We start from the raw sequence: 228,742 nt of genomic DNA, 5'->3' as shown, positions 1-228,742 counted from the left end.
TAGGATGTGCACAGGCCGGGGCTGCCGCCCCGCCGTTATCGGAAGGGCGCGTCATCGGGCGCGCCGTGGCGTGGATATGAATACCCGTTTTGTCGAAGCATTCCTGTGGTCCGCCCGGCTGGGCAGTTTTCGCGCGGCCAGCGACCGCCTGCACATCACGCAGGCCGCGGTGGCCAACCGCATCGCCTCGCTCGAGGAGGACATCGGCGCGCGCCTGTTCGAGCGCGACGCCAAGGAGCTGCGGCTGACGGCGGTGGGCACGCGCCTGCTGGACTATGGCGAGCGGCTGATGCAGTTGCGTCAGCAGATCCTGTCGCTGGGCCGCACCGGCGACGAGGTGTTCGGCCTGGTGCGCATCGGCGCCATCGAGACCGTGGTGCACACCTGGCTGATCGGCTTTTTGACCAACCTGCGTTCCACCTATCCGGGCATCGAGGTGCAGTTGACCTCGGAGACCACCCGCGCGCTGCACCGCGGCCTGCGCGAAGGCACGCTGGACATCGCCTTCCAGACCGACCTGCTGACCGATACCGGCGTCATCAGCACGCCGTGCCTGCCGATGGAGATGGGCTGGGTCGGGCCGGCCGGCGACGAGGAATCGCTGTCCGTGCAGCAGTTGCTGAGCGAGCCGGTGCTGACCATGAGTCCCGGCTCGCAGCCGCACGAGGCCCTGAAAGGGCTGTTCCGCGAAGCCGGCCTGCCCTTGGGCAAGGTGCATTGCGTCAGCTCGATCTCGGCGCTGGCGCGGCTGGTGCGCAGCGGCTTTGGCCGCGCCCTGGTGCCGCTGCCGCCGATCTACGAATACGTGGCGCGCGGCGAGGTGCAGATGATCCGCTGCGACGTGCCGGTGCCGCCGCAACTGCTGGTGGTGAGCTACCTGGAGGGCGCCGGTTCGGATGCGATCCGGCTGGTGGCCGAGCTGGCCTGCCGCGCCTCGGATCAGTACACCGCGTCGGTCACGCCGCCAACATTCGGGTCCGCGCAATAGCGTTATCCCTAGGTCGGCTTTCAGTAATTCTGTTGCCGGCGCGAAAAATTACTCGTTTGTCGGAGTTGGCCCCGCCGGCCGAAGATGAATCCCTTCCGTTATCGAAGGGATTTTTCTTTCCATGAGCCAAGCCTCCACTCCGTCCACGCCCCACGGCATGCTGTTCGTCGCCTGCGACGTCGATCCCGCCTTCGAAACCGATTTCAACCGCTGGTACGACCGCGAGCACGTCGAAGAGCGCGTGCGCATCCCCGGCTTCCTGTCGGGCGCACGCTATTTCTCGCGGTCCGGCGGCCGCAAGTACCTGGGGCTGTACCGCACGGCATCGCTGGGCGCGTTCACCACCGCCGATTACCGCGCCGCCTTCGAGCGCCAGACGCCGTGGTCGGTGGCCAACCTGGACCGCATGCGCGACCCGATGCGACGCGTCTGCGCGGTGCAGGCCGTGACCGGGTTCGGCAGCGGCAGCCACATTGCCGTGCTGCCGCTGGTGTTCGGCGGCGATGCCGGGGCGCTGGCGGCGCGGGCCGCTGACACCGGCGCGGCGCTGGCGCAGGTCGATGGTTTCGTTCAGTCCTATTTGTTGGCACCGGATGCGGCCTTGAGCGGTCCCTTGCCGCGAGAATCCACCGAGAACCGCCGCCTGGATCCGCTGTTCGTGGTCGAGGCCAGCTCGGCCGGCGCCGCGCAGGCCCTGGCCGAACAGGCCGCCGGCGCCTTCGGCATCCGCGCCAGCGATGCCTGGCAACTCGAACTGGGCTGGAAGCTGGCGGCCGCCGACCTGCGCTGACACGGCGCCGCCGTCCACACACATCACGAACATGGGGAAACACAATGGCTGAAAACACCTTGCGCGCTCCGGCGGCCGCCCACGGCGGCGCGGCGCCGGACAAGATGAAGAAACTGGCGATGGCCAGCTCGGTCGGCACCACGCTGGAGTGGTACGACTTCACGATCTACAACCTGATGGCGGCGCTGGTATTCAACGCCATCTTCTTCCCGTCGTTCGACCCGCTGACGGGCACCATCCTGGCGTTCTCGACCTATGCCGTGGGCTACGTCTCGCGGCCGCTGGGCGGCTTCGTCTTTGGCCACCTGGGCGACCGCCTGGGGCGCAAGTTCGTGCTGGTCGCCACGCTGGTGATCATGGGCGTGTCGACGGGCCTGATGGGCATGCTGCCCACCTATGCCAGTTGGGGCGTGTGGGCGCCGGTGGCATTGGTGGCGCTGCGCTTCATCCAGGGCGTGGCGCTGGGCGGCGAGTGGGCCGGCGCGGTGCTGCTGTCGATGGAGCATGGCAAGCCCGACCAGCGCGGCCGCAATGCGTCCTTCACGCAGGTCGGGCCGTCGTGCGGCACGCTGATCGGCACCGGCTTCATCGCGCTGATCTCGCTCTGGCTCACGCCCGAGGAATTCCAGGCCTGGGGCTGGCGCGTGCCGTTCATGTCGAGCGTGGCGCTGGTGCTATTCGGCCTGTGGCTGCGCCGCGGCGTCGAGGAAACGCCGGTGTTCCTGGAAATGGAACAGAAGCGCGAAACCGCCAGCACCCCGATCAAGGAAGTGCTGGTGCAACACTGGCGCCAGTTGCTGGTGGCCGGCGGCTCGCGCATCGGTTCGGACGTGCTGTACGCGCTGGTGGTGGTGTTCACGCTGACCTACGTGACCACCGTGCTGCACCTGTCGCGGCCGCTGGCGCTGGGCGCCACCATGCTGGGCGCGGCGCTCAATGCCATCGCCGTGCCGCTGTGCGGGCATCTGTCGGACAAGATCGGGCGCCGTCCGGTGTACGTGGCCGGCGCGGTGCTGGGCATGATCTGGGCATTCGTGTTCTTCACGCTGATGGACACCGCGCATCCCATCGCGATCTGCGCCGCCGTGGTGGTCGGCCTGCTGATCCACGCGATGATGTACGGCCCGCAGGCGGCCTTCATCACCGAGCAGTTCCCGGGCCGGGTGCGCTACGCCGGGTCGTCGCTGGCCTACACGCTGGCCGGCATCGTCGGCGGGGGCTTCGCGCCGCTGATCATCGCCAGCCTGTTCAAGTCGTGGAGTTCGACCGTGGCGGTGTCGCTGTACGTGGCCGCCGCGCTGGTCGTGACCGCCATCTCGGTGCTGGCCGCCAGGGAGACCGCCAAGGCGCCGCTGCAACGCTGAGCGCGGGGCCGGTCTGGCCGGCTTCTCCTGCCTGCGCCCGGGCTTGCCCGGGCTTTTTTGCGTCCATTCCGCGCGCGGCTGTCTGACGGCCGTTGCGGCCGCGAGGCCGGAAAACGACGGGAAGGGGCGCGTTTTCATGCATTTTCGTTCGGAGAAATGTCAGCTATCTGACTTTGCGCTGAATAACAAACGAAAATTGTTTACACTCGCATCCACAAAATTCAAGTGTGGACCGGGTCGCCGCGGGGCGAATCCGGTCCGAGTTACGGGAGAAAGTGATGCGCAAGTTGTTGTTGGGGGCGGCGCTGGCCGTCGCGGCATTCGGGGGGGCGGCGCACGCCGCCACGCAGCCCAAGGCCGTGGTGACGAATTACTCGGACCTGGCGCTGGCCGGCTATGAAGACGCGCTCACTTCCGCCAAGGCGCTGCGCGAGGCCGTCAACACGCTGGTCGCCAAGCCCAGCGCGGACACGCTCAAGGCCGCCCGCCAGGCCTGGCTGGACGCGCGCGTGCCGTACCAGCAGACCGAGGCCTTCCGCTTCGGCAACCCGATCGTCGACGACTGGGAAGGGCGTGTGAACGCCTGGCCGCTGGATGAAGGCCTGATCGACTACGTCGACGCCTCCTACGGCACCGAGAACGACGAGAACGCCTATTACGCGGTCAACGTCATCGCCAATTCCAAGATCTCGGTGGGCGGCAAGACCGTCGATGTCAGCGAGATCACGCCCAAGCTGCTGTCCGAGGTGCTGCACGAGGCCGACGGCAACGAGGCCAACGTGGCCACCGGCTACCACGCCATCGAATTCCTGCTGTGGGGCCAGGACCTGAACGGCACCGGCCCGGCGCCGGCCGACCGCAAGGGCACGCCGCAGGAACGCCACGCGGGCAACCGTCCGCACACAGACTACGACGTCAAGCAGTGCACCGGCGGCAACTGCGAACGCCGCATCGCCTACCTGAAGGCCGTGACCGACCTGCTGGTGACCGATCTGGAAGAGATGGTCGGCAACTGGAAGAAGGACGGCGCCGCGCGCAAGGCCGTCGAAGCAGATCCCAAGGCCGGCCTGGTGGCGATGCTGACCGGCGTGGGCAGCCTGTCGTACGGCGAACTGGCCGGCGAGCGCATGAAGCTCGGCCTGATGCTGCACGATCCCGAGGAAGAGCATGACTGCTTCTCGGACAACACCCACAACTCGCACTTCTACAACCAGATCGGCATCCGCAACGTCTACCTGGGCGCGTACACCCGCGTCGATGGCAAGCAGGTGTCGGGCGCCAGCCTGTCGGAACTGGTCAAGGCGCGCGATCCCAAGCTGGACGCCGAAGTGCGCGCCAAGCTGGACGCCACCGTGGCCGCCATGCAGGCCATGAAGACCCGCGCCGAGACGGTCGAGACCTATGACCAGATGATCGCGGACGGCAACAAGGAAGGCAACGCAGTGGTGCAGGCCGCCATCGACCGCCTGGTCGACCAGACCCGCAGCCTGGAGCGCGTGATCGCGCTGCTGGACCTGGGCAAGGTCGCCATCGAAGGTTCCGACAGCCTGGACAAACCCGACGCCGTATTCAAGTGAAGCTCGTATTCGCCGCCGTACTGGCGGCGTCGGCCCATGCCGGCGCCGCCGCCGCTCCGACCGCGCCCGCCGGGCGCGACGACCTGAGCGCCGAGGACCTCAAGCGGGTCCTCGCCATCACCGCGCCGACCCGCGATTTCTCCAAGGCCGAGACCTTCGAGACCATGCAGGCGGGCGCCACCACCACCAACAAGCTCATCAACGCCGACATTTTTTCGCAGCCGTCGGCCAACATGAGCTTCGAGCGGCGCCAGGAATTCCAGGTCGGCAACGGCCTGTTCCGCAAGGACTGGGTCTCCGCGCCGGCCTCCACGCAGGCCTCCGACGGCCTCGGCCCGCTGTTCAACGCGCGGTCCTGCCAGGCCTGTCATACCAAGGACGGGCGCGGCTCGGTGCCGGGCTTCGATCCGCTGGAGCGTCCCGACGCCGTGGCATTGCTGTTGCGCCTGGCGGTGCCCGAAGGCCCGGACCGCGGCCATCCGCGCCTGGCGCCGGGCGAGATCGCGCTGCTGCCCGAGCCCGTCTATGGCGTGCAGTTGCAGAACTTCGCGGTGGCCGGCCTGCCGGCCGAAGGCCGCATGGAAATCGAATACACCCCGGTCACCGTCAAGCTCAATGGCGGCGAGACCGCCACGCTGATGAAGCCGGCCTACCGCATCGACAACCTGGGCTACGGCCCGATGCGCAAGGACACGCAGATCTCGCCGCGGCTGGCGCCGCCGATGATCGGCCTGGGCCTGCTGGAATCGATCCACGAGGCCGACATCCTGGCCAACATCGGCGCCGACAAGCGCGACGGCATCGTCGGCAAGGCCAATTGGGTCACCGACGCGCGCACCGGCCAGCGCGCGCTGGGCCGCTTCAACCTGAAGGCCGGCCAGCCCACGGTGGAGCAGCAGAGCGCCGCCGCGTTCTCCAACGACATGGGGCTGTCGACGCCGCTGTTCCCCAACCACTACGGCGACTGTACGCCGGCGCAGCCCCAGTGCCTGAAGATGCCGCACGGCGCGCAGCCGCGTTTCGGTCCCGAGGAAGTGCCAGCCAAGCTGATGGACTTCGTCACCACCTATTCCACCAACCTGGCGGTGCCGCAGCGGCGCGACGCCGACGACGCCCGCGTGCTGGCCGGCAAGAAACTGTTCTACGAGGCCAACTGCGTGGCCTGCCACGTGCCCAAGTATGTCACCAGCCGCAACGCGAAACAGGCCGAGCATCGCTTCCAACTGATCTGGCCGTACACCGACATGCTGGTGCACGACATGGGCGATGACCTGGCCGACGGCGTGTCCGATGGTTCCGCCAACGGGCGCGAATGGCGCACCCCGCCGCTGTGGGGCATCGGCCTGACCAGGACCGTCAATCCCTCCGCCACCTGGCTGCACGACGGCCGCGCCCGCACGCTGCTGGAGGCGGTGCTGTGGCACGGCGGCGCGGGCCAGCCCGCGCGCGACCGCGTGGTGGCGATGACGCCCGAAGAACGCGCCGACCTGATCCGTTTCCTGGAGTCGCTGTGATGGCTATCCTTGTTGCACGCTGGCGCGCGCCGGCCCTGGCCGCCGCGCTGGCGCTGGCCTGGCCGTTGGCCGCCGGCGCCGAATTGCCCGCCGACCTGGGCGAGCGCCTGGCGCACGGCTATGCGCGGCCGGCCGCCGCCGGCATGGTCGCCGCCGCGACCGATCTGGACGGCGCGCTGGGCCAGTGGTGCGGCAAGCCGGATGCGGCCGGCGCCAAGCGGGTCGAAGCGGCTTTTGCCGACCTGGCCCTGGCGTGGGCGCGCCTCGAGCCGCTGCGCTTCGGGCCGTTGGTTCAGGCCAACCGCTACGAGCGCTTGGCGTTCTGGCCCGACACGCGCGGCGTGATGCCGCGCCAGGTGCAGGCCGTGATCGCCGCGCAGGATGCCGACCTGCTCAAGCCGGGCGCGCTGGCCGGCCGCAGCGTCGCGGTGCAGGGGCTGCCGGCATTGGAATTCGTGCTGTATGGAGAGCCGGCGCTGCTGGCGCAGCAAGGCGCGCTCACGTTTGCCTACGCTTGCGGCTACGCCCGGGCCGTGTCGGCCAACGTCGCCGCGATCTCGCGCGACGTGGCGCAGGCCTGGGATGCCAAGGCCGACTTCGGCCGCCAGTTCGCGCAGCCGCGGGCGGGCAATGATCTCTACCGTGATCCGCAGGAAGTGGCGGCCGAAGCCATGAAGGCGCTGTCCACCGGCCTGCAGTTCGCGCGCGACGTGAAGCTGCTGCCGGTGCTGGGCGATTCGGCCGACGGCGCCCGGCCCCGGCGCGCCGCGTTCTGGCGCAGCGGGCTGTCGACGCGCACGCTGGTCGCCGGCCTGGAAGGCCTGGCGGCGTTCTATCAGGCGGGCGGCTATGCCTTGCCCAAGGGCGAGGACTGGATGGCGGGCGCGGTGCTGGCCGAAGTGGGCAACGCGGCGCGCGCGCTGCGCGAGGTGCCGGCGCCGCTGGAGCGGGCGCTGGGCGATGCCGAAGGGCGCCGCCTGCTGGGCCTGGCGGCGTTGACCCTGAAGAACGCCAAGGCCATCGTCGACCAGGACCTGGCGCCGGCGCTGGGCGTGACCATCGGCTTCAATGCGCTCGATGGCGACTGAGCGCGACCGCATGCTGACCGGCATTGCGCGCGATGTGCGGGCCGGCAACGCGCCGGCGCGCCCCGCGCGGCGCGATTTCCTGGCCTGGGGCGCGGGCGGCGTGCTGGGCGCGGCTCTTGGCTGGCCGCGGCAAGCGCCGGCCGCCCCCGGCGACGAGTCGCAGGCGCGCTATCTGGCGGCGCGGCAGCGCGGCGGCCGCGACGAGACGGTGGTGCTCGATGGCGCCGGGCAGGACCGGCACGTGGTGCCGATGCCCGCGCGCGGCCACAGTTTCGCGATCGACGCGCCCGCCGAACGCGCCGTGGTGTTCGGCCGCCAGCCGGGCTTCTTCGCGCTGGCGTTCGACCTGCGCGGCGCCCGCCCGCCGCTCGAACTGCCCTTGCCGGAAGACCGCCATTTCTTCGGCCACGGCGCCTATTTCGACGGCGGCCGGCTGTTGGCCGCGACCGAGAACGATTTCGACGGCGGCCGTGGCGTGCTCGGCATCTACGATGCCACGCCGGGCGGCGGCTACCGCCGCATCGGCGAATACGACAGCGGTGGCATCGGGCCGCACGAGGTGCTGTTGATGCCCGACGGCAAGACGCTGTGCGTGGCCAACGGCGGCATCCTGACCCATCCGGACTACGGCAAGCTCGAACTGAACCTGGACACCATGCGGCCGTCGCTGGCTTACCTGGACGCGGCCAGCGGCGCGCTGCTGGAGCGGGTCGAACTGGCGCCTGACCTGCATCGTCTGTCGATTCGCCATCTCGCGCTGGCGGGCGATGGCAGCGTCTGGTTCGGCTGCCAATACATGGGACCGGCCGGCGACCGTCCGGCGCTGGTGGGGCGCCACCGGCGCGGCGCGCAGCCGGTGCTGTTCAGCGGGCCGGCGGATACGTTGCGCGAGATGCGCAACTACATCGGCTCGGTGGCGGCGGACGCGGCCGGCGCGGTGATCGCCACGTCCAGCCCGGTGGGCGGGCGGGTGCTGTACTGGGATGCGGCCAGCGGCCGCTGCCTGGGCGAGACCCGCCTGGCCGATGGCTGCGGCGTGGCGCCGGCGACGGACGCGGGCTTTCTGGTCAGCAGCGGCCTGGGCGCCATGGTGCGCACCGACGCGGCGGGCGGCGAGCGGCCGGTGCTGGCGCCGTCGCGCGAACGCTCCTGGGACAACCATTTCCGCAAGGTCGCGGCCGCTTGAGGCGGCCCGCGCCGCGCCCCCCGGGGCGATGCGGCGCATGCGATGGCCTGCCACGGCGCGCAGGATGCCTTACAAAGCTTGACATACCGGCCCCCCGTCGCGGCCCTTTCCGCAAGGCGCATCTGATAAAGTTTTCGGCTGTCTTTTTTTGCAAGAAGGAGCGACAACGATGGAAGACGCGTTGAAGGAATTCAATGCCTGGGCCCCCAGGCTGGTGGACCTGGGCATCAATCTGCTCGTGGCCTTGCTGATCCTGGTCATCGGCTGGTGGGTCTCGGCCTTGCTGGGCCGCTGGGTGCGGCGCATCGCCACGCGTTCGAGCAAGATCGATCCGACCATCGTGCCGATGTTCTACAGCACCGTGGTCTGGACGGTGCGCATCTTCACGTTGATCGCGGTGCTGGCGCGTTTCGGGGTGCAGACTGCCAGCCTGATCGCGGTGCTGGGCGCCGCCGGCCTGGCCGTGGGCCTGGCGCTGCAGGGCACGCTGCAGAACATCGCGGCCGGCATCATGCTGCTGATCCTGCGGCCGGTGCGCGCCGGCGAATACGTCGGCCTGAGCACGGGCGCGGAAGGCACGGTCGAAGAGGTCGGCCTGTTCCTGACGCGGCTGGTCCAGGTCGACGGCATCCACCTGACGCTGCCCAACAGCACGGTGTGGAACGCCACCATCACCAACTACAGCCGCAACAAGACGCGCCGCCTCGATATCCCGGTGCCGGTGCGCTATGGCGATGACCTGAACGCGGTGCTGGCCAAGCTGCAGGACATCGTCGCGTCCAATCCCAACGCGCTGAAGGATCCGCAGCCGCTGGTGAAGGTGGTGGACTACAAGGAAAGCGGCGTGGTGGTGAACGTGCGCGTGTGGGCCGAGGCGGCCAAGTACTGGGACCTGCGCTGGGGCCTGTACCAGGACATCCGCCTGTCGCTGGAGGCCGCGGGCTTCCAGGCGCCGATCCCGCTGCGCGAGATCCAGAACCCCAAGGCCAGCGAGCCCAAGGCAGGCGCCGCTGTCTGAGCGTATGGCCGCCAATGAAAAGGGCGTCCCGGCCGATGGCGGGACGCCCTTTTTCATGGCGCGGCGCGGGCCGCGTGCCGGGCTCAGGCCTGGACCGCGAGGCGCGCCAGTTCGGCCTTGATCCAGCCGGCGATCTCGCGCTGGCGCTGGGCCGGCATGCGGTCGATGATGGCCGTCACGCTGACCGCAAGCAGCGGCGCGCCATGGTTGTCGAGCAGGGCGCAGCCCACGCCCAGCGCGCCGCGCACGGCGTGGTTGCCCACCACCGAATAGCCGCGCGCGCGGGTGTTCTCGATCAGTCGGAACATTTCCTGCGGCGTCATGCCGCCGTATTCGTCGAGCCGGCTGGAGTTGCGCTCGACGATGCCGCGGGCGACGTCGTCGGACAGCGCCGCCAGCAGCGCCATGCCGCCCGAGCCCACGCCCAGCGGCTGGCGCTTGCCGGCGTAGGTCGCGAGGATCTGCACCGGGTAACTGCCGATCTCGCGATGCAGGCTGATGGAATCGTCCTCGTCGCGCACCACCAGGAACACCGCGTCGCCGGTGCGGTCGGCCAGGCGCCGCAGCACCGGCAGCAACTGGCGCACGCGCGGATCGCGCGAACGGGTGTCGGGGTCCACCGCCAACTGGGCGCGGTATTTCTTGGTGCCCGTCACCGGCAGCACCAGGCCCGCGTCGAGCAGGGCGGCCAGCAGCCGGTAGATGGTGGGGCGCTGAATGCCCGTCAGGCGGGCAATATCGGTCACGCTGAGGCCATCAGGCCCCTGGTCCCGCAGGGCGGCCAGAACGGCCAGCCCGCGCCGCAATGTGCGTGGGCCTGCGGCCGCGGCATCGCTGTCTTGCATGCAACTCTCTGAAAACTTGGGGGTTATTGCGTCTTGGTCAAGGGAAAACCATAGTCCGTACCGTGGACTCTACCTTGATGCTCCGCTCGTGTATAGATCAGAATGCAGCATCCAATAATTCAAATCGTCCATTTAATGGACAGTATCAGCACGGAGACTATATGATGACCGGTCAAAAGCCTGGACTGCGGCGTCTTGCCGCCACGCTACTGGCTACCGCCGCAAGCGCTTTCGCCATGGGTTCCGCCCAGGCCGCCTATCCCGATAAACCTGTCCGCATCGTGGTCGGCTTCTCCGCCGGCGGCACCACCGATGTGATCGCCCGCATCATGGCCAAGGAACTCACCGAGAGCCTGGGCCAGTCGTTCGTGGTCGAGAACAAGCCGGGCGCCGGCAGCAACATCGCCACCGACCAGGTGCAACGCGCCGCGCCTGACGGCTACACGCTGCTGTTCGTGGCCGTCACCAGCGCCATCAACCAGACGCTGTACAAGAACGTCACGTTCGACCTGACGAAGGACTTCACTCCCGTGGCGCTGGGCGCCAAGGTGCCGAACATCCTGGTGGTCAACCCGCAGGTGCCGGTCAAGACGGTGCAGGAACTGGTCGATTACGCCAAGAAGAACCCGGGCAAGCTGGCGTTCGCCTCGTCGGGCAGCGGCACCTCGATCCACATGGCAGGCGAGCTGTTCAAGATGCAGGCCGGCATCGACGTGCTGCACGTGCCCTACAAGGGCAGCGCGCCGGCCATCACCGACCTGATCGGCGGCCAGGTGCAGTTCATGTTCGACAACATGCCGTCGGCCTGGCCGCACGCCCAGTCGGGCAAGCTGCGCGCCCTGGCGGTGACCACCGCCGAGCGTTCCAAGAGCGCGCCGGACCTGCCCACCATGAAGGAAGCGGGCTTCGCCAACTTCGACGTGTCGTCGTGGTTCGGCCTGATCGCGCCGGCCGGCACGCCGCCCGAGGTGGTCAACAAGCTCAACGCCGCCATGGTCAAGGCGCTGGACAAGCCCGACGTGCAACTGGCTTTCGAAAAGCTGGGCGCCGTGGGCGTCAAGACCACGCCGGCCGAATTCGGCCAGTTCATCAAGTCGGAAGTGGAAGGCTGGGCGCCGGTGGTCAAGGCGTCGGGCGCCAAGGTCGACTGATCGCGCGCTTCGTGCCGCGGCGGGTCAACCGCCGGCGGCCGATGACAGGGGACGGGCCGATGCCCGTCCCTATTTTTTTGCGTCGCCGTCGCGGCGGGCCGTGGCCAGCATGGCGGTGCAGACCCCGCGCATCATGTCCACCTCGTCGCGGGTCAGGGCGACGCGAGAAAAAAGGTGCCGCATGCGCGGCAGCAGCTTCTTGGGATGGGCCGGGTCCAGGAATCGCACGCCCACCAGCGCCTCTTCCCAGTGCGCCAGGAAGGCCTGCACCGCCTCGCCCGAGGCCGGCTCGGCGCCGCGCGAGGGCGCCTGCGCGGTCGAGGCCGGCAGCAACGGGGCGCCCTGGTCCACCAGCAGCGCGTAGCGCAGCTCCCAGGCCGCCAGTTGCAGCGCCTGGGCGACGTTCAGCGAGCTGTACTCGGGGTTGGCCGGAATGTGGCAGATGCGGTGGCACAGTCCGATCTGGTCATTGGTGAGACCGGCGCGCTCGGTGCCCAGCACGACGGCGGTGCAGCCCTCGGCGGTTTCGGCCAGGTGGGCGCAGGCCAGGTCGGCGGCCTGGCGGATGTCGCAGGGCGGGGGGCCGAGGTCACGCACCCGGGCGGTCAGGGCGAACGCCAGCGTCACGGGCGCCAGCGCCTCTTCCAGGGTATCGTAGATGCGCGCGTTTTCCAGCACGTCCAGGGCGCCGCTGGCCAGGGCCACGGCCTCCGGCTGGCTGGTGACATCGGCGAATTTGGGGCCCACCAGCACCAGTTCGGAGAAGCCCATGGTCTTGATCGCGCGGGCCGCCGAACCGACGTTTCCGGGGTGGCTGGGGTTCACCATGATGAAGCGAACGCGTGAAAATGCTTGAGTCATTTAAAATGGCACGTTTGGCTTAGTGCCTTCCTGGTTTTTTGAGCCGGTTTCCCCTGTCGGGGGCGGCGGATCCGGGGGGGTGGCTAGCGGCCTACCCACCGCATACGTACGGAATTTTATGCACCCGATGCTCAACATCGCCATCAAGGCGGCCCGGCGTGCCGGCACCATCATCAACCGTGCCAGCATGGATTTGGAACGACTCAGCGTGGCTCGCAAGGGGCCGCGCGATTATGTCACGGAAGTCGATCGCGCCGCCGAGGAGTCCATCGTCGAGACGCTGCGCGCCGCCTATCCGGACCATGCCGTCCTGGGCGAGGAATTCGGCTTGCAGGGCCCCGACCAGGCCGAATTCCAGTGGATCATCGATCCGCTGGACGGCACCACCAACTTCATCCACGGCCTGCCCAATTACGCCGTGTCGATCGCGCTGACCCAGCGCGGCCAGGTCACGCAGGCGGTCATCTATGATCCCTCGCGCAACGAACTGTTCACCGCCAGCCGTGGCAGCGGCACCTTCCTGAACGACCGCCGCGTGCGCGTCTCGGGCCGCACCCGCTACCACGAGGCCCTGCTGGGCGCGCACTGGCCCAACTTGGGCGACCTGGAACAAGGCTCGCAGCGTTTCCGCGCCATGGCCGAAGGCAGCACCGGCGTGCGCCGCCTGGGCGCCACCGTGCTGGACCTGGCCTATGTCGCCTGCGGCCGCCTGGACGGCTTCTGCGGCGTGGGCCTGAAGCCCTGGGACCTGGCGGCCGGCAGCCTGATGGTGCTGGAAGCCGGCGGCCTGGTCGCCGATTTCGACGGCGAGCAGGGCTGGATGGATTCCGGCAACGTGCTGGCCGCCAGCCCGAAGATCTTCACGCAGATGCTGTCGGCGCTGAACCCGACGCCGGCGGCCTGACGCCGCGGGCGCGTCCCGACGCATTCCCGAAGCCGGCCCATGTGGCCGGCTTTTTTGTCGCGCGCGCCGTTGCGCATCCCAGCGCGGCGCACGCCTCGGCACAGTTCCGTAAGCCATCCGCGCGACCCCTGTCACCGGCGTGTCACGCGTTTTCCGGGTACGATTACCGGTCGTGTAACTTCTGGAGCTCCTGATGGAGTGGCTGCTGGACCCCGCTGCGTGGGTCGGCTTGCTTACCCTGGTCGTCCTTGAGATCGTCCTGGGAATCGATAACCTGATTTTCATCGCCATCCTGGCGGACAAGCTGCCGCCGTCGCAACGCGACCGCGCGCGCATCCTTGGCCTGAGCCTGGCGCTCGTCATGCGGCTTGGCCTGCTGTCGGTCATGTCGTGGCTGGTCACCCTGACCACCCCCCTGTTTTCGGTCGGACCGCTGTCGCCCTCGGGGCGCGACCTGATCCTCATGGCCGGCGGCTTCTTCCTGCTGTTCAAGGGCACCATGGAGCTGCACGAGCGGCTCGAAGGCGGGCAGCATGGCGGCTCCTCGGGGCCGCGCGTGTACGCCAGCTTCTGGGTCATCGTGACGCAGATCGTGGTGCTGGACGCGGTGTTCTCGCTGGACTCGGTCATCACCGCGGTCGGCATGGTGGACCACCTGGCCATCATGATGATCGCCGTGGTCATCGCCATCGGCATCATGCTGCTGGCCTCCAAGCCGCTGACGCGCTTCGTCAACGCGCATCCGACGGTGGTGGTGCTGTGCCTGGGCTTCCTGCTCATGATCGGCTTCTCGCTGCTGGCCGAGGCCTTCGGCTTCAAGGTGCCCAAGGGCTACCTGTACGCCGCCATCGGCTTCTCGGTGGCGATCGAGGCCCTGAACCAGGTGGCGCGCCGCAACCTGCTCAAGCTGGACGCGCGCCGGCCCATGCGCGAACGCACCGCCTCGGCGGTGCTGCGCATGCTGGGCAAGCGCCCGCCGGCCGACGAGCCCGACCTGCCCAGCGCCGACGGTCCCGCCATCCCGGCCTTCGGCGTCGAGGAGCGCAACATGGTCAGCGGCGTGCTGACGCTGGCCGAGCGCTCGATCCGCTCGATCATGACGCCGCGCACCGACGTGTCGTGGATCAACATCGACGACGACCCCGACACCATCCGCCGCCAGATCACCGAGGCGCCGCACAGTTTCTTCCCGGTCTGCCGCGGTTCGCTCGACGAGGTGCTGGGCATCGCCCGCGCCAAGGACCTGGTGGCCGACCTGATCACCGAGGGCCGGGTGCGCCGCAACCGCCTGCGCGACCCGATCATCGTGCACGAGGCCATCGGCATCCTGCGCCTGATGGACACCCTCAAGCGCTCGCGCGGCCAACTGGTGCTGGTGGCCGACGAGTTCGGCGCCATCGAGGGCCTGGTGACGCCGATCGACGTGTTCGAGGCGATCGCCGGCGAATTCCCCGACGAGGACGAACTGCCCGACATCGTCGCCGACGGCCCCAACACCTGGAAGATCGACGGCGCGGCCGACCTGCACCACGTCGAGCAGGTGCTGGAAACCGAAGGCCTGGTCGACGAGGCGCAGGACTTCTCGACCCTGGCGGGCTACCTGCTGTCGCGCTTTGGCCACCTGCCCAAGCCGGGCGACGTCTGCGAATACGAATTCCACCACGACCATTTCCGCTTCGAGGTGCTGGAAATGGACGGCCGCCGCATTGCCCTGGTGCGCGTCGAGAAACGCTCCCCCGAGCCGCTGGACGAAGACGCCGCGCTGACCAACGACTAGATGCCTTCAAGGAACCCTTGCCATCGTGACTGATACCACGCTCTATCTCATCAAGGCCTTCATCCTCGGCATCGTCGAGGGGCTGACCGAGTTCATCCCGGTGTCCAGCACCGGCCACCTGATCCTGATCGGCGACTGGCTCAACTTCGAATCCAGCCAGGGCAAGGTGTTCGAGGTGGTGATCCAACTGGGCTCGATCCTGGCGGTGATGTGGATTTTCCGCGCGCGGCTGCTGCGGTTGATCCGCGGCACCCTCACCGGCGTGGCGAGCGAGGTGGCGTTCACCCGCAACCTGCTGATCGCCTTCCTGCCGGCGGCGGTCATCGGCGCCATCTTCATCAAGTCCATCAAGCAGGTGTTCTACCACCCCGGCGTGGTGGTGGTGACGCTGGTGCTGGGCGGCCTGATCATGCTGTACGTGGAACGCCGCACCCGCCACACCCCCGGCGACGCGCCGGGCGCGGCCGACGATACCGCCTCGGATGAGCGCGCCACCGCCCATACCCTGGAACAGATCACCTGGAAGCAGGCGCTGGGCGTGGGCGTGGCGCAATGCCTGGCCATGATTCCCGGCACCTCGCGTTCCGGCGCCACCATCATCGGCGGCATGATCGCCGGCATCCAGCGCAAGACGGCCACCGAGTTCTCGTTCTTCCTGGCCATGCCGACCATGCTGGGCGCGGCCGTGTACGACATGTACAAGAACATGGACCTGCTGACGCAGCACGACCTGTCCGGCATCGCCGTGGGCTTCGTGGCGGCCTTCCTGAGCGCCATCGTGGTGGTGCGGGCGGTGCTGCGCTTCGTGGCCAACCACACCTATCGCGTGTTCGCCTGGTACCGGATCGTGTTCGGCGCCATCGTGGCGGCCTGGATCTTCACCCGCTGAGATCCGCGCCGCGCCAACGCGACGGGCAAAAAGAAAGGGCCGCGCATGACGCGGCCCTTTGCTTTCGGACGGACAGGACGGGCACGCCGCCTATTCGGCCGTTTCCAGGTCGTAGAACTGCAGGCCGTCGCGGTCGATGACCAACCAGCCGCCGCGCGGCGGCGAGACGTGGTCGCAGTCCCAGTCCGGCAGCACCCAGCGCTCGCGCTTGACGCCGTCGACCTCCAGCACGTGGCGGGCGGGGCGGTGCGTGTGGCCGTGCACCATCAGCTTGACGCCATGGTCGCGGAAGGCCTGCGCCACGGCCCCGGCGTTGACGTCCATGATCTCCATGGACTTGCCCTGGTTGGCCATCTGGCTTTCGCCACGCGCCTGCTGCGCCATCGCCAGGCGCTCGGGGATGGTCTTGGCCAGGAATTCAGCCTGCCACCGCGGGTTGCGCACCATCTGGCGGAACTGCTGGTAGGCCGCGTCGTCGGTACAGAACTCGTCGCCGTGGGTCAGCAGGATGTCGCCGTAGTCGGTCTGCAGCAGCGCCGGCTCGGGCAGCAGCTTGGCGCCCACCGCGGCGGCCAGTTCCTCGCCGATCAGGAAGTCGCGGTTGCCGCGGCCGAGCCACACCGGAATCCGGCCGGCCGTGGCGCGCAGCGCCGTCAGCGCCGTGGCGAGCCACGGCGGCGCGGCGCGGATCACGTCGTCGCCGATCCAGGCGTCGAAGATGTCGCCCGGCAGCAGCAGGGCGGCGGCTTCTTCCTCGGCCGCCTGCAGGAAGGCCAGGAAGGCCTCCGCCGTGGCCGGCGTGGCCGGCCCCAGGTGCAGGTCGGAGGCCAGCCAGACCGGGCCGGACAGGGCGATCTTATTCAAGAACTTCGGCCTTCTCGATGATCACGTCTTCGTTCGGCACGTTCTGGTGGAAGCCCTTGTTGCCGGTCTTCACGCCCTTGATCTTGTCGACCACGTCGGTGCCTTCGGTGACGCTGCCGAACACGGCGTAGCCCCAACCGTTGGGCGTGGGCGCGGTGAAGTTCAGGAAGTCGTTGTTCGAGACGTTGATGAAGAACTGCGCGGTGGCCGAGTGCGGGTCGCTGGTGCGGGCCATCGCCAGGGTGTACTTGTCGTTCTTCAGGCCGTTGTTGGCCTCGTTCTCGATCGGGGCGTGGGTCTGCTTCTGCTTCATGCCGGGCTCGAAGCCGCCGCCCTGGATCATGAAGCCATCGATCACGCGATGGAACACCGTGCCGTTGTAAAAGCCTTCCTTGACGTAGGTCAGGAAGTTCTCGACGGTCTTGGGCGCCTTGGCGGCGTCCAGGGTGATGACCATGTCGCCTTGGTTGGTGTGAAGCTTGACGCGGGGATTGGTGCTCATGGCTTTTGTGCCTTCAGAGGTGGAGTTGGAGGGGGCGGCCGCGGGCGCGGCGCTGACGAGCGCCGGGGCAAATGCCAGCGCGAACGAGCACGCCGTCAGGCGCAGCAGGTGAAGAGGGGAGTAACGGGACGTCATTTGCGTTGCTTATCCTTCAGCATGGTTTCGACTTCGCGGGCCTTGTCCTGCATGCCGGGCACGCCTTCCTTGGCGGCCTGCTTGTAGGTGCGCAGGGCCTGCAGCAGTTGCAGGTCGCCCAGGTTGGCGCGCGCGGCGGCGTAGCCCGGGTCGGCGCGCAGGGCCATTTGCAGGGCGTCCTGCGCTTTTTCAAGTTCGCCCCGGCTGGCATATAGAGCCGCCAGGTTGTTCCAGGGTTCCGGCAGCTCGGGAAAGCGGGTCGTCATCTCGGTGTAGATGTCGATGGCCTCGGCCTTGCGGTCGAGCGCGGCCAGGGCGCGCGCATGCTGGAACATCAGTTGCACGTCGGTGCCGCGCTGGTCCTTGATCTCGGCTTCGCGCTTTTCGATCATCGCCAGCGCTTCGGCGTTGTCGCCGCGGTTCAGCAGGCGTTCGATGTGGGTGGTGATCTGCGAGGCGGACGGCTGCAGCCGGGTGTCCACGCTGGGCTGCATCGACTTGAGCACGTTCGACAGGCCGTCCCAGCCGCCCTCGGGCGGAATCGGGTCCAGGGTGGTGCGATTGGCATTCGGGTTCTCGCCCGATCCGCCGGCCATGGATTGGGCATGGGCGCCGGCCAGCGGCGAGCCTGCCAGGGCCAGGGCGAGCAGGGTGACGCAAAAACGCGGCTTGATAGTCACGTGGGCATCCGTTAAAAGTCGTGGCCGGCCGGCGCTGACGCGCGCGGCCGGGCCGCTTGCTATACTTGACGACCGCCATTTTAGCCTCGGTTGGGTTTTTGGCTCGACAATGGGTGAATTCGGTGGGTAAGGCCGGTAGGTGAAGCCGGTGGGCACGCAGACTGGATGACGCGAACCCGGGCATCGCCCGAACCACCCGGCCGGACGGCAAGCCTCGAAGGTATCGTCCTTCGGGCGCAACGATTTCCGCGGCCGCCACGGAAAGAACAGGACCATCACAAGCGCCATGCTGCAAATCTACAACACGTTATCGCGTACCAAAGAACCGTTCAAACCGGCCCAGGCCGGCCAGGTGCGCATGTACGTGTGTGGCATGACCGTGTACGACTTCTGCCACCTGGGCCACGCCCGCATGCTGGTGTCCTTCGACGTGGTGCAGCGCTGGCTGCGCGCCAGCGGCCTGGCGGTCGACTACGTGCGCAACATCACCGACATCGACGACAAGATCATCCGCCGCGCGGTCGAGACCGGCCGCCGCATCGGCGAGGTCACCGAGTTCTACATCGACGCCATGCACGCCGACGAGCGCGCGCTGGGCGTGGCTTCGCCCGACCGCGAGCCGCGCGCCACCGAGTACGTGGGCGAGATGCTGGACATCATCGGCAAGCTCGAGCAGAAGGGCCTGGCCTACCAGGCCGATGACGGCGACGTGAACTACGCCGTGCGCGGTTTCGAGGGCTACGGCAAGCTGTCGGGCAAGACCCTGGACGACCTGCGCGCCGGCGAGCGCGTGGCGGTGGGCTCGGCCAAGCGCGACCCGCTCGACTTCGTGCTGTGGAAGTCCGCCAAGGAAGAAGAACCGGCCGACACCAAGTGGGAATCGCCCTATGGCCTGGGCCGGCCTGGCTGGCACATCGAGTGCTCGGCCATGAGCAAGTCGCTGCTCGGCCTGCCGCTGGACATCCATGGCGGCGGCCCCGACCTGAAATTCCCGCACCACGAGAACGAGATCGCCCAGACCGAGGGCGCCTTTGGCGGCACGCTGGCCAACATCTGGATGCACTGCGGCCCGCTGATGGTCGATTCGGACAAGATGTCCAAGTCGCTCGGCAACTTCCGCACCATCCGCCAGACCATCGCCCAGGGCGAGCCGGCCGCCGACACGGCCGACTACCGCGTCAACCCGCGTGAAGCGGAAATGGTGCGCTTCTTCATCGTGCGCAACCACTACCGCAGTCCGCAGAACTACACGCCGGACAACCTGGTCGACGCCCAGAACGCGCTCGACCGCTTGTACCAGGCGCTGCAGAACGTGCCGGCGGACGACCAGGGCATCGACTGGAACGAGCCGCAGGCGCAGGCCTTCAAGGCCGCCATGGACGACGATTTCAACAGTTCGGGCGCGGTCGCGGCCCTGTTCGAGCTGGCCTCCGAGGCCAACCGCGGCAAGAGCGCGCGCAGCGCCGGCCAGCTCAAGGCCCTGGGCGGCCTGCTGGGCCTGCTGCAACAGGACCCGGCGACGTATTTCCAGTCGTCCACCCGCTATTCGGCCGCCGGCATGGAGCAGGGCGCGCGCGCCGAACTCGACGCCGCCGCCATCCAGGCCCTGATCGACGCCCGCGCCGCCGCCAAGGCCGCGCGCGACTTCGCCCAGGCCGACCGCATCCGCGCCGAGTTGCGCGAAGCCGGCATCGAGCTCGATGACAAGCCGGGCGGCCTGACGCAGTGGCGTCGGGCGTGAACCCCCTGGATACGCCCGCCATGTCCATCGCAGATACCGAGATTCCCAAGCCGGATTATTGGGAAGCCGCCGTCGCCCACCTGATGCGGCGCGACCGCATCCTGAAAAAGATCATTCCCCAGCACCCCGAGGTCTGGCTGACGTCGCGCGGCACGCCGTTCGTGACGCTGGCCCGCGCCATCATCGGGCAGCAGGTCTCTGCCAAGGCGGCCGACGCCGTCTGGGACAAGTTCCTGGAAGCCGCCGGCAAGCGTCCCACGCCGGTGGCGGTGTTGCGCGTGGGCCTGGAAGGCCTGCGCGCGGCCGGCCTGTCGCAGCGCAAGGCCGAGTACGTGCTGGATCTGGCGGTGCATTTCGGCGAACGCCGGGTGCACCCCGAGAAATGGGCGGCCATGGACGACGAGGCCGTCATTTCGGAATTGACCGCCATCCGCGGCATCGGACGCTGGACGGCGGAGATGTTTTTGATTTTCAATCTGCAGCGGCCCGATGTCCTGCCGCTGGATGATCCTGGGTTGCTCAAGGCAATCTCGCTACACTATTTCAGCGGCGAGCCTGTCTCGCGCTTCGAGGCTCGTGAAGTCTCGCTGGCGTGGCAACCCTGGCGTACCGTGGCAACCTGGTATCTGTGGCGCAGTCTGGAACCGACGCCGGTCCAATACTGACGCAATCCAGGTCGCCCATCTACGGAACCACACTACATGCGCAATACATTTCTGGAATTTGAACAGCCGCTCGCCGAGCTTGAGAACAAGATCGAGCAGCTGCGCTATGTGCAGGCCGATTCGGCGGTGGACATCTCCGACGAGATCGGACGTCTGCAGCAGAAGAGCCAGTCGCTGGCCAAGGAGATCTACGCCAAGCTCACGCCTTGGCAGACGGCGCTGGTCGCCCGCCACCCCCAGCGTCCCTACACGCTGGACTACGTGCGCGAGATCTTCACCGACTTCCACGAACTGCACGGCGACCGCATGTACGCCGACGACCAGTCCATCGTGGGCGGCCTGGCGCGCTTCAACGGCACGCCCTGCATGGTGATCGGCCACCAGAAGGGCCGCGACACCAAGGAACGCGCCGCGCGCAACTTCGGCATGCCGCGTCCGGAAGGCTACCGCAAGGCCCTGCGCCTGATGCGCCTGGCCGAGAAGTTCGGCATTCCCGTGTTCACCTTCGTCGACACCCCGGGCGCCTATCCCGGCATCGGCGCCGAGGAACGCGGCCAGTCCGAAGCCATCGGCCACAACCTGTACGCCATGGCCGAACTGAAGGTGCCCGTGATCGTCACCATCATCGGCGAAGGCGGCTCGGGCGGCGCGCTGGCGATCGCCGTGGGCAACGCCGTGCTGATGCTGCAGTACGCGACCTACGCGGTGATCTCGCCCGAAGGCTGCGCCTCGATCCTGTGGCGCAGCGCCGACAAGGCGCCCGAGGCCGCCGAGGCGCTCGCCATCATCGCCCCGCGCCTGAAGGACCTGGGCCTGGTCGACCGCGTCATCAATGAACCCGTGGGCGGCGCGCACCGCGACCCGCGCGTCATGGCGCGCCTGCTGCGCCGCGCGCTCGGCGACGCCCTGCGCCAGTTGCAGGGCATGACGCCCGAGCAACTGGTGGAACAGCGGGTGCAACGCCTGCTGTCCTACGGCGCCTTCCAGGAAGTGCGCGCCTGAGCGAAGCGCGCGCGCCGGCCTTGGCCGGCGCCGCGGCCGCTTCCGGCCCGCGCCCGCCGCCATGACTTCCCGCCCCGCGTCCGACTCGACTGCCGCGGGGACCCCTTTCCCCCATCCCGTCTCGCCCGACCTGATCGCGGCCCTGCGCCGCGCCCTGCAAGCCCTGCCGCGGCCGCCAGGGCGGTTCGCCGTGGCTGTCAGCGGCGGCGCCGACTCGGCCATGCTGGCGGTCCATGCCGCCGCTGTGGCGCGGGAACTGGGCGCCGGCGTGGCTCTGCTGCACGTGCATCACGGCCTGCAAGCCGCCGCCGATGGCTGGCGCGATCAGGTCGAGGCGCTGGCCCGGCTGCTGGAACTGCCGCTGCGGCAGGCCCGCGTCGAGGTCGACGCGGCCGGCGGCAAGGGCATCGAGGCCGCCGCGCGCGACGCCCGCTATGCCGCGCTGGCGCGGCTGGCGGACGAGGAGGGCATCGGCCTGGTCCTGCTGGCGCACCACCGCAACGACCAGGCCGAGACCGTGCTGCTGCGCCTGCTGCGCGGCACCGGGCTGGCCGGCATGGCGGCCATGGCGCCGCTCACATCGCGTGACGGCCTGACCTATCTGCGGCCGTGGCTGGAGCAGGACCGGACGACGATCCTGCAGGCCGCGCGGCAGTTTGCCGACGCCACCGGCTGGCACGCGGTGCAGGACCCGACCAACGCCGATCCGCGCTACACCCGCGCCGCGCTGCGCGAATTGCTGGCGCCGGTGCTGGATGCGCGCTGGCCCGGCTGGCGCGCCATCGTCGCGCGCCACGCCCGGCACATGGCCGAGGCGGGCGAGATCCTGGACGAGGTGGCGCGCGAGGATTTCGCCGCGCTGGAGCCGGGCGCGGACGGCGCCAGCTTCTCGCTGGCGGCCTGGCGGCGGCTGTCGCCGGCGCGCCAGGCGCACGTGCTGCGCCACTGGATGGCGCAACAGGGCGCCCGCATGCCGACCGAGGCGCGCCTGAACGACCTGCTGCGCCAACTGCGCGGCGTGCACAGCCTGGGGCACGACCGCCAGTTGCGGGTCGAACAGGCCGGCCACGTGGTGCGCTGCCATCGCGGGCGGGTGTGGATCGAGCCGCAGCCGGATCCGCAGACGCCGGCGTCACGCTAGCGCAAAAGGGGGGCGCCCGGTACCCGGAGGCGCCGCGCGCAGGGAAATCCGCGGCTGGCGCCGTCTAATTCTGGCCAGAACGACAGTTTTCCGGAAAAAACGACCGTTCCCTGGAAAGAAAATTCCATGGCGTGCGCAAATTTTTACCGTCGGGATAGAATATGAGGTTTTGCCCGCCCCCACTCTTGCGGCGGGTCCCCAGCCAGAGTACGAGATGTCCCTGATCGTTCATAAATATGGCGGTACTTCGATGGGCTCGGTCGAGCGCATCAGGAACGTGGCGCGACGCGTCGCGAAGTGGCACGCTGCCGGCCACCAGGTTGTCGTGGTGCCGTCGGCCATGGCAGGCGAAACCAATCGCCTGCTGGGCCTGGCGCGCGAGATTACGCCCCAGCCCGACGCGCGCGAGCTTGACATGATCGCCGCCACCGGCGAGCAGGCCAGCAGCGGCCTGTTGGCCATCGCACTGCAGGCCGAAGGCGTCGCCGCCCGCAGCTACGCGGGCTGGCAGGTGCCGGTGCGCACCGATTCGTCGTTCACCAAGGCCCGCATCACCTCGATCGACGACGCCCGCATCCGCGGCGACCTCGACGCCGGCCGCGTGGTCATCGTCACCGGCTTCCAGGGCGTGGACCCTGACGGCCACATCACCACCCTGGGCCGCGGCGGCTCCGACACCTCGGCCGTGGCCGTGGCGGCGGCGCTCAAGGCCGATGAATGCCTGATCTACACCGATGTGGATGGCGTCTACACGACCGATCCGCGGGTGGTGCCCGAAGCGCGCCGCATGGCCGTCGTTTCCTTCGAGGAAATGCTGGAAATGGCCTCGCTGGGCTCCAAGGTCCTGCAGATCCGCTCGGTCGAATTCGCCGGCAAATACCGTGTGCCGACGCGGGTGCTGTCCTCGCTGACCGACCCGCTCATCCCGCTCGACGAAGAAATGCGTTCGGGCACGCTGATTACTTTTGAGGAAGACGAAAAAATGGAAGCCGCCGTTGTCTCCGGCATCGCCTTCAGCCGCGACGAAGCCAAAATCACCCTGTTGGGCGTGCCCGACAAGCCCGGCATCGCCTTCTCGATCCTGGGCCCTGTCGCCGCCGCCAACATCGACGTCGACATGATCGTGCAGAACCAGTCCGTGGCTGGCACGACCGATTTCTCGTTCACCGTGAACCGCAACGAGTTCGCGCGCGCCGTCGACCTGCTCAAGCGCGAAGTCATCCCCGCCGTGGGCGCGCGTGAACTGTCGACCGATGAAAAGGTCGCCAAGGTCTCGATCGTCGGCATCGGCATGCGCTCGCACGTTGGCGTGGCCAGCCTGATGTTCCAGACGCTTTCGCAGGAAAGCATCAACATCCAGATGATCAGCACCAGCGAGATCAAGACCTCGGTCATCATCGACGACAAGTACATGGAACTGGGCGTGCGCGCGCTGCACAAGGCCTTCGGCCTGGACCAGGCGCCCGCCGCCAAGGCCTGAGCGACGCGGGTCCGGCACGGTTTTTTTCACGCCCGCGGCATTGCGCGGGCAACAGTGTAAAAAGTCGTGCTAGAATCTCGTTCTCTTCGGAGATGTGCCCGAGAGGCTGAAGGGGCTCCCCTGCTAAGGGAGTATGTGGCTAAAAACTGCATCGTGGGTTCGAATCCCACCATCTCCGCCAGATTTCCAGCCTGGCATGCCAGGCTGGCAAGAAACCCGCAGAACGCAAGTTCTGCGGGTTTTTTCTTTGCGCGCGCGTCGTCGCGCGGCGGGCCGGCGCCACGTCGGCTTTAAGAAAATTCTTGGTTTGGGCGGTAGGACGGAATTCTATGATCGGCGGCATGATCGTAGCCCCCCGCACCCGGGAAGCCCCGACCGCGGCGGCGCCGGGGCTGTCCATGCTTTTACTGCACCTGTTCGCCGTCGCGCTCGCGGCCTGCTTCCTGGTGGGGACCGCGCTGTACGCCTACGGGGCGTTCACCGCCGAGGTCTCGAAGTACCGCCGCCGCATGAACGCCGGCGCCTACAACGCCCAGTTGTATTTCGACCAGCGCGAGGCGCTGCTGCGTTCCGTCGCGGCTTCAACTGTGCGCAACAGCCGCCGCCTGCCGCTGTCGCAGATGCCGCAGACGCTCGGTCCCTCCGGCCAGGTCACGGTGGCGCCGCTGGCCGATGCCGGCGGCGCCTTTGACTGGGCGTTGATCCTCACGCCGCGCGATCGCGTCAACGTGGCGCAACTGCGCGCCCACATCGTCTACGTCTCGCCGTCCGGCGGCGCGGCCGCCCGCCTGGCGATGCCGGCAGATGGCGGCGTCACGCCGATGTCCGGCGACACCGCCCGCTGGCTGGCGCAGGCGCTGCGGCTGCGCAGCGCGCGGCCGGGGCCGGACGGCCGCACGCCGATCGTCTGGCTGCGGCCGCCGATGGATCCGGCCAATCGCCTGTTCCTCTACACGCCGGCCGATGTCGCGGGCGAGGACCGCACCTGGATCGGGCTCGAGGTGGGCGGCCTGGGGGCGGTGCTCGACCCGGTGGAGTGCGCCAGCGGAGGGGCCAGCTACGCGCTGTATGACGGCGACGGCGCCATGGCCCTGCATGGCGGCAAGCTGCCGCCTCGGGTCGAGGAGACGCCGGCCTACCTGTCGCGCGATTCGTTCCGCCTGCGCGGGGCGAGCTGGTGGCCGCAGACGCTGGTGCTGGTCAAATCGGTGGGCGAGGCGGGTTGGCGGCTGGCCTATTACGTGCCGATCAGCGACCTGATCGAGGATGGCGCGCCGGCGTTCGAGGCGGCCGCCGGCGTGGCGCTGGCGCTGCTGGCGGCGGTGCTGCTGGCGGTACGCCATCTGCGCCTTCGGCTGGTGCGGCCGGCGCAGCGGCAATACGCGGCGCTGCTGGACAGCGTGGCGCTCAACCGCAAGATCGTCGAGGTGGCGCCGGTCGGCCTGTGCCTGCTGCGGCGCGCCGATGGCGCGGTGCTGCTGTCGAACGCCGCGGCCCGTCAATGGCTGGGCGAGCGAGACCACTGGCGCGAGACGCTGCTGCGGGCGGGCGCCGAGACCGGCGGCGAGGAATGCACGCTGGAGAACGGCCGCAGCGCCTACGTGGCGTTCGCCGCCACCACCTATCAATCCGAAGACGTCGTGCTGTGCGGCATCAGCGACATCACGGCGCAGAAGAAGGTCGAGCACGCGCTGCGCCAGGCCAAGCTGGCCACCGACCAGGCCAGCGCCTCGAAGGCGATGTTCTTTGCCGCCATCAGCCACGAAATCCGCACGCCCCTCTACGGCATTCTCGGCACGCTCGAGCTGCTGGCCATGAGCGGCCTGAGCGCGCCTCAGCGACAGTACCTGGACACGATCCAGCAGTCGTCGTCGACGCTGCTGCGCACCGTCAACGGCACGCTGGACCTGTCGCGCATCGAGGCCGGCCGCGAGGAGCTGGAGATCGGCGCGTTCTCGCCGGCCGAGCTGGTGGAACAGGTGGTGGCCAATTACGCGGCGCGGGCCGCCGCCAAGGGGTTGACCCTGTATGGCCTGAGCGAGGTCGGCATGCCGATGACGGTGCGCGGCGACGCGGTGCGCATCCAGCAGATCCTCAACAATCTGGTCAGCAACGCGGTCAAGTTCACCGAGGCGGGCCGCGTGGTGCTGCGCGCCTGCGCCGCCGTCGCCCGCGAGCCGGGGCAGGTCCGGCTGCGGTTTCAGGTGGCGGACACCGGCCCGGGTATCCGCGAGGACCACCGCGCGCGGCTGTTCGAGCCGTACTTCCGGATCCCCGCGGGGCAGGGGGGCGACAGCGGCGGCACCGGCCTGGGGCTGACGATCTGCCGGCGCCTGTCGGATCTGATGGGCGGCGCGCTGTCGGTGGTCAGCGAGGAAGGGCTGGGCACCAGCATTGCGTTCTGCCTGACGCTGGCGGCGGACGAGCCGGTCGGCGCCGCGCCGGTCGCGCTGGCGCCGCGGCCGGTGTATGTCGATGGCGCGGTGCCCGAAGTGGTCGACAACGTACGCGGCTGGCTGAGCGCGTGCGGCGCGGCCGCGCTGCCGTACCGCCAGGCGGGCGACGCGGCCGGGTCGGCGGATGCGGTGCTGGTGCGGACCTGGCCGCCGTCCGCGCCGGCGCCGCAGTGGCGGCAACGGCAGGTCACGGTGTGGGCGCCCGGGGCGAGCCAGGACGCCTTCATGGCCGACGCGGCCGAAGGCGTGGCGAGCGCGTCCGACCCCGCCAGCATCTGCCGCGCCGTGCGCATGGCGCAGGACGGAGTCGAGCCCGGCGCGTCCGGCGTGGCGGGGGCTGCGTCGCGGTCGCTGGACCTGCGGGTGCTGCTGGTCGAGGACAACGCGATCAATCAGCGGGTGCTGCGCGAGCAGCTCGAATACCTGGGCTGCGTGGTGACGCTGGCCAGCCAGGGCGACGAAGCCTTGCGGCAATGGCGCGCGCAGCCGTTCGACCTGGTGCTGACCGACCTGAACATGCCCGTGTCCGACGGCTACCAATTGGCGCGGGCGCTGCGCGACGCGGGCCACGCCGGACCGATCATCGGTCTGACGTCGGGCTCGAGCGCCGAGATCGTGCAGCGCGGCCTGGCCGCGGGCATGGATCAGGTGCTGGGCAAGCCATTGCCCTTCCTGGTGCTGGCGCAGACCCTGCACGGGATCGCGAAGGATCCGACATGACTTCGCCGGCCGCCTGCCGGGCGCTGGTCCTGGACGATCATCCGCTGCAGTGCCTGTCGCTGCGCGACCTGCTGCGACAGGCCGGCGTCGGTCTCGTCGATACCGCCGAGAACGCCGCCGCCGCGCTCGAATGCCTGCGCGTCGCGCGCTACGATCTGGTGCTGACCGACATCCGCATGCCCGGCATGGACGGCGCGCAGTTCATCCGCGAGCTGGCCGGGCTGGCGCGGCCGCCGATGCTGGCGGTCGTCACGGGGTGCGGGCGCGCGCTGGCCAACAGCATCGGGTTGATGGCCAGCGAAATCGGGCTGCCGCTGCTTGGCGTCTTCGTCAAACCCGTCACGGCCGAACAGGTCCGCGGCCTGGTGGCGCAGTGGCGCGCCCGCGTCTCGGCGCGGGCGGCGGGGCGGCCCGCTGGCGCGGGCTACGCGCCGTCGCGCGGCGACGTGATGGCGGCCTTGCGCGCGGGCGACATACAAGCCTGGTTCCAGCCCAAGCAGTCGCTGGCGTCCGGCGCCATCGCGGGGGCCGAGGCGCTGGCGCGCTGGCGCCATCGCGACCAGGGCCTGCTGCTGCCTGGCGCGTTCCTGCCGACGGTGCGCCGCCACGGCCTGGAGCACGAACTGCTGATCCGCATGCTCGACGACAGCCTCGCGGCCATCAGCGCCTGGCGCCGCGCCGGCTTCCGCATCCCGGTCTCGGTCAACCTGCCGGTGCGCCTGCTGGACCGGCCGCGGCTGCCCGAGGAATTGTGCGCGCGGGTCGCGCGCCGGGGCCTGGCGGCCGAGGACATCACCTTCGAACTGCTGGAAGACGACATGACGGTGGCGCCGGGCAATTATCATATGGGGGCCAGCCGGCTGCGGCTGCAGGGCTTCGGCTTGGCCCAGGACGACTTCGGCAAGGGCTACAGCTCGCTCTACAGCCTGATCTCGACGCCTTTCACCGAATTGAAGATCGATCGCGCCTTCGTCCACGGCGCCCCCGAAGACGAGTCCCGCGCGGCCGCATTGCTGTCCGCGGCGCAGCTTGGACGGCGATTGGGGCTGCGGGTCACCGCCGAGGGCGTCGAGACCGAGGCAGCGCGGCAATTCCTGCGGCGCATCGGCTGCGATTATGCGCAGGGCTTCCTGATCTCGCCCGCGGTGGACCCGGCGGCGTTCCAGGCGCTGCTGGGCGCGCCGCCCTTTTCCAATCACCCGATTCCACCCGTGAATCCCCGCGACCCGCGTGAGCCGGTCGGCGCCGCGCGCATGGCGCGGCGCCGACCTGGCGCGCGCGGGCAATGACGCATCCATGAAACTGGACACACCGTTGATAAGAGTCATACGCGCATCGCGCCGATTGAATATCGTCCTGTTCGCCATCCTGACGCTGCTGCTGGTGCTGGGCGGCGTGCTCTATTGGGGCGGACAGCGCATCCTGCAGCAGGAGGAGGAAAAGCTGCGCACCGACTTCACCGTGCTGGTGGGCTATATCCACGCCCACGAGAGCGTGCTGCAGGGCCTGTATGCACAGGGCCTGAACCCCGACGGACGGCGGCTGGTGGCGCCGACGCGGGTCAGCGAGACCGCCGGGTTCGAGCGCGGGTCGTGGGCCTTCTACGACGGCCAGCACGCGATCGCGGCGATGCCGTTTTCGCTGCTGTGCCAGAGTCCGGACGCGTGCCCGGTGGCCGGCGGCGTGTTCACCGGCATCGGCGATTACCTGTCGGATTTCTACGCCACGCGCTGGGCCGCGTCGGTGTATCCGGCCGCGCCGCTGTTCGTCATGTCTCCGAGCCAGCAGCTCAGCATGAGCGTGCCGGCGATCGCCACCATGTCGGGCTACGAGCCGCTGACCCGGCAGACCTTCCTGGCGGTGGTGGATGCGGTGCAGCGGGCGGGCGGCGCCACCGATCCCGAGGATCGCTCGGGCAGCGAGGGGCCGAGCGTCCTGTGGGTGCGCGACCCGCATCTGCCGGACGCGATAGTCGGCATGCTGCCGGTGATGCTGCCGCTGAACGGGCGCGGCGCCGAGCCCGCCACGCGGCGCAATGTCTACGCGGTCTCGCTGCTGAGCCGCGGCCGTGTCAGCATTTCCGAGCGTATCCGGCAGGTGCCGCTGTTCGACCGCTTCTGGCTGGTGCGCCAGGGCGGCGAGGTGCTGCTGGGCGAGGGCGCTCCGCCGGTGATGGCGCCGGGCTTTCGTTTCGCCCGCGACGGCCTGCTGCTGCGCATCGCCGACAAGAGCGGTCAGTGGAACGGCTATTACCAACTGGCCTACAGCGGCTTCTTTCGCGCCAACATGTGGTTGCCGGCCGCGGTGCTGCTGATGCTCGGCCTGGGGCTGGCGGCCGGCTGCGGCTACCTGTTCTGGTACAACCGGCGTGTCATCCATCCCGCCGAGATCGCCCATCTCGACATGGTCGAGAGCGAGGAGTTCAACCGCACCGTGCTCGACACGGCGCCGGTGGCGCTGTGCGTGCTGTCGCGGCTGGAGGGCCGCATCGTGTTCGGCAATGCGCTGGCGGCGCAGTGGCTGGGCATCGGCGTGGGCGAGCAGTTGCGCGATTCGGCCGAGACCAACAAGCTGCTGCGCCAGGTGCTGGGCGCGTCCGGCCCCGGCACCCTCGAGACCTTCCGCACCCATGACGGGCGCACGCTGTTCGTTGCGTTCGCGCCGACCCGCTACAAGAAGCAGGATGTGGTGCTGTGCGCCTTCGCCGATATCAGCGCGCGCGCCGAGATGGAGCACACACTTGCGCAGGCCAAGCAACAGGCCGATCGCGCCAACGAGGCCAAATCGACCTTCCTGGCCACCATGAGCCATGAAATCCGCACGCCCCTGTACGGCGTGCTGGGCACGCTGGAGGTGTTGTCGCTGACGCCGCTGAACGAGGCGCAACGCCGCCACGTCGACCGCATCCAGGATTCCTCCGTGATCCTGCAGCAGCTCATCAGCGACATCCTCGACATCACCAAGATCGAATCGGGCCAGTTGGCGCTGCAGCGCGAGGGTTTCGATCCGCGCGAGCTGGTCGAAAACTGCATCGCCTCGTATGCCGGCGTGGCCGAGCGCAAGGGGCTGGTAATCTACAGCGGCATCGACACCGCGACGCCGGCCTGGGTGATGGGCGACGGCGGCCGGATCCGGCAGATCCTCAACAACCTGGTCAACAACGCCATCAAGTTCACGGACTCCGGCCACGTGGTGGCGCGGCTGCGGGCCGAGGCGCTGGAGGGCGGGCGCGCGCGCCTGCATTTCCAGGTGGTCGACAGCGGCGTCGGCATCCGCGAGGAGGATCAGGCGTTCTTGTTCGAGCCCTTCTACCAGATCGACGGCGGTTCGCACCTGGTGCGCGGCGCCGGCATCGGCCTGTCGATCTGCGCGCGGCTGGCGGCCTTGATGGGAACCGCCATCCAGGTGACCAGCGAGCCGGGGCTGGGCAGCAGTTTCTCCATCGCCATCGACCTGGACCTGGCCGAGGCGCCGCCGGGACCGTCGCCGCGGTTGCACGGGCTGCGGGTCTACGTGCGCAGCGCGCGCCGGGCGCTGAGCGCGAACCTGTGCGAATGGCTGGAGCATTGGGGGGCGCAGGCGAGCGTGGCGCCGGCCGTCCTGCCGTCGGACGAGTCAGGCGAGCGCGTGCTGCTCGACGTGCAGATCGGCGGCGAGGCGGCCGCGCCCATCGAGTGGGACGGGCCGGTGGTGCTGGCGGGCGGCCAGGACGACGCCGGCGCCACACTGCACCGCGCCGACCGGCACTACCTGAACAGCATCGGCTTCGCGCTGGAACGCTGGGCCAGCGGCGACGCCGCCGTCGCCACCAGGCAGGCCGCCGCGCCGCACTACGCGCCGCTGAACCTGCGGATCCTGGTGGCCGAGGACAACCCGATCAACCAGGTGACGATGCGCGACCAGTTGCAGCAACTGGGGTGCGAGGTGACGCTCGCGCCGGACGGAGCCGAGGCGCTGGCGCAATGGAACATCGGGCCGTTCGATGCCGTGCTGACCGACGTCAACATGCCGCGCATGAACGGCTACGAGCTGGCCAGCGCCTTGCGGGCCCAGGGCGTGGCCGTGCCGATCATCGGGGTGACGGCCAACGCGTTGAAGGACGAGGAAGCCCGCTGCAGGGCCGCGGGCATGAGCAGTTGGCTGGTCAAGCCGCTCAAGCTGAGCCTGTTGTGGAGCGAGCTGCGCGCGCAACGCGGTGGGGCCGCCGAACCGGGGCAGCCGCCCAGCGCATCGGAAGCCGCGGCCGCCGCCGCCGCCGCGTCCATCGCCGCCGCCTGCGCCGCGGGGGCGCCGCCGCTCGTGGGCAAGTATCGCGAGGTCTTCGTGCAGACCATGAGCGAGGACCTGGCGCGGCTGGAGCGGGCGCTGGCCGCCGCCGACGTGCGCGACCTGAAGGCGGTGCTGCACCGGATGCGGGGCGGGTTCGGCGCGGTCCAGGCGATGGCGCTGTACCAGCAGGCCGAGGCGGCCGAAGCGCGGCTGCGCGCCGGGAAACCGCTGAGCGATCCCGCGCGCGCGCAGGTGACGGCGCTGGCCGATGCGTTGCGCGCGATGCTGGCGGCGTTGTGAGCGCGCGGGTTCAGTCCAGCGCGTCCAGCAGCGCCCGCGCCTGCGCCACGACATCGTCGTCGTTGGGGCGGAACACCAGCGGCAGCGCCTGCGCCAGGCGCGTGAAGTGCGCCTGGCTGCTGCGCGCGTAGGCCGGGTCGTAGTGGCGGTCGATGAGTTCGCGCGCCAGCTCGGTGCGACGGCCTTCGTCGATCAGGCGCAGCCAGCCGCCGACGGTGTCGCGGCTGTGCAGTCCGACCAGGCGCTGCAACTGCGACTTGAAGCCGGCGGGATCGTCGAACAGTTGCGCGTAGTCCTGCTGCAAGAACTGCGCGCGGTCTTCGCGGCTGGCGGTGACGGCGACGCAGGCGCCCCGGTGCAGCGCGGCCAGCAGCGAGTCCGGCAGCGCCACGGCGCCGATCTTGCGGCTTTCGGCCTCGACGAACACGGGCCGGTCCGCGTTCAGCGCGCGCAGCCGCGCCGCCAACCGCGTGTCGAAGCCCTTTTGCGTCGGTTGCGGCACCCCCGCAAGGGCGCCCAGCAGCGAGCCGCGATGCGCCGCCAGCGCTTCCAGGTCCAGCGTCTGCGCGCCGGCCTGCGCCAGCGCGTGCAGCAGCCGCGTCTTGCCGCTGCCGGTGGGGCCGGTCAGCACCACGAAGCGCAGCCCGGCGGGCAGGGCGTCCAGGGCCTCGAGGGTGGCGCGGCGGTAGGTCTTGTAGCCGCCATCGAGCTGGCGCGCGCGCCAGCCGATCATGTTGAACATCACCGTCATGGAACCCGAGCGCTTGCCGCCGCGCCAGCAATACACCAGGGGACGCCAGCTTTGCGGGCGATCGGCGAAGGTGGTGTCCAGGTGGTTGGCGATGTTGCGCGCGGCCAGGGCGGCGCCCAGCCGCGTGGCCTCGAAGGGCGATTGGCGGTACAGCGTGCCGACCCGGGCCCGCTCTTCATTGCTGAACACCGGCGCGTTCAGGGCGCCGGGGATGTGGTCATCGGCATACTCGAGCGGCGTGCGCACGTCGATGATGTCGTCGAAGTCATCGAGCCGGTCCAAACCGGCCAGCAGGTGTTTCAAGGCGGGGCCATCCAGGAGGGAATGGCGAATTTTCGCACGGCGCCGGGCCGGACCCGTGCCGGGCGCGCGACGGGGAGCACTTGCGGGACCATGGGAAGGGCGGAGGGCCGGCCGGGCATGTGCGCCCGGCCGGCCCTCGCGGAACACGGCCGCCGCCGGCGGCGATCAGGCGCCGAAGGTCAGCGCGTTGGTCAGGTCGCCCATCGGCTTCTGGCCGCGCGCGGTCATGGCGTCGTCGCGCGCCTTCAGGCCCTCGAGCGTCGGCAGGTCGAACAGGCGGGTGGCCAGGCGCAGGATCGAGCCGGTGTCGTAGATGGTGTGGTCGACGGTGCCCTTCTTGGCGAACGGCGAGACCACCAGCGCGGGAATGCGCGTGCCGGGGCCCCAGCGGTCGCCCTTGGGCGGCGCCACGTGGTCCCACCAGCCGCCGTTCTCGTCAACGGTGATGACCACCACCATGTTGGCCCACTGCGAGCTCTTGCGCAGGCTGTCGACGATGTGGGCGATGTGGCGGTCGCCCGAATCGACGTCGGCGTAGCCCGCGTGCATGTTCAGGTTGCCTTGCGGCTTGTAGAACGTGAGCGGGGGCAGCTTGCCGGCTTCGGCATCGGCCAGGAACTTGTTGGTCGACGACAGATCGCCGAGGCCGCCGTCGCGCAAGTGCGCGGTGCGCGCGGCGGTGCCGGGGCCGGTGCTCTGGAAGTAGTTGAAGGGCTGGTGGTGCGCCTGGAAGTTGGGCGAGGAGGGGAAGCCGGTGTTGGCGGTGGAGTCGATCGCCGCCTGCCAGCCGCCCGCGTACCAGGCCCAGTCCAGGCCCTTGGCGGTCATCAGGTCGCCGATGTTGTCGTGCGTCTGCGGCACCATGAACACCGAGGTCGGATCGGCCTGGGTCGGGTTGGCGGCATCGCGGGAAAAGGCGGGCCAGTAGGGCGGGCCCATGGTGTTCACGCCGTAGCCATCCGGCGTCAGGGCGCTGGCGCCGAACTGCGGCGCGCCGGTGAGGGCGCTGGCCGGCGAGGTCGGCTTGGGTTGCAGGTTGGGATCGGTCGGATCGGCGCTCTGCAACTGGGCGATCTGGCCGCGCACGTTGATCGAGGCGTTCGCCAGGTCCGGATAGAACGGCGGACGGGCGGCGGCGAGGTATTGATGGTTCAGGAACGAACCGCCGAACGCGCCCTGGAAAAAGTTGTCGCACAGCACGAATTCCTGGGCCAGTTTCCACAGGCGCAGGTTGTAGGCGGAGTCGCTGTAGCGGCCCATGACCAGCGCGCCGGAGTCGGCCCAGGCCACGAAGCGGTCGTTCTTGCCGCCGTTGATCTGCATCTGATTCTGGTAGAACACGTGCCACAGGTCGCGCGTGACCACGCCTTGCGGCAGCGGCTCGCCTTGCGGGCCGCGCAGGTCGAAGGGCGCGTTGGGCAGGTTGTTCATGTAGGGCGCGTTCTCGGCGACCTGGTAGGTGACGTGGTTGGCCTGTTGCGAGGTCGGCACCATGCCGCCCCACACCGGCGGCAGCACCGATAGCGTCGTGCCGTCGCGGTCCTTCTGCGTGTAGTCGGCGGCGGTCAACGCCGACAACGGCTTTTCGACGCCGGGGAAGTTGGAGAACAGGTTGTTGAAGCTGCGGTTTTCCGCGAAGATCACCACCAGCGTCTTGACGTTCTTGCGCAGTTGCGTCGTCAGGTCGGGGGCGGGAGCGGGGGTGTTGTCGTCATCGTCGCTGTCGCCGCTGGAACAGCCGGCCAGCGCGCCCATGGCGGCGGCGCTGGCGCCGAGCGCGGCGATACCGGTCAGGAAGCCCCGGCGGGTGGCGCGGACGGGAGTGTCGGCGTCAGCGTGATCGGCGGCCGTCGACGTCGCGGCAACCTGCGCGTTCGCGCTCTTTTCTTTTTCAGACATGGTTGTAGACCTTGCGGAGAGGGTGGCGCCCTGTCATGGCGACACGAGGGTTGCCGGATGACAGCCGGCATTCACGGCGGCTAGCCTAGGTTTGCGACGTTGTATCAATGTGACCATCGGCTGTCGGCAAGCTGTACGCCAGGGAGACTCCCGCCAAATTCCCTTAGACTGGCGCCATGGCTGACATCCGAGTGAAAGCAATGACCGACCATTCCGCAGGCGGATCCGCGCGCCAGGCGTCGCCTCGCACCAAGCCGCCGGAGGTGCGGCTGGACGAGTTGATGGGCGCCGCGCAGGCGCTGTTCCTGGAAAAAGGGGTCGACGCCACCACCATCAGCGAGATCACGGAAGCGGCGGGCGTGGCCAAGGGCACGTTCTATGTCTACTTCCCGTCCAAGCACGAGATGCTGCATGCGCTTGCCGAGCGCTACGTGCGCGAATTCGTCGCGCAACTGGCCAGCGCGATCGACGCCTGCGACGCGCACGACTGGGTCGGGAAGCTGCGCGCATGGGTGCATGCCAACGTCGCGACCTATCTGCGCACTTACCGCGTGCACGACATCGTTTTCACGCATCAGCATCACCATGCGCGCGAAGGGCATACCGGCAACGATGTGGTCAGGCAACTGCAAGGCATCCTGCAGGCCGGGACCGAGGCGGGCGCATGGCGGGTGGACAATCCGCGCATGATGTCGCTGCTGATCTACGCCGGGGTGCACTGCGCCACGGACGACGCGATCCTGTCGAAGCTGTCGGATCCCACCGACTTCGCGCGCGGCATCGCCGACGCCTATCTGCGCATGCTCGGCGCGGCCGTGTAGCGCCGCGACGATTCAGGACGGCAGCCGTGGCCGGCCGTGTTTTGGGTAGGCACGGCGCCCGACTTGCGCGGTCTGCGAAACAACGCTATGATTCAAGGCTTGCTTTTTAACGCGCCCGTAGCTCAGCTGGATAGAGTACCTGGCTACGAACCAGGGGGTCGTAGGTTCGAATCCTGCCGGGCGCGCCATTGAATGTTTGCTGTATGGTTGGCTAGAGTTTGATTTAAAAGTCAGCTTGAAAAAAGTCAGCTTGAAAGTCGCCTTATAGGCTAAAACCCGGCTAAAACCCGGCTAAAACGCGATGGACCGCCCAAGTCGAGCGCTTGGGTAAAAATGAAGAGCAAATGCAGTGCGGTGGTGAAATTATTCTGATATAATTTTGCCTCTTTACCGGAGCGCCCGTAGCTCAGCTGGATAGAGTACCTGGCTACGAACCAGGGGGTCGTAGGTTCGAATCCTGCCGGGCGCGCCACTCACTTGGATGCATATTCAAGGTGAGTACGGAAAAGGGAAAGAAACGCAAAAAAGCCGCGCCGCCACATGAGAATGTGGCAATGAAAAATGTGGCCATGCATGGCGTGGCAATGCATGTGGCAAGGTGGCGCAGTCATATGCGCCGCGACAATGAGAAGGCCTTTGATCTCGGATCGAAGGCCTTTTTGTTTGTATGCAGCATGTTTGTGTGCAGCATGTTTGTCTGCGGCATGGTTGTGCACTGCATGCTTGCCGGCCGTTCTTGCCGAATGTTCCTGCTCGGCGCCTTTGCCGGCCATTGCCATGGTCGGGCATCTTGGGGGCATGCCGTGGAACGTCGCGGGCACGGGCGCATGCCGGCACGGTTTCCGACGGGATCAGGGCGCGGCAATGGCGCCCGTCGCGGCAGGGGCCGGCGTGGCGGCGGCGACGTCGTCATCCTCCAGCCCCCAATTGCCCACGGTGTACCAGTCGTCGCCCAACAGTTCGGCCGGGTGCATGGTGCGATCCGAGCCGTTGCCACAGGCCAGTTCGTTGGTGGAACAGTAGCGGTCGCAGCCCCAGCAGACGCGCTCGGGGTGTTTGGGGTGCAGGGGAAATTTCTTGGCCATGCCGGTGTGTCTCCATGCTCGCTGGATCCAGCGTAACGCCGTGGGCGACCGCGGCGATTGATCTGGCGCAATCCGGGTGGGAGGCAGCCGGCGCCCCTCCGATTTGCGGACCGTCGCGAATCCATGTTATAAACACGCCTCTTTAGCGCGCCCGTAGCTCAGCTGGATAGAGTACCTGGCTACGAACCAGGGGGTCGTAGGTTCGAATCCTGCCGGGCGCGCCATCGCATTACGTGTCGATGAAATAGGCGCTGATAGGCGCCGAGTCGTCGGCGCGAAGCTAAAAAAAAGCCTGGCCTTGCGCCGGGCTTTTTCGTTTTTGCGCGCGGGACACGCGGTCCGCGGTGATGCGCGCCTGGGGGGCGGCTTACCGGCTTAGTGGCTTAGTGGCTTACTGGCTTACCGGCTTACCGGCTTTCTGGCTCACTTCTGGATGTCCTGCCGCTGGCGCTGATAGCTGTCGTACGACGTGGACGCCGCGCCCATGCAGCGCTGGCGCTCCTGCATGTCGGTGATCCTGCCGCATTCATTGCGTTGCCAGGCCTGGCCGGTGTCGTAGGCCTGCCGCGACGAGCAGGCGGTGCCGAGCGTGGCGGCCGCCACGCACGCGAGCAACAGGGTGTAGCGCATGCGGTTCTCCGAGAATGCGCTGAGTGTACATTCGCTGATCTGCGCAGACACCATGAGCCGCCGCGAGATCAGACTCGCCTGCGCCGACGCCGCCGCGCGCCTTACCAGACGCGGTACACGCGGCCAGTCTGCACGCCCTCGACGCTGCGGCTGTAGGCCAGCGCCACGCGTTGGGCGGACGCGGCTTCGAAGCCCAGGAAGTAGGGGCCGTAGCCGTCCCACGATTCCTGCAGCACGGTCGGGCTGACCGAGTTGATGCGCGCGCCTTGCAGTTCCACCGCCGCGCCGCGCACGAAGCCATCGATCGCCGAGTTGACGGCCGACGCGTTGGCGCCGAAGCGGATCGGCTCGTCGCTGACGATGCCGCTGGTCAGCGTGATCGAGCCGCCCTGGTTCAGGTAGTGCTGGCCGATCAGCGCCAGATCGACCTGACCCAGCAGCTTGTCATGCAGGCCGATCTTGAATTGTTCGGCGGTCATTTCGGCCAGCGGGCCGAAGTGCAGCGCGCCGGCGGTGGAGACGATGGCGTCGACCTTGCCGATGCGGTCGAACAGGCCGCGGATGCTGTCGCTGCGGGTGATGTCGACCTGGTATTGGCCCTGGGTCTTGCCGATGGCGATGACCTCGTGGCGCTGGCCCAGTTCGTGGGCGACGGCGCGGCCGATGGTGCCGCTGGCGCCGATAAGTGCGATTTTCATGGAAACTCCCGAGTTTGATGTGGGGCGCACGGCATGGACGCCAGCGCATGAAGGCATTCTGCGATGTCCATTCCTGTGGAAAAATCCGGGAATGGTTGGAACACTTCATACCCAGGGTGCGTAATTCATGGATCGTCTGCTCAGCATGGAAGTCTTCGTGGCGGTGGTCGAGCTGGGCAGCCTGACGGCGGCGGCCGCGCGCCATGAGATGTCCGCCGCCATGGCGGCCAAGCACATCAAGGGCCTGGAGGCGCGGCTGGGACTGCGGCTGATGAACCGGACCACGCGGCGCCAGAGCCTGACCGAGGCGGGCCAGGCGTACTACGCGCGCTGCAAGGAGATCCTGGCCGACATCCGCGACGCGGAGCAGGGCGCCGAGGCGTTGCGGGTGGCGCCGCGGGGCAACCTGCGCATCACGTCGACGGTTTCGTTCGGTTCGTTCGCGCTGGCGCCGGTGATCGCCGATTACCTGGATCGTTATCCGGACGTCAGCGTCGAACTGGCCCTGAGCGACGCGGTCGAGGACCTGGTGGCGTCACGCTACGACCTCGCGGTGCGCATCGGCGAGCCGCGCGATTCCAGCCTGGTGGCGCGCCCCATCGGCCGCTACCAGATGATCATCTGCGCCGCGCCGGCCTACCTGGCGCGCCATGGCACGCCCCATACGCCCGCCGACCTGACCCGGCACCAGTGTCTGGACTTCTCGTACTGGAGCCGCCGCACGGGCTGGCGGCTGGCCGATGGCGACGGCGCGCAGGCCGACTATCCGCCGACCAGCCGCTTCGTCTCGAATAACGGCCAGGCGCTCAGGCAGGCGGCGCTGGCCGGCTTCGGCATCGTGCTGCAGCCCGAGCTGTTGCTGGCCGAGGACGTGCGCGCGGGCAAGCTGATGCCGATCCTGCAACCGTACTGGCCGGCCGCGCGGCCGGTCACGCTGCTGTATCCGAAGGACAGGCAGGCGTTGCCCAAGCTCACGACGTTCGTGGAGTTCGTCGTGGCGCGGTTCACGGAGAAGGGCGGGCGGCGCTGAGCGGCTTCAGCCGCGTCGTCGGTCCACCGCCGTCAGGCACAGGCCGGTCTTGAGGAGCTGGTAGACCTAGCCGCCGAGCCACGTGACTTTCTCGCCCGAACTGGTGCGACAGACGCAATGCGCCTTGGGATCGAAGCGGGAAGTGCCGAGCGCGGAGTAGGCGTCGGGGTCCGACACGAAGCGTTCGATGCGATACAACGTGCCGTCGGGGGCCGTGGCCAGTACGTCAGTCAAGCGTCTTGCGGTTCCGAGCATTTCAGGTACCTCCCCATGCGCGGTCATTCTTACGCGGCGCCAAAGTTGCTCGAACAATTCCATTGGTCAGGCGAATGCGGCCTGCATCAGTGGAAATGTCCTCCTAACGATGAATCATCGAGCTGGTCGGGCGTGACACCCAGCGCGGCCGAGATGCGGTCCAGAATGATCTGGCGCGGTCGCGGACGCGGCCTTTCCAAGTCGATGTAGATGGAGTGATCCACTCCGAGGCGGGCAGCCATGTCAGCGGTGCTGATGTTCAGGTGCTCGCGCCAGGCGCGTATCAGGCTCCAATCGTTGCCGGTTTTTAGTCTAGCTACAGCGGATGGTACGACGTTTTTTTGCGCCGCGTGTGATTCTTGCGCGACAGCGGGACGGCAGGCGTCGCGCACGGTGTTGCGCGCCTTGGCGTTCTTGCGTGCCTCGGCCAGGGGGGGCGCGGCGCCGGGTTCGGCGGTGAAGATGATCCCACCATTGACCTGACGGTACAGATTACCGCCGATCCAGGCCAGGGCTTCGCCATTGTCGAGCATGCATTCGCAATCCAGGTGGTGGTTGCTGGGAATGCTCTCGAGTTTGGCAATGGTTTCCGTGGTCGTGGCATGTCTCACCACGCGGTGGAGGACACCGTCGGGCGAGCGCACGAACACGTCGGGAAGTCTCCAGGAAAACGGAATGATGATCTCCATGGCTGCAATGGTTCGCTACCACTGTATCCCTCTGCGCGCGCGATGGAATTTGGGGTTTCCCCTGCATCGCGGACGTTTGTCCATGGTAGTCCTGATTCGCTCAAAACATCTTCACAAATCTTCACCCGGGAGCCGGCTGTGCAGCGCCGGCGAGCCCGCAAAATAACGGATTGGACGCCAGGATTGCCGTGATGTTTTCTGTTGGAGCGGGCGCCTTGCGGACCGCGCCGGCCGCGCCGCGCGGCCGCGCGCTGGCAGGGTGGGCCGCGGGCCTTTCGTGCGCCTTTCATGTGCTGGTGGCCGGCCTGTTGTGGCGGGCCGCCAGCGAGCGCGAGACGCCGCCGGCGCCGGCGGCGATCCGCCAGAACGATTTCTACGTGACGCTGTTGCCGCCGCGGGCCGGGCCGCAGCCCTCCGCGTCATCGGCGACGTTCACCGTGGCGCCATCGGTCGCGCCGTCTTCGCCCCTATCCTCCGAGGCCGTCGAGCCGTCTTCGTCCGCATTGCCGCGGTCGTCCACGCCGTCCTCTTCCAGGCTGGCGAAGCCATCCGCGTCGCGTCAGGCCACGCCCGCCAGGACGCCTACGGCCAATACACCACGCGACTTTCGCTGGCGCGGTGAGGACGCCGCGGCGCAAGGCCTGCCGCGCGCGCGTGGCGAGGCGAGGGTGGACCTGGCGCCCAGGACGCGCGCCGAACCCTCGGCGCTGGCCAAGGGTATCGCGCAAAGCGTGCGGCCGCCTTGCCGCGACGCGCATGCGGGTCTTGGATTGCTGGCATTGCCGTTCCTGCTGGCCGACACGGTGCGTGACGGCGGCTGCAAGTGGTGACGCGGCGGCAGCGCATAGCGGTGTTGCCGGCCGGGTTCAGAAGCCGGCCGCGGCCAGCAATCGCGGCATGACGTCGGCGGCCGCGCCGCGCAGGTTGAAGTCGGCGTGCGCGTCGAGCGGCGTGGGCGCCGGGTTGACCTGCACCACGGTCGCGCCGGCCCGCGCGGCGCGCAACGGCAGCTCCGCCGCCGGATACACCAGCGCCGATGTGCCGATGCTGAAGAACAGGTCGCAATCGTCGCACGCCTGCTGCGCCGCGCGCCAGGCGCCGGCCGGCAGGCTTTCGCCGAACCAGACCACGCCCGGCCGTATCGGCGCGCCGCATTCGACGCAGGCGGGCGGCGTGATCGCGCGCTCTTCGGCGGACGTGTCGAGGCCGTCGTCCAGGGCGCGCGGGGCGATGCGGGCGGCGTGTCCGCACGCGCTGCAGCGCGGCGCGTGCAGGCTGCCGTGCAGATGGATCACGGCGTCGCTGCCGGCGCGCTCATGCAGGTTGTCGACGTTCTGGGTGACCAGGGTCAGCGCGGGGATGCGTCGCGCCAGCGCCGCGATGGCGCGGTGCGCCGCGTTCGGCTCGGCGCGCGCGACCTGCGCGCGGCGCCATTCATACCAGCCCCAGACCAGGTCCGGCTGGGCCGCGAAGGCCTCCGGCGTGGCCAGGGCGCGGGCGTCGAAGCGCGCCCACAAGCCGGTGAGCGGGTCGCGGAAGGTGGCGATGCCGCTTTCGGCGGACACGCCGGCGCCGGTGAAGACGGTCACGCGCCGGGCGCGCGCCAGCCGGTCGGCGAGCGCGGGCGCAATGGTGGGAATCTCGGTTGCCATGCGGGGAATGCGGTGAAGGGGCGGGTTCGATACGCTGCACGCGTGGCCCCCGGGCTGTCAAGCGCGGGATGGCGCGCGGGCGGGGCATTGCGGCGCGCGTCCCAGATGATGGATACTGGATAGTCAAATTGGGATGTTCAATGGCATGGCCCGAGCGGGCCGCGCCCGATCCGGAGAGATGCTATGCCCGAAGCCACCGCCGGCCTGGACCGGCTGCGCCATTTCATTGCCACCGCGACCCGCCTGGCCACGCCCGACGGACTGGCGCAGTCGTCCGAACTGCAGGCCGCGTTCGCCGCGCTGATTGCGCATGACGACTGGCTGCCCGAGGCCTGTACCGCGCCGCATCCCCAGTACTACCAGCAGTACCTGCTGCACTGCGATCCGCTCGAACGCTTCTCGATCGTCAGCTTCGTGTGGGGGCCGGGCCAGCAGACGCCGGTGCACGATCATGAGGTCTGGGGCTACGTCGGCATGCTGCGCGGCGCGGAGGTGAACCAGCGCTATACGCGCGGCGCCGACGGCCGGCTGGCGCCGCGTGGCGCGCCGGAGACCCTGCATCCGGGCGACGTCGAACGCCTGTCGCCACAGGAGGGCGACATCCACCGCGTTTCGAACGCCTTCGATGACAAGGTCTCGATCAGCGTGCACCTGTACGGCGGCAATATCGGCGCGGTGTCGCGCCATGTCTACGACCCGGCCACGGGCCAGGCCAAGCCGTTCGTGTCGGGCTATTCGGCGCCCAGCGTGCCCAATCTGTGGGACCGTTCGGCGGCGGTGCGCGCGGCCTTGCCCGCCGCGGGCCGCTGAGGCCTGTTCGCCGGGCATGGCCCGTGCTATGGTCGCGTCCTAAATATTGGGAAAACCAAAAAAATGGACAAGACACTGCTCAAGGGGTTGATGGTGCTGGAGGCGGTCACGGACGTGGATAATCCGCCCCGCACCATCGATGCGCTGGCCGCCCGGGTCGGGCTGACGCGCAGCAATACCCACCGTACCCTGCAAACATTGATCCACGCCGGCTACGTCGTGCGCGACGAGGACGGCGGCGGCTATCGCGGCGCGGTGCGCCTGTTCGAGCTGGCGGCGCGCCAGCTCGGGCAGCTCGACCTGCGTCGGCTGGCCGCGCCGTTCATGCGCACGCTGGCCGACCAGACCGGCGAGACCGTGCACCTGTCGGTGCTGGACGGCTTCGACGTGGTCTACGTCGACAAGATCGACAGCCCGCAACCGATCCGCGCCTATTCCATGGTGGGCGGCCGCGCGCCGGCCTACGCGGTGGCCACCGGCAAGGCGCTGCTGGCCTATCAGGCCGAAGGCTACGTCGAGCGCTACGCCGACCGGCTGGCGCGCCATACGCCGGCCACGCTGGTTTCGATGCCGTTGCTCAAGGAAGAACTGCGCAAGGTGGCGCGCACCGGTTATGCGGTCAATCGCGGCGAATGGCGCGAGGGCGTGGGCGGCCTGGCCGTGGCGCTGTTCAACAGCCTGGACCAGCCGGTGGCGGCGATCGGCATCTCCGGTCCCCTCGACCGCCTGAGCGCGGCCCGCATGAAGCAGTTGGCCCCGGACGTGGCGGCGTGCGCCCAGGCGCTGTCCCAGGGCATGGGGTATCGGCGCGGGTTTCTTGGGCAATGACGGGGGCCTCCCGCGCATGCCGTGCGTCCTCATGAATCCTAAATAGTAGGATTCAATTTTCAATTAATGGTTTACCGCGGATTCTTCGCGGTGCTATGCTGGCCCGCGGCCTGGCGCCGCGTTTTCGCATCCGGAAAGAACGCAGGCAGGCGACACGATGCCACGGTATCGCGCGCGGCCTTGGATTCTTTTCTTCATTCCAAATACTGAATTGGCATAACGAGAGGTCGACCATGACATCCGGTTCGGCATTGGCCGGCATCACCGTGCTCGAGATCTGCAACGTCGCCGCGGGGCCGTTCTGCGGCATGCTGCTGGCGGACATGGGCGCGGACGTGATCAAGCTGGAAAATCCGGAGGGCGGCGATACGCTGCGCAGTTGGCCGCCGCTGAGCCAGGGCTACAGCGAGAACTTCGCCTCGCTCAATCGCAACAAGCGCTCGGTCACGCTGAACCTGAAGGATCCGGCAGACCTGGCCCTGGCGCGCGAACTGGCTGCCAGCGTCGACGTGCTGATCGAGAACAATCGGCCCGGCGTGATGGACCGGCTGGGCCTGGGCTACGCGGCGTTGCGCGAGGTCAATCCGCGCCTGGTGTACTGCTCGATCTCGGCCTATGGCCAAACCGGCCCGCGCGCCCAGGAAGGCGGCTTCGATCTCACCATCCAGGCCATGAGCGGCCTGATGAGCGTCACCGGCGAGGCCGGCGGCGGGCCGGTCAAGTGCGGCGTGCCGGTGGCGGATTTCTCTGCCGGTCTCTACGGCGCCTTCGCCATCGCCTCGGCGCTGCGCGCCGCCCAGGCCAGCGGCCAGGGCACGCATATCGACGTGCCGATGCTCGGCGCCACGCTTGGCATCGCGGCGCTGCAGACTTCGGAGTTCTTCGGCAGCGGGCGCGATCCGGTCAAGCTGGGCTCGGCCCACCCGCGCAACGCGCCGTATCAGGCGTTTCGCTGCAAGGGCGGCTATTTCGGCATGGCGGCCGGCAACAACGCGCTGTGGAAGGGCGTGTGCGTGACGGTGGGCCGCGAGGACCTGCTGGCCGATCCGCGCTTTACCGACACCAGCGCGCGTGCCCGCAACCAGGACGCGCTGCGCGAGATCCTGGAAGCGATCTTCGCGGCCGACGACGCGCCCACCTGGCTGGCGCGGTTCCGCGCGGCCGGCGTGCCGTGCGCGCCCATCAACACCTATTCCGAAGTGCTGGCGGACCCGCAGGTCGAGCACATGGGCTGGGTGCAGGCCCTTGAACTGCCGAATGGCGTGGCGACGCGAACCTTTGGCCTGCCGGTGCGCTTCGACGGCCAGACCACCGCGCTGCGGCGCCCGCCGCCCGCGCTGGGCCAGCACAACGACGAGGTGCTGGGACCGCTGCGCGACAAGGGGCGGCGCGCATGAGCGCGGCGCTGCAGGTCGAGCGGCGCGGCGCCGCGCAGGTGCTGACGCTGGCGCGCCCGGACAAGATGAACGCGCTGTCGGCCGAGCTGGTCGAGGCGCTGATCGCGGCGGTGGACGCGGCGCCGGCGCAGGGCGCACAGGTCATCGTGCTGCGGGGCGCGGGCCGCAACTTCAGCGCCGGCTTCGATTTCGGCGAGCTGGAGGCGCAGAGCGAGGGCGACCTGCTGCTGCGCTTCGTGCGCATCGAGACCCTGCTGCAACGCGTGGCGGCCTCGCCCTGCCTGACGGTGGGGCTGGCGCATGGCCGCAACTTCGGCGCCGGCGTCGATCTGTTCGGCGCCTGCAAGTGGCGCGTCAGCGCGCCGGACGCGAGCTTTCGCATGCCTGGCCTGAAGTTCGGGCTGGTGCTGGGCACGCGCCGCTTCGCCGCGCTGGTCGGCGCCGAGCGCGCCCGCGCCATCCTGGAACAGGCCAGCACGTTCGGCGCGGCCGAGGCCTACCGCGACGGCTTCGTCAGCCACGTGACGGCGCAGGAATCGTGGCCCGAGATCGAGCGCCAGGCCGGAGAGGCCGCCGGCGCATTGACCGGCGCGGCCCGGGCGCAGTTGTATGCGGCCCTGTCCGCGGAGCAGCCCGATACCGACCTGGCGCGGCTGGTGCGCTCGGCCGCCGAGCCGGGCCTGAAGGCGCGGGTGGCGGCGTACCTGCAGGCGCGCTGACGCCGCCGGCCCGGCCGGCGCGACGATAAGAAAGCGAAGGAGGCAGCATGGGTTCGGGATTCAATCAAACGCACAAGCAGTGTTCGCTGGCCGAGCTGGCGGCGCTGGTGCCGGACGGCGCGTCGATCGCGCTGGGAGGCAGCTTTCTGCACCGGGGGCCGTTCGCCTTCGTGCGCGAACTGATCCGCCAGGGGCGGCGCGATCTGGAGCTGGTCAAGCAGTCGCCGGGCTACGACGTGGACATTCTGTGCCGCGCGGGCGCGCTGCGGCGCGTGCGCGCCGGCATCGTGGCGATGGAAGGCAATTTCGGCCTGGCGCCGTGGTATCGCAAGGCCATCGAGCGCGGCGAGGTCGAGCTGGAGGAACATGCCTGCAACAGCCTGACGGCGGGCCTGCGAGCCGCCGCCTACGGCGTGCCGTTCCAGCCCTGCGGCGGCCTGCACGGCAGCGCCCTGCCGACCCTGAACGGCTGGAAGTGCCTGGAGGATCCCTACGGCAGCGGCGAGCGCACCTGGGTGATCCCGGCGGTGCGGCCCGACTTCGCGGTGATCCAGGCCTCGGAAGTGGACGCGCGCGGCAATGTGCGGGTGCATGGCACGGCGCACTGGGACCGCATCATGTCGCGCGCCGCCGGCAGCGTGCTGGTGGTGGCCGAGAAACGGGTGGACAGCGCCGTGTTCGAGGCGCAGCCCGAGGCCACGCTGGTGCCGTATTTCATGGTGCAGGCCTATACGGTGCTGCCACGCTCGGCCTGGCCGGGTTCGTGCTGGCCGGACTATGCCATCGACTATCCGGCGGTCGAGGCCTATATGGACAGGAACGGCGACCTGGCGGCCCACCTGGCCGCCGCGCCGGAAGCGGGAGCGGCGAATGGCTGAGCAATGGTCGGGGTTCTCGTACATCGTCACCAATCTGGCGCGCTTCATCCGGCCCGACGAGATCACCTTCAGCGGCGTCAATTCGACCCCGCCCATGCTGGCCTGCCTGCTGGCCAAGCGCGCCTACGACTGGGACTACGTCTATATCAACGTGGCGGGCGGGGTCGATCCGCGTCCGTCGCACATCCCGCTGTCCAGCTCCGATCCGGTGCTGGCCGAGCACAGCGCCTCGATCTTCGCCAACGAGGACTTCTACGACCTGTGCACGCGCGGCCGCATGGACCTGGCGTTCCTGGGCGCGGCGCAGATCGACGGCGCCGGCCGCGCCAACAATTCCTGCATCGGTGACTGGCATGCGCCCAAGGTGCGGCTGCCGGGCGGCGGCGGCGGGGCGGTGATGATGCCCACGGCGCGGCGCACCTGCACCTGGCGCACCGAGCATTCGCGCCGGGTGTTCGTGCGGGAGCTGGATTTCGTGACAGCGGGCGGCGGCTTTGCCGGCGTGGCGACGCCGATCGCCGTGTTCGTCAAGCGCGACGGCCGGCTGGCGCTGCAATCCTGGCATCCCGAGTCCAGCCTGGCGGAAGTGCGCGAGCGCACCGGTTTCGATTTCGATGCCGAGGGCGCCGGGCCGACGCCGCCGCCGACCGAGGCCGAGCGGCGCGCCTTGCGCGAGCTGGATCCCGATGGGGAGTTCGAGCGTGACGCGGCGGTGACGCTGCGCTAGGGCCCGTGCGGCTCCCGCCCGTGGGAAAGGGCGTTCAGGGCCGGCGCCGGCCGGATGCTCGCCGCGTGGGCTCAGTCGTGGTTGCCGGCGCGCAGGCGCGCCAGTTCGGCGGAAAGTTCGGCCACCAGCGCCTGGGCGCGCGCCAAAGGATCGTGGCCGGCGACAGCCGGTTCGACGGCGGCCGCGGCGGTGCCCGACGCGCCGCGCAGGCGCGGCTGCACGCTTTCGTGGCCGACGCTGACGTCGACGTCGAACACCAGTTGTTCGGCGCGATGCCAGGTGCTGAACCACTCCAGCGGCCGGCCGTGCTGGTCCATGCCCTGGCCTTCCAGCATCAGCAGCGGCGTGCCCGCCGGCACTTGCAGCAGGCCGGCCAGGGCGGCATCCGCCGCCACCGCGCGGATCTGGTTGCGTCCCGCGCCGGGATGCAGGCCGAAGCGCCGCGTCAGCACGCCGTGCAGCGAAGCGTCGGTGAGTTCCTCGGCGCGCAGCCCGGGCACGGCGGCGGCGGGCAGCCAGGTGCGCACGTAGGCCAGCGGCGCGTCGGCGACGTGGCGCAGCCGCTCCAGCAACAGCAGGTCCTGGGTGCCGAAGAACTCGGCCACGGCCTTGGGCGGCTCGCTGGGCGCGAGATCGAGCACGCGGGTCTTGAGCGTCACGCCGGATTGCGCGAATTGCTCGTACAGGCCGGTGGAGCGTTGCACCAGGCGGCGGTGTTCGCGCGGCGCGGCCACCACCGCCGGGCGTCCGGCCTCGCGCTGGATCAGGCCTTCGGCGGCCAGGGCCGAGAGGGCCTGCCGCACCACGCTGCGGGCCACGCCGAAGTGCTCGCACAGCGCCGCCTCGCTGGGCAGCAGGGCGCCGGCGCCGAGCTTGCGGGTGCGGATGTAGCCGCGTAGCAATGCCGCCACCTGGGCGTGCAGCGGCACGTCGCCGGAACGGTCCAGCGCGGGCAAGTCTTCAGCGTTGGCGGGCGCCATGGAATCAACCTCCTGTTTGAGCCCGCGCAGTTTCCCATACATGCGTCCAGCCCGGGGCCAGATGCGCGGCGCGCTCGGCGGCCAGGATCAGACTGTCTTCGCGGGCGATGCCCTGGCCCGCGATGTCGAACGCGGTGCCGTGATCGACCGACACGCGCACCACCGGCAGGCCGACGGTGATGTTAACGCCGTCATCGCCATAGACGGCCTTGAAGGGGGCGTGGCCCTGGTCGTGGTAACAGGCGATCACGAACTGCCACTTGCCGCGCACGGCTTGCGGGAACAGCGCGTCGGCCGGGATCGGGCCGGCCGCCAGGATGCCGGCGGCGTTGGCCTCGGCCACGGCGGGCGCCAGGATGTCGGCGTCTTCGGTGCCGAAGATGCCGTTCTCGCCGGCGTGCGGGTTCAGGCCCGACACCGCCACCGGACGGTCGCCGCGGCCCAGGGCCTTGGCGAACGAGCCGGCCAGGCGCAGCACCGCGCGCATGCGCGCCGGCGTCAGGTCCTCGATGGCCTGGCGCAGCGACACGTGGGTGGTGGCGTGGAAGATGTAGAGATCGCCGGCGGACAGCACCAGCGAGAAGGTCTTGACGCCGAATTCGTGCGCCAGCAGTTCGGTGTGGCCGGGCCACTTGTGGCCGGCGGCGTGCATGGCGGCCTTGTTCAACGGCGCGGTGACGATGCCGTCGACCTCGCCGGCGCGCGCCAGGGCGCAGGCGGTGGTGACGAAGCGCACCGAGCCGTCGCCGGCGTCGGCGCTGATCTCGCCCAGCTTGACGTGGCCCAGCGAGGGGCCGGCCTGCAACACTTCGATGATGCCGGGGGCGTTGGTGGCGTCGGCCGGACGCTCGACGCGGCGCACGATGGCGGGATCGCCGCCCAGGCCGCGCACGGCGTTGGCCATCACGTCGACGTCGCCAACCACGACCAGGCGCGCCTTCTGGCGCAGTTCGTCATGGCCCATCAGCATCTTGGCCGTGATTTCCGGCCCGATGCCGGCCACGTCGCCGAGGGTGACGGCCAAGAGCGGCAGCTTGGGGGCGGGGGTTTGTGTCATCGCTTGAATCTCCTGTCGCGGATCGCGCGCACGGCGCGAACCAGTACGTCTTCGGCGCCAAAGCCGCCGGCCTTGGTCACCACGGGCAGGCCGTCGGCCGTGCCGCCGGTCAGCGTGCCCAGGGGCACGCCGCCGATCACTTCATCCACCAGGGCGATGCCGCCGGCGCCCAGCGCCAGCAGCACCTGGCGCGCGCCGTCGCCGCCGGTGGCGACCACGCCGGCGGCGCGCGAGGCGCCGATGGCCTGCGCGGCCAGCGCGCCCAGGCGCTGCGCCACGGTGTCGGAATCGAGTCCTTCGCGCTGGCCGGCCGGGGCCAGCAACAGCAGCGTGCCGGCGGCGTCGGCGCCGGCCTGCGCGTGGGCGCGCAGCAGCGGCTCGCACCACTTGCGCCAGGCCGCGTCATCGGCCAGGTCCGCCAGCGAAGGCGCCCAGGTGCGCGCGCCGGCGGCTTGCAGCGCGGCGGCCTGCGCGCGGGCGGCGCTGTGTTGCGAGGTCACCACCACGACCACCGGGGCGGTCTGGTCGGCGCCGGCCCAGACGCGGGCCAGCGGCACCGCCAGGCCGCCGGCGCCCACCGGCAGGGCGCGCGGCCCCAGGATGCCGATGGCGCGGGCCAGCCGTTCCAGGTCGGCGTCGTCGCGGGCATCCACCACCACGGTGGCGCCGGCCTGCGCGATGCGCGCGGCCAGCGATTCGGGCGATTCACCCGCCTTGGCCGCGACGTGGGCGCAGCCCAGCAGGGTCGGGATATGGCTTTCGGTCACGGGCGTGACCGGATCGGTGGCGGCCGAGGTGGCGGTGACGGGCTGGCCGTTCACCATGAGCATGCCGTCTTCCACGGTGCGGCCGGTGGCCGGGAAGGCCGGGCACACCACCGCGATGGCATCCGCGCCCCAGGCCTCGCGCGCCGCGTCGATCTCGGCCTTGAAGGCGCCGCGCAGCGTCGAGTCCACTTTCTTGTACAGGCGCGCGACGCCGGCGGCGCGCAGCCGCTCGACGTTGCGCCGGATCACCGCGCCCGCCTGCGCGGCGGGCAGGGCGCGGCTGTGGGTGGTGACCGCCAGCACGTCGACGTCGTCGGCGGCCGGCGCGGCCAGCGCCTCGTGCGCGCCGTCGATCGACAGGCGGGTGGTCCAGCCGGCCCGAACGAACTGCACGGCGGTGTCGCCGGAGCCGGTCAGGTCGTCGGCGACGATGGCGATGGCGGGGTTCAAAGGGCCTCCCCGCGCGCCTCGCGGTAGCCGCCCGCCGCCGCGTCGTCGGCGGCGTCCTCGGACTTGAGTTCACCGGCGCGCTTGAGGAAGTACGAAGCCAGCACCGGGGCCAGGATCGAACTGATCAACACACACGCGGCGACCTGCGCGGTGGCGGTCGAGACGTACTGCTGGAAGTTGGGATCGGCGGCCGCGACCACGGCGGGCGTGGCGATGGCGTTGCCGGCGGTGGTACCCGCCGCGAAGCCCAGGCCGCTCTTGCCGCCGCGGCGCAGGATCAGGCGATAGCCCAGGTAGACCAGGCCGCCGGTGATCGGGCTGATGATCAGGCCCAGGATCAGGCCGCTGACGCCGCCGCTGACGACCGCGCCCAGGTTGATGCCGGTGCCCAGCGCAAAGGCGAAGAAGGGGATGACGATGTTGGGCACGGGCTTGAGCACGTCGCGCCACTTGGGATCGAGGTTGCCGACCACCACGCCCAGCAGGAACGGCACCAGCGCCGCCACCAGGGCGATCATGGGGATGTCGGCCAGGCCCGAGGCGCCCAGGAACAGCAGGCTGAAGAAGGGGCCGTCGTTGACCGCGCTGGCGACGTAGGCGCCGCGGTCGCGGGCGTCGCCGTACTGGCCGGTGTAGGCCAGCCAGAGGCCGCCGTTGCTGTTGTCGAAGGCGGCCAGCATGGCCAGGATCGACACGCCCAGCACGCCGTCCAGGCCGACGTAGCTGCCCAGGATGATGATGAGGGTGGCGGGGACCAGCGTCTTCATCAGCAGGATGGTGCCGGCGGTGGCCAGGATCGGGCCGCCGGTGCGGGTGTTGACCTGGGTGCCGGTGGCGAAGATCAGCAGCGCGATCAGCGGCAGCGCGCTGTTCTTGAACAGGGCGGTGGTGAAGCCGCCGATGGCCAGCGCGTCGGGCGCGAAGGTGCCAATCAGCGACCCCAGGATCAGCGGGATCAGCATCAGGCCGCCGGGGATTTTCTGCATCGTGCCAAAGAAGGGCGAACGGGGGGTTACGGTCGTCACAATCGGAGTCTCCAGGGGGATTTTCTCGTGGCGCAGACGTTCATGCGTGCGTCTGTCAGGGGGTTGAAAGCCGCCAGTGTACACCTGTACGTACAGTATGTACGTACAGGCTCTTCCCGTGTGGCGCGAGCGCGACGACTGCGGACCCGCTCAATCCAGCCCGACAAAGCCGCCCGTCTGGTGGCTCCAGAGCCGGGCGTACAGCCCGCCCTGGGCGATCAGGCTGGCGTGGGTGCCGGATTCGACGATGCGGCCGCCGTCCAGCACCACCAGCCGGTCCATGCGGGCGATGGTGGACAGGCGGTGCGCGATGGCGATGACGGTCTTGCCCCGCATCAGCGCCTCCAGGCTTTCCTGGATCGCGGCCTCGACCTCGGAATCGAGCGCCGAGGTGGCTTCGTCCAGGATCAGGATGGGCGCGTCCTTGAGCAGCACGCGGGCGATGGCGATGCGCTGGCGCTGGCCGCCCGACAGCTTGACGCCGCGCTCGCCGACGTGGGCGTCCAGGCCGCGGCGGCCGTCGCCGTCGACCAGGGCATCGATGAATTCGGCGGCGCGGGCGCGGTCGATGGCGTCGCGCAGTTGCGCCTCGCTGGCGTCGGGCCGGCCGTACAGCAGGTTGTCGCGGATCGAGCGGTGCAGCAGCGAGGTGTCCTGGGTGACCACGCCGATCTGCGAGCGCAGGCTTTCCTGGGTGACGCCGGCGATGTCCTGGCCGTCGATCAGGATGCGGCCGCCTTCCACGTCATACAGCCGCAGCAGCACGTTGACCAGGGTCGACTTGCCGGCGCCCGACGGGCCGATCAGGCCGATCTTTTCGCCCGCATGCACGGTCAGGTCCAGGTGCGGGACGATCTGGCGGCCGCTGCCGTAGTGGAACGACATGTCCTCGAAGCGCACCTCGCCTTGCGTGATGCGCAAGGGCACCGCGTCGGGGCGATCCACGACCTGGCGCGGTTGCGAGATCGTGGCCAGGCCGTCCTGCACGATGCCGACGTTTTCCGAGATGCCGTTCACTTCCCACATGATCCAGGCGGACATGTTGTTGATGCGGATCACCAGCCCCAGCGCCAGCGTGATCGCGCCCAGGCTGATGCTGCCGATGCTCCACAGCCACAGCGCCAGGCCGGCGGTGCTGGCGATCAGGATGCCGTTGAGCGTGTTGATGGACACGTCCATGGCGGTGATGACGCGGGTCGACAGGCGCTGCTTTTCCGTCTGCTCGGTCATGGCCTGGCGCGCGTAGTCTTCCTCGCGGCGGGCGTGGGCGAACAGCTTGAGCGTGGAGATGTTGGTGTAGCCGTCGACGATGCGGCCCATCAGCCGGGAGCGCGCCTCCGAGGCGATGACGGCGCGCGACTGCATGCGCGGCACGAAGTACGCCAGCATGCCGCAATAGATGGCGATCCACAGCACCAGGGGAATCACCAGGCGCCAGTCGGCCTCGGCGAACAGGTACAGCGCGCTGGCCGCGTACAGGATGACGTGCCACAGCGCATCCACCGACTGCACCGCCGAATCGCGCAGCGAATTGCCGGTCTGCAGCACGCGGTTGGCGACGCGGCCGGCGAAGTCGTTGTGGAAGAACGCCAGCCCCTGGTTCAGCACGTAGCGGTGGTTCTGCCAGCGCACCAGCGTGGTCAGGCTGGGCGAGATGGTCTGGTGCGACAGCAGGTCGTGCAGCGCGATCGACAGCGGCCGCAGCACCATCACCACGAACGCCATCCACACCAGCGTGTAGGCGTGCTCGCGGAAGAAGTCCGCCGGCGGGGTGTGCTGCGCCATGTCGACCAGGTCGGCCAGGAAACTGAACAGCGCCACCTCCACCAACGCGCCGCCCAGGCCGACCAGCAGCAGGATGGCGAAGATCGGCCAGACCTGCCACAGGTAATAGGCGTAGAAGCGCAGCACGCGTCCCGGCGGGGTGATGTCGGGGGCGTCGCGGAACGGGTCGATCAGGTTTTCGAAGTAGCGGAAGACGGGATTCGATTTTGCGCCGGGCATGGCAGGTCCGTAGAAGGAGGCCGCCCAAGCGTATCAGGGTAACCCCTTAAAAATAAAGGGGCTGCGCGCCGTCATCCGTATTGCGCGCGCCGCGTTCCGCCCTCGCGCCGGCTGGCCTTGTCGGTGATGAGGTTGTCCTGCGCCATGCGCTGGCCGCGCCCGGCGATGCGGGTCAGCAGGTCGCGCAGCAGGGCGACCTCGGCGGCATCCAGGTCCTGCACCAGCAGGTCGTTCAGGCGCACGACCTCCGGCAGCAGGGCGCGGTAGCGGTCCAGGCCTTCGGCGGTGGCCTCGACGCGCACCACGCGCCGGTCGGCGCTGTCGGGCAGGCGCCGCAGCCAGCCTTTCTCGCACAGGGAACCAAGGGTGCGCGAGGTGCGCGCCAGGTCGAGCCTGGCGGCCGCGGCCAGTTCGGCCGAGGTCATGATGCCGCCCTCGACCGCGCAGGCCAGCAGGCGCCATTCGCGCCGGGTGATGCCGAAGCGGCCTTCGCACAGCCGCACGAAGACGGGGTTGGACTGCGCCCAGGCCTGGTATAGCTGGTACATCAGCATTCCGGCCAGGGGGTGTTCGACGGGATCTTGCGGGGGCATTGTCGTCTCCTGCCAACGGCGCGCCGCGTCCATGGCGTGGCGCATATCGTTATGGCGAGTATTGGCAGTTCATATCGTTATGACAAGTACTGGATTAGATCAAGCAATCTTCACGGCGCTACAGTCGTCTCGCCTATCCAGGCCCAGGCCCGGCATGCGCAAACATAACCGACAGCGGGCCGTTGTCACCAGGGAGACTACCGTGCGTAATTGGATATCCTGCGCCGCGTTCGCGGCGCTCGCGGCGGCTTCGGCCGCGCCCGCCTGTGCCCAGCAGGCGCCGCTGGACGGCGCCCTGACCATCGTGGTGGGCTATCCGCCGGGCGGCAGTTCCGACCGCATCGCGCGGCTGGTGGCCGACCGCCTGAAGGACCGGCTGGGCGTGACCGTGGTGGTCGAAAATAAGACCGGCGCAGGCGGCCGCATCGCGGCCCAGGGCCTGCATGCGCTGGCCGCGCGGCAGAACGTGCTGATGCTGGCCAATCCCGCCGTCATGGTGGTGGCGCCGCTGGTCTACGCCGAACCCGGCTACGACGCCCGCCGCGATTTCCAGCCGGTGTCGCTGGTCAGCCGCTACAAGTTCGCCTTGGCGGTGGCGGCCAATTCGCCCATCCGCGACGTGGCGGGGCTGCGCCGATGGCTGCGCGACAACCCGCGCCAGTTCTCCGTGGGCGTGCCGGCCACCGGCAGCCTGCCGCACTTCTTCGCGCTGATGCTGGGCCGCCAGATCGGCCAGGAACCCGAGGTGGTGGGGTATCGCGGCTCGGCGCCGCTGATCTCCGAACTGATCGGCGGCGTGCTGCCGCAGGCGGTCGATACGCTGGACACGCTGCTGCCGCAGCACCGCGCCGGCAAGATCCGCATCCTGGCGACCTCGGGCGAGACGCGCGACCCGCTGCTGGCGGACGTGCCGACCTTCCGCGAGGCCGGCGTGGACCTGGCGGCCGACGGCTGGAACGCGTTCTTCGCCTCGTCGGCGATGGCGCCGGCCAAGGCCGCCCGGCTGGGCGAGGACATCGCCGCGGTGATGCGCGAGCCGGCCATGCAGCAGGCGGTGCGCGAGTCGTATCTGGAGCCGGTGACGGCGGATGCCGCCGCCACCGGGCGCGAGCTGGACGCCTACCGGGCCCAATGGGAACCGGCGGTGAAGGCTTCCGGCTTCACGGCCACGCAATAGGGCGGGCGACGATGAGCACGGTGCAGAATGTGTTGTTCATCATGGCCGACCAGTTGCGGGCGGATCACCTGAGCTGCTATGGCCATCCCTATTTGCAGACGCCCAGCCTGGACGCGCTGGCCGCGCGCGGCGCGCGCTTCGAGCGGGCTTTCGTCAATTCCGGCGTGTGCGGCCCGTCGCGCATGAGCTATTACACGGGGCGCTATCCGTCGCGCCACGGCGCCACCTGGAACCGGGTGCCGCTGTCGGTCAACGAGATCACGCTGGGCGAATACCTGGCGGGACAGGGGCGCGACCTGGCGCTGGCGGGCAAGACCCACGTCATTCCCGACCGCGCCGGCATGGAGCGCCTGTCGATCGACGGCGGCTCCGAGCTGGGCGCGCTGCTGTCGCGCGGCGGCTTCATCGAGGTCGATCGCTACGACGGCCACCACGAACCGGGCAAGGAAAGCGGCTACCCCGCGTTCCTGCGCAGCCAGGGCTACGACAGCGCCGACCCCTGGACCGACTACGTCATTGCCGGCGTCGACGCCCACGGCCAGGTGGTCAGCGGCTGGAACATGCGCAACGTGCACCTGCCGTCGCGGGTGGCCGAGCCGCATTCCGAGACCGCCTACATGACCGACCAGGCGCTGCGTTTCATGCAGCAGCGCGGCAGCCAGCCCTGGGTGCTGCACCTGAGCTACGTCAAGCCGCACTGGCCTTATATGGCGCCGGCGCCCTACCATCAGCGCTACACGGCCGACCAGTGCCTGCCGGTGCGGCGCAGCCGCGAGGAGCTGGCCGGCGCGCATCCGGTGGTGGCGGCCTACCGCCAGCATGAGGAAAGCGTCAGCTTCTCGACCGATGAATGCGTGCGCGTGGTGCGTCCGGCCTACCAGGGCCTGATCCGCCAGCTCGACGACCACCTGGGGCGGCTGTTCGACTACATGGAAGGCGCGGGCCTGATGCGCAACACGCTGATCGTGTTCACGGCGGATCACGGCGACTTCCTGGGCGACCACTGGTTGGGCGAGAAGGAACTGTTCTACGACACCGTGCAGCGCGTGCCGTTCATCGTGATGGACCCGTCGGCTGAGGCCGATGCGACGCGCGGCCAGGCGCTGGCGGACATGGTGGAAAGCGTGGATCTGGTGCCGACGGTGCTGCGCGCGCTGCAGGCGCCGCGCCCGTGGCACCGGCTCGAAGGGCGCGAATTGCAGACCGTGCTGCACGGCCGTGGCGCCGAGGATCCCTGGCGCGACTGCGTGTTCTCGGAACTGGACTACAGCTTCCGCCAGGCGCGCCTGCTGCGTGGCAAGACGCCGCAGAACGCGCGCGCCTGGTCGGTCCGCACCGACCGCTGGCGCTACGTGTACTGGCTGGACGAACCCGAGCAACTGTACGACCTGCAGGCCGATCCCGACGAGTTCCAGGACCTGGGCGCCAGCGCCGCGCACGCCGTGGTGCGGGCGCAACTGCGAGAGCGCCTGCTTGACTGGATGCTGCGCGGCAAGCGCCGCACCACCCTGAGCGATGCGGCGGTGGAGCAGGGCACCAACGCGCACAAGCGCGCCGGGGTGTTCTTCGGGCAGTGGTGAGCGCCCGGCGCGCGGCGCCAGACGGCGGCGCGCGGGCTGCCGTCCGCGGCCGCGCCCAGGTTTGCGTCAGGCGCCCGCGGTGTCCTTCTGCGGCGCCGCGGCGGCCGGCTTGAGTTCGCGCCGCAGGATCTTGCCGACGTTGGTGCGCGGCAGGTCATCGCGGAACTCGATGTAGCGCGGGACCTTGTAGCCGGTGAGCTGGGTGCGGCAGTGCGCGATCAGCGTCTCGGCGTCCAGGTTGGGGTCCTTGCGGATCACGTACAGCTTGACTGCTTCGCCGGAGCGTTCGTCGGGCACGCCGATGGCGGCCACTTCGCGCACGCCGGGATGCAGCGCGGCGGCGTCCTCGACCTCGTTCGGATAGACGTTGAAGCCGGACACCAGGATCATGTCCTTCTTGCGGTCCACCAGGAAGACATAGCCGGTGTCGTCGACGTAGCCGACGTCGCCGGTGCGCAGATAGCCGTCGGGCGTCATCACCAGCGCGGTCTCGTCGGGCCGGTTCCAGTAGCCGCGCGTCACCTGCGGGCCGCGCACGCAGATCTCGCCGCGTTCGCCCACGCCCAGCTCGCGTCCGTCGTCGTCGCGGATCGACAGGTCGGTGGACGGCACGGGCAGGCCGATCGAGCCGGTGAAGACCTTCACGTCGAGCGGATTGATGGTCACGGCGGGCGAGGTCTCGGTCAGGCCATAGGCCTGCGCCAGCGCCCGGCCGGTGACGGCCAGCCAGCGCTCGGCCACGGCGCGCTGCACCGCCATGCCGCCGCCCATCGTCAGGCGCAGGCGCGAAAAATCCAGCCTGGCGAAATCGGGATGGTTGAGCAGGGCGTTGAATAGCGTGTTGACGCCGGTGAAGGCGCTGAACGGCACCTTGCCCATCTCCTTGATCAACCCGGGGATGTCGCGCGGGTTGATGATGAGCAGGTTGCTGGCGCCGATCTTCATGAAGGCCAGGCAGTTCGCCGTGAGCGCGAAGATATGGTAGAGCGGCAGGGCGGTGACGATGCATTCCTCGCCGTCCTTGACCAGCGGCTTGATCCAGGCGTGGGCCTGGGTGACGTTGGCGGCCAGGTTGCCGTGCGTCAACATGGCGCCCTTGGCCACGCCGGTGGTGCCGCCGGTGTATTGCAGGCAGGCCAGGTCGTCCTGCGTCAGGGCGACTTCGTCGAACGGCGCGTCGCGCCCGGCGCGCAGGGCGTCGCGCAGCCGTATCGCGCCGGGGATGGACCAGGCCGGCACCATGCGCTTGACGCGCTTGACCACGAAATCGACCAGCCGGCCCTTGAGCGGGCTGAGCAGTTCGCCGATGGAGGTCACCAGCACCCGCTCGATGGCCGTGGCCGGCAGGGCCTTCTGCACGGTGGCGGCGAAATTGTCGGCCACCACGATGGCGCGCGCGCCGGAATCGATCAACTGGTGCTCGAGTTCGTGGGCGGTGTAGAGCGGATTGCAGTTGACGACGACGCAGCCGGCGCGCAGCACGCCGAACAGGCACACCGGATACTGCAGCAGATTGGGCATCATCAGCGCCACGCGGTCGCCCTTGCGCAGGCCGTTGGCGCGCAGCCAGGCGGCGAAGTCGCGCGTCAGGGCGTCGAGCTCGCCGTAGGTCAGCGTCTTGCCCATGCTGATGTACGCGGCCTTGTCCGCGAAGCGCCGGCAACTGTCGCGCGCGATCGAGGCCAGCGTGGTGGCCTCGTCCAGCTCGATCTCCGCGGGCACGCCCGGGGGGTAGCTCTTTTGCCAGATTCGTTCCATCTTCACGGGGTTCCGAGTAGGGCTTTTTTCAGGGAGGACTGCGCCGGGTTGTCGCCCAGCCACACCCGCAGCAGGGCGCGGGCGAAGGCGGGATCGTCGATTCTGCCGCGCTGTTTGCCGTTATCGGTGATGGTGACGCCGCGGGCGTCGAAGTCCAGGTCGATCACATCGCCTTCGCGCGCCGAGCCGATCTCGGCCATCAGCGACGACAGGCGCGCGGCGGACGGTTGCAGCGCGGCGAGTTCCTGTTTGGGCGTATTGTCGCGCAATCCTTCCTGCAGCGCCGCGTCCAGGCTCTTGCTATCGACATCCCGCAAGAGTTGCAGCCGCATGCGGCGCGGTTCGTTGCTGTCGATCAAGGCCTTGGCGTCCTGGCTCCTGGCGCTGGCATACAGCGCCGCCACGTACACCTTGACCACGAACTTGGTGCGCAGGCCGGCGCCGTTCAGCACCAGCGCGCGGCCGCCTTCGGACAACTGCGCGGGGAGGCGCACGCCGGCCACGTCCATGTCGGCGGCCAGCGCGGGGGCGGCCGTCAGGCAGGCGGCCAGGACCAGGCTCAGGGCGGCGGTGCGCCCTCCGGGGATGGTGTCACGCATGGGTCTCCTCCAGTCGTTTTCTGCTTGTAGTACTTCTTGTCGGCGATGTAGATCGTGCGTTCCACGACGGCATAGACGACGCCGTCCTTGTCCTTCAATTCCACGGTGTAGGTCCGGGTGGTCTCGTGGTCACGCGCAAGAATCCTGCGTATGTCCGCGATTTCTCCCGGCGGCAGCCGGAAGTCCACATACAGCGTGGTATAGGCGGGCTTGCGGTAGCGGATGGAAGCCGCCTTGTCCCACACGATGTGGTCCGCGCCCAGCGCCGCCATCAGCATGGTGGGATGGGCGCCGTCGGTCACCGCGAACAGCGAGCCGCCATACATGGATCCGACGATGTTGCGCGTGCGCCGCAGCAGGGGCAGCTTGATGCGGATGTGCTGGAAATCGTGCGACACGTGCAACACCCGGCCGCCGGTGGCGCGGAACGCCGGATGCAGGTTGAATCCCACCCGCATCAGGCGCGCGCGCCAGGCCGGCGACAGGCGTTTGAACCAATAGGGCTTCACGGCTTTTCCATCCGGCTTGCGTCACATGGCCTCGAACAGGCCCGCCGCGCCCATGCCGGTGCCGATGCACATCGTCACCAGACCGTACTTGCCGCCGGTGCGGCGTAGCCCGTGCATCAGTGTGGCGGTGCGGATCGCGCCGGTCGCGCCCAGCGGGTGGCCCAGCGCGATGGCGCCGCCCAGCGGGTTGACCTTGGCCGGGTCGAGCTGGAGCTCGCGCATCACCGCCAGCGATTGCGCGGCGAAGGCTTCGTTCAGTTCGATCCAGTCCAGGTCGTCCTGGGCGATGCCGGCGCGCGCCAGCACCTTGGGAATGGCGGCCATGGGGCCGATGCCCATGATCTCGGGCGGCACGCCGGCCACGGCGAAGCTGACGAAGCGCGCCAGCGGGCTGAGGTTGAATTCGCGCAGCACCCGCTCGGACACCAGCACCACCGCGGCTGCGCCGTCGGACATCTGCGAGCTGTTGCCGGCGGTGACGCTGCCGCGGGCGGCGAACACGGGCTTGAGCCGCGCCAGTCCCTCGGCGCTGCTGTCGGGGCGCGGGCCTTCATCGACTTCGACCAGGCGGCGGCTCTCGCGCACGTCGCCCTTGGACCCGCCGGGCAGCCGCGTCACCACCTCGAACGGCGTGGTCTCGGCGCGGAAATGGCCGGCCGCGATGGCGGCGTTGGCCTTCTGCTGCGAGGCCAGCGCGAACGCGTCCTGGTCTTCGCGCGACACCTTCCATTGCTCGGCGACCTTTTCGCCCGTCAGGCCCATGCCGAAGGCCATGCCGATGTTCTCGGGGTGCGAGAAGATGGCCGGGTTGAGCGACACCTTGTTGCCCATGATCTGCGGCATGGCGCTCATGGATTCGGTGCCCGAGCCGATCATGATGTCGGCTTCCCCGGTGCGGATGCGGGCGGCGGCGTCGGCCACCGCCTGCAGCCCGGAGGCGCAGAAGCGATTGACGGTGACGCCGGCCACGCTTTGCGGCAGGCCGGCCAGCAACAGGCCGATGCGCGCCACGTTCATGCCCTGCTCGGCTTCCGGCATGGCGCAGCCGGTGATGACATCGTCGATGCGCGCCGGATCCAGCCACGGCGTCTGCTTCAGCACGCCCCGCAGCGCCGCCGCCAGCATGTCGTCGGGCCGCGTGGTGGCATACACCCCATTGCGCTTGCCCACCGGCAACCGCGTCGCCGCAACGATGTAAGCCTCTTGAATCTGCTTGCTCATATCATTTCCTCGTATCCATAACAGTCACCCTACGTCCATCACGGTTTCTCACTAGCGGGGCCGCGCGGATCCGGCTTCGCCGGTCCGCCGCCGGCGCCCCTGGGGGTAGCGCCGCAGGCGCTTCGGGGGGACCGATGCTCGGCTCCGCCGGTCCGCCTGCGGCGCCCCTGGGGGAGGCGCCGCAGGCGCTAGGGGGGGCTTAATTCCGCAATGGCTTGCCCGTGTCCAGGGTGTGGCGGATGCGGGCCAGGGTCTCGGGCGTGCGCAGCAGCGCCACGAACTCCTTGCGCTCGACCGCCAGCAGCCATTCCTCGTCGACCTTGGCACCCGTCTCGACTTCGCCGCCGCACAGCGCCACGGCGGCGCTGCGGGCCACGCGGTAGTCGTGGGCGCTGATCATGCCGCCTTCGCGCATGTTGACCAGCACCATCTCGAAGTTGGCGATGCCGTTGCGGCCGGCCACGGGCACGTCCTGCAGCCGCGGGGGCGGCGTGTAGCCGGCGGTGGCGGCGGCGCGCGCCTGGCCGATGGCCACGAACAGCAGCTCGCCGGGATGGAACAGCACGATGTCCTGCTCGCGCGCAAAGCCCAGGTCCACCGCCTCGATGGCGCTCTTGGCGACCCGCGCCATGGCGATGGTCTGGAACACCGGCTGCAGGAACGGGAACACCTCGCCGGGCGTGGCCGTCTTTGCCGCCAGCGCCGCGGCGCGGCCGGCGAATTCCTTGCTGCCGCCGCCGGCCGGGATCAGGCCGACGCCCGCCTCGACCAGGCCGATGTAGCTTTCCAGCGCCAGCACGCGGTGCGAGGCGTGCATCAGGAATTCGCAGCCGCCGCCCAGCGCCATGCCCTGCACGGCCGCCACGGTGGGGATCTGCGCGTATTTGAAGGCCTGCGAAGTGCGTTGGAACTTCTCGACGGTGGCTTCCAGCATGTTCCACTGGCCGGCGGCGCAGGCTTCGGACACCTGTTGCAGGTTGGCGCCCACCGCGAATGGCGCGTCATGCCAGATCACCAGGCCGTCGAACTCGCGCTCGGCGCGGGCCACGGCCTGCAGGATGCCTTCGAGCACCTCGGCGCCCAGCGTGTGGTTCTTGGACGTGACCGACAGGATGGCGATGCCGGCGTCGACCTCGGGCAGGTTCCACAGGCGCACGCCTTCGTTTTCCCAGACCGTGGTGCCGCGGTCGTCGGGGCCTTCGCCGAACACGCGCTCGGGGAACAACTGGCGCCGGTAGACCGGCAGCGCCGAGCGCGGATGCAGCTTGCCGCTGCGCGCGGAATACGAGCCGGCCGGCGTGTGCACGCCCTGGCGCTCGGGCTCCAGGGCCCAGGCCGGCAGCGGCGCGTCGCTCATGGCGCGGCCGGCGGCGATGTCTTCGGCGACGGCGCGGGCGATGGCCTGCCAGCCGGCGGCCTGCCAGGTCTCGAACGGGCCCTGGGCCCAGCCGAAGCCCCAGCGCATGGCCAGGTCCAGGTCGCGGGCGTTGTCGGCCACCTGGCCGAGCTGCACCGCGCTGTAGTGGAAGATGTCGCGGAACAGGCTCCACAGGAACTGGGCCTGCGGATGCTCGCTGGCGCGCAGCGCGGCGAAGCGCCTGGCCGGATCGCGTTCTTTCAGCAGCGCGGCGACCTCGTCGGCGAGCTTGCCGGCGCTGGGGCGGTAGTCCTGCGCCTGCAGGTCCAGCACCTGGATCTCGCGGCCGGCCTTGCGGTAGACGCCGGCGCCGCTTTTCTGGCCCAGCGCGCCCTTGGCGATCAGGGCCGACAGCCAGGCGGGCAGCGTGAAATAGCGGTGCCAGGGATCGTCCGGCAGGTTCTTGTCCATGGTGCCGACCACGTGGGCCAGCGTGTCCAGGCCGACCACGTCGGCCGTGCGGTAGGTGGCGCTCTTGGGACGGCCGATCTTGGGGCCGGTGAGGGCGTCGACCTCGTCGAAGCCCAGGCCCAGGCGCTGAGTGTGGTGCATGGCGGCCAGGATCGAGAACACGCCGATGCGGTTGGCCACGAAGTTGGGCGTGTCGAGCGCGCGGATCACGCCCTTGCCCAGGGCGGAGGTCAGCCAGGTCTCGAGCTGGTCCAGCACCGGCGCCTGGGTGTGCGCGGTGGCGATGATTTCCACCAGGCGCATGTAGCGCGGCGGATTGAAGAAATGGATGCCGCAGAAGCGGTCGCGCAGCGCGGCCGGCAGGGCGTTGGCCAGCGCGTCGATCGACAGGCCGGAGGTATTGGAGGCGATGATGGCGCCGGGCGCGACGTGCGGCGCGATGCGCTCGTACAGCGCGGTCTTCCAGTCCATGCGCTCGGCGATCGCTTCGATGATCAGGTCACAGCCGCGCAGTTGTTCGATATGGTCGTCGTAGTTGGCCGGGGTGATCAGGGCCAGGCGCGCGGGGCTGGCCAGCGGCGCGGGCTCCAGCTTCTTCAGGCCGGCCAGGGCTTTCTTGACGATGCCGTTGCGGTCGCCTTCGGGCGCGGCGAGGTCGAACAGCGTGACGGGCACGCCGGCGTTGGCCAGGTGGGCGGCGATCTGCGCGCCCATGACGCCGGCACCCAGCACGGCGACGTGTTTGACGACGAACTTGCTCAAGGAAGTCTCCTGAAAAGGCGGGCGGAAGACGGGGCCGGCCCGTCATCCGCCCCGGCGGGGCTAGAAGCGGGACGACAGTTGCAGGCCGAAGATGTGGCCGCTGCTGTCATAGGTGCCCGCGACGCGGCCCTTCGTCAATGCGTTGCCGGACGTGGTGTCGATATCCGTCTTGCGCAGGTACAGATAGGTATAGCCCAGATCCAGCGTGGTGCTCTTGGTGGCCTGCCACTGCACGCCCGTCGAGAACCAGTAGCGGTCGTTGTCGGGCAGCGAGGTGGGCCGGTCCTCGGCCTTGTGGACCGGCGACTGGTCGTAGGCCAGGCCAAACTTCCACTTCCAGTCCGGCGCGAACTTGTAGGTCGTGCCCACGGCGATGCGCCAGGTGTCGCGGAAGTTCAGCGGCAGGTCGTCATCGCGCGCGCCGGCGCCGGAGTTGCGGATCTTCAGGTCGGGGATGCTGCTCCAACCGGTCCACGAGATGTCGCCCAGCAGTTCCCACTTCTCGTTGAGCTGATGGGTGGCGCTCAGGATCAGGGTGTCGGGCAGGTCGACCGAGGCCTTGGCGTCGAACGAGACCGACTGGCGGGTCGGGCCGATGTTGTCGATGTCGGTGTCGCCCTTGGCCGTGTGCTTGATCTTGGAGCGGTACGACAGGCCGATGCGGGTGTCTTCGGTAGGTTGCAGCATGAAGCCCACGTTCCAGCCCCAGGCGTCGCCCTTCAGGTTGAGGTCGGCGTCGCCGTTGGTGATGAACGTGCCGCCGCCTGGCAGGGCCACGGGCACCACGGTCTTCTTCTTGTAGTTGGCGTCGATGTGCTGCCAGTTCACGCCGAAGCCCATCGAGAACTTGTCATTGACCTTGTAGGCGATCGACGGGTTGATGTTGATCGTCTTGATCTCGAATTTGTTCGAGTGGTATTGGCCTTCCCAGCCCTTGTCGTATTCGGTCATCAGGCCGAACGGCGCGCCGATGCCCAGGCCGATGAACCACTGGTCGCTCAATTGCCACGAGCCGTACAGGTTGGGCACGACGCCCAGGTTGCCGGCGTCGCCGCCGTCACCGCCGGTGGGGCGAGTGCCGCCCAGCGCCGTCGGATTGCGGGTGTTGCCGTTGTCCGAGAACTTGAACGAGGGTTTGATCAGGTTGACGCCGCCCGAGACATTGATGCCCGGCAGGTAGGTCATGCCCGCCGGGTTGTAGTAGATGATGCTGGCGTTTTCCGGATTTGCCGCCGAGCCCGCGTAAGCGTTGCCCAGGCCGCTGGCGTTCTGCTCCAGGAGCTGAAAGCCGGCGCCGTGGGCGGCGCTGGTGGCGCCCAGGCCGACCACAATGGCCGACAGGGTGCTCAGGGACAATGAACGTCTGCTCATGGTACTGCCTCCTCATGTTGGATAGGTATGTCTCTATGGCACTGCCGGTCTCGTCGTCCCGGTCTATCCGGCTCAAGGGGGTCCAGGCCGGTTTGGTTTGTTGACGCGTTGCTGCGTTAGGCACTGCGACTGCTCTGGTAATGCAGGGGGCCGCCCGTGAACGGCGCGAAGCCGGTTCCGAAGATCACGCCGGCGTCGGCCAGGTCGGCGTCGGCCACCACGCCGGCCTCGACCCGCTCGCGGGTGGCATCGATCAAAGGCTGGATCAGGCGCTCTGCCAGGCCGGCCGGCGCCTGTGCGCCGCCGTGGCCGTCCTTGACCGGCTTGCCGTCGCGCCAGGTGTAGAAGCCGCGCCCGCTTTTCTTGCCCAGGTCGCCGCGCGCCAGCTTCTCGGCCAGGCAGCGCGGCGGCTCGGCGCCGCCAGCCAGCTCCTGCCCGGCCGCGCGCGCGATGTCCAGGCCGACCGTGTCCGCCAGTTCGAGCGGGCCCATCGGCATGCCGAACGCCACCATGGCCGCGTCCACGGCGGCTGGCGATAGACCTTCATCGATATTTCGCATGGCCTGAAGCATATACGGTGCCAGCACCGCATTGACCAGGAAACCGGGGGCACTACGCACCGGTAAGGCCAATTTTCCGATCTGTCCTACAAAGGCGTTGGCGCGCGCCAGCGTTTGCGCGGCAGTGCCGTCCGCGTGCACGACTTCCACCAGCGGCATCTTGGCCACGGGGTTGAAGAAGTGGATGCCGATCAGCCGTTCGGGGCGGGCCAGCCCGGCGCTCAGCGATTCCAGCGACAGGCTGGAGGTGTTGGTGGCCAGCAGCGCGTCGGCCTTCATGCGCGGCTCCAGCGATTGGTACAGCCCGCGCTTGGCCTCGGGGTTCTCGCTGATGGCCTCGATCACCACGTCGGCCAGCGGCACGCCGCCGCCGGCGGGGTCGGGCATCAGCCGGTCGAAGGCGGCGCGGGCCGCGCGCCGGTCCTTCAGGCGGCGCGAGAACAGCGTCGCGGCGCGCTTGAGGGCGGGCGCGATGCGGGCCATGTCCTGGTCCTGCAGCGTCACGGTCAGGCCCTTGAGCGCGCACCAGGCGGCGATGTCGCCGCCCATCACACCCGCGCCGACCACGTGCACGTGGCGCACCGGCGCGATGCCGGGCTGGCGGCCGTTGGCCTTCAGGCGCTCCTGCAGCCGGAACACGCGCAGCAGGTTGCGGGCGGTATCCGAGGCGATGATGGTGTCGATCAGCGCCGGCGCCTGCAAGGCGTTGCCGCCGTGCTTTTCCCAGAGTTCGATGATGGCGGGCGCGGCCGGGTAGTGGCCCAGCGGATCCTTGGCGGCGACCTGTTTGCGGGCGCGCTTGGCGGCGACTGCCTTGAGCGGCCAGCGGTTGAGCCAGGCGCCCAGGCCGTGCGCGCGGCGCGGCGGCTTGCCCGACAGCACCATGCCGCGCGCCGCCGCCTGCAGCAGGCGGGTCGGCACGCGCGCGTCCACCAGGCCCAGCGCGGCCGCGCGGCGCGCGTCGGCGCCGCGGCCGGTCAGCATCATGTCGAGCGCGGCCGGTGCGCCGACCACGGCCGGCAGGCGCAGCATGCCGCCCCAGCCGGGAAAGATGCCCAGCATCACTTCCGGCAGCGCCAGCGAGGCGCCGGGCGCGTCCTCCACCAGCCGGTAGCGGCAGGCCAGCGCCAGTTCCAGGCCGCCGCCCAGGCAGTGGCCCTGGATCAGCGCCAGCGTCGGATAGCGCACCGCCGCCAGGCGGTTGAACAGGTTCCAGCCGCGCGCCACCAGGGCGCGGCCCTGTTCCGGCGTGTTCAGTTCGGCGAATTCGTTGACGTCGGCGCCGACGATGAAGCCGGTCGGCTTGCCCGAGCGGATCACCAGGCCCTTGGGCGGCTGCGCGTCGAGCGCGTCCAGCACCGTCGCCAGTTCCGCCATGGTGTCGGCGGACAGCGCGTTGACGGCGCTGCCGGCGCGGTCGAACGTCAGCCACGCCAGGCCGTCGGCGTCGCGCTCCAGGCGCCAGTGCGAGAGCGTCTCCAGCGTGTTCATGGGCGGTCCTCCAGGGTTTCGACCAGCATGGCGCCACCCAGGCCGCCGCCGATGCAGATGGCGGCCATGCCGCGGCGCGCGCCGCGACGCTTGAGCGCCTCCAGCAGGTGCAGCACGATGCGGGCGCCCGATGCGCCCACCGGATGGCCGATGGCGATGGCGCCGCCGTCCACGTTCAGGCGCGCCGGATCGAGCTCGCCCCACGCGGGCGTGCCGAAGTGTTCCTGGCAATAGGCCTCGTCCCGCCAGGCCGCCAGGCAGCCTAGCACCTGCGCGGCGAAGGCCTCGTTGATCTCCCACAAGTCCAGGTCATTGAGGCCCAGTCCGTGGCGTTGCAGGATCGGGGTGGCGGCGTGCACCGGCCCCAGGCCCATCATGGCCGGATCGAGGCCGGCCCACTGGCTGTCGATGATGCGGCCCAGCGGCCGCAGGTTCCAGCGCCGCACCGCTTCCTCGGAGGCCAGCACCAGCATCGCCGCGCCGTCGGTGACCTGCGAGCTGTTGCCGGCGGTGATGTTGCCCCAGGGCTTGTCGAACACCGGCTTGAGCTTGGCCAGCTTTTCAGGCGTGGAGTCCTCGCGCACGCCGTCGTCGTCCGGGTACAGCTTGCCCTGCGTGTCGATCAGCGGCGTGATCTCGGCGAAGGCGCCGTTGGCGCGCCCGGCCAGCGCGCGCGCGTGGCTCTGCGCCGAATAGGCGTCCATGGCCTGGCGGCTGATGCCGAAGCGGGTGGCGACGTTCTCGGCGGTCTGGCCCATCGACAGGCCCACCACCGGGTCCGTCAGGCCCTTGAGCAGGCCGATGACCGGCGCCAGGTGGCGCAGGCGCAGGCGGCCGAGCGTGGCGAGCGTGGCGAGCTTGGCGCCGACGCCGCGGGCCGCGTACCAGCCGGCCAGCCAGCGCACCATGTCGTCGGAAAACAGCACCGGCGCGCGCGACAGGGCGTCGACGCCGCCGGCCAGCACCAATTGCGAGCGTCCGGTCTGAATGTTGGCGATGGCCGAGTCCAGCGCCTGCATGCCCGAAGCGCAATTGCGCATCACGGTCCAGCCGGGCACTTTGTTGCCGCAGCCCAGGCGCAGGGCGATCACCCGGCCGATGTTGACTTCGTCGGGCGACGGCGCGGCGCAGCCGACGATGACCTCGTCCAGGTCCGTGGGCGCGTAGGGTTGGCGCAACAGCAGGCCGCGGCCGGTCTGCACCGCCAGGTCCCCGGCGGCGAACGGGCCGGGGCCCGTGCGCGCCTTCAGGAATGGCGTGCGGGCGCCGTCGACCACGTATACCGGTTTGAATGCCATCCGATCTCCTCTGCGTGTTGACTGGGTCCTCAGGCGGCCTTGCGTTCGGCCGCTGGCTTGACCGCGCCTGTGACGCCGAGGTCAAAGGGGAAATCATCCACTCTCACCACGCTATCGCGCAAGGCATTGCGACGCTTGACCACCGCATATTCTTCGGCGGTGATGCCGCCGGCGGCAAAGACGGCGTCGGCCAGGTCGCGCACGTTGGCCTGCGGATTGCCTTCGAGCGTGCCGCGCTTCTCGAACTCGCGGATCTTCGATTCGATCGGCTCGGCCTCCAGCGTGGCGGCCAGCGCCTGTTCGATCGCGCCGACCGGTTCGTCGGCGGTCGCGGGCAGATGGCAGCCGGCGGTCAGGCGGTCGCGGGTCGCGCCGGGGTTGATGAGCAGCCGAGCCACGTCCTGGCCCAGTTGGTCCGACGGCAGCGACTGCGGCCGGCCCCAGGGGAAGACGATGCGGCGCAGGCTCCACGCCACCACCCGGTTGGGATAGTTTTCCAGCACGCCGTCGATGGCGTCCTGCAAGCGGAACAGCGCGTCCTGCACCGACCAGTGCGCCAGCGGCGCGTCGGCATTCTGGCGGCCTTCGTCCTCGAAGCGCTTGAGCGCGGCGCTGGCCAGGTACATCTGCGACAGGATGTCGCCCAGGCGCGCCGACAGGCGTTCGCGGCGCTTGAGGCTGCCGCCCAGCACCAGCATCGAGGTGTCGGCCAGCAGCGCGAAAGCGGCCGAATAGCGGCTCAGCAACTGGTAGTAGCGCTTCATCTCAGGCGCGACGTCGGCGTCGATGCCAATGAAGCGTCCGCCGGTCAGGGCGGTGCCCAGCGCGCGCAGCGTGTTGCGCGCGACAAAGCCGACGTGGCCCCAGAAGGCCTGGTCGAAATCGATCAGGCCCTGCCTGCGGTCGGACGACTGCGCCGCGCGCATCTCGGCCAGCACGTAGGGATGGCAGCGGATCGCGCCCTGGCCGAAGATGATCAGGCTGCGGGTCAGGATGTTGGCGCCTTCCACGGTGATGCCGATGGGGATCTGTTGATAGGCGCGGCCCAGGAAGTTGGAGGGCCCCAGGCAGATGCCCTTGCCGCCGATCACGTCCATGCCGTCGTTGACGACCTGGCGCGCGCGCTCGGTGACGTGGTACTTGACGATGGCCGACACCACCGACGGTTTCTCGCCCAGGTCGACGGCGCCGGCGGTCATGCTGCGCGCGGCGTCCATCATGTAGGTGTGGCCGCCGATGCGGGCCAGCGCCTCCTCGACGCCCTCGAACTTGCCGACCGGGGTGCGGAACTGGCTGCGCACGCGGGCGTAGCCGCCGACGGCGCGGGCGGTCAGCTTGGACATGCCGGTGTTGGACGATGGCAGCGAGATCGAGCGGCCGGCCGCCAGGCATTCCATCAGCATGCGCCAGCCCTGGCCGGCCATGGCCGGGCCGCCGATGATGAAGTCCAGCGGCATGAACACATCCTGGCCGCGGGTCGGGCCGTTCATGAACATGGCGTTCAGCGGGAAGTGGCGGCGGCCGGTGTCCACGCCGGGATGGTCGTGCGGCACCAGCGCGCAGGTGATGCCGATGTCCTTCCTGCCGCCCAGCAGGCCGTCCGGGTCGTACAGGCGGAAGGCCAGGCCCAGCAGCGTGCAGACCGGCGCCAGCGTGATGTAGCGCTTGTCCCAGCTAACGCGCATGCCGATCACTTCGCGGCCCTGCCATTCGCCTTTGCAGACGATGCCGCTGTCGGGAATGGCGGCGGCGTCGGAACCGGCCCAGGGGCTGGTCAGCGCGAAGGCCGGCACTTCCTCGCCGCGCGCCAGGCGCGGCAGGTAGTGGTTCTTCTGTTCGTCGGTGCCGTAGTGCAGCAGCAGCTCGGCGGGGCCGAGCGAGTTGGGCACCATCACCGACACCGCCAGCGCCGACGAGCGCGTCGACAGCTTGGTCACGATCTCGGAGTGGGCATAGGCCGAGAAGGCCAGGCCGCCGTATTCCTTGGGGATGATCATGCCGAGGAAGCCGCTGCGCTTGAGATAGTCCCAGACCTCGGGGGGCAGGTCGAAGCGCTCCTGCGTGATGTTCCAGTCGTTGACCATGCGGCAGGCCTCTTCGGCCTGGTGGTCGAGGAAGTGCTGTTCCTCGTCGGTCAGGCGCGGGCGCGGGTAGGCCAGCATGCGCTTCCAGTCGGGGCGGCCGCGGAACAGCTCGCCTTCCCACCACACCGTGCCGGCCTCGAGCGCGTCGCGCTCGGTGTCAGACATCTGCGGCAGCACCTTGCGGTAGAGATTGAAGATCGGCGCCGACAGCAAGGCCCGCCTGAGCGGGCGCACGCCCAGCAGGATGACGGCCAGCAGCGCGATGACGATCAGCGCGACGATGACTGCGTTCATTTCCTAGTCTCCTTTTTTGAATTCTCTGGAACCGCCGCGCCGCGCCGACCCGGGGCCCTAGGTGGCGGGGTGCTGCGGCAGCGGAGCGCGCAGGCCGCCGAGCAGGAAGCTCATCAGGCGGGGCAGCAGCAGCTCGGGGTTGTCGGGTTGCTCGGACTCGTCCAGCGTCCAGCCGGTCACCGAGCGCAGCAGGTCGGTGCCGATGATGGCGTAGGAGGTGGCGCCGAGCATGAACTGGAAACGCCACACGATTTCGGCGCGCGGCACGTCGGGCAGGGCGGCGAACAAGGCATTGCGATAGCGCTCGAGCACGTCGGCGTATTCCTCGGCGAACAGGGCGCGGATGAAGCCGGCCGGGTCGGTCATGGTGCGTTCGAGCAGCGGCAGGAACGTGCTGCCGGCCTGTTCGGGATCGGCCGCCAGCCGCAGCAGCGTGCCGAAGAAGGCGTCGACGATCTGCGACGGCTTGAGCGGCTTGCCCTGGGCCTGGGCCTCGAGCTCGTCGAGCAGTCGCAGCCGTTCGCGGTTCAGGACTTCCAGGCGGCGCTTGAGCACGGCCTGCACCAGCGATTCCTTGGAGCCGAAGTGATAGTTGACCGAGGCCAGGTTGACGCCCGCCGCGCCGGTGATCTGGCGCATGGACGTGCCGTCGTGCCCCTGCTGGGCAAACAGGGCTTCGGCGGTGTCCAGGATCGATTCGCGCGTGCTGGAGGATCTGAGTTCTTGCATTAAGTTGAATTCAAACGTTCGTTTGAAAGCAGTATGCGTAAAAGATCGCAAGCGTGCGACCCCTGCAATCCCGAATAGGGTTTACCCCTAAAAACGGAGTGCGTGAGGCGCTCGTTCCTTTGCATGAGAACCCCTGCCGTTGGCTGAGGCGGCGCGCGGCGTGTCGTCCAAACGGCGTTGCGCCGTTTGGCCTCGGACTTGCGCCCTAGGATGAAAGCCGTCTGGAAGGTCGGGGCGAAACGCCGCAGTATCACAGCGAGGACTTGAGAGCGTGGCACCGTGGATGCGCCTGGCGAGCCCGATCGCCGTTCCGGTGCCGCAGGCCATATCGACCTGACACAGGAGCAGGAGACATGAAGACCTACAGAGTGGGGCTGTTGATCGATGGCACCGACCAGCCCGGCTGGATCCACGACATGGCTGAGTGGCTCGCGCGCAGCCAGGATTTCGATCTTTCCGCACTGCTGGTCATGGAGAAAGACACCGCCGGCCTGGCGCCGCGGTTTGGCGCCAAGGCGCTGTTCGGCACGCTGTCGCGGCTGGAGTCGCGCCTGCTGCCGGCGCGGCAGCGCCAGATGCTGGCCTGCCGCGACTTGCGCCACGGCCTGCCCGCATCGACTACGGTGCTGACCCTGCCGGCGGGCCCGCGTGACAGCGGACGCGATGACGGCGTGGCGGCGTTGGGGCTGGACCTGGTGATCATGCTGGGCGCGCTGCCGCCGCCGCGCTCGCGGATGGCGGGCTGGGCGCGGCACGGCATCTGGCGGCTCAGTTATTCCGACATCGCCGTTTCCACCAGCCGCTATGCGGGGTTCTGGGAGGTCTATCAGCGCGAGGACCACACCACCGTGAAGCTGTGGCGGGTGGGCGCCAGCGCGGACGAGGATGCGCTACTGGACCAGCGCAGTTTCAATACCGAGGTGTTCTGGCTGAAGAACCAGACCCGCGCGTTCAGCCTCGGCAATTTCATGGTCTATGACGCGCTGCTGGCGCTGGCGCGGGCGCGGCCTGGCGCCACGCCTCCCGGCATGCAGATCATGAGCGGCCAGCGCCGCGACGATCCGGCCGAGTGGGATAGCGCCGCCTATATCGCCCGTCAGGCCTGGTTAATGACCGATTTGATTGTGCGCCGCGTCATGAGGCGCAATGTGCGTTGGCGAATCGGTATGTTCCCATCGACCCGGCAACAGGCGGTGGTATCCGAGGCCATGGTATTGCAGCCTCCCAAGGGGCGTTTTTTCGCGGATCCGTTTGTTTATATGCGGGGCGATCATCCATATATTTTTTTCGAGGATTACGATTTTCACTCGCGCAAGGGAACGATCTCGGTCGCCACCTATGAAAACGGGGCTTTCCAGTTGCTCGGGACCGCCCTGAATCTGCCTTACCATTTATCCTTTCCGTATATTTTTGAATATGAAGGAACGACGTACATGGTGCCGGAAACGTGCGGAAATCGGAGTATTGAATTATGGAAATGCACGGAATTTCCGCTGAAATGGGAGTTGGATCTGACGCTCATGACCGATGTTTCTGCGGTCGATACTATTATTTTCAAACGCGGTGAATACTGGTGGCTATTAACCAATATCGATCGCACCGACGGCCAGAATCACTGCGATGAATTGTTCGCCTTCTTCGCCGACTCGCCGCGCTCGAGCCACTGGACGCCGCACGCCTGCAACCCGATCGTGCGCAACCCGATGCGGGCCCGCAACGCCGGGATCGTTGTCTCGCCTGGCGGAGAGGTGATCCGCTGCGCGCAGTACCAGGGCTTCTGCCACTACGGCAAGGGCGTTTCGCTGAACCGGATCGAAGAACTGTCGCCGTCGACCTACGTCGAGACCGACGGCGAGATCCACTACGCCAGCTTCCTGAAAAAACGCCATGCTTCAATGCACCATTGGCATCATCAGGGTGGCCATACGGTATTTGACTTCGCGTATATGGAGTAAATGACGCAAGCTACCGGAAAATAAAAGTGTTACCTATATTTCTTTTGCGGCGGATAGCCACGGGAATAATGTGTCGGTGGAAACATATCGACAAGTCTGCCGCCCGATCCGGCCGCGTCGCGACTGCCTTTCCGTCGGCGCCGGTCGCGCCCCGTTCCCCCCGTGCATGCCTTGAACATGGACTTGCCCAAGCCGGCCTGCCGGCCTGGAAGCCGCTTGGCGCGGGGCTTTGCGCGCGGATGGGCTTGGTGGAAACCCTAGCGGATGAAAGGATGAGAGGGGTGTCTCATCCTGTTTTATGAGTACGTTTACGGCTAACGAATGATTTCTGTTTTTGTCGGATTATATCGCTTGCCAGCGTCTTGATTTTGCCAATTTCGAACCATAAGATGGGTTCATGCCATCCGTTATGTTGGCTACGAAAGTCTCCCAGCCCAAATGGCCCGGTGCAGCGTCATTAGATATTCCGGGAAATCGCGGACCACCCCCGCGGGGTTGGAAAAAAAATAGTCTTCAGCACAGCGAAGATCCCTTCTAGGCCTGTTGAACAACCGGGAGGCCACCATGGCCAAGATGGTCCTGATTGAAGCCCATCCGCTTCTGCGGCTGGGGTTATGGCAGATTCTGAGCAAGTTGGACGATGTGTGGGAAATCGAAGGAATGGGGTTGGCCGATGTCTCGAAGGCCAACGGGGCGCATGCCGGCGCAGATCTTCTGATCTACGGCCTGCCCGTGGACAGCGAGGAAGCCTGGAGCACGCTGCATGAGATCCAGCGCGAACTCAGCCCCAAGCGCATCCTGCTGCTGACCGATGTCATGCCGCTGCCGATGCCGGTGCAGGGCTTGCCCGGCGCCAGCGTGTACGGTTGCCTGATGAAGACGGCGTCGGTGGAGATCCTGGAAGCGGCCATCCGCCTGGTCATGGCGGGCGGGCAGTGCTTCCCGAGCGAGCAGGCGTTGCAGGCGCCGGCTCAGGCCAGTTGCGTGCTGCCGGCGCGCGAGACCGATGACGCTGGCAAGGGCACCATGCCGATCAGCGCGGGCGCGCAGTTGCTGCAGATCACGCCGCGCCAGTACGAGGTATTGGTGCTGCTGGCCAGGGGCTATCCCATCAAGACGGTCAGCCGCATGCTCAACATCTCGGTGGCCACCGCGAAAACGCATGCCTGCACGCTGTACCAACGCCTGCACGTCAAGAACAAGGGCGAGGCCGTGTACGCGGCGCTGCAACGCGGCGCCACGCTGGAATGGCATGAGCCCAACGCTCGCGACGTGGACGCCGGACAGATGTATGGGCGCAAGCTGGGCTGAAGCGCCGGGGCTCGGCGCCCCGGCTCGCGCCGTCCGCCAGACCGCGCGCGGCCCCCGCCCATCGGCCCGGCCGGGCGCTCCCCGCCATCCCGCCTAGGGCATACACTGCAGCGTCGGCGGTCGCCGTGCCGCAGCATTCCTCCTCCAATCATCCTCCTGTACGAGATTCAGCGAACGTAGCCGCTGATAGCATGGGTTGTGTCCGCAAGCATGGGTTGAGACGGCGAATCGCTATGCCGCCAGAGCCCACCCCGCGCGGCGGACGAGATTCCCGTGAGCCGGGTGACGCGCCGGAACCGTCGTCGCTGCCGTGCGCCGCCTTGCCATGGGAACCGTGTCTGGACCCTGTGTCACAAGGTTCCCCCCGGGATGACAACCGTTCTGATCGAAGACTACGCGCTGCTTCGCGTCGCTATCCAGCATGTGTTGGAGCGCGTGCGCAATGCCGAGGACATCCTGGCGATCTCGCCAGCCCATCTCTTGAACATGCCGGGCTCGATCAATCGGCCAGTGGAATTGCTGGTGGTCGGCTGCAGCGGGGTAACCGAGCCCGACATCGGCCTGCTGTCGCAGGCGATGGCGCTGTTCATGCCGCGCCTGGTGCTGGCGCTCTACGCGGTGCTGGACCAGAACGTCATGGCCGCCTGCGCGCGGGCCGGCGTGGCGGGTTATCTGCCCAAGGCCTCCAGCCCGGATGCGTTGGCCGCCGCGGTCAGCCTGGTGCTGGCGGGCGGGGAATGCTATCCGCAGCCAGCGGCGCGGCCATTGGGCGCCTCGCAGACGGCGGCGCCGGAATTGCGCGAGCTGACGCAGCGGCAGGAGGAGATCCTGCAATTGCTGGTGCAGGGCAAGACCATGCGCGAGATCGGCCAGCACGTGGGCATTTCGGTGGCCACGGTCAAGAGCCATGCGCGCACCCTGTACTGGAAGCTGAACGCGCGCAACCAGGCCGAGGCCGCCTACATCGCGGTGCAGATGGGCCTGGTGCGCGGCAGTGGCAAGCCCGGCGAACCCACCTGAAGAAGTCCCAGGAAAAAGGCGGCGCGCCCTCAAGCGCGCCGCCCTGGATGGCGCCAGGCCGTGATGGCGGCGTCAGCGGCCCGTGTCGCGGCGCGCGGCGCTGGCGGCGCTGGCAGGGCTGGGCGCGGCCGGCACGGTGACGGGATCGACCACCGCCGCGAACTCCCGTTCGGCGGCCGCCAGCACCGCGTCGATGTGCAGGTAGCGCAGCGCGTGGCGGCGCGCGGCGGTGCCAAGGGTCTCGCGGACCTGCGCGTTGTTGGCCAGCTTGCGCACGGCCTCGGCCATGGCCGCGGCATCCTCGGGCGGGGTGACCAGCCCGCAGTGCGCCACCACGCCGGCCAGCTCGGTGCCGCGCGCGGCGCCGCACACCACGGGACGGCCGCTGGCCAGCATGCCGGTCAGCTTGGACGGCATGACCAGATCGGCGGCGCCGGCGCGTTGCGGCAGCAGGTGGATGTCGGCGGTGTTCAGCAGCGCGCCCAGGCGTTCGCAGGGCTGCAGGTCGAGAAAGCGCACCCGCGCCAGGCCCTCGCACTGCGCCTGCAGCGGCGCGCGTTCGGGGCCCTGGCCGCAGAACACGAACCACAGGCGCGGTTCGTGCTCCAGCAACCGCGCCACCTGCGCCAGCGTGAGCAGGCCCTGCTTGCCGCCCATGTTGCCCGAGTACAGCGCCACCACCGCGTCGGCCGGAATGCCGAGCTCGGCGCGCAGATTGCCCGCGCGGTCGGGCGCGATGGCGTTGACGTCGATCCAGTTGGGCAGCAGCACCGCGCGCTGCGGGTCGATGCCCTTGTACAGCGCCAGGTCCTGCATGCGCCGGGAAATCGTCGAGACGCGGTCGAAGCGCCGCATCAGCCAACGCTCGGCGCGCTGCACCAGGCCGCGCAGTCGCGCGCCCTTGAGCAGGCCCAGGTCGAAGGCGGCGTCCACTTCATAGTCCTGGATGTGCAGCCAGGCGCGCGCGCCGCTCAGCCGCGCCGCCAGCCATGCGGCTGGGGCGCAGAAGAGGGCGGGCTCGACCACGAGGATCAGGTCCGGCCGGCCTGCCGCGGCCCGCAGCAGCGACGGCAGGCTGGACAGCGCGAAGCTGGCCAGGTGCACCAGGCGCTTGGCGCCGCCGGGCTTGCGCGGCACCCACAAGGGCGCGCGCCGGACGTCGACGCCGGCGCGCGTCTCGCGGCGGTAGCGGCCGGCGTGATAGCCGTCGTGGACCTGCCATTGGGGATAGTAGGGCGGCGCGGTGACCACGCTGACCTGGTGGCCGCGGGCGGCCAGCCATTCGGCCATTTCCGCGTTGTACTTGCCGATGCCGGTCAGCTCCGGCGCGTAGTTGATGCTGTACAGAAGGATCTTCATGTTGGCGGCTCCACGCGGGGTTTGACGGGACGGCAGGGATTGCCCAGGCACACCATGGCGGGCGGCAGGTTGCGGAACACCGAGCTGCGCGCGCCGACCACGGCCTCGCGGCCGATGGTGACCCCTGGGCCGACGAACACGTCGGTGGCGACCCAGGCGCCTTCCTCGATGCGCACAGCGCGTTCGCGCAGCGGGAAGTCGGGCTTGCCGGCGTCGTGGTCGGCCGCGCACAGGTAGCTGCGCTGGGAGATCACGGCATGGGCGCCGACGTGGATCGGCCCCAGGCTGTAGAGCACCGCGTCGTCGCCGATCCAGGCGTAGTCGCCGATTTCCACCTTCCAGGGATAGGTCACGGTGGCGCTGGGCCGGATCAGGACTTTGCGCCCGACGCGGGCGCCGAAGCAGCGCAGCAGCCAGCGCCGGAAGCCGTAGGCCACCTGCGGCGACCAGCGGAACAGCGACCCCTGCACCAGCCACCACAACTGCACCGTCAACGCCGAGCGGCCGCGCTGTCCAGGCGCCACGGCGAACTGGTCGAGACGCTGCAGCGCGCTCATTTGGCGGCTCCGGCCACCGCGTCACGCTGTCCGCGCTCGGGCTCGGCCAGTCGCGCCTGCCGGATCTCCTCGGTCTTGATGCGGATCTGCCAGTAGTACATGGCGCGCGCGATGGCGTAGTCGAAGCCGGCGCGTCCGTCGAGGAACCCCAGCCGCAGCACGTACGAATGCAGGAACGAGATCGGCGCCTTGAACGGCATCGCCTGGAATACGCGCTTGAGCAGCGCCCGCGCGCCAACGTTGGCCTCGCGCGGGTCGTTCATCAGGCCCTTGATGCGCAGGTTGGCTTCCCAGTCGGAGTAGCGGTTGTGCTTGTCGAAGTAGTGGTACAGCGAGTCGTGGTCGTTGTGCACCATGCGCGCCTGCAGCGCGAAGGTTGCGCCCTGCACCTGGGGCTGGTAGTGGCCCTCGACCTCCCACATGTGGGCCACGTCCAGGTCGTCGTAGTCGAGAAAGCGCGAGCGCTCGCGCGCCAGCAGCGCCAGCTTGTAGACGCGATGGCCATGGCGCAGCTTGCGTCCGCAGAACACGTAGTCGAACGGCACGAAGGCGCCGCCGGCGCCGGCGGCAAAGCGCGGCAGCGCGGCGCGGATCTCGGCGGCCAGCTCGGGCGTCATTTCCTCGTCGGCGTCGACGTACAGCACCACCGGGTGGCTGAAGGGCAACTGCTCCAGGCACCACTGCTTCTTTTTCGGGTACTTGCCATTCCACTGGAAGTTGCTCACCTTGGCGCCGAGCGCGGCGGCCATGGCGCAGGTGGCGTCGGTGCTGTTGGAATCGACCACGAAGACTTCGTCGAAGTCGGCCAGCGCCTTCAGGCATTTGGCGATGTTGCGTTCCTCGTTCTTGGTCATGACGACCACGGACACCGGTATCTTGGACATGATGCTTTCCTTTCAGGAGGCGGCGCGCCGCATCAGCGGCTGGAACAGCTCGATGACGTCGCGGCAGTGCCGCTCCAGTGAAAAGGCGTCGGCGCGCCCGGGGCCGTCGGCCGCCAGTCTCGCGCGCATGTCGCCGTCGTAGGCCAGGCGGCGCACCGCCGCGGCCAGGGCCGCCGCGTCGCCCACCGGCACCAGCAGCCCGTAGCGGCCGGCGTCGAGGATCTCGGCCGGCCCGTGCGGACAATCGGTGGAAATGACAGGAACCCCCAGGCACAGCGCCTCGACCAGCACGTTGCCGAAGCTCTCGCGCACCGAGGTCAGGGCGAAGGCGCCGGCGCCGGCGATGACCGGGAACGGGTTGTCGATGTGGCCGGCCAGCGTCACCGGGCTGCGCGAGGCGCGCGCGTCGATACGCTTTTGCAGGGCCGCGTGTTCCGAGCCTTCGCCCAAAATGGTGAAGCGGATGCCCGGGTCGTCCAGCAGCGCGGCGGCGTCGATCAGGGTGGCATAGTCCTTGACGGCCTCCAGGCGGCCGACCGCGACCACGTGGTAGGGCGCGGCGGCAGGCTCGGCGTCCGTGGACGTCGCGCTCTGCTCGCGCACCTCGTCCAGCGGCACGCCGTTGTAGATGGTGCGCACCTTGCCGCGCAGCGGCGGAAACATGCTGACCAGGTCTTCCTTGACGCCGCGCGACACGCCGACGACGGCGTCGTGGCGGCGGTAGGTCTGGCTCACCAGCCAGCACTTGAGCCGCCGCATGCGCGACGCGCCGTAATGGATGGCGGGGCTGCTGTGCTCGAAGGCGACGGTGGCGAATTTGCCGCGCAGCAGCTTCCTGGCCAGCACCACCAGCATATTGCACAGCAGGCCGTGCGAGCAGACGATGGCGGGCCGGTCACGGCGGATCTGCTTCAGCAGGCGCCAGAACGCCACCGGCAGCATCAGCCGCAGCGAGGTGGGCGATTCGATGACCGGCAGCGCCCGTGTCACGCGTGGATTGGCGACCGGGTACTCGCGGTTGCGCGAGCGCAGCAGGAACAGCGCGGCGTCCAGGCCCCTTTCGGGCAGGGCATCGGCGATGAAGGCAACGCATCTTCCGACGCCGCCGTGCAGGTCGGGCGCGACGAACAGGACATCAGGCATGGGGCAGTACTCGCGGTGACGCCCGGCGCATGGTGTCCGGACGGGGGCTGGGAGCCGCGGGTGCGGGCGTGGGCACGGGCATGGCCCGCGCATTGCGTATCAGCGACAGGCAGTAGCACAGCAGGAAGCCGGTGAAGGCGGTCTTGGGGGCGTACGCCAGGCCGCCCGAGAGCGAGTCGATGAAGATGTAGATCGGCGCCGTGGCGAGCAGATAGCGTCGATGCAGTTCGAGTCCGGGGTGGGCGTAGCGCCGGAACAGCGACAGCAGCAGGATCAGCAGCGGCGGCAGCATGATCATCGCCGTGCCGACGATGCCGAACTTCATCAGGTAGAAGGCCCAGGAATTGTGCGCGAACGTGCTCAGTTCGAAGCCGTTCTCGCCCATCACCCAACTGCGAAAGCCGGCGCCCTTGCCGAACACCGGGCTCTCGGCGAACGAGTCCATCTGGCCCTGCATCTCCTGGATGCGGGCGCCGTAGCTGGAGTCCTCGTCCAGGCGTTCGACGCTGAAGACGCGGTTGGTCAGCACCTCCAGGTAGCCGATGCTGGCGAACACCAGGATGCCGGCCACCGCCGCCGGCGCGAAGATCATCACCACCCGGCGGCGCACGTCGGAACCGGCCGCCAGCATCACCGCCAGCAGCACGGACACCATCAGTTGCAGGTACTGGCTGCGGTTCAGCGAGAACACCAGCGCCAGCAGCATGTACACCGTCAATGCGTAGGCCTTGGGGCCGGACACGTTGAGCGTTTTGCGAAAGTACAGCAGCGACACCACGCCGAACGGAATCGCCCAGACGCCGAGCCGCACGTTGCGCAGCGGGTTGGCGACGCTGAAGCCCTGCAACTGCTCCAGCAGCATCAGCGTGGCCACGGCCAGGCACGCCGCCACGATGTACTTTTGCAGCAGGGCGTAGGCCGCCGGGCTGTCGATGTCCTTGTAGCAAAGGAACGGCACGCTCAGGAAGTAGAAGACGATGCGCAGGTCGCGGGCGACGTCGCCGGTCTCGATGCCCGGATGATGCAGCGACACCAGCAGCAGGTAGATCACCGTCAGCACCTGCAGGCCCAGCAGCATGCCGAGCGCGCCGCGCGGCAGGGCATAGGCGGCCGGGTCCGCCAGCCGCAGCGCCTTGACCACCAGGATGGCGACGAACAGCACGTCGAACGGCGACAGCTTGAAGCTGCCCACCCCGAGGATGAAGTGGTCGTCGTTCAGCGCCAGCGCGGTGAAGGCGAACAGGCCCAGCAGGTGCAACGTGGAAAGACGGCGGTGCGGATGCATGGCGGCTCCATGGCTGGGTGGGGTCAGTGCGCGGCCCAGTCGTCGCGTCCGAACAGCTTGATGGCGAGCTTTTCGACGAGGTAGGACAGATCGCCCTGGCGCGCGTGCGCCGCCACCTGCGACGCCCGGCACGACAGGCCGAACAGCTTGCCCATGCCCGGTTCGGTGCGGCGGATACGCTCGACGATCTGCTGGCGTTCCTCCAGCAGCACGTCCTGCATCAGCGCGGTCTTGGTCTCGTCATGGGCGGTGTACACGCCCATCGCGTCCGGCACGATCTGGTTGCGGCCTTCGCGCAGCAGCCGGCTCCACAGTTCCAGGTCCATGCAGTAGCGCATGCTTTCCTGCAACAGGCCGTGCTTGAGCAGCAGGTCGCGGCGGAAGATGGCCGACTGGTTCGGGATCGAGGCCTTGACCACGGTCAGCGTGCCGCGGTTGACGGGGGTGTAGTGGATCTTGCGGAAGATGTGGTTGTCGGCGTCGGCCACGAACAGGTTGCCGCTGACGATCGGCGCCCGGCCCCGCGCCGCCGCCGCGCCCAGCTTGCGCAGGGCGCCCGGGTAGTACAGGTCGTCGGAGTTCTGCCAGCCGACATAGTCGCCGGTGGCGCGCTCGAAGCCCTTGTTGATGGCGTGCGACTGGCCGCGGTCGGGCGCGCTTTCCCAGTGGGTCAGGTAGCGCTCGTACTTGCGGATGATGTCGACGCTGCCGTCGGTCGAGCCGCCATCGATGATGATGTACTCCAGCCGCGGATAACCCTGGTTGAGCACCGACACGATGGTGCGTTCCAGGAAGCGGGCCTGGTTGAACGAGGGGGTCACGATGGTCAGCTTGGGCAACAGGCCGCCGGCGATCGGCGCGGGCGGGCGCAGCTCGCTCACGAAATCGATCAGTTCACGCGAGTACTCGTTGTGACGCTTGCGCATATAAGACCTCAGCATGTTCACTACCGGGTGGCCGCAGGCATTGCGCCCGGGTAGTCGGGCCGGGATTGACGGATGGCGAGCGCCACGCCGGCCAGCGTGATCGCCGCGTAGGCCATGCGGCCCCAGGCGGCGGCGTGTTCGCCCGCCGCGTGCACCAGGACGGCCATGACGCACAGCATGGCCAGGCCGCCCAGGCCGTTCAGAATGGCGACTGCGCGCGAGTTGCCCAGCCCGAGCAGGGAAAAATGCGCGGCCGCGTTCAGCGACAGCAGCCCGGAGGCGGCGATCAGCAGGCGGAAGGTGCCCAGGTGGCCCTCGGCCACCGCCTGGCCCAGCAGCAGGTCCAGCAGCGGCGCGCTGACCGCCAGCACCGCCACGGTGGCGCCGGCCGACAGCAGCAGGTTCCACCGCATCAGGCGGCGGATTTCCTCTTCGGCGGCGCCGGGATGGGGCGGCGCCGCGGCCAGCCGGCTGACGCGCGGCATGGCCTTCTGGAAGATCGCCACCGAAGCGGTGTGGATCATCTGGCCGACCTGCACGCCGACCGTGTAGATGGCCAGCGCGGCCGGGCCCATCAGGCTGCCCACCAGCACCCGGTCGACCGAGCCGAACGCCAGGGCGCTGAGGCTGTTGAGCCAGGACCAGCGCGAGAACTTGAACGCCGCCAGCATCGCGCCGCGGTCGCGCACCGGGCGCACCAGCGCATGGCCGTAGCGGCGCGCGAACACGCGCATCTTGACCGAGCCGGCCAGCAGCAGGCCGACCGCCTGGGCCAGGCCGGTCCAGGTGGGCGAAGCGGTCAGCCAGGCGGCGGCGCAGGCCAGCGCCATGGTGCCGCTGCGGCTGAAGACTTCGCACAGGGCGGTGGCGCGGAAATCCTCGCGGCCCTTGAGGCAGCCGGACATCAACTGGTCGTATTGCTGCGTCAGGTAGACCGCCAGCGCCGGCATGGCCAGCAGCGTCACCGCGACCCCGCCGAAGGTGGCGGCGGGCCAGCCCAGCCAGACCACGCCCCACAGCAGCGCCGCGGCCGCCGTCACCACGCCGAGCGCGCAGCCGATCAGCGACATGGCGACGCCTGCCGCGCGGTAGGCGCCGCCCGGCTCGTGCAGGCGTTCGGACACCAGCTTGGTGGCGGTCACGGCGGCGCCCAGGTTGGCGGCGTTGCCGAAGCCGGCCAGCGCGATGATCATCGAGTACTGGCCAAATCCCACCGTGCCCAACTGGCGGAACAGGATGGGCAGCGCCACCAGCGCCGCGACCGGGCCGATGCCGTATTCCACCAGCCCCCAGAACGAGGCATTGCCGGCGACGTGCTGCCTGATGAGTCGGATCATCGGTGGGCCTGTGCTCGGTTGGCGTGGCGCTCAGGCCACGGGCAGCGGCGGACGCGCCTGCTCGCGCAGGAAATGGCCATAGGCCAGCGTCACGCCATGGGTAAGCGATATCTCCGGTTTCCAGCCCAGGGCGCGCACCCTGGACGAGTCCATCAGCTTGCGCGGGGTGCCGTCGGGCTTGCTGGCGTCGTAGACGATGTTGCCCTGGTAGCCGACCACCTGCGCCACCACCCGCGCCAGCTCGGCGATGGACAGGTCCTGGCCGGCGCCGATGTTGTACATACCTTCGGCCGACGGCGTTTCCATCAGCATCACGCAGGCCCGCGCCAGGTCGTCCACGTACAGGAATTCGCGCAGCGGCCTGCCGCTGCCCCACAGCGTCACGCTGTCGTCGCCGGCCTCGCGGCCCTCGTGGAACTTGCGGATCAGCGCCGGCAGCACGTGGCTGCTGTGCAGGTCGTAGTTGTCGTGCGGGCCATACAGGTTGGTCGGCATGGCGCAGACGAAGTGCGCGCCATGCTCGCGCTGGTAGGCCTCGCACAGCTTCAGCCCGGCGATCTTGGCGATGGCGTAGGGCTCGTTGGTGGCTTCCAGCGGACCGGTCAGCAGCGCGTCCTCGCGCAGCGGCTGTGGCGCGTCGCGCGGATAGATGCAGGACGAACCCAGGAACAGCAGCTTGCGCACGCCGGCCGCGTAGGCGGCGCGGATCACGTTGCACTGGATCATCAGGTTGCGGTAGAGGAAGTCCACCGGATGGTTCTGGTTGGCCAGGATGCCGCCGACCTTGGCGGCCGCCAGGTACACCACATCGACCGGCGTGGTCGAAAAGAAGCGGTGCACCTGGTTCTGGTTCTCCAGGTCCAGTTCGCTGTGGCTGCGCGTGATGACCTGGCGGTAGCCGCGGCCCTGGAGCTCGCGCACCAGCGCCGCGCCCACCATGCCGCGATGGCCGGCCACGAACACGCGTTGATCCTGATGGCTCATGGCGGGCTACTCCTTGTAGGCGTAGATTTCGTAGCCGTTCTGCTCCACCAGGGCATCGCGGCGCGCGTCCTTCAGGTCGCTCTCGACCATCTCCTTGACCAGTTGGGCGAAGGTGGTGCGGGGCGACCAGCCCAGCTTCTCGCGCGCCTTGGTCGGATCGCCCAGCAGGGTCTCGACCTCGGTCGGGCGGAAGTAGCGCGGGTCGACCCGCACGATGACCTGGCCGGCCTTGATGTCGTGCACCGGGCTGAACAGCACCGTGGCGGTTTCGTTCAGGCCCTCGCCTTCCCACGCCAGCAGGATGCCCAGCTCGCGCGCGGCGGTATTGATGAACTCGCGCACGCTGTACTGCATGCCGGTGGCGATGACGTAGTCCTCCGGCGTGTCCTGCTGCAGCATGAGCCACTGCATTTCGACGTAGTCGCGCGCATGGCCCCAGTCGCGCAGCGCCGACAGGTTGCCCAGGTACAGGCATTCCTGCAGGCCCAGCACGATGCGGGCCAGGCCGCGCGTGATCTTGCGCGTCACGAAGGTCTCGCCGCGCTTGGGCGATTCGTGGTTGAACAGGATCCCGTTGCAGGCATACATGCCGTAGGCCTCGCGGTAGTTCACGCTGATCCAGTAGGCGTACAGCTTGGCGGCGGCGTAGGGGCTGCGCGGATAGAACGGCGTGGTTTCCTTCTGCGGGGTCTCCTGCACCAGGCCGTACAGCTCCGAGGTCGAGGCCTGGTAGAAACGGGCCTTGTCCTCCAGTTTGAGGATGCGGATGGCCTCCAGCAGGCGCAGGGTGCCCAGGCCGTCCGCGTTGGCGGTGTACTCCGGTTCTTCGAACGACACGCCGACGTGGCTCTGCGCCGCCAGGTTGTAGATCTCGTCGGGCTGCACCGATTGCACGATGCGGATCAGGCTGCAGGAGTCGGTCATGTCGCCGTGGTGCAGCACGAAGTTGCGCGGCTGGTCATGCGGATCCTGGTACAGGTGGTCGATGCGCGCGGTATTGAAGAGCGACGCGCGCCGCTTGATGCCGTGGACTTCATAGCCCTTGGCCAGCAGGAACTCGGCCAGGTATGCGCCGTCCTGTCCGGTGACGCCGGTAATCAGTGCCCGTTTTGGCATGGTTTTATCCTTAAGACTTAGTCACTGCACGAAAGGAGCCGAAGGCTGCGGAACCGATGTTCAACGAGATTACTGTCGCACCCGCCGCGGAGATATCGGCCAGAAGGTCTAAGAGATCAGCCTGTCGATAGGCAAAAATGGACTGGATGGTTTCGTCCAGCGCGCCCAGCGCCGTCACGATCGCCAGCGCCGTCAGCGCGGGGCGCCGACGCACCGAGGCGTAGATCAGCGCCGTCAGAAAGGCGTAGGCCGCAAGGTGCAGGCGCTTGTCGCCGAAGGTGGCCGACATTTCCGCCGCCAGGCCTGGCAGGTTGCCCACCGTGACCAGCGCCAGGAAGAACAGCGCCGCCGCGGGCAGGCAGATCCGCGCCACCCCCGGGCGCAAGAAGGACGAGGCCGCGCGCCGCGGATCAGACACGGCCGTACATGTCCTGGAAACGGACGATGTCGTCCTCGCCCAGATACGCCCCGGACTGCACCTCGATGATTTCCAGCGGGATCTTGCCGGGGTTCTCCAGGCTGTGGACCTCGCCCAGCGGGATGTAGGTCGATTGGTTTTCGGTCAGCAGGTATTGCTTGTCGCCGTTGTAGATGCGCGCCGTGCCTGACACCACCACCCAGTGTTCGGCGCGGTGATGGTGCATCTGCGACGAAAGGCGCGCGCCCGGCTTCACGGTGATGCGCTTGACCTGGTAGCGCGGCCCCTGGCCCACCGAGTCATACGAGCCCCAGGGCCGCTGCACCTCGCGGTGGTGGTTCATCTCACTGCGGCGCTGGCCCTTGAAAGCCTCCACCAGCCGCTTGACGTCCTGCGAGCGGGTCTTGTGCGCCACCAGCACCGCGTCGGCGGTCTCGATCACCACGATGTCGTCCAGTCCCACCGAGGCCACCAGCCGGCTGGTCGAATGGATGAGGCAGTTGCGCGAGTCCTCGACCATCACGTCGCCGCTGGTGGAGTTGCCCTCGGCCGTCTTGCGGGCGATGCCCCAGACCGCGTCCCAGGCGCCGACGTCGCTCCAGGGCGCTGCCAGCGGGATGACCACGGCGCTGTCGGTGCGTTCCATGATGGCGTAGTCCATCGAGTCGCTGGGGCAGGCCTCGAAGGCGGGGCCGTCCAACTGGAACAGGCTGTCTTCGCCATGGCCGGCGGCCACGGCCGCGCGCACCTGCTGCAGGATGCGCGGCGCCAGGCGTTCCATCTCGGCCAGGAACACCGAGGCCTGGAAGGCGAACATGCCGCTGTTCCAGTAGTAGCTGCCGGTCTCGATGAAGCGCTGCGCCACTTCGGGCGAGGGCTTCTCGACGAAGCGGCGCACGCGTCGCGCCGGCGCCAGGTCGTCCGGCTCGGCCGCCTGGATGTAGCCGTAGCCGCTCAGCGGCGCCGTGGGCGTGATGCCGAACGTCACCAGCGCGCCCTGGCGGGCGGCCTGGTAGGCCTCGGCGAAGGCGGCGGCCAGCACCGGTCCGTCCTCCAGCACGTGGTCGGACGGCATGATCAGCATGACCGGATCCTCGCCGTCGCGCATCGCCCGCAGCGTGGCGGCGGCGATGGCGGGCGCGGTGTTGCGGGCGTGCGGTTCGAGCACGATCTCGGCGTCCTGTATGCCCAGTTCCTGCGCCTGTTCGGCCGCGATGTAGCGGTGGGCGGCGTTGCAGACCAGCATCGGTTTGGGCTGGGCGCCGGCCGAGCCGAGCCGCAGCAGGGTGTTCTGCAGCAGGCTGCGGTCATCGGTCAAACGGATGAACTGCTTCGGCAGCAGCTCGCGCGACAGGGGCCACAGGCGCGAACCCGAACCGCCGCAAAGGATGACGGCCCGGTAGGGGGGATGGGGGTGGGTCATGGCGCTGACTCCTTGAAGTAGGCCTGGGTGTTCGGATGCGCGCCGGGATCGGCGGCGATGGCCGCCGGGGATTGCCAGCGGTAGCGGCGGTGCTGGCCCAGCGGCAGGTTGCCGGCATCCAGCGTCAGATCGGCCTCGTAGGCGAGGACGACGTAATGGGTGGAACGGCCGGGCTCGCCGGCGAAATTGGTGTCGTAGAAGTGTTCGTACACGCCGCGCGGCCGCCAGGCGGGGGGCGGCAGCGTCACGCCCAGTTCCTCGCGGGCGATGCGCTGCAGCGCCCGCGCCAGCGTTTCGTTCTTGCGGATGCGGCCGCCCGGCACGAACCAGGCGCCCTGGGCCGGCGGGTTGCTGCGCAGCCCGGTCAGGTAGCGGCCCTCGGCGTCGCGCAGCAGCAGGTCGATGGACACCAGCGGCAGCATCTCCACCGCGCGGCGGAAGTCGTCCTCGGCCAGCAGGCCGGGGGCCGGCGCGGCCGGGCCGGGCGAGAAACGCACGCGCGCCGGGACGATCAGGGGCCAGCCGAGCGGTTCAGTAGACATTTCGGCCCGTCCATCCGGAGACCGCCGTGCGGGCGATGATCATCAGGTCCATCCGGAACGTCCAGTGCTGGATGTAATAGATGTCGTGCTCGATGCGGTCGCTCATCTTGCGCAGCGTGTCGGTCTGGCCGCGCAGGCCGTTGACCTGGGCCCAGCCGGTGATGCCCGGCTTGACGCGGTGGCGCATCATGTAGCGCTGTACCAGGTCCTTGTAGAGTTCGTTGTGCTCCAGCGCGTGCGGACGCGGGCCGACCACGGACATGTCGCCGCGCAGCACGTTCAGGAACTGCGGCAGTTCATCCAGGCTGGTGCGGCGCAGGAAGCCGCCGATGCGCGTGACGCGGGCGTCATTGCGGGTGGCCTGGGTGACCACGCCGTGCTCCTGGTGCACGGTCATGGTGCGGAACTTGTAGACGTGGAACACCTTGCCGTCCACGCCCAGGCGCGGCTGGGTGAACAGCACCGGCCCGCGCGAGGTCAGCTTCACCAGGCACGCCACCGTCAGCATCACCGGCGACAACCCCACCAGCGCGCACAGGGCGAAGGCGCGGTCGAAGGCTTCCTTGGCCAGGCCGCGCACGCCGGCGGCCGGCAGGCTGTTGAGCTGGATGGCGGGCAGGCCGAGGAACTCGCCGATGCGGTGTCCCAGCAACTGGATCGACATCACGTCGGGAATCCAGCGGATGTCCACCAGGTCGTTGCGCAGGTGGTAGAGCACCTCGCGCAATTCCTGGCCTGCCTCCATCGGCAGCACGATCCAGACTTCCCGCACATTGTGCTCGCGCACGAAGCCATGCAGCGCGTCCAGCTCGTGCAGGCGGCGCACCTGCGGCGGCAGGTTTTCGTGGGCTTCGGCATAGATGCCGGCGATCTCGTAGCCGGCCTCGCGGTAGCGTTCGACACGGCGCCACAGGTCGTGGCCGAGCGCGCCGAAGCCGACCAGCAGCACGCGCTTGCGGTCCAGGCCGCGGTCGCGCGCCGCGCCCAGGATGGTGTAGGCCGCCAGGCGCACGCCGGCCAGCGCCAGGGCGACGGAGCCGAACCAGGTCGCCGCCCACAAGCGCGATACCGCCGCGCTCTGATGCATGAGAAAACTGACCAGAATGCCCAGGGCGAACACCGTGGCCCAGGCCGCCAGGCTGCGCACCACCAGGTCGGTCAGGCGGCGGCCGCGCCAGGAGACATAGAGGCGGAAGGCCGGGAACAGCGCGATGACGCCCAGGCCGCACAGGTAGATCAGGAACAGGTGGATCTGCGGAGGATCCGCCATCGCCTCGTCCGAGAACTTCAGCTCGGTGACGGCGAGGCCGCAGATGATGACGATCGCGGCATCCAACAGCCGGTAGAGATAGCTGGATCGGTTCGACCTCGCCGACGTGTCCGTAAGGGACGGGTCCATCGCGTACTCCTTTGTTCGGGGAGTCGCCCTGCGGCCGCGCGGAAAAAAAAACGGTGCGCCGCCGCAAAGCATGTGGCTACCGTGGAAATCTTATTGAGTGCCCGGCGCACCCGAAACCTCCAAACGATGTAGGAGAAGGCTTAGGGCATCCGTCGAATGTGCGGGGCCTGGAAAAGGGAGTGGAATGTCGCAACCCGTTACGCATCGGGCTCCTTTCCAAGCAACGAAGTCATTCACAGTGGATTCGCCATGACGACATTTTTCGGAACGTTGAGCCGAGCCATCGCAGCCATTGCGCTCGTGTCCTCGCTGGGCGCCTGCGCCCTTTCTCCCGGCATGACCTTCAATGCCAAGCACCTGGTCGATCCGCTGGATCCGAACTCGGTGGCGCAGATCAAGGAGATCACGCCCTCGCTGGTGCTGGACGACAACCGCGCGCGGCAGGCGCTGCTGGACAACGACGGCATTTCGCGGCTGGTCGACAAGGCCGAGCCCTATCGCATCGGTCCCGGGGACATCCTCTCGATCGTGGTCTGGGATCACCCCGAGCTCGTCCTTCCGACGCAAACCTACGCCATCGGCACTGGGGTGACCGAACTAGCCTTCGGGGACACCGCATCGGGCATTCCGGGGTATACGGTCTCGTCCTCTGGATACATCCAATTTCCCTATACGGGATTGCTGAAAGTGGCGGGGTTGACTGAACTGCAGGCGCGCAATCTCATAGTCAACAGTTCCGGCAAATACATTCAGGACCCGCAAATCACGGTGCGCGTGCTGGGCTACCGCAGCAAGCGGGTCTACGTCGAAGGCGAGGTGAAGACGCCAGGCACGGTGGCGATCAACGACATTCCCATGACCTTGCTGGAGGCGATCAACCGCGCGGGCGGCGTATTGCCCACGGGCGACCGCAGCAGCGTGTACGTCATCCGCGAAGGCAAGAAGACCCGCGTGAACCTGCCCGCGCTGATCGACCGTGGCCAGGACCTGAACCAGGTCATGCTGAAGTCGGGCGACATCGTCCGGGTGACTCCGAGGGATGAGAGCAAGGTGTTCGTGACGGGCGAAGTGACTACGCCGGCCACGATCGTGATGCGCGACGGCAGATTGACGTTGAACGAGGCGCTGGGCGTGGCGGGAGGGCCCAACCAGTTGACCGCGGACTCGTCGCAGGTGTTCGTGGTGCGCAGCACCGAGCAGGCTACGCCGCTGGTGTTCCACCTGAATGCCGCCTCGCCGCAGGCCTATGCGGTGGCGGAGAAGTTCGAGTTGCAACCCAAGGACGTCGTCTTCGTCGATACGGCGGCGCTGGTGCGGTGGAACCGCTTCATCAGCAATCTGTTCCCGAGTGCACAGACGGTACAGACCGTGCATTCCATCAAGTAACCCTGGAGAGCTGCATGCCGTTGCCCATCGAATCGTTCGAGCCCTCCGTCCCGGCTCGCCAGCAGGAAACCCCGCTGTCCTCGCACGTGGACGCCATCTTCTCCAACCGTTGGCTGATCATCGCCATCACCCTGATCGCACTGCTGGGGGCCGTTGCCTACGTCATGGTGACCCCCTCGGTCTATTCGGCCGACATCATCGTCCAGGTGGAGGAGGAGCTGCCGCAAGGCCAGAGTCGCAGCCTCCTGGGCGACGTCTCGGCCATCTTCGACACCAAGGCCGAAACCTCCGGCGAAATGGAAGTGCTGCGTTCGCGCATGGTGGTGGGGCCGGCCGTCGACAAGTTCATGCTCTACATCCACGCCAAGCCGCGCTACTTCCCCGTGGTGGGCGAATGGCTGGCGCAGCGCCACGAAAGCCTGCCGTATCCATCCGGGCTACCCCGCGGCGGCTACGCCTGGGGCGGCGAGTCGATCTCGATCTCGCAATTGGACGTGCCGAACGAATGGCTGGGCAAGCCTTTTCGCATCACCAACCTGGGCGAGGGCGCCTACACCCTGAACGACAAGCTCACCGGCGCCACCTTCAACGGCACGGTCGGCAAGCCCGAGCACTTCCTGCTGCCTGGCGGCGGCGCGCTGGACGTGCACGTCGACGCGCTCAACGGCCGTCCCGGGACGGAGTACACGGTGTCGCGCACCTCGCGCCTGGCGGCGATCGAGGACGTGCAGTCGCGCCTGGGCATCTTCGAGCGCGGCCGCACCTCGGGCGTGATCGGGGTGACGCTGGAAGGCAACGATCCGGTGCTGACCACGGCGGTGCTGAACCAGATCGGCCAGGAATACGTGCAGCAGAACGTCAACCGCAAGTCGGCGCAGGCCGAGAAGTCGCTGGCCTTCCTCGACCAGCAGTTGCCGCAGCTCAAGCGTGAACTGGACGCGGCCGAGACCAAGTACAACTCGCTGCGCAACAAGCGCGGCACCATCGACCTGAGCGAAGAGGCCAAGCTGATCCTGGCGCAGTCGGTGGACGCCCAGACCAAGGTGATGGAACTGCGCGCCAAGCGCCAGGAGCTGATCACCCGGTTCGCGCCGACCCATCCGAGCATCGTCGCGATCGACCGCCAGATCGCCTCGCTGACGGGCGACGTCAACCGCATCGGCGACAACATCAAGCAGTTGCCGGACCTGGAGCAGGACGTGGTGCGGCTGGTGCGCGATGTGCGCGTCAACACCGAGCTGTACACGGGTCTGCTCAACAACGCCCAGCAATTGCGCCTGATCCGCGCCGGCAAGGTCGGCAACGTGCGCATCCTGGACGCGGCCGTGCAGCCGGACAAGCCGGTGCGGCCCAAGGCCGCCATCATCATCGCCGTCGTCACGGCCATCGGCCTGATCATCGGCGTGCTGTGCGCCTTCGTGCGCAACGCGCTGTTCGGCGGCCTGTCCGAGCCGGACGATGTCGAGCGCTACACCGGCCTGCCGGTGCTGGCGGCGATTCCGCACAGCGACCTGCAGGACAAGCTGTGGCGCCGCAGCCGCCGCAAGAACGCCACGGTGCCCGCGCTGCTGGCGCAGAGCCAGGGCAACGCGCCGCCGATCGAGAGCCTGCGATCCTTCCGCAACGTGTTGCAGGCCTCGCTGCGCCAGTCGGCCAACAATATGGTCATGTTCACGGGCCCGGTGGCGGGCGTCGGCAAATCGTTCCTGTCGGCCAATTTCGCTTTCATCCAGGGCGGGGTCGGCAAGCGCGTGCTGCTGATCGACGCCGACTTCCGCAAGGGCCAGCTCAATCGCTATTTCGGCGTGCCCAAGGAAGACGGCCTGTTCGAGGTGCTGTCGGGCACGCTGCCGCTCGAACGCGTGCGCAAGCATAGCGTCTCGGAGGGGGTGGATTTCATTTCCACGGGCGCGGTCAGCTTCGATCCCTCGGAACTGCTGGCCTCGCCGATCTTCGGCCAGACGCTGCGCGAACTGGCCAGCCAGTACGACATGGTCATCCTGGACACGGCGCCGGTGCTGTCCTCGCCCGACGCCGCCGTGGTCGGCACGCATGCCGCGGCGGTCATGGTGGTGGTGCGGTCGGGCATGAACACCGTGGGCGAGATCCGCGAAACCGCCAAGCGCCTGATCCAGGCCGGCGCGCCGGTCGACGGGGTGCTGTTCAACGGACTCAAACTGATGCCCGAGCGCTTCGGGTTCCGCTCCAAGTATGGCGGATACCGCTATTCGCGAGCCGCTTATTACGGTGATTTCAAGCAGAACGGCCCCAAGTAACCTCCGCGGAGAACTGGCATGCATGGAACGTTTGGCTGGGAAACCCCGCAGATCCTGGATGCGGTCTTCAAGGCGTATGACATACGCGGCACGGTGCCCGATGAAATCGACGCGCGCTTCGCCCACAGCCTGGGCATGGCGGCCGGCGTGCGGGCGCTGGAGCTGGGCGCGCGCGCCATGGTGGTGGGGCGCGACGGGCGCCTGAGCAGCGTGGAACTGGCGGCGGCGCTGCAGGCCGGGCTGCGTTCGGCCGGCCTGCATGTGATCGACATCGGCATGGCGACCACGCCGATGGTCTATTTCGCGGCCCGCCTGATGGACACCGGCGCCGGCATCGCCGTCACCGGCAGCCACAATCCGCCGTCCCACAACGGCTTCAAGATCGTGCTGGACGGCGCTTCGCTGTATGGCGACGGCATCATCGCGCTGCGCGACGCCATGCGCCTGCCGATCGAGTCGGCCAGCGTGGCCGGCGGCCGCACGCAGATGCAGATCCAGCCCTGCTACGCGGCGCGGCTGGTGGGCGATATCCGCCTGGCGCGGCCGATGAAAATCGCCATCGACTGCGGCAACGGGGTGGCCGGCGCGGTGGCGCCGGCGCTGTTCCGCGCCCTCGGCTGCGAGGTCACCGAGCTGTTCTGCGAGGTGGACGGGGCCTTCCCCGGCCATCACCCGGACCCGGCCGATCCGCAGAACCTGCAGGACCTGATCTATTGCCTGCGCTACTCCGACTGCGAAGTCGGGCTGGCGTTCGACGGCGATGGCGACCGGCTCGGCGTGGTCACCAAGTCGGGCCAGATCATCTGGCCCGACCGCCAACTGATCCTGTTCGCCCGCGATGTGCTGGCGCGCAACCCGGGCGCCGAGATCCTCTACGACGTCAAGTGCAGCCGCCACGTGGCGCGTGCCATCACCGAGGCCGGCGGCAAGGCCACCATGTGGAAGACGGGCCATTCGCTGATCAAGGCCAAGATGCGCGAGACCGGGGCGCTGCTGGCCGGCGAGATGAGCGGCCACATTTTTTTCAAGGAGCGTTGGTACGGCTTCGACGACGGCATCTACGCCGCCGCCCGACTGCTGGAGATCCTGTCCGGCGCGCCCAATCCGTCGGCGCTGCTCGAGAGCCTGCCGCAGTCCTGCGCCACCCCCGAAATCAAGCTGGAAACCACCCAGGGCGAGCAGTTCGAGCTGGTCGAGGCGCTGCGCGCCGGCGGCCAGTTTCCGGGCGCGCTTTCCATCAATGACCTGGATGGCGTGCGGGTCGACTACGCCGACGGCTTCGGCCTGGCGCGGCCGTCCAACACCACGCCCACGGTGGTGTTGCGTTTCGAAGGAGACTCCGTGGCCGCCCTGGCCCGCATCGAGGAGGACTTCCGCAACGCGTTCCGGCGCGTTGCCCCCCATATCCGTTTACCGTTCTAAGGAGCATCACGCGATGGGTAATGCGAATTTTGCGAGAGAGGCCGAGGCTGCGGCCGAGGCCGACAGCCTCGCCGCCAGCCTGGAATGGCGCGCTTTCGCGCAGGCGGCGCACGGCGCCGCGCTGGACGCGGGCGCATTGAAGGTGATCGAGGCGGCTGGCCTGTGCGTGGACCTGACCATGCAGCGGCAATCGCCCGCGCTGGACGCCGCCGCGCAGGCGCTGTTGCGCGCCCGCGGCCTGGACGAGGCGCGGCAGGCGCTGTTCTCCGGCGGCCCGGTCAACTGGACCGAGGGCAAGCCGGCCTGGCACACCGCGCTGCGCGCCGGCCGCACCCGCGAACAGCCTGAAGGCCAGGACCGGGACTCGGTCTGCGAGTATTCGCGCATGGCTGATTTCGTGCGGCACGTCGACCAGAACGCCGACTTCGCCACCGTGCTGCACATCGGCATCGGTGGCAGTGACTGGGGACCGCGCCTGGCGATCCAGGCCTTTGGCGGCCCGGGCCAGCGGCGCCAGATCCGTTTCGTCTCCAACATCGACGGCCACGCCTTCCATGACGCGGTGGCCGGGCTGGACCCGCGCCGCTGCCTGGTGGTGGTGTCGTCCAAATCCTTCACCACCGTCGAGACCCTGCACAACGCCCGCGCCGCCATTGCCTGGCTGCGGCAGGGCGGGGTGGCCGATCCCTCCGCGCACCTGGCGGCGGTCACCGCCAACGCGCCGGCCGCGCGCGCCCTGGGGGTGCCGGCAAGCCAGGTGTTTCGCATGTGCGACTGGGTCGGCGGACGCTATTCGGTCTGGTCGGTGGCCGGCCTGTCGATCGCGCTCACCGTCGGCGCCGACGTGCTGATCGGCATGCGCGCCGGCGCCGAGGCCATGGACCAGCATTTCCAGCAGGCGCCGCTGGGCGCCAACGCGCCGGTGCAACTGGCGCTGGCCGGCCTGGTCAACTGCAGCGTGCTGGGCCACGGCTCGCTCAACATCGCCGCCTACAGCGCGCGGCTGCTGCACCTGGTGACCTACCTGCAGCAACTCGAAATGGAGTCGCTGGGCAAGCGCGTCGGCGGCGACGGCGCCGCGGTGGACGTGCCGACCGCCCCGATCATCTGGGGCATGCCGGGCACCGACGGCCAGCACACCTTCTTCCAATGGCTGCACCAGAGCGCGCATGGCGCGCCGGTCGATTTCATCGCCAGCCTGCAGGGCCACCCGGACAGCCCCGACGCCCACCGCATGCTGCTGGCCAATTGCCTGGCGCAGCGCCAGGCGCTGTTGCGCGGCAAGGATCTGGAGCAGGCGCTGCTGGACGTGGCCCATGTCGAGGACCCCGAGCAGGCGCTGACGCTGGCGCATCACATGGTGCACCCGGGCGGCCGGCCGTCCACGCTGATCGTGCTGCGCCAGTTGGAGCCGCGCGCGCTGGGCGCATTGCTGGCGCTGTATGAACACAAAGTGTTCGTGCAGAGCGTGGTGTGGGGCGTCAATCCCTTCGACCAGTGGGGCGTGGAACTGGGCAAGCGGCTGGCCACCGGCATCGAGCGCGAGCTGGCGGTGCCGGTGTCGGCCGGCGTGGTCGACTGGGGCCACGACGCGTCCACCTCGTACTGGATCGACCGCTATCGCGGCCACGCCCAGGCGCCGCAACCGCGCCATGCCCGCCTGCCCGGCGTGGCGGCGCATCTTTGACCGGGAGCCGGGCATGAGCGAGATGCGCGTGCTGGTCACGGGCGGCGCCGGCTACATCGGCGCCCACACCCTGGTGGCGATGCTGGCCGCCGGCCAGCGGCCGCTGGTGCTGGACAACTTCAGCAACGGCAGCCCGGAGGCGGTGCGGCGGGTCGAGCGCCTGTGCGGCGCGTCGATCCCGCTGGTCGAGGGCGACATCCGCCAGACCGGGCTGGTGCAGGCGCTGCTGGCGCGCGAGGCGCGGCGCGGCGACCCGGTGCAGGCGGTGCTGCACCTGGCCGGCTGCAAGGCGGTCGGCGAATCGGTGGCCGACCCGCTCAAGTACTACGACAACAACGTGTCAGGCTCGGTGGCATTGCTGCGCGCCATGCGCGACGAGGGCGTGACGCGCCTGGTGTTCAGCTCGTCGGCCACCGTCTATGGCGAGCCGCGCTCGCTGCCGTTCACCGAGGCGCATCCGCTGGCGCCGGCCAATCCGTACGGCCGCAGCAAGCTGATGGTCGAGCAGATGCTGCGCGACCTGTGCGCGGCCGAGCCGGCGTTCGGCGCGGTGACGCTGCGCTACTTCAATCCGATCGGCGCGCATCCCAGCGGCCAGATCGGCGAGAGCCCGCGCGACGTGCCCAACAACCTGTTCCCGTACATCACGCAGGTGGCGGTGGGGCGGCAGCCGTTCCTGAACGTGTTCGGCGACGACTACGCCACCGCGGACGGCACCGGCGTGCGCGACTACCTGCATGTCATGGACCTGGCGCAGGGCCATGTGCAGGCGCTGGCCTACGCCACCGGCCACCCCGGTTTCGTGGCGGTCAACCTGGGCACCGGGCGCGGCACCAGCGTGCTGGAACTGGTGCATGCGTTCGAGCGCGTCAGTCAGCGCCGCATCCCGCTGCGCACCGGGCCGCGCCGTCCCGGCGATATCGAGCGGATGTGGGCCGACCCGGCATTGGCCGCCTCGCTGCTGGGCTGGCACAGCACGCGCGGGGTCGATGCCATGTGCGCCGACGGCTGGCGCTGGCAGCAGGGCAACCCGCGCGGTTACGAGACGGATCCGCCGGCGGCATAACCCCAACGGCGTGTCGGATGGGTTCCGCGAAGCGGGCCGAGCGGTTACAGTTGACGGAAATATTGCGAAGCAGCATCCGCGCGGCCCCGCCGTCGCGCGCGATGCACCGTCACCGAGGCACTGTCATGCTCGATTCCCTTCCGTCCGCCGGCCCGGCCGGCACCCAGCCGGGGCTGTTCCAATGAGCGGCCCGGCCTACCTTCCCACCGCCCACTGGAACCTGGACAGCATCGTCTCCGGCCTGCGCCAGGCGCGGGTGGCCTGGCGCGGCCCGCGCGGCCGCCTGCGCGAAGACGCCGGCCTGCGCGAGTTTCCGTCGCAGGAAGCCCTGCGCCAGATCATCAAGGACCTCTGTGGCGCCCTGTTCCCGATGCGGCTGGGGCCCATCGACCTGCGCGAGGAGGTCGAGGACTTCTACGTCGGCCACACCATCGGCGCGGCGCTGGACGCGCTGCTGCACCAGGTCAACCTGGAACTGCAATACGTCGGTCGCGACGATCCGGCGCTGCTGGCCGCTTCGCAGCAGCGCGCCATCGACATCGTGCGCCAGTTCGGCGCCGAGCTGCCGCGCGTGCGCGCCGCGCTCGACCTGGACGTGACCGCCGCCTACCAGGGCGACCCGGCCGCGCACAGCGTCGACGAAGTGCTGCTGTGCTATCCCGGCGTGGCCGCCATGATCCACCATCGCCTGGCCAACGTGCTGTACCGCCTGGGCGTGCCGATGCTGGCCCGCATCGTGGCCGAGATCGCCCACGCCGACACCGGCATCGACATCCATCCCGGCGCCACCATCGGCCGCAGCTTCTTCATCGACCACGGCACCGGCGTGGTGATCGGCGAGACCGCCATCATCGGCGACCGCGTGCGCCTCTATCAGATGGTCACGCTGGGCGCCAAGCGCTTCCCGCCGGGCGAGAACGGCGAACTCAAGAAAGGCCTGGCGCGCCACCCGCTGATCGAAGATGATGTGGTGATCTACGCGGGCGCCACCATCCTGGGGCGCGTCACCATCGGCAAGGGCTCGACCATCGGCGGCAACGTCTGGCTCACGCGCAGCGTGCCGCCGGGCAGCAACGTCACCCAGGCCAGCCTGGTCAGCGACATGCCGGATTGCGGCCTGGGCGGCTGAGACGGCGTCCGCGTTTCGGCTGGGCGGCCCTGGCGCCGCCCGCCTCTCGCCCGGGCGGCGCTGACGCCCGGGATTCGATACGGGAGCCTGGATGGACACACGTGTTTCGGATCTGGCCGCGCTGCGCGGCTTCGTCGACCGCCACCCGCGGCTGTTCGTGCTGACCGGGGCGGGCGTCAGCACCGATTCCGGCATCCCCGACTACCGCGACACCGACGGCGAATGGAAACGTTCCCCGCCCATGACGCTGCAGACTTTCATGGGCGGCGAATACGCGCGCGCCCGCTACTGGGCCCGCAGCATGGTGGGCTGGCGCCGCTTCGGCCAGGTGCAACCCAACGCCTCGCATCGCGCGCTGGCGCAATTGCAGCAGCGCGGCCGGGTGTCGGTCCTGGTGACGCAGAACGTCGACGGCCTGCACGAAGCCGCTGGCAGCCGCGACGTGGTCGACCTGCATGGCCGGCTCGACCAGGTGCGCTGCATGAACTGCGACTGGCGCGGCCGCCGCGATGCCTGGCAGGACACGCTGCACCAATACAACCCCGGCTGGATCGCCTTCGAGGCCGATGACGCGCCCGACGGCGACGCCGACCTGGAGGGCGTGGACTTCGCTTCGTTCAAGGTGCCGCCCTGTCCGGTCTGCGGCGGCATCGTCAAGCCCGATGTGGTGTTCTTCGGCGAGACCGTGCCGCGCGAGCGGGTCGACCGCGCCAATGCCGGCCTGATGGCGGCCGACGCGGTGCTGGTGGTGGGCTCGTCGCTGATGGTCTATTCGGGCTACCGCTTCGTCACGGCGGCCTCCCGCAACGGCATGCCGATAGCGGCCATCAACCTGGGCCGCACGCGGGCCGACAACCTGTTGACGCTCAAGATCGAGCTGCCCAGCGCGGTGGCGCTTGAGGCGCTGACGGCGGCATAAAAGCGGGACGGACAGCGGCCGGTTTTTGACCGGTTTAACCAAGTGCCCGCCCTGTAAGGATTTTTTTGCGCCGTTACAGACCTTTCCAAAGGGTTGTCCACAGATACTGTGGATAATTCCTAGGGATTACCCCGATTTTGCGAGCATGTTAGGGGCATTTCCGACCGATCCATGGTGGTCTGGCCCCGGTATTCAGCCTTCGACGTCGGCAATGGCGTCGCCCAGCAGGGCCTTGCGCGCCGCGTGCCAGCTCCCTGCGTCCGGGGCGTAAAGCAGCCCGCCGCTGCGGTGGGTGGGCTTGTAGGGCGAGCCGTCGAAGCGCGCCGCGTAGCCGCCCGCCTCGCGGTGCAGCAGCCAGCCGGCCGCGTGGTCCCAGGCGGTCAACTGGTTGTACAGCGCGACGTGGCTGTGGCCGGCCGCCAGCATGCGGTATTCGTGGGCGGCGCAGCGCAGGCTGGCCGTGCTGCCCAGGCGCGACAGGTTGCCGTTGACGGTGGTGCGCAGCGGCTCGGGCAGGGCGCCGGTCGAGATCAGGCCGTCCATGTCCTCGGGCGGCGCGGGGCTGGCCACGGCCAGCGGCGCCTGCTTGCCGTTCTCGTACTCCATCCAGGCGCCTTCGCCACGCACGGCCAGCGCGCTGTCGCGGTTGACCGGGTCGTAGATCACGCCGGCGATCACGTCGCCGCGATGGCAGGCCGCGATCATCATGCCGAACAGCGGCAGGCCGGCGACGTAGTTGCGGGTGCCGTCGATCGGGTCGATCAGGAACGCCAGCTCGGCGTCCACCAGCATGTTCAGCAGGGCCGGGTTGCGGGTCGAGGCTTCCTCGCCGATCAGCACCGCGCCCGGATGCAGCCTGGCCAGGCGCGCGGCGATCAGGCGCTCGGCGGCTTCGTCTGCGTCGGTCACCAGGTCGCGCGGCGAACTTTTGTCGCGCACGCTGCCCTCGGGCAGGTTGCGAAAGCGCGGCATGACCTCCGCCTGCGCGGCTTCGGCCAGGATGCCGGCCAGCTTGCGGGTGTCGTCACGGGTGAAAGTTCTGCTCATGGTCGCTCGTCCAGGGGAACGCGCAAATCTATCACGCCTGGGCGGCATTTGATCGCGATTTATAACCGCATGAACTAAAAGGGAATTTTCCACCTGTGCAGGAGTTATCTGCCAGGTTGTCCACAATTCCTGGGGATAAACGGGACCGGAGCCCCGTTTAGCCCCCGGGCGGGCGCCCGGGGGAGGGTGGTGCGCTCAGGCGCCCAGGTCGACGCAGAGGTACTTGATCTCGAGGTATTCCTCGATGCCGTACTTCGAGCCTTCGCGGCCCAGGCCGGACTGCTTGACGCCGCCGAAGGGGCCGACTTCGTTGGAGATCAGGCCGGTATTGATGCCGACGATGCCGTATTCCAGCGCCTCCGATACGCGCCAGATGCGGGCGTAGTCGCGGGTGAAGAAGTAGGCGGCCAGGCCGAAGATGGTGTCGTTGGCCATGCCGATGACTTCTTCCTCGGACTCGAAGCGGAACAGCGGCGCCACCGGGCCGAAGGTTTCCTCGGTCGCGAAGCGCATCGACTGGGTCACGTCGCGCACCACGGTCGGCTCGAAGAACGTGCCGCCCAGCGCGTGCGGCTTGCCGCCGGCGATGACCTTGGCGCCGTGCGCGGTGGCGTCGGCGATGTGTTCCTGCACCTTCTCGATGGCGTTGGTATCGATCAGCGGACCTTGCGTCACGCCGTCCTCGAAGCCGTCGCCGACCTTCATGGCGTTGACCTTGGCCACCAGGCGCTTGGCGATTTCCTCGTACACGCCGGCCTGCACGTAGATGCGGTTGGCGCAGACGCAGGTCTGGCCGGCGTTGCGGTACTTGGAGGCCAGGATGCCGTCGACCGCGCGGTCCAGGTCGGCGTCGTCGAACACGATGAAGGGCGCGTTGCCGCCCAGTTCCAGCGACAGCTTCTTGATGGTGGGGGCGCATTGCTCCATCAGCGTGCGGCCGACTTCGGTCGAGCCGGTGAAGCTCAGCTTGCGCACCACCTCGCTTTCGCACAGCGCCGCGCCGATGTCGCGCGAGCTGCCGGTGATGACGTGGAACACGCCGGCCGGCACGCCGGCTTCCTCGGCCAGCACCGCCAGCGCCAGCGCGGTCAGCGGCGTCTGCTGGGCTGGCTTGACCACCATGGTGCAGCCGGCGGCCAGGGCCGGGCCGACCTTGCGGGTGATCATGGCGGCGGGGAAGTTCCACGGCGTGATGGCGGCGGTAACGCCGATCGGCTGCTTGAGCGCCAGCAGGCGCTGGCCGGCCTTGGGGCTTTGCAGCACGTCGCCGTCGATGCGCTTGGCTTCCTCGGCGAACCACTCCAGGAACGAGGCGGCGTAGGCGATTTCACCGGCGGCCTCGGTCACGGGCTTGCCCTGTTCCGAGGTCATGATGGCGGCCAGGTCCTGCTGGTTCTGCATCATCAACTGGGCCCACTTCAGCAGGATCGCGGCGCGTTCCTTGCCGGTCTTGGCGCTCCAGGCGGGCAGGGCGGCCTGGGCGCTGGCGATGGCCTGCTCGGTCTCCTTGCGGCCCAGCTTGGGCACCGACACGATGGTCTTGCCGGTGGAGGGGTTGTCCACGGGGATCGACGGGCCGTTGCCGGCGGATACCCACTTGCCGTCGATGTAGCAGGCGTCGCGCAGCAGTTCGGGGCGCGACAGGGGATGGGTCAAAGAAGAAGTCATTGCATTAGTCTCCTCAAAGGGAACGCGGCCGCCAAAGCGGACGCGGGCGCGGCGTGCATCCCCGGGCGGAATCCGCCCGGAATGCTCGCCACGCCCGCAATCGTCATGCCTGCCAGCCGAAAAACCGGATGATCGGGTTGCGCGGCCTCAGGCGGCCAGGGCTTCGGCCAGGATGGCCAGCGCGCGGTCGAACTGGGCGTCGGGAATGGTCAAGGGGTACAGGAAGCGCAGGACGTTGCCGTACACACCGCAGCTTAGCAAGATCAGGCCTTGCTCGATGGCGCGGGCCTGCACCTTCTTGACCGCCTCGGCGTCGGGCTTGCCGTTGGCGTCGTTCAGTTCCAGCGCCACCATCGAACCCAGGCCGCGCACGTCGGCGATGCCCGGCACCTTGGCGCGCAGGCCCTCGAGGTGGGCGCGCAGCTTGTCGCCCAGTTGCACCGCGCGTTCGCACAGCTTTTCCTCGGCGATCACGTCCAGCACGGCGTGGGCCGCGGCCACCGCCAGCGGGTTGCCGGCATAAGTGCCGCCCAGGCCGCCCGCCGCCGGGCCGTCCATGACGTCGGCGCGGCCGACCACGCCCGAGATCGGGAAGCCGCCGCCCAGGCTCTTGGCCATGGTGATCAGGTCGGCCTGCACCGAGTGGTGCTCCATGGCGAACAGCTTGCCGGTGCGGCCGAAGCCGGTCTGCACTTCGTCGGCGATCAGCAGGATGCCGTGCTCGTCGCAGAGCTTGCGCAGGGCCACCATCAGTTCGGGCGGGGTGATGTTGAAGCCGCCTTCGCCCTGCACCGGCTCGATGATGATCGCGGCGACGCGCTTGGGATCGATGTCGACCTTGAACAGCAGGTCCAGCGCCTTGAGCGAGTCGGCGACAGTGATCGACTGGGTGCCGTTGGGGAACGGCACGTGGTAGATGTCGCCCGGCATCGGGCCGAACGACAGCTTGTAGGGGGCGACCTTGCCGGTCAGCGCCATGCCCAGCATGGTGCGGCCGTGGAACGAGCCCGAGAAGGCGATGACGCCCGAGCGGCCGGTGGCCGAGCGCGCGATCTTGATGGCGTTTTCAACGGCTTCGACGCCGGTGGTGAAGAAGGCGGACTTCTTCAGGCCGTCGATCGGGGCCAGGCGGTTGATGCGCTCGGCCAGCGAGACGTAGCCTTCGTACGGCACGATCTGGTAGGCCGTGTGGGTGAAGTTGTCGAGCTGGGCGCTGACGGCGGCCTTGACCTTGGGATGCAGGTGGCCGGTGTTCAGCACCGCGATGCCGCCCGCGAAATCGATGTATTCCTTGCCGTTGGCGTCCCACAGCGTGGCGTTCTCGGCGCGCACGGCATAAAAGTCGCACATGACGCCGACGCCGCGCGGCGTGGCCAGGGAACGGCGGGTATTCAAATCCTGATTCTTCATCTCAGCCTCGGATGGCAAGTGGGCGGTAAACCCTTACTTTAATGCTACTATGGCCCCATTGGTGGGAACCACTTTTATAAATCAGGTAGAACCAATTGCGGTCCATCGTTGGAGACTTGCTGTTGCTGCGCCTGGCCGATGCCGCGGGCGGGCCGATGAACAAGCGGCTGTACCACGGTATCCGCGAGGCCATCCTGGATGGTTCCATTGCCGCCGACTCGCGCCTGCCGGCCTCGCGCGACCTGGCGGCCGAACTCGGCATCGCGCGCAACACCGTGGTGCACGTCTACGGCCAGTTGCTGGCCGAAGGCTATACCCGCAGCCTGCAGGGCAACGGCACCTTCGTCAATGCCTCGCAGCCCGACTCCTACCTGGCCAGCGGCCGCCAGTCGCGCCGCGCGCCGGCGCCGCAGCCGCGACCGGCACTGTCGGCGCGGGGCGCGGCCATCGTCGACGGCGTGTCGGCCTCGCCCTACCAATGGGGCGCCTTCATGCCGGGGGTGCCCGACCTGACCGAATTTCCGCACAAGAAGTTCGGGCGCATCTTTTCCGCGCTCTGGCGCAATCCCACCCCTGATCTGCTCACTTATGCCTACGGCGGCGGCCTGCCGGCGCTGCGCGAGGCGCTGGCCCAGCACCTGGCGCTGACGCGCTCGATCGACTGCGACCCAGACCAGATCCTCATCACCGAAGGCTCGCACCAGGCCATCGACCTGGCCACCCGCATCCTGGGCGAAGCGGGCGAGACCGCCTGGGTCGAGGACCCGGGCTACTGGGGCGCGCGCACGGTGCTGCAGGCCAATGGACTGCGCACGGTGCACCTGCCGGTCGACGAGGAAGGCATGCGGCTGCCGGATCCGGATGCCGCGCCCGCCGTGGCGCCGCCGCGCTTCATCTTCGTGACGCCGTCGCACCAGTATCCGCTGGGGCCGGTGATGTCGCTGGCGCGGCGCCGCCAACTGCTGGCGGTGGCGCGCCAGCATGGCAGTTGGATCATCGAGGACGACTACGACAGCGAGTTCCGTTTCTCGGGCCGGCCGATCGCCTCGCTGCTGGGCCTGGAGCCGGACGCGCCGGTGATCTACATGGGCACCTTCAGCAAGACGCTGTATCCGGGCCTGCGGGTCGGCTACCTGGTGCTGCCCAAGACCTTGACCGCCGCCTTCCAGGCGGCCCACGCCGAGCTCTACCGCGAAGGCCATCTGATGACGCACGCGGCGCTGGCCACCTTCATCGCCGAGGGCCACTACGCCGCCCACATCCGCCGCATGCGCATGTTGTATGGCCGGCGCCGCGCCATGCTGGTCAACCTGATCGAACGGCGCCTGGGGCCGGACTGGCTGCACCGCGACGCCAGCCTGGCGGGCCTGCACCTGGTGCTGACTTTGCCGCCCCACATGGACGACCTGCGCGTGGTCGAGGTGGCGCGCCGCAATGGGGTCCTGACGCGCCCGCTGTCGCGCTACTACGTCGGCGCCGAAGGGCGCCGGCCCGGCCTGCTGCTGGGTTATGCCTGTGTGCCCGAACACGACATCGCGCGCAAGTTCGAGGTGCTGCTGGAAAGCCTGGCCGAGGTGGCGCGCACGACGCCGGCCGCGGCGGCGACGGCGGCGCAGCCGGCCTGACGCGGGCGGTCAAGGCTGGCCACGCGGCACGGGCTTTGACGGCCGTTGGCGGGCTGCCGGCGCCTGCCGCCTGAGCGCGGCGATCACCCGGCCTGAGCGCCGTGATCCCCCGGTCGGAGCGCCGCGATCACCCGGCCCGAACGCCTCAACCCGGGCGGTCCTGTCCACCGCCCAGCGCCGCCGCGAAGGCCGCGGCGTTGCGCATGCCCTGGTCCTCGAAGTTGGTGTTGAATACCGCGTGCGCCTGCCCGCTCTGGCGGGCCAGCTCCTGAAAGCGGCGCGCCAGTTCGGCCAGCTCGGCCTCGGAATATTCGTACTGGAAGCGCCCGGACGAGGCGGCGCCGTTGGCGTTCCAGGTGGCCGCGTTGCGCCCGTGCAGGCGCAGCAGTGTCAGGTCGGGGTGGGTGCAGGCCCACACCGCCGGCACGCTGTTGTCGAAGCCCTGGGGCGCGTCCACCACCGTGTGGACCACGCCCAGTTCCCGTTCGAACGCCAGCGTGGCGTCCGTGGCGGCGGCTGATTCGAACCAGCCGCGGTGGCGGAATTCGACCGACAGCAGGTGTTCCGGCAGGCGTCGGACGCATTCAGCCACCAACGCCCGGCCGCGCGCGTCGCGCCGTATCCAGGGCGGGAACTGGAAGTGCACCGCGCCCAGCTTGCCGGCCATGCGCAGGGGTTCCAGCGCCAGCGTGTAGCGGCGCCAGAGCTCGTCGCGCAGGTCGTCGGGCATGGCGTGGTGGTAGATGACGGGCTCGGGCCAGTCGGCCAGCTCGCGGCGGATGTCGGCGGGCAGCGAGGCCAGCGGCGTCTGGTGGCCGGTGAAGAGGCGGTAGGCCTTGATGTTGAAGACGAAATCGTCGGGCGTGCGCTGCGCCCATAGATAGGCGTTGTCGGGGCTGGGCAGCGCGTAGTAGCTGGAATCGACCTCGGCCAGCCCGAAGCGGGTGGCGTAGAAGCGCAGCCGGGATTGGGCGTCGTGCGCCTCGCGCGGGTAGAAGCGGCCGCACGCCAGCAGCGTGGGATCGGTCCAGGAAGCGGTGCCGGCAAGCAGGCGCATGGGGAAAACGGCGGTGGCGGGAGCGGGGGGCGATGCGGTTATGATACCTGGATATATCCCCAGGTATCGGGCCGCGCCGACCGCGCCCGCCGCCGACCATTCCACGCCCCATGTCCGACCAGAATTCCGCCCACCCGTCCAGCCGTCCCGATCCCCTGGCCGACCTCAACCCCGCCCAGCGCGAGGCCGCCGAATTCGGCGTCGGCGGCGCGGGCGACGACGGCCCGCTGCTGGTGATCGCCGGCGCCGGCTCGGGCAAGACCAACACCCTGGCGCACCGCGTCGCCCACCTGATCCTGAACGGCGCCGATCCGCAGCGCATGCTGCTGCTGACCTTCTCGCGCCGCGCCGCCCAGGAAATGGAGCGCCGCGTCGGCAGCGTGCTGCAGCGGGTCATGAACCTGCGCGGCACCCAGCAGGCGCCGTCGCTGCCGTGGGCCGGCACTTTCCACGCCATCGGCGCGCGCCTGCTGCGCGACTGCGCCCAGCGCATCGGCCTGTCCGAAGCCTTCACCATCCATGACCGCGGCGACGCCGAGGACCTGATGGGCATGGTGCGGCACGAGCTCGGCCTGTCCGCCACCAAGTCGCGCTTTCCGCTCAAGGGCACCTGCCTGGCGATCTACTCGCGCGTGGTCAACAGCCAGACGCCGGTGGCCGACGTGCTGCACGCCACCTTCCCGTGGTGCGCGCAATGGGAGGACGAACTCAAGAACCTGTTCCGCGCCTACGTCGCCGCCAAGCAGGACCAGCAGGTGCTCGACTACGACGACCTGCTGCTGTACTGGGCCGAGATGATGGGCGACGCGGCCATCGCCGCCGACGTCGGCGCGCGCTTCGACCACGTGCTGGTGGACGAATACCAGGACACCAACCGGCTGCAGGCCGCCATCCTGCTGGCCATGAAGCCCGACGGCCGCGGCCTGACCGTGGTGGGCGACGACGCCCAGTCGATCTATTCGTTCCGCGCCGCCACGGTGCGCAACATCCTCGACTTTCCGGCGCAGTTCCCGCGGCCGGCGCGGGTCATCACGCTGGACCGCAACTACCGCTCGACCCAACCCATCCTGAACGCCTCCAACGCCGTCATCGGCCTGGCGGCCGAGCGCTATGCCAAGGATCTCTGGAGCGACCGGCCATCGTCGCAGTTGCCCGAGCTGGTCACCGTCAGCGACGAGGCCGGCCAGGCCCGCTGGGTGGCCGACCAGGTGCTGGCGCAGCGCGAGGGCGGCGCCACGCTCAAGTCGCAGGCGGCGCTGTTCCGCACCTCCAGCCACAGCGCGGCGCTGGAACTGGAACTGACCCGGCGCAACATTCCTTTCGTCAAGTTCGGCGGCCTGCGCTTCCTGGAGGCGGCGCACGTCAAGGACCTGCTGTCGCTGCTGCGCTGGGCCGAGAACCCGCGCGGGCGCATGGCGGGGTTCCGCGTGGCGCAACTGCTGCCCGGCATCGGCCCGGCCACCGCCGGCAAGCTGATGGACGCCATGGCGCAATCGGCCGAGCCGCTGCGCGCGCTGCGCGAGTTCAAGCCGGGCGCGGCGGCGCAGGCGGAGTGGGGCGCGTTCGCCGACACCTACGCGGCCCTGGCCGACCCCAACCTGCGCTGGCCGGCCGACGTCGACCTGGCGCTGCGCTGGTACGCCGGCCAGCTCGAACGGCTGTACGACGATGCGCGCGTGCGCAAGACCGACCTGGACCAACTGGTGCGCATCGCCGCCGGCTACCCGTCGCGCGAGCGCTTCCTGACCGAACTGACGCTGGACCCGCCCGACGCCACCAGCGACGAATCCGGCGCGCCCTCGCGCGACGAGGACTACATGATCCTGTCCACCATCCACTCGGCCAAGGGCCAGGAATGGAAGGCAGTCTACGTGCTGAACGTGGTCGACGGCTGTATCCCGTCCGACATGAGCACCGGCACCGCCGAAGAGATCGAGGAAGAAAGGCGCCTCTTGTACGTGGCCATGACGCGCGCCAAGGAACGCCTGCAACTGATCGTGCCGCAGCGCTTCTACGTGCACCAGCAGACCGGCATGGGCGACCGCCACGTCTACGGCTCGCGCACCCGCTACATCACCAACGCCATGCTGCCGCTGTTCGACCACCTGCCCAAGCTGCCCGACCTGCCGGCGCGCGAGGCCAGGGCGCCGCAGGCGCCGAGCGTGGACGTGGCCAAGCGCGTGCGCAACCTGTTCGCGTAGGGCGCGTTCGCCGGGGCTCGAACCCCGCGCGGACGCCGCCGCGCGGCGGCGCCGGTGGGCTATCATCGGCCGATACGCTGCACCCGCAGGGCTCGCATCGCCAAAGGATGTCTATGTCTACCGAAGCAACCGCCGCCGTCGCCGCGCCGCCCCAGGGCGAAGTCGTGGCCTCCATCGCCTATGTGAATGGCCGGCGCGACCACGAGGTGCCCATCGAGGAGGTGGGCAAGCACGTCGATCCCAGGCACGGCATGGTGTGGATCGGCCTGCGCAATCCCAGCCCCGAACGGCTGGCCGACGTCGTCAACCAACTGGGCGCCTGCGACAAGAACCAGGAAGAGATGCTGGAGTCGCACCGCCGGCCCAAGATCATCGACTACGGCAACATGGTGCTGATCGTCGTCATCACCGTCGAGGTCGAGGCCGAGCGGCCCATCTTCGGCGAAACCCAGTTCCTGATCGGCGAGGGCTTTCTGGTCACGGTGCGGCGCGGCGCCACCGCCGGCCACAGCCCCTTGCGCGAACGGCTGGAGTCCTCGCCCGACCTGCTCAAGCGCGGCAGCGACTACGTCGCCTCCGAACTGCTGGACTGGCTGGTGGACCGCTACGTGGTGGCGGCCGGCAAGATCGAGTCGGTGGTCGAGGGCGCCGAGCAGAAGCTGCTGATCCGCGGCGCCAAGGACGCCGACATCCGCAGGCTGTACCGCCAGCGCCGCGACCTCCTGCGCATCCACACCGTGGTGTCGCCTCTCGCCGAGATCTGCCGCCGCCTGGCGCGGGTCGAGATGTCGGCGGTCGATGAACACGCGCGCCCGTATTTCGGCGAGGTGGCCGACCGCGTGCTGCGGGTCGATGAACTGTTCAACTCACTGCGCGAGTCGCTGGCCTTCGCGTTCGAAGCCAGCCTGATGATCGGCCAGGCGGCGCAGAACGACACCACCCGCAAGCTGGCCTCCTGGGCCGCCATCCTGGCGGTGCCCACGGCCATTGCCGGCATCTATGGCATGAACTTCAAGTTCATGCCCGAGCTGGAATCGCCTTTCGGCTATCCGGTCACGCTGGGCGTGATCGCGTCGGTCTGTTCGTTCCTGTACTGGCGTTTCCGCAAGTCGGGCTGGCTGTAGCGCGACGCCCGCCGGGAGCGTGACGGCGGCGACGCACTTTGCCGCGCGGCGCGGGCGCGGCTGTGGCAAACTGCCTGCGTTTTCCCCCCTGGAGCCCGGCCCGTGCGCGGCAATTCTCCCTTTCGCGGCGGCAGCAAGCTGACCGCCCTCGTGGTCGCCTTGATCCTGGCGGCCGCGGGCGCCATCGTCAACTGGCTGCAACCGTCCCGCCACGGCGGCGAGCGTCCGGCCGAACGGCCCGGCGCCAGCGCGCCGGCGGCATCCGGCAGGTCCGGCGCGGCGTCGGCCGGCGGCGTCCCCGCCGGCAGCTACACCCTGACCGGCATGATCGTCAACGTGGCCGACGGCGATACCGTGACGTTGCGCGTGCCCGACGGCCAGCGCCGCATCCGCATGGACAGCATCGACGCGCCCGAGGAGGGCCACGGCGCCGACCAGCCCGGCCAGCCCTACGCCGAGGCCGCGCGCCAGCACCTGGCCAGCCTGGTGGCCGGCAAGACCCTGACCGCCCAGTGCTACCTGAAGGACCAATATGGCCGCGACGTCTGCGCGCTGATCCTGGAAGACGGCCGCTCGGCCAACCGGCTGCAGGTCGAGGCCGGCTACGCCTGGGCCTACACCGCGCGCCAGGGCGAGTACCTGAACGACAAGGCCATGCCCGACCTGCAGCGCCAGGCCAAGGCCGCCGGCCGCGGCCTGTGGGCCGGCAAGGAGCCGATGCAGCCCTGGAAGTGGCGCTACGACTGCTGGCGCCAGCGCCAGTGCGGGTGATTGCCGCGGGCCGGCGCTGCCCGCCGGCGGGGTAATCCGTCCTGGTGTGTGCGTGAAGGCATGTCCGCAAGTTCCCTAGGGGGATGCCAGGGTACTGGGGCGGATGCACCTTTGCTATCCTCTGTCGCACTGAATAGAAGGAAAGGTTTCCATGCGTGCTTTGATGCGGCTCTGGGCGGCGGCCATGATGCTGTTGCTGGCGTTGGCGGGCTGCTCCCGGGAAGGCAGTCCCATCAACAGCCCCTATCCGGCCGGCGCCGAGGGCCAGAACACGCTGTATTCCGCCTTCGTCAAGCGCTCGCCCAAGTACCTCGACCCGGCCAGCTCTTATTCCACCGACGAAACCCCATATACCTACAACATCTATGAGACGCTGTACGGCTATCACTACCTCAAGCGGCCGTATGAACTGATCCCGCGCGCCGCGGCCTCGATCGATCCGCCGGTCTATCTCGACGCGCAAGGCCGCGAACTGCCGGCCGACGCGCCGGGCGAGCAGATCGCCCAGAGCATCTACGACATCAAGATCAAGCCCGGCATGCGTTTCGCGCCGCATCCGGCCTTCGCCCGCAAGACCGACGGCAGCTACGATTACTTCCCGATCGCGCCCGAGGAACTGGCCGACAAATACGCCATTCCCGATTTCCCGCGCACCGGCACCCGCGAACTCACCGCCGACGATTACGTATACGCCTTCCGCCGCCTGGCCAGCCCGCGCGTGGTGTCGCCGATCTATTCGCTGATGGCCGAATACGTCAGCGGCCTCAAGGAATATGGCGATCGCCTGCGCGAGCGCGACAAGGCGCTGCGCCGCGACCTGCCGGGCGGCGCCAGCGCCTCGTGGCTGGACCTGCGCGAGGCCGACGGCTTCACCGGCGTGCAGGCGCTCGACCCGCACACGCTGCGCATCCGCGTCAACGGCAAGTACCCGCAGTTCAAGTACTGGCTGGCCATGACCTTCACCGCGCCCGTGCCCTGGGAGGCCGACCGCTTCTACAACCAGCCCGGCATGGCCGAGCACGACCTGTCGCTCAACACCTGGCCGGTCGGCACCGGTCCCTACATGCTGGCCGAGTCGCAGCAGAACCGCCGCCACGTGCTGGCGCGCAATCCCAACTTCCACGGCGAGCCCTATCCCTGCGAGGGCGAGCCGGGCGATCGCGCCGCCGGCCTGCTGGCCGATTGCGGCAAGCCCACGCCGTTCATCGACCGCGCCGTCTTCAGCGTCGAGAAGGAAGCCATTCCGCTGACCGGCAAGTTCATGCAGGGCTACTACGACCTGCCGCAGATCGAGCGCGGCGAATACGGCGTGGCCATGCTGGTGGCCGCCGGCGACAGCCAGGACAAGGCGCGCAAGTACGCCGAACACGGCATCCGCCTGCCCACCACGGTCGAGACCGCCAACTGGTACATGGGCTTCAACTGGCTCGATCCGGTGGTGGGCAAGGGCGACACGCCCGAGCAGGCCGAGAAGAACCGCAAGCTGCGCCAGGCCATCAGCATCGCCTTCGACTGGGAAGAATACGTGGCGGTGTTCGAGAACAGCCAGGCCTCGGTGGCCTACGGCCCGGTGCCGCCCGGCGTGCTGGGCTACCGCGAACCGCCCGAGGGCGTGAACCCGGTGGTCTACGACCTGGTCGATGGCAAGCCGGTGCGCAAGCCGATCGAGGTGGCGCGCAAGCTGCTGGCCGAGGCCGGCTACCCCGACGGCCGCAATGCCGTCACCGGCGCGCCGCTGGTGCTGTACTACGACTCCATGACGGGCGGCGGTTCCAACCCGCAGTTCGACTGGATGCGGCGGCAGATGGCCAAGCTCGGCGTGCAGATGGACGTGCGCTCGACCGACTACAACCGCTTCCAGGACAAGATGCGGCGCGGGTCGGCGCAGATCTTCCTGTGGGGCTGGAACGCCGACTACCCCGACGCCGAGAACTTCCTGTTCCTGCTGTACGGCCCCAACGCCAAGGCCAAGGGCGGCGGCGAAAACGCCGCCAACTACGATAGCCCCGAATACGACAAGCTGTTCGAGCAGATGAAATTCCTGGACGACGGCCCCGAAAAGGAAGCCCTGATCCAGCGCATGGTCGCCATCGTGCAGCGCGACGCGCCGTGGATGTTCGGCTACTTCCCGATGTCGGGCGGCGCCTACCAGCAGTGGGTCGGCAACGCCAAGCCCACCCAGATGGTGCGCAACACGCTGCAGTACATGAAGATCGACCCGGTCCTGCGCGAACGCAAGATCGACGAGTGGAATTCCCCCATCTGGTGGCCGGTGGGCCTGTTCGCGCTGCTGATCGCGCTGGCGATCTGGCCGTCGTACGTGGCGCTCAAGCGGCGCGAGCGGCAGACCGCCTTCGCCCAGGCTTCCCGCAAGGAGCATCAATCATGATCGGCTACGTCATCCGCCGGCTGCTGTACGGCGTGCTGATTCTGATCGGCGTGAACCTCTTCACCTTCATCCTGTTCTTCGCCGTCAACACGCCCGACGACATGGCGCGCCTGGCCATCGGCGGGCAGCGCATCAGCCAGGACGCCGTCGAGAAATGGAAGGTCGAGCACGGCTACGACAAGCCGCTGTTCTACAACGCCGGGGCCAAGGGCGCGGCGCAACTGACCGACACGGTGTTCTACCAGCGCTCGGTGCCGCTCCTGGCGATGGACTTCGGCGCGTCAGACGGCGGCCGCGACATCGGCCGCGAGATCCAGACCCGCATGGGCCCGAGCCTGGCGCTGGCGGTGCCGACCTTCTTCCTGGGGCTGTTCGCCAGCATCGTGTTTTCATTGACGCTGGTGTATTTCCGCGCCACCCGGCTGGATTTCTGGGGCGTGGTGCTGTGCGTGATTTTGCTGTCGATCTCCAGCCTGTTCTACATCATCGCCGGCCAGTGGATGTTCGCCAAGCTGCTGCGGCTGGTGCCGTTCTCCGGCTTCGAGGGCGGGCTGGACATGGTCAAGTTCCTGGCCCTGCCGGTGCTGGTGGCGATCGTCTCGCGCCTGGGGCCCGAGGCGCGCTTCTACCGCACCCTGTTCCTGGAGGAGATCGGCAAGGACTACGTGCGCACCGCCCGCGCCAAGGGGTTGGCCGAGCGCGTGGTGCTGCTGCGCCACGTGCTGCGCAATGCCATGCTGCCGATCCTGACCAGCACCGTCGCCGCCTTGCCGCTGCTGTTCATGGGCAGCCTGATCGCCGAGTCGTTCTTCGGCATCCCGGGCCTGGGCAGCTACACCATCGACGCCATCAACGCGCAGGATTTCTCCATCGTGCGCGCCATGGTGTTCCTGGGGGCGTCGCTGTACATCGTGGGGCTGATCCTGGCCGACATTTCCTACACGCTGGCTGACCCCCGCGTCCGTTTCGAGTAGCCGCCATGCCCAAGTTCGTATTCCTCTGGACCGACATTGCGCTGTGGCTCATGGTGCTGGGCGCGCTGGCCTATGCCTGGCACGTGCGGCGCAGCCCGAACCTGCGCGCGACCTGGGCGCGGGTGGCGCGCGACACGCCGGCGATGTGCTCGGCCGTGGTGCTGGCGGCGTTCGCGCTGGTCGGCCTGCTCGATTCCGTCCACTACCGGCCGCAGTTGCCGCCCGCGCCGGGCGCGGCGGCCGACGCCGCCCCGGTCTACGCGCCGGCGGTCAAGTCGGCGCTGGACGGCCTGCTGGGCGGCAGCGTGCTGACCCAGCCCGAGAAGACCTATTCCAGCCCGCTGGCGGTGCGCCAGTTCACCAAGGAGACCCTGCTGGTCGACGACAAGCCGGTGCGCGACTTCCCGCGGCTGCGGGCGGCCGGCACGCATCTGGCCGATCCTGATCGTGACCACCTTGGCGACGTCTCTTACCGCCTCGGCCTGGGGCTCGCGGCGGGGCTGGCCGTGTCGTTGGTCGGCGCCGGCCTGCTGTTCGCCTGCCTGGCGCGGCGCGGCGGCGCATCGGCCGCGGCAGAGGCTCTTCTGGGCGGGCGCGCCGAGGTGCCGTGGCGCGCCATGGCCATCACCTTCACCCTGCTGTGCCTGGTGGCGGGGGCGCTGGCCGGGCTGTCCAGCGGCTACCACGCCCTGGGCACCGACCGCATCGGCAACGACGTGCTGTGGCAGGCGCTCAAGAGCATCCGCACCGCGCTCGTCATCGGCAGCCTGACCACGCTCGCCATGCTGCCTCCGGCCATCATCTTCGGCATCGCGGCCGGCTATTTCAAGGGCAGGGTGGACGACGCCATCCAGTATCTCTACACCACCATCACCTCGATCCCGGGCGTGCTGCTGGTGGCCGCCTGCGCCTTGATGATGCAGGTCTATATCGACAACCACGCCGACCTGTTCGACACCTCGGCGGCGCGCGCCGACCTGCGCCTGTTCCTGTTGTGCATGATCCTCGGCTTCACCGGCTGGGCCGGCCTGTGCCGCCTGCTGCGCGCCGAGACCCTCAAGCTGCGCGAGCTGGAATACGTGCAGGCCGCGCGCGCCTTCGGCGTATCGCACTGGCGCATCATGACGCGCCACCTGCTGCCCAACGTCGCCCACCTGGTGCTGATCACCGTGGTGCTGGAATTCTCCGGGCTGGTGCTGTACGAGGCGGTGCTGTCGTACCTGGGCATCGGCGTCGATCCCAGCATGAATTCGTTCGGCTCGATGATCGATGGCGCCCGCCTCGAAATGTCGCGCGATCCCATGATCTGGTGGAACCTGATGACCGCGTTTCTCTTCATGCTGGCGCTGGTGCTGGCCGCCAACCTGTTCGCCGATGCCGTGCGCGACGCCTTCGACCCGCGCACCCGCCGCTACAAGCCGGGCCGCGTGCCCGGCATGGGCTGGTTCGGCCGCCGTCCGGGCGCCGCGCTGGCGGCCGATGCCCGCGCGGCCAAGCCGGGAGACACGCCATGAGCCAGGATCTCCGCCAGGACTCGCCCTTGCTGGCCGTGCAGGGCCTGGACGTGGACATTGCCGGCGACAGCGGCATCACGCACGCGGTCAAGCGCCTGCAACTGGCGATTTCGCAGCGCGAGACTTTCGCCCTGGTGGGCGAGTCCGGCTGCGGCAAGAGCATGACGGCGCTCGCGCTGCTGCGCCTGCTGCCGGATGCCGGGCGCATCGTCGGCGGCCAGATCGACCTGGATGGCGAAGACCTCAACCGCCTGCCCGAAAGCGCCATGCGCGGCGTGCGCGGCGGCCGCATCGGCATCATCTTCCAGGAACCGTCCACCAGCCTGAACCCGGTCATGCGGGTCGGCGACCAGATCATCGAGACGCTGGTGGCGCACACGCCGCTGCGCGGCGCCGCGGCGCGCGCCCGCGCCATCGACTGGCTGCGGCGGGTCGGCATTCCCGAGCCCGAGCGGCGTGTGGACGATTACCCGTTCCAGTTCTCCGGCGGCCAGAAGCAGCGCGTCATGATCGCCATCGCGCTGGCGGCGGAACCCTTGCTGCTGATCGCCGACGAACCCACCACCGCGCTCGACGTCACGGTGCAGGCGCAGGTGCTGGACCTGCTGGCCGACATCCAGCGCGAGATCGGCATGGCGGTGCTGCTCATCACCCATGACCTGGCGGTGGTGCGCAACGTCGCCCACCACGTGGCCCTGATGCGCGGCGGCGAGATCGTCGAAAGCGCCAGCGCCGAGGAATTCTTCCGCGCGCCCAAGCACCCGTACGCGCGTCAGTTGTTCGACGCCATTCCCACTTTCGAGAAGCGCGGCGCGCCGCTGAGCGAGGCCGGTCGCGCCGCCCAGGGCGTGGAAGGCGCCAGGCGCCGGCCGCGCGAGCCCGGCGTGGTGCTGGACGTGCAGGACCTGAAGGTGCACTACCCGGTGCGCAAGGGCCCCCTGCGGCGGGTGGCGGCGTGGGTCAAGGCCGTCGACGGCGTGACCTTCAGCCTGCGCGCGGGCGAAACCCTGGCGCTGTTGGGCGAATCCGGTTGCGGCAAGACCACCACCGGCAAGGCGCTGCTGCGCCTGATCGACGGCGCCCGCATTTCGGGGCGCGCGATGCTGCAGGGGCAGGATCTGCTGACCGCCGACCGGGCCCGGCTGCAGCGCCTGCGGCAGGACATCCAGATCGTGTTCCAGGATCCGTACGCCTCGCTCGACCCGCGCATGCGGGTCGGCGACATTCTCGACGAGGGCCTGGAATCGCTGCGCCGCGGCATGGGCGCGCAGGAGCGCCGCGACCGCGCCGTCCGGCTGGTCGAGCGCGTCGGCCTGCCGGCCAACACGCTGGCGCGCTATCCGCACGAGTTCTCGGGCGGCCAGCGCCAGCGCATCGCCATTGCGCGCGCGTTGGCGGTCGAGCCCAAGGTGCTGATCTGCGACGAGCCGACCTCGGCGCTGGACGTATCGGTGCAGGCGCAGATCCTGGACCTGCTGCGCGAGTTGCAGGACGAGCTCGGCATCGCCTACCTGTTCATCACGCACAACTTCGGCGTGGTCGAGTACCTGGCGGATCGCATCGCGGTGATGGACGGCGGCCGCATCGTCGAACTGGGCGAGGCCGACGCGGTGCTGCACGCGCCGCGCCAGGACATGACGCGCCGGCTGCTCGACGCGGTGCCGCGGCTGCAATTCGGCGCGCCCCAATGAAAACCGCGCCCCGATCCTGTGGCGGATCGGGGCGCGGCATGCGCGGGTCAAAGCGCCTCAGTCGTGGGCGTTGCGGGTCTCGAGCCAGACTAGGGTGTCGTGCCTCAGGGCGCGCACGCATTGCGCCAGGAAAGCATGCACCACTTCCAGTTCGCCGGCGTTGTAGCGCCGGGCCATCAACACCACCGCCTCGGCCACCCACTGGCGTTCCTGGGCCAGTTGCTGGCACTGCTCCTCCACCGGCCGGATCACGATCATGCGGCGATCCAGCGGATGGCGGCCCCGCTGGACATAGCCTGCCGCTTCCAGGCGGTTGATCAGGGCGGTGGCGCCGCCGGAGCTGATGCCCATCAACTGGGCCAGTTGGCCGGTGGGCAGGGCATCGAACTCCATCACCAGCTCCAGCGCTTTCAGATCCGCCAGGGGGATACCCATTTTCTCCGCCAGGGCCGATTGGCAGGCCGCGTTGTACACGGCGAACTGTCGGCCCAGCATCAGGGCGATGTCGTCAAGCATTCCGGGACGCAGATCGTTGTTGCGGGATTCAGGCATCACGGTCACATGCTCGTGGTGAACGAAGGTTTCTTGTTGCAGCATGGCGTCGCTCCCTCACGGATCCGGTTGATCACTTCTTGGCCGTCAGGCCGCCGAGCAGCCCGCCCAGCAGGCCGCCGTTGTTGCCGCCGGTGCTCGCGCTGCCGCTGACGCCGGCCGTCACCCCGCCCAGCAAGCCGCCCAGCAGGCCGCCGTTGTTGGCCGAACCCGAGGCGCCCGCGCCCGCTCCGGCACTGGCGCCGGCCGAGGCGCTGCCGCCGGTCAGGCCGCCGAGCAAGCCGCCCAGCAGGCCGCCGTTGGCGCCCGCGGCGCCGCCAGCCGTGCCGCCCGCGCCAGCGGTCACCCCGCCGGTCACGCCGCCGAGCAGCCCGCCCAGCAAGCCGCCGTTGGCCGCGCCGCCCGTGGCGCCGCCCAGGTTGCCCGTCACGCCGCCCAGCAGGCCGGTCACCGGGGCCAGCAGGCCGCCGTTGCCGCCAGCCGCGCCGCCGGTCACGCCGCCCAGGATCCCGGTGATCGGGCTGAGCAGGCCGCCGTTGTTGCCGCCGACCGCGCCGCCCAGGCCCAGGCCGCCGGTCAGGGAGGCGACCGCGCCGGTGGCATTGGCCAGCGTGTTGCCGAGCGGGTTGGTGTTGCCCGGCGTGGCGTTCAACAGTCCGCCCGCGCTGCTGACGGCGCCGCCCAGGCCTTGCAGCACGCCGTTCAGGCCGGCCACGTTGCCGCCAGGCAGTTGCGTGCCCAGATTGCTGACCGTGCCGCCCAGCGTGTTGAGCAGGCCGGCGACCGGCGCGCCCAGGTTGGTGGTGGCGCCGACTTGCTGCGTCAGGCCGACCACCGTGCCCGCCAGGGGGCTGGCCGTCGGGTCGAGCGCCTTGCCGATGCCGCCGAGGGCCGGCTGCAGGCCGAGCGGCAGCACGTTGTCGACGGTCTTGCCGACATTACCCAGCGCGGGTTCGAGCAGCGGTTTGGAGGGACCGCCCAGCACGCCGCCGGTAACGCCGCCGACCAATTGGTTGACGGGGTTCAGCAGGCCGCCGGAGCCGGACAGGCCCGCGGTCAGCGCGCCCACCGCGTTGGTGGCATTGCCCAGCACCGTGGTCAACGGCTGCGGATTCTTGGGATCGGCATTGAGCAGGCCGCCCGTGCTGGCGACCGTCTTGCCCAGGCCTTCCACCAGGCCGCCGACGCCGGCGCTCAGGCCTCCCGGCAGGCCGGTGCCCTTGACCGTGGTGCCCAGGCCTTCGACCAGGCCGCCCACTTGTTTGACGGTGCCGTCGACAGGCTTTCCCAGGCCGGTGGTGGCGCCAACCTGTTGGGTCAGGCCGACGACCGTGTCGGCGACCGGCTTGATGGTGGGGTCGAGCGCCTGGCCGACACCGCCCAGGGTGGTGCCCAGATTCAAGGGCAGGGTATTGTCAACGGCCTTGCCGGTATTACCCAGCGTCGTTTGCAGCAAACCGGTGGTGACCGGGTTGTTGGGATTATTGGGTTCGTTCGGACCGCCAGGGTTGCTCGGATTATCCGTGCCAGGCAGGCTGGCAGAACTCTTGTGGCTACCACCACCGCCGCCGCAAGCGGCCAGCGCGCTCATCAGAGCGGCCGCCATAACGGTGGAGGTCAGAATACGATGTACGCGCTGCGTGTCAATCTTGGCATTCATGGCGAGCTCCTGTGGGGGAAGTGTCAGGCGTCGAAACTGCCCGATACATCCCTACATGCATAAACCATGCCAATATTTTTCAAACACGCTTCCGGTATGCGTTCAGGTCGTTTTTGGCTTATTAAAAATCCTTTTAAATCAATAGCTTATATTTAAAACAGAGGGTTTGTACCAATATTGGGAATCCCCCATATTTACGATCACGCGCCACCTGCGAATGTTACGTCCGGGGCCTGCCTGGGCCGTTACGTTACGGGCCGCGTTACGTAACGTGGTGTATGGAACAGGCAAAAAAAAGCGCCTGTCGAAACAGGCGCGGCGCCTTGGCGGACTCGCGGCGCGGCCGCCGGCAGGCCGTGCTAGAACGCGTCGTAATACAACGAGTAGTTGGCGTTGAAACGCACGTCGCGGCCATTGTTTATGGTGGCCGAGCCGATTGGCTTGGCCACGTTGAAATCAAACAGGTAGTACTTGTCATCGGTAAAGCGCAGCCCCAGCGCCACCGACGACAGGTGCCGCTGGTTGAGCTGTTGCAGGCTCGAATTGTTGTACCAGGTGCGGGCATAGTCGATCAGCGCATAAGGCTGCACGTTGGACAGGTACTGCCAGCCGATGCCGAATTGGCGATTAACTTCGGCGGAAACACCCACGCCCTTGTCGCCGCTTTGCTCGCCTTGCGGATAACCCATCGCATACCGCCAACTCCCGTAAGACACCTGTTCCGACGAGGGCAGGATATTGCTCGAGTACTGGGCGGCGCCCGACAGGGTCAGGCCGAATCGCGCCGGCAGCGCGAAGGTCTGCTTGGCATTGAGGTTGTAGCGGGTGAAGTCCAGGTCCAGGATCGGCACCGCCGAATAGCCGTAGTTGGTGTTGATCTCTTTCTTCGCCCCGGCGCCGGTGAAGCCCCTGGCCACGGCCAGCGTCACGTCGGTGGTCTTGGATTCGGACACCTGGATATAGCGCATCTCGAGGTTGGCGGCCCGCACCTGGGCGTCCTGCTGCAGCCAGCGGTCGGAGTTCTTGGCCTCGTAGCGGTCCTTCGAGTTGGCCGCGTAGACACCGAGCGTGCCGGTCAGCGAGCGCGTATTGTTCAGCAGGAACGGATAGCTGACGCCGATGCCGATGCGGTCGTTCTTGACCCGGCGGTTGAAGCCCAGGTATTCGATCGCCTCGTCCTTGGGACGGGCGTCGTAGTGGTAGCCGTCGATCTTGACCGCCAGGCCGTCGTTGCCCAACGGCACGCGGACCTCGCCGGAAATGTATTTGACGTCGTCGGTGTTGAACGGCACCGACGCCGTCAGCTTGACCTGTTCGCCCAGCGGCGTGAGGCTGTTGGTGGCCATGTTCACCAGGGGCTGCATGCCGGTGCCCAGGTCCGCCACCCCGCCTGTCAGGCTGACCGGCTGGCGCGAGGCCGCCAGCACCAGTTCGGTGGCGCCGTCGGCGCGTCGTGGCAGGTCGAGCGACGGCGTGAACTTCACCCCCGGCACCGTGCGCATCAGGTTCAGCACGCGTTCCAGCGTGGCCTGCCTGAGCGGCTTCTCCTCCTTCAGCGGCTCGGCCAGCGATTCCAGGCGGTCCTGGGCATTGCCGATATCGCCCTCGATGCGCACCGTGCCGATATAGCCTTCGACCACGGTCACCACCACCAGCCCGTTGGCGAAGGTCTGGTTCTGCACCAGCGCGAACGACAGCGGATAGCCGCGGTCGCGGTACAACTGGGTGATCTTGTCGACCTGCTGCACCAGTTCGCCCAGGCTGATCTCCTTGCCGGACAGCGGCGCCAGCAGGGCGGAGACTTCCTCGAACGGCATGGCGTGCACGCCGGTGACGTCGAAATGCCGGGGCACGATGCGCTGCGCGAGCCTGGCCTGCAGGGCCAGTTGTTCGGGAGTGGGGGCCTGGACCACCGGCGGCGGCTGGGTGGCGCTGGGCGGGCGTTCGATCTGCGGCAGCGCGTCCACGGGGTTGCCGCGTAGCGGGCCGTCGGCGCGTGCCGTGCCGACGGTGGCGAGGGTGCAGATAAGGGCGAGGGAAAGCGGACCTGCGGGAAGCGTGCGTCTCATGCCTGGTTGTCTCTCTTTGCCGCTGGCACCGTTTAAACAGAACATCCGTATTAAGGGTCCGGATAAAGGCTTGAATATATGGGGCCGCTATATAAGTAAAACCGGTGGCGCGCCGCTCAGGCGGTATGTTGCCAGCGCGCCGGGGCAATGACAAATTATTTCATTGTGACTGGCCGGAAACGTGGATATAACAACAGGACGACATACAAGGCAATCTTTCCATGGCCCGATTCCGGGTTTTCCGGGATATTTGAAAATGACCGTGGCTAATTTCCGGGTATTCGTTACAAGTAAGCTGCCATGCCGCGACGAATACTGGTATAAACCCTGATGTGTATTAATTGTTAATAGATAAGACTATATAAACGTATCAAAACACATCGGGTTTACCGGCTCTCGGGAGTCCACAGATGGACCAGGATGACCCCAACAAAATCGTCGCAAGTCGGCCCGCCACGAGCGTCTGCCGACCGTCGGCTCACAGGGGCGGCGCATGAACCCGGGCGATATCGTTCCCCTCTCATTCAATAGCGGCCTGGTGGCGCTGTCGTTCCTGATCGCGGCGCTCGGCTCCTATGTGGCGCTGCTGGCGGCGGTGGGCATCCGCGCCGAAATGCAGGACGGCGAGATCCGCATCGGTTACATCATCATCGGCGCCCTGGCGATGGGCGGAGTGGGCATCTGGAGCATGCATTTCATCGGCATGCAGGCACAGGACCTGCCATTCGCGGTGGGCTACCAGATCGGTTTGACCGTGCTCAGTTTCCTGGTGGCGGCGGGTTTTTCCGGCTGGGCCTTCTGGTATGTGGGCCGCGACCGCTTCACATTTATGCGCTGCGTGGTGGGCGGCCTGGCCGCCGGCCTCGGCGTCGCTGCCATGCATTATGTGGGCATCAGCGCCATGCGCATGCCCGCGGTGTTTATCTGGAATCTGCCGATGGTTGTTTTATCGGTGCTCATAGCGGTATTTGCCGCGTCAGCCGCGTTATGGCTCGCTTTCAATACGCAGAATGAGTTCCAACGCATCGGAGCGGCCATTTTGATGGCGATTGCGGTGTGCGGCATGCATTACACGGGAGCGGCGGCCGGCACGGTGGTCTGCACCGCCCCGCGCGATTTTTCCAGCATGCAGATTGGCGGGGTGATGCTGCCGTACGTCGCGTTCGCGCTGTCGTTCGTCATGTTGCTGGTGATGCGTTGGCATTTGCAACGCGCTTCGCGCCGTTTCCGCGCGCGACTGGCGCAACGCATCGACTCGATCATTGAATCGGCCCCCGTGGTCGATCCGGGCAGGACTCCCGGCTCGACATTGGGACCGGGTTGAGGGCCCGTCGGTAGCGACGGACCTGGCGGTACCCCGGAGACGCGAAGGTGTGGAACACGCCAGCGCGCCGACAGCACCGGGCTTAGGGGGCCACGCCGTCCCTGCGGCATGGCTCGATTATCAAGCGAGACCTGAGGAGCTCGACATGAAAGCGAAACTTGCGCAGTTCTGGAACGATGAAGAAGGTATTACCGCCCTGGAATACGGGCTGATCGCGGGCACCATCGCGGTGGCGCTGGTAGCCGCCTTGGCGACATTCACGGGCGCGCTCAGCGGCCTGTTCACGTCGCTGCAGGCCAAGCTCGCCAACGCGTCCAAGTGAGGCCGAAGACCCCGGTCGTCCCAGTGAGCCTGGCCAGGGCCAGGCGGCGCCGGACGGCCGGGTCTGACGCCCCGCCGGGCATGGAGCTGATGTTGACGACACTTCCCGCGCAGCGAATTCGGGCGGTTGCGGATTGACGGCGTTGCGCGCATCGGCTCCCACGTACTGCGCGCCCATGCATTGCCAGATTGAACCCGAAACCGTCAGAAGGTCCTGCCTTGTATCCAGGGGAAGTGCTGTGGTGGCTGTTGTTCGCATGCTGGAATCTGGTGTTGATATACACCGATCTGCGCTATCGCCGCGTACCCAACACGCTTATCGTCGCGGGCTTCGCGGGGCAGGCGCTGTGGCTGCTCGCGGCGTGGCTCGCGCCAGCCTGGGGCTATCCACCGCGTTGGGCCGGCTGGCCCATGGCATTGGCCGGATTCGCGCTGGCCTTGCCATTCTTCCCGCTCTGGCTCAAGCGCCTGATGGGCGCGGGCGACGTCAAGGCGATCGCCGTGCTGGGGCTGCTGACGGGCTTCGCGCCGCTCGTCATGACGCTGGTGGTCGCGAGCCTGCTGGCCGGGCTGCACGCCTTGCTCTACCTGTTTCTTTCCCGAAGCTGGGCCTTGCCGCTTCGGGCTCGCCAGATCCCCTACGGGACGTACCTGGGCGCGGCCGCGCTCAGCGTGGTGTTTATTCCCTTGAATTCGGACTGGTATTCGTGGTGTTTTTCCTGGTGTTCTACGCGATCCTGACGTACGCCCTGGTGTTCACCGCGCAGCACTCGGTCACCCTGGCGGCGCAGGACGGCGCCCGCAAGGTCCTGCAATGGCAGCCGGGCGCCACCTCGCTGACCGTGCGCGCCAATGCCGGCCGCGACACGGCGCTGGACCGTTCGAGCTGGATCACCACCATGTCCTCGGCCGCGGTGGCGGTGGCGGTGTGCGGCGCCAGCGGCACGCTCAGCAGCACCGCCGGGGGCGCCTGCAGCGGCCAGCCGCTCAGCGCCGACCAGATCGAGGTGACGGTCAGCTATCCGTACGGCGCCAATCCGCTGATTCCGAATTTCCCCTTCCTGGCGCAGGCGTTGATGCCGCCGTCGAGCGTGCTGTCGGCCCGCGCCACGGTCCACCTGGGCAACGGCCTGGATGGGAGCAACTGACATGGACGCGCGCCGTGCCCCGGGCCATTGTCGCGGTCGCAAGCGCGGCCAGCGGGGTATCGCCGCGCTCGAGTTTTCGCTGATGGTGACGATGCTGCTGATGTTCGTCTGCGCCGTCGTTGGCTATGGCGTGCTGTTCTGGATGCAGCAGCAGTTGGCCTCGGCCGCCTCGGAAGGCGCGCGCGCGGCCGTCCACGCGCGCTTTGCCGGCCAGGCGGACGTGCCCGGCGCCGCCTGCGCCGCGGCGATGAGCGTGTTCGGCACGGGTTCGGCGGTGGCCTGCGCGACGACCAGCGCGCCATGCGCGTGGAGCGGTTCAGGCGGCCAGACGGCCCAGTGCAGCACGGTCGCCATGACCTTCAACGTGCAGGCCTGGCCGGTGTTGTCGACCTTCCAGGCATTCATCGCCATGTTGCCCGGGACGGACAAGAACTGGATACCGACCCGGCTGTCGTCGAAGGCCATCGTGCAAATCTCCCAAGGGACACCATGAGCAGTCTGAGCAAAATCATCGCGGGTGTGTTGCTGGCGGCGGGCCTGGTGCTGGCGTTCGTGGCGTGGCGCCTGGCCTCGGCGCCGTCGGCCCCGGCGCCGGCGCCGGCCGGTCCCGTGGCGACGGCGCCGGCCGCGCCGGCCGAACCGCCGGTCAAGCGCTATCCGGTGGTGGTGGCGGCAACGCCGATACCGGCCGGCACGCGCATCGACGGCGACAAGATGCTCAAGGTGGACCAATGGCAGGTGGCGCTGTCCGGCAGCTACAGCTCGCCCGCGCCGTTGCAGGGCGCCTATGTGCGAGTGGACGTCGCGGCCGGCGATCCGCTGTTGCCCAGCATGCTGGCGCAGGGCCTGGCGCGCCAGCTCAAGCCAGGCGAGCGGGCGTTGGCGATCGCGGTCGATGAGGTGGTGGGCGGCGGCAACCGCATTGCGCCGGGAGACCTGGTGGACGTGTTCTTCGTGCTGGAGAAGGGCGTCGAGATCCAGGGCGGACAGGCCCGGTTGCTGCAATCGCAGGTGCGCGTGCTGGCGTATGGCGCGGCTTCGCTGGACGGTCCCGAGGGAAAGTCCGCGCTGCCCGGCCCGCCCGGACAGCCGGCCCGGACCGCCGTGCTGGCCGTGCCGGTCGACCAGGTCAACGAGCTGGTGCTGGCCAGCCGCTCCGGCCGCCTGCAGTTGGCGCTGCGTCCGGTCGGCGACGATGGCAAGCCCGATACCCAGTTGTTCGCCCAGCGCAGCGCCGTGCTGCCGGCGCGCGCCGACCTGACCCCCGAACAACGCGAGCAATTGCTCAGCGGCCCGAACCGCGCCTATGCCGGCGACAGCCTGGCGCAGTTGGATGCCCCGACACCGGCGGCCAGGCCGGCCCCGGCCCGCGCCGCTGGCGCTGGCGGCGCGGGCGGGCGCACCGTCGAAATCCTGCGAGGAGACAAATCCGAGCGCGTGCGCTATTGAAACGTGGCTGCGCGTGGCCTGGTGCCGCCCGCGGCTGGACCTTACCTGCCAAACCAGATCCAGCACAATGAAGAGATTCCAGCGCACCACCCTGATTTGCCTTCTGTCGGCCGCAGCGGTAATGACCTACGGCGTGGCCGGCATGGCGCAGACCGCCATCCAGTCCGACCCGGGCGCCGGCGCGCCCGCCCGCGACATCGCGGTCGCCGTGAGGGGCCAGCAGACGCTCATGCTGGAGGGCGCGCCCGCCCGCATCGCCATCGGCGATCCCGAGGTGGCCGACGTCAAGGTGCTGGCGGCCTCCGGCAAGCGGCAGGCCTCGCTGCTGCTGTACGGCAAGAAACCGGGCACCACGCAATTGCAGGTCTGGACCGGCAACAACGCGGCCCCGCAACTGTGGACGGTGCGGGTGGCGGGCAACGTGCAGCAGGTCATGGCCGGACGCGGCATGGCGGGCGGCGCCAACGTCGACGTGGCCGGCGACCGCGCGGTGGTGTCGGGCCAGGCCGACTCGCCCCTGTCGCACCAGGCCTCGGTGGCCGCGGCCGGCGCGGTGGTGGGTGACAAGAACGTGGTGGACGTGTCGACCGCCGGCACTGGCGGCGTGGTGCAGGTCGAGGTCAAGGTGGTCGAGGTGTCGCGCTCGGTCATGAAGCAGGCCGGCATCAGCTTCGCCGGCCGCAGCGGCCCGTGGGGCGGCACCAACTCGATCACGCCCGACGGCTTCCCGGCGCCGCTGGGCTTCAGCAAGAGCGCGGCCCTGGCCTCGGGCTTCTCGCTGTTCTACGACTCCAACGATTTCAGCGCGCGCCTGCGCCTGCTGCAGAACAACGGCATGGCGCGCGTGCTGGCCGAGCCGACGCTGGTGGCCCTGACCGGGCAGAGCGCCAGCTTCCTGGCCGGCGGCGAACTGCCGATCCCCGAGGCCGGCGGCCTGGGGACGACCACGGTGACGTTCAAGCCATTCGGCATCGGCCTGACGGTGACGCCGACCGTGCTGTCGCGCGAGCGCATCGCGCTGAAGGTGGCGCCCGAGGCCAGCGAGCTGGACTACAGCAATGCCATCGCGGTTTCCAGCGGCACGAATACCACCACGCTGATCCCGGCCCTGCGCACGCGCCGGGCCGACACCACGGTCGAGCTGGGCGACGGCGAAAGTTTTGTCGTCAGCGGACTGGTGTCGCGCCAGACCAAGGCGCTGGTCAACAAGGTGCCGATGCTGGGCGATCTGCCCATCATCGGGTCGTTTTTCCGTAGTGTCGATTACACCCAGGAGGATACCGAGCTGGTGATCGTGGTGACGCCGCGCCTGGTGCGGCCCATAGCACGCGGCGTGACCTTGCCGCTGCCGGGGGCCAGGCAGGAGGCGACCGACACCGCGTTCAACGCTTGGGGCTATTACCTGATGGGTCCTGCGGGTGGGCAGCAAATGCCGGGTTTTTCACGGTGAGCGATATGAAGACACATGCCAGGGAGTGGGTTGGCTTGCAGAATAGCAACCGGTTTTTATTTTGTTCCAAGGGTGACGGCGTGGCCGCGCAGCTCGGACAGGCGCTGGGCGACATGGGCCTGCTGACCCAGGAAGTCCCGGGCGTCGAGGAACTGGGGCGGCGCCTGGCCGAAATCGAGCCGCAGGTGGTGTTCCTGGATTTCACGCTGAGCGAGGACGAACCCGGCAAGCTGTTCAAGTCCGCCGAGCTGGCGCGCCTGCTGGCGCGCATCGCGCCGGCGATTCCGCGCGTCGCGGTGGGACTGCTGAGCCAGCCGGAAGGCGCCATCGCCGCGTTGCGAGCGGGCGTCAGCGATTTCGTCGATCCGACCGTGGCGCCGCAGGAAGTCAAGGACGTGGTGCAGCGGCTGCTGGACCTGCCGGCCGGCGGCGGCCGCATGGACGGCTCGCGCCGCAGTGTGCTGCTGCTGGGCGCGCGTCCGGGCGTGGGCACCAGCACGCTGGCCGTGCACCTGGCCGGCATGGTGCAGGACCGCCTCAAGCAGCAGCATGGCTCGCGCGCCGCGGCCGCGGGCGCCAAGGGCGCCAAGCCGGCGGCCGACAACGGCAGCCAGTTGCCCCTGGGCAGCCGGGTCGCGCTGATGGACCTGGGTTGGCCGGTGGGCGATTGCCAGCTTTACCTGAACATCGGCGGCGATTTCGATTTCGCCGAAGCGGCGCGCAACCTGCGGCGGCTGGACTCGACCCTGCTCAGTTCGGCCATGTCGCATACCGCCAATGGCTTGAGCGTGCTGGCGCTGCCGCGCGACCTGGGCCAGATGCGCGATGTCTCGCAATCCGATTCGCTGCTGGTGTTCGAGCGCATGCGCCAGCACTTTGGCGTGGTGGTGGCCGACTCAGGCGGCTTCTCCAACCCCGAGTTCGTGGCCGGCCTGGCGCGCGCCTCGGAGCAGAACTGGATCGTCACCGACCAGAGCGTGGGCGCGCTGGTGTCGCTGGCCGGGCTGCTGCAGGAGCTGGAGCAATTGCACGTGGACCGCCGCAGCCTGGGCCTGATCGTCAACCGCTACGACGAGCGCTACGGCATGACGGCCCAGCAGATCGCCGAGCGCTTCCAACTGGAGCTGGTCGGCACGCTGCCTGACCGCACGCTGGCGCTGATGGTGTGCACCAACCAGGGCCACCTGCTGCACGAGGAGGCCGAGCGCGACGTCTACGTGCGCGCGGTGCAGGCGCTGGCCGAGAAGCTGAGCGCCGAGGAAAACACCCCGGGCGGCCGGGCGAGCTGGCTGGCCACCTGGCTGCCCGGCGTGCACCGCCGCATGGTGGTCGAGTAACGGACGGCGGCGGAATCCCACATGATCATGACAGCGACCATAGAATTCGGCGGCGATGGCGACAAGGGGTTCGCCTCGTCCAACCGCTTCCAGGAAGTGAAGACGGCGGCCTACGAGCATCTGCTTTCCCGCATCGAGGAGCTGGGCGCGGAGTTCGGCAGGTGGGCGCGATCGGCGATCCAGGAGTTCGTCGACATCGAGGTGGCCAGCTTCGTGCGCCTGCGGCGGGTGCCGATCAACGAAGGCGAGATGCGCCAGATCGCCGAGGCCCTGACCAAGGAGCTGGCCGGCCTGGGGCCGTTGGAGGATCTGCTGGCCGACCCGGCGGTCGAGGACATCCTGATCAACGGCTACGACAACGTGTTCGTGTCGCGCCGCGGCGTGCTGGCGCGCGAGACGCTGCGCTTCACCGACAACCAGCACGTCCTGCGCATCGTGCGCCGCATCCTGGCGCCGATCGGCCGCCGGCTGGACGAGTCCAGCCCCATGGTCGACGCGCGCCTGCCCGATGGCGGCCGCCTGAACGTGGTGATCGAGCCGCTGGCGGTCGATGGCCCGATGGTGTCGATCCGCAAGTTCCGCCAGGATCCGCTCAAGCCGGCCGACCTGCTGACACTGGGCACCTTCGACGAGGAGATCTACCGGCTGCTGCATGAAGCGGTGAAGAACCGCTGCAACATCCTGGTGTCCGGCGGCACCAGCTCGGGCAAGACTTCGCTCTTGAACGCGCTGGCCTTCTTCATCCCCGAGACCGAGCGCGTGGTGACCGTGGAGGACACGGCCGAGCTGTCGCTCAACCACCCGCATGTGGTGCGGCTGGAATCGCGCCAGGGTGGCTTCGACGGCAGCGGCGCGGTCAGCATCCGCGAGCTGATCCGCAACAGCCTGCGCATGCGTCCCGACCGCGTGGTGGTGGGCGAAGTGCGGGGCGCCGAGGTCATGGACATGCTGCAGGCCATGAACACCGGCCACGAAGGCTCGATGGCCACGATCCACGCCAACTCGCCGCGCGAATGCCTGTACCGGATCGAGATGCTGGCGGGCTTCGCCGGCTTCCAGGGCAGCGAGGACAGTCTGCGGCGCCAGATCGCCAGCGCGCTCGACTTCATCGTGCAGATCGGCCGCCTGTCCAACGGCAAGCGGCGGGTGCTGTCGGTGACCGAGGTCACCGGCATGGGCGACAACGTCATCTCGACCCAGGAACTCTACCGGCACGAGACCTTCGCCACGCCGGAGGGCGAGGAAAAGGATCGCTGGAACTGGCTCGGCATCCATCCGCACACCCCCAAGCTGGCCAAGATGCGCAGCGAGCAGCGGCCGACCGACAACGCGCCGCCCGAGTCCGACGGCGGCGGCTTCTGGAGCAGGAGGCGCTGATGCTGCAGGCCGGAGTGATCGCGGGTCTGGCGCTGGTGCTGGCGCTGGCGGCGGTGCTGCTGTGGCGCCACGCCAACAGCGGCCAGCGGCGCGCCGCCAGTTCCGCCTTTCTCGAAGACCAGTTGCGGCGCGGCCGCGGCGCGCCGGTCAGCGGCAAGATGCCGTTCGCGCACGGCGCCCGCGCGCTGCGCAGCGGTTTCTCGCGTTGGGACATGCTGCTGCTGCAGGGCGGCGTGCGCCAGAGTCCCGGCTTCTACGCCAAGCTGACGCTGCCGATCGTGCTGGCGGCGCTGCTGGCCTGGGCCTTCCTGGGCTGGCTGTCGGGCCTGGTGACGCTGGTGCTGCTGACCGTGTTCGCCTATTTCCTGCTGTGGCTGCGCGCCGACCGGCGCCAGCGCCGCAGGGTGGCGCAACTGCCGGCGTTTCTGGACAACATCGTGCGCCTTGTCACTATCGGCAACAGCATGGCGTCGGCCTTCCAGACCGCCGCGGCCACCACCGACGAGCCGCTGCGCGAAGTGGTCGAGACCGCCGCCGCCCTGAGCCGCTCGGCCAAGGAACTGGACGCGGCGCTGGTGCAGGTTTCGCGCCAGTACGACATGAAGGAGCTCTACATGGTGGCGGCCGTGGTGTCGGTGGCCTTGCGCTTCGGCGGCCGCAGCGACCAGGTGCTCGAGCGCATGGCCGCGTTCATGCGCGACATCGGCCAGGCGCGCGCCGAGCTATCGGCCAGTTCGGCGGAAATCCGCCTGTCGGCCTGGATCCTGGCGCTGCTGCCGCTGGGCATCGCCGGCTTCATCATGGTGGCCAACAACGACCTGTTCATGGGTCTGTGGGTGGACCCGCTGGGCTTCAAGATGCTGATGACGGCGGTCTGCCTGCAACTGGGCGGCTCCTACATCCTGTATCGCATGGCCAAGGCCATCTGAGGACGACGCGGATGCAAGCGATCGAATCCTGGAATGTCTCAACGGTGCTGGCGGTGGCGCTGATGCTGGTGGCGGCCGCCATGCTGATCCTGGGCCTGAGCATGACGCGGCGCCTGCGCGGCCAGGATCGCAGCCGGCAGGTGGTGGAGCAGGCCCTGGCGACGCGCGAGGGCCGCGTCAAGGCGGCCGCCGCGCCGGCGGCCGAGGGCGCGCAGGGCCGGCTGGCCGCCGCCACGCGCGCGGCCGACTCGTTCGGCAAGCGCCTGAGCGAAGGACGCTTCGCCGAAGCGCTGCTGGCCGGCGAGGACCGCAAGCTGGTGGATATGGCGGGCTACGAGAACCCGGCCACGGCGCGGCTGCGCTTCATCGTCGCGCGCTTCACCCTGGCGCTGCTGCTGCCGGCGGCGGCCGTGGCGCTGGATCTGGGGCGCAGCATCGGCTCGTCGCTGGGCCTGTTCGTGGCGGCGTTCTTCGGTTTCGCCATCGGCTACATGCTGCCCAAGTGGTTCGTGCGCCGGCGCCTGTCGCGCCGTCGCAAGCAGGCCGCCAACGAACTGCCGCTGCTGATCGACCTGCTGCGGCTACTGCAGGGCGTGGGCCTGTCGATCGACCAGAGCCTGCAGGTGCTGACCAAGGAATTCGACCAGGTGCTGCCGGTGCTGGCGTACGAGTTGCGGCTGGCGTCCGAACTGTATGTGCGCGGCCGCACCCGCGAACAATCGCTGGCGCGGCTGGCGGCGGGCTTCGACAACGACGACCTGTCCGCCATCTGCCGCCTCATCGCCCAGGTCGACCAGCACGGCGGCGCGGTGCAGGAGCCGCTGAACCGGTTTGGCGAGCGCCTGCGCGAGAAGCGGCGCCTGGAGCTGAAGGAAAAAGTGGGCAAGACCACCGTCAAGATGACGGCGGTGATGATCGTGACCCTGTTGCCGGCGCTGCTGATCGTGACCGGCGGGGCGGGGTTTGTGGCGGTATTGCGCGGCTTGTCGCGCATGGGGGGGATGTAATGGCGGGCGGTATGGAAAGCGCGCGGCGCGCATGGCGTTGGACCCTGGCGGCGGCGGCGGTTGCCGGCGCCGGGACGTTGGCGGGTTGCCAGAGCAACAATGCCGAGACCGCCTGGCAGTTGATCCAGCAACAGCAGCAGGAACAGGCGCTGGCGCGCCAGCGCGAGGACGAGGCGGAGAACCGCCGCAAGCCGGCCGAGCCGGAGATGATGCTGTCGATGATCGCCGAGTCGCAACGCCAGGAGCGCTATTTCGCCTCGCTGGCCTACATCGAGGCGTTCCAGCAGAAGTTCGGCAACGATCAACGCATCGCGGTGCTGCGCGCCGAGGCGCTGCGCCAGACCGGCCAGACGGCCTCCAGCGAACAGGCCTACCGCGCCCTGATCGGCACCGCGCAGGCGGCAGACGGCTGGCACGGGCTGGGCCTTATCGCCGGTTCGCGCGGCCAGTTCGAGCAGGCCGCCGACGACTTCGCGCGCGCCGCCAAGCTGGCGCCCATGGACCCGCGCATCCTGGGCGACCTGGGTTACGCGCGGCTGCGGGCCGGCGATCCGGCCGGCGCCCGCGTGCCGCTGGGCCAGGCGGCCGAGCTGGCGCCCGAGAGCGGCAAGGTGCTGGCCAACCTGGCCTTGCTGCTGCTGGTCGAGGGCGAGCCGGTGCGCGCCCAGAACGTGATGGACCGCGCCAAGCTCGGCGACGAGGCGCGCAGCCAGGTCCTGCGCCTGGCCGCCGAGATCCGCAGTCAGACCGCCGCGCCGAGCGGTGTGGCGCCGGCCGCCGGGGCCGACACGTCGGCGACGCGGGTGTCCCGTGGCGAAGGCATCGTCATGCCGGTCATGAGCCCCTTGATGGACCGACTGGGCAACGGCCCGATCGTGCGCTAACCAGGAATCCCGATATGTCCCGAACCGTACGCTTCGTTCCTTTTTCCCTGGCGCTGCTTGCCGCCGCGGCCACGCCCTGGGCGAGCCAGGCGCAGTCGAACGCGCCGCTGACGGGCGGCGCCATGAGCGGCGTGGCGCAGGCTTCTCCCGTGCCGCCGGCCGCGCCCGCCGCCGCGCCCGCGGCGCAGATGCCGGCGCGGCCGGTGGTGCAGCAGGTGCAGACGCCGATGCCGCAGGCGGCCGCGCAGCCGGCGCCGCAACCCGCGGCCGAGGCGCCGGAAGCGTTCGGCGACATCACCCGCGGCCTGCTGGCCGCGCAGGCCGACGGCCGCCGCGCCGGCGCCGCGCTGCCGGTGCTGGGCGCCGCGTCCACCGCCGCCTGGAACCGCTACGTCGACAGCTTCACCCGGCCGATTCCCGAGTGGTTCACCAAGCGGGTGCAGACCAACAACACGAACTAGCGCCTGTTCACACGACAAGGAGCCTCGGGCCTGTCTCGCCGAGCCACGGAGCCACGATCATGCCAGCCACTCATTCTCGTTCTGCGTTCTGCCCGCGGCAGCGCGGCAGCATGACGGTGGCCATCGTTTTCGTGGTCATCGTCGGTCTGGTGCTGCTGGGCGTGGCCCAACTGGGCTATGCCTATTACATGAAGCGCGAAATGCAGAAGGCCTCGGACCTGGCGGCGCTGTCGGCGGTGCAGGTGCTGGGCATGGGCGCGCCCGCGGACTGCGCCCGGGCGCAGGCGGCGGGGCGGGCCGCGGTGCTGGCCAACGTGCCCAACATCTTCGACAGCTTCTCGGCGGCCGACGTCACCGTCGAATGCAAGGTGTGGGACACCAGCCGCGCCGACGCCAGCGGCATGTACGTGTTCGATCCCGCCAGCGGCCAGGCGCCGAACGCGCTGCGCATCACCGTCAACAAGACCCTCACCAGCCTGATCCCCAGCTTCTCCGGCAGCACGGCGGGCGGCGCGCAGGTCCAGGTGATCTCGGTGGCCACCAGCACCCAGCCGGTGGCCGTGTTCACCGTCGGCTCGCGCCTGCTGCGCCTGCAGAAGGGCGGCCTGCTGTCGCAGTTGCTGGCCACCGTGGGCGCCACGCCGGCGCAGCTCGACATCCTGGACGCGGCCGGCCTGGCCACCGTCAACATCACGCCGTCGGGCCTGCTGGAGGCGCTGGGCCTGCCGGTGTCGGTGGCCACCGGCGTGGGCACGCCGGCGCAACTGGCCGCGCTCAACAACCTGACGCTGGGCCAGTTGCTGCAGGCCACGCTGACCGTGATGAACAAGGCCGGCGATACCGCCGGCGCCAGCCTCGGGCTGCTGTCCAACGCCATCAACGTGGTGCTGAACGTGATGCCGGTGAACCTGCCGGTCAAGCTGTTCGGCGACGGCGGCGTCCTGGACCTGAACGTGGTGGGCGGCGACATCAACTCGGCGCTGCAGGCCAACATCAACGCGCTCAATGTGCTGGAGACCGCGCTGGTCATCGCCAACGGCCAGAACCTGGTCAACCTGGGCCTGAACGTGCCGCTGCTCGGCGTGCAGTCGCAGGTGCGCATCGTCGAGCCGCCCACCATCGGCGTGGGCGGGGTGGGCACGCAGGCCACCAGCGCCGGCATCCGCGTCTACCTGCGCGCCAACACCAGCAACATCCCGCTGGTGGGCCCGCTGCTGGCCAACACGCTCGGCACCAAGATCGACCTGCCTGTCATCATCGACGTGGCGCAATCGACCGGCACGGTCTCCAAGCTGTGCCAGGCGCCGCTCACCGAGTCGCAGGCCACGATCGACGTGACCTCGTCGGTCGCCAATATCTGCCTGGGGCGCTTTCCGGGCATGTCGTCGGCCGTCGACAACGTGCAGGCCAATTTCCTGTCCATCACAAATAGCTGCCAGCCCAGCTCGTTCGCATCGATCCAGCGCTACCAGGTCCTGAACGTGCTGGGCATCCTGCCGCTGACCAGCAAGGTCACGCTGCCGATCTTCAACTCGACCGCGCCCGTGTCGGTCACGCTGACCGAGCCGCCGTCGCCCAATTCCACCGCCACCGTCAATGCCACCTCGGTCAACCTAGGCGCGCTGGCCTCGAACCTGGCCGACGCCGTGGTCGGCGGCATCCTGGGCGACCTGGTCGGCACCGGCACGCCGCTGACGCCGGAACAGCGCTTGTCGCTGGCCACCACGCTGGTGGGCGGCGGCGGCAGCAATCCGGGCAAATCGATTTCGCAGGTGGTCAACGACATGCAGTGGTCCTCCACCGCGCTCAACCAGCTCGGCCAGCGCATGACCAGCGGCGGCCTGACCGGGGTGCTGGGCGGCACGTTGCAGTTGGTGGGCAACCTCCTCAATTCCTTGCTGCTGGCGCCGCTGAGCGACGTGACCTGCCTGCTGGCGATCACGCCGGACGGGATCCGCCAGTGCCGCGTCAACGCGGTCTCCTCGCTGGCGCTGAGCGGCGGCAACCAGGTGGGCGGCGTGCTGTCCATCGTGGTGACGCTGCTGCAGCCGCTGCTCGGCATGCTGTCGACCCTGCTGCAGCAATTGCTGGACATGCTTGGCCTGAGTGTCGGCCAGACCGATGTATCGCTGCTGTCGGTGGACTGCGGCAAGCCCCGCCTGGTGTATTGATGATGAAGCCCATGATTTCCGCCCCTTCGTGGCCGGCCCGGTGGTCGCCATGACCCAGAAATTCTCGCGCGAAGAGTTCGACGTCTACGTCTGGGAGGGCACGTCCGACATCGCCAGCCGGGCCGAGCGCTGCCTGGCCGGCATGGATGTGTCGCTGGTGCGCGCCGACGCCGGCACCGCGTTTCCGCCGCCGCGCGACCCGTCGCGGCCCGCGGTGGCGCTGGTGTCGGTCTCGGTCATGGGCGACAACCGCTTCAGCGGCTACGACTGGCTGTCGGTGCAGGCCATGCCGGTCATCTGGGTGGCGTCCGAGGCCCGTGGCCGCGATCCGCGTTATTACCCGCCGGAATACTCCTACACGCTGCCGCTGGCCTTCACCACCGCGGATCTGCGCAAGTTGCTGTTCGAACTGCTGGGCACCCTCGACCAGTTCAATCGCGCCGCGCCGCGGCGCGAGCAGCCGCTGATCGCCGTGTCGGAGCCGATGCGGGCGCTGCTGGCCGAGGCCGACATGTTCGCCGACTGCCGCAGCAATGTGCTGATCCACGGCGAGACCGGCGTCGGCAAGGAGCGCATTGCGCGCCTGCTGCACGACCACGCCGCCTGGTCGGACGGGCCGTTCGTCGCGGTCAACTGCGGCGCCATTCCCGAAGGGCTGTTCGAGGCGCACTTCTTTGGCCACGCCAAGGGCGCCTTCACCGGCGCGGTAGGCGCGCACAAGGGCTATTTCGAGCAGGCCAGCGGCGGCACGTTGTTCCTGGATGAGATCGGCGACCTGCCGCTGTACCAGCAGGTCAAGCTGCTGCGCGTGCTGGAGCAGAGCGCCGTGACGCGGCTGGGCTCCACCGTGGAGGTGCCGGTCGATTTCCGGCTGGTGGCCGCGACCAACAAGGACCTGCGTGTGCTGGTGGGCCAGGACGAGTTCCGCGCCGACCTGTATTACCGGCTGGCGGTGATCGAGCTGCGCATTCCCAACCTGGAGCAGCGCGGCCCCGAGGAAAAGGTGGCGATCTTCCGCGCCTTGCTCGAACGGCTGGGCGCCGAGGGCGAGCCGCCCGCCTGGCTGCTGGAACGCGTGGCGCGCGCGCGATACGCCGGCAATGTGCGCGAGCTTTCCAACGTGGCCGAGCGCGTGGCGATCGTGCGGCGTCAGTTCCAGGCCTGGGACCAGGCCCGCATCGAGCGCATTTTCGATCAGTTGGCCGAGCCGCTGGGCGGGCCGGCGGCCTTGGCGACGGCGGGCGCCAATACCCAGTGCGAGCCGCCGGTATTCACCGACGCCGAACGCGCCGAGCGCGCCCGCATCCTGGCCGCGCTGGACGTCAACGGCTGGCGCCGCCAGGACACCGCCAATACCTTGGGTATCAGCCGCAAGGTGCTGTGGGAGAAGATGCGCAAGCTGCATCTGGGCGGCGGCCAGGGCGAAACCGCCGATGGCATTGTCGAGGCGTCGTGAGCGCAATAGGGAATGTCCCTGGGCGCGCGACACTATCGCCGCGTGTTATTCACGCGCGTCAGCTTCAACCGGAATAAATTGCTATAGTTCCGCAACGATTTTTTTGGGGAAGGCATGAACGTCCACTTTATCCGTGCCGCCGCTCGCATGGCGCTGTTGGGTACGGCCCTGTCCGGTCTGGCCGCGTGCGCCAGCGCGCAATCCGAGCCCCCGCGCCCGACGGTGCAGCAGGTCGAGGACAAGCAAGCCGCCTCCACCCCGGTCACCCCGCCCGCGCCTGCGCCCGCCGCGCGCCCGTCCTCGACGGTGGCCGAGCTGCAGGCATTGATCCAGAACCGCCAGGTTTCCGAACTGCGTACGACCTACAACGGCACGTACGGCGCCAGCCTGCTGTTCAAGCCGGACGATCTGACTTACTACGTGGCCCTGTTCCAGCAGAAGGACTTCTGGCGCGTGCTCAAGACCAAGTCGGACAAGCAGGCCGAGGCCACTTACCGCGCCTTCGCGGCCCAGTCGGCCGACCTGGCCGAAGTGGATATCAAGCGCATCAAGCTGCAGGCCGAATACACCCACGCCGAAAAGCTGCTGGCCAGCCGCAGCGCCGAGCTGAGCACGCTGCAGGCCGACCGCACCCTGCGCATGCAGCAGGAAGAGCAGGTTGCCGCGCGCCAGGAACAGTCGCGCCAGGAAGCCGCCGCGCTGGCCGACCAGCAGAAGGACGTGCGCCAGCAACTGCGCGACCTGCAACGCCAGATCGACGCCTTGCAGGCGCAGCAGGCGCAGATCGGCCAGGCGCCCGCCACGCCCAGGCGCGGCAAGTAAGCGCCTCGCACGCCAGCAAGCGGGCCCCCGGGCCCGCTTTTCATTGGGCGGGGCCGCCGCTGCCGGTGTGTGGCGCAAATGCCGCCAAACCGCCCGGAATCGGCCGAAAACCCCGTTCGCGGTCCGGTATCCAGGAGTGCGCGCGCGCTTTCTTGTATTCTGGATGCCAGCCCCCATATTTCCATCATGGCTCTCAAAGTTTTCGACCTCCAGTGCGAGCACGGCCACATCTTCGAAGGCTGGTTCGGTTCGCACGAAGACTACGACGCGCAGCAGGCGCGTGGACTGGTGTCGTGCCCGGTCTGCGGCTCGGCCAGCATCACCAAGCGCCTGTCGGCGCCGCGCCTGAACGTGGCGCACCTGCACGCGCCCGCGGCGCAGCCGGCGCCGCCGGCCGGCGCCACCGACGCCGAGAAGATGTCGGCGCTGCAGGCGGTGGTGATGCGCCAGGTGCGCGCGCTGCTGCGCAATACCGAAAACGTCGGCGCGCGCTTCGCCGAGGAAGCGCGCCGTATCCACGAGGGCGATGCGGACGAGCGCCCCATCCGCGGCACCGCCACGCGCGAAGAGCGCGAGGCCCTGGCCGAGGATGGCATCGACGTCATGGCCGTGCCCGACTTCCTCGACGACGAACGCCTGCAATAGCCGCGTTCGCCGCCGCGGCGGCTTTCACGGCCGCGCAAGGCAAAAAAAAGCGCCAGACCCTGAAGGGCTGGCGCTTTTTCTTGCCTGTCGCCGGATCAGTTGTTGACGCGGCTGCGGTATTCGTTGGTGCGCGTGTCGATTTCGATCTTGTCGCCGATGGCGCAGAACAGCGGCACGTTCAGTTCGTAGCCGGTGTTGATCTTGGCGGGCTTGGTCACCTTGCCCGACGTGTCGCCGCGGACGGCCGGTTCGGTGTAGGTGATTTCGCGCACGATGGTCGTGGGCAGTTCCACCGAGATGGCGCGGCCGTCGTAGAAGACCACTTCCACGGGCATCGCTTCTTCCAGGTAGTTCAGGGCGTCGCCCATGCTTTCGGCTTCGATTTCGTACTGGTTGTACTCTTCGTCCATGAAGACGTACATCGGGTCGCCGAAGTAGGAGTACGTGCACTCCTTGCGATCCAGTTGGACGACTTCGAACTTTTCGTCGGCCTTGTAGACCGATTCGCTGGCCGAGGCGGTCAAGAGGTTCTTGAACTTCAGCTTGACGACGGCGGCGTTACGGCCGGACTTGTTGTATTCGGCCTTCTGGACCACGAGGGGATCCTTGCCGACCATGACCACGTTGCCGACTCGCAATTCCTGAGCGGTTTTCATCGATAAAACTCCGGGGGGAAAGGGTGCACTCGCCGTGCTTGCAGAAAGCCGCGGCGGGTGAGGGCGCCAGGCAACGGGCCAGGCCCGCCATCTTGATCTCAACGCCATCTCAAGCCCGCGGGCCCGAAAAGGCCCGCTCGCTCGACTTTCATGCACACCCCGGGAGGCGTCATAGTTGAGGCGCCGAAAAACCCGGGCGACTCAGAAAACTCTCTATTCTAGCGTTTCTTGGCCAACTCTGCGCAAAAATCGGCCAGATTTTCCGCCAGGTCGGGGCGCGCGGCCTGCGCCGCGTCCCAGTCGCGCGCCGCCTGCGTCCAGGCCCGCCAGGCGGCCGGCGCGAGGGCGGCGCCGATCGCATCCGCCGCCGCGCCGGCCTCGGGCAGGTTCCAGGCGCGGATGGCGGCGGCCGCGGTTTCCGGGGCCGGATAGCGCGCGAGCCAGGCATCCAGCTTTTCCAGGTGCACGTTCTCTTCCTGGGGGTAGATCTGCCAGACCAGCGGACGCGCCGCCCAGGCCGCGCGCACGAACGAATCCTCGCCGCGCACCAGATTCAGGTCGGCGCACCACAGCACGCGGTCGAAGTCGGGTTGCGCCACGAACGGCAGGCGCGCCACCGCCGGGCCGCCGGGCCGCGCGCAGGCCGCTTCCAGCCCGGGAGCGACGCCTTCCGGCGCCAGCAGCAGGGCGGGGCGGGCATCGGCCGCCAGCGCCTGCGCCAGGCCGTCGATCGGCGCGCTGGGGTAGCAAAACAGGGACACGGTGCGGGCGCCGTCGCGCCGTTGCGACACGAGAGGCTCGGCCACGCCCAGTCCCCGCAGGAACGCCGCCTGGGCTTCGGCATCGGCCTGGAAGGCGTCGCGCTCGGCCGTCAGGCCCGGTTCGCGCAGCAGGCCGCCGGTGGCCGGCGTGAATCCCGGGAAGAAGAAATGCTTGACCAGCCCGTCGGGGCGCTGCGACGGCAGGCCGTGGCAGCTTTCCACCCAGGCCTCGGCGCTCAGGTATTCCAGGTTGATCCAGGCGGGATGACGCTGGCGCATGCTGGCCAGGAAGGCCTCGGGAGGATCGCAGGCGAAGGCCTCGATCACCACGTCGCGGGCGGCCAGCGCCGGATCCGGCGTGTCGGTCCAGCGCACGATATCGATGTCCTGGAACGCCTGGCGCGCGGCAGTGGCATCGATGCCGGGCTGGATGCGCGCGAAGCTGGCCAGGTCGTCCACCCACAGGCGCACCTCCCAGCCGCGGCCATGCGCCAGTCGCCGCGCCAGGCGCCAGCAGACGCCGATGTCGCCGTAGTTGTCGACCACGCGGCAGAAGATGTCCGCTTGCATCGACGCGCTCAGTGGAACTTGGCGGGCGCCGCCTCGGCGTCTTCGGGCAATTCGGCGTGCACCAGTTCGCCCAGGGGATTGGGGAAGTAGGGCGCGCCGCAGTCCTCGCAATATTCCGGCGGCAGCACGCCGGGAATGCGGCGCACGTCGCTCACGCCGTATTCCTTGAGCAGCGCCGCGATCTCGTCGACCACGTCGGGCTGGCCCTCGTCGGCCGGCAGGTCTTCCTCGCGGCCGTACAGCGGCCAGACGCAGCCGTAGTAGACGTCGTTGCTGTTGCGCGCGGTGAAGCTGACGCGGTATTCGTCGACCCGGTTTTCGCCGCAGCCGGCCACCACGGCGCGCAGTTGCGAGGCCTCGAGATTGACCGCGCCCTCGAGCCAACTGATGGCGGCGCGCAGCGACAGCGGGCGCACGCGGCGGTCGGCCTCGCGGTTGCTGACGTAGTAGGCGTCGGGCAGCAGGGCTTCGAAACCGCAGCCCGGCAGCAGGCCGGCCAGCGTCGGCTGGGCCTGCGCGGCCCATTGCGCCAGGCAGGCGTCGCGGCTGGCCTCGGCCTCGCCGATCTGCTCCTGCCAGCGGAACACGGGCGCGAACTCGGGCACCGCCACGGCCGCCACGATGTAGCGCGTGTCGGCCAGCATGTTGGCGGTTTCGGCCTCGGCATTGAGCGCGGGCTTGGTGGTCTCGGCGCCGAGCGCCTGCGAGCCCAGCCGTTGCAGCCATTGCCAGGTCTCGGAGAAGGTGCGTGGCATCTGGTCCACGCTTACCAGCACCGGCATCAGCGCGCTGCGGGCCTGGCTCGACAGCACGTGGCCATGCAGTTGCGCCAGCAGGGCCTGCTGGGCGCTGGCCGGCACGGGGCCCGTGGGGATGGCGTAGCGGGTCCAGGCCACGATGGGCGCGACGATCAGCAGGATGTCGTAGCGCACGCCGTTCTTCTCGATCTTCATCGACTCGGACAGCGTTTCGGCCTGCTCGATCAGGACCTCATAGGCGCCCACGTCGCCCTGGGCGAGGTGGTCCAGCGCGGCTTCCAGCGGGGCATCCTGGCCTGCCTTGAGCAGCTTTGGAATCGCTTCGCCAAGCTGATTCTCCCAGTACACGTCTTCGACGCGGCTGCCCGAGCGGTTGAGCGACTGGGCAAGCGTGATGAGGCGGGTGGCGTCACGGGTCAAGCGGGGAGCGGATTGGCTGCGGGATCGGGCCATAACTTCGGAGGACGTCCAGTAAGTGTGTAACGACGTAGTTTAACGCCCGCCACGGCGGTGGTCGCGGCGACGCCCGGGCGCCCGCGAATCGAGCAGCACAAGGGCGCCGACGGTCACCGGACTGGACCCGGCCTTCCGCCGGGGATTGGTGCGGGTCTGGCAACAGATCGTGCCTGTTTAGGGGATTTATTGCTGATTGGAATCGACCGACAATGGACCCATCATCAAGCTTTCCTGGAGTCATCGCCATGCGCTGGCCTACGCTTTTCGTTTCCCACGGTTCCCCCATGCTGGCCGTCGAACCCGGTTCGACCGGCCCCGCGCTGGCCGCCTGGAGCCAGTCCCTGGGCCGCAAGCCGCGCGCCATCCTGGTGGTCTCGCCGCACTGGATGGGCCATGGCCTGGCCCTGTCCACCCGCGACCAGCAGGTGGCCTGGCACGATTTCGGCGGCTTTCCGCCCGAACTCTACACGCTGCAATACGCCGCGCCCGGCTCGCCCGAGCTGGCGGCGCGCACGCAGGCCCTGCTGGCCGAGGCCGGCATCGCCGCCGACCGCGATCCGCGCCGGCCGCTGGACCATGGCGCCTGGGTGCCGCTGCGCTACCTCTATCCCGAGGTCGACGTGCCGGTGGTGCAACTGTCGCTGGACATGGGCCGCGACGCCGCCGGCCAGTTGGAACTGGGCTGCGCCCTGGCGCCGCTGCGCGACGAGGACGTGCTGATCATCGGCTCGGGGTCGCTGACGCACAACCTGCGCGACGTGCGCATGCCGCAGCACGCGCCGCCGGCGCCTTACGTGCCGGCGTTCCAGGCGTGGTATGCCGAACACCTGGCCGCCAACGACGTGCCGGCGCTGCTCGACTGGCAGGCGCGCGCGCCCGGCGCGGCGCAGGCCCATCCGCACGACGACCACCTGATGCCGCTCTACGTGGCGCTGGGCGCGGGCGGCGGCCAGGCCACACGCCTGACCGACGAGATCTCGTACGGCGCGCTGGCGATGGACGCCTATGCATTCAACTGAGGCCTGTTGACGCCCCTCACCGCCGCCAACGTTTGGTTACCCCATGCGGTACCAAACCCCGCTGCGTCTATGCATAATGGCAGCCGCCCGCAATGCGGGCGTTTTCCTGTTCTGGACGCATGCCGGAGCCATCCGGCCGGGAGTGTAGAGATCGTGAATGCGCATATCGTGAAAGCCGCGAGTCTGGCCATCGTCGCCGCCACGCTGACGGCGGCTTCGTCCGCCTGGGCCGAGGACGTCGAGGGCTCCCGCGACCATCCCGCCCTGACGCGTTTCGAGGGCGCCGAGATCCGTGCCTACGAATTCAAGGACTACGACGAAGCCGTGATGCCCAACCAGCCCATCACCCGCGAAAGCGAGGCCAGGGGCCTGACGTTGGAAGGCAAGCTGACGCGCATCGCCTATCGCATCGATGGCAAGAAGTCGGCGCTGGAGGTCTATCGCAACTATCAAGGTGCGCTGCAGGCCGGCGGCTTCAAGACCCTGTTCGAATGCAAGGGCGACGAGCAGTGCGGCGGCGACTTCCAGTCGTTCGTCCTGAACAGCGGCAAGGTCAGCCAGCCGGGGCAGGGCGACGCGGCGTTCGGCGGCAAGTACTACGCGGTGCTGGCCAAGAAAGAGGCGCCCACCGGCGACATCTACGTGTTCCTGGATGTGATGGACGACACCTCCAACAACATCACGCCGGTGTTCCAGCAGGTGATCGAGACCAAGCCCATGCAGACCGGCCAGGTCAAGGTGCTGGACATGGCCGCCATGCAGAAGTCGCTGGCCGAATCGGGCCGCGTCGCGGTCTACGGCGTCTACTTCGATACCGACAAGGCCGAGGTCAAGCCCGAGTCCAAGGCCGCGCTCGACGAGATGGGCAAGCTGCTCAACGCCAACCCGAAGCTGAAGGTCTACGTGGTCGGCCACACCGACAACCAGGGCACGCTGGCCGGCAACCTGGACCTGTCGCAAAAGCGCGCCGACGCCGTGGTCAAGGCGCTGGAAGCGGGCTACAAGATCCCGGCCGCGCGCCTGTCGGCGCGGGGCGTGGCCTCGCTGGCGCCGGTGGCGGCCAACGACGCCGAGGCCGGCCGCGCCAAGAACCGCCGGGTCGAACTGGTCGCGCAATGATGGGGTGAGCCTGCCACGCGTCGCGATGGCAGGCGGCGCGCGGCCATGAAAAAAGCCCCTGGAACCTCGGTTCCAGGGGCTTTGCCTTTGCGGCCCGCGCGTTACGCGGCCAGCAACTGGCGCAGCACGAAGGGCAGGATGCCGCCGTGCTGGTAGTAGTCGACCTCGATCGGGGTGTCGATGCGCAGCAGCAGCGTCACGTCCTGCTTCGAACCATCCTTGCGGGTGATCGTCAGCGTCACGTCCTGCATCGGCTTGATGCCGTTCTCCAGGCCCGAGATGTCGTAGGTTTCCTCGCCGGTGATGCCCAGCGACTGCACGCTGTCGTTGCCCTTGAACTGCAGCGGCAGCACGCCCATGCCCACCAGGTTGCTGCGGTGGATGCGCTCGAAGCTGCGCGTGATGACGGCCTTGACGCCCAGCAACTGGGTGCCCTTGGCGGCCCAGTCGCGCGACGAGCCGGTGCCGTACTCTTCGCCGCCGAACACCACGGTGGGCGTGCCGGCCGCCACGTACTTCATGGCCGCGTCGTAGATCGACATCTGTTCGCCGGTGGGCTGGAACAGGGTTTCGCCGCCTTCGAAGCGGCTGCCGTCCGGGCGCGCCGGGATCATCAGGTTCTTGATGCGCACGTTGGCGAAGGTGCCGCGCATCATGATTTCATGGTTGCCGCGGCGCGAGCCGTAGCTGTTGAAATCGGCCTTCATGACGCCGTGTTCCTTGAGCCACTTGCCCGCGGGCGAGCTTTCCTTGATGGAGCCGGCCGGCGAGATGTGGTCGGTGGTGACCGAGTCGCCGAACACGCCCAGCGCGCGGGCGTTCTTGACGGTCGGCATCGCGCCCGGCGTCATGCCGAAGCCTTCGAAGAACGGCGGCTCGGCGATGTAGGTGGAGTCGGGCCAGTTGTAGGTCTCGCCCGTGACGCCCTTGATGTTCTCCCACAGCTTGCCGGGGTTGCTCTTGACCTGGCCGTAGTTGGCCTCGAAGGCCTTCGGGTCCAGCGCGTACTTGAGCAGCGCCTCGACTTCCTCGGTGGTCGGCCAGATGTCGCCCAGCCAGATATCGCCGTTCTTGCCGCGGCCGACCGGTTCGGTCATCAGGTCGCGCGTCACGGTGCCGGCCAGGGCGTAGGCCACCACCAGCGGCGGCGAGGCCAGGAAGTTGGCCTTGATGTTCGGGTGGATGCGCGCCTCGAAGTTGCGGTTGCCGGACAGCACCGCCGAGCACACCAGGTCATTGCTGGTGATGACTTCGTTCAGGTCGGGCGTCAGGTCGCCGGCGTTGCCGATGCAGGTGGTGCAGCCGTAGGCGGCCACGTCGAAGCCCAGCTTCTCCAGGTAGGGCAGCAGGCCGGTCTTGGTCAGGTATTCGGTGACCACGCGCGATCCGGGGGCCAGCGAGGTCTTGATGTGCTTGGGCACCTTCAGGCCGGCTTCGACGGCCTTCTTGGCCAGCAGGCCCGCCGCCAGCAGCACGCTGGGGTTGGAGGTGTTGGTGCAGGAGGTGATGGCGGCGATCAGGATGTCGCCGTTCTTGACCTTGGTGCCGGTGCTGGTGGTGAAGATCTGCTGCAGCTTCTCGGCCGGCTGGTTGAAGCCGTTCTCGGCGACCGGCTTGGAGAACAGGTCGATGAAGGTGCTCTTGACGTTGCCGATCTCGATGCGGTCCTGGGGGCGCTTGGGGCCGGCCAGCGACGGCGCCACGGTGGACAGGTCCAGCGTCAACAGCTTGGTGTAGTTGATGTCCTGGGCGGCGGGCACGCCGAACATGTCCTGGGCCTTGAAGTAGGCCTCGAACGCGGCGATTTCGTCTTCGGTGCGGCCGGTGCCGCGGAAGTAATCGATGGTGCGGCCGTCGACCGGGAAGAAGCCCATGGTGGCGCCATACTCGGGCGCCATGTTGCCGATGGTGGCGCGTTCGGCCACGGACAGGCTGGCCGTGCCCTCGCCACAGAACTCGACGAACTTGCCGACCACTTTTTCACGGCGCAGCATTTCGGTGATGGTCAGCACCAGGTCGGTGGCGGTGACGCCGCCGCGCAGCTTGCCCTTGAGTTCCACGCCGACCACGTCGGGCGTCAGGAAGTACACCGGCTGACCCAGCATGCCGGCCTCGGCCTCGATGCCGCCCACGCCCCAGCCGACCACGCCGATGCCGTTGATCATGGTGGTGTGGCTGTCGGTGCCCACCAGCGAATCGGGGTAGTAGATATTGTTCTTCTTGTCCTGGTGCACGCCGCGCGCCAGGTATTCCAGGTTGACCTGGTGGACGATGCCGAAGCCCGGGGGCACCACGCCGAAGGTGTCGAAGGCCTGCATGCCCCACTTCATGAACTGGTAGCGCTCCTGGTTGCGCTTGAATTCCAGCTTCATGTTCAGGTCCAGCGCATTCTTGGTGCCGAAGTAGTCGATCATGACCGAGTGGTCCACCACCAGGTCCACCGGCACCAGCGGTTCGATGCTCTTGGGGCTCTTGCCCATCTTGTCGGCCACCGAGCGCATGGCGGCGATGTCCGCCAGCAGCGGCACGCCGGTGAAGTCCTGCAGCACCACGCGCGCCACCACGAACGGGATTTCATCCTCGCGCTTGGCGTTGGCCTGCCAGTTGGCGAGCTGGCGCACGTGTTCCTCGGTCACCTTCTTGCCATCGCAATTGCGCAGCACGGATTCCAGCACGATGCGGATGGAGACCGGCAGCCGCTGCACGTCCACGCCCAGCGCCTTGCCCAGCGCCGGCAGCGAATAGTACTGACAGGACTTGTTGCCGATCTTGAAATTCTTGAGTGTGTCGAGGGTGTTGTGCGGCATGATGGACTCCGTGGTTTTGCCCGCGTAAAGCCGGCATTTTCAGGCGTTTCGACGCGTTTGTCATTCCGGGCGACAGCGGCGCGGGTTCGGTCTGTGTCTTATATCTTATATAAGACTTGAAGGGCGCGTCAAAGTTCCCGCCCGCGCCGGCCTGCGGGTTGCGCGGCGGTCGCGCAAACCCCTACTGTGCGGCAGCCGCGTCGTCCCTGCAAGTCCCCTTTTTTTAACAAAGAAGTCCTACAAGCGCATGGCGGCGGGAGGCGGGGTCGTGCCGCGCGGCACGCCGCTGGTCGAGGTGGACAGGCTGCGCGAGGCCGTGGCACGGGTGATGCGCCAGGCAGATTTCCGCGACCGCTTCCAGGTGCAAGGGCTGGTGATCCAGGCGCCGCGCCTCAGGCCAGCAAGGCCGGCATTTCCGCCGCGGCGAAATCCAGGAAACGCCGCAGGGCCAGCGGCGCGCCGCGGCGGGCGGGCATGACCGCATAGATGCGCGCCGGGGCGGCGCGCCAGGCGGGCAGCAGTTGCGCCAGGTCGCCCCTGGCCAGGGAGCCGGCGCACAGATAGTGGGGCAGCAGCGCCACGCCCAGGCCGGCGCGCGCCATCTCGCGCAGCGCCGCGAGGTTGCTGCTGAGGCAGCGGGGGCGGAATTCGATCGACTCGGCTTCACCCGCGGTGCCGGTGAAATGCCAGCTTTGCGGGCTGTCCTGGGTGGCGTGGGCCAGCAGCGGCAACGCGCTCAGTTCGCGCGGATGGCGCGGCGCGGCCCGGGCCATCTCCGGAGCCGCCACCAGGATCAGCGGCACCGGCGCCAGTTCGCGCGCCACCAGCCTCGAATCCGTGAGCGAGGCGCCCTGGGCGCGGAAGGCCAGGTCATAGCCTTCGCCCACCAGGTCGATGATCTGGTCGCGGGTGTCCAGCAATACCCGCACGCCGGGGTGCTTCAGGCAGAAGCGCGACACCAATTCGCCCAGCAGGGACACGGCCAGGGCGGAGGGGGCGGTCATGCGCAGCAGGCCGCTGGGCGTGTCGCCCATCGCCGCCGCCAGGTCGAAGGCGCTGCGGGCCTCGCGCGCCATCGCCAGCGCATGCACGTAGATCTGCTCGCCCATGGGCGTGAGCGAGACGCGGCGGGTGTTGCGTTGCAGCAACCGCAGGCCCAGCCGCGTCTCCAGTTCGGCCACGCGCCGGCTGAGTTTGGAGCGTTGCATATTGAGCACGCGGGCGGCGGCGGAGAAACCGCCTTTTTCCACTACCTCGGTGAAAAGCAGCAGGTCGTCGAGATGATGGATATAGGAATGCATGGGCCAGGGTGGGGAATTGTCCTGTAACGCAGGACAATTATTCCTGAAATTAGCGTCTACTGTGCCGGACGCGGAACCCATAAGCTCTGCGCCACCCAAAAATCCAGGCAGCAGCTCCTTGACCATCCGCCTCAGTCCGCCCGTGGCCAAGCCGTTCGAGCCCGCGGGCGACGCCTGTTCGTTCCGGCAATTCCGCCAACCCGATTTTCCTCGCGGCATGTCGCCGCTGGTGCTGGCGGAGCATTTCGTCATGACCGGCCCCAGCTTCGCGCCGCACCCCCACGCCGGCATGTCGGCCGTGACGCTATTGCTGGAAGACAGCCGCGGCGCCCTGCGCAGCCGCGACAGCATGGACAACGACCATGAGATCCGGGCCGGCGACCTGCATTGGACCGTGGCCGGACGCGGCGTGATCCACGATCAGCAGCCCGTGGGAGAGTCGCGCCTGAACGGGGTGCGGTTGTACGTCAACCTGCCGCAGCGGCTCAAGTCGCTGCCGCCCGAGGCCTCGTTGCTGCGCGCCTGGGAGATGCCGGTCCTGCAAGGCGACGCCGGCCGCGTGCGGGTGGTGTCGGGCCGCTACGATGGCTGGGAAGCGCCGCTGGCCACCCCCGAGCCGTTGTTGATCCTGGATGGCTGGCTGCGCCCGGGGGCGTCGCGGCTGGTGACGCTGCCGGCCGGCTGGAACGCGTGGCTATACGCGGTCCACGGCGAACTGGGAGTGCGGGCCCGCCACCAGATCACGGCGCCGGCGCGCCCGCCGGCGGATCTCGGGACGCGCCCGATGGCGCCGTTCCGGCCGCGCGGCCGGGGGGCGGTGGCGGACAGGCGCACCCCCGATCCCGACTTCGCCATCCTGCCGCCGGGGGCGGCGCTGACGGCCACGGCGGATCGCGATGGGCTGCTGCAACTGCTGGCGGCCGGAGCGCCGGTTCATTTCCTCCTGGTGGCGGGGCGGGCCATCGACGAGCCCGTGATCCAGCGCGGGCCGTTCGTCATGGCGGACGCGCGGGCCCTGGGACAGACCATGGCGGCCTACGAAGCCGGGGAATTCGGCCGACTGCGCGACCCGGCGGACCTGCCGGGTTGACGAGCCCCGCGGGCTGGGCGCAAGCCGGCGTCGCGGACAACCATCGGAAACTAATCGTTGTAAGCGAGCAACAAAGCTGTCGTCCATATTAAGGGACGCAATGAGAATGATTTCGTTTTATATAGAATCGACCTCGCACGATCTCAATCTCCCTTGGTGAACGGGCTCCACAAGACCGGCATGGCCGGCTTTGCGGCAGTTCGAATGGCAAGCCGTTACCCCGCGTGACCCTCATCGGGATTGTTGCGATCCCTGCTTCCTGCGAAGCGCCCGCCTACCGATTCCCGATATGAAAATACGAACTCTTGCGTGCGTGGTTGCGGCCCTGCCGTACACCGCCCTCCATGCCCAATCCGCCGCGCCCGCCGCCGACGGCTCCGTCGTCTCGATGGAGGCAATCAAGGTCGAGGCCAGCGCCGACGCTTCGGCCGGCGGCCTGGCCCAGCCCTACGCGGGCGGCCAGGTGGCCCGCGGCGGCCGCGTCGGCGTGCTGGGCACGCAGGACATCATGAGCACGCCGTTCAGCATCACCAGCTACACCAACGAGCTGATCCAGGACAAGCAGGCGCGCAGCGTCGGCGACGTGCTGCAGAACGATCCGGGCGTGCGCGTGGCGCGCGGCTTCGGCAATTTCCAGGAGTCGTACTTCATCCGCGGCTTCATCCTCAGTTCGGATGACGTGGCCTACAACGGCCTGTACAGCCTGCTGCCGCGCCAGTACATCGCCACCGAACTGTTCGAGCGCGTCGAAGTGCTGCGCGGCGCGTCGGCCTTCCTGACGGGGGCGGCGCCCAGCGGCGGCGGCATCGGCGGCGTCATCAACCTGGTGCCCAAGCGCGCGCCCAACGAGCCGCTCACCCGCTTCACCACCGGCGTGTCCAGCGGCGGCCAGTTCTCCGTGTCGACCGACATCGCGCGCCGTTTCGGGCCGGACGACAGCACCGGTATCCGCCTGAACGTCGCCAACCGCAGCGGCGACACCGGCATCGATGACGAACATTCCCGCACCAGCCTGGTGTCGTTGGGCCTGGACTGGCGCTCGGCCGACACGCGGTTGTCGGCGGATATCGGCTGGCAGGAGAACAAGCTCAAGCGCGCGCGGCCGAACATTAGTGTTGTGGGCCTGAAGGACCATGTGCCCGATGCGCCTGATGCCAGTTCCAATTACGCGCAGCCGTGGTCGTACTCCAATGAACGCGATGTCTTCGGGACGATTCGCGCAGAGCACGATTTCAGCGACAAGCTTACCGGCTGGGCCGCCTTTGGTATGCGCCGTAGCGATGAGGCGAATTCGCTGGGCAACATCAATCTGACCAATGCCTATTCGGGCGCCAGCAATTTCTATCGCTTTGACAACACCCGCAAGGACAACGTCAATACGGGTGAGTTGGGGCTGCGTGCCAAGGTTCGGACGGGACCCGTGGGGCATGAATTCGTGGTGTCGGCGTCCTTCTTCGACTTGAAAACGAAGAATGCCTACATCATGGATGCAGGGAACAAGTTTCCGACCAATATCTACGATCCACAGTCATATGACAAACCGGCTTTCAGCGCGGGAGCGTCGCGGGGCAATGATATTGACGATCCTGCTCTTCAGGCGCGTACGCGGCTCAGCAGCTATGCACTCGGCGACACGTTGTCATTCCTGGACGACAAGGTGCTGCTGACGCTGGGCATTCGCCACCAGCGCCTGTCCTCGCGCAGCTATGCCTACAACACCGGCAAGGAGCAGGGCTCCTACGACGCCAGCCACAACTCGCCGGCCGCCGGCATTGTCTTCAAGGTGGCGCCGAGCGTGTCGTTGTATGCCAACTACATCGAAGCCCTGGTGGCCGGCGGTACCGCTCCGCTTAGGGCAAATGACAAGCCCGTGCCCAACGGCGGCGAGAGCCTGCAGCCTTACGTTTCCAAGCAAAAGGAAATCGGCGTCAAGTACGACGGCGGCGGCCTGGGCGCGGGCCTGGCGCTGTTCTCCACCGACAAGCCGCGCGCGGCCTATGACGCGTCCAATCGGTTCACCGCCTCCGGCAAGGACCGCCACCAGGGCATCGAGCTGACCGTGTTCGGCGAGCCGATCGACCGCGTGCGCGTGCTGGGCGGCCTGACCTTCCTGGACGCCAAGCAGCGTTCCACCGGCAACAGCGCCATCGACGGCAACCGCGTCATCGGCGTGCCGCGCTTCCAGGCCAACCTGGGCGCGGAATGGGACATCCCCGGCGTGCAGGGCCTGGCCGTGGACGGCCGCGTGGTCTACACCGGCGCCTCCTATGCGGACGATGCCAACACCCTCAAGGTGCCCGGCTGGACCCGCTTCGATGCCGGCCTGCGCTACATGATGGACGTGGACGGCCACGTGGTGACGCTGCGCGCCCGCGTCGAGAACATCGCCAACCGCAACTACTGGTCGTCGGTGGGCGGCTACCCGGGCAACGGTTACCTGGTGCTGGGCGGCCCGCGCACCTTCTCGCTGAGCGCCAGCATGGACTTCTGAGCGCGGATGCCCGCCGCCAGGCGGGCGCCGCGCAGGCCAAGAAAGGCAACGTCCCGGCGGTCTAGGTCATCAACCAGCCGCCCGCCACGTCCAGCACCTGCCCGGTCACGAACCGCGCCTGGTCCGAGGCGAAGAACAGGCAGGCGTCGGCCACTTCCTCGGGCGTGCCGAGCCGGCGCAGCGCGGTGACCTCGGCCACGGCGTCGTTGATCTCCTTGGGCACGCTTTTCAGCAGCGGCGTGCTGATGCGCCCCGGCGCCAGGCCGTTGACGGTGACGTCGTGCTCGCCCAGTTCCGCGGCCCAGTGGCGCGTCAGGCCCAGCAGCGCCGCCTTGGTGGCGGCGTAGTGCGCGGCGACGATGTCGCAATAGGCCTTGCCCGCCACCGACGACATGTTGATCACGCGCCCCTGGCGCTGGCGCACCATGTGCGGCGTGGCCAGGTGGGTCATGTAGAACACGCTGTTCAGGTTGACCGCCACCACCTTGTCCCATTCGCCCGGCGTCATCTCCCACACCTTCAGCGCGCGGCCGTGGGTCTTGGGCGAGATGCCGACGTTGTTGACCAGGATGGTGGCGGGGCCGAGGTCGCGGGTGATGCGGTCATACGCAGCCTGGCACTGGTCGAAGTGCGAGACATCGGCGTGCACGAAGCTCACGGCATGGCCGCGCTTTTTCAATTCCTTCTCGTAGGCCTGGCCGCCCTGCGAATTGAAGTCGATCAGCCCGACCTTGCCGCCTTCGGCCAGGAAGCCCTCGACGATGGCCGAACCGATGCCGCCGACGGCGCCTGTGACGATGATGACCTGATCCTGGAAGCGCGCGCTCATGCCCGCACCTTCAACATGATCTTGCCGATGTGCCGGCTGCTTTCCATCAGCGCGTGGGCCTGGGCCGCTTCTTCCAGCGGGAACACCTGGTGGATCAGCGGCAGGCAGCGCCCCTGTTCCATCAGCGGCAGCACCTTGTCGGCCAGCGCCTGGGCGATGGCGCCCTTGTCGTCGTCCGAACGCGGCCGCAGGGTGGAGCCGGTGAACGACAGTCGCTTGGTCATGATGGGCAGGGCGTCGATTTCGGCCTTGCTGCCTTCCAGGAAGGCGATCTGCACCAGCCGGCCATTCACCGCCAGCAGGCGGAGATTCTTGTTGATGTAGGCGCCGCCGACCATGTCGAGGATCACGTCCACGCCCTGGCCGCCGGTGGCCTGGCGGACCTCCGCCTCGAAGTCGGTGTCGCGGTAGATCAGCGCGTGCTGCGCGCCGGCCTTCAGGCAGGCCTCGGCCTTCTCCTGGTTGCCCACCGTGGTCCAGACCTCGGCGCCGAAGGCGCGCGCCAGTTGGATCGCGGTCAGGCCGATGCCGCTGGAGCCGCCGTGCACCAGGAACTTCTCGCCAGCCGCGAGGCGGGCGCGTTCGAACACGTTGGTCCAGACGGTGAAGTAGTTCTCCGGGATGGCGGCGGCGGACAGCAGGTCCAGGCCGCGCGGCACCGGTAGGCAGTGACGCTCGTCGGCCAGGCAGTATTGCGCGTAGCCGCCGCCGGGCGTCAGCGCGCAGACCCGGTCGCCGACCTGCCAGCGCGTGGCGTCGGGACCGACGGCAACGATGGTGCCCGCGACCTCCAGTCCCAGGTAGGGCGAGGCGCCGGGCGGCGGCGGATACGAGCCGGAGCGTTGCAGCACGTCGGGGCGGTTGACGCCGGCGTAGGCCACCTCGATCAGCACCTGGCGGCCGGCGGGCGCGGCCATCTCGCGTTCGGCCAGGCGCAGGCAATCGGGCGCGCCGCCGGTGCCGTGGTCGATGAATGTGCAGCGTAGAGACATGAATGCGGTCCTTCGGATTTCAGTGGCCCAGATAGGCCTTCTTGACATGGGGATCGGCCAGCAGCTCGGCGCCGGTGCCCGTGCGCACGATGGCGCCGTTCTCCAGCACGTAGCCGCGGTCGGCCAGGCGCAGCGTGCGGAACACGTTCTGCTCCACCAGCAGCACCGTGACGCCGTGGGAGGTGACGTCGCGGATGATGTCGAACATCTGCTGCACCAGCAGCGGCGACAGGCCCAGCGAGGGCTCGTCGAACACCAGCAGCTTGGGGTCGGCCATCATGCCGCGCGCGATCGCCACCATCTGCTGCTCGCCGCCGGACAGCGAGCCGGCGTACTGCCCCAGGCGCTCGCGCACCCGCGGGAAGATCCGCAGCACTTCCTCCAGCTTGCGCTGCACGATGGGGCGGGCGGCGCGCTTGTACGAGCCCATCAGCAGGTTGTCGCGCACCGTGAAGTGCGGGAACAACTGGCGGCCTTCGGGAATCATGGTGATCCCGGCGTCGACGATGTCGTAGGGCGTGCGGTTGGTCAGGTCGCGGCCCTCGAACTCGACCCGGCCGGCGGTGGCGGGAACCACGCCGCACAGCGTCTTCAGGGTGGTGGTCTTGCCGGCGCCGTTGGCGCCGATCAGCGTCACGATCTCGCCGGCATTGACCTCGAAGTTCAGGCCGTTGAGCACCTGGCTCTTGCCGTAGCCCGACGACAGATCCGAAACCTTAAGCATCCTGGTACTCCTTGCCCAAATAGGCCTCGATGACGGCGGGGTTCTCGACCACGTCCTTGGGGGCGCCGCTCACCAGCACCGCGCCTTCGTTCAGCACGATGATGCGGTCAGACAGCGCCATGGTGGCCTGCATCATGTGCTCGATCAGCAGCACCGACACGCCCGAATCGCGGATGCGGCGGATCATCTTGATCGACTTCTCGATGTCGGTGGGGTTCAGCCCCGCCATCACCTCGTCCAGCAGCAGGATGCGCGGCCGGATCGCCAGCGCGCGGGCGATCTCCAGCCGCTTCATGCCGCCCACCGTCAGGCTGCGGGCCTCGGTGTTCAGGTACTTGAGCAGGTCGGTTTCCTCGGCCACCTTGAGCGCGATCTGCTCGGCCTCCTCGCGGTCGGCGGTGCGGATGAAGGCGCCCAGCATGATGTTCTCCAATACCGTCAGGCCGGTGAACGGCTTGGCGATCTGGAAGGTGCGGCCCAGGCCCTGGTGCGCGAACTCGTCCGGCGTGCTGCACGAGACCCAGTTGCCCTTGGCGTCGACCATCGACACCGCGCCCTTGTCGGGCGACAGGAAGCCGGACAGCAGGTTGAATACCGTGGTCTTGCCGGCGCCGTTGGGGCCGATCATGCCCAGGATCTCGTACTGGTTCAGCGTCAGCGACACGTCGTTGGTGGCGCGCAGGCCGCCAAAGCTCTTGAACAGGTTCTCGGCCTTGAGCACCGGCTGCTCGCACCGCGCCGCGTCGGTCGGACGGGCCGGTTCGACCAGTTGGCGCCGGGCGCGCGGCGTGCCCAGGTAGGGTAGGCGCGCCAGGGCGCGCTCGATGGCCGGACCGAAGGCGCCGGCCAGGCCGCGCGGGATGGTCAGCACCACCGCCACCAGGATCAGGCCGTAGATCAGCCCGTGCATGCCGTTGCCCACGCTGGACAGCCAGCCGCGCGCCAGCTCGGCGATCGGCAGCACCAGGAAGGTGCCGGCGATGGGGCCGGCCACCGTGCCCAGGCCGCCGATCAGCGCGAACATCGCCACCTGCACCGACAATTCCAGCGAGAAGGCCGAGCTGGGATCGACGAAGGTCAGGTAAGTGATGTGGAAGGTGCCGATGATGCTGGTCAGCATGGCCGACACCACCGCGGCGATGATCTTGACGCGCACCGTGTGGATGCCCACGGCCAGCGCCGCGTCCTCGCGTTCGCGGATGGCGATCAGGTAATGGCCGATGCGCGACTTGCGGATGTACCACGAGACCCAGGTCACCAGCAGGAACAGGCCGAAGGCGATGATCACGTAGTTGATCTTCTCGCGGAACACGATCCAGCCCCAGCCGATGTTCAGCGGCAGGCTGATGCCGCTGGAGCCGCCGGTCCAGCTTTCCTCGTGGATCACCAGCAGCCGCACCACTTCCAGGATGGCGATGGTGGCCAGCGCGAAGAACGGCCCGCGCAGCCGCAGCGTGGGATAGCTGATGATGATGGCCACGGCCGCCGAGATGGCCGCGCCCGCCAGCATGCCGAACCACGGCGAGATGCCGAAGTTCTGCGTCAGCAGGGTGGCGGTGTAGCCGCCGATGCCGTAGAACACCGCGTGGCCCAGCGACAACTGGCCGGCGTAGCCGCCGACGATGTTCCAGGCCACCGACAGCGCGGAAAAGACGAACAGCAGGACGAACAGGTTGGTCCAGAACGGCGTGCCCGTGACGACGGGCACGATGAACATGACGATCAGCAGAATCAGGCTGACGTAGGCTTTGGGGCTTCGAAAGTCGGGAAACACGTCTCGCTCCTTGTGGCTCTGATCACTCTGTGCCGACGCCGAACAGGCCGGTCGGACGCAGGACAAGGATCAAGAGGAAGATCCCGAAATAGACGACCTCTTTGAGGTCGGGGGCGATGTAATAGCCGGCCAGCGTATCGACGATGCCGATGATCATGGACCCGGCCACCGCGCCGTACAGGCTGCCCAGGCCGCCCAGCACCACGATCACGAAGGCGGTCAGCACGAAGTACGTGCCTACTGTCGGGAACACCGGATACTGAGGCGCCAGGAGGCCCGCGGCGATGCCGACGAAGGCGGTGCCCAGGCCGAAGGCGATGGCGTAGACGTTGTTGACGTTCACCCCCATCAGCGTGGCGGCGTAGCGGTGCTGCGCCACCGCCCGCAGCGCGCGGCCCAGGTAGGTGCGGTGCATGAACAGGTGCAGCAGCACGGCCAGGCTCAGGCCGACCACGAAGGTCACCAACTGGCCGGTGACCATGGAGTAGTTGCCGACGTCCAGGGTGCTGGTGCCCAGTTGCACCGGGGCGCGGAACACGTTGGCGCCGAAGATCACCAGCGCCAGGTTCAGCAGGATGGTGGACACGCCCACCGTGGCGAAGATCTGGATGTGCTGATCGGCGTTGAGCAGCGGCTGGATGATGCCCTTCTGCGTCAGCGCGCCCAGCGCGAACAGGATGACCGCCACCGGCACCAGGCCGATGTACGGGTGCACGCCGAACTGCGCCGCGATCAGGTAGACCGCGTACATGCCGATCATCAGGAATTCGCCATGCGCGAAGTTGACGACGCGGACCACGCCGAAGATCAGCGTCAGCCCCAGGCTGATGATGGTGTAGGCGCCGCCCAGCAACAGGCCGTTGATGACCAGTTGAATGAAGATATCCATGGTGCAACCTCTTGGAACGGGGCGCGTCCCGGCCGCGCGCCGTCGCCGGCGGGGCCGGGGCCGCGGGCCCCAGTGAAACGCCGGACGCCCCCGAGCGTCCGGTTTGCTGGCTTGCCGTGCCGGGCCTGCCCGATGGCGGCCCCGGCGTTCTATTTCTTGAAGACGGGCTTGCCCAGCGCGAGGTTGTCAGGCGCGATGGTGACCAGCTTGCCATCCTGCCACTGCATCACGTAGAAGGTCGAGGCGTTGTTCTGGCCGTCCTCGCCGAAGTCGAAGGCCCAGCCGTTGGCGGTCTGGCCGGCCGGCTTCTTGTACGCCAGCACGGCCGCGCGGATCTTGTCCTTGTCGGTCGACTTGGCGTTGGCGATGGCTTCGAAGAAGGCCTTGGCGCCGACATAGTTGGTCAGGCTGTGGCCGGACTGCGGGTCGCTCTTGTAGGTGGTCTTGTAGGCTTCCAGGAACTTGTCCAGGCCGGGCGCGCCGGCCGGATTGATGGACGCCTGCGGGAAGTCCAGGTCGAACACGCCGTTCATGTCGGCGCCCACGGCCTTGGCGGTGTCGGCCAGCGAATAGCCGCCGCCGGCGCCGATCACCACCTTGGGCTTGAAGCCGGCGGCGCGCGCCTGGCTGAAGTACAGGATGGCGTCGTTCTGGTAGGCGGTCTGCAGCACCACGTCGACCTTGGCGCCCTTCAGGCGCAGGATCAGCGAGGACAGGTCGACCGTCTTGGCCGAATAGGGCAGCACCTCGGCCACGGTGTAGCCCAGTTCCTGGGCGCGCTTTTTCTCGGTGGCGGCCACGTCGGTGCCGTAGGGGCCGTCCTCGTGGATGATGCCGATGCGCACTTCCTTCGGGTTCAGGCCCATGCCCGGCCCGATGATGTCGTGCAGCGCGTTGACCACCGACACGCCGTACAGCGCGGTGTTGGGGTTGCTGCGGAACAGGTACTTGTAGCCGCGCGTGGTGATCTTGTGGGCGGTGGCGCCCAGCTCGAAGTAGGGCACGCCGGCCAGCTCGGTCACGGGCGAGGCCGCGTACGAGATGCCCGAGGCGTAGCTGCCGAACACGCCGACCACGTTCGATGAGATCAATCGCTTGGTCTCGGACACCGCCTGGGTCGGGTCGACCGCGTCGGCCTTGATGATCTGGATCTTCTCGCCGTTGATCCCGCCGGCGGCATTGATTTCGTTGACGGCCAGCTCCAGGCCGCGATAGCTCTCCTGCCCCAGCAACGCCAGCGCGCCGCTGAACGGGAAGAGGGCGCCCACCTTGATGTCGGCCGCCGCGGTGCCGCTGGCCATGACGCCGCACAGGCCCAGCGCGATGGCGAATTGTTTGATCTTGAACACTGTCTACGCTCCTTTGTGGGTTTGGATGCGGACTGTTGTCTGAGTCGTCCGTCTGTTTTTGAATATATGATATATGCGCCGGCGGGGTGTGAGAACCTCGTCCTGGATTCTAGTGCCGGACTTGGCCGGCTGAATCGGGGATTTCCATCAAGCCGCATGAATAAAGCGTTTGCGGGCAGTTTTTGCCTGCACGGCAGATCAAATTCCGCTGTCCGGGCGCTGTTTCACAGACCTTTTCATGGCTGCTTTGCTGGCAAGAAAGTTCCCCTTTGAATCATATATCCTATATGATCGAAAGGCGTTTGAGCATAAGAATCCAGGAGACAAAGAGCATGTTCGAGGAAGTGGATTTCGCCGGAAAAAAGGTACTCATCACCGCCGGCGCCGATGGACTGGGCCTGGAAATGGCGCAGGTGTTCCACCGCGCGGGGGCGTCGGTGCTGGTGTGCGACGTCAACCGCGAGCGGCTGGCCGCGCTGCCGGCCGAGTTGCCCGGCGTGCGCGCGGTGCATGCCGACGTGTCGGATGAAGACAGCGTGGCCGCCCTGTTCGATGCCGTGCGCCAGCAGTTGGGCGGCCTGGACATCCTGGTCAACAACGCCGGCGTGGCCGGCCCCACGGGTTTCGTCGAGACCTTGTCCAAGGCCGACTGGGACCGCACCCTGGCGGTCAACATCACCGGCCAGTTCCTGTGCGCGCGCCAGGCCATCCCGCTGCTCAAGCAGTCGCGCGCCGGCGTCATGATCAACCTGTCGTCGGCCGCGGGCCACCTGGGCTTTGCCGGGCGCTCGGTCTATTCGGCCTCGAAGTGGGCGGTGATCGGCTTCACCAAGTCGCTGGCGATCGAGCTGGGCGGCCACGGCATCCGCGTCAACGCCATCCTGCCGGGCGCGGTCGAAGGCCCGCGCATCCGCGCCGTGATCGAGGCCAAGGCCAGGACGCTGGACAAGCCGGTCGAGGAAATCGCCGCGCTCTACGAGAACCAGGCGGCGCTGGGCCGCATGGTCACGGCGCGCGACATCGCCAACATGGTGCTGTTCAACGCCAGCGAGGCCGCCCGCAGCGTCACGGGGCAGGCCATCGTGGTGGACGGCTTCACGCAGAAGCTCTACTGATGGCGGCCGATCCGCGGCGGCGCCGCGCCGCCATCATCGGCACCGGCCTGATCGGCCAGGCCTGGGCCATCGTGTTCGCGCGCCAGGGCTGGCAGGTGCGGCTGTACGACGTCGACGCCGCCATGCTGGCCGAGGCCGGCGCGCTGATCCGGCGCCAGCTCGATGCATTGCAGGCGCACGGCCTGCTGCGCGACGCGGCGGCGGCCGCCGCCCGCATCGAAGTGGCGGCCAGCCTGCCCGAGGCGCTGGCCGGCGCCCGCTACATCCAGGAGAACTCGCCCGAGCGGCGGGATCTGAAGCGCGAGCTGTTCGCGCGACTGGACGCGGCGGCCGATCCCGACGCCATCATCGGCAGTTCCACGTCCAGCATTCCCGCCAGCGAATTCACCGAAGGCCTGCCCGGCCGGGCGCGCTGCCTGGTGGCGCATCCGGTCAATCCGCCGTACCTGATCCCGGTGGTGGAGCTGTGCCCGGCGCCCTGGACCAGCGAGGCCGCCATGCAGGCGGCGCGCGACATCATGCTGGACATCGGCCAGAAGCCGGTGACGATGCGGCGCGAGATCGAGGGCTTCATCCTCAACCGCCTGCAGGGCGCGCTGCTGCACGAGGCCTTCCGCCTGGCCGCCGCCGGCATCGCCAGCGCCGAGGACATCGATACCACGGTCAAGGACGGCCTGGGCCTGCGCTGGTCGTTCATGGGGCCGTTCGAGACCATCGACCTGAACGCGCCCGGCGGCCTTGCCGACTACTGCGCGCGCTACGGCGGGCTGTACCAATCCATCGGCGCCAGCCAGCGCGAACCCGTGCCCTGGGACGGCGCGCTGGTCGAGGCCCTGGCGGCCGAGCGGCGCGGCCTGCTGCCCGCCGAAGACCTGACGGCGCGCCGCTACTGGCGCGACGAACAACTGATGCGCCTGATGCGCCACAAGCAACAGCAAGACAACGGAGACGAAAATGGCTAAGCCGAAACAGAAGGTCGTGATCACCTGCGCCGTGACGGGCGCCATCCATACCCCCAGCATGTCGCCGCACCTGCCGGTGACGGCCGACGAGATCGCCGAGGCCGCCATCGGCGCGGCCCGCGCCGGCGCCGCCGTGCTGCACCTGCACGCGCGCGACCCGGAAACCGGCAAGCCGTCGCAGGACCCGGCGCTGTTCGAGCCGTTCCTCAAGCGCATCAAGGCCGAGACCGACGCCATCATCAACATCACCACCGGCGGCAGTCCGCACATGACGGTGCAGGAACGCATGCGGCCGGCCACCACCTTCAAGCCGGAGCTGGCGTCGCTGAACATGGGCTCGATGAACTTCGGCCTGTTCCCGATGCTGGGCCGCTTCCAGGACTTCAAGCATGAGTGGGAGCGCGAGCACCTGGAGAACAGCCGTTCGCTGATCTTCCGCAACACCTACCAGGACATCGAATCGATCCTGGAGCTGGGCAACGCCAACGGCACCCGCTTCGAGTTCGAGTGCTACGACATCAGCCACCTGTACAACCTGGCGCATTTCGTCGACCGCGGCCTGGTGAAGTCGCCGCCGTTCATCCAGTCTGTGTTCGGCATCCTGGGCGGCATTGGCCCGCACCCCGAAGACCTGATGCACATGAAGCGCACCGCCGACCGCCTGTTCGGCAATGAATACGAATGGTCGATCCTGGGCGCCGGCCGCAACCAGATGCCGCTGGCCACCATCGGCGCGGCCATGGGTTCGAACGTGCGGGTGGGGCTGGAGGATTCGCTGTGGATCGGGCCGGGCCAACTGGCCGAGTCGAACCGCTCGCAGGTCGAGCGCATCCGCACCATCCTGGAGGCGCTCAACCTGGAAGTGGCCACGCCCGCCGATACCCGCGCCAAGCTGGGCCTGAAGGGCGGCGACAACGTGGCTTTCTGACGCCAGGCCGGGCAAGGGCGTGCGCGCGGCCGCCGGATTGATGCCCCCGCCGATGGCGCGGCGCGCGGCCCGCCGGATGCGGGTCGCGGCGCTCCCGGGCGCCGCCCGCGGGACGCCGCCAGCGCGAGCGGCGGGGCGTCAGGCGTGGCGGCGCAAGGCGGCGACGAGGGTCTTGATGTCCAGCGGACGATCGAAATTGGCGGCATGGCGCGCGGCCAGCGTCAGCTCGGCCGCGCGCGCCAGTTCGGCGTCGGACGGCGCGGCCGCGCCCAGCGCCGCCAGCGTGGTGGGCAGTCCCACCTGTTCGTACCACTGTGTCAGCGTGGCCAGCATGCCGTCCTGGCGCGCCTCCAGGTCCAGCTGCACCAGCAGGCCGACGGCCACCTGCAGGCCGTGCGGCGCGCTGGCCAGGCCGGCGATCTTCGGCAGCCCGCGCGTCAGGGCGTGGGCGATCGACAGGCCGCCGCTCTCGAAGCCCAGGCCGCTCATCAGGATCATGGCTTCCACCACCCGTTCGAAGGCGGGCGTGGGCTGGCCGCTGCCGGCCGCCGCCAGCGCGTCGGCGCCGTCGGCCAGCAGCGTGCGCAGGCAACCGTCGGCGATCAACTGGGCGGTCAGCGGCGGGACGCCGTCGTACATGTTGCGTCCGCCGTTGCGGGCGCATTGTTCGGCTTCGAATTTCTTGGAGATGGCGTCACCCAGGCCGGCGCGGAAGAACGCCGCGGGCGCGGTGGCGATGACGGCGGTGTCGACCAGCACGATGGTGGGGTTGAACAGCATGTGCTCGACCGCCAGGAGGTTGTGATGGGCGTCGTACAGCACGTAGTTCTTGCTGGTGGGGGCGTCGTTGGAGGCCACCGTGGGCACCGTGACCAGGTGGCAGTGCTCGGCCTTGGCCACCGCCTTGCCGGCGTCCAGCGCCTTGCCGCCGCCCACCGCGATCACCATGTCGACGCCGGCGCCCGCGGCCTGCGCGCGCAGCGCCGCGATCGATTCGGGCGTGATGTCGCCCTCGACCGGCAGGGCCGTCAGCGCCACGCCGTGGGCGCCGCACAATGCCTCGATTCTCGGGCCCAGCACGCCCTGCACGTAGCGGTCGATGACCAGGGCGGCGCGGCGGCCGAACAGGGCGGCGTATCCGCCCAGCGCGTCGAGCGCGCCGGCTCCCTGGATGTAGCGGCCGGGAGCGCCGAAAATCTTCAGCATCGAGTCTTCCTATTTGCGAGGCCCGGGCGGGCGGTAGTCGAGTTCTTTTTCGCGTTCGACCAGCCAGTCGATCATGATCTTGCCGCCCCATACCAGGTCGGCCTGGATCGCCTTGGTGGCGGCTTCGGGGTCGCGCGCTTCCAGCGCGGCCAGCACGGCCTCGTGGCGGTGTTCGTCCTGGGAGTAGTCCAGCCCGGCCGTCTTGATGTGGAACACCTTGAGGATCGGGCCGGTGATGACCCAGAACGATTCCACGGTGTTGCGCAGGATGGGCTTGTTGCTGGCTTCCAGGATGCCGAAGTGGAACTTGCGGTTCAGGTAGCTGGCGCGCTTGGGGTCGGTCGAGGTGCAGGAGATGAAGTCCTTCTGCAGCGCGATCAGGTTGTCCAGTTGCTTGCGCGTGATGTTCCTGGCGGCCTCGGCCGCGCCCATGCCTTCCAGGTGGAAGCGGATCTGCTGGATCTCGCGCAGCTTTTCCGAGTTGACGTAGGGCACGTAGACCGCGGTGGCGGCCTGCATTTCCAGGCCCTGTTCGCTGATGAGGCGGAAGATCGCCTCGCGCACGGGCGTGATCGAGACGCCCATTTCCTGGGCCAGCTCGCCAATGATGAGGCGCTCTCCGGGTTCGTACTGCCCGTTGATCAGGGCGTTACGGATCTCGTTGTAGACCTTGACGGAGAGGTTCTCTTTTTTTACCGGTTTAAGGCTGGGCATGACGGTCGAGGCTTGGGTTCGATGGAATGGCGGAGGCCGTGAAACGGCGCCCGGCTGAATTCTATCCCGCCCTGGCCAATTCAAGCGCGATGGGTATATTATATATCATATATTCTGATAAGCGAAGGAGACGCCATGCGCCAGGACCGGGGAGACCCAAGCGAAGACGAGGTCCGGATGCTGCGGGAAAAGGCCCGCCACATCCGGTTGGAGACCATCAGGCTGATCGAGATCGCCAAGGTCGGGCATTACAGCTCGGTCTTTTCGTGCGCCGAGATCTTTGCCGCCCTGTATTACGACGTGATGCGGCTGCGGCCGGGCGAGCCCGGCTGGCCGGATCGCGACCGCTTCCTGATGGGCAAGGGCCACGCGGCCGTGGGCCTGTTCCCGGTGCTGGCCGACCACGGTTTCATTCCGCATGAACTGCTGGACGGCTACACCCGCCTGGGCAGCCCGCTGGGCGACCACCCCGACATGACCAAGGTGCCGGGCGTCGATTTCAGTTCCGGCTCCATCGGCCATGCGCTCTCGAACGGCGCGGGCATGGCGCTGGGCGGCCGCATGAGCCAGCGCGACTTCAACGTGTTCGTGATGCTGGGCGATGGCGAGATGCAGGAAGGGCAGGTGTGGGAGGCCGCGTTGTTCGCCGCGCACCACAAGCTGTCGCGCCTGGTGGCCATCATCGACCGCAACGGCTACCAGCTCGACGGCAAGGTCGACGACGTGATCGGCGTGGAATCGCTGCGCGACAAGTGGCAGGCCTTTGGCTGGGAGGTGCACGAGGTCGACGGCCATGACCTGGCGGCGCTGACCGCGCTGCTGCGGCGGCTGCGCGCGGACGAGGGGCGCGCGCGGCCGGCCTGCGTCATCGCCAAAACCATCAAGGGCAAGGGCGTTTCCTATATGGAGACCGAACCCGGCTGGCATCTGGGCTACCTGGCGCCGCAGGACGCGCAGGCCGCCATCGACGAAATCATGACCCGCGAGATCTGAATGGCACAGGCACAGACGCTTTCCCCCGATTCCTGGCAGTACCGCGCGCTGAACGCGGTGAACCCCGGGCTGTCGTATCTTTCCGACGCGCTGATCGACCTGGCGCGGGCCGGGCATCCGGTGGTGGCCGGCTCGGCCGACCTGCAGTATTCCAACGGTCTGAACCGCTTCGCCTCGGCCTATCCCGACCGCTACGTGCAGTTCGGCATTTCCGAGCAGAACATGGTGTCGGCGGGGGCCGGCCTGGCCACCACCGGCGCGATGCCGTTCGTGGCGACCTTTGCCTCGTTCCTGGGCCTGCTGTGTTGCGAGCAGATCCGCATGGACGTGGCCTACACCAAATTGCCGGTGCGGCTGATCGGCCATCACACCGGCATCAGCCTGGGTTTCTATGGCACCTCGCACCACGCCACCGAGGACATCTCCACCATGCGCGCCATCGCCGGCCTGACCGTGGTGTCGCCGGCCGACGGGCCACAACTGGCCGCCGCCATCAAGGCCTCGGTGGACTGGCCCGAGCCGATCTATTTCCGCATCGGCCGCGGCCGCGACCCGCAGGTGTACGAGGACGGCGCGCCGTTCGCGTTCGGCCGCGCCATCGTCCACTCAACCGGCAGCGACCTGAACATCATCGCCTGCGGCATCACGCTGCACGCGGCGCTGGAAGCGGCCGCCCGGATGCGCGAGGACGGCCTGTCGGTGGGGGTGATCGACAGGCCCACCATCAAGCCGCTGGACCGCGAGGCGGTGCTGGCCGCGGCTGGCCAGGCGCGCGCGCTGCTGACGGTGGAGGAACACAATGTGATGGGCGGCCTGGGCTCGGCGGTGGCCGAGGTGCTGGCCGATGCCGGCAGCGGCACGCGGCTGCGGCGCCATGGCATCTACGACGAGTACAGCCTGATCGCGCCGCCCACCACGCTGTACGCGCATTACCAGCTCGACGGCGCCGGCATCGAGGCGGTGGCGCGCGAACTCATCGCGCGATAGGGCGTGCCAGCATTCAAGGGGGCCGGGTGCCGGCGCCCCGACAAGGAGACAGAGCAATGAAGGAAATCAGCGGCAACACCCGCCTGTTCGGCATCCTGGCCGACCCGATCTACCACGTCAAAACCCCGCAGCGCCTGAACGAGCATTTCGCGCGCATCGGCTTTGACGGCGTCTGCGTGCCGTTCCATGCGCGGCCCGACAACCTGGCCGAGGTGGTGGCCGGGCTGCGGCGGCTGGAGAACCTGGGCGGGCTGATCGTCACCATGCCGCACAAGGCGGCGATCCTGGCCCTGGCCGACGAGGCCACGCCGGTGGCGCGCAAGATCGGCGCGGCCAACGTGGTGCGGCGCGAGGCCGACGGCCGCCTGGTGGCGCACATGCTGGACGGCGAGGGCTTCGTGCGCGGCCTGCGCACGCACGGCGTGGCGCCCGAGGGCAAGCGCGCCTTTCTGGCCGGCGCCGGCGGCGCGGCCAACGCCATCGGCTTCGCGCTGGTGCAGGCGGGCGTGTCGCGGCTGACGATTGCCAACCGCACGCCGGCCAAGGCCGAGGACCTGAGGGCGCGCATCCTGTCGCTGCATCCCGGGGCCGACATCACGGTCGGCACGGCCGATCCGTCCGGCCATGACCTGGTGGTCAATGGCACCTCGCTCGGCATGAAGCCGGACGACGCGCTGCCGCTGGACGCGGCGCGGCTGACGCCCGATCAACTGGTGTGCGAGGTCATCATGCAGCCGGCCGACACGCCGCTGCTGGTGGCGGCGAGGGAGCGCGGCTGCAAGGTGCACTACGGCGCGCCGATGCTGGCCGGGCAGATCGAGCTGATGGCGGAAATGATGGGCGTGGCGCCGGCCGCGCAACGCTGAGGCGCGACGGACGAGACGATGGGCGACTACGACTTCATTATCGCGGGCGGCGGCACCGCCGGCTGCATCCTGGCCAACCGCCTGACGGCCGACGGCCGCCACCGGGTGCTGATGCTGGAAGCCGGGCACGAGGCGCGCAGCATGTGGATCTCGATCCCGGCGGGCTTTTCCAAGCTGTTGGTGAACCCGGACTACAACTGGCGCTTCGCCACAGAGCCGGAGGACAACGTCTACGGCCGCACCATCGCCGTGCCGCGCGGCAAGGGCCTGGGCGGTTCGACGCTGATCAACGGCATGATCTACGTGCGCGGCCGGCCGCAGGACTACGACGGCTGGGAGGCCGCCGGCGCCACCGGCTGGGGCGGCGGCACCGCCGAGCGGGTGTTCCGCAAGATTGAATGTTATGAGCCCGGCGGCGAGACCCGCGGCAAGTCCGGGCCGATGCACCTGGAGGAAGTGGCCGAGCGCTTTCCACTGTCCGACGCCTTCCTGCGCGCGGCGCAGGAGGACGGCCTGCCGCTCAACCCGGACTACAACGCCGGCCGTCAGGATGGGGTCGGCTACTACCAAGTGGTGCAGCGCCACGGCCGCCGCTGGAGCGTGGTCGACGGTTACCTCAAGCCCGCCGCCGGCCGCAAGAACCTGACGGTGGAGTGCGGCGCGCACGTGACGCGGCTGTTGTTCGAGGGCAAGCGCTGCGTCGGCGTGGCCTACCGCAAGAACGGCCAGGAATTCACCGTGCGGGCGCGGCGCGAGACATTGCTGTGCCTGGGCGCGGTGCAGTCGCCGCAACTGCTGGAACTGTCGGGCGTGGGCAGCCCCGCGCTGCTGCAATCGTTCGGCATCCCGCTGGTGCACGCGCAGCCGCGGGTGGGCGAGAACTACATCGACCACTTCGCCACGCGCATGAACTGGCGGGTCAGGAACACCGTGACGCTCAACGAGATGTCGCGCGGCTGGCGCCTGGCGCGGCAGGTGGCGCGCTACTACACCCGCCGCAAGGGCATCCTGACGCTGGGCACGGGGCTGGTGCATGGCTTCGTCAAGAGCGCGCCGGACCTGCCGGCGGCCGACGTGCAGTATTTCTTCGTGCACGCCAGCTACGCCAACGCGGCCGAGCGCATCCTCGACCGCGAGCCGGGCATGACCATCGGCGTGGCGCAACTGCGGCCGGAGTCGACGGGTTCCATTCACATCAAGTCGCCCGATCCCTTGGCCGCGCCGTCGATCCGTCCCAACTTCCTGTCCGCGCAGATCGATCGCGACAGCCTGGTGGGCGGCATGCGGGTGGCACGGCGCATCGTGCAGCAGCCGGCTCTGCAGCGCTATATCGAGCGCGAGATGAGTCCGGGGCCAGACGTGGACAGCGACGAGCAATGGCTGGACTTCGCGCGCCGCAACGGCCAGACCATCTATCACCCGATCGGCACCTGCCGCATGGGCTCGGATGGCGGCGCGGTGACCGATCCGCGCCTGCGGGTCAACGGCATCGACGGCCTGCGGGTGGTGGACGCCTCGGTGATGCCGAAGATGGTGTCGGGCAACACCCAGGCGGCGGTGATGATGGTGGCCGAGCGCGGCGCCGAGATGATCCTGGAGGATGTTGCGGCGGCGTGATGCAGTGTGGCGGCCGGTGAATCGGGCAGCATGCGCAAGCGCCGAGATTTCATTGATAAAACTGATTTTCTATATTTTGGCCCTGCACAATTTATTTGAAAGCTCAGGAGTGGGAAGGAATATAGGGTAAATACTTAAAATCTCTGTCTTGTTGGGGCGTTGAAATTCTTCTAATGTTATTTCATTAATAAAATTGAATTTCACGATAATGCACGCCGCTCCGGCGCCGCGCCACGTTCCCCACCGACGAGACGAGACATGACCCTACGTTTGCAAGACAAGCGCGCATTGGTGACCGCAGCCGGCAACGGCATCGGCCGCGCCAGCGCCCTGGCCATGGCGCGCGAGGGCGCCCAGGTCTGGGCCACCGATATCAACGAGGCGGCGCTGGCCGACCTGGCGAAGGAGGCGCGCGAGGCCGGCCTGGACGGATTGCGCACCCGCGTGCTGAACGTGCGCGACGGCGCCGCCGTGGCCGACTGCGCGCGCGAGACCGGCGCGGTCGACGTGCTGTTCAATTGCGCCGGCTTCGTCCACGCCGGCACCGTGCTGGACTGCGACGAGGCCGACTGGGACTTCAGCATGGACCTGAACGTCAAGGCCATGTACCGCACCATTCGCGCCTATCTGCCGCTGATGCTGGAACGCGGCGGCTCGATCATCAACATGGCCTCGGCCGCCTCCAGCGTGAAGGGCGTGCCCAACCGCTTCGTCTATGGCGCCTCCAAGGCCGCCGTGATCGGGCTGAGCAAGGCGGTGGCGGCGGACTTCGTGGCGCGCGGCATCCGCTGCAACGCGATCTGCCCCGGCACGGTCGAGTCGCCCTCGCTGCGCGAGCGCATCGCCGCGCAGGCGCGCCAGCAGGGCAGCGACGAAGCCGCGGTGCGCGCCGCCTTCGTGGCGCGCCAGCCCATCGGCCGCGTCGGCCGGGTGGAGGAGGTGGCCGCGCTGGCGGTCTACCTGGCCAGCGACGAATCGGCTTTCACTACCGGTACCATCCAGGTTATCGACGGCGGCTGGTCCAACTGAGCCGCCGCTCCGCTTTGTTCCCTTTCAAGGATTCCGCATGAAACTCGTACGCTACGGCCAGCCCGGCCAGGAAAAACCCGGCCTGATCGACGCCCAGGGCGCCTTGCGCGACCTGTCGGGCGTGGTGGCCGACATCGACACCGCCGCCATCGCCCCGGCAATGCTGGCCAGATTGGCCCAGCTCGACCCCGCCAGCCTGCCGCGCGTGGACGGCGCGGTGCGCTACGGCTGCCCGGTCAACGGCGTCGGCAAGATCGTCTGCGTCGGCCTGAACTACGCCGACCACGCCGCCGAGTCCGGCCTGCCGGTGCCGGCCGAGCCGGTGCTGTTCCTCAAGCCCAGCTCGTCGCTGAGCGGCCCGAACGACCCGGTGATCATCCCGCGCGGCTCGGTCAAGACCGACTGGGAAGTGGAGCTGGGCGTGGTCATCGGCAAGAAGGCCTCGTACGTGGAGGAAAGCGAGGCCATGGACTACGTGGCCGGCTACACCGTGGTCAACGACGTGTCCGAGCGCGAATACCAGATCGAGCGCGGCGGCCAGTGGGACAAGGGCAAGGGCTGCGACACCTTCGCGCCGGTCGGCCCGTGGCTGGTGACGCGCGACGAGGTCGCCGATCCGCAGAACCTGGACATGTGGCTGGAAGTGAACGGCCATCGCTTCCAGAACGGCAGCACCCGCACCATGGTGTTCGGCGTGAAGACGCTGGTCAGCTACATCAGCCGCTTCATGTCGCTGATGCCGGGCGATATCATCAGCACCGGCACGCCGCCGGGCGTGGGCCTGGGCCAGAAGCCGCCGGTGTACCTGAAGGCGGGCGACGAGATGCGCTTGGGCATCGCCGGCCTGGGCGAACAGCGGCAGGCCCTGCGGGCCTGGAGCCGGGCCGAATAAAATCGGGTTTCACTCCAACGCCGACGCCATGACCGCTTCCAAGATTTCCCCCGCCGATTCCACGCCGACCGAGGCCGACGCCGCCGACGCGCCGGGCGCGCAACGCTACGCCGCGCCCGCCCTGGAAAAGGGGCTGGACATCCTGGAGGCGCTGGCCGCCAGCCCGGCCGGCTACACGCTGGCCGAGCTGGCGCAGAAGATCGGCCGCAGCGTCAGCGAGATCTTCCGCATGGCGGTGACGCTGCAGCGGCGCGGCTTCGTGCAGGTCGACGACAACGACCGCTACACGCTGACGCTGAAGATGTTCGAGCTGGCGCACCGCCAGCAGCCGCTGAAATCGCTGGTGAGCGTGGCGCTGCCGCTGCTGCGCGAACTGGCCAACCGCGCGCGCCAGTCGTGCCACCTGGCGGTCTACCAGGCCGGCCGGGTGGTGGTGATCGCGCAGGTCGACAGTCCCGAGCGCTGGTCGTTCGGCCTGAAGGTGGGCGTGATGATGGGCCTGACCGACACGTCCTCGGGCCACGTGTTGCTGGCATTCCGCGACGAGGTCGAGCGCACCCGCATGCTGGCCGCCCACATCAAGGTGGAAGGCGAGCTGGAGTCCGACCCGGGCGAACTGTTCCCGATCCTGGCGGAGGTGCGCAAGAACGGCTGCGCCTGCATGGCCAGCCGCCAGATCCGCGGCATCACCAACGTCGCCTATCCGGTGATGGGCGTGGGCAACCAGGTCATCGCCGCCATCAACGTGCCCCACATCGAGCGCATCGACCGCAAGGAATCGCCCAGCATCGCCCAGGTGCAGGAGATTGTCGCCAACGTCGCCCAGCGGTTGTCGACGCTGATGGGGTATAGCGGTTATCTGCCGGAGCAGGCGTAGGGGAGGGCGCGCTCACGCCGCCTGGATCGGGATCACCGCATGCACCGGGCGGCCGCGCGCATCAATCGCCACCGTCACCGGCATGTCGCGCACCTCGAATTCATAGATCGCCTCCATGCCCAGGTCGGCGAAGGCCACCACGCGCGCCGCGCACACGGCCTGCGACACCAGGTAGGCCGCGCCGCCCACCGCGCTGAGGTAGGCGCCGCCGTGGGCCTGGATCGCCTGCACCGCCAGCGGTCCGCGCTCGGCCTTGCCGATGGTCACCAGCAGGCCGCTGTCGGCCAGCAGGCGCGGCATGAACTTGTCCATGCGGGCCGCGGTGGTGGGGCCTGCCGGGCCCACCGCTTCGCCGGCCACCGGATCGACCGGGCCGACGTAGTACAGCGCGCGCCCTTGCAGCGGCACCGGTAGCGGTTCGCCCCGCGCCAGCAATTCATCCATGCGCTTGTGCGCGGCGTCGCGGCCAGTCAGCAACCTGCCGGACAGCAGCAGCGTTTCGCCCGCTTGCCACGAGGCGACCTCGGCGCGCGTCAGTGAGTCCAGGTCGACCCGGCGGCCGGCGCTGTGCGGCAGGGCGTCCGGAATGCCGTCCCAGGCCGCGGGATCGGGCGGCGGCAGTACCGCCGGCCCGCTGTCGGGCATCGTGAACGTCACGAAGCGGGTGGCGGCGCAGTTGGGCAGCAGCGCCACCGGCAGCAGCGCCGCGTGCGAGGCGGCGGTGGCGACCTTGACGTCGAGCACGGTGGTGTCGCCGCCCAGGCCCTGGGCGCCGATGCGCAGCGCGTTGACGCGCTGGTGGACTTCGATCCGCAAGCGCTCGACCGGGTCTTGCGCGCCGCGCGCCAGCAGCTCGGGCATGTCGATCGGCGTGAAGAGGGCGCGCTTGGCCAGGGCCATGGCCTGTTCCGGCGAACCGCCCACGCCCAGTCCCAGCACGCCCGGCGGGCACCAGCCGGCGCCCATGCCGGGAAGTTGCGCCACCACCCAGTCGGCGACCGAGTCGCTGGGATTGAGCATGGCATAGCGCGCCTTGACGTCGCCGCCGCCGCCCTTGGCGACTACGGTCAACTCCAGTCCGTCGCCTTCCACCAGTTCCACGTGCAGCACGGCGGGCGTGTTGTCGCGGGTGTTGCGGCGCAGGCCCAGCGGGTCGCGCACCATCGATGCCCGCAGCGGATTGGCGGCACAGCCATAGGCGCGCGCCACGGCCCGGTCGGCCAGGCTTTGCAGGCTGGGCGTGGGGCCGGGGCCGTCGGCGCGGATGCGCGCGTCCATGCCGAGCCGGGCATAGACGTGCGCCACGCCGGTGTCCTGGCAGACCGGGCGCCGCGCCCGCGCGCTCATCTTGCTGTTGACCAGCAATTGCAGCAGCGCGTGGCGCGCGGCCGGCGCGGTTTCGCGGTCGTGGGCGGCCTTCAGCGCCCGCACGAAATCGGGCGGATGCGTGTGGCTGACCGCCTGCAGGGCCTGGGCGATGCTGGTCTCGATATCGGAAGCGAGCAGGACGCGCATGATGTGGCGGGCCTATTGCAGCGTGATGCCGGCCTGCTTGATGACGCCGGCCCAGCGCTTGCCTTCGTCGGCGGTGAATTGCTGGAAGGCGGCGGGCGCGTACTGGCCCTCCGGCAGCAACTGGATGCCCTGTTCCACCATCTTGCCGGTGAAGTCACTGTCGGCCAGCGCCTTCTGCCAGGCGCCGTACATCGTCTGCACCACCGCGTCCGGCGTGCCCTTTGGGGCATATAGGCCGTACCACGTGGACACCTGGAAGCCCGGCAGGGCTTGCGCGCCCATCGGCGCCACGTTGGGGAACTGCGCCATGGCGGTGGCGGAGGTCAGCCCCAGCGCGCGCACCTTGCCGCCGCGGGTCTGAGGCAGGGCGGTGTTGGTCTGGTCGAACATGGCGTCGACCTGGTTGCCCATCAGGTCGTTCAGCGCCGGGCCGGCGCCCTTGTAGGCGATGGGCGTGATGTCCATGCCGGCCTGGCTGGCGAACATGGCGGCCACCAGGTGCGAGGTCGAGCCGACCCCGGCGTTACTGAAGTTGAGCTTGCCCGGATGCTGCTTGCCGAAGGCGATCAGTTCGGACACCGACTTGTAGGGCGAGCTTTCGCCCACCAGCAGCACCAGCGGCGTGTCGGGGAAGCGGAACACCGCCTGGAAGTCCCTGGTCGGGTCGTACGGCAGCCGTTGGTACAGCGACGGCGCGGCCGCCATGTAGCCGATGTGGCCCACCAGGAAGGTGTAGCCGTCGGGCGTCGACTTGGCCGCCTTGGCCGCGCCGATGGTGCCGCCCGCGCCGCCCACGTTCTCGATCAGGATGGTCTGCTTGAGTTCCTGCGCGACGCGGTTGGCGATGTTGCGCGCCATCGCGTCGGTGGGGCCGCCGGCCGCGAACGGCACGATCCAGGTGATGGCGCGGTTGGGGTAGGTGTCCTGCGCGTGCGCGCCCGGGGTCAGGGCGAATGCCGCCGTGGCGGTGATCGCCGCCAGCCAGTTCTTCATGGTTTGTCTCCGTGGGTGTTTTTTATCGGGGGAAAGCCGGCGCCGCGGTTCAGGCGGCGCCGGGGTTGAGATGCGCGCGCATGCGGTCCACCATCCGGGGCGCGGCCCCGAGGTAGTGGGCCGGATCGCACAGCCGTTCGATCTGGTCCGCGCCGAGCCGCTGCGCGACCCGCGCGTCCTCGCGCAGCACGTCAGCCAGCCGGCGGCGGGACGTGGCCGCCTCGCGGCAGGCGTCGTAGACCACGTCATGCGCGGTCTGGCGGCCGATGTGCGGCGCCAGGCCCATCATCACGGCCTCGGCCACGATCAGGCCGCCGGACAGATCCAGGTTGCGCGCCATGCGCGCGGTGTCCACTTCCAGTCCGCCGAGCATGAAGCGGGCCTGGCGCAGCGAGCCGGCCGTCAGCACGAAGGCCTCGGGCACGGCCGACCATTCGATGTGCCAGGGGCCGGTGGCGCGCTCGAAGTCCTGCAGCATGGCGTCCAGCGCCAGCCCGGCGTGCTGGCGCACGGTCTTGGACGCCGCCCACATCAATTCGCACGAGATCGGATTGCGCTTCTGCGGCATGGTGCTGGAGGCGCCGCGGCCCTTCACGAACGGCTCGAACGCCTCGCCCAGCTCGTTGGTCATCATCAGCATGATGTCGACCGCGATCTTGCCCAGCGAGCCGCATACCAGCGCCAGGAACTGCACCGTTTCCGCCAGGCCGTCGCGCGCCACGTGCCAGGTCACCGGCGCGGCGCCCAATCCCAGTTCGTCCATCAGGGCGCCATGCACCGTCAGGCCCTGCTCGCCGAGCGAGGCCAGCGTGCCGGCCGCGCCGCCGAATTGCCCGATCAGCACCCGCGGCCGCAACTGCGCCAGGCGTTCGCGATGGCGCCGCAGCATCAGCAGCCAGATGGCGGCCTTGTAGCCGAACGTGATCGGCAGGGCGTGCTGCAAATGGGTGCGGCCTGCCATGGGGGTGTCGCGGTATTCGCGCGCCAGGTTGTCGAGGATGGCGTCCAGCGCCGCCAGGTCGGCATCCACCAGTTCCAGCGCCTCGCGCACCTGCAGCACGGTGGCGGTGTCCATGATGTCCTGCGTGGTCGCGCCCCAATGCAGGTATTCGCCTTCCGGACCGCATTGGCGCGACAGCTGGTGCACCAGCGGCAGGATCGGATAGCCGACGATCTCGGTTTCCTCGCGCAGCAGCGTCATGTCGAGGGCGGCGGCGTCGGCGCGGGCCTCGATGGCGCGGGCGGCCTCGGCCGGGATCACGCCCAGCCGGCCCTGCACCCGCGCCAGCGCGACTTCGGTTTCCACATAGCGTCGCACGGTGGCGGCATCGTCGAACACGGCCCGCATCGCGGCGGTGCCGAACATATCTTTGAAGAGGGTGGATTCGAGAACCGAGACTGGCATAAATGTACGCTCTTAAAAAGTTGTACGTACATTTAAGCAGGGCCTTCGGCGGGCGTCAATGCCGGGGAATACCCGCGCCCGGGCAGCAGATAGAATGGAGCCTGTCGCAAACACCCCCGGTTCCATGTCCATCTCGCTGTACACCCGCATCTCCGAAGAACTGGCACGACGGATCGCCGGCGGCGTGTATGCCGTGGGGGCCGTGCTGCCGTCCGAGAACGCCCTGGCCGAAGAGTTCGACGCCAGTCGTCACACCCTGCGGGCGGCGTTGCGCCAGTTGCAGGACCTGGGGTTGATCGCGCGTCGGCGCGGCAGCGGCACCGTGGTCACGGCGGCCCGGCCCAAGGCCGGTTTCAGCCAGTCGCTGCGGTCGCTGGAAGACTTGGTGCAATTGGCCGCGCGCACGCCGCGCACCATCCTGCAGGTGCAGGAGATCGTGGCCGACCTGGAACTGGCCGCGCGCCTGGGCGTCGGGCCGGGCACGCGCTGGCTGCGTTTTGTCTCGACCCGAGGCACGCCGGCGCAGCCGCCGGTGGTGTGGACCGAGCTGTATGTGGACGCCCACTACAAGGGCGTGCGCAAGCTGGCGCGCCAGCATCCCGACCGGCTGGTGTCGGAACTGATCGAGGAACACTACGGCCGCCGCATCGCCTCGGTCGAGCAGACCATCTCGGCCTGCGCCATGCCGGCGGCGGTGGCCGGCGAATTGCAGGTGGCGCCGGAGTCGCCCGGCTTGCTGATCCTGCGCCACTACAAGGACCAGGCCGGGCAGATCGTGGAAGCGTCGTGCTCGTACCATCCTGCCGGACGCTACGAGTTTTCGACGACGCTGATCCGCGAGCACTGAGCCGGTTGGTCCCCGCGCCGCCGCGCCTACACCGCGTACACCACCCGGTGCGCTTCCGTCGGCAGCGGCAGGTCCCAGCGGTGCAGCATGCCCAGCAAGGTCTTGTTCGGCAGCGACGTGTCGCGCCGGGCGTTTCGCCGCAGCAGTTCGGCGCGCGGCTGCTCCAGGTACACCAGCTCGACCTCGGCGTGGTAGGCGTACAGCAGGTCCAGCGTTTTCTTGCGCATCAACTGGCTGAGGTTGGTGGCGTTCCAGACGAACGGACGGCGCGCGCGCAGCAAGGCCTTGGCCCGGTCGATCGCGAGGTGCGCCACCTTGCCTTCGTTCTTGCCGTGCGCCAGGCCGAGCGCCTCGCGCGCGTCGTCGAACGACACGACCGGCAGGTCGGGGTGATGCGCCGCCACCCAACTGTTCTTGCCGCTGGCCGGCAGGCCCGCCATGACGATGACGCGCGAGCCGGGCTCCTGGAACAGGGCGTAGTCCGGATGCACGTCGGCGCCGCGAAAGTAGCTGACGGCGGTGTGCGCGTCGGCGAAGCGCCGCGGCTGGCCGTAGCAGTCCTCCTCGCGCGCGGCCTCGCGGAACAGCGCGATGTTGTCCAGCACCTGCTGCTGGTCGCGGCAGATGCGGCCGCGCATGTCGGCCTCGGCCAGCATCGCCAGCAGCGGAATGCTCAGTTGCCACGACAGCTCGCGCACGATGAATTCCACCGATTTGCCGCGACGGGAACCGGACAGCGCGAAGAACGGCACCTGGTGCACGGCGATCAGGCGGCAGATGGCCTCGCGCACGGCGAAGGGCACGCCCGCGTCCCACAGCGCGATGCGAGCGTCGATCGCGCCCCGGGCGGAATGGCCCGGTTGCGAAATCGCGCCGCTGGCCGGGTCGATCACCGTGGTGGCGTGCTTGGCGATGTCGTGCAGCAGCGCCGCCAGGAACACGATCTCCTGGTCGGCGCGGCTGGCTGCCTGATAATCGGGCAGCGCCAGCAGCGATTCGACCACCATGCGCGTGTGGGTCCAGACGTCGCCCTCGCCGTGGTAGCGCGGGTCCTGCGGCGTGGTCTTGGCCAGCTCCAGCGCCGGAAAGGCCGCCAGACAGGCGGCGAAGTCCGGCGCCTGGCCGGCGGCGGGCGCCAGGGCCCGCAATTGTTCGTAGTTCATGATGCCTCCTTGTCGCCGCGCAGCGTGTCCCAATCGACCCGCGGACGCGGGGCGTACAGGTCGACGCCGGGCGCGAGCTGGTTGGGGACGTAGGGCTGCTCGGAATGGTGCTTGTCGGCGGCCAGGATGGCCTGGATGAAGTCGGCGCGCACCCATTTGTATCGGCCCAGCGTCCTGCCGTCGGCCTCCACCTTGATGTACAGGCCTTCCGACAGGTCCGACTTGTCGCATTGCCGCCAGGCCAGCGCCAGGTCCAGGCCCTCGCGCCGCACGGTGGCCTCGAACGCGTCGCGCCACCGCGCCGTCTTGGCCAGCGAGGGCCGCAGCAGGGCCTTCAGGTCGGCCAGGCGCGCGGGCGCCAGGCCGTCGTACAGGACAGGCACCGACAGCACCGGGCCGCCGGCCAGCAGTTCGCGCCGCGCCTCGGTGGACAGGAACTGTCCGGTGCGGCGGTCGAGCACGTCGAACTCGAAGAAGTGGTGCGGCAGCGCGTCGTAGAACACCGAGTGCTTTTTCGATAGCGTTTCGCCGTACATCACGTAGCGGTCTTCCAGCCGTTGCAGCAGCCAGCCTGCGTGGGCCTGGGCCCAGGCCTTGATGAAGTTGAATTGGCGTTCGCGTCCGCCGCCCACCAGGTAGTGGCCGCGCGATTGCAGCAGCAGGTCGCCCGCGGGGCTGAAACTGATGCCGGTGTTGGCGCCATCGAGTTTCTCTTCCACGACCAGGCGCAGGCCGCGCAGGTCGCGGTAAGGCACGTGGTCGTGGCCGTGGTCGCCCTCCTGCAGCCGCGAGCCTTCCAGGTGCGGGGTGCGGGGATAGCGGAACAGTTCAAGGGATTGCGCGCAGGCGCGGAAATCCGGCGTCATGGGTCTTCTCCAGGAAAAGTGGGGAAGCCGACGACGCGGTCTTGCGGGGCAGGGAAGCGAGGGGGGATGTGTTGCGCGTTCCGGAACCGCGCCTGCCGCGGGTCGCGCTCAAGACCGGGAAGGTCGAGCCGCGTGAATGGACAGGCTGACCGCGATTACCGGAAGGTAGTCGTCGGCGTTTAGGCGAATTGACGAATGGCAGACACGTTGGCACCCGGAAGAAAAGGGGTTGTTGAAAAGCAAGGGCGCATCCTAAGGCAACGATGATGAGGCTGTCAACGCCGCGTCCGCCGGTTGTTGTCCGGCGGACACGCGGGGTTGCGTCCGGCACGGGGGCGCGCCGGGCGGTATCGCGGTATCACGGCGCTATCACATTCAAATCACGATAGTGATTTTGAAATTCACAGCCGCGTCACCTGCAGCACCGCGTCGGCGAAGGCCTCGGGCGCTTCCTGCGGCAGGTTGTGGCCGATGCCGCCGGTCACGTCGATGTGACGGTACTTGCCGCTGAACTGGCCGGCATAGGCGGCGGGCGCGGGGTGCGGCGCGCCGTTGGCGTCGCTTTCCAGCGTGATGGTGGGCACCGCGATCTTCGGCGCCACGGCCAGGCGCCGCTCCAGGTCGTCGTAGCGCGCCTCGCCCTGCGCCAGCCCGAGGCGCCAGCGGTAGTTGTGGATGACGATGGCGACGTGGTCGGGGTTGGCGAAGGCGCGGGCGCTGCGCGCGTAGGTGGCGTCGTCGAAGCGCCATTGCGGCGAGGCCAGTTGCCAGATCAGTTTGTTGAAGGCGTCGACGTTGGCGGCGTAGCCGGCCGCGCCGCGTTCGGTGGCGAAGTAGAACTGGTACCACCACTGGAACTCGGCCTGCGGCGGCAGCGGCTTGCGGTTGCCTTCCTGGCTGCCGATCAGGTAGCCGCTGACCGACACCAGCGCCTGGCAGCGTTCGGGCCAGAGCGCGGCCATGATGTTGGCGGTGCGCGCGCCCCAGTCGAAGCCGGCGATGACGGCCTTGCCGATCTTCAGGGCGTCCATCAGGGCGATGATGTCGACCGCCACCACCGCCTGTTCGCCGTTGCGCGCGGTATCGGCCGACAGGAAGCGGGTCGAGCCGTAGCCGCGTAGATACGGCACGATGACGCGGTAGCCGGCGGCGGTCAGGCGCGGCGCCACGTCGATGAAGCTGTGGATGTCGTAGGGCCAGCCGTGCAGCAGGATGGCGACCGGGCCGTTGGCCGGGCCGGCGTCGACGTAGCCGATGTCCAAATCGCCGGCGCGGATCTGGCGGATGGCGCTGAAGCTGGCCGTGCCGGTGGCGCGAGGGGCGACTGGCGCGGCGTCCTGGGCGCGCGCGATGGCGCCCAGGCCCAGGTTCAGGAGGCTGGCGCCGGCCAGGGCCGAGGTGGTGCCGAGCAGGCGGCGGCGTCGGGTGTCGATGGGGTCGGGCATGGCGGGTCTCCGGGAAAGGGAAGTGACAGGGTGTGGCGCCGTTGTAGCCAGCCCGGCGGGGCGGGGGGTGTCGCAATGTACGGCGCGGGCGGGCGGATACATTGCGACTTGAATCTCCTTGTCCGCGCCACCGGCGTCGCGCGCGGATGACGAGCGCGCGATGCGGGTTGTGCATTCGGCGCGGACTTGGCATGATCCGCGCCATGGCAATGGCCCCGACCTCCCGCATCACGCGCCCGCGCGCCCGCCGCGCGGGCCGCGCCGCCGTGCGGCTGGCCCTGGGGCTGGCCACGCTGACGGCCGCCGCCTATGCGGCCACGGCCGTGATGGAGATCCCGCCGCCGCACACCCTGTGGCGGCTGGAGGCGTCGGCGCCGTCGCGCCGCGGCGACCTGCTGCCGGCGCGGGTCGTGCCGGCCTCGGCCACGCCATCCGTGCTGGCGGCCAGCGCCTGGCCGCCGCCCGCCACGGTGCCGTGGAAAGGCGCCGAAATTCCGTTCGAGCGGTTCCTGCAAAGCACCGCCACCAATGCGCTGGTGGTGCTGCGCGACGGCCAATTGGAGTACGAGTGGTACCGGCCGGGCGTGCGCGCCAGCGACCCGCAGTCGTCGTGGTCGATGGCCAAGTCGGTGGTGTCGCTGCTGGTGGGCCAGGCGATCGCGCGCGGCGAGCTGCGCGAGGACGACCGCCTGACCGCGCTGCTGCCCGAGCTGGCGGGTGCCGGCGATTACGACCGCGTCACGCTCGGGCATCTGCTGGACATGGCCTCGGGCATCGACGTGTCGGAGAACTACCGGGCCTACTGGCCCTTCACCGGCGCCGCGCGCATGTATCTGACGCGCGATCTGGCCGGGTTTGTGCGCGCGCACCGGCGCATGCATTTCACGCCGGGCAGCGCGGGCGACTACCGCAGCGTCGACACCCAGCTACTGGGCATGGCGCTGACGCGGGTGACCGGCAAGCCGCTGGCCGACCTGCTCGCCGAGCGGCTGTGGGGGCCGATGGGCGCGGAGTCCGCCGCCACCTGGAACCTGGACCGGCCCGGCGGCATCGAGAAGGCGTTCTGCTGCCTGAATGCCACGGCGCGCGACTTCGCGCGGGTCGGGCAGCGCGTGCTTGAGTCCGGGCAGGGCGCAGGCCTGGTCCCGGCCGCCTGGGTGGCGCGCATCGCGCGTCCCGCCCCGCATCCGGTCGACGGCTGGGGCTACGCCGCGCAATGGTGGCAACTGGAGCCCACGGGCGGGCCGGACTTCGCGGCCGTCGGCATCCATGGCCAGTACCTGTACGTGCATCCCGGCCACCGCGTGGTGATCGTCAAGCTCAGCGACTATGGCGAGAACCAGGACGAGCGCGAGACCTATCGGGCGCTGCGGGCGATCGCCGATCGTTGATGCGGTGCGCGGCCCTGGCTACAGCAGGCCCGAGGTCAGCGCCTTGAGCGTGGCGGCCGCGCGGGTCGAGCATTCCAGCTTGCGGAACACGCTTTCGACGTGGGTGCGCACCGTGCTGGGGCTGATGTTCAGCGCGCGCGCCGCTTCCTTGTTGCTGGCCCCCAGGCTGATCTGCCGCAGCACTTCCAGTTCGCGCTGCGACAGCGGCGAGACGGCGCGGCGCGGGGCCGCGGTTTCGCCGCCCGCCGCGGCGATGGCGGCCTCGGCCGCGTCGGCATCGTAGCGGCCGGCGGCGGCCTCCTGGCGCAGTTGCCGCGCCGCGTCCGCCAGCGCAAGCGCGGGACGCCAGGGGCGGTCCTCGAGCAGCGCCTGCAAGGTCACGCAGGCGGCCAGCACGCGTTGCGGCAGGCCCAATGCCGCGCCCGCCGCGCCGCGGAAATAGCCGCTGCCATCCAGCCGTTCGTAGGCATACGAGGCCAGTTCGGCGGCCTCGCTCAGGCCCTTGATCTGGCGCGCCGCGCGCGCGGTCCAGTAGGGCATCAGGCGCACCTGCTCCCATTGGTCCGGCGACAGCTTGCCGGCGGTGTTCCACAGGCGGTTCGGCAGCGCGGCGCGGCCGATGCCGTGGACCAGCGCGGCGGCCTGCAATTGCGCCTGCGTCGCCGCGTCCAGGTCGAGCCGCGCGGCGGTGGCCACCGCCAGCGCCGCCACCCGGCGCGAATAGCCGGCCAGCCAGGGTAGCTTGAGTTCGGCCACGTCGGCCAGCAGCGTCAGCGCGGCCGGCGCGCCGGGGCGGCCGCCGGCCAGGTTCCAGTCGGCGCCGTCGGGCGGATCGGCGTCGATCCGGTCGAGCCAGGCCGGGCCGTGGCGCGCGGTCAGCGCGGCGATGTCGGCGGGATACTTGGCGCCGGCCTGCTGGCGCAGGAAGTCCAGCGCGCTGTCGCGGCCATGGGCGCGGCTGAGGATCTCCAGGTCGCTGGCGGCGTTGACGATGAACGCCAGCGGCGAGACGGCGCCGCCGTCCAGCGCCTGGGGCATGCCCTTGCCATCGTGGCGCTCGAAGGCGTGGCGCAGACCGGTCACGACCGCGTCGGGCATGCCCAGGCTGACGGCGACATCGCCGGAGATCTCGCAATGGATCAGCGCCAGCGGCACGATCAGCGACTGCGTGCGCGCGTCCAGCGGGGGCAGGGTCTGCGCCATCATGGCTTCGCGCGAGGCGATGTCGTCGCCCAGCAGCTCGGCGAAGCCGCCGGCGTTGGCGGTGCAGCCGGACCAGCGCAGCAGCGCCACCGCGCGGGCGTGGTCCTGGCCGGCCGCATCCAGGCCGTGCGCGGCGGCCAGCAGGCCCGCCAGGCAGGCGGTGCGGCGCGAATGGTCGGTGGCGCGGCCCATGCTGAGGTCGCCGATGAAGGCCATGGCCAGCACGGCGTCGGTCAGTTCTATGGCGCTATCGGCGATCATGGGGGCAGGCGGAGCGATGAACGGGGGCGGCAGGAGAGGGCGGGAAGGCGAGAACCGGCGCATCGGTCAATCATCCGATACCGCGCGACGGGCGGGAAAACGACACTGGCGTCAAGCAAGCGCCATGTCGGCGTTTGATCCCGAAAAAAAGGAACCGTCATGAAGCGCCATATTATCGCAGCCTCCCTCCTGGTCGCCGGCCTGTTCGCCGCGCCCGTCTCGCAATCGTTCGCCGCCGAGCCGGCCGCCGCGCGGCCGTCCGTCGTCATCGTGCACGGCGCCTTCGCCGACGGCTCGGACTGGGCCAAGGTGGTCGCCCTGCTGCAGGCCAAGGGCGTGCAGGTGCAGGCGGTGCAGAACCCGCTCGAATCGCTGGCCGGCGACGTGGCCGCGGCCAACCGCGCCATCGACAACCAGCCCGGCAAGGTGGTGCTGGTCGGCCATTCGTGGGGCGGCACGGTGATCACCGAGGCCGGCAACCATCCCAAGGTCGCCAGCCTGGTCTACGTGGCCGCGTTCGCGCCCGACGCCGGCCAGTCGGTGGCGACGCTGACCGAGGGCACGCCCAAGGCGCCGGGTTCGGACAGCATCGGCGCCGACAGCCACGGCTGGCTGAGCCTGTCGCCCGCCGGCCTGGCGCGCGATTTCGCGCAGGATGTGCCGGCCGCGCAGGCCCGGGTGATGGCGGCCACGCAGGGCCCGATCAAGGCCAGCGCCTTTGGCGAAGCGGTGTCGACCGCCGCGTGGAAGACCAAGCCGTCGTGGTTCGTCGTCAGCAACCACGACCGCATGATCCTGCCGGCGCTGCAACACCAGATGGCCAAGCGCATCGGCGCCAAGGTCACCGACCTGCAGACCAGCCACGTGCCGCAGCAATCGCAGCCGGACGCCGTGGCGCGGGTGATCCTGGACGCGGTTGCCAGCGTGAAGTGAGGGCTGTGACCGCCCGGCGACGTGACATCGGGCGGTCATGCATGAACGCCGCGCGTCCGTCGGGACACGCGGCGTTTCAGCATCCGGACGCCAGTTGTTCGAGCGCCCCGAGCCGCAGGACGTAGAGCGTGCCGGAGCGGCTGGCGATGATGCCTTCGCGGCGCCACTTGGAGAAGATGCGGCTGAGGGTCTCTGCCCGCATGCCGAGCTTGACGGCGATCTGCGAGTGGCTGAGCGGCAGGGTCAATGGCTGGCCGGCCTGAGGCTTGCCGGCGCGCAGCACGTATTCGGCCAGGCGTTCCTGCGCCGAACTGGATGTGAGCCAGTCGATCCGGTCGGTGTGATGCCGCACCAGCGCGGCGCCGTGGGCGGCGACGCGGCAGGCGAAGCGGCCGTCGTCGCGACATAGCTGCAGGAAGGCGCCTTGATGCAGCAGGCAACCATTGCCGTCGCGGCGGGCGCGGACATGATGCAGGTGGCGCGGCGTCGGCTCGAACATGGCCAGCACCGACAGCCAGCCGCCCGGGCCGACTTCGCCAAATACCTTGTCATCGCCATCGGCGGTGTAGCGCAGGCCCTGGACCAGCCCCTCGCACACCAGCAGGCACGCGGTTGCCGGCTGGCCTTCGGAAAACAGCGTGTCACCCGCCTCGAAGCGCAGCCAATGGGCGCGCGCCGCCAGCGCGCCGAGCGCGGCGTCGGCGATGCCCTCGAACCAGGGATGGCGCCGCAATGCGGCGAGCAGAAGCGACTGAGACGAATTGACAATAGTCATTTGATCGGCGGAGGTGGCTACCTAGAATTCGAATCGAAAATGATTCCTGTTCAAGATGCCTTCCCCGTGAAAAAATACAAGGCCAGGACCGCGCCGCAACCGCGCCGTCTTATAAGTTCTCCCATTGCCTTGAGCGCCTTGTCGGCGGCGTTGTCATGGTCGTCTGGCGCGGCGGCGCAGGGCCCCGTGCGCTTCACCGACATGCTAGGCAACCCGGTCACGCAGGCCGCGCCTGCGACGCGCGCGGTCTCGCTGCCGATGCCGGGCGGCACGCTGTTGATGTCATTGGACGGCGGCTCGTCGCGCCACCTGGCGGGCATGCATCCCGACTCCTATGCGCGCATGGCCGACCCGGTGCCGTCGCGCCTGTTCCCGCACATGGAAAGCGTGCGCTCGGACATCACCCGGTCGGGCTTCGTGCCGAACGTGGAAACCCTGCTGCAGATCCGTCCCGACATGGTGTGGCAGTGGGGTCACATGGGAGACGACCTGATCGCGCCGCTGCGCAATGCCGGCCTGCCGGTGGCCGCGCTGCTCTACGGCACCGACGTGCGCACCCGCGAATGGATCCGGCTGATGGGGCATTCGCTCGGGCGGGATGCCCAAGCCGCCCGGCTGCTGGCGTGGCGCGACGAGGTGCGCGCGCAGATCCTTCGCGTCACCGGCGGCCTGCGCGCCGACGAGCGGCCGGGCGTGCTGTACCTGTCGCGCTACCGGCCGCAATTGCGCACCTCGGGCGCGGGCAGCAGTTTCGATGACGACATCCAATTGACTGGCGGGCGCAACGTGGCCGCGGCAGTGGTCGGCACCGGCCAATCGGTCGGCATCGAGCAGATCATGGCCTGGGCGCCCGATGTGATCCTGCTGAACAACTTCGAGTCTGGCCTGACGCCCGCCATGATCTATGCCGATCCGCTGTTCGCGGATATTCCGGCCGTGCGCAGCCATCGCGTCTACATGATTCCGGCCGGCGGCTATATCTGGGATCCCCCCAGCCAGGAATCGCCGTTGTACTGGCAGTGGCTGAGCCAGTTGCTGCATCCGAAGCGATTCGACTGGCCGCTGCGCGAGCGCATCGCGCAGGCGTACGCCTGGCTGTACGGCTATGACATCGACGCGGCCGATATCGACAAGGTGCTGCGCATGCGCTTGAACCACGGAGCCGCCGGCTATGACCGCCTGCGCTGAACGGAATCCCGCGCGGGGCGACGATCGGCGGCGCGCCTGGCCCTGGTGGCTGATGATCGCCGCGGCGCCGCTGTCGGCCCTGGCCGCGTTGTGCGTGGGGCGTTATGCCTTGCCGGCCTCTCATGTAGGCGCCGCGCTGGCCGGATGGGCGCTGCCCGACGGCCTGGCATCCTGGCTGCCGGCCGTCGCCGACGCCGAGCGCCGGGTGGTATTGCTGGTGCGCCTGCCGCGGGTGCTGCTGGCGCTGCTGGCCGGCTCCAGCCTGGCGCTGTGCGGCGCGGCCTTGCAGGGCGCCTTCCGCAACCCCCTGGTCGGGCCGCAGATCCTCGGCATTTCCTCGGGCGCCGCATTCGGCGGTTGCGCCGCGATCCTGCTGTTCTCGTCGCTGTGGGCGACGTTGGGGTTCGCTTTCGCGGGCGGCCTGCTCGCGGTGGCCATCGTCTACCTGCTGGGCCGCTCGCGGGGGCGCACCACCATCCTGATGCTGGTGCTGGCGGGCGTGGTCACCAGCGCGTTCTTTTCCGCGCTGATCTCGCTGGCCACCTATTTCGCCGATCCCTACGACAGCCTGCCCGCGATCGTGTTCTGGCTGATGGGCAGCTTCGCCACGGCGTCCTACGTCAAGCTGGGGGCGGCGGTGGCGCCCATCGCGGCGGGCATGGGGCTGTTGTTCGCGCTGCGGTTCCGCATCAACGTGCTGTCGCTGGGGGATGAGCAGGCCAGCGCCATGGGGCTGGCGGTCGAGCCGCTGCGCTGGATGCTGCTGGGCTGCGCCACGCTGGTGGTGTCGGCCAGCGTGGCGGTGTCGGGCACGGTGGGCTGGGTCGGGCTGGTGGTGCCGCACATCGCGCGCATGCTGGTCGGCCCCGATCACCGCGTGCTGCTGCCCGCCAGCGCCTTGCTTGGCGGTACCTACATGGTGTGGGTCGATACCGTGGCCCGCAGCGCCACCAGCGCCGAGATTCCGCTGGGCGTGATTACCGCGCTGGTCGGCGCGCCCCTGTTTGCGTGGCTGTTGCGCCGCACGCAGGGCCGGGAGGCGGGCCATGCTTGAACTGGATCGCCTTGCCGTGCAGGCCGGCGGCCGTCTGCTGCTGTCCGACCTGACGCTGCGCGTGCCGGCCGGCGGCGTGCTGGCCGTGCTGGGGCCGAACGGCCGGGGCAAGACCACCTTGCTCAAGACACTGCTGGGGGTGCAGCCGCCGGCCGCCGGCGCGGTGCGCCTGCGCGGCCACGCCGCCTATGTGCCGCAGCGCACCGATTCTCTGTACGCCTACGACGTGCTGGCCATGGTGACCATGGGCCGCGTGCGGCACCTGCGCTGGTGGGCCTCGCCCGGCCCGGGCGACCGCGACATCGCCCGCGAGTGCCTGCGCGCCGTGCGGCTGGAGCATCTGGCGGCGCGGCCGTTCCACGCGCTCAGCGGCGGCGAACAGCAGTTGGCCTGCATCGCGCGGGCCATGGCCAGCGCCAGCCCCATCATCGTGCTGGACGAGCCCAGCGCGGCGCTCGACCTGCGCAACCAGGACGTGATCCTGACGCTGCTGCGGCGGCTCGCGGGCGAGGGCATGACAGTGGTGTTCTCGACCCACCAGCCGCAGCACGCGCAGCACATCGCCGACCAGACCCTGTTGATGCATCCCGACGCCTGCGAGGCCGGGCCCACCGGGCAGATGTGCACCGACGAACGCCTGAGCCGGCTGTATGGCTTGCCGGTGCGGGTAACTACCATCACCGCCGACCGCCGCGAGGTGCCGGGCGTGATTCCTCTTTTCCATTGACTCCGATGAACACCATCGTCTATTTGAATCACTGGACCGGCGACGGTCCCGCCGCGTTGACCGGCGGCGATGCGCCACCGGCCATCGCCGAACCCCTGTACGCCCTGCATCGTTTGGAACTGGCGACGGTACGGGCCTTACTGGTGCCGGCCAATACCGACCAGCGCTATCTGCTGTCGCAGCAGGCTCGGCTGGAGGCCTGGCTGCTGGCGGGCGGCACGATGGTGTTCAACGGCCACGTGGCCTATCCCTTCCTGCGCTGGCTGGCGCCGTTCGCGCCCGGCCCGGCGCGCGGCATCGAGGGACTGCGGCTGCACCGCGCCCAGGCGCATCCCGTGTTCGATGGCGTCGATCCGGAACACCTGACCTTCCGCCGCGGCGTGGCCGGCTTCTACGCGCGCGGCGGCAACCCGCCGCCGGCCGGCGCCAGCGTGCTGCATACGCTGGGGCCGGACGCGGTGCCGGTGGACTGGGTGCTGTCCTTGCCCGGCGGCGGCCGCCTGTTCACGCATTCCGGCAACGACATGTGGATGTATGCGGGCAGCGCGGACAGCACCCGCCGCATCGTGCCGCAACTGGTCGACTGGCTGCGCGGGGAGGCGGCATGATCCACGACGCCCATTCCGTTTCGAACCGGCGCGCGCCGGTGATCGCCGCGCTGGACGCCGGCACCTACTACCACCATCGCACCTTCCACACGCCGGAACTGGCGGCGTACATCGACCGGGTGATCTACCTGCCGGAACTGGATGACGCCGCCCTGGAGGGCTGCGACGCCTTGATCGTGTCGTGCCGCATCAATCCCGAGCTGCTGGTGGCGCAGCGGGCGCGCTTGGCCCGCTTCCTGGCCGCCGGCAAGACGCTGGTGGCGATGGGCGAGACCGGCTCGCACCGCTGGCTGGATGGCGTGCGCTGGACCGATTGCGAAGTGAATTTCTGGTGGTGGAAGACGCCGGGGGCCGATCCGGGCCTGCGGCTGGCGGCGCCCGACCATTCGCTGTTTCGCTACCTGACGCTGGCCGATGTCACCTGGCACCAGCATGGCACCTATGCGCCGCCGCCGGGCGCGGTCTCGCTGGTCGACAAGGTCGGCGCCGGATCGGTGCTGTACGAGGATCGGTGCAGCACGGCGGGCAGGCTGATCGTCACCTCGCTCGATCCGATGTACCACCACGGCAGTTATTTCATGCCGGCCACCAGCCGCTTCCTGCGCGGTTTCCTGCCGTGGCTGAAAGATTCCACGCCCGCCGCCTGAGGCGGCTTCCTTCCGGCCTCCGGGCTATTGCGCTTTGTTCGTATGACTCATTCCTTCCCGTCCTCGCCCTTCGTCCGCGCCATCCTGCTGGCCGCCGCCGGCCTTGGCGCGCCCGCCATGGCCGCCGAGACCGCCGCGCAGCTTCCCGCCATTCGCGTCACGGCCGAAGACGCCGCCGTCGACGATGGCCGCCTGCGTGCCATTGGCGCCGCGCCGCCGCCGGCGACGCTCGACCATACGGTCACGCAATCGGTGTCGGTGGTGGATCGCCAGGATCTCGACCGGCTCAGCGCCATCAGCACGCTCGAACTGTTGGGCAGAATTCCGAACGCCACCATCAATCTGGGCGGCGGCATTGGCGGCACCTTGTTCCTGCGCGGCATGGACACGCTCGATATGCGGGTACCCGTGTTCATCGACGGCGATCGCTTTCGCGGCCGCAACAAATTGCAGTTCATGCTCATCAGCCCCACCGAGCTGGAAGCGGTCGAGGTGGTGCGGGGACCCGATTCGGCGCGCTTTGGCAGCGATGGGCTGGGGGGCTTGATCAACTTCGTCACCAAGCGCGCCCATGGCAACCTGGATCACGGGTTCACCGTGAATGGCGGCGAGGTGTCGACCACCTGGCAGAGCAATGGCAATGGCAGGCAGGCCAACGCGGCGCTGGAGGCGGCCGGCGATGGCTTCGACCTGCGCGTCTATGCCACCGGACGGCGCGCCGGCAACTTCCGCAGCGCCGAGGGCGCAGTGCCGAACAGTGATTTCCGCAGCGCGGGCGGCGGCATCGTGCTGGGCTACATGCCGGATGCGCGCCAACGTATCGAGATCAGCGGCCGCATGGCGCACGTCAACGAAGGCTGGGCGGGCACCGTGCCGCCCTATCCGCTGGCCAGAACGCGCAGCAATCCCCTGAACGTCAAGCAGGGAAGGCTGGCCTATCGGGGCGAGTTCGACGGCGCGATCAGCGAATTGCGCGCCAGCGTCTACGTCAACGAATTCGACACCACGCTGGTGGTGCACAACCAGGCCAACCCGGATCGCGTGCTGGACGTGCAGCGCCACGTGCCGGGGCCGCTGGCGTATGGGGGCAGCCTGGCTGCAACCCTTCCGTGGGCCAGTGTCGCCACCACGGTCGGCATGGATTTCATGCATGAAAACTGGCCCGGCCAGGAACGGCGCACACAGGTGACGCTGCGCCAACCGGACGGCGCCACCCGCATCGCTCGCGGCGACTGGGTGCCCAGCGGACCGTCCCGCTACCAGACCAATATCGGCGCCTTCCTGAGCAATGAGTGGACGATTTCGCCAAAGTGGACGCTGACCGCCGGCGGCCGCCTGGATTGGTACCGTTCCGATGTCGACCTTTCCCCCCTGCCGTCGCCCGATCTGCTGCCGGCGTTCCGCGCGGCGCGCAACAACCAGCAGACCGCCACGACCGGCAGCCTGGGGGTGTCATATCGCGCCACGCAGGTGGTCGAACTGCTGGGCAGCGTAGGCAATTCGTTCCGCATGCCGTGGATCTTCGACATGTTCGACGCCGGCTTCACGGGCGCCAGCTATTCCTTCCCCAACCCCCGGCTCAAGCCCGAGCGCGGCACCAACGTGGACATCGGCACCCGCCTGCATTTCGAGGATGCCAGCGTTGGCCTGACCGCGTTCCGCAGCGATTTCCGCGACTTCATCGAGAACGTCAACACCCAGTACAACGGCCTGCCCGCCACCCAAAAGGCGAATGTGGGCAAGGTCCGCGTGCAGGGGGTGGAAAGCGACTGGCGCTGGCAGGTGACGCGCGCGCTCAACCTGTATGGCAGCGCCGGCTACCTGCATGCCACCAACCGCATCACCCACCGGCCGCTGCCCTCCATCGCCACGCTCAGCGGCCTGATGGGGGTGCAGTACGTCGGGCCGAATGACGCCTATGCCTTCGGCGCCGAATTGCAGTGGGCCAAGGGGCAGGGCCGTTATGACGACCGCAAGGAATACCCGGCGGCCGGCTTTGGCGTGGTCAACCTGTCCGCGCAATTGCAGTTGGACCGGCTGGGCTTGCCGAAGGTGGGCAATACCCAGGCGGTGTTCAGCATCAACAACCTGTTCGACCGCGCGTATCGCACCGCCGCCACGGCGTCGAATGTCAATTACCCCATGACGGGCCTGAACCCGTTGCTGCAGCCGGGGCGCAGCGTCAATGTGACGTTGCGGACGCGGTTCTGAGCCTGTCGCGCGGGGCCCTGTTGCCCCGCGCGCCGGCTTTCATCGCCGCCGCGCAAGGCGGCGTTTCTCCGGCCTTCGGGCTTTGCCTTTGCGTTCCTGTATGACTCATCCCTTTCCGCCTTTGCCCCTGGTCCGCGCTTTCCTGCTCGCGGCCACCACCCTTGGCGCGCCCGCCGTGGCCGCAGAACCCGCGCAACTGCCGGCCATCCGCGTCACGGCCGGCGACGGCGCGGACGACGGCCGCCTGCACGCCATCGGCGCCGCCCCGCCGCCGGCGACGCTGGACCATGCGGTGACGCAATCGGTGTCGGTGGTCGATCGCCAGGACATCGACCGGCTCAGCCCCATCAGCACCCTGGAGCTATTGAGCCGGATTCCGAACGCCACCATCAACCACACGGGCGGCATTGCCGGCACGGTATTCCTGCGCGGCATGAACACCAATGACATGCGGGTGCCTGTCTTCATCGACGGCAATCGCTTCCGTGGCCGCAATACCCTGCAATTCATGCTGATCAGCCCGACCGAGCTGGAGCAGGTCGAGGTGGTGCGCGGGCCGGATTCGGCGCGCTTCGGCAGCGATGGGCTGGGCGGCCTGATCAACTTCGTCACCCGGCGCGCCCACGGCAATCTGGATCATGCATTCCAGCTCAATGGCGGCGAGGTGTCGGCGTCGTGGCGCAGCAACGCCAACGCGCTGCAGGCCAACGCCGCGCTCGAAGCCGCCGGCGACGGCTTCGACCTGCGCGTGTATGCCACCGGCCGGCGCGCCAGCAATTTCCGCAGCGCCACCGAAGAGGTGCCCAATAGCGGTTTTCGCGGCGCGGGCGGCGGCATCGTGCTGGGCTACATGCCCGACGCGCGCCAACGCATCGAGATCAGTGGCCGCATGGCGCACGTGAACGACGATGCCGCGGGCGCGGTGCCGCCGTATCCGCTGGCCAGCAGCCATCGAGATCCGCTGGCCGTCAAGCAGGGCAAGCTCGGCTATGCCGGTGAATTCGACGGCCTGGTCAGCGATTTGCGGGCCAGCCTGTACGTCAACGAATTCGATACCACCCTGGCCGCGCACAACGAGGTAAACCCGGCCCGGGTGGTCGACGTGCGCCGCCACGTGATCGGGCCGCTGGTCTATGGCGGCAACCTCGCCGCGACCCTTCCGTGGGCCAGCGTCGCCACCACGGTCGGTATGGATTTCATGCACGAAACCTGGCCGGGCCAGAAACTGCGCACCCGGACGACGGTGCGCCAGCCCGATGGCGCCACCACCCGGAACCGTGGCGATTGGATCCGCGGCGGACCGACCCGTTACCAGACCAACATCGGCCTGTTCCTGAGCAACGAATGGAACCCCGCGCCCAAATGGACGGTGAGCGCGGGCGGCCGCTACGACTGGTACCGTTCCGACGTTGGTCTCAGTCCGCTGCCGTCGCCCGATCTGCTGCCGGCCTTCCGCGCCGCCCGGAACAACCAGCAGACCGCCATCACCGGCAGCCTGGGGTTGTCGTACCGCGCCACCGAGGTGGTGGAACTGCTGGCCAGCGTGGGCAATTCGTTCCGCATGCCGTGGATCTTCGACATGTTCGACGCCGGCTTCACCGGAACCGGCTACACCTTTCCGAATCCCCGGCTCAAGCCCGAGCGCGGCACCAATGTGGATGTCGGCACCCGTCTGCATTTTGCCGACGCCACGGTCGGCCTGACGGCATTCCGCAGCGACTTTCGCGATTTCATCGAGAGCGTCGACACGATGTATCTGGGGCTGCCGGCGACGCAGCGCGCGAACGTGGGCAAGGCGCGCGTGCAGGGATTTGAAAGCGACTGGCGCTGGCAAGTGACGCGCGCGCTCAACCTGTATGGCAGCGCCAGCTATCTGCACGCCACCGACCGGGTGACGAACCGGCCGTTGCCGTCCATCGCCGCGCTCAGCGGCTTGATGGGCGTGCAGTATGTGGGGCCGAACGAGGCCTACGCCCTGAGCGGGGAATTGCAGTGGGCCAAGGGGCAGAACCGCTACGACGAGCGCAAGGAGTATCCCGCCGCCGGCTTTGGCGTGGTCAACCTGTACGCGCAGCTTCAGTTGGATAAGCTCGGATTGCCGCGGGCCGGCAATACCCAGGCCGTGCTGGGCGTCAGCAATCTGTTCAACCGCGCCTACCGCACCGCGGCCACGGCCTCGAACGTGAATTACGCCATGACGGACCAGAATCCATTGCTGCAGCCGGGGCGCAGTTTCAACCTGACGCTGCGGACGCGGTTTTGATGTGGGTGCGTGAGCCGCGGCGCGGACCGTTCCGGGAAGTCGAATCGGGCCGCCGCCCATAGGCAAGGGGCCAGCGTCAGACCGAGTCGCCATCGGATTGTGGGAGTACGATCTCGATCCTGCTTTTCGTGCCAAGGGGCGTATCACGCGCACCGCGGCTTTCCGCCTACCCATGCGATGCAGAGAAACATGAGCACGGTTAGAAAAAAAGACGATTTTGACTGGACCCAGCCTTCTGTCCGGAAACTGTTTGAATTCCTTGAGGAACATAAGAAGTGGAATCGAGAGTTCCAGGAGCGTGAGTATGCGCGTTGCCTTGCGGGTTGCCATTCCGCTCATGATAGGCTGACCCGTTTTCTGCATTTGAATGTCAGCACGCAGTCCAGCGCGGACATGAACGATCTGCGGGGATTCTGGGAAACGCTGCACCGGGCGACTCCGGAACAGACCGCGTCGTTGAAGGCGTTCACCGCGTATCTGATGGGCCCAGGCAAAGGGCATGCCAAGAAGGGCAAGGCCCCTTTCACGGCCCGGGAAGCCGAGACGGACGATTGGGCGGCGCTTTTCCTCGCCCTGCATGCCCGCCCGGGGTGGGGCATCAAGACGACGGCGCTCTTCGTCAAGGCAGCGATCAGGCTACACGAGGGGCCGCAAGCGCTTTATTTTTGGCCCGACGCCAGCCGGGGACCTGAAAGCGCCCTGCAAAGCAAGCCTTATCTGCCTGTCGACCGCGTCATCCTGCACATATTCGAGACGCTGGGGCATCCCTGTCCGCGAGTCGAGAATATCAACAATGGCCTGAGAAACTGCTACAGGGCTGATGAGATGCTGACCTGGGACGACCTTTGGTTCTGGGGGTTTTTCACTCAGACTGGCACGGACAAAAAGCGAACGCTCGGTTGGAACTCGGGAAAATTCTGGAGCCAATTGTCGTCTTCCAAGGACGACGAAGCGCAATTGAAGGCGCTCGGCGAAACGTTTATCGGCTTGCTTACCGCTAGGTCATAGGGGGAGCGGCGCAGCACTGTGGATATCGTCCATAGCGCTGCGCCGCCGCCGCTACAGCGCGCGGCTATGCTGACCGGAGCCCAGCGCGCCGCCGCGCTGGCGGGCGGCCTCGCGCTCCGGCGTGGGCAGGTAGATCGCGCACAGCAGGTTGGCGCCGGCAATGATGGCGAACATCAGCGCCATCGGCTGCCAGGTCAGGCCGAAGGTGTGCGCCACCCACAGGCCCACCAGCGGGGTGGTGCCGCCGAAGATCGCGCCGCACAGTTGGAAGCTGAGCGAGATGCCGGTGTAGCGCATCTCCACCGGGAAGGCCAGCGGCAGGTAGGGCGCCAGCACCGCGTAGTAGGCGCCGATCAGGAAGATCGCAGTGAGGATGCCGATGGCGATGTTCTGGATGTCGCCGGTCAGGATCAGCATCATCATCGGCACGGCCCACAGCGTCGACAGCGCGGTGACCCAGATCAGGAAGCGGCGCTCGCCGACGCGGGTGGCGATGTACGAGGCGATCGGGAAGCTGATCAGCTCGACCACGCCGGCCCAGGTCACCACGTCCAGGATCTGGCTGCGCGTGATCTTCAGGTAGGTGGTGGTGTAGGTGATCATCAGGGTGGTGACGAAGTAGAACCCCGAGATGCCCAGCAGGCACAGGCCGATGCCCAGCAGCAGCGCGCGCTTGCGTTCGCGCAGCACCATGCTGATGGGAGCGGTGCTTTCCTTTTTCTTTTCCTTCAGGCGCGCTTCCAGTTCGGGGCTTTCGTTGACGCCGCGGCGGATGACGAAGGCCACCAGCACCAGCACGCCGCTGATGATGAAGGGCAGGCGCCAGCCCCACGACAGGAAGTCCTCTTTGGGCAGGTCGGACACCAGGCGGAACACGCCGGTGGCCAGGATCAGGCCGATGGGGCTGCCGTATTGCGGCGCCGAGGCCAGGAAGGTGCGCCACTTGGGCGGCGCGTGTTCGGCCGCGATCAGCACCGCGCCGCCCCATTCGCCGCCCACCGCGATGCCCTGCACCAGCCGCAGCGCGACCAGCAGCACCACGGCGGCCAGGCCGATCGAATGGTATGACGGCAGCAGGCCGATCAGCGTGGTGGCCACGCCCATCAGCAGCAGCGTGATGACCAGGCTCTGCTTGCGGCCGACGCGGTCGCCGAGATGGCCGAACAGCACCGCGCCCACCGGCCGCGCGAAAAAGCCGATGGCGAAGGTGCCGAGCGAGGCCAGCGTGCCCATGAAGGGATCGTTGGTGGCGAAGAACACGTCGCCGAACACCAGGGCAGCCGCCGTGGCATAACAGTAGAAGTCGTACCACTCGATCATGGTGCCGAAGAAAGCGGCGGCCGCCGCCCTGACCGGCTGTCTGCGGCCATTCTGGTCTTGCATGGAATTCCCCTTGTTTGTCGCGGCTTTCCACGGTGGCGCCGCATTGGATACGGCGTTGACGATAGCAACTACTGGCTATATCTTGTATAGCCACAATCCAATCAGAGATAGGTCCACTTCATGAAGGAAGTCCTGCTCGCCGACCTGCTTTCCGGCGCGCTGTCGCGCGAGTCGGCCGACCCGCTGCAAAAGCAGATCTACGACATCGTGCGGCGCGGCGTGCTGGACCACACGCTGGTGGCGGGGCAGCGCCTGCCGTCGTCGCGCGTGCTGGCGCAGGAGCTGGGCATTTCACGCATCACGGTGACGCTGGCCTACGAGCGGCTCATCGCCGAGAACTACCTGAGCGCGCGCGGCGGCAGCGGCACCTTCGTAGAGAAGACCGTGGACCGGCCGCTGCTGCCGCCGGCCTCGCCCGAACACGTGCAGCGCCACGTGCCGGGCCTGTCCACGCGCGGCGAGGGCATCGCCGGCGGCGCGGCGGGGCTGGGCCAGCACACCGGCGCGTTCGTGCCGGGCGTGGCCGACGCCAGCCTGTTTCCGTTCCACCTGTGGCGCCGGCTGGTGTCGCGCCACCTGGGCAAGTCGAACCTGGCGCTGTCGGGCTACGCCAAGGACGGCGCGGGCTTTCTGCCGCTGCGCGAGGCCATCGCCAGCTATCTGCGGCTGGCGCGGGCCGTGGTGTGTGAGCCGGAGCAGGTTATCGTCACGGCGGGCACGCACCAGTCGGTTGATCTGTGCGCCCGTATGCTGACCGAGTGGGGCGACGCCGCGCTGGTGGAAAGCCCCTGCCACTGGGCCTTTCCGCCGGTGCTGGCGGCGGCCGGCGTGCGCGCGCATGCCGCCGTGCTCGATGACCAGGGCCTGGACCTGGCGGCCAGCAAGCTGCCGCGCCGGGCGCGGCTGTTGATCACCAGCCCGTCGCATCAGTACCCGACCGGCGTGGTGATGCCGCTGGCGCGGCGCCTGGAGCTGCTGCAGGCGGCGCGGGCGCGCGGCCTGTGGGTGCTTGAGGACGACTACGACAGCGAGTTCCGTTACGACGGCGCGCCGATTCCGTCGCTGCAGGGCCTGGACGCCGACGGCCGCGTGATCTACCTGGGCACCTTCAGCAAGACCATGTTCGCCGGCCTGCGCATGAGCTACATGGTGGTGCCGCCGCAGGTGGCCGGGTCGTTCTCGCGCGCCTGCGCCAGCATCTATCGGCCGGGACAGTTGCATCTGCAGGCGGCGCTGGCGGATTTCATGGCGGACGGCCATTTCTCGCACAACATCAAGCGCATGCGCACCGAGTACGCGCAGCGCCAGATCGTGCTGCGCGATGCGCTGGCGGCGCGGGTCGGCGACCAGGTGCGGTTGTCGCAGGCGCGGGCCGGCCTGCATGTGTATGCGCGGCTCTACCGCAAGGTGTCGGCGCCGCGCCTGGCCGAGGCCGCCCGCGACGAGGGCATCGTGCTGGGGCAGCCGCATTACCTGCCCGATGCCGCCAGCGCGGCGTCGCCCGCGGTGGTGCTGGGGTATGGCGGCGTGCCATGCGAGCGCATCGACGACGGGGTGGCGCGCTTTGCGCGGGCGCTGGGGCGGGCCGGGGAGAACCGGCCCGCGCGCCGGGCGCGTCGTTGAACCTTGTCGTTGCGTCCAGGCGGCCGGTCGCCGCGGTGACGCGCGGCAGTGCGACGCGGCGATGAATCAAGGGGTGGCCCGCCGCCTCCCGCGGCCCCCGTTGTGGTGACTGGAGCCAGCGGAGAGGACGCGCGCCGCGCCGCTTTGCCGCCTACAGTTGCGCCAGGGTCTCATCCGCCGCCGCCAGCAGCAGGTCGGCGTGTTCCCGCGCGAACGGCAGTTGCGGCCGCAGCTTGAGCACGTTGCCGTGCAGGCCGGTGGCGCTGAGCAGCACGCGGCGCTGGCGCATCAGGTTGACGAAGCGGTGCGTCTCTTCCTTGGCGGGCGTCTTCGCGGCGCGGTCCCGCACCAGTTCGACGCCGATGAAGAGGCCATCGCCGCGCACGTCGCCGATGAGCGCGTGGCGCTCGGCCAGCGCGCGGAAACCGTCGCGCAGGTACTGGCCGGTGCGGGCGGCGTTGGCCTGCAGGCCTTCGTCCTCGATCACCGAGAGCGTGGCCTGGGCCGCGGCGCAGGCCACCGGATTGCCGCCGAAGGTATTGAAGTAGCGCGCCTCGCGGCCAAAGCGCTCCATGATGTCGGGACGCGACACCATGGCGGCGATGGGATGGCCGTTGCCCATCGGCTTGCCCATGGTGACGAGGTCCGGCACCAGGCCGTGGCGCTGGAAGCCCCACATGCACGAGCCGGTGCGGGCGAAGCCGGCCTGCACTTCGTCGGCGATGAACAGGCCGCCCGCGTCGCGGATGGCCTGCGCCGCCGGGGCCAGGAAGCCGGCCGGGTCGCTGTAGACGCCGTCGCTGGACAGGATCGTGTCCACCAGCAGCGCGGCCGGCTTGATGCCGTGGCGCCGCAGGTCGTCGATGGCGGCCTGCACCTGCTGGCCAAACCATTGCCCGAGGGTGGCCGGGTCGTGGCGGTAGCTGTCGGGCGCGGCCACGGCGCGGGTGTCCACGCCCAGCGGCACGGCCTGGCCGAGCGACGACGACACGGCGGCCACCGCGGCGGTGACGCCGTGGTACGCCAGTTGCGTGACGATGACGCCGGTGCCGCCGGTGTGGCTGCGCGCCACGCGCAGCGCGAGGTCGTTGGCCTCGCTGCCGGTGCAGGTGAAGATGACCTGCGACAGCGGCTGCGGGAACGTCGCCAGCAGGCGCTCGGCGTAGTCCAGCACGCCGTCGTGCAGATAGCGGGTGTGGGTGTTCAGCACCGCCGCCTGCTCGGCGATGGCGCGCACCACGCGCGGATGGCTGTGGCCCACAGAGGCGACGTTGTTGTAGGCGTCCAGGTAGCGTTCGCCGTCGGCGCCGTAGAGCCACACGCCTTCGCCGCGCACGATGTGCAGCGGCTGGTCGTAGAAGAGGCGGTAGGCCGGCCCCAGTACCCGCTGGCGGCGGGCGATAAGCTCGCGTTCGGCCGGCGGCAGCGCGTCGGCCGCGGCGGGGTCGAAGGCGTTGAGCATGGCTTGGTCTCGGCTCATACAAGAGTCTCCATCGGGGGCTGGCTGGCGGCCAGCAGGATGTCGCTGGCCTGCTGCCGGGGCAGGGCGTCCAGGCGCGCCAGGCCGGTCCAGGCCAGGCCGTTGTTGCGCAGGATGTACTGGCGGTTCTCGGGGTGCTGCTGCGCGCGCCAGCCGGTGATGGCCACCGTGATCAACAGGCGCGTGGCGATCAGGTCGGGCAGCAGCGCGATCTCGGTTTCGGTCAGCGGCAGCGTCTGGTGGTAGCTGGCCAGGCACTGGCGCAGGCCGGCCGACAGCGGGTCGGGCGCGTCGTCGAGCAGATAGGCGGCGGCCACTGCCAGGTCCTGCGCCAGCGGCGCGCGCACCATGTCGCCGAAGTCGAGCAGCGCCGCGATCTGTTCGGGATCGTCGCGCGCCACCATTACGTTGTAGGGGTTGAGATCGTTGTGGATGACCTGGCGCCGCAGCCCGCCCAGGCGCGGCCGCAGGTCATGGGCGAAGCGTTCGAGCTGGCGCTCGGCCAGCCGGCGGCGGTCCGCCTCGGGAATCTTCGGCAGCAGGTCGGCGATGCGGTCGGCGTGCTGCAGGTCCCACAGCAGTTCGTGGTCGGCCATGGCGTGGTCGAAGCCGGCCAGGGCCAGGTCGAACTGCGCCAGGGCCCGGCCCAGCGCGCGGTACTGCGCCGGGCTGCGGGCCACCTGGTGCAGCGGCACGCCCTGCACGAAGGTCATCAGCCGCAATGCGCGGCGCGCGCCGTCGCCGGCATCGTGCCAGTGCACGTAGTCGCCGTGCAGGCCCGGGATCAGGCGCGGCACCGGCGGTTCGCCGCCGGCCAGCATGAGGCGCAGTTGCGCCTGGGTGTGGAAGTCGGTGACCGCCGGGTCCTCGGCCGGGTGGGTGGCCTTGAGCACGTAGGCGCCGCCGGCGGCGTCGCGCAGCAGGAAGTTCTGGTCGCGCTCGCTCGACAGCAGCGTGGCCTGGGCCAGCAGGCCGTAGTGGTGTTGCGCCAGGGCCTCGGCCTGTGACAGGGACAGCTTGGGCGGCTCGGCCGCGAACAGCGCCTGGCCGACGCTGGGGAGGTTGCCGCCGCTCATGCCCGACGCTCTTCCAGGCCGCACCACTCGGCGATGAACAGGGCGATGGTCTGGGTGACCTTGCGCACAGATTCCAGGTTGACCGCCTCGTCGTAACCGTGCGGCATGCGGCATTCCGGGCCGTAGACGATGGCCGGGGTGTCGGCGTACAGGCCGTAGAAGCGGGCGTCGGTGGCGGCCGACGTGGCGTATTCGCGCAGCGGTTCGCCGAACACCTGCTCGTGCGCGGCGCGCAGCGCGGCCTCGGCCTCGTCGGCGTTCCGCAGTTCGTAGCCCTCGGCCATGAAGCCGTGGTAGATCACCTTGGGCGGATGCTTGGCCAGGAACGGATCGCGCGCCGCGGCCTGGGCCACGAAGGCCTCGATCTCGGCGCGCGCGGCCTCCAGGCTCTGGCCCGGATAGACCGCCACGCGCATGTCGAAGGTGCACCAGGCCGGCACGCTGGACGGCCAGTCGCCGCCGGCGATCTTGCCGAGGTTGAAACGGATGGGGTGGGGATGGTCGCAGAAGTGGCGGTGGTCGCACTTGTTGGCGTTCCAGCGCGTTTCCAGTTCGTCCAGCGCCTGGATCAGGAAGATCGCCTTCTGGATGGCGTTGGCGCCCGCGCCGGTGAAAGCGGCCGAGGCGTGCTGGGGGTCGCCTTCGACCTGCACCTGGAACCACATCGGCCCGACCTGGGCGCGCATCAGCATGGGCAGCAGCGGTTCCGGGATGAAGGCGGCGTCGGCGCGATAGCCGCGCGCCAGGCAGGCCAGGGCGCCGTTGCCGGTGCATTCCTCTTCCACCACCGACTGCAGGAACACGTCGCCGGCCGGCGCCAGGCCGATGGCGGCGAGCGCGTCCATGGCCGACAGGCAGGCGACCAGGCCGGACTTCATGTCGCCGGCGCCGCGGCCGTGCATCCAGCCGTCGACGATGGCGGGGTCATAGGGGTCGCGGCTCCATTGCGCCAGCGGGCCGACCGGCACCACGTCGATGTGGCCATTGAGAATCAGCGAGCGGCCTTTCAGGCTGCGGGCACGGTGCGCGCCGACCACGTTGTAGGCGTTGTCATAGGACACCGCCACCGGCGAAAAGCCGGGCAGGTGGTGGATGGCCTCGACGTCGATGCGCCAGCGGTCCACGGCGTAGCCGCGCTCGGCGTAGCGCGCCGCCATGAAATCCTGCGCGGTGGCTTCCTCGCCGCGCTGCGACGGCAGGCGCACCAGTTGCGCGGTCAATTCGGTCTGGGCCGCGAAGCCCGCGTCCACGGCTTGGAGGATGCGCTGGCGCAGCGCCGGGGTCAGTTCTGGCATGGATGTGCTCGAGGTTGACAGGGAACCCGGCCATGCTAGGGAAAATTGGATTGGTTAAAAATAGCCAATCCGGGTTATTTGATATAGCCACTTTGCGGCTGCGGCATCTCGATGCCCTGGAGCCGGTCAGTCCGCCAGGGGGGGGGTCATAGCAGGAACAGGAGTGACGCGGCCACCAGGGTCGGCGCCAGTGCGCCGGCCAGCAGTCCGGGCATGCTGACCGCGCCGTTGTCGAACCCGCCGCGCAGCAGGGCGACCCCGGCGGGGTTTGGCGCGTTGGCGATCACCGTCAGGCCGCCGCCGGCGACCGCGCCCGCCACCAGCATGTACTGCGCCTGCGCCGAAATGCCGTCGATCAACGACCCCAGGTAGGTCAGGGCGGCATTGTCGGTGACGGCGGTGAGGGCCAGGGCGCCGAAGAACAGCACGCGCGGTTCAAGTCCGCTGACGATGGGTTGCAGCCACCATTGCTGCATGCCGCCCAGCACCACCAGCCCGGCCAGGAAGAAGCCGACCAGCAAGGCTTCCTTGATGATCAGCCGGCTCTGGTGCGCGGGGTAGGCCTGGGTATAACCCAGGAAGAACAGGAACAGCCCGAGGAAGATGATCGGATGGTGGGCGAACAGGACGACCGACGCCAGGAACAGCAGGTGCGCCGCGATGACGGTGGACGACATCGGCGTGGCGCTGTTGCCGACGGCCATGACATCGCCGGAGTGCAAGTGCGGCCGCAGCAGCCAGGTGACCGCGGTGGCATTGATCAGCACCGCCAGCGCGGCCTTCCAGCCGAACATCTTGAGCATGAAGGCGCTGTCCCAGCCCCAGGTCGCGGCGACCATCAGCACGGGCGGCGCCGCGTACGAGGTCAGGGTGCCGCCGATCGAGATATTCACGAACAGCACGCCCAGCGCCAGATATTTCAGCCGCTCCGGCATGGCGCGGTGAAAGACCTGCGGCGCCAGCATCATCGCCGCGATGGTCATGGCGGCCGGTTCCGTGATCAGCGAGCCGGCCAGCGGCACCAGGGCCAGGCACAGCCAGGCCTTGGCGGTCCGGTCGGCGATCGGCATCCACCTGGCGAGGCGGTCCACCAGCCGCATGACCGCCGTGAGGACGGGCAGCGAGGCGGCGATGACCATGACCACGAAGACGAAGGCCGGTTCGGTGTAGTTGCGCGATTCGGCGTATTCGAGGGCGCTGGCGCCGGAGGCGCCCAGGGCCATCAGGACCAGCAGGACGGCGGCCCAGAAGCCGAACACCACTTCGACCTCGCCCAGCAGGTGCAGCAAGCCATGATGGCGCTTGCTGCGGTGCGCCAGTCGCAGGAACAGCGGCGCGGAGAAGGTATGCAGCAGGGCGATCGCGAATACGATCGCGGCAATGATCTCAATCGGGTTGTCTGTCACGCCCGGGATTCCTTGAAAGAGGGTTCATACCCGCGCGACGTCGATCCACAGGCGCGCCATGACGACCTGGCGGACCAGGTCGTACAAATGGGCCGGCGCTTCGGCGGCGACCAGCACCCGGCGAATCAACGCCTGCAAGTCCACGCGCAGGCACGGCTGGGGCAGCGGGGTTGCCCGCGCGCGCGCCGTGGCCATGAGGCGGATGAAGTCGAGCGACGGCGTGTCGATCCGCAGCTCCGCGTCCGCCGGCGGCAACACGGCATCGCGCAAGGCTTCCAGCGTCGAGCAGATATAGATGTCGGAGGGGGGGAGGCCGTCGGCGTCGATGCCGAGGTGCCACTCCTGCGTGCCGATGAGGGTGGCGCTGGCGCCCGCCGCGGGCGCCTCGAAGCGCAGCCGGCTGAACTCGAGCAATTCCATCAATTCCACGAAAGACAGGCCGCGCGCAATCGGCGACGTGGGCGCGGCGCCTTGGGGACCGTCGTGCAGTCTCATGGCGTACTCCTGGTGATGCGTCGGGGCCGCCGGATGGCGGCCCCATGTCATGCGGTTTGTCAGGTTCGGGCCTGTTCCATCTCCCGGACCTTGTAGCGGTTGCGCACGGTCGAGTAGACCAGCCACAAGGCCAGCGCCAGGATCGCGTAGACGAAGGCGGCGCTGATCGGGCGGTCGATGAAGATGCTCATCTGGCCGCGCGACAGCAGCAGGGCGCGGCGGAAGTTCTCTTCGACCATCGGCCCCAGCACGAAGCCGAGCAGCAGCGGCGCGGGCGAGAAATGCAGCTTCAGGAACAGATAGCCGACCATGCCCAGCACCAGCACCATGCCGACGTCGAACAGGCTGTTGTTGGTGCTGTACACCCCCACGCAGACGAAGAACAGCGCCGACGGGAAGAGATACTTGTAGGGCACCTTGAGCAGCTTGGCCCACATCCCGATCAGGGGCAGGTTCATGATGACCAGCATGACGTTGCCGATCCAGAAGCTGGCGATCAGGCCCCAGAACAGGTCGGCATGCTCGGTCACCATCTGCGGGCCGGGCTGGATGCCATGGATGATCAGCGCGCCCAGCATCAGCGCCATGACCGAGTCGCCGGGGATGCCCAGGCTCATGGTCGGGATGAAGCTGGTCTGCGCCGCCGAGTTATTGGCCGCTTCGGGGCCGGCGATGCCTTCGATGGCGCCATGGCCGAAGCGGTTGGGCGTCTTGGACACGCGCTTTTCGACGGCATACGACATGAACGACGCGATGGTCGCGCCGGTGCCCGGCAGGATGCCCAGGATCGCGCCGATGGCGCTGCCTCGCGCGATCGGCATCGCCGACTGCTTGATGTCGCCCGGCTCGGGCCGCACGGACATCTTGGTGGCGCTGCCTACGGTGGTCGCCTTGCCGATGCGGTTGACGTTGGCGAAGAAGTCCGCCAGGCCGAACAGGCCCATCGCCAGCGCCACCAGTTGCACGCCGTCGCTCAGTTCGATCACGCCGAAGGCGTAGCGGATGGTGCCGGTGTTGACGTCGGTGCCGACCACGCCGATCAGCAGCCCCAGGAACACCATGGCCACGCCCTTGATGGCCGAGCCCTTGGCCAGGGTGGCGCCGGCGAACAGCCCCAGCATCATCATCGAGAAATACTCGGCCGGGCCGAACTGGAAGGCCACCTCCACCAGCACCGGCGAGAACAGGATCATGATGATGATGCCGACGCTCGCGCCGATGAACGAGGCCAGCACCAGCATGAACAGCGCCGAGCCGGACTTGCCGCGCCGGGCCAGTGGATTGCCGTCCAGGCAGGTGACGGCATGGGACGGCGTGCCCGGCAGGTTGAGCAGGATGCAGGTGATGCCGCCGCCGTATTGGGCGCCGTAGTAGATGCCGGCCAGCATCATCAGGGCGGCGACCGGCGTCATGGCGTAGGTGAGCGGCAGCAGGATGGAGATCGCGGCCAGCACGCCCATGCCGGGCAGCACGCCGATCATGTTGCCCATGAAGACGCCGAAGATCGACCAGAGCAGGTTGTCCCACTGGAAGGCGACGGAGAACCCGTGCAAAACGTTATCGAAGAGTTCCATGGATCACCCCCAGCGCAGCATCGGGAACTGCAGCTGCAGCGCCCACGAGAAAACGACCGCGCCGAACAGCGTCATCGCGGCGGCGAGAATCGCGGCGGATTTGTATGTGTTCGAGGTGTCGCCCAGCGCCGACACAAACACCAGCGCGAAGGTGGCCGGCAGGAAGCCCAGATACTGGCCGATCACGATGAACAGCGCGATCCCGGCGGCGATGCAGGCCATGCCGCGCAGGCGCTCGCGTCGCGTGGGTTGCGGCAATTGCTCTTCAAGCTGTTCTTCCTGGATTTCGTCGGGGTCGGGACTGAGCGGGATCAGGATGCCCAGGGCAACCAGGAAGCAGCCCACCAGCATCGGAAAATAGCCCGGCCCCATGCGCGCCAGTTCGCCAATGTTGTAGGTGGTGGCCTCGAAGAGGGTCAGCGCGCCGCAGAGGGCGATGAACGCGCCTCCCCACAGATCGCGCTTTCTAGAGAATATGGTGCTGCCCATGGCGTGCTCCCCGTTTTTTGTTGATGACAAGACCGCGGGCCGTGCGTGCGCATGACCCGGGGAGCGGGGACTTTAAGAACGGCGCCTTGCATTTTGCTTTCGTGCGGCGGCGCCCGGATTACGGGATAACCAGAAGGCCGGCCGCCGCGCCGCCAAGGGGCGTAAGCATGGCTTAACAACGTTCATTCTTCATGTTCACGAAAGTGAACAATCCGCGTCGAAAAACGCCTGGATCGCCGCCCGGCATGATTCTTGCCCGCGCTCGCGGCGCTTTCGAAATCTTGCAAATTGGTGGGCCCGACTGACCACGGCATAATCACGTTTTGCTGTCTGCGCCGTCGATCATGCTTCGCTTGCCGCTCACCGCGCGGATCCCGCTCGCGGTCTCCCTGTTGTTCCTGGTCATCTCGGCCGCGCTGATCTCGCTGGCGCTGCACGGCCTGTCGCGCCAGTTCGACAGCCAGGTTTCCAATCTCGGCCAGGTCTACCTGGACGGACTGTCGGCCGCCATCCTGCCCGCGGTGCGCGCGAACGACGGCGCGCAGATGACCGAGGTGCTCAATCGCGCGCTCGATACGCACCTGGGGGTGGTGGACCGCACGCTGGCGGTGGTCACCGCCGACCATCGACTGCTGGCGCATGTGGCGCGCTATCCCGAGGTCGAGCCGGTGCCGCTGGCGATCCTGCGCGAGCCTTCCGGCAGCCTGGTCAGCCTGCGCTCCGAGGGCGTCTGGACCTGGCGGCTGCTCGACAGCGAACAGCCACAACTGGGTACCCTGATCGCCAACCTGGACGTCAGCGAGTTCCTGCTGCAGCGGCGCGAACTGGCGCTCGAACTGGGGTTGGTGGGGCTGGCCATCAGCCTGCTGGGGGCCATGCTGTGCTACGGCATGGCGCGCCGCCTGCAGCGTCCCATCATCTCGCTGACCGAAGCGCTGCGCGCCGGGCGCGAAGACCGGCCGCGAGAGATGACGGTGCGCACCGGCGATCCCGAATTGCAGGAACTGCTTGCAGCCTACAATTGGATGGTGGCCAGCGTGCGTGAACGCGAGGCCTTCGAGCAACGCCATGCGCACATCGAACGCGAGGCCATGCTGGGCCGTATGTCGGCGGCGCTGGCGCACGAGGTGCGCAATCCGCTGGGCGGCCTGCGCACCGCGGTGCAGACCCTGCGGCAGTTCGGCGACCGCGCCGAGGTGCGGCAGGAATCGCTCGGCTTCATCGACCGTGGCGTCGAGGCACTGCAGGCGGTGGTCGATGCCAGCCTGCGCACCTTCCGGCCGGGCACGGCCCGGCTGCGGCGCGAGGACATCGAGGACATCCGCCTGATGGTCGGGTCGCAGGCGGCCAAGGGCGGCGTTCGGGTGTCGTTGACGTGCGCCGGGATGCATGACGATGCGCTGCCTTGGCCGGCCGGGCCGGTGCGCCAGGTGCTGCTGAACCTGGTGCTGAACGCGGTGCAGGCGTCGCCGCCCGGCGGGCATGTGCGCATCGCGGCCCGTGTGCGCCGGCGCGCGCTGGCGCTGCATGTGATGGACGACGGCGCCGGCTTGCCGCCGGATGCGCGCGCGGCCCTGGCCGGCGGTCCGCGCGGTGGCGACGGCATGGGGCTGGGCATCGTCGCCGAATTGGTGCGGGCCTTGCAAGGTCGCTTGCGCGTCCGCGGCCTGGACCCGGGAACGCGGATATCCGTCCGCATTCCCTTGCCGCCCGAGGGGAAACCGTAGTGAACGAGACACAGGTATTGTTGATCGAGGACGATCCGGTGCTGGGCGGCGCGCTGTTGCAGCGTTTGCGGCTGGAAGGGCTGTCGGCGCAATGGGTGCAGAGCTGCGCGCAGGCGGTGGAATGGTTTCGCCGCTCGCGCCAGCGGCCCGCCTTCGTGCTGGCCGATATCCGCTTGCCCGACGGGTCGGGCGAGGATCTCTACCGCCGGCTGATTCCCTATCTGGCGCAGGCGACCGTGGTGTTCGCCACCGCCTATGGCGAGATCGCCCAGGCGGTGCGGCTGGTGGCGGCGGGCGCCAATGACTATCTGACCAAGCCCTACGATACCGATGCGCTGGTGGCGCGGATGCGCGCGGTGATTGCCGCGCAACCAGCGGGCGCGGCGCGCGAGGTTCATGAAAACCCGTTCGCGCTGGACGAACCGGCCAGCCCGTTGGCGCACGATCTGGAACGGCTGGCCGCGAGCGATTTGGCGCTGCTGCTGGAAGGCGAGACCGGCACCGGCAAGGACCGGGCCGCGCGCTATGCGCACGCGCGCTCGCCGTTCGCGGCGGGGCCGTTCGTGGCCGTCAATTGCGCCTCGTTGCCGCCCGATCTTGCCGAGAGTCTGCTGTTCGGCCATGCCAAGGGCGCGTTCAGCGGCGCGAACACGGCGCGCGAGGGGCTGTTTTCGCAGGCGCAGGCGGGCACCTTGTATCTGGACGAGGTGGCCGAGCTGGCGCCCAAGACGCAGTCCGCGCTGCTGCGGGTGCTGGAGAACGGCGAATACCGGCCGTTGGGCCAGACCGACAGCCTGCGGACCCGTTGCCGCGTCATGGCCAGCACTTGCAGCACGTTGGACACCGAGGTCGCCGAGGGCCGTTTGCGGCCGGATCTGTACTACCGGCTGGCGGTGGCCCGCCTGGCGCTGCCGCCGCTGCGCGAGCGGCCAACGGCCATTGCCGCGCTGGCCGTCCGCCTGCTCGCCGAGCTGGCCCCTCCGAACGGGGCGCGGCTGGCGGTCGACGCGCTGCGGGCGTTGGACGAGCATGATTGGCCCGGCAATATCCGCGAGATGCGCAACCGCATCGCGCGGGCGGTGGTGCTGGCCGATGGCCCCGAGTTGTCCGCCGGCGATCTGTTCCCCGAGCGCAAGCTCGGCGGCGCGCCGGACCTGGCGACCCGGCGCACCCATGCCGAACAGCGCGCGATCCAGCAGGCCATCGCCGAATCCGGCGGGCACCTGGGCAGCGCCGCCAAACGGCTTGGCATTTCGCGCACCACCTTGTGGAAGAAGCTGCGCGCGACCCGCGACGACGATCGCTCGCCTTCCTAGGCGGCCGTGTCCGCGCGGCCCGCGCGCGATGCCGGGTCGAGCGGGGCGCGGGTCAGCCGGCGGCGGCTGGCCGGTGCCGCAGGAAGCAATCGACGATGCCTTGCAGGGCGAATTCGGCGCTGGCCTGGCGGATGCGATTGCGGCTGCCGCTGAATTGCCGCGTGGCGGTGTAGATGACAGGATGGGCATCGGCGCCGCCTTGCTTGAAGACCCAGGCGTAGCATTGGGTGCCGGGCGCGATGCGATCGTCGGTGGCATCGGTGACGCCGGTGTTGGCGACGGCGACGTTGGCCGGACTTTTGGCGGCTGCCCCCAGCGCCATGGCGCGCGCCACGGCCTCGCTGGTGAGATTGTGGCGCGCCAGGATCGATTGCGGCACGCCCAGGCAGCGCCGCTTGGCCGCCACCGAATACACCACGAAGGCGCAGTCGAGCAACTCGCCGGCGCCTGGAACGTCGGCCGGGGTGGCGGCGACGAGCCCGGCGGTGCAGGACTCGGCCGTCACAAGGGTCAATTGATGTTCCTGCATGAATCGGGCCACGCGTTCGATGCTGTTCATCCTGCGACTCCGCCGGGCAGTAGCGGGGCTGGCAGCAATCGCCGTGCCGGGGCGCCGATCGACCACCGTGACGCCAGGCACGGCAATTGCTGGCCGCCCGGATCATGCCGGCGTTGGCGCGCGCGCCAAGCGCTGCGACAATAGCGCCAGGCGGTCAATCCAACCACTGGACGGGGCGGTAGCGGCGCCCCGAAGGAGAGCGGCATCATGGCGACGCGAACCATCTGGAAAGGCGCGATCTCGTTCGGGCTGGTGCATATTCCCGTGGGCCTGCACACGGCCACCACCGAATCCGGCGTGGATTTCGACTGGCTCGACAAGCGCTCGATGGACCCGGTCGGCTACAAGCGCATCAACAAGCGCACCGGCAAGGAGATCGACAAGGACAACATCGTCAAGGGCGTGGAATACGAGGACGGCCAGTACGTCATCATCTCGCCCGAAGAGATCGCCGATGCCTACCCGCGCACCACCCAGACCATCGAGATCCAGCAGTTCGTGGATGCCGGCGAGGTGTCGTTCGTGTACCTGGAGCGGCCCTATTACGTCGCGCCGATCAACAAGGGCCAGAAGGTGTATGCCTTGCTGCGCGACACGCTGGCCAAGGCCGGCAAGATCGGCATCGCCAAGGTGGTGATCCAGACCAAGCAGCACCTGGCCGCGCTCATTCCGTCGGGCGATGCGCTGGTGCTGAACCTGATGCGCTGGGGCGACGAGGTCAAGTCCACCGAGGACCTGGACCTGCCCAAGGCGGGCGCCAAGGCCTCCGCGCCCAGCGCCAGCGAGCTGAAGATGGCGCGCATGCTGGTGGACGACATGTCGGGCCAGTGGGATCCGGAACAGTACAAGGACGAATTCAAGGCCGCGGTCATGGACCTGGTGGCCCGCAAGGTCAAGGCCGGCAAGACCGAGACGGTGATCGAGCCGCAGGAGGAAACGCCCGCCTATGCCGATAACGTCATCGACCTGACCGAACTGCTGCAGCGCAGCCTGAAGGGACGCTCGTCCGGGAAGGCCGCGAACGGGGCGGGGAATGGAACGGGCAATGCGACGGCCAAGGGCAAGGCCGCGGCGAAGAAGACCGCGAAGAAGGCAGCCGCCCGGCCGGCGAAGAAGAAAGCGGCGGGCGCCAAGGCGGCCAAGACCCGCAAGGCGGCGTGACCATGGCCGATACCCTGGCGAAATACCGCGCCAAGCGCAATTTCAATGTGACGTCGGAGCCGGCCGAAGGCGGCCAGGCCAACGAGGCGGCGCGCGCCTTCGTGATCCAGAAGCACTGGGCCAGCCGCCTGCACTACGACTTCCGGCTGGAACTGGATGGCGCCATGAAGAGCTGGGCCGTGCCCAAGGGACCCAGCTATGACCCGTCGGTCAAGCGCATGGCCGTGCAGGTGGAAGACCATCCCATCGCCTACAACCGCTTCGAGGGCGAGATCCCCAAGGGCCAGTACGGCGCCGGCAAGGTGATCATATGGGATCGCGGCACCTGGTCGCCGTTGGGCGATCCGGCCGAGGGCTACAGGCGCGGCCATCTCAAGTTCGACCTGCATGGCGTCAAGATGCGTGGACGCTGGGCGCTGATCCGCATGAAGGGCCGCGAGTCGGAAAAGCAGCCGCCCTGGCTGCTGGTCAAGGACCGCGACGAACACGCCCGCGCCGAAAGCGAATTCAGCGTGGTGGACGAGCAGCCCGACAGCGTGGTGTCGCCGCCGCGGACGGGCGCGCGGGCCGTGCCCGCCACGGCGCCCGGGGCGCGGCCGGATGCGGCCGCGTCGCCGTCGTCGCCGCCGGCGTCGGGCGCCGGGGCATCGGACCTGCCGGGCGAGGCGGCGCCCTTGCCGGAGTTGCTCAAGCCGCAATTGGCCACGCTGGTGGAAGGCGTGCCGCGCCTGGCCGGCGATGACTGGATCTACGAGATGAAGTTCGACGGTTACCGTCTGTTGGCGCGGCTGCGGGAGGGCCAGGTGCGCCTGTACACGCGCAACGGCCACGACTGGGGGCCGAAGCTGCCGCACCTGGTGCGGGCGTTGCAGCGCCTGCCGCTGCCCGACGCCTGGATCGACGGCGAGATCGTGATGCTGGCCGACAACGGCGCGCCCAGCTTCCAGGCGCTGCAGAATGCCTTCGACGGCGAACGCACCGACGGCATCCTGTTCTACGCGTTCGACCTGCCCTACGTCACCGGCCGCGACCTGCGCCAGGAGCCGCTGCGCGTGCGTCGCGCGGTGCTGGCGCGGGTCATGGAGGCCGCCGGCGATCCGCTGCGCTTCAGCGAAGCCTTCGATGCGGCGCCGGCGGACCTGGTGGCCTCGGCCTGCAAGATGGGGCTGGAGGGCATCATCGCCAAGCGCCTGTCCGCGCCCTACGTATCGCGCCGCAGCGATAGCTGGGTCAAGCTCAAGTGCGCCCGCCGGCAGGAATTCGTCATTGCCGGCTATACCGATCCCAAGGGCGCGCGGGTGGGGCTGGGCGCGCTGCTGCTGGCGTACCACGACGAGGACGGCGGGCTGGTCTACGCCGGCAAGGTCGGCACCGGCTTTGACGACATGGGCCTGGCGGCGCTGCAACGCCGCCTGAGCGCCCTGGAAACGGAGCGGCCCGCCGTCAAGGCGGCCGGCATTGGCCGCGGCGTCCATTGGGTGCGGCCCGAGCTGGTGGCGGAAGTGTCGTTCGGCGAATGGACCGCTGCGGGGCATGTGCGCCACCCGGTCTTCCGCGGCTTGCGCACCGACAAGCCGGCGCGGGCGATCACCAGGGAGGCGGCGATGGGGGCCGATACGATGCAGTCCGACGATACGGCCGGCAAGACCGGCAAAGCCAAGACCGGCAAGGCCAAGGCGGGCAACGCCCAGACTGGCAAGGCCAAGGCGGGCAAGGCCCAGCCAGGCGCCGGCAAGCTGACCCACCCTGAACGCATCATCGATCCGTCCACGGGGCTGACCAAGCTGGACCTGGCGCGCTACGACGGGCTGGTGGCGCCGCTGCTGCTGCGGCATCTGAAGGACCGGCCCGTTTCCTTTCTGCGCGCCCCGTCCGGCTTGAAGGGCGAGTTCTTTTTCCAGAAGCACCTGGAGGCGCCGATGCCGGGCGTGCGGCCGCTGCCGCAGGAACTGGACCCGGATCATCCGCCCTTGATGGAGGTGCCGACGCCGCAGGCGATCATGTCGGCGGCGCAGATGAACGTAGTCGAGTTCCACACCTGGAACGCGATGAAAAGCGCGATCGACAAGCCCGACCGCATGTTGTTCGACCTGGATCCGGGCGAAGGCGTGGCCTGGCCGTCGATGCAGCAGGCGGCGCGGCTGGTCCACGTGATGCTGCGCGAAATCGGTTTGCGAAGCTGGCTCAAGACCAGCGGCGGCAAGGGCCTGCACGTGGTGGTGCCGCTGCGTCGGCAATACGACTGGGACACGGTCAAGGCGTTCTCGCAGGCCATCGTCAAGCATCTGGCGCGCACGCTGCCGCAGGTGTTCGTGGCCAAGAGCGGTCCGAAGAACCGCGTCGGCCGGATCTTCGCCGATTACCTGCGCAACGGCTTCGGCGCCACCACGGTGGCGGCCTGGTCGGCGCGTGCGCGGCCGGGGATGGGGGTGTCGGTGCCGCTGGCGTGGGACGAGCTGGACGAGGTCCGGGCCAGCGACCAGTGGACCATCGCCAACATCCATGAGCGCCTGGATGTCGGCGACTCGCCGTGGGACGACTACGCCCCGCAGGCGCTGGGCGCGGCCATGAAGGCGATGGACTTCAAGCCGGGCGGCGCGGGCGGTACCTAGTTCACTTGTCGCAGCAGCGCCTGGACGTCGGCGCGGCGGCCCTGGTCGGCTGTCTCGCGGCCGGGGCGCGGCGGGGCCTTGAGCGCCTTTTGCAGGTAGGGCACGGCTTCGACCTTGCGGCTGCGGTAGATCAGGTAATCGGCGTAGAAGTAGTTCGGATCGATGCCGTCGGGATTGATCGCCAGGGCCTGCTGCAGCAGCGATTCGGCCTTTTTGTTGTCGCCGAAGCCCACCGGCCACCCGGGTACCTTGTAGTACAGCACGCCGAGGCTGTTCAGGGCCGAGCCGTCCAGCGCCTTGCTGTCGATCTTGATGGCCGCCTCATATTCCGCCTTGGCCTGCTTTGCGATGCCGAGCGCGCCCAGTCCGCCCTTGGCGCCGGCCCACGAACTGAGCACGATGCCTTCCCAGATATGCGGCTCGGCCCGCTCGGGGAATTGTGCGGTGAGCGCGTGCGCCTTTTGCGACAGGGTCTCGAAGCGCGATTCGCGTTCGCGTTCCGGTGCCTGGTACTGGATGGTGGCCCACTCCGATTGCAGGGCGTGGATACCCTGATCCAGCGCGGCCGGTTCCGCCCGTGCCGGCGACGTGCCGGCAAGGGAAAGGCAGGCAAGGGCGGCGGCAATCGTGCCGCGCCAAAAATGACGTCGATTCATGAGGAAACTCCAGATTTGGGAAAGACTGCGCCAAGCGCGCGCCGGTGCTTGGCAAAGACGCCGTCCAGCACGCGCGGGCAAAGGGTGTTGAGACGCACGGCCAGCGCTTCCACCAGGCCGGCAAAGCGTTGCGGCGACTCGTTTTCGAGCATGCGCTGGACCGCCCGGGCCACCTTGTCGGGCGGGTCGCTGGGTGAGCCGGTGGCCTGGTTGAAGGCGATGACCTCGGGCGAGTTGAAGGGCGTGTCGATGGCCCGGGGCGCGTAGTACTGGAATTTGACGCCACTGTCGGCCAGCTCCCGTCGCAGCGCTTCGGTATAGACGCGCAGCGCCGCCTTGGAGGCGCCGTAGACCGAAAAGCCGGGCACTCCCAGGCTGCCCAGCACCGACCCGATGTTCAGCACCTGCGCGCTGGGACGGGCACGCAGCAGCGGCAGCATTTCGCCGGTCAGCATCATCGGCGCCAGCACGTTGGTGGAAAACAGCTGCTGCGCCTGGTCCGGGCGCAGATCCTGCGCGGGCGCGAATGCCGCGATGGCGGCGTTGTTGATGAGAACATTGGCGCCGCGCGCCGCTGCGGCGTCGACGATGGCGGCGCGGCCGCTACCGGTGGTGATGTCCACCACCAGCGCGTCGACGGCATCGCGGTCGGCGCTGCCCGCGCTGAGCGATTGCGCCAGCGCCAGCAGGGGCTCGGCGGTGCGGCCGATCAGCAGCACGCGGGCGCCCTGGGCGCACAGGCGCCGGGCAATGGCGCTGCCCAGCCCGCCGGCGGCGCCAGTCAGGACGACGGAGGCTTCGCGGATATTCATTGGCCGGCCCCCGTGGCCCGTGGCAGGCCCTGGAAAATGCCGCCGTACAAACCATAGAACATGCGCGCGGCATGCACGACCGCTGCCTGGTCGCCGGGGTCGTCCAGTTCGTTGACCAGCTCGGCGAAATGCGCGGTGTGTTCCTGGTCCAGCGTGCCATGCGAACGCAGGTAGCTGAATGCGGTGGCCGGCAGGCCCAGCCCCTGCTGGATGCGGTCGGCGGCGTTCAGCGCCAGGGCCACGCTGGTGCCCTCGAGCACATGTACCATGCCGAAGAAGCCCACGGGGTTGTTGCGATGGATGGTGTCGTAGGCATAGGCCACCATGACCTCGGTGGCAGGCCCTGGCCCGGCCTGCTTCACCGCGTCGGGCTGTTCGCCCAGGGCGCGCAAGTCATTCAGGATCCACTCATCGTGGCCGGTTTCTTCCTCGATGTACTCGTCCAGCGCCGGGTCCAGCCAGCGCAGGCGCGCCGGCAATCGCGCGCGGCAGTCGTGCATGAGGGGAACGGTGTGGCGGACGTGGTGGTAAGCCTCGCGCAGGAACGCGATGTAGCCGGGCAGGGTGACCTCGCCGCGCAGGCATTCCTGGATGATGGGGGTGTGTATCAGGCGGTCGCGTTGAGTCCGCGTCTCGCTCAGCAGGGTGTCGTAGAAGGGCATGATGGCTCAGGGCAGTGAGGGTTGCGGGGAAGACGTGAAAAGATCGGCATGACGCTCCTGGATAGCGTCCCGGCGAGGCCGTCCATTGGCCGTCGCCAGTCCCGTGGCGGCGGAGAATTCCGCGCGGCCGCGCAGCCAGGGACCGATGCGCGCATAGTCGGGCAGTTGCTGGTTGGCGCGGGCGACCGCGCGCGCCAGGGTGGCGTCGTCGCGCTCGCCCTGTGGCCAGATCACGGCGCCGAGCATGGGCTGGCCGTCGCCCAGCACGACGGCGTGACGGATCTCCGGCTGGCTGGCAAGCGCCACTTCCACCCATTCGGGCGAGACATTGCGCCCGAAGCCGGTGATCAGCACGTTCTTTGCGCGTCCCTGGATATGCAGGAAGCCCGCCGCGTCGATGTGTCCCAGGTCGCCGGTCGGCCACCATTCGCGCCGCGCCGTCGGCTCGCCGAGATAGCCCAGCGCCAGGCTGCCCGCCACCTCGATCTGGCCGTCGGCGCCAATGCGCACGCGGGCGTGCGGCAGGGGCCGGCCAGCCGAACCGGGCAAGTCCGCGCCCGGCAGATTGAGCGTTTGCACCGACGCGGCCTCCGACAGGCCGTAGCCCTCGTAGGCCGGCAATCCGGCCGCGCGCGCCTGGGCCAGCAAGAGGGGGCCGACCGCCGCGCCGCCCACCGCCATCAGACGCAGGCTGGCGGGGGCGGGATGGCGGGTCGCGTGGAGCCAGCCGGCATAGGCGCGCAACATCTGCGGCAGCACGATGGCGCTGTCGGCGCGCGCCTCGATGAGTGCGGCATGCAGCGTGGCGGGATCGAACCGGGATGAGCCGGACAGCCCCACCTGCGCCAGCGGCCGTACATCGACCGTGGCGCCATGCAGCAAGGGGGCGTAGACGCCGGCGATGTTCTCGAGCAGCACCGGCAGGGGCAGGGCTACCAAGTGGCGCTCGATGCCCAGCCCCGTGGTGGCCTGCGCCAGGCCGGCGGCCACGGCGAGCATGGCGGCCGCGCTCAGGCACACGCCCTTGGGGTGGCCGGTGGAGCCTGAGGTGAACGTGATTTTGTCCGTGCCCGCCGGCAGTTGGGCGGGCTGGGCCGGTCGCCGCAGCAGCGCCAGGTCGCCCGCGACCGCAAGCGGGCTGAAGCCGAAGGCGGCCAGGCGATCGGCGTCTCCACCGGCGCAGGCCAGCACCTGCGCGCCGCTGGCCCGCAGGGTCGCGGCGATCTGTTCGGGCGAGAAGAACAGCGGCAGCGGCAGATGCACCGCGCCGCTGGCCAGGCATGCCAGGTCGAGCACGATCCAGTCGGCGCCATTGTCCAGCAGCGAGGCCACGATGCGCGCGCCACTGCGCGACAGCAATTCGCCCTGTTCGCGCACGCGCTCGAGCAGCGCGGGATAGGTCAGCGTGTCCGCGGGCGAGCGCAGCGCCAGCCGGTCGGCGCGGTCCGGCGCGCGCAGGGCGCTAAAGAAGTCATTGACGCTCATGCCTGGCGCTCCGGGATGTGGGAGAGGATCGCGTCCAGGCGCCCCGCGAATACCTGCGGGTCGTGGTCGTAGTAGGTGCCCCAGTCCTTGCGGTCGGCCGCGCTCAGGCCGCGCGCGCTGGCAATGGCCAGCGGCTGGTGCGCCAGGCCCATGCGCGAGAACAGGTGATGCAGTTCCTGCGTCAACGTTCCCACTGCCCATTCGAAGCCGCTGTGGTGCAGGTGCCGCGCCAGTAACGGCACCAGCAGGCGTCCGGCGCCCGGACGCGCGGCGGCGAACTGCCCGGTCTCGACGATGTGGGCGCGCGCCACCGGCAGGCCGCGCTCGCCCAGGTAATGCTCGATGGGCGCGGCCAGATAGCGTTCCAGAAAGAGCGGCTCGCGCGCATCGCGGTAGCCGGCGGCGGCCAGGATTTCCTCGCCGATCCGCAAACTGACCAGGCTGGGCATCCAAGACTTGAGCCGCGCGCCGAAGCGGCGTTGGTAGCGTTCGTGGATATAGGCTTCGACCCGCGCTCGCGTCGGGTCGCCTTCGGGATGCAGGTGCAGTACGGGCCGCTCGGCGCGTGCGGTCGCGTGGGGGGCCATGGCGGCCAGGAACGAGGAGGATTTGAGCTGCGGCATGGCGGGTTCCAGTGATGCATCGTCAAGCGGCTTGAACGATGGCCCGCAGCGTAGAGGCTCGACCTTAATCGCAAATTAAGCGCGCGTCGGTGGTAATCTGGGACGTATCGGACTGCAGGGGGATCAAATGCGTATCCTTATCGTCGAGGACGACCCGCTCATCGGTGATGGCTTGAAAAAAGGCTTACGCCTTCTGGGCTATGCGGTCGACGGATTCGGCAGCGCTGGCGAAGCTGACCAGGCCAGGCGGGTGGTGCAGTACGACGCGGTGGTGCTGGACCTGGGCCTGCCCGGCGAAGACGGCGTCGCGCTGCTGACGCGCTGGCGCAAGGCGGGATGGAGCGTGCCGGTTGTCATCCTGACCGCGCGCGACGCGGTCGACAGCCGCATCGCCGGGCTGGACGCCGGCGCCGACGATTACCTGATCAAGCCCATCACCCTGGACGAGCTGGCCGCGCGGCTGCGCGCCGTGACGCGGCGGGTGGCTGGCAAGCCCGAGCCCGTGTGGCGTCATGGCGATCTCGAATACCAGCCTTCTTCGCACGAGGCGCGCTGGAAGGGCCAGCCGGTCGACCTGACGTTCCGCGAGGCGCAGCTGCTGGAGCTGTTTCTGTCGCATCCGAGCCGGGTGCTGACGCGCGAGTTCCTGCGCGACAAGCTGTATGACTGGGATGCGGACAACGAGGGCAGCAATACGCTGGAGGTGCACGTGCATCATCTGCGGCGCAAGATTCATCCCAAGATCGTGCGGACCCTGCGCGGCTCCGGCTATGCATTGGGTCAGCCGGATGCCGCATCATGACCCTGCAGCGCAGGCTGGTCATCGCGGTGTTGCTGGCGGTGCCGCTCGGGTGGCTGCTGACCATTGCCGGCACCTATTGGCGCGCGCAGCACGAGATCAATGAACTGTACGACACGGATATGCTGCGACTGGCCGAACAGACGCTGGCGGTGGCTTCGCTGTTGCCGCCGTCCGTGACCTCTGCCTCGCCGTTGCTGACGCAGGCGCCTGACTCGGGTGACGCCAGCCACGGCGATCTGTCCGTGGCCATCTGGCTTGGAACCGGCGAGCCGCTGGTGATGGACAGCGAAGCGCGCCAGTTCCCGCGCGGCGATGGCCTGCAGGGATTCGTCGACAGCACGGTCAATGGCGCGCCGTGGCGGCTCTATTACCTGAGCGATGCCGCGGGGACCGCGCGGGTGGCGGTGGGGCAGCGGATCGGCGAGCGCGAGGACCTGGTGGTGGCGTATCTGCTGAGCCAGCTGGCGCCCTGGCTGGTCGGGCTGCCGGTCCTGATCGGCGTACTGGTGATGGCGGTGCGTCGGGCGATCAGGCCGCTGCGTATCTTGTCGCACACCCTGGAACGCCGCCGGCCCGACGATGGCTCGCCGCTGCCGGAGGACGCGCCGGGCGAACTCAGGCCGCTGGTGGCCGCGATGAATGGGCTGCTGGCGCGGGCCGGTCGCCTGATCGAGCAGGAGCGCCGCCTGACCGCGGACGCCGCGCACGAATTGCGCACCCCGCTGGCGGCGCTACGGGTGCAATGGGAGGTGGCGCAACGCTCCGGCGATCCGGCTTTGCGCGCCGAGGCGCAGGCGCACGTGACTCGCGGGCTAGAGCGCATGGACCGCCTGGTGACCCAGTTGTTGACCCTGGCGCGCCTGGACAGCGTGGGCGAGGTGGCATTCGCGTCCGAGGTGGATTGGCGTGCCGTGGCGGAACAGGCGATCGGCGATTGTCTCTGGATCGCCAACCGACGTGATGTCGACATCGACGTCGAGTGGCCGGCCGCGGGCCAGGCGCCGCTGCCCGTGGCGCGCGATGCCGACGCGCTGGCGATCCTGCTCAAGAACTTGCTGGACAATGCCATCCGCTACGGGCCCCGGCACGGACGGGTGCGCATCACCTTCGAGCCGGCACGCATCGTGGTCGACGACGAGGGTGCGGGCCTGGCGCCGGAGGTCATGGCACGCCTGGGCGACCGCTTCCTGCGCGGTGCCGGCAATGAAGAGTCGGGTAGCGGGCTGGGCGTTTCGATCGCGCGCCGCATCGCGCGCAATCATGGACTGGCGTTGCGCTACGAGATGCGCGTGGCCGGGGCCGGACAGCCCGCCGGATTGAGCGCGGTGCTGTCGCGTGCCGCGGGAGTTTCCGGCCAGGCGTGAGGCGGCGCGCGCCTGGGACGCGGTTCAGTCGGCGCCCGCCGTGGCCGGGCCGTTGGCCGCGCGCTCGCGCGTGCCGATGCCGAACACCTGCGCCACGATGCCCATGGCGACGATGACGCCGGCCAGGATCGAGGTGTAGACCACTTCGTTGCGATAGGTGCCTTCGATCACCATGGTGACCAGGGCGGCGATGATGCAGACGATCACCGCATACGTCAGCCACGGGAACAGCCACATCCTGAATTCCAGCCGCACCCCGCGCGCCTGCAGGCGTTGGCGCATGCGCAATTGCGAGAAGGCGATGGCCAGGTAGACGAACAGCGCGATGGTGCCGGTGGCCTGCATCAGCACGTCATAGACGTCCATTTTCGAGGTCGCCATCATCCAGACGGCGGCGAAGGCGAACAGGCTGGAGACGATGACGCCGACGTAGGGCGTGCCGGTCTTGCGCCCGGTGATCTGCATGACGCGGTGGGCGTCGCCGCGCCGGGCGAGCGAATAGAGCATGCGCGAGGCGGTGTACAGCGCAGAATTGAAGCAACTGCACACCGAAGTGAGCACGATGAAGTTGACGATCAACTGCGCGTGCGGAATGCCGAGCGCGTCGAGCGCGACGTTGTAGGTGCCCTGGGTCGGCTGCGTCAGCCCGGGCGCGTTGTACGGCACCAGGCAGACCACGATGAAGATCGACCCCACGTAGAACAGGCAGATGCGCCACACGACCGAGCGCGTGGTCTTGATGATCTCGCGTCCCGGGTCGGCCGATTCGGCGGCGGCCACGGTGACGATCTCGGCGCCGATGAAGGCGAACATCACGCCCAGCAGCGCCACCACCACGGCCTTCGGGCCGTTGGGCATGAAGCCCTGGCTGGTCAGGTGATCCCAGCCGTTGGCGGCGCCCCACGGCCACAGGTGCGCCAGCGCCAGGCTGCCCATCACCAGGAACAGCACGATGGCCACCACCTTGATGAGCGCGAACCAGAATTCGAATTCGCCGTAGTTGCGCACGTTCAGGAAGTTGACGATCAGCAGCGACACCGTCACCAGCAGCGCATAGCCCCAGGCCGGGACCATCGGGAACCAGCCGTGCAGGATCTGCCCGGCGACGTAGGCTTCCCAGCCCATCAGGAGGGCCCAGAAGTACCAGTAGAGCCAGCCGATGGTAAAGCCCGCCCAGCGCCCGATGGCGCGGTCGGCGTAGGTCGAGAACGAGCCGGTGTCCGGCTGCGCCACGGCCATCTCGCCCAGCATGCGCATGGCCAGGATGACCAGGATGCCGCCGCCGATGTAGGCCAGGATGACGGCGGGGCCGGCCAGGGCGATCTGCTTGCCGGACCCCACGAACAGCGCGGCGCCGATGACGCCGGCGATGGACATCATCGTGAGGTGGCGGGACTTCAGGCCGCCCTTGAGCTCGGTATTGGGGGTGTTCTCCAACTTCTTCTCCTCTCCAGATGCGCGGGGGCCATGGCGTGTTCGCCATCGGAATGGAAAAGAGGCATGTCCCCTGCCGGTTTATCGCTTTTTGCTATTAAGCGTAGGAGCATACGCCCCATGCCGCGAGGGTTGGCGCGCGTGCCATGTCCTGTTGCAAGTGCCAGGTTTTGTTGCGCGCGAGCGAGATAATCAGACTGATAGCAGGCACAACGCCACCGGCGCGTCATGCAACAGGTCGGCAACGTTCAGCGCCGCGGCCGGATGCCGGCGGTCGGACAGCACGTCATGCAGCTCGTCTCCCACGCCGGCCGGCAGGATCACATGCGTGTCCGCCCAATAGGCGCGGGCGGTCGTGCCATCGCCGCGCGCATAGCCGGCAATGGCGGTGGCGCAATGATGGGGCGCGAGGACCAGCAGAGCCTGGCCCGCATGGCGGCGCAGGAACGCCAGCAGGCGCGACGCGCGCGGTCCGCGTATCTCGAGGGGCAGCAACGCGCCGTCGCGCAGCAGTTCGGGGTGATGGGCGCGCAGCGCCAGCGACCGCTGGATCAGTGCCTGCTTGATCGCGCCGCTGCGCCACGCGGCGGCGCTGGTGTCGAGGGCGCCGTCGCCGGCCGCCTCGGCCAGCAAGGCCGCGCGGTGTGCGTAGTCCACGGGACGGCGGTTGTCGGGATCGACCAGGCTGAAGTCCCACAGTTCGGCGCCCTGGTACAGATCGGGCATGCCCGGCAGGGTATAGCGCAGCAGCGTCTGGGTCAGGCTGTTGACCAGGCCGGCGGGCGCCAGCCGTTCGGCGAAATCCGCGATCTCCCGCAGCAGGCCGCGGCCACCGGCGGTGTGCGCCAGCGCGTCCAGCGCCTGCCGGGCCGCGTCTTCGTAGGGGATGTCGGGCGCGGTCCAGCGCGTGTGCAGCTTGGCTTCGCGCAGCGCCTTCTGCTGCCATTGCGCCACGCGCTCGATAAGGGCGGCGACGGCGTCGGGGCGGTCGCCAATGTCCTCGGGCGCCAGCTCCAGCGGCCAGGCTCCGACCAGCGTCTGCAGCAGCAGGTAGCGGTCGGCGCGCGACGGCATGCCGTCGCGCGGGGCCAGGCGTTCGATCCAGTCGCTCGCGGCGGCGATCCAGGCCTGCGGGATTTCGCTCAGCGCGGCCAGTCGGCAGCGGCTGTCTTCGCCGCGCTTGTGGTCGTGGGTGGCGGTGGCCAGCATGGCGTCGGGATGGCTGCTGGCGCGCGCGGCGCAGGCGTCGAAAAACGCCTTCGGCGCCAGGGCGAACCGGGTGGGCGATGAACCGACCTCATTGCGCGAGAGCAAAGGGCCATGGCGATAGAACAGCGTGTCTTCCAGGGCCTTGGCGGCCAGGGGCGGGGTGAGTTGCTGGAAGTGGCGCAGCGCCCGCGCCCGCGCGCTGCGCAGGGCGGTGGCGGCGCTTTCCTCCTGGGGCTCTCCGGCCGAGCCGTCCAGCCATTGATCCAGCAGCGCCAGCAGGCGGCCGTCGGCGCTGTCGGCCGGGGCGGGCAGGCTGGCGCGCGCGCCGGCCAGGGCGATCCGCCAATGGTGGCGATCGGTGGCGCCGCGACCGCCATCCTCCGCATAACTGCGATACGCGGGAAACGCCGCCAGCAACGCGCTCAGCACGCGGTCGATGGCGGGCGCGGTCCAGTCGCGGGTGCGCAGGTCGAGCCGGGCGATCCGGGTGAGCGCGCGCACCAGCACCAGCCGCTCGGCGGCGAAGTGGCGCGCCAGCATCAGCTCGCGCGCCCGCAGCAGTTGCGTCGATGGCGGCCGGCGGTCGCCGGTGAGCGTTTGCCAGAAGGCCTCCAGCGGCTCCCGGGCGTCGGCCTCGTGCAGCAGCGCGCCGACCTGGTCCATGAAATCGTAGCCGGTGGTGCCATCGACGGGCCAGCGCGGGTCGAGGGGTTCGTCCTGGGCGAGGATTTTCTCCACGATCAGGTAAGGCGCGCCTGACAGGCCGGCCTGCGCGCGCGCCGGCGCGGCCCGGGACAGGGCCGCGCGCAGCCGCCGCAGGTACGCACCCGGCATGGCCAGGCCGTCGACATGGTCGATGCGCAGGCCGTCCAGCACGCCCTCCTGCACCAGCCGCAGGGGCAGGGCATGCACGGCGTCGAACACGATGTCGTCCTCGACCCGCACGCCGACCAGCTCGGTGATCTCGAAGAAGCGCCGCCAGTTGATCTGATCGGGCGCGGTGCGCCACCAGGCCAGGCGGTAATGCTGGCGCTCCAGCAACTGATGCAGCCGGCGCCGGCCCTGGGGCGTGCCGGGCGCATGCGCGGCGCAGGTCCGCGCGGGGGATTGTTCGGATTGCGGGGCCTGCTCCAGCGGGTAGCGCTGGTCGCCGATGGCGATGGCATAGCCTTGTCCGGGGGCGTATGCCAACGTAATGTCGCCGTTCTCGAGGCAGACGCCGTAGGGTTCCGGCAGCACCGGCAGCAGCACCTTGCCGCGCAGGGCGGGATCGGGCGCGCGCCAGTCGATGTCGAAGCAGCGCGAATGCGGACTGCGCTCGCCATGGCGCAATACGTCCGCCCACCAGGCGTTGGCGACGTCGGTCGCCATGTGGTTGGGCACGATGTCGGCGATCAGCCCCATGCCGCGCGCGCGCGCCTGCGCCGCCAGGCGGCGCAGCGCCGCCTCGCCGCCCAGGTCGACGCTGACCCGCCCGTGGTCGATCACGTCGTAGCCATGGGTGGACCCGGCGCGCGCCTGGGTGATGGGCGACAGGTACAGATGGCTGATGCCGAGGCCGGCGAAGTACGGCAGTTGCGCGCAGGCGTCGTCGAGGGTGAAGCCCGCGTGCAGTTGCAGGCGCAGCGTGGCCCGGGGGCGGCCGGCCCCCGCCGGAAGGACAGGTGCGTGGCTGTTCATGGTTTGCGTCCGCGCAGGGACCGCAGCGGGGCGAGGCGTTCGCGCACCGCCGGGTCCTTCAGGCAATCCGCCGCCGCCAGGGGCTGGCGCTGCCGCCAGTTGGGATGGCGGCTGTCGGCGCCCGGCAGGTTGGGTTGGTCGATCGCGCCGGTGGCATCCTCCAGGGGCACCAGGGCCAGGGGGCACGGCGTGGCCGCGACGAAGGCCAGCAAAGAGGCGCTGGGCGCTTGCGCAGGCGCGGGCGTGTCGGGCGGCAGGCGCGCATGGTCGCGCACCGCCTGCCACAGGCATTCGCGGTCCGCTTGGCGCTGCGCGCGCAGGTCGGCTTCGCGCTCGTCGGCGCCGAGCAGGCCAAGACCGCTGCGCCAGTCGAGATCGCGGCCGCGCCACCAGCCCGCGAGCGTGGGTAGGTCATGGGTGGTCGTCATGGCGGCGGCCGGGGCCGGCCAGGCCTCGGGCGCGACGAAGCCGGCCGCGCGACGCGGGCCGGCCGCATCCCGCATGAACCACAACACGTCCATGCCCAGCAGTCCGTGGTCGCGCAGCGTGTCGTCAAAGCCCTCGGGCACGGTGCCCAGGTTTTCGCCGATCACCAGCGCCTGGTGGCGCCACGCCTCCAGCGCCGTCAGCCGCAGCAGCGTGCGCAGCGGATAGCGCAGGTAGGCGCCGTCGCTGGCCGGCGCGCCCTTCGGGATCAGCCACAGGCGCGCCATGCCCAGGATGTGGTCGATGCGCAGTCCGCCGGCGTGGGCCAGGCCTGCGCGCAGCAACGCGAGGAAGGCGGCATAGCCGGATTGGCGCAGGGCCTGCGGCGACAGCGCCGTCAGGCCCCAGGCCTGCCCCTGCGGATTGTAGATATCGGGCGGCGCACCCACGCCGGCGTGCCGCACCAGGTCGGCCTGGTGGCTCCAGGCATGGCTGCCGGCGGGGCTGGCGCCGATGGCCAGGTCGGCGATCAGGCCCACGCGCATGCCGGCGCGCCTGGCCGTCTGCTGCGCCTGAGACAGGCTGACCGCGGCCAGCCATTGCGCGAAGATGTGGAAGTCCAGTTCGGCCGCCTGCGCCTGGGCGAAATCGCGGACCTCGGCGGAACGGGGATCGCGCAGGCCGTCCGCCCACGCGGTCCAGGCGCGAGGCGCGCCGGGCATGCGGCCCAGGTGTTCGTGCAGCGCTTCGAACAGCGCATGGTCGTGCAGGGACTGTCCGCCGGCCGCGCGGAACGCCTGCAGCGCCTGGCGCTGCTGTGGCGTCGCCGTGCGCTCGAAATCGCGATGCAGTTCGCGCAGCAGCCGCTGGCGGGCGCGGGCGGTCTGCGGCCAGTCGATCAGGTCCTGCTTGTCCAGGGCATGCAGCGCCTGTTGCGCCAGCGGCCCCATCCGCGCCAGCGCCGCGCGCACCGGCCTGTCGCCGAGCACGGCGGCGGGATCGGCATAGAGCGTGTTGAGGAACAGCCGGCTCGAAGGCGAATAGGGACTGTACTGCTCGGGATCCGCGGCGAACATCGCGTGGACCGGACTGATCGCCAGCGCGTCCGCGCCCGCTGCGCCCGCGCTCGCGGCCAGCTCGCGCAGCGCGCCGAAATCGCCATGGCCCTGGGTCGCGTGAACCGGATCGTCGCTGGCGCGTCGCAGGCTGTAGACCTGTACCGCCAGGCCCCAGGCGCGCGGCCGGGGCTCGCCCAGCAATTGGGAGGGCGTGGGGGCGCTGGCCGGCGCCACCGCCAGGAGGGTGGCGCCGGCGCGCAGCGCCAGGGTGTAGTAGCCGGGAACGGTGGGGAGGGCGATCTCCGGCTGGCCGGCGGCGTCCGGGGTGGTTTCCCCGGCCAGCGGCCTGGCGTGCGCGGCGCTGATCTCGTAGCGCCCCGCGCACGAAGGCGGCACCTTCAGCATGCCGCCGGCGATGCCGACCAGCATGGCCGGCAGTTGCGCCGCGCCGCGGGCGCTGGCCAGCCGTTCGTGGCTGTCGCGGATGTCCGCGTCGCTGTCGGCGGGCAGGTCCATCGCGCGCAGCAGGGCGCGCAGCGTGTCGGGCGCGACGACGCGGGCCCGCTGGTGGGCGTCGGTCCAATGTTCCGCCAGGCCGGCGGCCTTGGCCAGCGCGGACAGCGAGGCGGTCATGGCATGTTCTCCAGCAGGTAGGTCGCGCTGTTGCCGCACACGCTGCCGGTGCGCAGCGCGTTGAACGCGCCGGGCAGCGACTCGAACAACAGGTCGCAGTCCGCCGGGGGCGGCGACAGATCGGGCGGCAGGGATTCGGGCGCGTCGCCCAGGTTGACGTACAGCGAGAGCACCGCGCCATCGCCCAGCCGCCAGCGGGCGAGCGCGGTGGCGGCGCCCAGCGCCAGGGCGCCCAGGCTGACCGCGCCGCGCAGGCGCGGCGCGATGAGCTGCCGCCGCAGGTGCAGCAGCGCCCGGTAATAGGTGCGCCAGGCCTTGCCCTCGTCGCTGTGTTCGGCGGTCCATGGCTGGCTGCGGGCATAGGTGTCGATGGCGCCGGGGTCGGGCACCGCGGCCGCGTCGAGCGCGAGGGCCGGGAACTCGCGGCGCCTGCCCTCGCGCACCGCCCGCGCCAGCGCCGGATCGGCATGGCTGGTGAAGTAGAGGAAGGGCGCGGTGCTGCCGCATTCCTCGCCCATGAAGATCAGGGGGATCTGCGGGGCCAGCAGTTGCAGGGCAACCGCCGCGCGCAGGCGGTCCGGCGATGGCGTCAGGGTGGTCAGGCGTTCGCCCTGGGCGCGGTTGCCGGTCTGGTCGTGGTTCTGCAGGAACAGCACGAAAGCCGTGGGCGGCAGGTGGGCGCTGGGTTCGCCACGCGGGCGGCCGCCGCGATGGGCGGAGGGCTGGCCCTGGTACAGCCAGCCTTGCTCCAGGCATTGGGCCAGCGCCTGGGCCGGATAGCGCGTGTAATCGGCGTAGTAGCCATGCGATTCGCCGGTCAGCAGGTGGTGCAGCACGTGGTGCGCGTCGTCGTTCCATTGCGCGTCGTAACCGGCGCCGAGCAGCGACGCGCGGTTGTCATCGTTCTCCAGCACCAGGTGCAGGTGGCGTTGCGGCAACTGGCCGCGCAGGTGGCGCGCCAATTCCTCCAGCCAGTCCTGGTCGATGATGGCATGCACGGCGTCAAGCCGCAGGCCGTCGAAACGGTATTCGGTGAGCCAATGAAGCGCGCTTTCCTCGAAATAGCGGCGCACGGCGGCCTGGCGCAGATCGATGGCCGCGCCCCACGGCGTGGGTACGTCGTCGCGGAAGAACGGCGCGGCGTATTGCGACAGGAAATTGCCATCAGGGCCGAAATGGTTGTAGACCACGTCCAGCATCACGCCCATGCCCAGGCCGTGGGCGGTATCGATGAGGTCCTTCAGTTCCTCGGGCGTGCCGTAGGCGGTGTCGGGCGCGTACGGCAGCACGCCGTCGTAGCCCCAGTTGCGCGGCCCGGGGAAATCGGCCAGCGGCATCAGTTCGAGCATCGTGACGCCAAGGTCGGCGAGGGCGGGCAGGCGTTGCCGCAGGCCGGCATAGCCGCCTGCCAGGCCCACGTGCACTTCGTACAGCACGGTCTCCTCCCATGGCCGGCCGCGCCATCCCGGATGCCGCCATGGGTAGGTGTCGAGGCCGGTGACCACGCTGGCGTCCCGCACGTCGCCGGCCTGCAGGCGCGAGGCGGGATCGGGCACCACCAGCGCGTCGCCGATGCGGTAGCGGTAGCGCGTGCCCGGGCCGCAATCCACATCCACCTGCGCGTACCCCTGCGCGTCGCGCCGCAGCGCGATGGGATCGCGGCCCTCGATCAGCAGGGCCAGCCCGGGGGGCGCGGAAGGCGCCCACAGGCGAAAGCGCGTGCGGCCATCGGGCAGCGGCAGGGCGCCGAAGGAAAATGGTTCGGGCCATGCGGTCATTGCGCCTGCTCCGGGATGTGGGCGGCCGCCAGCAGCACCAGGCTCTGCGCCGGCACCACGAGTTCTCCCTGATTGACGGGTGCCGCGGCGGTCGGCGCGGAGGAATCCAGCTCGCGGATCCAGGCCAGCGCCGGCGCTGGCAGCGTGAAGGCGGCCGGCTCGGCGCCGGGATTGAGCAGCAGCAGCGTGATGTCGGCGCTGCCGTCGTCACGCAGCGCGGCGCGGCGCAGGGCGAGGGACTTGGCGGTGACATCTTCCCAGGAGGCCGGTTCGATGGGGCGGCCGTCGGGGTTGAACCAGGCGATGGCGGCCACGCCGGGGCAGACTTCGCGGGCGGCGTCGCCATAGCGCGCGGCCCGCAGGGAAGGATGACCGCGCCGCAAGGCCAGCGCGCGCGCCACCGCCTGGCTCAGCGCGCGGCCTTCATCGCTCTGGGCCTGGGTCCAGTCGAGCCAGGACAGGGGATTGTCCTGGCAGTAGGCGTTGTTATTGCCGTCCTGGGTGTTGCCGAATTCATCCCCGGCCAGCAGCATGGGCGTGCCATCCGACAGGCACAGCGTGGCCAGCAGCGCCCGCTGCACCCGGTCGCGCCGTTCCAGCACCGCCTCATCCTGGCTGGGACCTTCCTCGCCCCAATTGCTGCTGTAGTTCTCGGGATGGCCGTCGTCGCCGTTCTCGCCATTGGCCTCGTTGTGGCGGCCGTCGTAGCTGACGACGTCGCGCACGGTGAAGCCATCGTGCGAGGCGACGAAGTTGACGCTGGCCCAGGGGCGCCGGTGGCGGCGGTCGAAGACGTCGCGCGAGCCGGTCAGCCGCGCCGCCATGTCGCCGCGCTGCCCCTCGTCGCCGCGCCAGTAGCGCCGCGTCGTGTCGCGGTAGCGGTCGTTCCACTCGGCGAAGCCGGGCGGATGGTTGCCGAGCTGGTAGCCGTCCGGGCCGATGTCCCACGGTTCGGAAATGAGCTTGATGCCCGCCAGTTCCGGGTCCTGCAGCACGGCGTCGAAAAAGCCCGACCCCGGATCGAAGCCGGTGCCTTCCCGCCCCAGCGTGACCCCCAGGTCGAAGCGGAAGCCATCCACGCCATAGGACCGCACCCAGTGGCGCAGTGAATCGGTCACCATCTGCAGCACCCGCGGATGGGACAGGTTGACCGTGTTGCCGCAGCCGGTGTCGTTGATGTAGTGGCGCTCCTCGCCCGGCACCAGGCGGTAGTAGCTGGCATTGTCCAGCCCGCGCCATGACAGCGTCGGCCCCAGTTCGTTGCCTTCGCAGGTGTGGTTGTAGACCACGTCGAGGATGACCTCCAGGCCGGCAGCGTGCAGGCGGCGAATGGCCTGGCGCAGGTCGTTGGGGCCGTGCTGCAGGTACGACGGCTCGGGCGCGAAGAACGACAGCGTGTTGTAGCCCCAGTAGTTGCGCAGCCCGCGCTCGAGCAGGAAGCGGTCCTGCAGGAAGGCGTGCACCGGCAGCAGTTCGATCGCGGTCACGCCCAGCCGTTGCAGGTGCTCGATGAAGCGCGGATCGGCCAGCGCCGCGCTGGTGCCCCGCAGCGGTTGACGCAGGTCTTCGCGCAGCATCGAGGCGCCGCGCAGGTGCATCTCGTAGATGACGCTGTCGGCCCAGGCGGTGCGCGGCGGCTTGCTGTTGCCCCAGTTGAACGGCAGATCCTCCACCACGATCGCCTTGGGCATGGCGGGGGCGCTGTCGCGCCGGTCCATCGCCAGGTCGGCGCGGGCGTGGTTGAGGCGGTATCCGAACAGCGCATCGCTCCAGTTGACCGGGCCGGTGAGCTGGCGCGCGTAGGGGTCCAGCAGCAGCTTGTGCGGGTTGAAGCGGTGGCCGTTGCGCGGGTCGTACGGGCCATGGGCGCGCAAGCCGTAGACCAGGCCCGGCTGGGCATCGGGCAGGTAGCCGTGCCAGATCTCGTCGGTGCATTCCGGCAGATCGAAACGGCGCAGTTCCTTGCGGCCGCGGGCATCGAACAGGCAGACCTCGATGCGGGTGGCGTTGGCCGAGAACACGGCGAAGTTCACGCCCAGGCCGTCGCTGACGGCCCCCAGCGGATAGGGGTGGCCGGCGGTCATGCGGGTCAACAGGGAGGGATCCATGGTCATTCGCCTTCATGCCTGAAGTAGAGGGTGGACAGGGCCGGCAGCGTCAGGGCCAGCGATTGGGCATGGCCGTGCGCCGGCTCCGGCGCGGTGCGCGCCAGCCCAAGGTTGCCGCCGCCGGCGCCGCCATAGGCGCCGGCATCGGTATTGAGGACTTCGGCCCAGCGGCCGGGCAGCGGCACGCCGACGCGGTAGCCGTCCCGGGCCACCGGCGTGAAGTTGCTGATCGCCAGCATTTGCGCCGCGCCATCGGTGCGCAGGAAGGCGACCACGCTGTTGTCGGCGTCATCCAGCACCACCCAGGCGAATCCGGCGGGGTCGGCGTCAAGCGCGTGCAGCGCGGGCTGGTCGCGGTACAGCCGGTTCAGGTCGCCGACCAGCCGCTGCACGCCCCTGCGAGGCGGATCGTCCAGCAGGTTCCAATCCAGCGGCGCGTCGTGGTTCCATTCGTCGGGCTGGGCGATCTCGCCGCCCATGAACAGCAGCTTCTTGCCCGGATGGGCCCACATGTAGCCCAGGTAGGCGCGCAGGTTGGCCAGGCGCGCGGCGGCGTCGCCGGGCATCTTGTTCAGCAGCGAGCCCTTGCCGTGCACCACCTCGTCGTGCGACAGCGGCAGGACGTAGCGTTCGGCATAGGCGTAGACCATGGAGAAAGTCAGCTCGCCGTGGTGGTGCTTGCGATGCACCGGGTCTTCGCGCAGGTAGCGCAGGGTGTCATGCATCCAGCCCATGTTCCACTTGTAGTGAAAGCCCAGGCCGCCATCGGCCACCGGGGCGGTCACGCCGGGCCAGGCAGTGGACTCCTCGGCGACCATGATCGCGTCGGGCACCTCGTGGCGCACCGCCTGGTTCAGCGCGCGCAGGAAATCGACGGCCTCCAGGTTCTCGCGGCCGCCGTGGCGGTTGGGAATCCATTCGCCGGGCCGCCGGCTGTAGTCGCGGTACAGCATGGACGCCACCGCGTCCACGCGCAGGCCATCGACGTGGAAGCGTTGCAGCCAGTGCAGGGCGCTGGCGATCATGAATCCCCGCACTTCGGTGCGTCCCAGGTTGTAGACCAGCGTGTGCCAGTCGGGGTGGTAGCCCTCGCGCGGGTCGTCGTATTCGTAAAGCGCCGTGCCGTCAAAGCGCGCCAGGCCATGGGCGTCGTCGGGAAAGTGCGCGGGCACCCAGTCCAGGATGACGCCGACGCCGGCGGCGTGGCAGCGGTCGACGAAGTGCGCGAAGGCCGCCGGCGGACCGAAGCGCGCGCTGGGCGCGAACAAGCCCAGCGGCTGGTAGCCCCACGAGCCGCCGAACGGATGTTCCATGATCGGCATCAGTTCGATATGTGAAAACCCCATCGACGCGGCGTAGGCCGGCAGCTTGTCGGCCAGTTGCCGCCAGGCGCAGGCATCGTCGCCGGTGGCCAGCCATGAGCCCGCGTGGACTTCATAGATCGCGATGGGCGCGTCCGCGCCATGGCGGTTCCCGCGGCCGCGCATCCAGTCGCCGTCCGTCCACGGATAGGGCGCCGCGTCGTCCACCACCGAGGCGGTTGCCGGCGGCAGTTCGGCGCGGCGCGCGTGCGGATCGGCCTTGAAACGGATCGCGCCGGTCGCGTCGGTGACGGCGAACTTGTAGGCCGAGCCCGCCGCGACGTCGGGCACGAACAGCTCCCAGACGCCGGCCTCGTGCCGCAGCCGCATGCCGTGGCGGCGGGGATCCCAGCTATTGAAGTCGCCGACCAGCGCCACGCGGCGCGCGTTCGGCGCCCAGACGGCGCAGCGCAGCCCGGCGACGCCATCGACCGTGGCGGGCCGCGCGCCGAGCCAGTCCAGGGCGGCCCGCCAGTCGCCGGCCGCCAACCCGCGCAAGGCGTCGGCCGGCAGCAATGGGCCGAAGGCATATGGGTCGGCGGTGCGCTGCAACGCCTGCGGCCATTCGATCTCCAGCCGGTACGAGGCAGGCTCGCCGGCGCGGGCGCAGTCCGCGGGGCCGCTGAACAGGCCGTCGCCGTCATCGGCCAGCGGGTGGCGCGCCTCATCGGCGCCGATCACGGTGACCGACCGCGCGCCGGGCGCCAGCACCCGCACGTGGCCGTCATGCGGGCCCAGCACGGCGAAGGGGTCGCCATGCAGGCCGGCGACCAGGGCGGTGCGCTGCGCCGCGTCCAGAGGGGGCGTCAGGGAAGGCGCGGCAGGCGGCGGACGGCCGTTCGCGCCGGCGGCGCCGCGGGAAGAGGCGTGGCGTCGGTTCATGAGGTC

General features: G+C 68.9%; 190 protein-coding genes and 4 tRNA genes (1 of these 194 only partly in view). 102 read left to right on the top strand and 92 right to left on the bottom strand.

Going from position 1 to position 228,742, the window contains the following annotated elements:
* Positions 1-76: 76 nt before the first annotated feature.
* From ACUDCK_RS19945 to ACUDCK_RS19910, 8 genes are all read left to right on the top strand, one after another.
* Entirely contained in the window at positions 77-988 is a 912-nt protein-coding gene (locus ACUDCK_RS19945) for a LysR family transcriptional regulator (RefSeq protein WP_049072905.1), read from the top strand.
* 121 nt (positions 989-1,109) lie between these two features.
* Positions 1,110-1,778 carry a DUF4286 family protein gene (locus ACUDCK_RS19940; protein ID WP_175166608.1) on the top strand — a complete coding sequence of 223 codons (669 nt, stop codon included), beginning with the start codon at positions 1,110-1,112 and terminating at the stop codon, positions 1,776-1,778.
* A gap of 44 nt (positions 1,779-1,822) precedes the next feature.
* Entirely contained in the window at positions 1,823-3,142 is a 1,320-nt protein-coding gene (locus ACUDCK_RS19935; protein ID WP_054417760.1) for an MFS transporter, read from the top strand.
* Positions 3,143-3,420: 278 nt separating this feature from the next.
* Positions 3,421-4,719: an imelysin family protein gene (locus tag ACUDCK_RS19930; protein ID WP_175166609.1), complete on the top strand. Its 1,299-nt coding sequence runs from the start codon at positions 3,421-3,423 to the stop codon at positions 4,717-4,719.
* Positions 4,716-6,233, top strand: a complete 1,518-nt coding sequence (locus tag ACUDCK_RS19925; RefSeq protein ID WP_175143261.1) for a di-heme oxidoreductase family protein — start codon at positions 4,716-4,718, stop codon at positions 6,231-6,233. Before ACUDCK_RS19930 ends, ACUDCK_RS19925 begins: the two co-directional genes overlap by 4 nt.
* The gene (locus ACUDCK_RS19920) at positions 6,233-7,321 is read left to right on the top strand and encodes an imelysin family protein (protein ID WP_175166610.1); all 1,089 of its coding nucleotides are present in this window, start codon (positions 6,233-6,235) and stop codon (positions 7,319-7,321) included. Before ACUDCK_RS19925 ends, ACUDCK_RS19920 begins: the two co-directional genes overlap by 1 nt.
* Positions 7,322-7,331: 10 nt before the next feature.
* A complete protein-coding gene (locus ACUDCK_RS19915) occupies positions 7,332-8,507 on the top strand; it encodes a DUF1513 domain-containing protein (protein ID WP_175166611.1) in 1,176 nt (391 codons plus the stop codon).
* Positions 8,508-8,676: 169 nt separating this feature from the next.
* Positions 8,677-9,525: a mechanosensitive ion channel family protein gene (locus ACUDCK_RS19910; RefSeq protein ID WP_054503106.1), complete on the top strand. Its 849-nt coding sequence runs from the start codon at positions 8,677-8,679 to the stop codon at positions 9,523-9,525.
* 83 nt (positions 9,526-9,608) lie between these two features.
* Here ACUDCK_RS19910 and ACUDCK_RS19905 read toward each other — a convergent pair whose 3' ends face one another.
* On the bottom strand, positions 9,609-10,370 hold the full coding sequence (locus ACUDCK_RS19905; RefSeq protein WP_054503105.1) for an IclR family transcriptional regulator: 762 nt from the start codon (positions 10,368-10,370) through the stop codon (positions 9,609-9,611).
* Positions 10,371-10,531: 161 nt separating this feature from the next.
* Here ACUDCK_RS19905 and ACUDCK_RS19900 point away from each other — a divergent pair, with 161 nt between their 5' ends.
* Positions 10,532-11,521 (top strand): Bug family tripartite tricarboxylate transporter substrate binding protein, encoded by a 990-nt coding sequence (locus ACUDCK_RS19900; RefSeq protein WP_049072912.1) that lies wholly within the window; start codon positions 10,532-10,534, stop codon positions 11,519-11,521.
* A 69-nt stretch (positions 11,522-11,590) separates the two neighbouring features.
* On the opposite strand, the gene ACUDCK_RS19895 is transcribed toward ACUDCK_RS19900, so the two are convergent.
* Entirely contained in the window at positions 11,591-12,382 is a 792-nt protein-coding gene (locus ACUDCK_RS19895) for an RNA methyltransferase (protein ID WP_144654703.1), read from the bottom strand.
* Positions 12,383-12,500: 118 nt separating this feature from the next.
* Between ACUDCK_RS19895 and ACUDCK_RS19890 the strand changes: the two genes are divergently transcribed.
* From ACUDCK_RS19890 to ACUDCK_RS19880, 3 genes are all read left to right on the top strand, one after another.
* On the top strand, positions 12,501-13,286 hold the full coding sequence (locus ACUDCK_RS19890) for an inositol monophosphatase family protein (RefSeq protein WP_175166612.1): 786 nt from the start codon (positions 12,501-12,503) through the stop codon (positions 13,284-13,286).
* Positions 13,287-13,479: 193 nt separating this feature from the next.
* Positions 13,480-15,063, top strand: a complete 1,584-nt coding sequence (locus ACUDCK_RS19885; protein WP_175166613.1) for a TerC family protein — start codon at positions 13,480-13,482, stop codon at positions 15,061-15,063.
* Between the two features lie 25 nt (positions 15,064-15,088).
* Positions 15,089-15,952 (top strand): undecaprenyl-diphosphate phosphatase, encoded by an 864-nt coding sequence (locus tag ACUDCK_RS19880; protein WP_054503102.1) that lies wholly within the window; start codon positions 15,089-15,091, stop codon positions 15,950-15,952.
* Positions 15,953-16,042: 90 nt separating this feature from the next.
* Here the strand turns inward: ACUDCK_RS19880 and ACUDCK_RS19875 are convergent, their stop codons facing one another.
* The 3 genes from ACUDCK_RS19875 to ACUDCK_RS19865 all read right to left on the bottom strand — a co-directional run bounded on the left by ACUDCK_RS19875 (position 16,043) and on the right by ACUDCK_RS19865 (position 18,133).
* Positions 16,043-16,816, bottom strand: a complete 774-nt coding sequence (locus tag ACUDCK_RS19875; protein WP_054503101.1) for a UDP-2,3-diacylglucosamine diphosphatase — start codon at positions 16,814-16,816, stop codon at positions 16,043-16,045.
* Complete coding sequence (locus ACUDCK_RS19870) at positions 16,809-17,318, bottom strand: peptidylprolyl isomerase (protein ID WP_026382011.1); 510 nt, start codon at positions 17,316-17,318, stop codon at positions 16,809-16,811. Before ACUDCK_RS19870 ends, ACUDCK_RS19875 begins: the two co-directional genes overlap by 8 nt.
* Before the next feature lie 131 nt (positions 17,319-17,449).
* Positions 17,450-18,133, bottom strand: a complete 684-nt coding sequence (locus ACUDCK_RS19865) for a tetratricopeptide repeat protein (RefSeq protein WP_054503100.1) — start codon at positions 18,131-18,133, stop codon at positions 17,450-17,452.
* Between the two features lie 286 nt (positions 18,134-18,419).
* Here ACUDCK_RS19865 and cysS point away from each other — a divergent pair, with 286 nt between their 5' ends.
* The 9 genes from cysS (at position 18,420) to ACUDCK_RS19820 (ending at position 31,907) form a co-directional block, all read left to right on the top strand.
* Positions 18,420-19,874, top strand: coding sequence for a cysteine--tRNA ligase (gene cysS / locus ACUDCK_RS19860; protein ID WP_064524216.1), 1,455 nt, complete (start codon positions 18,420-18,422; stop codon positions 19,872-19,874).
* A 20-nt stretch (positions 19,875-19,894) separates the two neighbouring features.
* Positions 19,895-20,539, top strand: coding sequence for a DNA-3-methyladenine glycosylase family protein (locus ACUDCK_RS19855; RefSeq protein ID WP_054503300.1), 645 nt, complete (start codon positions 19,895-19,897; stop codon positions 20,537-20,539).
* Between the two features lie 36 nt (positions 20,540-20,575).
* Positions 20,576-21,541, top strand: a complete 966-nt coding sequence (locus tag ACUDCK_RS19850; RefSeq protein ID WP_024069860.1) for an acetyl-CoA carboxylase carboxyltransferase subunit alpha — start codon at positions 20,576-20,578, stop codon at positions 21,539-21,541.
* 142 nt (positions 21,542-21,683) lie between these two features.
* Positions 21,684-22,682 (top strand): tRNA lysidine(34) synthetase TilS, encoded by a 999-nt coding sequence (tilS, locus tag ACUDCK_RS19845; protein ID WP_244976841.1) that lies wholly within the window; start codon positions 21,684-21,686, stop codon positions 22,680-22,682.
* 214 nt (positions 22,683-22,896) lie between these two features.
* Positions 22,897-24,162, top strand: a complete 1,266-nt coding sequence (locus ACUDCK_RS19840; protein WP_054431502.1) for an aspartate kinase — start codon at positions 22,897-22,899, stop codon at positions 24,160-24,162.
* An 88-nt stretch (positions 24,163-24,250) separates the two neighbouring features.
* A tRNA-Ser gene (locus ACUDCK_RS19835) sits at positions 24,251-24,343 on the top strand.
* A 160-nt stretch (positions 24,344-24,503) separates the two neighbouring features.
* Positions 24,504-27,338, top strand: coding sequence for an ATP-binding protein (locus ACUDCK_RS19830; RefSeq protein ID WP_064524404.1), 2,835 nt, complete (start codon positions 24,504-24,506; stop codon positions 27,336-27,338).
* On the top strand, positions 27,335-28,627 hold the full coding sequence (locus tag ACUDCK_RS19825; RefSeq protein ID WP_054503098.1) for an EAL domain-containing response regulator: 1,293 nt from the start codon (positions 27,335-27,337) through the stop codon (positions 28,625-28,627). Before ACUDCK_RS19830 ends, ACUDCK_RS19825 begins: the two co-directional genes overlap by 4 nt.
* Positions 28,628-28,682: 55 nt before the next feature.
* Positions 28,683-31,907 carry an ATP-binding protein gene (locus ACUDCK_RS19820; protein WP_175166615.1) on the top strand — a complete coding sequence of 1,075 codons (3,225 nt, stop codon included), beginning with the start codon at positions 28,683-28,685 and terminating at the stop codon, positions 31,905-31,907.
* Positions 31,908-31,917: 10 nt separating this feature from the next.
* Here ACUDCK_RS19820 and mnmH read toward each other — a convergent pair whose 3' ends face one another.
* Both mnmH and acpA read right to left on the bottom strand, forming a co-directional pair.
* On the bottom strand, positions 31,918-32,961 hold the full coding sequence (gene mnmH, locus ACUDCK_RS19815; protein WP_064524221.1) for a tRNA 2-selenouridine(34) synthase MnmH: 1,044 nt from the start codon (positions 32,959-32,961) through the stop codon (positions 31,918-31,920).
* Between the two features lie 165 nt (positions 32,962-33,126).
* Positions 33,127-34,860 (bottom strand): acid phosphatase, encoded by a 1,734-nt coding sequence (gene acpA / locus ACUDCK_RS19810; protein ID WP_175166616.1) that lies wholly within the window; start codon positions 34,858-34,860, stop codon positions 33,127-33,129.
* 200 nt (positions 34,861-35,060) lie between these two features.
* Between acpA and ACUDCK_RS19805 the strand changes: the two genes are divergently transcribed.
* From ACUDCK_RS19805 to ACUDCK_RS19795, 3 genes are all read left to right on the top strand, one after another.
* Positions 35,061-35,681: a TetR/AcrR family transcriptional regulator gene (locus tag ACUDCK_RS19805; RefSeq protein ID WP_175166617.1), complete on the top strand. Its 621-nt coding sequence runs from the start codon at positions 35,061-35,063 to the stop codon at positions 35,679-35,681.
* Positions 35,682-35,792: 111 nt separating this feature from the next.
* A tRNA-Arg gene (locus ACUDCK_RS19800) sits at positions 35,793-35,869 on the top strand.
* A 207-nt stretch (positions 35,870-36,076) separates the two neighbouring features.
* Positions 36,077-36,153: transfer RNA gene (locus ACUDCK_RS19795), tRNA-Arg, on the top strand.
* A gap of 1 nt (position 36,154) precedes the next feature.
* On the opposite strand, the gene ACUDCK_RS19790 is transcribed toward ACUDCK_RS19795, so the two are convergent.
* Both ACUDCK_RS19790 and ACUDCK_RS19785 read right to left on the bottom strand, forming a co-directional pair.
* A complete protein-coding gene (locus tag ACUDCK_RS19790) occupies positions 36,155-36,460 on the bottom strand; it encodes a hypothetical protein (RefSeq protein ID WP_175166618.1) in 306 nt (101 codons plus the stop codon).
* A gap of 72 nt (positions 36,461-36,532) precedes the next feature.
* Positions 36,533-36,766 carry a DUF3079 domain-containing protein gene (locus ACUDCK_RS19785; protein ID WP_054503094.1) on the bottom strand — a complete coding sequence of 78 codons (234 nt, stop codon included), beginning with the start codon at positions 36,764-36,766 and terminating at the stop codon, positions 36,533-36,535.
* Between the two features lie 147 nt (positions 36,767-36,913).
* Here ACUDCK_RS19785 and ACUDCK_RS19780 point away from each other — a divergent pair.
* Positions 36,914-36,990: transfer RNA gene (locus ACUDCK_RS19780), tRNA-Arg, on the top strand.
* A 199-nt stretch (positions 36,991-37,189) separates the two neighbouring features.
* Here ACUDCK_RS19780 and ACUDCK_RS19775 read toward each other — a convergent pair.
* Positions 37,190-37,396, bottom strand: a complete 207-nt coding sequence (locus ACUDCK_RS19775; protein WP_054503093.1) for a hypothetical protein — start codon at positions 37,394-37,396, stop codon at positions 37,190-37,192.
* A gap of 101 nt (positions 37,397-37,497) precedes the next feature.
* Positions 37,498-38,094, bottom strand: coding sequence for a short chain dehydrogenase (locus ACUDCK_RS19770; protein WP_064524225.1), 597 nt, complete (start codon positions 38,092-38,094; stop codon positions 37,498-37,500).
* A 127-nt stretch (positions 38,095-38,221) separates the two neighbouring features.
* Between ACUDCK_RS19770 and ACUDCK_RS19765 the strand changes: the two genes are divergently transcribed.
* Positions 38,222-39,124, top strand: a complete 903-nt coding sequence (locus ACUDCK_RS19765; protein ID WP_175166619.1) for a LysR family transcriptional regulator — start codon at positions 38,222-38,224, stop codon at positions 39,122-39,124.
* 66 nt (positions 39,125-39,190) lie between these two features.
* On the opposite strand, the gene ACUDCK_RS19760 is transcribed toward ACUDCK_RS19765, so the two are convergent.
* Both ACUDCK_RS19760 and ACUDCK_RS19755 read right to left on the bottom strand, forming a co-directional pair.
* Positions 39,191-39,358, bottom strand: a complete 168-nt coding sequence (locus ACUDCK_RS19760; RefSeq protein ID WP_445659254.1) for a hypothetical protein — start codon at positions 39,356-39,358, stop codon at positions 39,191-39,193.
* Between the two features lie 107 nt (positions 39,359-39,465).
* Positions 39,466-40,068, bottom strand: coding sequence for a helix-turn-helix domain-containing protein (locus tag ACUDCK_RS19755; protein ID WP_064524229.1), 603 nt, complete (start codon positions 40,066-40,068; stop codon positions 39,466-39,468).
* A gap of 191 nt (positions 40,069-40,259) precedes the next feature.
* Here ACUDCK_RS19755 and ACUDCK_RS19750 point away from each other — a divergent pair, with 191 nt between their 5' ends.
* On the top strand, positions 40,260-40,898 hold the full coding sequence (locus ACUDCK_RS19750) for a hypothetical protein (protein WP_175166620.1): 639 nt from the start codon (positions 40,260-40,262) through the stop codon (positions 40,896-40,898).
* 36 nt (positions 40,899-40,934) lie between these two features.
* On the opposite strand, the gene ACUDCK_RS19745 is transcribed toward ACUDCK_RS19750, so the two are convergent.
* A complete protein-coding gene (locus ACUDCK_RS19745) occupies positions 40,935-41,720 on the bottom strand; it encodes an SIR2 family NAD-dependent protein deacylase (RefSeq protein ID WP_064524233.1) in 786 nt (261 codons plus the stop codon).
* Between the two features lie 183 nt (positions 41,721-41,903).
* Between ACUDCK_RS19745 and ACUDCK_RS19740 the strand changes: the two genes are divergently transcribed.
* From ACUDCK_RS19740 to ACUDCK_RS19715, 6 genes are all read left to right on the top strand, one after another.
* Positions 41,904-42,530 carry a cysteine dioxygenase family protein gene (locus tag ACUDCK_RS19740; RefSeq protein WP_064524235.1) on the top strand — a complete coding sequence of 209 codons (627 nt, stop codon included), beginning with the start codon at positions 41,904-41,906 and terminating at the stop codon, positions 42,528-42,530.
* 63 nt (positions 42,531-42,593) lie between these two features.
* Positions 42,594-43,358 (top strand): IclR family transcriptional regulator, encoded by a 765-nt coding sequence (locus ACUDCK_RS19735; RefSeq protein ID WP_054503086.1) that lies wholly within the window; start codon positions 42,594-42,596, stop codon positions 43,356-43,358.
* A gap of 233 nt (positions 43,359-43,591) precedes the next feature.
* Positions 43,592-44,755: a CaiB/BaiF CoA transferase family protein gene (locus tag ACUDCK_RS19730; protein WP_054503085.1), complete on the top strand. Its 1,164-nt coding sequence runs from the start codon at positions 43,592-43,594 to the stop codon at positions 44,753-44,755.
* Entirely contained in the window at positions 44,752-45,474 is a 723-nt protein-coding gene (locus tag ACUDCK_RS19725) for an enoyl-CoA hydratase/isomerase family protein (RefSeq protein WP_175166621.1), read from the top strand. The genes ACUDCK_RS19730 and ACUDCK_RS19725 overlap by 4 nt, the downstream gene beginning before the upstream one ends.
* Before the next feature lie 47 nt (positions 45,475-45,521).
* Positions 45,522-46,352, top strand: a complete 831-nt coding sequence (locus ACUDCK_RS19720) for a CoA transferase subunit A (RefSeq protein ID WP_054503083.1) — start codon at positions 45,522-45,524, stop codon at positions 46,350-46,352.
* On the top strand, positions 46,345-47,079 hold the full coding sequence (locus tag ACUDCK_RS19715; RefSeq protein WP_054503082.1) for a CoA-transferase subunit beta: 735 nt from the start codon (positions 46,345-46,347) through the stop codon (positions 47,077-47,079). The genes ACUDCK_RS19720 and ACUDCK_RS19715 overlap by 8 nt, the downstream gene beginning before the upstream one ends.
* Positions 47,080-47,150: 71 nt before the next feature.
* Here ACUDCK_RS19715 and ACUDCK_RS19710 read toward each other — a convergent pair whose 3' ends face one another.
* From ACUDCK_RS19710 to ACUDCK_RS19685, 6 genes are all read right to left on the bottom strand, one after another.
* Positions 47,151-48,059, bottom strand: a complete 909-nt coding sequence (locus ACUDCK_RS19710; protein ID WP_049072947.1) for a GntR family transcriptional regulator — start codon at positions 48,057-48,059, stop codon at positions 47,151-47,153.
* Between the two features lie 4 nt (positions 48,060-48,063).
* On the bottom strand, positions 48,064-49,116 hold the full coding sequence (pdxA, locus tag ACUDCK_RS19705) for a 4-hydroxythreonine-4-phosphate dehydrogenase PdxA (protein ID WP_054503081.1): 1,053 nt from the start codon (positions 49,114-49,116) through the stop codon (positions 48,064-48,066).
* Positions 49,113-50,333, bottom strand: a complete 1,221-nt coding sequence (gene dtnK, locus ACUDCK_RS19700; RefSeq protein ID WP_175166623.1) for a D-threonate kinase — start codon at positions 50,331-50,333, stop codon at positions 49,113-49,115. Before dtnK ends, pdxA begins: the two co-directional genes overlap by 4 nt.
* Positions 50,330-51,358 (bottom strand): 2-keto-3-deoxygluconate permease, encoded by a 1,029-nt coding sequence (locus ACUDCK_RS19695; protein ID WP_175166624.1) that lies wholly within the window; start codon positions 51,356-51,358, stop codon positions 50,330-50,332. The genes dtnK and ACUDCK_RS19695 overlap by 4 nt, the downstream gene beginning before the upstream one ends.
* Positions 51,359-51,508: 150 nt before the next feature.
* Positions 51,509-53,362: an ABC transporter ATP-binding protein gene (locus tag ACUDCK_RS19690; RefSeq protein ID WP_175166625.1), complete on the bottom strand. Its 1,854-nt coding sequence runs from the start codon at positions 53,360-53,362 to the stop codon at positions 51,509-51,511.
* A 71-nt stretch (positions 53,363-53,433) separates the two neighbouring features.
* Entirely contained in the window at positions 53,434-53,955 is a 522-nt protein-coding gene (locus tag ACUDCK_RS19685) for a MarR family winged helix-turn-helix transcriptional regulator (RefSeq protein WP_054503296.1), read from the bottom strand.
* Between the two features lie 202 nt (positions 53,956-54,157).
* Between ACUDCK_RS19685 and ACUDCK_RS19680 the strand changes: the two genes are divergently transcribed.
* Complete coding sequence (locus ACUDCK_RS19680) at positions 54,158-55,132, top strand: Bug family tripartite tricarboxylate transporter substrate binding protein (RefSeq protein WP_175166626.1); 975 nt, start codon at positions 54,158-54,160, stop codon at positions 55,130-55,132.
* Positions 55,133-55,143: 11 nt separating this feature from the next.
* Positions 55,144-56,712, top strand: coding sequence for a sulfatase-like hydrolase/transferase (locus tag ACUDCK_RS19675; protein WP_054503076.1), 1,569 nt, complete (start codon positions 55,144-55,146; stop codon positions 56,710-56,712).
* A 66-nt stretch (positions 56,713-56,778) separates the two neighbouring features.
* Here the strand turns inward: ACUDCK_RS19675 and ACUDCK_RS19670 are convergent, their stop codons facing one another.
* The 10 genes from ACUDCK_RS19670 to ACUDCK_RS19625 all read right to left on the bottom strand — a co-directional run bounded on the left by ACUDCK_RS19670 (position 56,779) and on the right by ACUDCK_RS19625 (position 71,216).
* Positions 56,779-58,470 carry an AMP-binding protein gene (locus ACUDCK_RS19670; protein WP_054503075.1) on the bottom strand — a complete coding sequence of 564 codons (1,692 nt, stop codon included), beginning with the start codon at positions 58,468-58,470 and terminating at the stop codon, positions 56,779-56,781.
* Between the two features lie 2 nt (positions 58,471-58,472).
* Positions 58,473-59,069 carry a chalcone isomerase family protein gene (locus ACUDCK_RS19665; protein ID WP_175166627.1) on the bottom strand — a complete coding sequence of 199 codons (597 nt, stop codon included), beginning with the start codon at positions 59,067-59,069 and terminating at the stop codon, positions 58,473-58,475.
* Positions 59,030-59,578, bottom strand: coding sequence for a DUF4442 domain-containing protein (locus ACUDCK_RS19660; RefSeq protein ID WP_175166628.1), 549 nt, complete (start codon positions 59,576-59,578; stop codon positions 59,030-59,032). Before ACUDCK_RS19660 ends, ACUDCK_RS19665 begins: the two co-directional genes overlap by 40 nt.
* A gap of 21 nt (positions 59,579-59,599) precedes the next feature.
* Positions 59,600-60,799 carry an acetyl-CoA C-acyltransferase gene (locus ACUDCK_RS19655; protein WP_054503073.1) on the bottom strand — a complete coding sequence of 400 codons (1,200 nt, stop codon included), beginning with the start codon at positions 60,797-60,799 and terminating at the stop codon, positions 59,600-59,602.
* A 199-nt stretch (positions 60,800-60,998) separates the two neighbouring features.
* The gene (locus ACUDCK_RS19650) at positions 60,999-63,389 is read right to left on the bottom strand and encodes a 3-hydroxyacyl-CoA dehydrogenase/enoyl-CoA hydratase family protein (RefSeq protein WP_175166629.1); all 2,391 of its coding nucleotides are present in this window, start codon (positions 63,387-63,389) and stop codon (positions 60,999-61,001) included.
* A 60-nt stretch (positions 63,390-63,449) separates the two neighbouring features.
* Positions 63,450-64,760: an OmpP1/FadL family transporter gene (locus ACUDCK_RS19645; RefSeq protein WP_054503071.1), complete on the bottom strand. Its 1,311-nt coding sequence runs from the start codon at positions 64,758-64,760 to the stop codon at positions 63,450-63,452.
* A gap of 116 nt (positions 64,761-64,876) precedes the next feature.
* The gene (locus tag ACUDCK_RS19640; RefSeq protein ID WP_175166630.1) at positions 64,877-66,811 is read right to left on the bottom strand and encodes a 3-hydroxyacyl-CoA dehydrogenase NAD-binding domain-containing protein; all 1,935 of its coding nucleotides are present in this window, start codon (positions 66,809-66,811) and stop codon (positions 64,877-64,879) included.
* The gene (locus ACUDCK_RS19635; protein ID WP_175166631.1) at positions 66,808-68,109 is read right to left on the bottom strand and encodes an acetyl-CoA C-acetyltransferase; all 1,302 of its coding nucleotides are present in this window, start codon (positions 68,107-68,109) and stop codon (positions 66,808-66,810) included. The genes ACUDCK_RS19640 and ACUDCK_RS19635 overlap by 4 nt, the downstream gene beginning before the upstream one ends.
* Before the next feature lie 29 nt (positions 68,110-68,138).
* Positions 68,139-70,487: an acyl-CoA dehydrogenase gene (locus ACUDCK_RS19630; protein ID WP_144654717.1), complete on the bottom strand. Its 2,349-nt coding sequence runs from the start codon at positions 70,485-70,487 to the stop codon at positions 68,139-68,141.
* 57 nt (positions 70,488-70,544) lie between these two features.
* A complete protein-coding gene (locus tag ACUDCK_RS19625) occupies positions 70,545-71,216 on the bottom strand; it encodes a TetR/AcrR family transcriptional regulator (protein ID WP_054503067.1) in 672 nt (223 codons plus the stop codon).
* Positions 71,217-71,569: 353 nt separating this feature from the next.
* Here ACUDCK_RS19625 and ACUDCK_RS19620 point away from each other — a divergent pair, with 353 nt between their 5' ends.
* The 3 genes from ACUDCK_RS19620 (at position 71,570) to ACUDCK_RS19610 (ending at position 75,502) form a co-directional block, all read left to right on the top strand.
* Positions 71,570-73,171, top strand: coding sequence for a glucosamine inositolphosphorylceramide transferase family protein (locus ACUDCK_RS19620; protein ID WP_175166632.1), 1,602 nt, complete (start codon positions 71,570-71,572; stop codon positions 73,169-73,171).
* Between the two features lie 564 nt (positions 73,172-73,735).
* The gene (locus ACUDCK_RS19615; RefSeq protein WP_064524407.1) at positions 73,736-74,482 is read left to right on the top strand and encodes a response regulator transcription factor; all 747 of its coding nucleotides are present in this window, start codon (positions 73,736-73,738) and stop codon (positions 74,480-74,482) included.
* 369 nt (positions 74,483-74,851) lie between these two features.
* Positions 74,852-75,502 carry a response regulator transcription factor gene (locus tag ACUDCK_RS19610; RefSeq protein ID WP_054503064.1) on the top strand — a complete coding sequence of 217 codons (651 nt, stop codon included), beginning with the start codon at positions 74,852-74,854 and terminating at the stop codon, positions 75,500-75,502.
* Between the two features lie 72 nt (positions 75,503-75,574).
* On the opposite strand, the gene ACUDCK_RS19605 is transcribed toward ACUDCK_RS19610, so the two are convergent.
* The 13 genes from ACUDCK_RS19605 to ACUDCK_RS19545 form a co-directional block, all read right to left on the bottom strand.
* Positions 75,575-76,861, bottom strand: a complete 1,287-nt coding sequence (locus tag ACUDCK_RS19605; protein ID WP_054503063.1) for a glycosyltransferase WbuB — start codon at positions 76,859-76,861, stop codon at positions 75,575-75,577.
* Positions 76,858-77,418: a putative colanic acid biosynthesis acetyltransferase gene (locus ACUDCK_RS19600; protein WP_054503062.1), complete on the bottom strand. Its 561-nt coding sequence runs from the start codon at positions 77,416-77,418 to the stop codon at positions 76,858-76,860. The genes ACUDCK_RS19605 and ACUDCK_RS19600 overlap by 4 nt, the downstream gene beginning before the upstream one ends.
* On the bottom strand, positions 77,415-78,302 hold the full coding sequence (locus tag ACUDCK_RS19595; protein ID WP_175166633.1) for a glycosyltransferase family 2 protein: 888 nt from the start codon (positions 78,300-78,302) through the stop codon (positions 77,415-77,417). Before ACUDCK_RS19595 ends, ACUDCK_RS19600 begins: the two co-directional genes overlap by 4 nt.
* Positions 78,303-78,314: 12 nt before the next feature.
* Positions 78,315-79,445, bottom strand: coding sequence for a glycosyltransferase (locus tag ACUDCK_RS19590; RefSeq protein WP_064524264.1), 1,131 nt, complete (start codon positions 79,443-79,445; stop codon positions 78,315-78,317).
* On the bottom strand, positions 79,438-80,730 hold the full coding sequence (locus tag ACUDCK_RS19585) for an O-antigen ligase family protein (RefSeq protein WP_144654720.1): 1,293 nt from the start codon (positions 80,728-80,730) through the stop codon (positions 79,438-79,440). The genes ACUDCK_RS19590 and ACUDCK_RS19585 overlap by 8 nt, the downstream gene beginning before the upstream one ends.
* 23 nt (positions 80,731-80,753) lie before the next feature.
* Complete coding sequence (locus ACUDCK_RS19580; RefSeq protein ID WP_054503058.1) at positions 80,754-81,656, bottom strand: glycosyltransferase family 2 protein; 903 nt, start codon at positions 81,654-81,656, stop codon at positions 80,754-80,756.
* Positions 81,657-81,676: 20 nt separating this feature from the next.
* Positions 81,677-82,993: a lipopolysaccharide biosynthesis protein gene (locus ACUDCK_RS19575; protein ID WP_054503057.1), complete on the bottom strand. Its 1,317-nt coding sequence runs from the start codon at positions 82,991-82,993 to the stop codon at positions 81,677-81,679.
* Positions 82,994-83,023: 30 nt separating this feature from the next.
* Positions 83,024-83,977 (bottom strand): GDP-L-fucose synthase family protein, encoded by a 954-nt coding sequence (locus ACUDCK_RS19570; RefSeq protein WP_054503056.1) that lies wholly within the window; start codon positions 83,975-83,977, stop codon positions 83,024-83,026.
* Positions 83,978-83,983: 6 nt separating this feature from the next.
* On the bottom strand, positions 83,984-85,093 hold the full coding sequence (gene gmd / locus ACUDCK_RS19565) for a GDP-mannose 4,6-dehydratase (RefSeq protein ID WP_054503055.1): 1,110 nt from the start codon (positions 85,091-85,093) through the stop codon (positions 83,984-83,986).
* Between the two features lie 10 nt (positions 85,094-85,103).
* Positions 85,104-85,511, bottom strand: coding sequence for a VanZ family protein (locus ACUDCK_RS19560; RefSeq protein ID WP_244976811.1), 408 nt, complete (start codon positions 85,509-85,511; stop codon positions 85,104-85,106).
* Positions 85,504-86,934 (bottom strand): mannose-1-phosphate guanylyltransferase/mannose-6-phosphate isomerase, encoded by a 1,431-nt coding sequence (locus ACUDCK_RS19555; protein WP_116791888.1) that lies wholly within the window; start codon positions 86,932-86,934, stop codon positions 85,504-85,506. The genes ACUDCK_RS19560 and ACUDCK_RS19555 overlap by 8 nt, the downstream gene beginning before the upstream one ends.
* Positions 86,931-87,392 (bottom strand): GDP-mannose mannosyl hydrolase, encoded by a 462-nt coding sequence (locus ACUDCK_RS19550; RefSeq protein ID WP_155755505.1) that lies wholly within the window; start codon positions 87,390-87,392, stop codon positions 86,931-86,933. Before ACUDCK_RS19550 ends, ACUDCK_RS19555 begins: the two co-directional genes overlap by 4 nt.
* 73 nt (positions 87,393-87,465) lie before the next feature.
* The gene (locus tag ACUDCK_RS19545) at positions 87,466-88,875 is read right to left on the bottom strand and encodes an undecaprenyl-phosphate glucose phosphotransferase (protein WP_175166634.1); all 1,410 of its coding nucleotides are present in this window, start codon (positions 88,873-88,875) and stop codon (positions 87,466-87,468) included.
* 249 nt (positions 88,876-89,124) lie between these two features.
* Between ACUDCK_RS19545 and ACUDCK_RS19540 the strand changes: the two genes are divergently transcribed.
* From ACUDCK_RS19540 to ACUDCK_RS19510, 7 genes are all read left to right on the top strand, one after another.
* Positions 89,125-90,261 carry a polysaccharide biosynthesis/export family protein gene (locus tag ACUDCK_RS19540; protein ID WP_054503051.1) on the top strand — a complete coding sequence of 379 codons (1,137 nt, stop codon included), beginning with the start codon at positions 89,125-89,127 and terminating at the stop codon, positions 90,259-90,261.
* A 14-nt stretch (positions 90,262-90,275) separates the two neighbouring features.
* On the top strand, positions 90,276-92,537 hold the full coding sequence (locus tag ACUDCK_RS19535; RefSeq protein WP_054503050.1) for a GNVR domain-containing protein: 2,262 nt from the start codon (positions 90,276-90,278) through the stop codon (positions 92,535-92,537).
* 18 nt (positions 92,538-92,555) lie between these two features.
* Positions 92,556-93,959: a phosphomannomutase/phosphoglucomutase gene (locus ACUDCK_RS19530; protein ID WP_054503049.1), complete on the top strand. Its 1,404-nt coding sequence runs from the start codon at positions 92,556-92,558 to the stop codon at positions 93,957-93,959.
* A 13-nt stretch (positions 93,960-93,972) separates the two neighbouring features.
* The gene (gene pgi, locus ACUDCK_RS19525; protein ID WP_144654724.1) at positions 93,973-95,646 is read left to right on the top strand and encodes a glucose-6-phosphate isomerase; all 1,674 of its coding nucleotides are present in this window, start codon (positions 93,973-93,975) and stop codon (positions 95,644-95,646) included.
* 13 nt (positions 95,647-95,659) lie between these two features.
* Positions 95,660-96,712, top strand: coding sequence for a UDP-glucose 4-epimerase GalE (galE, locus tag ACUDCK_RS19520; protein WP_054503294.1), 1,053 nt, complete (start codon positions 95,660-95,662; stop codon positions 96,710-96,712).
* 181 nt (positions 96,713-96,893) lie between these two features.
* On the top strand, positions 96,894-97,841 hold the full coding sequence (gene epsC / locus ACUDCK_RS19515; protein WP_054445629.1) for a serine O-acetyltransferase EpsC: 948 nt from the start codon (positions 96,894-96,896) through the stop codon (positions 97,839-97,841).
* Positions 97,842-97,932: 91 nt separating this feature from the next.
* Positions 97,933-98,760: an NAD-dependent protein deacetylase gene (locus ACUDCK_RS19510; RefSeq protein ID WP_116791885.1), complete on the top strand. Its 828-nt coding sequence runs from the start codon at positions 97,933-97,935 to the stop codon at positions 98,758-98,760.
* Between the two features lie 192 nt (positions 98,761-98,952).
* Here the strand turns inward: ACUDCK_RS19510 and ACUDCK_RS19505 are convergent, their stop codons facing one another.
* From ACUDCK_RS19505 to gabT, 3 genes are all read right to left on the bottom strand, one after another.
* On the bottom strand, positions 98,953-99,807 hold the full coding sequence (locus tag ACUDCK_RS19505) for an inositol monophosphatase family protein (RefSeq protein WP_064524273.1): 855 nt from the start codon (positions 99,805-99,807) through the stop codon (positions 98,953-98,955).
* Positions 99,808-100,002: 195 nt separating this feature from the next.
* Positions 100,003-101,475, bottom strand: coding sequence for an NAD-dependent succinate-semialdehyde dehydrogenase (locus ACUDCK_RS19500; protein WP_054503045.1), 1,473 nt, complete (start codon positions 101,473-101,475; stop codon positions 100,003-100,005).
* 147 nt (positions 101,476-101,622) lie between these two features.
* Entirely contained in the window at positions 101,623-102,885 is a 1,263-nt protein-coding gene (gene gabT, locus ACUDCK_RS19495) for a 4-aminobutyrate--2-oxoglutarate transaminase (protein ID WP_054503044.1), read from the bottom strand.
* Between the two features lie 95 nt (positions 102,886-102,980).
* Here gabT and pdxR (ACUDCK_RS19490) point away from each other — a divergent pair, with 95 nt between their 5' ends.
* Positions 102,981-104,510: a MocR-like pyridoxine biosynthesis transcription factor PdxR gene (gene pdxR / locus ACUDCK_RS19490; protein WP_367646396.1), complete on the top strand. Its 1,530-nt coding sequence runs from the start codon at positions 102,981-102,983 to the stop codon at positions 104,508-104,510.
* 145 nt (positions 104,511-104,655) lie between these two features.
* Here pdxR (ACUDCK_RS19490) and ACUDCK_RS19485 read toward each other — a convergent pair whose 3' ends face one another.
* Complete coding sequence (locus ACUDCK_RS19485) at positions 104,656-105,567, bottom strand: DUF72 domain-containing protein (protein WP_064524277.1); 912 nt, start codon at positions 105,565-105,567, stop codon at positions 104,656-104,658.
* Positions 105,568-105,677: 110 nt separating this feature from the next.
* Here ACUDCK_RS19485 and ACUDCK_RS19480 point away from each other — a divergent pair, with 110 nt between their 5' ends.
* From ACUDCK_RS19480 to ACUDCK_RS19450, 7 genes are all read left to right on the top strand, one after another.
* Entirely contained in the window at positions 105,678-107,768 is a 2,091-nt protein-coding gene (locus ACUDCK_RS19480) for an ATP-dependent helicase (RefSeq protein ID WP_116791883.1), read from the top strand.
* Positions 107,769-107,881: 113 nt separating this feature from the next.
* Positions 107,882-108,892 carry a magnesium and cobalt transport protein CorA gene (locus tag ACUDCK_RS19475; RefSeq protein ID WP_162876625.1) on the top strand — a complete coding sequence of 337 codons (1,011 nt, stop codon included), beginning with the start codon at positions 107,882-107,884 and terminating at the stop codon, positions 108,890-108,892.
* A 102-nt stretch (positions 108,893-108,994) separates the two neighbouring features.
* Positions 108,995-109,663 carry a thermonuclease family protein gene (locus tag ACUDCK_RS19470; protein WP_116791881.1) on the top strand — a complete coding sequence of 223 codons (669 nt, stop codon included), beginning with the start codon at positions 108,995-108,997 and terminating at the stop codon, positions 109,661-109,663.
* Positions 109,664-109,814: 151 nt separating this feature from the next.
* Positions 109,815-112,052: an ABC transporter substrate-binding protein gene (locus tag ACUDCK_RS19465; protein ID WP_116791880.1), complete on the top strand. Its 2,238-nt coding sequence runs from the start codon at positions 109,815-109,817 to the stop codon at positions 112,050-112,052.
* Positions 112,049-113,026 carry an ABC transporter permease gene (locus ACUDCK_RS19460; RefSeq protein WP_054503038.1) on the top strand — a complete coding sequence of 326 codons (978 nt, stop codon included), beginning with the start codon at positions 112,049-112,051 and terminating at the stop codon, positions 113,024-113,026. The genes ACUDCK_RS19465 and ACUDCK_RS19460 overlap by 4 nt, the downstream gene beginning before the upstream one ends.
* A 5-nt stretch (positions 113,027-113,031) precedes the next feature.
* Positions 113,032-114,540 (top strand): ABC transporter permease, encoded by a 1,509-nt coding sequence (locus ACUDCK_RS19455; RefSeq protein ID WP_049072993.1) that lies wholly within the window; start codon positions 113,032-113,034, stop codon positions 114,538-114,540.
* A complete protein-coding gene (locus ACUDCK_RS19450) occupies positions 114,537-116,231 on the top strand; it encodes an ABC transporter ATP-binding protein (RefSeq protein ID WP_175166635.1) in 1,695 nt (564 codons plus the stop codon). The genes ACUDCK_RS19455 and ACUDCK_RS19450 overlap by 4 nt, the downstream gene beginning before the upstream one ends.
* Before the next feature lie 57 nt (positions 116,232-116,288).
* On the opposite strand, the gene ACUDCK_RS19445 is transcribed toward ACUDCK_RS19450, so the two are convergent.
* The 3 genes from ACUDCK_RS19445 to ACUDCK_RS19435 form a co-directional block, all read right to left on the bottom strand.
* Positions 116,289-116,828 (bottom strand): MarR family winged helix-turn-helix transcriptional regulator, encoded by a 540-nt coding sequence (locus ACUDCK_RS19445; protein ID WP_054503036.1) that lies wholly within the window; start codon positions 116,826-116,828, stop codon positions 116,289-116,291.
* Positions 116,829-116,856: 28 nt separating this feature from the next.
* A complete protein-coding gene (locus tag ACUDCK_RS19440) occupies positions 116,857-118,443 on the bottom strand; it encodes a collagen-like triple helix repeat-containing protein (RefSeq protein ID WP_175166636.1) in 1,587 nt (528 codons plus the stop codon).
* A gap of 359 nt (positions 118,444-118,802) precedes the next feature.
* Positions 118,803-120,512, bottom strand: a complete 1,710-nt coding sequence (locus tag ACUDCK_RS19435) for a ShlB/FhaC/HecB family hemolysin secretion/activation protein (protein WP_064524287.1) — start codon at positions 120,510-120,512, stop codon at positions 118,803-118,805.
* 493 nt (positions 120,513-121,005) lie between these two features.
* Here ACUDCK_RS19435 and ACUDCK_RS19430 point away from each other — a divergent pair, with 493 nt between their 5' ends.
* The 17 genes from ACUDCK_RS19430 (at position 121,006) to ACUDCK_RS19350 (ending at position 137,293) form a co-directional block, all read left to right on the top strand.
* Positions 121,006-121,836 (top strand): MHYT domain-containing protein, encoded by an 831-nt coding sequence (locus tag ACUDCK_RS19430; protein WP_175166637.1) that lies wholly within the window; start codon positions 121,006-121,008, stop codon positions 121,834-121,836.
* 145 nt (positions 121,837-121,981) lie between these two features.
* Complete coding sequence (locus ACUDCK_RS19425; protein ID WP_006390266.1) at positions 121,982-122,158, top strand: Flp family type IVb pilin; 177 nt, start codon at positions 121,982-121,984, stop codon at positions 122,156-122,158.
* A gap of 272 nt (positions 122,159-122,430) precedes the next feature.
* Complete coding sequence (locus ACUDCK_RS19420; RefSeq protein ID WP_240317298.1) at positions 122,431-122,898, top strand: prepilin peptidase; 468 nt, start codon at positions 122,431-122,433, stop codon at positions 122,896-122,898.
* Entirely contained in the window at positions 122,865-123,305 is a 441-nt protein-coding gene (locus ACUDCK_RS19415; RefSeq protein WP_054503032.1) for a TadE/TadG family type IV pilus assembly protein, read from the top strand. The genes ACUDCK_RS19420 and ACUDCK_RS19415 overlap by 34 nt, the downstream gene beginning before the upstream one ends.
* A 1-nt stretch (position 123,306) precedes the next feature.
* A complete protein-coding gene (locus ACUDCK_RS19410) occupies positions 123,307-123,798 on the top strand; it encodes a TadE/TadG family type IV pilus assembly protein (RefSeq protein WP_064524292.1) in 492 nt (163 codons plus the stop codon).
* Positions 123,795-124,754 carry a Flp pilus assembly protein CpaB gene (gene cpaB / locus ACUDCK_RS19405; RefSeq protein WP_175166638.1) on the top strand — a complete coding sequence of 320 codons (960 nt, stop codon included), beginning with the start codon at positions 123,795-123,797 and terminating at the stop codon, positions 124,752-124,754. Before ACUDCK_RS19410 ends, cpaB begins: the two co-directional genes overlap by 4 nt.
* A 67-nt stretch (positions 124,755-124,821) precedes the next feature.
* A complete protein-coding gene (locus ACUDCK_RS19400) occupies positions 124,822-126,204 on the top strand; it encodes a type II and III secretion system protein family protein (protein ID WP_144654730.1) in 1,383 nt (460 codons plus the stop codon).
* Positions 126,201-127,541, top strand: coding sequence for a MinD/ParA family protein (locus ACUDCK_RS19395; protein ID WP_054503028.1), 1,341 nt, complete (start codon positions 126,201-126,203; stop codon positions 127,539-127,541). Before ACUDCK_RS19400 ends, ACUDCK_RS19395 begins: the two co-directional genes overlap by 4 nt.
* Before the next feature lie 21 nt (positions 127,542-127,562).
* Positions 127,563-128,918: a CpaF family protein gene (locus tag ACUDCK_RS19390; RefSeq protein ID WP_175143233.1), complete on the top strand. Its 1,356-nt coding sequence runs from the start codon at positions 127,563-127,565 to the stop codon at positions 128,916-128,918.
* Entirely contained in the window at positions 128,918-129,847 is a 930-nt protein-coding gene (locus tag ACUDCK_RS19385) for a type II secretion system F family protein (RefSeq protein WP_144654731.1), read from the top strand. The genes ACUDCK_RS19390 and ACUDCK_RS19385 overlap by 1 nt, the downstream gene beginning before the upstream one ends.
* An 11-nt stretch (positions 129,848-129,858) precedes the next feature.
* Complete coding sequence (locus ACUDCK_RS19380; RefSeq protein ID WP_054503025.1) at positions 129,859-130,854, top strand: type II secretion system F family protein; 996 nt, start codon at positions 129,859-129,861, stop codon at positions 130,852-130,854.
* Between the two features lie 11 nt (positions 130,855-130,865).
* A complete protein-coding gene (locus ACUDCK_RS19375; protein ID WP_081273430.1) occupies positions 130,866-131,738 on the top strand; it encodes a tetratricopeptide repeat protein in 873 nt (290 codons plus the stop codon).
* A gap of 14 nt (positions 131,739-131,752) precedes the next feature.
* Positions 131,753-132,199, top strand: coding sequence for a DUF3613 domain-containing protein (locus ACUDCK_RS19370; protein ID WP_054503023.1), 447 nt, complete (start codon positions 131,753-131,755; stop codon positions 132,197-132,199).
* 59 nt (positions 132,200-132,258) lie between these two features.
* Positions 132,259-134,370 carry a pilus assembly protein TadG-related protein gene (locus ACUDCK_RS19365; RefSeq protein ID WP_240806371.1) on the top strand — a complete coding sequence of 704 codons (2,112 nt, stop codon included), beginning with the start codon at positions 132,259-132,261 and terminating at the stop codon, positions 134,368-134,370.
* 49 nt (positions 134,371-134,419) lie between these two features.
* Complete coding sequence (locus ACUDCK_RS19360; protein WP_054503291.1) at positions 134,420-135,826, top strand: sigma 54-interacting transcriptional regulator; 1,407 nt, start codon at positions 134,420-134,422, stop codon at positions 135,824-135,826.
* Positions 135,827-135,940: 114 nt separating this feature from the next.
* Entirely contained in the window at positions 135,941-136,648 is a 708-nt protein-coding gene (locus ACUDCK_RS19355) for a DUF2968 domain-containing protein (RefSeq protein WP_175166639.1), read from the top strand.
* A gap of 186 nt (positions 136,649-136,834) precedes the next feature.
* Positions 136,835-137,293 carry a DUF1178 family protein gene (locus ACUDCK_RS19350; protein ID WP_064524303.1) on the top strand — a complete coding sequence of 153 codons (459 nt, stop codon included), beginning with the start codon at positions 136,835-136,837 and terminating at the stop codon, positions 137,291-137,293.
* 95 nt (positions 137,294-137,388) lie between these two features.
* Here the strand turns inward: ACUDCK_RS19350 and efp are convergent, their stop codons facing one another.
* The 3 genes from efp to ACUDCK_RS19335 all read right to left on the bottom strand — a co-directional run bounded on the left by efp (position 137,389) and on the right by ACUDCK_RS19335 (position 140,491).
* Positions 137,389-137,949 carry an elongation factor P gene (gene efp / locus ACUDCK_RS19345; RefSeq protein ID WP_006220534.1) on the bottom strand — a complete coding sequence of 187 codons (561 nt, stop codon included), beginning with the start codon at positions 137,947-137,949 and terminating at the stop codon, positions 137,389-137,391.
* Between the two features lie 218 nt (positions 137,950-138,167).
* Positions 138,168-139,280 carry an elongation factor P maturation arginine rhamnosyltransferase EarP gene (earP, locus tag ACUDCK_RS19340; RefSeq protein WP_064524305.1) on the bottom strand — a complete coding sequence of 371 codons (1,113 nt, stop codon included), beginning with the start codon at positions 139,278-139,280 and terminating at the stop codon, positions 138,168-138,170.
* 8 nt (positions 139,281-139,288) lie between these two features.
* A complete protein-coding gene (locus tag ACUDCK_RS19335) occupies positions 139,289-140,491 on the bottom strand; it encodes a DUF2863 family protein (RefSeq protein ID WP_054503018.1) in 1,203 nt (400 codons plus the stop codon).
* Positions 140,492-140,739: 248 nt separating this feature from the next.
* Here ACUDCK_RS19335 and ACUDCK_RS19330 point away from each other — a divergent pair, with 248 nt between their 5' ends.
* Positions 140,740-141,513, top strand: coding sequence for a DODA-type extradiol aromatic ring-opening family dioxygenase (locus ACUDCK_RS19330; protein ID WP_445659253.1), 774 nt, complete (start codon positions 140,740-140,742; stop codon positions 141,511-141,513).
* Positions 141,514-141,681: 168 nt separating this feature from the next.
* On the top strand, positions 141,682-142,632 hold the full coding sequence (locus tag ACUDCK_RS19325) for an OmpA family protein (RefSeq protein ID WP_231132912.1): 951 nt from the start codon (positions 141,682-141,684) through the stop codon (positions 142,630-142,632).
* 101 nt (positions 142,633-142,733) lie between these two features.
* Here ACUDCK_RS19325 and acnA read toward each other — a convergent pair whose 3' ends face one another.
* Together acnA and ACUDCK_RS19315 are read right to left on the bottom strand one after the other, a co-directional pair.
* Positions 142,734-145,439, bottom strand: a complete 2,706-nt coding sequence (gene acnA, locus ACUDCK_RS19320) for an aconitate hydratase AcnA (RefSeq protein WP_064524307.1) — start codon at positions 145,437-145,439, stop codon at positions 142,734-142,736.
* A gap of 392 nt (positions 145,440-145,831) precedes the next feature.
* On the bottom strand, positions 145,832-146,740 hold the full coding sequence (locus ACUDCK_RS19315; RefSeq protein WP_054503014.1) for a LysR substrate-binding domain-containing protein: 909 nt from the start codon (positions 146,738-146,740) through the stop codon (positions 145,832-145,834).
* 118 nt (positions 146,741-146,858) lie between these two features.
* Between ACUDCK_RS19315 and ACUDCK_RS19310 the strand changes: the two genes are divergently transcribed.
* Both ACUDCK_RS19310 and ACUDCK_RS19305 read left to right on the top strand, forming a co-directional pair.
* The gene (locus tag ACUDCK_RS19310; protein WP_064524309.1) at positions 146,859-147,830 is read left to right on the top strand and encodes a pirin family protein; all 972 of its coding nucleotides are present in this window, start codon (positions 146,859-146,861) and stop codon (positions 147,828-147,830) included.
* A 289-nt stretch (positions 147,831-148,119) separates the two neighbouring features.
* The gene (locus tag ACUDCK_RS19305) at positions 148,120-150,321 is read left to right on the top strand and encodes a TonB-dependent receptor (RefSeq protein ID WP_054503012.1); all 2,202 of its coding nucleotides are present in this window, start codon (positions 148,120-148,122) and stop codon (positions 150,319-150,321) included.
* 61 nt (positions 150,322-150,382) lie between these two features.
* Here the strand turns inward: ACUDCK_RS19305 and ACUDCK_RS19300 are convergent, their stop codons facing one another.
* The 6 genes from ACUDCK_RS19300 to ACUDCK_RS19275 form a co-directional block, all read right to left on the bottom strand.
* Positions 150,383-151,150, bottom strand: a complete 768-nt coding sequence (locus ACUDCK_RS19300) for an SDR family oxidoreductase (protein WP_175166641.1) — start codon at positions 151,148-151,150, stop codon at positions 150,383-150,385.
* Entirely contained in the window at positions 151,147-152,142 is a 996-nt protein-coding gene (locus ACUDCK_RS19295; RefSeq protein ID WP_175166642.1) for an NAD(P)H-quinone oxidoreductase, read from the bottom strand. Before ACUDCK_RS19295 ends, ACUDCK_RS19300 begins: the two co-directional genes overlap by 4 nt.
* A gap of 19 nt (positions 152,143-152,161) precedes the next feature.
* On the bottom strand, positions 152,162-152,866 hold the full coding sequence (locus ACUDCK_RS19290) for an ABC transporter ATP-binding protein (RefSeq protein ID WP_049073023.1): 705 nt from the start codon (positions 152,864-152,866) through the stop codon (positions 152,162-152,164).
* The gene (locus ACUDCK_RS19285; RefSeq protein ID WP_175166643.1) at positions 152,859-154,640 is read right to left on the bottom strand and encodes a branched-chain amino acid ABC transporter ATP-binding protein/permease; all 1,782 of its coding nucleotides are present in this window, start codon (positions 154,638-154,640) and stop codon (positions 152,859-152,861) included. Before ACUDCK_RS19285 ends, ACUDCK_RS19290 begins: the two co-directional genes overlap by 8 nt.
* Positions 154,641-154,662: 22 nt before the next feature.
* On the bottom strand, positions 154,663-155,529 hold the full coding sequence (locus ACUDCK_RS19280; RefSeq protein ID WP_006387153.1) for a branched-chain amino acid ABC transporter permease: 867 nt from the start codon (positions 155,527-155,529) through the stop codon (positions 154,663-154,665).
* A 149-nt stretch (positions 155,530-155,678) separates the two neighbouring features.
* Positions 155,679-156,830, bottom strand: coding sequence for an ABC transporter substrate-binding protein (locus tag ACUDCK_RS19275; protein ID WP_211485570.1), 1,152 nt, complete (start codon positions 156,828-156,830; stop codon positions 155,679-155,681).
* A 380-nt stretch (positions 156,831-157,210) separates the two neighbouring features.
* Here ACUDCK_RS19275 and ACUDCK_RS19270 point away from each other — a divergent pair, with 380 nt between their 5' ends.
* Genes ACUDCK_RS19270 through ACUDCK_RS19260 form a run of 3 tightly spaced genes read left to right on the top strand, consistent with a single transcriptional unit; the run spans position 157,211 to position 159,883 of the window.
* The gene (locus ACUDCK_RS19270) at positions 157,211-157,993 is read left to right on the top strand and encodes an SDR family oxidoreductase (RefSeq protein ID WP_026383327.1); all 783 of its coding nucleotides are present in this window, start codon (positions 157,211-157,213) and stop codon (positions 157,991-157,993) included.
* Positions 157,993-158,955: a 3-hydroxyacyl-CoA dehydrogenase gene (locus ACUDCK_RS19265; protein WP_047991388.1), complete on the top strand. Its 963-nt coding sequence runs from the start codon at positions 157,993-157,995 to the stop codon at positions 158,953-158,955. The genes ACUDCK_RS19270 and ACUDCK_RS19265 overlap by 1 nt, the downstream gene beginning before the upstream one ends.
* Complete coding sequence (locus ACUDCK_RS19260) at positions 158,948-159,883, top strand: BKACE family enzyme (protein ID WP_054417316.1); 936 nt, start codon at positions 158,948-158,950, stop codon at positions 159,881-159,883. Before ACUDCK_RS19265 ends, ACUDCK_RS19260 begins: the two co-directional genes overlap by 8 nt.
* A gap of 138 nt (positions 159,884-160,021) precedes the next feature.
* Here ACUDCK_RS19260 and ACUDCK_RS19255 read toward each other — a convergent pair whose 3' ends face one another.
* Together ACUDCK_RS19255 and ACUDCK_RS19250 are read right to left on the bottom strand one after the other, a co-directional pair.
* Positions 160,022-161,089, bottom strand: a complete 1,068-nt coding sequence (locus ACUDCK_RS19255) for a glycerol dehydrogenase (RefSeq protein WP_175166644.1) — start codon at positions 161,087-161,089, stop codon at positions 160,022-160,024.
* Positions 161,090-161,098: 9 nt separating this feature from the next.
* Complete coding sequence (locus ACUDCK_RS19250; RefSeq protein WP_006387160.1) at positions 161,099-161,803, bottom strand: GntR family transcriptional regulator; 705 nt, start codon at positions 161,801-161,803, stop codon at positions 161,099-161,101.
* Between the two features lie 177 nt (positions 161,804-161,980).
* Between ACUDCK_RS19250 and ACUDCK_RS19245 the strand changes: the two genes are divergently transcribed.
* From ACUDCK_RS19245 to ACUDCK_RS19215, 7 genes are all read left to right on the top strand, one after another.
* Positions 161,981-162,796 (top strand): transketolase, encoded by an 816-nt coding sequence (locus ACUDCK_RS19245; protein WP_155755506.1) that lies wholly within the window; start codon positions 161,981-161,983, stop codon positions 162,794-162,796.
* Positions 162,797-163,783 carry a transketolase family protein gene (locus ACUDCK_RS19240; RefSeq protein WP_445659252.1) on the top strand — a complete coding sequence of 329 codons (987 nt, stop codon included), beginning with the start codon at positions 162,797-162,799 and terminating at the stop codon, positions 163,781-163,783. It abuts the gene before it with no gap.
* Between the two features lie 56 nt (positions 163,784-163,839).
* Positions 163,840-164,649, top strand: coding sequence for a shikimate dehydrogenase family protein (locus ACUDCK_RS19235; RefSeq protein ID WP_175166646.1), 810 nt, complete (start codon positions 163,840-163,842; stop codon positions 164,647-164,649).
* An 18-nt stretch (positions 164,650-164,667) separates the two neighbouring features.
* Positions 164,668-166,266, top strand: a complete 1,599-nt coding sequence (locus ACUDCK_RS19230; RefSeq protein WP_175166647.1) for a GMC family oxidoreductase — start codon at positions 164,668-164,670, stop codon at positions 166,264-166,266.
* A gap of 258 nt (positions 166,267-166,524) precedes the next feature.
* Positions 166,525-167,295: an SDR family oxidoreductase gene (locus ACUDCK_RS19225; protein ID WP_020928760.1), complete on the top strand. Its 771-nt coding sequence runs from the start codon at positions 166,525-166,527 to the stop codon at positions 167,293-167,295.
* Positions 167,296-167,332: 37 nt separating this feature from the next.
* On the top strand, positions 167,333-168,187 hold the full coding sequence (locus ACUDCK_RS19220; protein ID WP_006387177.1) for a fumarylacetoacetate hydrolase family protein: 855 nt from the start codon (positions 167,333-167,335) through the stop codon (positions 168,185-168,187).
* Between the two features lie 28 nt (positions 168,188-168,215).
* Entirely contained in the window at positions 168,216-169,064 is an 849-nt protein-coding gene (locus ACUDCK_RS19215) for an IclR family transcriptional regulator (protein ID WP_059271794.1), read from the top strand.
* A gap of 12 nt (positions 169,065-169,076) precedes the next feature.
* Here the strand turns inward: ACUDCK_RS19215 and ACUDCK_RS19210 are convergent, their stop codons facing one another.
* From ACUDCK_RS19210 to ACUDCK_RS19200, 3 genes are read right to left on the bottom strand one after another with little or no spacing between them, the layout of a single operon-like run.
* Positions 169,077-170,579, bottom strand: coding sequence for a fumarate hydratase (locus ACUDCK_RS19210; protein ID WP_175166648.1), 1,503 nt, complete (start codon positions 170,577-170,579; stop codon positions 169,077-169,079).
* 12 nt (positions 170,580-170,591) lie between these two features.
* Entirely contained in the window at positions 170,592-171,572 is a 981-nt protein-coding gene (locus ACUDCK_RS19205) for a Bug family tripartite tricarboxylate transporter substrate binding protein (protein ID WP_116791859.1), read from the bottom strand.
* A 49-nt stretch (positions 171,573-171,621) separates the two neighbouring features.
* A complete protein-coding gene (locus ACUDCK_RS19200) occupies positions 171,622-172,977 on the bottom strand; it encodes a class-II fumarase/aspartase family protein (RefSeq protein ID WP_054502997.1) in 1,356 nt (451 codons plus the stop codon).
* Between the two features lie 94 nt (positions 172,978-173,071).
* Here ACUDCK_RS19200 and ACUDCK_RS19195 point away from each other — a divergent pair, with 94 nt between their 5' ends.
* Positions 173,072-173,824, top strand: a complete 753-nt coding sequence (locus ACUDCK_RS19195; RefSeq protein ID WP_240317294.1) for a GntR family transcriptional regulator — start codon at positions 173,072-173,074, stop codon at positions 173,822-173,824.
* 26 nt (positions 173,825-173,850) lie between these two features.
* On the opposite strand, the gene ACUDCK_RS19190 is transcribed toward ACUDCK_RS19195, so the two are convergent.
* The 3 genes from ACUDCK_RS19190 to ACUDCK_RS19180 form a co-directional block, all read right to left on the bottom strand.
* A complete protein-coding gene (locus ACUDCK_RS19190; RefSeq protein ID WP_175166649.1) occupies positions 173,851-174,987 on the bottom strand; it encodes an AAA family ATPase in 1,137 nt (378 codons plus the stop codon).
* Complete coding sequence (locus ACUDCK_RS19185) at positions 174,984-175,853, bottom strand: RNA ligase family protein (RefSeq protein WP_175166650.1); 870 nt, start codon at positions 175,851-175,853, stop codon at positions 174,984-174,986. Before ACUDCK_RS19185 ends, ACUDCK_RS19190 begins: the two co-directional genes overlap by 4 nt.
* 401 nt (positions 175,854-176,254) lie before the next feature.
* Positions 176,255-177,298, bottom strand: coding sequence for an alpha/beta hydrolase (locus ACUDCK_RS19180; RefSeq protein WP_175166651.1), 1,044 nt, complete (start codon positions 177,296-177,298; stop codon positions 176,255-176,257).
* A 203-nt stretch (positions 177,299-177,501) separates the two neighbouring features.
* Here ACUDCK_RS19180 and ACUDCK_RS19175 point away from each other — a divergent pair, with 203 nt between their 5' ends.
* Positions 177,502-178,689, top strand: coding sequence for a serine hydrolase domain-containing protein (locus ACUDCK_RS19175; RefSeq protein WP_445659251.1), 1,188 nt, complete (start codon positions 177,502-177,504; stop codon positions 178,687-178,689).
* Between the two features lie 18 nt (positions 178,690-178,707).
* On the opposite strand, the gene ACUDCK_RS19170 is transcribed toward ACUDCK_RS19175, so the two are convergent.
* Positions 178,708-180,153, bottom strand: coding sequence for an HD domain-containing phosphohydrolase (locus ACUDCK_RS19170; protein WP_175143219.1), 1,446 nt, complete (start codon positions 180,151-180,153; stop codon positions 178,708-178,710).
* A 159-nt stretch (positions 180,154-180,312) separates the two neighbouring features.
* Between ACUDCK_RS19170 and ACUDCK_RS19165 the strand changes: the two genes are divergently transcribed.
* Complete coding sequence (locus ACUDCK_RS19165; RefSeq protein WP_054417340.1) at positions 180,313-181,086, top strand: alpha/beta fold hydrolase; 774 nt, start codon at positions 180,313-180,315, stop codon at positions 181,084-181,086.
* Between the two features lie 76 nt (positions 181,087-181,162).
* Here ACUDCK_RS19165 and ACUDCK_RS19160 read toward each other — a convergent pair whose 3' ends face one another.
* Positions 181,163-181,861 (bottom strand): Crp/Fnr family transcriptional regulator, encoded by a 699-nt coding sequence (locus ACUDCK_RS19160; RefSeq protein WP_175166653.1) that lies wholly within the window; start codon positions 181,859-181,861, stop codon positions 181,163-181,165.
* 186 nt (positions 181,862-182,047) lie between these two features.
* Here ACUDCK_RS19160 and ACUDCK_RS19155 point away from each other — a divergent pair, with 186 nt between their 5' ends.
* The 8 genes from ACUDCK_RS19155 (at position 182,048) to ACUDCK_RS19120 (ending at position 191,567) form a co-directional block, all read left to right on the top strand.
* The gene (locus tag ACUDCK_RS19155) at positions 182,048-183,049 is read left to right on the top strand and encodes an ABC transporter substrate-binding protein (RefSeq protein WP_054516234.1); all 1,002 of its coding nucleotides are present in this window, start codon (positions 182,048-182,050) and stop codon (positions 183,047-183,049) included.
* Entirely contained in the window at positions 183,033-184,103 is a 1,071-nt protein-coding gene (locus tag ACUDCK_RS19150) for a FecCD family ABC transporter permease (protein WP_230846638.1), read from the top strand. The genes ACUDCK_RS19155 and ACUDCK_RS19150 overlap by 17 nt, the downstream gene beginning before the upstream one ends.
* Positions 184,096-184,830: an ABC transporter ATP-binding protein gene (locus ACUDCK_RS19145; protein ID WP_175166654.1), complete on the top strand. Its 735-nt coding sequence runs from the start codon at positions 184,096-184,098 to the stop codon at positions 184,828-184,830. The genes ACUDCK_RS19150 and ACUDCK_RS19145 overlap by 8 nt, the downstream gene beginning before the upstream one ends.
* A 5-nt stretch (positions 184,831-184,835) precedes the next feature.
* Positions 184,836-185,438 (top strand): hypothetical protein, encoded by a 603-nt coding sequence (locus ACUDCK_RS19140; protein ID WP_175166655.1) that lies wholly within the window; start codon positions 184,836-184,838, stop codon positions 185,436-185,438.
* On the top strand, positions 185,435-186,085 hold the full coding sequence (locus tag ACUDCK_RS19135) for a hypothetical protein (RefSeq protein WP_054516173.1): 651 nt from the start codon (positions 185,435-185,437) through the stop codon (positions 186,083-186,085). The genes ACUDCK_RS19140 and ACUDCK_RS19135 overlap by 4 nt, the downstream gene beginning before the upstream one ends.
* 42 nt (positions 186,086-186,127) lie before the next feature.
* Complete coding sequence (locus ACUDCK_RS19130) at positions 186,128-188,296, top strand: TonB-dependent receptor (RefSeq protein WP_175166656.1); 2,169 nt, start codon at positions 186,128-186,130, stop codon at positions 188,294-188,296.
* A 175-nt stretch (positions 188,297-188,471) separates the two neighbouring features.
* Positions 188,472-190,559, top strand: a complete 2,088-nt coding sequence (locus tag ACUDCK_RS19125; RefSeq protein ID WP_244976813.1) for a TonB-dependent receptor — start codon at positions 188,472-188,474, stop codon at positions 190,557-190,559.
* A 189-nt stretch (positions 190,560-190,748) separates the two neighbouring features.
* On the top strand, positions 190,749-191,567 hold the full coding sequence (locus ACUDCK_RS19120; RefSeq protein ID WP_155755502.1) for a hypothetical protein: 819 nt from the start codon (positions 190,749-190,751) through the stop codon (positions 191,565-191,567).
* 51 nt (positions 191,568-191,618) lie between these two features.
* Here the strand turns inward: ACUDCK_RS19120 and ACUDCK_RS19115 are convergent, their stop codons facing one another.
* Complete coding sequence (locus ACUDCK_RS19115) at positions 191,619-192,950, bottom strand: MFS transporter (protein ID WP_064524340.1); 1,332 nt, start codon at positions 192,948-192,950, stop codon at positions 191,619-191,621.
* A 120-nt stretch (positions 192,951-193,070) separates the two neighbouring features.
* On the opposite strand from ACUDCK_RS19115, the gene pdxR (ACUDCK_RS19110) reads away from it, so the two are divergent.
* Positions 193,071-194,573 carry a MocR-like pyridoxine biosynthesis transcription factor PdxR gene (gene pdxR, locus ACUDCK_RS19110; RefSeq protein WP_175166658.1) on the top strand — a complete coding sequence of 501 codons (1,503 nt, stop codon included), beginning with the start codon at positions 193,071-193,073 and terminating at the stop codon, positions 194,571-194,573.
* A gap of 151 nt (positions 194,574-194,724) precedes the next feature.
* On the opposite strand, the gene ACUDCK_RS19105 is transcribed toward pdxR (ACUDCK_RS19110), so the two are convergent.
* The 7 genes from ACUDCK_RS19105 to ACUDCK_RS19075 form a co-directional block, all read right to left on the bottom strand.
* Positions 194,725-196,053: an aspartate aminotransferase family protein gene (locus ACUDCK_RS19105; RefSeq protein WP_175166659.1), complete on the bottom strand. Its 1,329-nt coding sequence runs from the start codon at positions 196,051-196,053 to the stop codon at positions 194,725-194,727.
* Positions 196,050-197,129, bottom strand: coding sequence for a phosphotransferase (locus ACUDCK_RS19100; protein ID WP_175166660.1), 1,080 nt, complete (start codon positions 197,127-197,129; stop codon positions 196,050-196,052). Before ACUDCK_RS19100 ends, ACUDCK_RS19105 begins: the two co-directional genes overlap by 4 nt.
* Entirely contained in the window at positions 197,126-198,424 is a 1,299-nt protein-coding gene (locus tag ACUDCK_RS19095) for an ArgE/DapE family deacylase (RefSeq protein WP_175166661.1), read from the bottom strand. The genes ACUDCK_RS19100 and ACUDCK_RS19095 overlap by 4 nt, the downstream gene beginning before the upstream one ends.
* Before the next feature lie 146 nt (positions 198,425-198,570).
* Entirely contained in the window at positions 198,571-199,830 is a 1,260-nt protein-coding gene (locus tag ACUDCK_RS19090) for a putative Na+/H+ antiporter (RefSeq protein WP_059271758.1), read from the bottom strand.
* 24 nt (positions 199,831-199,854) lie between these two features.
* Positions 199,855-200,325 carry a hypothetical protein gene (locus tag ACUDCK_RS19085; protein ID WP_059271756.1) on the bottom strand — a complete coding sequence of 157 codons (471 nt, stop codon included), beginning with the start codon at positions 200,323-200,325 and terminating at the stop codon, positions 199,855-199,857.
* 59 nt (positions 200,326-200,384) lie between these two features.
* The gene (locus ACUDCK_RS19080) at positions 200,385-201,899 is read right to left on the bottom strand and encodes a tripartite tricarboxylate transporter permease (protein WP_059271754.1); all 1,515 of its coding nucleotides are present in this window, start codon (positions 201,897-201,899) and stop codon (positions 200,385-200,387) included.
* A 3-nt stretch (positions 201,900-201,902) separates the two neighbouring features.
* Entirely contained in the window at positions 201,903-202,388 is a 486-nt protein-coding gene (locus ACUDCK_RS19075; protein ID WP_063570228.1) for a tripartite tricarboxylate transporter TctB family protein, read from the bottom strand.
* Between the two features lie 344 nt (positions 202,389-202,732).
* Between ACUDCK_RS19075 and ACUDCK_RS19070 the strand changes: the two genes are divergently transcribed.
* Positions 202,733-204,115: an ATP-binding protein gene (locus ACUDCK_RS19070; protein WP_175166662.1), complete on the top strand. Its 1,383-nt coding sequence runs from the start codon at positions 202,733-202,735 to the stop codon at positions 204,113-204,115.
* Positions 204,115-205,431: a sigma-54-dependent transcriptional regulator gene (locus ACUDCK_RS19065; RefSeq protein ID WP_175166663.1), complete on the top strand. Its 1,317-nt coding sequence runs from the start codon at positions 204,115-204,117 to the stop codon at positions 205,429-205,431. The genes ACUDCK_RS19070 and ACUDCK_RS19065 overlap by 1 nt, the downstream gene beginning before the upstream one ends.
* Positions 205,432-205,483: 52 nt before the next feature.
* On the opposite strand, the gene ACUDCK_RS19060 is transcribed toward ACUDCK_RS19065, so the two are convergent.
* Positions 205,484-205,990 carry a CinA family protein gene (locus tag ACUDCK_RS19060; protein WP_175166664.1) on the bottom strand — a complete coding sequence of 169 codons (507 nt, stop codon included), beginning with the start codon at positions 205,988-205,990 and terminating at the stop codon, positions 205,484-205,486.
* Positions 205,991-206,197: 207 nt separating this feature from the next.
* Between ACUDCK_RS19060 and ku the strand changes: the two genes are divergently transcribed.
* Both ku and ligD read left to right on the top strand, forming a co-directional pair.
* Positions 206,198-207,151: a non-homologous end joining protein Ku gene (gene ku / locus ACUDCK_RS19055; RefSeq protein ID WP_175166665.1), complete on the top strand. Its 954-nt coding sequence runs from the start codon at positions 206,198-206,200 to the stop codon at positions 207,149-207,151.
* 2 nt (positions 207,152-207,153) lie between these two features.
* Positions 207,154-209,763, top strand: coding sequence for a DNA ligase D (gene ligD, locus ACUDCK_RS19050; RefSeq protein WP_175166666.1), 2,610 nt, complete (start codon positions 207,154-207,156; stop codon positions 209,761-209,763).
* Here the strand turns inward: ligD and ACUDCK_RS19045 are convergent.
* From ACUDCK_RS19045 to ACUDCK_RS19025, 5 genes are read right to left on the bottom strand one after another with little or no spacing between them, the layout of a single operon-like run.
* Positions 209,760-210,419 carry a tetratricopeptide repeat protein gene (locus ACUDCK_RS19045; protein WP_064524353.1) on the bottom strand — a complete coding sequence of 220 codons (660 nt, stop codon included), beginning with the start codon at positions 210,417-210,419 and terminating at the stop codon, positions 209,760-209,762. The genes ligD and ACUDCK_RS19045 overlap by 4 nt on opposite strands.
* Positions 210,416-211,231, bottom strand: a complete 816-nt coding sequence (locus tag ACUDCK_RS19040) for an SDR family oxidoreductase (RefSeq protein WP_144654754.1) — start codon at positions 211,229-211,231, stop codon at positions 210,416-210,418. The genes ACUDCK_RS19045 and ACUDCK_RS19040 overlap by 4 nt, the downstream gene beginning before the upstream one ends.
* Entirely contained in the window at positions 211,228-211,893 is a 666-nt protein-coding gene (locus ACUDCK_RS19035) for a TenA family transcriptional regulator (RefSeq protein ID WP_064524355.1), read from the bottom strand. Before ACUDCK_RS19035 ends, ACUDCK_RS19040 begins: the two co-directional genes overlap by 4 nt.
* A gap of 6 nt (positions 211,894-211,899) precedes the next feature.
* Positions 211,900-213,378, bottom strand: coding sequence for an AMP-binding protein (locus ACUDCK_RS19030; RefSeq protein WP_144654755.1), 1,479 nt, complete (start codon positions 213,376-213,378; stop codon positions 211,900-211,902).
* Entirely contained in the window at positions 213,375-214,001 is a 627-nt protein-coding gene (locus tag ACUDCK_RS19025; RefSeq protein WP_064524359.1) for a thermostable hemolysin, read from the bottom strand. Before ACUDCK_RS19025 ends, ACUDCK_RS19030 begins: the two co-directional genes overlap by 4 nt.
* A gap of 127 nt (positions 214,002-214,128) precedes the next feature.
* Here ACUDCK_RS19025 and ACUDCK_RS19020 point away from each other — a divergent pair, with 127 nt between their 5' ends.
* Together ACUDCK_RS19020 and ACUDCK_RS19015 are read left to right on the top strand one after the other, a co-directional pair.
* Complete coding sequence (locus tag ACUDCK_RS19020) at positions 214,129-214,803, top strand: response regulator (RefSeq protein ID WP_064524360.1); 675 nt, start codon at positions 214,129-214,131, stop codon at positions 214,801-214,803.
* Positions 214,800-216,167, top strand: coding sequence for an ATP-binding protein (locus ACUDCK_RS19015; protein WP_445659250.1), 1,368 nt, complete (start codon positions 214,800-214,802; stop codon positions 216,165-216,167). The genes ACUDCK_RS19020 and ACUDCK_RS19015 overlap by 4 nt, the downstream gene beginning before the upstream one ends.
* A 24-nt stretch (positions 216,168-216,191) precedes the next feature.
* On the opposite strand, the gene ACUDCK_RS19010 is transcribed toward ACUDCK_RS19015, so the two are convergent.
* The 7 genes from ACUDCK_RS19010 to treS form a co-directional block, all read right to left on the bottom strand.
* The gene (locus ACUDCK_RS19010; protein WP_175166667.1) at positions 216,192-217,604 is read right to left on the bottom strand and encodes an amino acid permease; all 1,413 of its coding nucleotides are present in this window, start codon (positions 217,602-217,604) and stop codon (positions 216,192-216,194) included.
* Between the two features lie 189 nt (positions 217,605-217,793).
* Complete coding sequence (treY, locus tag ACUDCK_RS19005) at positions 217,794-220,490, bottom strand: malto-oligosyltrehalose synthase (protein ID WP_175166668.1); 2,697 nt, start codon at positions 220,488-220,490, stop codon at positions 217,794-217,796.
* Positions 220,487-222,607: a 4-alpha-glucanotransferase gene (gene malQ / locus ACUDCK_RS19000; protein ID WP_175166669.1), complete on the bottom strand. Its 2,121-nt coding sequence runs from the start codon at positions 222,605-222,607 to the stop codon at positions 220,487-220,489. Before malQ ends, treY begins: the two co-directional genes overlap by 4 nt.
* Positions 222,604-224,385: a malto-oligosyltrehalose trehalohydrolase gene (treZ, locus tag ACUDCK_RS18995; RefSeq protein ID WP_175166670.1), complete on the bottom strand. Its 1,782-nt coding sequence runs from the start codon at positions 224,383-224,385 to the stop codon at positions 222,604-222,606. The genes malQ and treZ overlap by 4 nt, the downstream gene beginning before the upstream one ends.
* A complete protein-coding gene (gene glgX, locus ACUDCK_RS18990; RefSeq protein ID WP_064524370.1) occupies positions 224,382-226,493 on the bottom strand; it encodes a glycogen debranching protein GlgX in 2,112 nt (703 codons plus the stop codon). Before glgX ends, treZ begins: the two co-directional genes overlap by 4 nt.
* 2 nt (positions 226,494-226,495) lie before the next feature.
* Positions 226,496-228,736, bottom strand: a complete 2,241-nt coding sequence (gene glgB / locus ACUDCK_RS18985; protein WP_244976814.1) for a 1,4-alpha-glucan branching protein GlgB — start codon at positions 228,734-228,736, stop codon at positions 226,496-226,498.
* Positions 228,733-228,742 carry the 3' portion of a maltose alpha-D-glucosyltransferase gene (treS, locus tag ACUDCK_RS18980; protein WP_175166671.1) on the bottom strand. It continues 3,332 nt past the right edge of the window, so 10 of the gene's 3,342 nt are visible here — the last part of the coding sequence; its start codon lies off the right edge, out of view; it ends in the stop codon at positions 228,733-228,735. The genes glgB and treS overlap by 4 nt, the downstream gene beginning before the upstream one ends.

The sequence above is a fragment of the Achromobacter sp. CF-sbj1-Ac2-l genome (genome assembly GCF_052698165.1).
Note: the sequence above shows the minus strand (reverse complement) of the source record. Positions and strands in the feature narration are given on the sequence as shown.

Bases quoted from the DNA above. Each gene is read 5' to 3' on its own strand.
- ACUDCK_RS19160 (WP_175166653.1), bottom strand. From the start codon at position 181,861: ATGACTATTGTCAATTCGTCTCAGTCGCTTCTGCTCGCCGCATTGCGG.
- earP (WP_064524305.1), bottom strand. From the start codon at position 139,280: ATGCAAGCGGACATCTTCTGCCGCGTGGTCGACAACTACGGCGACATC.
- ACUDCK_RS19720 (WP_054503083.1), top strand. From the start codon at position 45,522: ATGGGTTCGGGATTCAATCAAACGCACAAGCAGTGTTCGCTGGCCGAG.
- ACUDCK_RS19910 (WP_054503106.1), top strand. From the start codon at position 8,677: ATGGAAGACGCGTTGAAGGAATTCAATGCCTGGGCCCCCAGGCTGGTG.
- glgX (WP_064524370.1), bottom strand. From the start codon at position 226,493: ATGGATCCCTCCCTGTTGACCCGCATGACCGCCGGCCACCCCTATCCG.
- ACUDCK_RS19175 (WP_445659251.1), top strand. From the start codon at position 177,502: ATGGCAATGGCCCCGACCTCCCGCATCACGCGCCCGCGCGCCCGCCGC.
- ACUDCK_RS19135 (WP_054516173.1), top strand. From the start codon at position 185,435: ATGATCCACGACGCCCATTCCGTTTCGAACCGGCGCGCGCCGGTGATC.
- ACUDCK_RS19775 (WP_054503093.1), bottom strand. From the start codon at position 37,396: ATGCGCTACACCCTGTTGCTCGCGTGCGTGGCGGCCGCCACGCTCGGC.
- pdxR (WP_175166658.1), top strand. From the start codon at position 193,071: ATGAAGGAAGTCCTGCTCGCCGACCTGCTTTCCGGCGCGCTGTCGCGC.
- ACUDCK_RS19095 (WP_175166661.1), bottom strand. From the start codon at position 198,424: ATGCCAGAACTGACCCCGGCGCTGCGCCAGCGCATCCTCCAAGCCGTG.
- ACUDCK_RS19945 (WP_049072905.1), top strand. From the start codon at position 77: ATGAATACCCGTTTTGTCGAAGCATTCCTGTGGTCCGCCCGGCTGGGC.
- ACUDCK_RS19745 (WP_064524233.1), bottom strand. From the start codon at position 41,720: ATGGCAACCGAGATTCCCACCATTGCGCCCGCGCTCGCCGACCGGCTG.
- ACUDCK_RS19105 (WP_175166659.1), bottom strand. From the start codon at position 196,053: ATGAGCCGAGACCAAGCCATGCTCAACGCCTTCGACCCCGCCGCGGCC.
- ACUDCK_RS19330 (WP_445659253.1), top strand. From the start codon at position 140,740: ATGCGCTGGCCTACGCTTTTCGTTTCCCACGGTTCCCCCATGCTGGCC.
- ACUDCK_RS19190 (WP_175166649.1), bottom strand. From the start codon at position 174,987: ATGAACTACGAACAATTGCGGGCCCTGGCGCCCGCCGCCGGCCAGGCG.
- gmd (WP_054503055.1), bottom strand. From the start codon at position 85,093: ATGCCAAAACGGGCACTGATTACCGGCGTCACCGGACAGGACGGCGCA.
- ACUDCK_RS19045 (WP_064524353.1), bottom strand. From the start codon at position 210,419: ATGAATCGACGTCATTTTTGGCGCGGCACGATTGCCGCCGCCCTTGCC.
- ACUDCK_RS19585 (WP_144654720.1), bottom strand. From the start codon at position 80,730: ATGCATCCGCACCGCCGTCTTTCCACGTTGCACCTGCTGGGCCTGTTC.
- ACUDCK_RS19245 (WP_155755506.1), top strand. From the start codon at position 161,981: ATGCTGCGGGAAAAGGCCCGCCACATCCGGTTGGAGACCATCAGGCTG.
- ACUDCK_RS19410 (WP_064524292.1), top strand. From the start codon at position 123,307: ATGGACGCGCGCCGTGCCCCGGGCCATTGTCGCGGTCGCAAGCGCGGC.
- epsC (WP_054445629.1), top strand. From the start codon at position 96,894: ATGAGCGGCCCGGCCTACCTTCCCACCGCCCACTGGAACCTGGACAGC.
- ACUDCK_RS19665 (WP_175166627.1), bottom strand. From the start codon at position 59,069: ATGCGTGACACCATCCCCGGAGGGCGCACCGCCGCCCTGAGCCTGGTC.
- ACUDCK_RS19335 (WP_054503018.1), bottom strand. From the start codon at position 140,491: ATGGCCCGATCCCGCAGCCAATCCGCTCCCCGCTTGACCCGTGACGCC.
- ACUDCK_RS19030 (WP_144654755.1), bottom strand. From the start codon at position 213,378: ATGAGCGTCAATGACTTCTTTAGCGCCCTGCGCGCGCCGGACCGCGCC.
- ACUDCK_RS19040 (WP_144654754.1), bottom strand. From the start codon at position 211,231: ATGAATATCCGCGAAGCCTCCGTCGTCCTGACTGGCGCCGCCGGCGGG.
- ACUDCK_RS19060 (WP_175166664.1), bottom strand. From the start codon at position 205,990: ATGAACAGCATCGAACGCGTGGCCCGATTCATGCAGGAACATCAATTG.
- ACUDCK_RS19210 (WP_175166648.1), bottom strand. From the start codon at position 170,579: ATGCGCGTCCTGCTCGCTTCCGATATCGAGACCAGCATCGCCCAGGCC.
- ACUDCK_RS19485 (WP_064524277.1), bottom strand. From the start codon at position 105,567: ATGCGCCTGCTTGCCGGCACCGCTTCCTGGACCGATCCCACGCTGCTG.
- ACUDCK_RS19630 (WP_144654717.1), bottom strand. From the start codon at position 70,487: ATGAACGCAGTCATCGTCGCGCTGATCGTCATCGCGCTGCTGGCCGTC.
- malQ (WP_175166669.1), bottom strand. From the start codon at position 222,607: ATGACCGCCTCGCTGTCCGCGCTGGCCAAGGCCGCCGGCCTGGCGGAA.
- ACUDCK_RS19255 (WP_175166644.1), bottom strand. From the start codon at position 161,089: ATGCTGAAGATTTTCGGCGCTCCCGGCCGCTACATCCAGGGAGCCGGC.
- ACUDCK_RS19080 (WP_059271754.1), bottom strand. From the start codon at position 201,899: ATGGAACTCTTCGATAACGTTTTGCACGGGTTCTCCGTCGCCTTCCAG.
- ACUDCK_RS19315 (WP_054503014.1), bottom strand. From the start codon at position 146,740: ATGCATTCCTATATCCATCATCTCGACGACCTGCTGCTTTTCACCGAG.
- ACUDCK_RS19120 (WP_155755502.1), top strand. From the start codon at position 190,749: ATGAGCACGGTTAGAAAAAAAGACGATTTTGACTGGACCCAGCCTTCT.
- ACUDCK_RS19725 (WP_175166621.1), top strand. From the start codon at position 44,752: ATGAGCGCGGCGCTGCAGGTCGAGCGGCGCGGCGCCGCGCAGGTGCTG.
- acnA (WP_064524307.1), bottom strand. From the start codon at position 145,439: ATGCCGCACAACACCCTCGACACACTCAAGAATTTCAAGATCGGCAAC.
- ACUDCK_RS19790 (WP_175166618.1), bottom strand. From the start codon at position 36,460: ATGGCAATGGCCGGCAAAGGCGCCGAGCAGGAACATTCGGCAAGAACG.
- galE (WP_054503294.1), top strand. From the start codon at position 95,660: ATGAGCGAGATGCGCGTGCTGGTCACGGGCGGCGCCGGCTACATCGGC.
- ACUDCK_RS19595 (WP_175166633.1), bottom strand. From the start codon at position 78,302: ATGTCCAAGATACCGGTGTCCGTGGTCGTCATGACCAAGAACGAGGAA.
- ACUDCK_RS19765 (WP_175166619.1), top strand. From the start codon at position 38,222: ATGGATCGTCTGCTCAGCATGGAAGTCTTCGTGGCGGTGGTCGAGCTG.
- ACUDCK_RS19480 (WP_116791883.1), top strand. From the start codon at position 105,678: ATGTCCGACCAGAATTCCGCCCACCCGTCCAGCCGTCCCGATCCCCTG.
- ACUDCK_RS19850 (WP_024069860.1), top strand. From the start codon at position 20,576: ATGCGCAATACATTTCTGGAATTTGAACAGCCGCTCGCCGAGCTTGAG.
- pdxA (WP_054503081.1), bottom strand. From the start codon at position 49,116: ATGACACAAACCCCCGCCCCCAAGCTGCCGCTCTTGGCCGTCACCCTC.
- ACUDCK_RS19365 (WP_240806371.1), top strand. From the start codon at position 132,259: ATGCCAGCCACTCATTCTCGTTCTGCGTTCTGCCCGCGGCAGCGCGGC.
- ACUDCK_RS19440 (WP_175166636.1), bottom strand. From the start codon at position 118,443: ATGAATGCCAAGATTGACACGCAGCGCGTACATCGTATTCTGACCTCC.
- ACUDCK_RS19115 (WP_064524340.1), bottom strand. From the start codon at position 192,950: ATGCAAGACCAGAATGGCCGCAGACAGCCGGTCAGGGCGGCGGCCGCC.
- ACUDCK_RS19170 (WP_175143219.1), bottom strand. From the start codon at position 180,153: ATGATCGCCGATAGCGCCATAGAACTGACCGACGCCGTGCTGGCCATG.
- ACUDCK_RS19895 (WP_144654703.1), bottom strand. From the start codon at position 12,382: ATGACTCAAGCATTTTCACGCGTTCGCTTCATCATGGTGAACCCCAGC.
- ACUDCK_RS19295 (WP_175166642.1), bottom strand. From the start codon at position 152,142: ATGTCTCTACGCTGCACATTCATCGACCACGGCACCGGCGGCGCGCCC.
- ACUDCK_RS19915 (WP_175166611.1), top strand. From the start codon at position 7,332: ATGCTGACCGGCATTGCGCGCGATGTGCGGGCCGGCAACGCGCCGGCG.
- ACUDCK_RS19450 (WP_175166635.1), top strand. From the start codon at position 114,537: ATGAGCCAGGATCTCCGCCAGGACTCGCCCTTGCTGGCCGTGCAGGGC.
- ACUDCK_RS19265 (WP_047991388.1), top strand. From the start codon at position 157,993: ATGGCGGCCGATCCGCGGCGGCGCCGCGCCGCCATCATCGGCACCGGC.
- ACUDCK_RS19785 (WP_054503094.1), bottom strand. From the start codon at position 36,766: ATGGCCAAGAAATTTCCCCTGCACCCCAAACACCCCGAGCGCGTCTGC.
- ACUDCK_RS19455 (WP_049072993.1), top strand. From the start codon at position 113,032: ATGCCCAAGTTCGTATTCCTCTGGACCGACATTGCGCTGTGGCTCATG.
- acpA (WP_175166616.1), bottom strand. From the start codon at position 34,860: ATGTCTGAAAAAGAAAAGAGCGCGAACGCGCAGGTTGCCGCGACGTCG.
- ACUDCK_RS19615 (WP_064524407.1), top strand. From the start codon at position 73,736: ATGGCCAAGATGGTCCTGATTGAAGCCCATCCGCTTCTGCGGCTGGGG.
- ACUDCK_RS19140 (WP_175166655.1), top strand. From the start codon at position 184,836: ATGAACACCATCGTCTATTTGAATCACTGGACCGGCGACGGTCCCGCC.
- pgi (WP_144654724.1), top strand. From the start codon at position 93,973: ATGGGTAATGCGAATTTTGCGAGAGAGGCCGAGGCTGCGGCCGAGGCC.
- ACUDCK_RS19015 (WP_445659250.1), top strand. From the start codon at position 214,800: ATGACCCTGCAGCGCAGGCTGGTCATCGCGGTGTTGCTGGCGGTGCCG.
- ACUDCK_RS19555 (WP_116791888.1), bottom strand. From the start codon at position 86,934: ATGACCCACCCCCATCCCCCCTACCGGGCCGTCATCCTTTGCGGCGGT.
- ACUDCK_RS19920 (WP_175166610.1), top strand. From the start codon at position 6,233: ATGGCTATCCTTGTTGCACGCTGGCGCGCGCCGGCCCTGGCCGCCGCG.
- ACUDCK_RS19445 (WP_054503036.1), bottom strand. From the start codon at position 116,828: ATGCTGCAACAAGAAACCTTCGTTCACCACGAGCATGTGACCGTGATG.
- treZ (WP_175166670.1), bottom strand. From the start codon at position 224,385: ATGACCGCATGGCCCGAACCATTTTCCTTCGGCGCCCTGCCGCTGCCC.
- ACUDCK_RS19510 (WP_116791885.1), top strand. From the start codon at position 97,933: ATGGACACACGTGTTTCGGATCTGGCCGCGCTGCGCGGCTTCGTCGAC.
- ACUDCK_RS19460 (WP_054503038.1), top strand. From the start codon at position 112,049: ATGATCGGCTACGTCATCCGCCGGCTGCTGTACGGCGTGCTGATTCTG.
- ACUDCK_RS19940 (WP_175166608.1), top strand. From the start codon at position 1,110: ATGAGCCAAGCCTCCACTCCGTCCACGCCCCACGGCATGCTGTTCGTC.
- ACUDCK_RS19425 (WP_006390266.1), top strand. From the start codon at position 121,982: ATGAAAGCGAAACTTGCGCAGTTCTGGAACGATGAAGAAGGTATTACC.
- ACUDCK_RS19025 (WP_064524359.1), bottom strand. From the start codon at position 214,001: ATGCCGCAGCTCAAATCCTCCTCGTTCCTGGCCGCCATGGCCCCCCAC.
- ACUDCK_RS19195 (WP_240317294.1), top strand. From the start codon at position 173,072: ATGGAGCCTGTCGCAAACACCCCCGGTTCCATGTCCATCTCGCTGTAC.
- ACUDCK_RS19430 (WP_175166637.1), top strand. From the start codon at position 121,006: ATGAACCCGGGCGATATCGTTCCCCTCTCATTCAATAGCGGCCTGGTG.
- ACUDCK_RS19390 (WP_175143233.1), top strand. From the start codon at position 127,563: ATGATCATGACAGCGACCATAGAATTCGGCGGCGATGGCGACAAGGGG.
- ACUDCK_RS19300 (WP_175166641.1), bottom strand. From the start codon at position 151,150: ATGAGCGCGCGCTTCCAGGATCAGGTCATCATCGTCACAGGCGCCGTC.
- ACUDCK_RS19610 (WP_054503064.1), top strand. From the start codon at position 74,852: ATGACAACCGTTCTGATCGAAGACTACGCGCTGCTTCGCGTCGCTATC.
- ACUDCK_RS19855 (WP_054503300.1), top strand. From the start codon at position 19,895: ATGTCCATCGCAGATACCGAGATTCCCAAGCCGGATTATTGGGAAGCC.
- ACUDCK_RS19150 (WP_230846638.1), top strand. From the start codon at position 183,033: ATGACCGCCTGCGCTGAACGGAATCCCGCGCGGGGCGACGATCGGCGG.
- ACUDCK_RS19625 (WP_054503067.1), bottom strand. From the start codon at position 71,216: ATGCAAGAACTCAGATCCTCCAGCACGCGCGAATCGATCCTGGACACC.
- ACUDCK_RS19350 (WP_064524303.1), top strand. From the start codon at position 136,835: ATGGCTCTCAAAGTTTTCGACCTCCAGTGCGAGCACGGCCACATCTTC.
- ACUDCK_RS19735 (WP_054503086.1), top strand. From the start codon at position 42,594: ATGGACAAGACACTGCTCAAGGGGTTGATGGTGCTGGAGGCGGTCACG.
- glgB (WP_244976814.1), bottom strand. From the start codon at position 228,736: ATGAACCGACGCCACGCCTCTTCCCGCGGCGCCGCCGGCGCGAACGGC.
- ACUDCK_RS19385 (WP_144654731.1), top strand. From the start codon at position 128,918: ATGCTGCAGGCCGGAGTGATCGCGGGTCTGGCGCTGGTGCTGGCGCTG.
- ACUDCK_RS19825 (WP_054503098.1), top strand. From the start codon at position 27,335: ATGACTTCGCCGGCCGCCTGCCGGGCGCTGGTCCTGGACGATCATCCG.
- ACUDCK_RS19930 (WP_175166609.1), top strand. From the start codon at position 3,421: ATGCGCAAGTTGTTGTTGGGGGCGGCGCTGGCCGTCGCGGCATTCGGG.
- ACUDCK_RS19670 (WP_054503075.1), bottom strand. From the start codon at position 58,470: ATGGAACGAATCTGGCAAAAGAGCTACCCCCCGGGCGTGCCCGCGGAG.
- efp (WP_006220534.1), bottom strand. From the start codon at position 137,949: ATGAAAACCGCTCAGGAATTGCGAGTCGGCAACGTGGTCATGGTCGGC.
- ACUDCK_RS19375 (WP_081273430.1), top strand. From the start codon at position 130,866: ATGGAAAGCGCGCGGCGCGCATGGCGTTGGACCCTGGCGGCGGCGGCG.
- ACUDCK_RS19620 (WP_175166632.1), top strand. From the start codon at position 71,570: ATGAAGACCTACAGAGTGGGGCTGTTGATCGATGGCACCGACCAGCCC.
- ACUDCK_RS19655 (WP_054503073.1), bottom strand. From the start codon at position 60,799: ATGAGCAAGCAGATTCAAGAGGCTTACATCGTTGCGGCGACGCGGTTG.
- ACUDCK_RS19355 (WP_175166639.1), top strand. From the start codon at position 135,941: ATGAACGTCCACTTTATCCGTGCCGCCGCTCGCATGGCGCTGTTGGGT.
- ACUDCK_RS19230 (WP_175166647.1), top strand. From the start codon at position 164,668: ATGGGCGACTACGACTTCATTATCGCGGGCGGCGGCACCGCCGGCTGC.
- ACUDCK_RS19035 (WP_064524355.1), bottom strand. From the start codon at position 211,893: ATGCCCTTCTACGACACCCTGCTGAGCGAGACGCGGACTCAACGCGAC.
- ACUDCK_RS19645 (WP_054503071.1), bottom strand. From the start codon at position 64,760: ATGAGCAGACGTTCATTGTCCCTGAGCACCCTGTCGGCCATTGTGGTC.
- ACUDCK_RS19900 (WP_049072912.1), top strand. From the start codon at position 10,532: ATGATGACCGGTCAAAAGCCTGGACTGCGGCGTCTTGCCGCCACGCTA.
- ACUDCK_RS19200 (WP_054502997.1), bottom strand. From the start codon at position 172,977: ATGCCAGTCTCGGTTCTCGAATCCACCCTCTTCAAAGATATGTTCGGC.
- ku (WP_175166665.1), top strand. From the start codon at position 206,198: ATGGCGACGCGAACCATCTGGAAAGGCGCGATCTCGTTCGGGCTGGTG.
- ACUDCK_RS19740 (WP_064524235.1), top strand. From the start codon at position 41,904: ATGCCCGAAGCCACCGCCGGCCTGGACCGGCTGCGCCATTTCATTGCC.
- ACUDCK_RS19675 (WP_054503076.1), top strand. From the start codon at position 55,144: ATGAGCACGGTGCAGAATGTGTTGTTCATCATGGCCGACCAGTTGCGG.
- ACUDCK_RS19100 (WP_175166660.1), bottom strand. From the start codon at position 197,129: ATGAGCGGCGGCAACCTCCCCAGCGTCGGCCAGGCGCTGTTCGCGGCC.
- ACUDCK_RS19575 (WP_054503057.1), bottom strand. From the start codon at position 82,993: ATGATCCGACTCATCAGGCAGCACGTCGCCGGCAATGCCTCGTTCTGG.
- ACUDCK_RS19180 (WP_175166651.1), bottom strand. From the start codon at position 177,298: ATGCCCGACCCCATCGACACCCGACGCCGCCGCCTGCTCGGCACCACC.
- ACUDCK_RS19890 (WP_175166612.1), top strand. From the start codon at position 12,501: ATGCACCCGATGCTCAACATCGCCATCAAGGCGGCCCGGCGTGCCGGC.
- ACUDCK_RS19870 (WP_026382011.1), bottom strand. From the start codon at position 17,318: ATGAGCACCAATCCCCGCGTCAAGCTTCACACCAACCAAGGCGACATG.
- ACUDCK_RS19805 (WP_175166617.1), top strand. From the start codon at position 35,061: ATGACCGACCATTCCGCAGGCGGATCCGCGCGCCAGGCGTCGCCTCGC.
- ACUDCK_RS19075 (WP_063570228.1), bottom strand. From the start codon at position 202,388: ATGGGCAGCACCATATTCTCTAGAAAGCGCGATCTGTGGGGAGGCGCG.
- ACUDCK_RS19540 (WP_054503051.1), top strand. From the start codon at position 89,125: ATGACGACATTTTTCGGAACGTTGAGCCGAGCCATCGCAGCCATTGCG.
- ACUDCK_RS19240 (WP_445659252.1), top strand. From the start codon at position 162,797: ATGGCACAGGCACAGACGCTTTCCCCCGATTCCTGGCAGTACCGCGCG.
- ACUDCK_RS19750 (WP_175166620.1), top strand. From the start codon at position 40,260: ATGTTTTCTGTTGGAGCGGGCGCCTTGCGGACCGCGCCGGCCGCGCCG.
- ACUDCK_RS19935 (WP_054417760.1), top strand. From the start codon at position 1,823: ATGGCTGAAAACACCTTGCGCGCTCCGGCGGCCGCCCACGGCGGCGCG.
- gabT (WP_054503044.1), bottom strand. From the start codon at position 102,885: ATGAAGAATCAGGATTTGAATACCCGCCGTTCCCTGGCCACGCCGCGC.
- ACUDCK_RS19260 (WP_054417316.1), top strand. From the start codon at position 158,948: ATGGCTAAGCCGAAACAGAAGGTCGTGATCACCTGCGCCGTGACGGGC.
- ACUDCK_RS19205 (WP_116791859.1), bottom strand. From the start codon at position 171,572: ATGAAGAACTGGCTGGCGGCGATCACCGCCACGGCGGCATTCGCCCTG.
- ACUDCK_RS19020 (WP_064524360.1), top strand. From the start codon at position 214,129: ATGCGTATCCTTATCGTCGAGGACGACCCGCTCATCGGTGATGGCTTG.
- ACUDCK_RS19500 (WP_054503045.1), bottom strand. From the start codon at position 101,475: ATGACTTCTTCTTTGACCCATCCCCTGTCGCGCCCCGAACTGCTGCGC.
- ACUDCK_RS19370 (WP_054503023.1), top strand. From the start codon at position 131,753: ATGTCCCGAACCGTACGCTTCGTTCCTTTTTCCCTGGCGCTGCTTGCC.
- ACUDCK_RS19570 (WP_054503056.1), bottom strand. From the start codon at position 83,977: ATGAGCCATCAGGATCAACGCGTGTTCGTGGCCGGCCATCGCGGCATG.
- ACUDCK_RS19475 (WP_162876625.1), top strand. From the start codon at position 107,882: ATGTCTACCGAAGCAACCGCCGCCGTCGCCGCGCCGCCCCAGGGCGAA.
- ACUDCK_RS19885 (WP_175166613.1), top strand. From the start codon at position 13,480: ATGGAGTGGCTGCTGGACCCCGCTGCGTGGGTCGGCTTGCTTACCCTG.
- ligD (WP_175166666.1), top strand. From the start codon at position 207,154: ATGGCCGATACCCTGGCGAAATACCGCGCCAAGCGCAATTTCAATGTG.
- ACUDCK_RS19545 (WP_175166634.1), bottom strand. From the start codon at position 88,875: ATGGACCCGTCCCTTACGGACACGTCGGCGAGGTCGAACCGATCCAGC.
- treY (WP_175166668.1), bottom strand. From the start codon at position 220,490: ATGAACAGCCACGCACCTGTCCTTCCGGCGGGGGCCGGCCGCCCCCGG.
- ACUDCK_RS19070 (WP_175166662.1), top strand. From the start codon at position 202,733: ATGCTTCGCTTGCCGCTCACCGCGCGGATCCCGCTCGCGGTCTCCCTG.
- ACUDCK_RS19685 (WP_054503296.1), bottom strand. From the start codon at position 53,955: ATGCCCCCGCAAGATCCCGTCGAACACCCCCTGGCCGGAATGCTGATG.
- ACUDCK_RS19270 (WP_026383327.1), top strand. From the start codon at position 157,211: ATGTTCGAGGAAGTGGATTTCGCCGGAAAAAAGGTACTCATCACCGCC.
- ACUDCK_RS19145 (WP_175166654.1), top strand. From the start codon at position 184,096: ATGCTTGAACTGGATCGCCTTGCCGTGCAGGCCGGCGGCCGTCTGCTG.
- ACUDCK_RS19360 (WP_054503291.1), top strand. From the start codon at position 134,420: ATGACCCAGAAATTCTCGCGCGAAGAGTTCGACGTCTACGTCTGGGAG.
- ACUDCK_RS19185 (WP_175166650.1), bottom strand. From the start codon at position 175,853: ATGACGCCGGATTTCCGCGCCTGCGCGCAATCCCTTGAACTGTTCCGC.
- ACUDCK_RS19165 (WP_054417340.1), top strand. From the start codon at position 180,313: ATGAAGCGCCATATTATCGCAGCCTCCCTCCTGGTCGCCGGCCTGTTC.
- ACUDCK_RS19905 (WP_054503105.1), bottom strand. From the start codon at position 10,370: ATGCAAGACAGCGATGCCGCGGCCGCAGGCCCACGCACATTGCGGCGC.
- ACUDCK_RS19250 (WP_006387160.1), bottom strand. From the start codon at position 161,803: ATGCCCAGCCTTAAACCGGTAAAAAAAGAGAACCTCTCCGTCAAGGTC.
- ACUDCK_RS19730 (WP_054503085.1), top strand. From the start codon at position 43,592: ATGACATCCGGTTCGGCATTGGCCGGCATCACCGTGCTCGAGATCTGC.
- ACUDCK_RS19305 (WP_054503012.1), top strand. From the start codon at position 148,120: ATGAAAATACGAACTCTTGCGTGCGTGGTTGCGGCCCTGCCGTACACC.
- ACUDCK_RS19590 (WP_064524264.1), bottom strand. From the start codon at position 79,445: ATGCCTGATGTCCTGTTCGTCGCGCCCGACCTGCACGGCGGCGTCGGA.
- ACUDCK_RS19215 (WP_059271794.1), top strand. From the start codon at position 168,216: ATGACCGCTTCCAAGATTTCCCCCGCCGATTCCACGCCGACCGAGGCC.
- ACUDCK_RS19275 (WP_211485570.1), bottom strand. From the start codon at position 156,830: ATGGCCAGCGGCACCGCGGCGGCCGACATCAAGGTGGGCGCCCTCTTC.
- ACUDCK_RS19690 (WP_175166625.1), bottom strand. From the start codon at position 53,362: ATGCCCGGCGCAAAATCGAATCCCGTCTTCCGCTACTTCGAAAACCTG.
- ACUDCK_RS19435 (WP_064524287.1), bottom strand. From the start codon at position 120,512: ATGAGACGCACGCTTCCCGCAGGTCCGCTTTCCCTCGCCCTTATCTGC.
- ACUDCK_RS19710 (WP_049072947.1), bottom strand. From the start codon at position 48,059: ATGGCGCCCGCCAACGCTGAAGACTTGCCCGCGCTGGACCGTTCCGGC.
- ACUDCK_RS19225 (WP_020928760.1), top strand. From the start codon at position 166,525: ATGACCCTACGTTTGCAAGACAAGCGCGCATTGGTGACCGCAGCCGGC.
- ACUDCK_RS19505 (WP_064524273.1), bottom strand. From the start codon at position 99,807: ATGAGCAGAACTTTCACCCGTGACGACACCCGCAAGCTGGCCGGCATC.
- ACUDCK_RS19830 (WP_064524404.1), top strand. From the start codon at position 24,504: ATGATCGTAGCCCCCCGCACCCGGGAAGCCCCGACCGCGGCGGCGCCG.
- ACUDCK_RS19640 (WP_175166630.1), bottom strand. From the start codon at position 66,811: ATGAACACGCTGGAGACGCTCTCGCACTGGCGCCTGGAGCGCGACGCC.
- ACUDCK_RS19770 (WP_064524225.1), bottom strand. From the start codon at position 38,094: ATGAAAATCGCACTTATCGGCGCCAGCGGCACCATCGGCCGCGCCGTC.
- cpaB (WP_175166638.1), top strand. From the start codon at position 123,795: ATGAGCAGTCTGAGCAAAATCATCGCGGGTGTGTTGCTGGCGGCGGGC.
- ACUDCK_RS19530 (WP_054503049.1), top strand. From the start codon at position 92,556: ATGCATGGAACGTTTGGCTGGGAAACCCCGCAGATCCTGGATGCGGTC.
- ACUDCK_RS19535 (WP_054503050.1), top strand. From the start codon at position 90,276: ATGCCGTTGCCCATCGAATCGTTCGAGCCCTCCGTCCCGGCTCGCCAG.
- ACUDCK_RS19580 (WP_054503058.1), bottom strand. From the start codon at position 81,656: ATGCGCAAGCGTCACAACGAGTACTCGCGTGAACTGATCGATTTCGTG.
- ACUDCK_RS19600 (WP_054503062.1), bottom strand. From the start codon at position 77,418: ATGAGCGCGCTGCAGCGTCTCGACCAGTTCGCCGTGGCGCCTGGACAG.
- ACUDCK_RS19605 (WP_054503063.1), bottom strand. From the start codon at position 76,861: ATGAAGATCCTTCTGTACAGCATCAACTACGCGCCGGAGCTGACCGGC.
- ACUDCK_RS19400 (WP_144654730.1), top strand. From the start codon at position 124,822: ATGAAGAGATTCCAGCGCACCACCCTGATTTGCCTTCTGTCGGCCGCA.
- ACUDCK_RS19635 (WP_175166631.1), bottom strand. From the start codon at position 68,109: ATGGCATTCAAACCGGTATACGTGGTCGACGGCGCCCGCACGCCATTC.
- ACUDCK_RS19290 (WP_049073023.1), bottom strand. From the start codon at position 152,866: ATGCTTAAGGTTTCGGATCTGTCGTCGGGCTACGGCAAGAGCCAGGTG.
- ACUDCK_RS19220 (WP_006387177.1), top strand. From the start codon at position 167,333: ATGAAACTCGTACGCTACGGCCAGCCCGGCCAGGAAAAACCCGGCCTG.
- ACUDCK_RS19465 (WP_116791880.1), top strand. From the start codon at position 109,815: ATGCGTGCTTTGATGCGGCTCTGGGCGGCGGCCATGATGCTGTTGCTG.
- ACUDCK_RS19235 (WP_175166646.1), top strand. From the start codon at position 163,840: ATGAAGGAAATCAGCGGCAACACCCGCCTGTTCGGCATCCTGGCCGAC.
- ACUDCK_RS19280 (WP_006387153.1), bottom strand. From the start codon at position 155,529: ATGGATATCTTCATTCAACTGGTCATCAACGGCCTGTTGCTGGGCGGC.
- ACUDCK_RS19755 (WP_064524229.1), bottom strand. From the start codon at position 40,068: ATGGAGATCATCATTCCGTTTTCCTGGAGACTTCCCGACGTGTTCGTG.
- ACUDCK_RS19085 (WP_059271756.1), bottom strand. From the start codon at position 200,325: ATGAGACTGCACGACGGTCCCCAAGGCGCCGCGCCCACGTCGCCGATT.
- ACUDCK_RS19840 (WP_054431502.1), top strand. From the start codon at position 22,897: ATGTCCCTGATCGTTCATAAATATGGCGGTACTTCGATGGGCTCGGTC.
- ACUDCK_RS19380 (WP_054503025.1), top strand. From the start codon at position 129,859: ATGCAAGCGATCGAATCCTGGAATGTCTCAACGGTGCTGGCGGTGGCG.
- ACUDCK_RS19715 (WP_054503082.1), top strand. From the start codon at position 46,345: ATGGCTGAGCAATGGTCGGGGTTCTCGTACATCGTCACCAATCTGGCG.
- cysS (WP_064524216.1), top strand. From the start codon at position 18,420: ATGCTGCAAATCTACAACACGTTATCGCGTACCAAAGAACCGTTCAAA.
- ACUDCK_RS19130 (WP_175166656.1), top strand. From the start codon at position 186,128: ATGACTCATTCCTTCCCGTCCTCGCCCTTCGTCCGCGCCATCCTGCTG.